The organism is Burkholderia sp. CpTa8-5, assembly GCF_017815045.1.
Lineage (GTDB): Bacteria > Pseudomonadota > Gammaproteobacteria > Burkholderiales > Burkholderiaceae > Burkholderia > Burkholderia sola.
In genome coordinates this window covers 1-230,686 of sequence record NZ_JAGIQD010000008.1, presented here as the reverse complement: position 1 = coordinate 230,686, position 230,686 = coordinate 1, and the positions used below count along the sequence as shown (strand labels likewise).

Below are 230,686 nucleotides of genomic sequence, written 5' to 3'. Positions count from 1 at the left end.
TGGCCTGAAGTCCGACGAATTGAAGATCGATCGTACGCAATTATTGATCATGCGCATCTGGCGCTGCGCGTCGTCCTCGCCCCGCCTTTCAGCTTTGTACTGAATCCATTGGAAGCCGAGCAATACGACCCCCACAAACACCGTGGCGGCAGCCATGCCGAAGCAGCCCCAGATCACGAATGGGATCGATCGTGGCTCGCTGGTCGGGGCACGTGAAGTTGTCCGGGAGCCGTACCGCTTCAATAACCACTCTCTAACCATCCATACGAGGACGAACCACATGGAAATTGCGACGGTCGGAAGGAGGACGCTCTCAAAGAAGCCCTGTACCCCTACTACCATGCCCCAATACGAAAGCGCCCCTCGATCCCACGGCAACAACTCTGCATCCACACCATAGGTGATCAAGTAGGCGTCTCGATATGCCCGGCCTTGGCTATATAGCAGCGCGCTGCTGACGGCAATCCACAACACGGCACTCAGAGCCAAGTTGATCGCGCTAGCGACGTGTGTCGGCAACACGGTCGGAACTGCTGACACGACGCCTTTGCGTCGGGCAAATACACGGGGCGGACGCGCAGTTCTCTTCATGGGGCTGAATTCAGTGACTGGAATGGGAGCTAGCCGGTCGGGGTTGAAGCAAATGGGGCGATTCTCACCGATTTTTACTCTGCCTGTCTGGTAGTTACGCCCCGCTATTCAGCAGCGATATTGCTACGAGTCTCTGCGAACTGCGGCGAGCCGATCTTTTCTTGCCACTGCGGTTTGGCCGGGAACACCATACCTGAAATTGCGCGATGGTCGGGACCCTGCATGGCCGCGGCGTTCGCGTAATATCCATCGCCGCACCTTCAGTTGAAGTGCCGTCGTCGGATGACTTTCGCTGCTCCGTTGCAAATTCTGACCAACCCGATTTGGCTTCGGACCGGTCGCGTCAAGTCTTGTCGGTGCGTTGCAAGCGGCCGACGTCTAGACAAGGGGGGCCTCTTGAGGCGTTCCCGAGGCCATCTCTGCAAACAAAGTCAGCCAAAGTTGTGGCGGTAGGGGGAGTCGATAGTGTCGGCAGGCCATAACTACGATCGGCCAATGCCCCAGCCGAACAGCTGATAGCGAATCGAACGCAGTTTCTCGTTCGCACTCCGTACGCACGAAGTTGAGAGTTACGTTCGCCTCTTCAGTCACAGGTACGTGCGAAAGGGCGGCTCCATGATGCCTGCCGCCCGAATACAGAAACGAGTCAGAATCGCTCCCGGGGAGCCAGAGTTGGAAATTGCAGTGTGCCAAATGCTTTCGCTTGAACGCGGCAATTTGATCGCTTACCTCCTTGTTGCCGACCGCGTTCGCCCATAGAGCGAGTGTCGGTAGTAGGACGCTGGCCTCAGTTGCTGAGGTTCGGTGCTCATCGGTGGTCTTTCCAGAATGTTCTACGAGTTCCCAGTAATCGCTCGCACTTGTCGGGTAGCCAGTGTGATTGTGGTAGTTGAAGATCACACGATCAGCGATTCCTTTGAGCCAATCGCTGATCGTCGCACTAAACGGTGCGCGACACGCAAATAGAGTTAGGGCGGCTGAAATGTCTATGACTTGTGCGTCCGCGATAGGCGAAAGGAGAACTTGGTTATTCGAGATCATTGCTACTAGCTCCCGTATGCACTCATCGACGCTCGCACTAGCGTCATCAGGGAGCCGGGCAGGCAAATTACCTAGGCCACTGTATCTCCAGATTTCCCAGAGCCCACGCTGCGCTGTTCGCCCCAATACATCAAAAAGCTTCAAATTGACATCAACAGCGACATGCGAGCTAACAGCACTGGCGATCGCGTGACGCGTACCCACATGTGGCTGCAGCTTTACACGATAAAAATCGTCCCAAATGTCAAAATGCAACTCAATCAAACTGTTAAGAAGGAGGCTGGCATCGGTCGCTCGCGCCGTTGGTGCTTCAATCAGCCCGTGGAGGTATCGCCACATCTCGAGCACAGAGAATTCGCTGGCGACGTAAGCGGCCTCGACATTGCCAGCCTCTCGAGCCCAACCGTATAGAATCCAAAGGCAGATGTTGACGAGACGTGCTCGAGCTAACTTCTCGGCGTCCTTTATGTTGTTGTCCTTGACGATATCGATCACGAGCGCCCGAAAATGCTCAACCGAAATCTCCGGCTCCTCGACCATGGCGGCGGCTTTTCGTAGGTGAGCGCGTAGCTGTGCCGGAAGAATTTCTTCTCGAAGTAGTCCGGAAAGGATGAGTTCGGCAAGCTTGTCGCCGTTCCACTGCTCGTATTTGATGCGTTCGGTCTCGTTCCGCTTGATGTACCCCGTGACTTCGGCGCGCACTTGTTCGTCGATGTCGCCTCCAAAACACAAGCAAATCGCAATCGGTAGCGTTTGGTACTCAGCCGGAATCCGTGTGCCCACATAGTGGTCGATAATTTCATCAAGAGATGGGCGCAAACTTTGTGGCGAGGCGGAATTCCACTCGCTTCGCGTCAGGTTGCCCGACTTCACGGAGAACAGATAGACCTTCCGGATTCCGTCTTCGTCAGTCCCGACAGCCGCGATGTCGACGCCATATTGACGAGTGCCGCGTGAAGGTCGCGAATAGACTTGGAACCCGAGCTCGGTCAGCATATCCGGGAGTACCGCGTCGAGTTCGTTGCGCTCGCGCAGCGAAGCAAGATATTCCTTAATTATGAGTTTCATTATTGGCGGCGCTCAGTTCGAAATACGAAGAGTTGATGCTCGAGCTCCGTTGGGTCGAAGATGGACATACGTGGCAATTCGCTTCGGTGGCTGATGGTGTGCATGTCAATTTCGGAGCGTCGAGAGTTTCCTGAAAGATCAGTGATGTAGTTGATCGTCCGGCGGCCGTGAAGAATCACGGAGCGTGATGCGAGTGTCCGAAAAATGGATTTTTCCTCCATCGCTTTGTACGCTGCCTCCATCGCTTGTTGTCTTTGATGACGCTCGATGAAGCGCTGTCGCTCTGACGGTGCAAGCTCATTCACAACGCCTACTTTACTGAGGGCGGAGATATATTGTTCCAACTTGGACAATGCATCGCTGACATGCTGCAGCCCGGGGTGTTTGCCCTGTTCCTTCACTTGACCGAGATACTCGGCAATGGACCCCGAAAAGTTGAGTAACAGAGGGTCGAACAATAGTTCGGCGATTTCCTTCGCGTCATCGTCGTCACAGGTCTTGAGAATGCACATCAAGAGCGAGGCTGCGGTGATGGGATAAATGAAGAGATACCCGACAACCTTCCGCGCAAGGTAGACCGCATTTGCACTTGATTGCGACGAAACGTCGACATCGAAGATTGGCGATTCATTGTTGTACATGGTGCCGACAACTTCTTGCGCTGCATTGCGAAGCGCGTAGCTCTCAGAGCCTAACCACGCAAGCAGCAGCATCGCACCGCTTTTTTCGTTCTTCGTGTACTGTCGAAAGAAGCTCCCGAACTGCGCAGCGGAAATCTTGCCTTCGCCACGTTCGATGAAGTGTCTAACCAGCCCTTCGGCTTGTTCAGATTTTCCACGCTGCGTGAGCGTGTACGCAACGAAATCGAGACCGCCAACAGACTCGACGTCCGATGGTGAGATTGCATAACACGTGACGAGTAAGGCCTGTTGCACACCTTCATGCGCATTCTTGCACTTCTGCACAATCATCTGCGCTGCCTGACTGTGCGCGAGCTTGCCCCCGGCAACTCGGGTGCGATCGATGATCTTCACCACAGTTTCGACGGCAATCCCCGGTGCCCGAGAATGGAGGTTGATGGTTGTTGCGAGCGCTGCGGCGAGCAGTCCATCGTCTTCCGTGTAGTCAACGTACTCGAGTAGAGCAGCTAAAGTAGAAATGGTGAGGTCGAGATCGACTTCGAGACGAATCGCGCTAAGAGCGATGAGGGACGCACGCCGATAGTCGACTTCCGCGTGTTTGAGCCAGTCGACGCTTCGTGAAACAAAGTCGGGGAGCGAATGGAGTGCCCCTGCCTGTAGTGCAACCGTCAAGAACAGAAGCTTGTGAGCTGGATAGTTTGGCACGAGATCAAGTATTTCTTGCTCTCGCTTGTTCTTCGAGCACCAATCTCGGAGGCCATTAAAGTCGATCGTTGCACTCGTATCGCGACCACCAATAGTCATCAGTGATCCCACGGCGTCCAAGACGTTTTTCGTATCGGCAACTAGCTCCGGGAGTACTTGGCAAAAAAACTGCTGAAACTGGAACATTTCGTAATGATCTGCTTCGTCGGCCCCAATGAATGACGGAACAGACAGAAAATCCAAACTTCCGGCGTTGTGGAGTCTGATGACTGCGGCGATGACATCTGCTTGTTCATATGCTTCAGCCTCGCCCAAGCGTGGAACCAGTAACGAAAGAAGCGTTTTGTTTTTGTACCGCTCGAGAATGTCGTTTTCGAGAGAGTTTGTCATCACGGACCTTGGACGTAAGAAAGCGACCATATTATGGGACGCTTCAGAGCCAGCTGATGTTCAATGCAGCCCAGACAGAGTGGGTGCTCTTCATGATACGGCATCAACCGAGATACTGTGCCAATATTGATTACGTAAGGTACTCTCGAGGGGCAAACGCATAAGACGACCATAGGCTGGCCGTCGTTTAGCCAAGGTTGGCCGATTAACCTGAACTCAGGCAAAAAATGGAAGATGAGCTGCCCGAAAATTTGGACTCGTGCGATTTGATGAGAACGATCGACTCGCTTCATGAAGTCGATATGCGAAATGGATTTTTCTCACGGTGGGACGACGCCACTGGCGAAATTCGGCCGGCTACCGTGTCTGGACATCTCGCGGACGTAGCATCGTTCAACTTAAGTGCAAGAGTGCCCCGGTCGGTTCGAGTCCATTTCGAAACGGCGAAAAATCTCTACGTTTACGCGTGGTTTGTCTATCGATTTTATCCTGTGGCAGAGCAACAAGTGCTCACGTCACTCGAGTTCGCGCTCCGCGAGCGGTTAGGTATCCAGATGAAACAATCGTCAGGAGAAGAGGCTAAGCGTACACGCGGTCTAAGAAATTTGCTGGAGGAAGCACGGAAGCGAGAACTGGTATCGAATGCCCGGTTTTCATGGAATGAGGAGCGAGCACGGCAACGTGCCAGACAGCGCGCCGAGTTCCAACAGATCGAGGAGATGCATCGCCTTGGACTGACGACGGTCGAGGTCGATTACTCGAATGTGGAGCCGCTACCCGAGGATTTCGACCAGGACTGGATCGGCACATTCATCAACACTCTGCCTAGGATTCGAAACACATACGCGCATGGTTCGGGCACTCTGCACAACGCGGTCTTGCACACCTTCGAGATCGTTAGTGAGCTGATTAATCAACTCTTCGCTCCGGCGACGTAGCACGGCCGACGGCAGCAGCATCTGTTTGAAAATGGCGCCTGTCATGTCGTAGTGCATTGTATTGGTGGCGCGCCGTGGCACAACATTGGTCACTGCCCCGTCACGGCTGACTTACATCAAGGGGAAACATGGACAATCTTCGCCAGATCGTTAGGCACGAGCGAAGAGCCACGATCCTATGATCGACCAACTTGCAGATGGCAGTCGTTCAACCCGCCAACTTTGTTGGCTGAGTTGCTTTGCTCTACCTCGGTTGAGTAGAGCACAGCGAGCGCTTCTACATGTTCGTCGAACACCAACGAACAGGCCTACCTGCGGTTACGGGTGCCGGGTCGGACGCTGTCGCAATTGCGCGCTACAACCGATATGGAGGTCCATGAGCTACGCTGGACCTATCCGCGATTTCGTGGGCGGGGCATATCATGAGGTGTAAAAGTCATGGATATGTCGATGAAGAAGAAAAGGCAAACCGTAGCGCGTCAGGCAGCGGCCCGAGGGCCGCTGCCTGAGCTGCCCAAGGAACTGCTGGACCAGTTGGTCAAGGGGCCGATGACGCCGACCGAGGTGCAGGATCTGATGCTGGCGTTCAACAAGGCAGTCATCGAACGCGCGATGGGCGCCGAGATGAATCTGCATCTGGGCTACCCGTCGGGCCAGTCCAAGCCGGCCGGGCAAGCCAACGAGCGCAACGGCGCCAGCGGCAAGACGGTCATCACGGATCGTGGTCCGGTTCGGGTCGAAGTCCCCCGCGATCGCGACGGCAGCTTCGAACCGATCCTGATTCCGAAGCACGAGCGTCGTTTCACCGGCTTCGACGAACGCATCATTGCGATGTACGCCCGCGGCATGAGCGTGCGCGAGATTCAGGCGTTTCTGGCCGAGCACTACGGTACCGAGGTGTCGCCCGATTTCATTAGTTCGGTCACCGACGAGGTGATGGCCGAGGCGCTGAGCTGGCAGAACCGTCCGCTCGATCCGATGTATCCGGTGGTGTTCTTCGACGCGCTGCGGGTCAAGATCCGCGATGACGGCGTGGTCAGCAACAAGGCCGTGTATCTGGCTTTGGGCATCCAGGCCGATGGCCAGCGCGACGTACTGGGCCTCTGGATCGAGCAGACCGAGGGCGCCAAGTTCTGGCTCAAGGTGTTCAACGAACTCAAGACTCGCGGCTGCCAGGACATCCTGATCGCCGTGGTCGACGGCCTGAAGGGGCTGACCGAGGCGATCGGCGCTGCCTATCCCAAGACGACTGTTCAGACCTGCATCGTGCATCTGATCCGCAACAGTCTCGAGTACGCCAGCTACAAGGACCGCAAGGTACTTGCCGCAGCACTGCGCCCGATCTACGCGGCCGCCAGCGAAGACGCCGCGAGACAGGCGTTACAGGACTTTGCTGACGGCCCCTGGGGCGAGAAATACCCGACCATCGTGCAATCGTGGCAGCGTGCATGGGAGCACGTCGTACCGTTCTATGTGTTCCCGCCAGAGATTCGACGGGTCGTGTACACCACGAACGCCATAGAAAGTTTGAATATGCAACTGCGCAAGATCATCAAGACGCGCGGCCACTTCCCGAATGATGAGGCCGCGATCAAACTGCTCTGGCTGGCGCTGCGCAATGTGCTGGCCAAAACGGTACGTACTGCCTTCGACTGGAAATCAGCGATGAACCAGTTTGCTATCCTGTTCGGCGAACGGTTTACGCAAGCGCGCGGATAACCTGTTGTTCAACCGCCTCGCCCACAAAAATGCGGACAGGTTCGCTACGCTCGTAGTACGCGCGAGAAAGAAAATGCCCGCTCATCAGGCGGGCATTTCAAGAGGTGGGGCAGGAAACTTACCGCGGACGACGTCCAGCCCAGTAAGCCCCGCTCCCTGTTTTCTGTTGCTGCACCTAGGCCAACTCTGTCGTGAGAGTATCCGCTATTTTGCCGACTTGCAACGTGCGCCTCTCGCCTTACCCTGCTACGCCGGCCTCAAGCGAAACAATGTATCGAAGCAAGTCGTCAACGCGTCCATCCGACACGAGTTGCTCAGCGGTCTTGTAATCGAAGATCCGCAACGGCTCATTGCGATACCAGAAGAGCGCGCTCTGTAGGTCGCCCGAGATGTCGGTTGCAGCTCGGATAACCCTGAGCGCTTCCCGAAGGTACTTTTGCACGCTTTCAGAGCCGGCTAGGCGGCTTACCGTGTTGCGGTGTACGTGGGCGAGCCGCGCGAGCGTTTGCATATCGATGTGCAAGGCGGCAGCGAAACGCCTCGCCGAGATGATCGGACCGATGCTCGTCGGTTCTCTCAATGACGCCATGAATTGGGCGAATTCGCTGGAACTGCCGGTGATGTCAGATTCCATGGTGGTTCTTGATTGCACACTATGTGCACATTTATAGCACATCTACATCCACTTCGACCCGTGTACCCCAATCCAGCAGGGCATCGTAAGCCCGTTTGCGACTTGGACGGAGCCGATTTGATGTGCAGGCAGCATTGAGATTGCGGGGGGCAACCCAAGGGCAAGTATTTGATTTTTATGGGGTTATGGCGCCCGCCCATTCCAAGATCAACTTTTCTGCGAATTCTGTAGGAAAAGGCCACCTTTTCTGCCACTTCCTAGCGGGGAATTTCGCAGAAAAGGTGCTCAAGTCATTGATTTGCGTGGGTCGTAGAGGTCATCTTTTCTGCGACCCTACACTGTGGTGGAGGGCTTGCGGGCAGCGGCCCTGCCTGATCGCTGGGGAGTGGGGCGGCGAACTCGGACGTAGCAGATTGGCACCTACATGCGCGTAGTCTCGGTTCCGGTCCGCGTGCGGTGGGCTTTGAAAAATGCTCTGCGTCGAGAGACTTGGGGATAGCCGGCATTCGAGCATTCCCGTCGCTTCCGATAGAGCGACGGAAAGTGTTTTTCGTCAAATAACATGAAAAATTGCTAATCGGCATACCGATTTGTTAGCTGTGTGCCACATTTTGGTAAACTCGCGCGCAGCCGCCCGCTATTTAGAACAGCAACATCCGGCGGATCATAACGAATCAAACTGAGAGACCGTCGTGAATATCCGAGAGTCATTCCGCAATTTCGTATCGGGAATCGATGCGAATCGCCGGCCAGTCGTGCTGAATTGGGGTAAGGCGCAGCACGCGCTGGGGTCGAAGATCGCGTTGCAGCACGCGAGCATTCGTGAAAGCATGATGACAGGCATCAGCGGTCATTTGACCTGCATTTCTCAGCAGGGCGATCTGCCTCCGAAGCTTTTCATTGGAGCGCCGGTCTCAATCGGTATCGTCACGGACCGCGGCCAAGTGCATGCCATCAACGCAATTATTAGCGCCGTTCAGGTCGGACGGACCGACGGGGAGTTGACGGTTTACCAGTTCGCCGTGACTGACGCGTTGAACCTGCTGCACAAGCGCACCAACTCTCGCATCTTTCGTAACGTGAGCGTGGTCGATGTACTTGGCGTCGTCCTGAGCGAATGGCGACAGCGTAGTGTGGCACTTGCGCAGGCGTTCGAGTTCGACCTGTCGCAACTCGATAGATCCCGCTATCCGGTTCGCTCTTTCGTACGTCAGGTCAACGAATCTGATGCCCGTTTCATCTCCCGGATTGCGCGTCGCGACGGCATCACGCTGTTCGTGCGCGCCGGACGGGTAAGCGGGGAGACGAAAGACGGCGATTCTCCCGTGCATGCGCTGGTGTTCTGCGATGACCCTCGGAAACTGGGCGAGTCCGCCGCGGGTATAGTGCGGGTTCATCCACGAGACGCTGGAACGGAACAGCGCGATACCATCACCGCTCTGACGATGCGTCAGCAACTGATTTCGGGGGAATCGGGGCGCCCTTCGTGGGACTATCGATATGCCCGCGTGGACCAGTCCAGTGCATCGACAAGGATCGATCAAGGCGAATCGGGTAACGATCTCGCGAAATTGCTGACGGACATCGTGATCGACGTCCCGCATATGGCGGACTCGTGGGCAGACCACGAACGGATGACGGAAGATCGCATTCTGGCTCATGAAGCGCAGGCGGTGCGATACGACGGCGTGAGCGGAATTCGCGACCTTGCAGTCGGCGCATGGATCACGATCGCCGGAGAGGACGAGTGGGGCGCGCTCCCGTCCGACAAGCAGCAATTCGTGATTACATCATTGCACCACGAGATCTGGAACAATCTGCCCAAAGGGTTGAGCGAGCGCGCGCAGGCACTGTTCGCCGCCAGCCACACGCTTCAGCAACCACAGTCGCTGAGCGATGGAGATCCGTCTGGTCAGGATACGCGCTACGAAAATACGTTCTCGTGCGTGCCGCGTGGCGCGCCTCTCACGCCGCCTTACGATCCCAAGACTGACCTTCCGCCGACGCCGTTGATTACCGGGCGCGTGGTCGGGGCCGATGGCGAGGAGGTCAGTTGCGACGAGAATGGCTGCGTGTTCGTGCAGATTCTCGGGCAGGATTCCCGCGATCATGCGCACGCGCAGGGTGCCGGGACAAACAGCAACGAGAGCGACAGCGCACCGATTCGCGTGGCATCCAGTCTGGCCGGGCCGAATTTCGGCGAGACGTTCTTGCCGCGGGTGGGCACTGAAGTTCTGCTCGGGAGCCTCGGCGGAGATCCGGACAGGTTGGTCATCATCGGCGTACTGGCAAACGGCGCGAACATGCCGGCGAGTTTCACTCATACCGGCAGTTTGCCCGGCAATCGCTTTCTTTCCGGTATCAAGACGAAGGAAATCAAGGGGCAGCGCTACAACCAACTTCGTCTCGACGACACACCGCAACAAATCAGCGCGCAGCTTGCATCGGAGCACGCGCATAGTCAGTTGAATCTCGGCTATCTGACGCAACCGCGTGATAACGGACAGGGTGCTGACCGCGGCCAAGGTGCCGAATTGCGCACCGACGCGGCAGCCGCGTTGCGCGCGGCGCAAGGGATGCTTTTGACCACCTACGCGCGTACTCAGGCGAGCGGCGGACAGCTTGATCGCGATGAACTCGTCGAATTGCTCGGCGAATGCGCGGAGCTGTTCAAGGCGTTGGGAGATTACGCCGGACAGCACGGTGGCACGGCGACCGATGCGACGGGGCAGCAAGCTGTCGTGACCGCCTTCAAGGGTTGGACGCCAGGCGGTCATGCGTCAGGCGGCGATCGTGCGCCGAACGCTGACGCAGGCGATTCTCAGGCGCTGATGGCATTTGGCGCAAAGGCCGGTGCGCTCAATATCACTCCCAAGACTTACGTGACCTACGCTGGCGAGAACATCGATCAGATCGCGCAGCAGAACCTGCAATTCGCCGGGGGGCAGCGCGTGATCACGACGGCTGGCAAGGGCATCCACCTGTTCGGGCGCGGGGAAGGCGTCCGCGCGATTGCCGGCGAAGGCCCCGTTGTCTTGCAGGCGCAACAGGACACGCTCGCGGCGACCGCGCAGAAGGGGATACAGATCATGTCGGTCGGCGACGAAGTGTTGATCTCGGGTAAGTCGATCCGGTTCGTCGCGGAAGACGGAAGCTACGTGAAGGTCGGTGGCGGCGTCGAGGTCGGTTCCGACGGGGCGTTCACCGCACACACGGCGGGACATGATTTCGTCGGTCCGAAGACGGACCACGTTGCGCCGCCGGCGTTCAATCGCGGAGGAGCCGATCAGAAGTTCCGCTTGCGGTACCCGGGCACCGACGGTGACGATGGTACGCATCCCGTGCCGAATCGTCCGTACAAGATCACGCTGCGCAATGGCCAGGTCATTAATGGTGTCTCGGATGCACACGGGTTAACGGAGCTTGCATCGAGCGACGCGATGCACATTGCACACATTCAGGTTTTCGACGCTTAAGGCAGGCGATCATGTCCGATACCACAACCTCTTCGCCCCGGATCGTCGGCGAGCATCAGGCGATTCTCAATTGCAACCGGCCACAGAATGCGTTCGTCAATACCGACGTACAAAATCGTTTCCCGTGCACGACGATCCTGGTCCATGGCGTGAACGACCTGGGAACGGATTTCGGCACGGTCGAAGGCGGATTGTGCGAGGGATTGAACGACCGCCTCGGTCGCACCGATTTCAAGGGCGCGGAGTACTCGCACGGCCGCATGGCGAACGACCCGAGCCAAGTGAGCGTTGCCGACATGATGAAGAACATGGACGACGTCATCTATCGTCGGCAGGAAAGCGAAGAGACGAGGAGTCCGTTGATTCCGTTTTATTGGGGATTGCGCGTCGGGAAGGAGGATTTGCCCCGGGACCCCAATAAGGAAACCGTCAACGGCCAGTACGTCGACCGGTTCGGCAATCGCCTCGATGAGCACCGTGCGCGCAACGGCGGATTCTTCGCCAATGCGACCAACAACATTCCCGACATGTTCGACTCGAATTTCAAAGGGGGAATGGCGACGAAAATTCTCGACAGGATGCAGGGTGATCCGACGCATCCGCTTCGCGAGGCGGAAAATCGGCATTACATGGTGCTGGCAGCACGGCGGCTCGCGGCATTGGTGCGGCAAATCCGCCTTATCGACGCGGACGGGACGGTCAATATCATTGCGCACAGTCAGGGCACGCTGATATCGCTGCTCGCCCAGGCCTATCTCGTCGAGGGACTGATTCCGAACCAATGTGGCCCCGCTGACCGCCCTGCCGACACGTTGGTTCTGATCGACTCGCCCTACAGCTTGAGCGAGGAGTTCATGGATCGGCTGCTGCAACGTGGGGATCAGCAGCAGACGACTTATGCGCGTGCAAAGACCTTGGCAAACCTGGTCGGGCATGTGGCGAGCGGCAAATATCCGACGCCACCATTCGATCAATTGAAGTACGAGCCGGGCCGGGACAATTTTGGCGTCGTCGGGCCGACGTGGGATCCCGCGCAGGCGAGGCGCCTGAGCGGGCCGCAAGGCAATGAATGCGTCGTGTTCGCCGAGCGCGACAATCGCGGCAAAGTGTATATGTACTTCAGCCCGGAGGATGCGACCGTCGGGCTGAGCGGCGTCAATGGCATGGGTTGCTCGGGCCTGCCCGACTCAATCGACGTGCGTGCGGCGCAGCAGGGAGGCAAGCCGGAGACTATCAATTTGCTGTCGGCGGCTTTCCGGCAGCGCGTCTTTACCCGGCGTCTGCGACAGGGCAAGCCGGTTCAGGTTGGTACGCCGCCCGGAAACTTTACGATACGGGAAAAGGGCGAAACATCTCATGGCTTGCCCGGTGGCTTTACGACGTGGATCAAATCGGCGCAGATAAGCGTGGGTACCCAGCGTAATATCAATGGCGAAGCATTGACGCCACCATTCGATCCCGAAATGGAAGGCAATGTGCTGCCGGGAACCGCAGCGACGCCGCTCTCGAAAAATAATGACGGCGAGTTTGCGCCCGGCAAGCAAGCCATTGACCAGCTTGAAGCGGAAATTGCGTTGAGCACGAACAGTGGCGAAGGTGCGTTGCAGGCATTGCCTGCACAAACCATCGACTGGCCAACGAGTGAGGATGGGACGCTGCCGACCTCTACCGAGGTCGAGGCGTCGCTGAACGCTGGCAAGGGTCCCGACGATCAGTGCAAGGTAAGCCGGGTCGTATCGACGGTACCGCCGTCGCCCGGGCACATCGTCGTCTATCGGCAGGAGACGCTCAATGAAGCCAAGGTTCGGCTGATGAATCAGCATAAGGGAGAAAGCTCATATCACTCGGCGGTCATGAGTGGTCGCAGAAATCACCGCTGTGCGACTGCGTTCGATGTGTCGGTAGGCCAGGCGCGTGCGCTGGACGATCCGGACTGGGCGACGCTGCTGCGTGCTGTCGCCGACTGGCGTACACCAATGAGCAGGATCGACAAATTGACGAAAGCCCATACGAACCTGGACGAGCAGACGCTGCACATCATCAGGGCGAACTGCGAATATTACGACCAAGGGAATTTCCCTGGGGAAGACGTCATTCCCAAGGCCTTTCCTGCAGGCGTAGTCAGCGAAACCATCGAGATGAGAACCGATGAAATCAACAAGCAGGTTCGAGCTCGTTCACCCCACCATATGCACGGTTGACGCTACATGACGACAACATCGGTCCCGCGTCTATCAGGATCGCGAGTATTTATTTTTTTGTTCGCGAGCCTCACTTTGATTTGGCTCGTGGCATTCGAGTTGACTGCGAGATATGGATTTTCGTTTCTGGAAAATATGACGATGATAAGGCGATTGCTATTGTTGATCCTGCCGCCACTGTTACTGGCTGCTGGCGTGAGCCTTACCTATGGCGCATCGCTGCGCAAGGACTCGTCACGTCCAGAGGGAGCCAGTACCGCACAGTCTGCTCTGAGTGTGGCATCGGCCGGAGCGGGATCGCAGGATCCTCAATTCACATTGGAGATTCGGCGTATCGGCGTGACGGTTGACCGCTTCCGGCAACGGGCACTATTGATGCGCCTGGATGAAACTGGGGCGAGCGGAACGCTGCTGCTGCAAGATCCCAAGCAATATCCCTGGTCAAGTGATACGCGCGATTCGGAATACGCCAAGCGCCAGAACAACGTGTTCGGCTATGCATTGCGCAACTGGGTGGATTACTGGCCTATTCCCGTTGTCGTGCTGGGACCGCCCCGTAACGTCGCCGATCCGCATGCCGATCGCATGGCGACCCACATCAATAGCGCCGATAACGGCGCGGGCATTGGTAACACGCTATACATCAGACTCGACGAGATTCACGGCGAACATGGCGACACGGCGGTAGCGCGCCTGTTCGATTTCTTCGACCAGCATCCGGATTTGCCAGCTGTCGTGGTGCTTGCCGAAGATGGTCTTGTGACGCGAGGCTACATGCGCACGCCACACGGTGATTATCTGGACAAGTCGAACGCGAACGGCAATTTCGTTCCGCAATATCCGGATAGTTTGGTTGCGATGCTGGTGACGCGCAAGGATCGCGTCGATCGGACGATTCGACCATATGTTGTCGATGCGCCGGAGGCGATCGACAAGACCAAGACACAATTTGATGTCATCAAGCTGTGGAACTACTTCTGGGCACAGCAGAAATCCTATCCCAGGCCAGCGCCCGGTGTTTATGAAATGTCTTGGGACTATTGGCACGCGAAGCTCCCCGAGTTCTGGAAGACCGCAGCGCTGAAGATGCCGGACGGCTTCAAGCCGAACCCGTGGGTGCCGATTCCGTGGACGACGTGGCAACTGAAGGAGTACGACAAATGGCCGGTTCTGGCCAATCTGCATCGGCCGGTGCGAGTCGATCTGAGCAACGGCCACGGGGCGCCGTTGAAGAAGGGCCAGCGAATCGAAAAGATCCGCGCCGGCTGGCAGCAGGCAGTGGGCACGCTTGCGCCCGGCGAGCAGCCGGGACGGATGTTCTACGATACCGGCACCTCGACCGCCAATCTCGCGTTGCTGGTGCAGTCGCTGCACGACAATCCGCAGCATATCGATATTGACGACCCGAAAGACGCATTCGACATGCAGCGTCGTATAGGCGGCGACACCGGAACGAGTTCGATCTGGGTTCAGAGCGCACTGGCGCTGATGATGGGTTATGGTGACGGGAAGACGAGCGCACTGATCAACCTGAGGGACCCGTTGCATGCCACGATCGTCATGCTGACGCCGCCGGACGCCGCGTCGCGGCAGGCGCATCCGCAGACCTTCAGCTGGGATTACTGACGGACCGGATTGACACGTCATGGGTCAAAAGCGATACATCATCGAAGGCGATGTGCACAGTCACGGCGGACGCGTTGTGTCCGGGGCACCGAACTCGCGAATCAACGGGCGCGCAATCGCACGCTTGCACGATCCCGCGATCTGCGAGATTCACGGCCTGACCTTCATTGCGACGGTGTCGGGCCACGCCCGATTCGACGGGCAAGTCGCCGCATGCGACGGCGACTTGCTGGCATGCGGAGCACGCCTGATCGCGAGCCAGCACCAGACAGGAGGCTAACGGAAATACGGTGCGCGTGAGCGGTGCGCCTCGAGCCGGCGGGCATCGGCTGATCACGCTGGTCACGCTCAGATCACGAATTCCATCGGCTTCGTGCCGCATTGCGCATCCGGCAACGGCTCGCCACGCTGCGTCGCGGCCAGCAACCGTCCGATCGCAATATGGACCACATCGGCGCGCACGCTCGACGGCGTGAAGCCTGCGGCGTTGTCGAGTCCCTCGCGGTGCGCACGCATGATTCGCACGTCTTGCTGGATCACGGAATGCGTGTAAAGGTGCAGCAGTGGTTTCAGCGCGCGCAGCAGCACGGCCGGCAACGCAAAGCGATAGGCGATGTACGTATAGACACGCGATCGACGCGTGTCGAGCGGTGTGATCTGGCTGATGATCAGAAAACTCGAGCGGCTCCCCCAGTGATAGTCGCATCGCGTGACGTTCGGTGCATAAAAATGATCGGTATGCCGAAGCGGTTCCCTGGATGGATTGGTCAGCCAATCCAGCATGCCGATCTTGTCGCCGTCATCGTGATACGTGACCTCGACGCTTTGCTGCTTCAGTTCGACGGTCGCCCGTAGTCGCCGCCCAGTGGATGAACGAAAAATCCGGTCGTGCACGAACACCGTATGCGGGACGTCCATGAAGTTCTCGACCAGTGCACCGAGATCGCCGTCGAACGTATTGATCATATAGTACGACTGCCACGGCCGTTCGCCGTGGTGTGGCATGTCGAACGGTCGCTTCAGCGCTGGATCGCCTCGCCCGCGGTAGACCCAGACGAGACCGTGCCGAGTCAACACCGGCAATCTGCGCTGACGATATGGGTAGGTCGTACCGGTCGGTTCGGCGCTTGCGCTGTCGATGCTGGGAATTCGGGTGACGCTGCCGTGCTGGTCGTAATGCCAGCCGTGATACGGACAGACGAGGCAGCCGTCGACGACTTTCCCGGCCGACAACCGGGTGCCGCGATGCACACATTGATCGACGAGCGCGACGATCTCGCCGTCGGCCGCCCGGAATAGCACGATGCCGAGGCCCAGTACGCGAGTACCGAACGGTTTGTCCCGCTTGACCTCGGCTTCGGTGCTCGCGACATACCATTGCTCGACGAGTGCGCCGAAGGCTTCGCCATCGGCATCCGGCGCGGATTCGTCGCACGGCGAACACGTTGATGCGATCGATATGTTCAACATGAGCACGCGTCCTCGATAAATGCGCGGAGTGCGTTCGCCACGGCGGGCTTGGCCACCAGAGCGCGGGGTTTGACATCTCCAGCCCGGATGCATGCACGCTCGTGGGCTCGCTGGACGAGATCCGCCAGCTGGGCGGCACCCCCACGTATGCGAACCGCGCGCAACGGGCCAAGCTGGCCGACCGTGCGTGCGTGCCGGTAGTGAAAAGCGCGGGCGAGAGCCTGTTCCAGCGCAACGCCCAAGGTGGCGACGTCCGGCGTATCGCTTGCAAGCAACAGCAGGTAATGGGGTGGATCCGCGTCCACGCACGGAATCACGCAACCTTCGTCGCCTGGTTGCAGTAACTTGGAAAGCGACGCGGCCAGATAGGCTTCGTCCAGCTTTTCACCGACCAGATCGCTTTGCGTGTCCGCCCGCCCGACGAAGGTCACGCATGGCGTTCGTCCCGCATATCCGGTCACACGGACCCGATCGCCGAGCCGATAGCGGTACAGGCCGCCTCCGGTCGTCACGACGACCTCGACCGTGTCGCCCGGCTTCAGTTCTTCCACGCCTATCGCGGTTCCATCATCGAGCAGGAACTCGAGGAAGTGGCTGCAGACGGCGAGGGGACAGCCGGCCGTATCGCCGAACGGCAGGCTGACCACTGCCTCGGTGGAAAACAAGCCTTTCGGAAACCATGCGGCCTGGGGTAACAAGGTGCGGGCATGTGCGGCGTAGTGTTTGCTTGGACCGTCCATCCAACAACTCACTGCCGCGAGTTGAGGCCACAGCCGGCCGCAGTGACCATCGTCGAGTGCGCGCCGCAGCGCGGCCGTACGATTCGGCGGCAGCGAATCGAACAGGAAGGTGAGTGTGTCGCGGCGTTGCGGTTCGGCGTTGTCGAACAGCGGACGAAGCAGACTGGTCAGGAAGGTTGGGCTCCATACGCTGATGAAGGCCAGATCATGAGCGGCGATCAACGCGCGCAACGTTTCGGTGCGCCACGTGCGAGCATCACCCGATAGCGATGGTACGACGAGCGTCGGCAGCAGATCGACGAGCGGGCTGTCGGCCAGATAATCGAGATCGCTGTCCGACCCGATCATGATGCCGTTGGGAGCGCGGCCGCGCGCTTGCAGCGGAGGCGACATCGACCAGTACGCGCGGCCGGCTGCGACGCCGGGCACGGCGTGATGCAGATCGGAGAGCCAGACGACCAGTGCGAACTGCAATTCTTCGAGAAAGGCCGGCGTATAGGGAATGAGCTTTTGCTGCTCGCTGCCGCCGCTTGTGCGCTCGAAGAAACGTGGCGGTTGCGCGGTCAGGATCGGAGTGGACTCCTGGAGTGCACGATCGATCCATCGGGACACGCCAGCGTAGGGGGCAACCGGCACGCGTTCGCGAAATTGTGCCGGATCCGCGATATCGGCAAACCCGTGGGCGATGCCGAACGCCGTGTTCCGATTGGCGGCGAGCAAGCGTGACAGATAGGACGCCTGCGCGTCACCCGGCGCGTCGAGCGCCGTGAGCCACACGCGGCGAAAGGGTTCTGCAGCAGCGCCGAACGCGGCCCACGCATCCTGTGCACGCACGTGCGTCCTCTCGTTAGAAATAGGTTTTTTCGAGTTGTGTCGGATCGCTCGGCAAACGCCGGGGCGCTTCGAACACATGCAGCCAACCGTACCACAGCGGCCGCGTCTCCGCCGCGTCGGAGCACGCATGAAGCTCCTGCCAGCGCAGGCTCGGACGCCGGTGATGCGTCAGGTTGTAGTTGAAGTTGAGGAATGCCCAGCGGATCAGTATGGGGGCACGCATATTGTATGTGCCCTCCACAACGTCGAGCGGCGTGTGCATGTGATAAACCCATTGGAGCGACGACCACGAAAACGCGAATGCGAGGTAGGCAAGCGAGATGTCGAGCACGCGCCAGTCCAGCAATGTCCCCAGTGCAATCCATACGGCCACGCCTGCGAGCGTTTCGTATCGAATTCGTCGGAATTCCGCGTGGCCGAAGTCTCTGAACGCGGCCGCATAGGTGTTGTCGTGTCCGTACTTGGCCCAACCATACGGAATGCGACTCGGAAGCACGGCCAGGACGAAGCTGCCCGCGAAACTCGCGAACCAGATGCCGCCGACGATCGCCGCGTAGTATGCGACTCGCTTGCGCCACAGCGAAGCATCCGGCTCGACGAAGTCCACCCGCTCCGCAGGCGTTCGATTTCGCACGTGGTGACCGAGATGATTCACGTGAATCAGCGTTGCCGCGGCGCCGAACATCGTTGATGCCCACCACATCATCAAGTAGTTGATTTTCCCGCGCCGATGCCCGAAACCGTGGAATGTTTCGTGCATCATCGAAAACACGCCTTGCATGATCAGGCAGAACGGTACGAGCGCCCCCCAGCGCCACGGGCTCGTACCGTGCGACAGCCACGTCAGGATGCCCGCCCATATAACGCTCTGTAGCGCGAGCACGCAGAGATTCAGCCGATCGAACCGTCGCGAACGATTATCTATGGCGCTTGCATTGGCATCGAACATACAATTCGGACATGGATGGTGGCAGCGACGCAGAGCATACCTTCGATCGCCATCGTCGAACAATACGCCCGCCTGCGCTGACCCTGCGCGTTACGCCACGATCGGCCACGACCATGTACGCCAAACGAACCGACGATTCAATGCATGAACGCCGCAACGACGCGGCAGACATCCGTCGGCGCAATCCGCGGTTTCGTTTTGCCGACGACATTCCGCGCTATTGGTATCGTGATAACCGCAGGGTGACGCGCTTTTTCGACGCGTTCTCGATCATGTTTCCGCTTGGCGAGAAGTTCTTTGTCGATAGCGTGAGGCAGTACTGCGACGCGCTGCCGGCCGACGGCACGCTCGCCGCGCAAGTGGATGCATTCCTGTACCAGGAAGCCACTCACATCCGCGAGCACCGCGCGTACAACCGACGCCTGGCTCGCCAAGGCATGCCGGTCGACGCACTCGAGGCGCTGATGAGGAGACGGCAGGAACAATGCCGGCGTGTCGCGTCGCCGCTGCTTCAATTGACCTTCACCGCATGTCTTGAGCACTACACCGCCATTCTGGCCGATCTGCTGTTGCGCGACCCCGCCATTTTCGACGGTGCCGACCCGTCGATGGCCGCGATCTGGCGGTGGCATGCGATAGAGGAAACCGAACACAAGTCTGTCGCGTTCGACGTATTTCGCGCTTGCGGCGGCGGCGCGATCAAGCGCTATGTCATACGGGCGGCGGCGATGCTGGGTGTCACGGCATGCTTCATCGTCGATCTGGGGTATTTCATCGTCCGTCTCGCGCGTGCCGACCGCGACGCCGGCAATTGGCGAAGCTGGGCACAGCTTGGCTGGTGGCTGTTCGGCGCGCGGGGCATCGTTACCCGCGTGCTACCAGCGTGGCTGGCATGGTTCTCGCCGCGTTTTCACCCTGACCGAATCGGGAATCCAGCCACGCTGGCTGCTGCCCGCGCGGCGCTCGCTGCCGATGGCGTGACAACGGAGCCGGCATGAGTGCACGGTATCCGGCATGGTCGCCGTCCGGCTTCGACGAGTGGCGGCAACACTACCCATTGACGCCGTTCGAACCGGCGCCCACAGCACTCGACTGGACCGAGCGCTTCATCGAATGTTGGCACGCGCATGACGCCCATGCATCCTCGAACATCGTCATCGTGCTGATTGCGGGACTCTATTCCGAGTGGATACCCGCCTGCTTCCGGCATGCTGCGCAGGCGTTGCGTGCCGCGCGGTACTCAGTCCTGCGTGTGCCGGTCCGCTCGTCGCGCGCGGTTGCCGAGCAGGGCGCGCATATCGTTCGCAATCTGTATGCGCGCTTACCCGCTGATCGCCGCTTTATCGTCCTTGCCCACAGCAAAGGGGGACTCGATGCATTGGCGGCGCTGCATGCGGATTCAGGGCTTCGTGCTCGCTGCGACGGTATCGCACTCGTTCAGCCGCCCGTCGGTCCGAGTGCGATCATCGATGGCTTGCTCGAGCAACGTGGGGCGCGCATCGATCCCGCATGGTTGGGTCGAGCCGCCGGGAGATTGCTGCGCACACGCTGGTTGTATGCAGGCTCGCGCGATATCGGCAGCGGGCGCGACGCCGACATCGCGAATCTGTTGTCTACGGTGCCCGGTGGCCTGCACTGTGTGCATGTCGTAAGCTGGTCGATAGAACGCACGTCCCGGTTCGATGCACATCACTCACGCCTCGACCGCTACCGTCCCGGCTGTGCGCATGACGGACAGTTCTACCTCGACCACCAGACGATTCGCGGCATACCGCGAGTTTGCATGCCACATCTCGACCATGGCCAGCCTGTGCTCGGCGGCGCCGGCTTCGATGCGGGGCGTTTCTGGCTTGCACTCGTTGCGCTCCTGAACGACGCGCGGGCGGCAGCGGTCGCAAGCGGTCAGACGAGATAGATCTCGAACCCTGGGATTGCTTCGGTGGCGCCCGAATCGAGTGCGCTCGTGCCGGGCGCGGATAGCGTGTATAGATCCATCGGTAATGCGGTGTATCGATAACCCTGTAAGGCGGGCCATAGCGGATCGTGATCGTACAGGCAAAGCTGCAGCAAGGCATAGCGGCTCCGCTCTTGTTGCCAGACCGCATCGAGCAACGCCTGTGCAATGTCCGGGTCGCGTCCGCTCACATGCAGATGAGTCAGGTAGATATCCCGGAGCGGCTGGCCGGGAGCTGCGATGGGAGGGCGTCCGAGCAAGGGTGCGATGGCGTTGAAGCTGTGACGCAGCGCACCGAGCGAGCGCGGCAGACGTTCCAGCACGATGCGTTTGATACGCCCTGCATCCCACGGAGCAACGCAGCCCACGATACGCCGCTGCGCGTTACGTGCGACCAGAAAGCGCTCGATTCCGAAGTCGGGCCAGGTGTTCAGGCGGCGCGCGAATTCGTCCGCCGTAAAGACGCAACCGAAGGGTTGGGAACGAGACTCTTGGTCCAGGAATGCGCGGAGTGCGTCGGCATCGGCAGCCGACGCGTTCGTGATCTTGACCAAGCCGGCGCTCCGCGCAGCAATACGCCGCGCGTAGATCGATACGTTACTGTAGCCGCGCCAATGTCGAAATCCGAGCCGGGGCCGCTTGCCTGTCCTGAATAGCGATTGCGTCGCGATCCGGTTGTCGCGAATGATGCAGCAGTACGTATGCTGTACGCCTTCGTGCCGGGCGAGATCGGCGAGGCGGTCGACGACATAGTCGACCCAAGTGTGCGCTAGTTCGCGATCGGGTGCGATGCGCAAGTCGCCGAGGTAAGCGATGCGCTGTTTCTCGCCGGCGAGGTAGCCGTCGCGAACGACCATGCTGGCTATTCCCTTGACGCGCCCTGCGCTGTCCTCCGCGAGCCACGTTCGACAGTCGTTCGAATGACACCGATGCAGTGCGAAGTAATCCGGTGAACGATCGAAGCGAAGTGGCATCCCGCTGAGCATCGCGTACCGTGTTTGAAACGCGAGGAGCCGTTCGTTGTCGACCGCTGTGGCTAGCCGGATCCGCGTCATTGGCTCATTCACCGGTGAAGATTCGTCTTGCCATCGGGCGTAGGTTTTCCGGCGTCAGTTCGCACAGGCATACGAGCTCGTTGCCGCACGCGTATTCTGGATTGCGCTTCAGAAAATAGGCGACATCCGGCAGCCGTCGATGCGCGTCCGGCACTTCGGCGAGGGCTGGGGCGAGGCGGCCTTGCGGTACCGGAAACTTGAGCACGCCGGACGCGGCGTCGTATGCGTACCCGAAGCGCTCAATTGCCAGATGATCCAGTAGCGCCTGATTTACGGGTTCAGTCGGTCGGTCGAATCGCGGGGTGAAATCATGTGCGAACGCTCGCAAGTAGCGGTACGTACGATGCCCCTTGCAGATTAGAAACCAGTATAGTGCGACGTCAGGCACGTTGCGTTTGAGTTCACCGGCGAGTCGAATCCAGCAAAACGCGAGTTGCTGACTGCCCCAACAGGCCGGATCCACAATCGTGTCACCGGAAAACAGGATGCGCAGTGTAGTGTCTTGCCACTGCTGTTCATATAGTTTCAACGTGGAGAAGCCGCGTAGCTTGCCGGTGTCGTCACGCATGATGACGCAATGTGTCTTGTCGTCGAGATCGTGTTCGAAGCGTGCCTGTTCCGTATCCCGGTAACAGGTCGAGTAGAGCGCGTACATATGTGCAACATCGACGTCGCGCAGCTGCGCACGTGTCATGGAACTGGCTCGAAGCGGCATAGCGTCGTTATTCATGCGAGCTGAAACGATTTATCATGATACGCGATTGAGCCGCTCCTTTTTTCACATGCGTGCCATACCTCCTGTTTCCGTCTCCTATATACCGTCGGCGTTCGACGCGTGGCGCTGGCTCGCGATCTATGTCGTCGTGTCGGGTGCACTGTACTTCTGGGTCACACACGCGCCGATGGCACCCGTGACGCTGTTGCGTCCGGGACCGTACGATGCGGTCATTCCGCGTGTGTCTGCCAGCGTACCGCTTTATTTGAGCTACGCGCTCGTGATGCCGTCGATTGTCTGGTTCGGCCGCAGCCGAAATTGGCTGCTGCCCGCATTTTTCGCCGGGGCACTTGCCGCAGGCCTGTGTATCGTCTGTCATCTGTTATGGCCGACTGCCGTGAGCCGGTCGCCGGCAGCGGCAGGATGGATCGCGTGGCTGTATCGGATCGACACGCCGCTCGCGGCGAGTCCCTGCGGGCATGTTGCGCTGCCTGTGGCTGTAACCGTGGTGCTGGCTGCGCTACGCGTCCGGGCAGCGCGCTATTACGCTGCGTGGAGCACGATGCTGGCGATCACCGTCTTAACGACCGGACAGCATTTGCTCGCGGACATGCTCGTGGGACTCGTACTCGGCATCGGCGTCGGCTGTGCGACGACCGTACTCATTCGTCTCGACGTCGACCTGCGTACGGCCGCCGCATTACTGCTTGAATGGCTATGTATCGTAGTTGCGCTTCGAGTTGCGTTATCGGTGGGGCATTGGGGGGGCTACCTTGTCGCCGCCGTTGTTGTCGCGACTCGGCAACACGCATTATTCATTCTGTATCACGACGCGACCCACTATCACTTAACCCGCCGCCGTTCCGCGAACGACTTTCTGATCAACTTGGCAATTGGCGTACCGGGGCTCGTGCCCATCGAATTTTATCGCCCGCTGCATCTTGCCCACCATCGACATGTCGGGACGGCGGAAGATCCTGAGCGGAATTATCTGTACCACGCGCAGCCATGGAAATTCGAGCCACTCGACACACTCCCCCTCGTCCGGCAACTGCTCGGTGATTTGCTCCTGGTCAACATGGTGAAAAACATGCGCGCATATCGGCGTGCGAACGGGCGTGGTGCATCCATGTCACTGCCGCTGCTTACGGCGATAGCGACGTGGGGTATCCTGTTTTTGTCGCTCGTGCATGCATGCACAGTACGCGAACTGTTGACGCTTGCGGCGCTTTGGTTCGTCCCTCTCGTGACAATCGGGGCGTTAGTGCAGAAGATCCGTAGTATTGCAGAGCACAGCGGTGGGCCTGGTGCCACGGCTGGCTGGAATGACTGGACTTATTCGTGGCGCGTCGGGTTACTTGGCCGCTTCTTTATCTGGCCGTACAACATTAACTATCACCAACAACATCATCGCGAACCCGGCGTGGCGTGGCATCGCCTGCCCGAATTGCGTGCGTCTGACGAGCCGGTTCTGTCTTCGCGGCAATTGCTTGCGTTGCTATGGTCGGGTGCCTCGCGCAGTGGTAACCCAAGATAGAAAAATCCCTTCGACGGCGCGATGAAGTTTCCCGTCGGTCCTGGTGCGAAAGATCGGCACGACCCGTCGTGCTCCGTCTGACGCGTGCCGCGCAGCCATTGGCCTCTGCGCATGGTCGTGCCGGCCCGTCTGCGTTTGCGATTAATCGCTGGCTATTCCGCCGGCACGTGATTCCTGAATAAGTTAAACAGCGTCGTTTGTAAGAACGACGATGAAAATTATTTAAATAATAGAAATTGTTCGATTTTATTTTCGCTCGATCAAACAAAATGTCCGCAGCACCAAAACCCATTAGATCCACCCCATCGTTCAATGTCGTGATGTTTGTGTGATTTATGACTGGCGCAGATTCTAGCGGAGGCAAGAGGCGTGACCCTTTATTCGCACCCCGAAAATCCATCGAAAATGTAAAGCATTGCAATATAAAACCATGATCCGAGAATTCCGATTGCGACGCGTGATTTTATTTGGCAGGATTTTCATCGAGGGGCACGATTTTAAAACAACAAAGCGGTCGACAATTCAATTTACCGAAATAACGCGCGACGCTTGGCACCCCGTGGCAGGGAAGCTGGCTAGAAAAACAGGTAACGAGACGGCGAACGGGCGGCACCGTTCGCGATCATTGAATCAATCGCTTGTCCGGCAGCGTCGATGCGTCACTCGAACGAGCCGGGCGAATCCGACACGGGGCGGCCATGGCGATACTCAAGAAAGACGCGTCCGGAGAAGCATGCCTGCTCCGCGCGTATCACGTGTTCGGTCGCGACGACGCACGCTGCGACACGGTCATCCGGGACGGCTCGGTGTCCCGCGTCCATGCTCATATCCGCTGGGTCGGCGGGTGCTGGGAACTCCACGATCACAGCAGCAACGGCACGTCGGTATCGGGCGTAGCGCTGCGCGACGGCGAGCATGCAGTGCTGCGGCAAGGCGACGTGATCCGCTTCGGCAGGGCCGGTGTCGCGCCGTGGCGCGTCGAGTCGCTCGACGATCCGGCCGACACGCTGTGGCCGATACGCGGCGCCGCCGCGCCGATCGTGCTCGCGCCGCACCAGATCCTGCCGGCCCCGGCCACGCAGCCGGTTACGATCGTCCGCTCGCCCACCGGCGAATGGCTATGCGACGACACATTGCCGCCGCGCGCGCTCCATGACGGTGACGAAGTGTCGACCGGCGACTTCGCATGGCGCCTCGCCCTCGCGCGCCACGGCTCGACGGTGATGCTCGCCGCCCGCGCCGATCCGGCCGTGCCGGCGCAATTGCTCGAATTCTTCGTCAGCCGGAACGAGGAGCACGTGCGCATGCTGCTGCATGTCCGCGGCGGCGTGGTCGACCTCGGCGAGCGCGCCCATCACTATGGTCTCGTCACGCTTGCCCGCGCCCGCTCGGCCGACATGCAGGCCGGGTACGACGCCGCCACGCAGGGATGGATCGAACTCGACCGGCTCGCGCGCATGCTCGGCATCGACGCGTCCCATGTCAACGTGCAGATTCATCGCGCCCGAAGCCAGTTCGCGGCGCTGCCCGGGCTGGGCGCGAGCCAGCTCGTCGAGCGTCGGCGCGGTAGCGTCCGCTTCGGCGATGTTCCGTTCCGGATCATGCGCGGCGAGCATCTCGAATGCGAGTCGGTGCCGGCCGTCGGGCCGCGTATCGGCCTGCCGCGCGCGGTGCCGGCCCCGGTCGTCCAGTGCTCGTGAACGCGGGAGAACCGGCCGTGCTGACGAGCGCACCCCGCGCCGCCGCGGGACCACTCGCGCGTGAACCGCAGCGGCACGCGGTGCCTTTCGCGACGCTTGCCGGTAAATGGCATTACCGGCTCGGCGCGCTGCTCGGCGAAGGCGGCAACGGTGTGGTGTTTCGCGCGACCTGCGACGAGACGGGGCAAGCCGTCGCGATCAAGCTGATGCGCGACGACGCCGCGCTGATCGCGCCGGAGCGCATGCGCCGGCGCGCGCGCTTCCGGCGCGAGACGAGCCTGTGCGAGGCGCTGCGGCATCCGAACATCGTGGCGCTGCTGGACCAGGGGGAAGCGCCGGACGGGCGGCTGTTCGCCGTATTCGAACTGGTCGAAGGCCGGACGGTGCGCGACCGGCTCGCGGTGGACGGGCCGCTGTCGGCCGTCGATACCGGGCGGCTGATGACGGAGGTGCTCGACGCGCTCGCGGCCGCCCATCGGCGCGGCATCGTGCATCGCGATCTGAAGCCGCAGAACATCGTGATCGCGATGGCCGACGACGGGCCGCACGCGAAGCTGCTCGATTTCGGCATCGGTGCATTGCTGCCCGGTGCCGAAGACATCGCGCGCGAGACGGCGACGCTCGCGACCGAGGTGCTCGGCTCGCCACCCTACTGCGCGCCGGAGCAATTGCGCAACGAGCCGCCGACGCCCGCCAGCGATCTGTATGCGTGGGGCCTGATCGTGATCGAATGCCTGACGGGCGAGGTGGTCATGCAGGGCGCCAGTGTGGCCGAGATCGTCTATCGACAACTGAGCCCGGTGGATGTCGCGCTTCCGCCGTCGATCGCGTCGCTTCCGCTCGGCGCGGTATTGCGGGATGCGCTGAACAAGAATCCGCGCCAGCGCGCCGCGTCGGCCGAGGCGCTCGCGGCGCGGTTTCGTGCGCTCAACTTCGCCGCGCTCGTCGGCCAGTTCGACGCCGCTCGCGCCGGCCGGCAGACGCGCTCGCGCCCGCTCGCGCCGCGCGGCGAAACGATCGTCGAGGCGGGCGAGTATCGGCAGATCACCACGCTGTGCTGCTGCGTGACGATTGCCGGAGAGGGCCGCGAACGCCATGCCGGAACCGAGCACGGCATCGCGCTCGACGGCTACGAGGAGCAGTGGCTGACGAAGTGCGCCGATATCGCGGTCGGGTATGGCGCGCATGCGGGCGGACAGCTCGGCGACACGCTGCTGTTTCATTTCGGCCTGCAGGGCGACATTGACCGGCCCGCCCGCCGTGCGGCGCGGGCGGCGCTCGACATGGTGCGCGTGGCCGAGCGCGCGCGGTTGCCGGCGCTGACGGCTGCCGGCGGGCATGCGGCCGGCGCGGCAGAAGGTTGGCGGGTCGAAGTGGCGGCCGCGATTCATGTCGGGCGGGTGCTCGCGCATGCGTCGCACATGTCGGGCGTATCGACGACCGCCGCGGCGTCGCGGCTGCTCCGGCTGGCAGGCCCCGGACAGATCCTGATCAGCGACGATGCGCGGCTCGTGCTCGAACGGCATGCCGATGCCCGGCCGACCGCGTTGCGGCTGGCGCGGGCGGGCCTCGTGTCGCAGCCGGTTCATGAATTGCTCGGCGAGCGGCATGCCGATACGCCGTTCGATTCGCTCGATGCCGACAGGCGGACGCCCATGGTCGGCCGCGCACGCGAGCTCGACGCACTGCTGCGCGCGTGGCAGGACACGCATGGGCGGCATCGCCGCGCGGCGCGTGGCGAGCCGGTACCGCTCGGTGTGCCGAGGCTCGTCGTCGGCGACGCGGGCTTCGGCAAGTCGAGGCTCGTGCACGAGCTGTGCGAGGCCGTGCGGACACGCGGCCTCGCGTTCGCGCAGTGCGGGTGCCTGCCCGAACGCGAGAATCATGCGTTGTTCCCGATCCTGCGGTTCATCGCCGCGCACTGGCATGTCGATGCCGAGCGCGCGCCCGGCATGGCGCTCGCGGCGATCGACGCGATGATCGCGCCGCTCGATTGCGATCATGCGGCGGCGCGTGTCGCGCTCGCGACCTGGCTCGGGCTGCCCTGCGATGCGAATGGGCTGCTGTGGTCGAGCGCGCGCGAGCAGCACGCACTGTTCGACGTCCTCGAACAACTGATCGTGTCGCTCGGCAACGGCGCGCCGGTGCTGCTCGTGATCGAGGACGTTCAGTGGCTCGATCGCTCGACCGAGGATTTTCTCGCGTATCTGCACCGCTCGCCGCGCGCAGCGGCACTGTGCATCGTGCTCACGTCGCGCCCCGACAAGCTCGCGCGCTGGCGCGGCGCGACCGACCGCGTGGTGCTGCGCCGCCTGCCGCGCGAAGACGCGCAGCGCCTGATGTCGGCGCATCTGGGCCCGGGCGCGGCCGATCCGGCGTGGCTCGGCCGGCTCGCCGATCGCACCGCGGGCATCCCGCTGTTCATCGAGGCCGTCGCGCGCGAACTGGCGGTGAGCAGCGCGGATGGTCTGCTCATCGAGCCATCGGCAACGGACCCGTATCCGTTGCCGCTCAGTCTCGGCGGCATGCTCGGTCTGGCGTTCGACCGGCTCGACGACGCGCGCGGTACCGCGCAGCTCGCCGCGACCATCGGGCTCGAAGTGGATGCGCAACTGCTCGCCGATGCGTCGCCGCACGACCGCGCCACACTCGACGCCCATCTGCGGCTCCTGCTCGAAGAACGGATCGTGTATGCGCAACATCGGCGCGATCGCGTGTTCTATGCGTTTCGCCATGCGCTGATTCGCGACGCCGCATACGAATCGATGCCGCCTGCCGTGCGGCGCGGCAACCATGCGCGTGTCGGCCGCGCGCTGCTCGCGCACGCCGATCGCGGCGCCGGTGCGCATGCGTTCGGCATCGCCGGGCACTTCGCGCGGGCAGGCGCATGCGCGGACGCGATCGCGCACGGCATCGACGCGGCGCGTCGCGCGCTCGAACGGTCGCGATACGACGACGCGATCCGCTACGGGCAGGCCGTGTTCGACTGGCTCGCCACCGCCGACCACGCGCAGCGCGAGCACGACAGCGCGCGCATCCGCGCCACGTTGACGCACGCGACGATGGCGCGATTCGGCTGGGCCGATCCGCAGGTACGCGAGCATGCGGAGCAGTTGCTGCGGCAGACGCAGACGCTCGACGATCCCGAACTCGAGATCAGCGCGTTGTGGACGCTGTCGACGTGCTACCACGTCGCCGGTGACCGCCCGACCGTGCGCCGGATCGGCAAGCGGCTCGACACGCTCGCGACCGAGCGCGGCGATGCGGGCGTGCAGGTGGCGGCAGACGCGATGCGCGGCATGAGCCTCTGGGTCGATGGCGACTATGCGCGCGCCCGTGCCGCGTTCGACGCGGTGCTGGCCGGCTACGACGTGCGACGCGACGCGGGGCACCGGCGCATCCTCGGGCTCGATACGCGCGCATGGACGATGGCGTCGCTCGCCAGCGTGCGCTGGTGCATGGACGACGATCCCCAGCCGTCGCTCGCGATGGCGCGCGAAGCCGTGTATTGCGCGACCTGCCTCGATCATCTGCCGACGCTCGGCGTCACGATGATGTACCTTGCGCGCACGCATCAGCTCGCGGGCGACCGCGATGCGGCGCGATCCGTGTCGGAAGCGATTCTCCGGCTGGCGGACGCGCACCGGCTGCGCGCGGTCGGGCACTACGCCGCGATCATTCACGCGTGGACGCAACGCGATCGCGCGGGCGTCGTCGCGCATCTCGACGCGCAGCGGCAGTCGGGCGGCCTGCTCGGGCTGACCTACTACGCGTCGCTGCTTGCAGAGCTGGATGCCGAACGCGGCGACTACGACGCGGCGCTCGCGCAGATCGGGGCGTGCCTCGCCTGGTGCGATTCGAGCGGCGAACGGTATTACGAAGCCCAGTTGTGGCTGAAGCGGAGCGAGTACTTGCGCCGTGCCGATCCGCGTTGCGGCGGGGTGGCCGCGCTGGACGCGTGTCGGCGCGCAGTCGAAATTGCAAGGACGGCGGGCATGGGCCGGATCGCCAGGCTCGCCGAAGCGATGTTGCAGTCGTTGCCGTAAGCAGTTCAAACCGTCATTCAGGAGAACAGACCGATGAGCAAGGATCTTCGATTGCCGACGTACGAACAGTTTCTCGAATACCGCGCGACCGTCATTCGGGCGATCGCCCTCGCCTGGCATTCACCGGCGTTTCTCGACAAGCTCGAGGCCGATCCGGTCCATGCGTTGCGCGAGCAGTTCGACTATCACTTTCCGTTCAAGCTCGACCTGAAGGTGCAGGTCAAATCGTCGGAATGGACGCCGACTGTCAACGGCGACTGGACGGCCGGCCAGAAAAACAAGCTCACGCTGTACCTGCCGCCCGCGCCGGCCGACGAGACGCAGTTCGCGCAGGCGCTGGCCGCGTACAACGCGGACCACATCACCATCATGGAATGACTCCGGGGAAACCGACATGGCAAAGGACAACGCTAATCCGACGCTCGAATCGATGCTGGCGTTTCAGAAGGTCTATCTGCGTGCGATCGCGCTTTCGTGGCGCGATCCGGCGTTCAAGGCCGAATTGCTGGACCGGCCGCTGGATACGCTCGCGAAATACTTCGGCTATCAGTGTCCGTGGATCATCGACATCGACATCGAGAAGACGGGCGCCGATCATGGCTGGACGAGCGACGGGAAAGGCGGCGGGAGCTGGAACCTGCCACGCAACGTGATGACCGTCGGCATACCGGCGCAGCCGGCACGCCTGGACGAGGAGGCGGTGGCGCTCGCGGCCTACTGCGACGCGGGGCCGTGCTACCTGTTCACCTGCTGCTGACCGGGCGCGGCCGACCCGCGCACCGTCGCGCGGCCCGAGGGCGGTTGCCCAGGCCGCGCGACGTTTGTCCGACCCCGTCGCACGGAACCCCACGATGCTCGATGATCTCTCGCGCGTATTGCGCTTCAAGCCGCATTTGCTCGTGCTCGATGCCGGGCCCGAGACCCTGTTCGTCGTCGACGAATTCAAGCGCGCGATGCTGTCCGGCGCAATCTTCGTGCGGATCGCCGCGTGCCTGCGGGCGCGCATGACGACTGCCGAGATCGTGACGTCGCTTGCCCGCACGTTCGGCGAATGGGAGGTGCTCGCGCGGCTCGACCATCTGGTGCGGCGCGGCTACGTGCGCGCCGATCCGCCGCACGGCGACGACGCGGCGCGCGGTTTCTTCGAGCGCGCCGGGCTCGACGGCGACGCCGCGTGCGCGCGCGTGGCGCAACTGCGTGTCGCGGTGGAGACGTTCGGCGCGGACGGCGCGGCGCTCCGGCGCGCACTCGACACGGCCGGCATCGGCGTCGTGAAGGATGCCGAACTGACCGTCGCGATCGTCGATACGCACGACCGTGACGATCTCGCCGCGTGCGCCGCCCGCGTGGCGGCGCGCGGCGGTGCGCTGCTCGTCGTGGCGACCGGCGGCGTGCAGACGCTGATCGGGCCGTTGCTGGCCGGCAGCGGTAACGGCAGTGGCGTCGGCGCGCTTGCCGATGCGCCGTGCATCGAATGCGTGCGCTACTGGATTCGCATCAACCGGCCGGTCGAGGCGCTGCTGGCGCGCCATCATGGCAGCGACGCGACGCATGTGCCGCCGGCCACCTCGCGTGCGGGGGCCGCGGCGGCCGCGGCGCTCCTGGCCGCGACGGTCGAGCAGATCGCCGTCAATCGCGCGATCGCGGAACGTGCGCAAACGCACATCGTCGCGCATCGCCTCGACACGCTGGCCGTCGAACCGCACCGCGTGATCCGGCGACCGCAATGCCCGTGCTGCGGGAATCCCGCATGGATGCGCGAGCAGGCGGCGCGTGCGCCGCGGCTCGCCGGGTCGGTGCCGTTGGCGCGCGCCGACGGTGGCTACCGGGCCGCCGATCCGCAGCGGGTGTTCGCGCGCCACGCGCATCTGATTTCGCCGGTCAGCGGCGCAATCGCGTATCTGCATCCGATGCCGAAGCGGCACGCGGGCCTGCGCAAGGTCTATGCATCGGGTTTTCTCGTGTGCCCGGCTGCCGTACCGGACGGCAACCGGTTCGACAGGCTCTGCTCCGGCAAGGGCCGCACCGACGAGCAGGCTCGCACGAGTGCGCTGTGCGAAGCGCTCGAACGGTTCAGCAGCGTGTACCAGGGCGACGAGGCGACGGTGACCGGCAGCATTGACAGCCTGCGCGCCGATCCGGCTTGCGACGCCGAGCCGATCCATGTGAACGATCTTCAGCAATTCAGCGAACGGCAATTCGACACGCGCGACGCGATCAACGCATTGACACGCGATGTCCGCAAGCAGGTGCCGCCGCGCTTCACGTCGTGCGACGCGATCGACTGGACGCCTGCGTGGTCGCTCGTGACCGGCCGGCGCCGTCTCGTGCCGCTGAGCTACTGCTACGCGGAAACGCCCGACAGTGCGCGGGTACCGGCCGCCTGCGTGCACAACCCGAACGGCTGCGCGGCCGGGTCGAGCCTCGACGAAGCGATTCTGCAGGGCATGCTCGAATTGATCGAGCGCGATGCGGTCGCGATCTGGTGGTACAACCGGATCGAACGCCCCGGCATCGATCTCGCGAGTTTCGACGATCCGTATTTCGACGCGCTCGTGCACGAATACGCGACGTTCGGATGGCGGGTGTGGGCGCTCGACATCACGACCGATCTCGCGGTGCCGACCGTGGTCGCGCTCGCGGAAAATCTGCAGGACGGGCGTTTCTCGATTGGCTTCGGTTGCCATCCGGACGGCCGGATCGCGGTGCAGCGGGCGCTGACCGAGGTCAACCAGTTGCTCGACATCGCGGCGGATGCGCCGCATCCATGGGATCGCGACAAGCTTTCGTCGACCGGATTTCTGTATCCGGCGGCGAGCACGCCCGCGACGACGCATTCGACGTGGCAGTCGATCGATGCCGCGTCGTTGCCGGCGGCGATCGCGCAGTGCGTCGGACGCATCGCGGCGGCCGGGATGGACGTGCTCGTCGTCGACAAGACGCGGCCCGACATCGGCTTGTCCGTGGTGCAGGTAATCGCGCCGGGGCTGTGCCATTTCTGGCCGCGTTTCGGCGCGCGACGGCTTTATTCGGTTCCGGTGGCGCTGGGTTGGCGTGCGCAGCCGTGCGACGAAACGGCGCTGAATCCGGCGCTGCTGTTTCTGTGACCTTGACTGCGGAATCGTGTGGTCGGCGAACGGCGCGGGCTGCCCAACGCCGACAACCCGCGCCGCATCAGAACCGCGTACTGAAGCCGATGCGCGCGATCGACTGCAACGCGCCGCTCGACGCGCCGTTCGCATCCATCACGCCGTTGATCTGCGCGTTGCTGCCGTGGCTCGCGCGTTGATGCACACCGGCCACATACACCATCGTGCGCTTCGACAGCCAGTACTGGACGGCGGCGAGCAACTGGTGCGCGTGCGCGTTTTCGAGCGTGTCGTTGCCTTTCATGTACGTGTAGCTCGCGCCGATCACCCATGCCGGCGACGGCCGCCACGCGGCACCGGCTTCCGCCGACCACGCGAGCGCGCCATTCCGCGCGTTGTGCACGGTCGTGAAGAGCGCCTTCCCGGTGACCGTGCCGACCGTGTAGTGCACGCCCGCGCCCCAGTTGCGCACGCTGGTGGGCGGCAGCCCGTCGGCCGCGCCGTATTTCTGGTTCGTATAGGCGGCGCCCGCGCCGAACGGGCCGTGGTCGTAGCTTGCGCCGACGCTGACCGTGTTGTTCGCGCCGATCGACCCCGCGACGTTGCCGAAGCCGTACAGCGCGCCGAAGCTCAGGCCCGACAGCGACGGGCTCGTGTACTTGACCGAATTCGCGACGCGATTGCTGCCGGCGACGCGGTCCCAGTCGAATGCGCCGGTCGGATTGTTCGGCAGCGCGAGCCGGTCGAACGGCCCGTTGCGAAAGCCGTACAGGCCGACGAGATCCTGCGCGATCTCGTTGCCGCTGGCGGCCAGCGCATCGACCATGAACTCGTACTGGTTGCCGAGCGTCAGCGTGCCGTACCGGTCGTTCTGCAACCCGACATAGGCCGTGCGCGCGAACAGCCCGCCGCCGATGATCGCGCCGTTGCCGAGCGAATACTGGTTGACGAGCCGGAAGATCGCGCGCGTGCCCGCGCCGAGATCCTCCTTGCCCTCGAAGCCGAGCAGGTTCGGAAAGAAGATGTTGTCGTCGAATTTCGCGGCGCCGTGGCCGCCCTGGTTGCTGACGTAGCTGATGCCGGTATCCATCAGCCCGAACATCGCCACGCTGCTCTGGGCGAACGCCGCCGCCGGAAGTGCGCAGACCGCGACCGCCAGAAAGGTCTTTTTCGTCATCTCCAAAGTGCTCCTCACATGATCCGATCGAGCCGGAATATTTTTAGTCGGACTACTGATTGATATGAAGAAACATGAACCGGGCGAACCCGGTTCAGCGACAGTCAAAGCAAGCCGTGGCGCGCAACGGGCATCAGCAGGCCTCGTCGATCCTCCGATGCGCCGCGCGCCATGCGCTAGACCGTCGAATACCCGCCGTCCACCGGCACGACCGCGCCGGTGACGAACGACGCGCCGGGCGAGCACAGGAACAGGATCACTTCCGCGACTTCGTCGGCCGTACCCCAGCGCCCGAGCGGCGTGCGCTCGAGGATGCGACGCGACGCCAGCGTGTCGGCCATCAGCCCGCTGCTGAGAGGCGTGTCGATCCAGCCCGGTGCGACCGCGTTCACGCGGATCGCGTGATCGGCCCACGCTTGCGCGAGCGAACGCGTGAGCTGCGCGATGCCGCCCTTGCTCGCGCTGTACGCGGGCCGGTCCTTGCTGCCGAAGTACGCGTACATCGACGCGATATTGACGATGCTGCCGCCGTGCGCCGCCAGCGCGGGCCGCGCGGCGTCGGATGCCCGCATCACCGACGTCAGGTTCACGTTCAGCACGTGCTCGAACTGATCCATCCGGTATTCGTCTGCGTGGCGGCTGATGCCGACGCCGTTGACGAGCACGTCGAGCCGCGGCAGCGCGGCGATCGTGCGCGTCAGTGCATCGCCGTCGGCCACGTCGAGTTCCACGCAACGGATGCCGGCATGCACGGGCGCATGCGGGCCGGTTGCGTCGAGCCCGAATGCGACGACCGATGCGCCGGCCTGCGCGAACCGCAGCGCGGTGCGCGCGCCGATGCCCGACGTGCCGCCCGTCACGACGACGGACTGCCCTTCAAACGTCCACAGACGACTCATGCTCGACACTCCCGATGGTGGTGGCGCGGCGGGCCGGCCGCTGCGCGGGTGAAACGAGGATCTTGATCTGCGTGCGGTCGGCGAGCAGCGCGTCGAAGCCGTCGGCGACGGCATCTTCGAGCGCGACCGTGCGCGTGACGATCGACGCGAGATCGAGCGCGCCCGACGCGACGATGCGCAGCAGGTCTTCGTACGCATGCCGGTAGCCGACGCTCGCGGTGAAGGTCAGCTCGTCGTTGACCGCGCGGAACGCGTCGAATCCGGCGTGCGGCATCAGGCCGACCATCACGACGCGACCGCCCTTGCGCAATGCCCGCATCGCCGATTCGAACGTGGCCTGCAAGCCGGCCGCTTCGAAGCTCGTATCGACGCCGAGGCCGCCCGTGGCCGCGCGAATCGCGTCCTGCAACGCGGACGCTTCGAGCTCGCGCGCGTCGAACGCATGGGTCGCGCCGAAGCGCGTGGCGGCCGCGAGCCGTTCGGGCGACACGTCGACGGCGACGATCGTCGCCGCGCCCTGCAGCTTCGCGAGCATGATCAGCAGCAGGCCGATCGGCCCGAGCCCGAACACCGCGCAGGTGTCGCCGAGCCGCAGTTCGCCGCGCCGCAGCGCGTGCAGCGCCACGGCGGCCGGCTCCATCACCGCGGCCTGTTCGAGGCTCACGCCGTCCGGCAGGCGATGCAGCATGTAGGCCGGCACGACCGCGAAGTCGGCCATCCCGCCGTCGCCCATCAGCCCGGCGAAGCCCATCGACACGCACAGGTTGTACGACCCGGAGCGGCAGTACGCGCACTGGCTGCAGCGATACTCGGGCTCGACCGCGACGCGGTCGCCCGCGCGCAGCGTCGTCACGCGTTCGCCGACTTCGACGACGGTTCCACAGAACTCGTGGCCGAGCGTCAGCGGCGCGGTGCGGCGCGACAGCGGATGCGGCGCATCGACCGGAATCGCGTGCGGGCCGTCCGCGTATTCGTGCAGGTCGCTGCCGCAGATGCCGCAATACGCGACCGCGATGCGCACGTCGCCGGGGCCGACGCGCGGCGTGTCGATTTCCACGAGACGGACGTCGCGCGGGCCATGCCATTGAAGTGCGCGCATGTCAGCGTCCTCCGAGGTTCTGCGTGTCGAGACGGCCTGCGGCAGCGCCTGCGAGCGCGCGCTTGCGCAGCACGGCCGGTGCGGTTTCGACGAGGCCGAACGACAGCACGCACGCGAGGATCGCGCCGGCAGCCGACGTCCACATCGCGAACTGCAGGCCGTATCGGTCCGCCGCGAAGCCGGCGACGGTCGGCGCGACGAAGCCGCCGATCAGCTCGCCGGCGCCCATGATCAGCCCGAGCGCGCTCGCGATCGCGCGCGGCGGCACCGTTTCGGCCGGAATCGTCGCCATGAACAGCGTGAAGCAGCCGAGCCCCGTGTACGTGGCGAACACGAGTGCGCCGAGCGCCCACACCGAGCCGACGTGGATCAGCACGACCGGGCACGCGGCCGCGACCAGCGCGAACACGATCATCGTCGGCTTGCGGCCGATCCGGTCGGAGATCGCCGGCACCGCGAAGCCCCAGAACACCCACGCGGCGCCGAGGCAGGTCATCACGGCGCCCATGGCGGACGGCGACAGGTGGCGGCTTTCGACGAGGAACACCGGCGCGAACGAGATGATCACGACGAACCACGTGAGGAAGAAGCAGCTGATCAGCACGCACAGCAGGATGTTGCGCTCCTTCAGCAGCGCCCAGCGGCTGACCGCCGCGCCGCTTGCGGCCGGTATTGCAGTGGTATCCGCCTGCGTGTGGCGCACGCCGCCGGGCGGTACTTCGCGCACCCAGCGCCAGATGCAGAACGCGATCAGGAAGCCCGGGATGCATGACACGTAGAACGCCTCGCGCCAGCCGTACGCGGTGGCGATGCCGATCACGACCGGCGGGCCGATCATCGCGCCGAGCAGGCCGGCGGCCGAGCCTTGCAGCAGGCCCATGTTCAGCCCGCGGCGGCTCGGCGTCGAACTCTCGACCATCAGCGATTGCGACAGCGGCAGCACGGGGCCTTCGGCGATGCCCATCAGCGCGCGAAATGCGATCAGGCTCGCGAAGCCGCCGACGAGGCCCGACAGCGCCGAGCACACGGAAAAGCCGAGCACGGCCGCGACCAGCAGCGGCTTGCGGGTGCCGCGCGCGTCGGACCACGCGCCGGTGGCGGCGCCCGACAGCGCCCACGTGAGCGCGAGCGCGGACGACACCATGCCGAGCTGCGTGTTCGTCAGGTGCAACTCGGCCGACATGAACGGGAACAAAAACGACAGCGCGAGGCGGTCGAAGAACACGAAGCCGAACGTCATGAACAGGATCAGCAGCAGCCGGTTCTCGTACGTCCAGGCGGGCCTGCAAGAGGAAGGGGACGTCATCGTGAGCCTCGCCGCGCGTCAGCGGAACAGCTTCTCGATCGCTTGCGCGCCGAGGCCGACCTTCTCGTAATGCGCCTTGCACATCGCGATGTACGAATGCACGTCGAAGTAGCCGTCGGGATTGCCTTCGTCGTCGAGCCAGATCAGCGGGCCCGTGACGATGAAGAACGCGCGCATCGGCTCGGGGTGATCGAACGCGACGAGCGTGTGGCCTTCGCCCGGCGTCTCGTACACGAAATCGCCGCGCGTCGCGGTCCATTCGTGCTCCAGGTAGCCCCATTTCCCGGACAGCGTGTACGCGAACACCTCGTGCGGGTGATAGTGCCGGTTCACGAGCCCCGCTTCCTTCGCCATCAGGATGTCGCACCATTTGTTCTGCGACGGCGAGATCCACAGCGGCCGCGACGAAACCGTTTCGGTGAACGGAACGTAATAGCGCTCGTCGTCGGTGGCTGCGTTCGGGATGTAGGCCTCGGGCAGCGCATCGGGCTTGAACGGATTGGCAATCGCCGGGATGTTTTGCCAGAATTCGGATACGGCTTTGTCGACCACGGTTGTCTCCTTGTATGGGTTGTCGTGGGCTCGACTTTAGCCAGCCGGTGTGCGCCGCTCTTGACTGGGCTGGACGAATTGCTTGACCGCGCCGGACATTGCAGCGCACCAAAAATCCAGACGAACCATCCCCCAATCCGTGCCGCTCCGCACGACAGGCGCCCGCAGGAGGCGATGTGACGAATTCGACCGTTCTTTCATGCACGCGAGGCTCGACGGCCGACGTGCCGGCGCGCGACAGGATGGCATACTGGGATGCATTCAACGCGGCGACGCTGGTCGGCCTGCGCTGCTCGTCGCTGTCGCCGGCCGGGCTCGAAGCCGAGAAGACCGACATCGCGCTGCCGGGCCTCGGCATCGCCGACATCAGCGGGCAGGACCACGTGATCGAACGCAGCCCCGCGCTGGTGCGCCAGTTGCCGAAGGAGTCGCTGTTCGCGTGCCAGATCGTGAGCGGGCGCGCCTATTTCATCCAGCACGACCGGTGTCTGCTCGCGGAAGCCGGCGATGTGGTCGTCTACGACACGCGCGTGCCCTATCTGTTCGGATTCCTGACGCCGATGCGGCAGCTGCTGATCGATATCCCGATCACCACGTTCGACGATCGCCTCGATGCGGCGCTGGCCGCGCTGCCGCTGCGGATCGCGCCGAAGCCGGGCGCGGGCGCGATGCTCGGCGCGACGTTGCGCGCGAGCGTCGAGCGGTTCATGAAGGCGCCGGTCGAGCGCGACGCCGCGCGGTTCGCCGAGCACACGCGCACGCTGATCGCGGAACTCGTCGACACGGAAGTGAACGGCGCGGGCACATCGCGCGCGTCGCTGTCGTACCTGCTGACCGCGAAGCAGTACATCGCGACGCATCTCGGCGAGCCGGAGCTCGCGCCGCAAGCCGTCGCCGATGCGGTCGGGCTGTCGCTGCGGCATCTGGGCCGCCTGTTCGCGGCGGAAGGCGAATCGATCACGCAGCACATCTGGTCGGAACGGCTGTCGCACGCGCACCGCGAGCTGACCGACGCACGGCTGCGCAAGACGAGCATCGGCGAGATCGCGTTTCGCTGGGGATTTTCGAGCCAGGCACACTTCAGCCGCGCGATCCGCGAGCGCTATGGCGCGTCGCCGATGGCGCTGCGCGATGCGGCGCGTGACGCAGGCAGTTAACGCCGGTTTTCCGGTGGTTCGGCGTCGGCGGCGCGTGCATGACGCGCCGCTTTCGTTTTCGGGGCGATGTAGCGCGCATCGCGTCACTCCGCCAGCATGAACGCCGCACAGCGCTCCGCGATCATGATCGTCGGCGCGTTCGTGTTGCCGGACACGATGCGCGGCATCACCGACGCATCGCAGATCCGCAATCCGTCGACGCCCTGCACCGCGAGACGCGGCGTGACGACCGCGTGCGCGTCGCTGCCCATGCGGCACGTGCCGGCCGGGTGATAGGCGGTTTTCGCGCGACGCCGCACGTAGTCGGCGAGCGTGGCATCGGTCAGCGGCTCGGCTTCGCGGACGATGCGCGCGAGCGACGGTGCGCGCAGGATTCGCCGCGCGAGCGCGACGCCGCGCACGAGGCCGTCGACGTCGTCCGGATCGGACAGCGCGCCGCTGTCGAAGCGGATCGGCGCGGCCGGATCGTTGCCGCGCAGTTGCACGCGGCCGCGCGAACGCGGCCGGAGCAGGCACGGATTGATCGACAGGCCGTGGCCGGGCAGCGGTTCGCGATCGACGTCGCCGACCAGCGTCGGCAGCACGTGGAACTGGATGTCCGGGCGGCCGCTGCCTGTCGTGTCGACGAATGCGCCCGATTCGACGACGTTCGACGTCAGCAGGCCCGAGCGGCACAGCATCCATTGCAGCCCGTGCCGCAGGGCCTTCCACCCGCGATCCTCGCCCAGCAGGCTGACGGGCGCATCGCTGCGGCCGTAGATCGACACTTCAAGATGGTCCTGGTAGTTCGCGCCGACTTCCGGGCTGTCGTGCAGCACGTCGATGTCATGTGCGTGCAGATGCGCGCCGGGCCCGATGCCCGACAGCATCAGCAGCTTCGGCGTGCTCAGTGCGCCGGCCGCGAGCACGACGTCGGCGCGCGCGGCGGCCGACCCCGTCGCGCCGCTCGCGGTGCGCCATTCGACGCCGGTCGCGCGGCGGCCGTCGAACCGGATGCGCGTCACGCGGCAGCCGGTCAGCACGCGCAGGTTCGGATCGGCGATCACGTCGGCCAGATAGGTGGCCGCGGTGCTGCCGCGCTGCCCGTCGAAGATCGTCGTGTGATAGAAGCCGACGCCATGCTGCGCGGCGCCGTTGAAATCGTCGTTGTACGCGATGCCGGCTTCCTGCGCGGCCTTCACGAACGCGAGGCTCAGCGGATGCCGGAAGCGCGTGTCGCCGACCTTCAACGGCCCGTCGGTGCCGTGGTACGGCTCCGAGAGCCGCAGATGCGATTCGGCGCGCTTGAACACGGGCAGCACGTCGTCCCAACCCCAGCCGGTGCAGCCGAGCGCGGCCCAGTCGTCGTAGTCGTCGCGCGTGCCGCGCACGTACAGCATCGCGTTGACCGAGCTGCCGCCGCCGAGCGTGCGGCCTTGCGGCACGTAGGTCTTGCGTCCCGCCGCGCCCGGCTGCGGCTCGCTCTCGAACGTGACCGTGCGCTGCGTGCCGAGCACGCGGATGAACGTCGCCGGAATCCGGATGAACAGGCTGTCGTCCTTCGGGCCGTCCTCGAGCAGCAGCACGCGCCGGCCGGCCTTCACCAGCCGGTGCGCAACCGCGCAGCCCGCCGACCCGCCGCCGACGACGATGTGGTCGTACGTCTCCATCCCGCTTCTTCTCCTGGCTGTCGGGCGGCGGAACGGATGCCGCCGCGCACGAAGCCAGCTTAGCGAGCAGGTTGGGGCCCTATTTGACCGAGGCGGACGCCGTGCTTGCCTCGCCGGGACATCGCAGGGAGTGGCGGTGGCAGCGGCGAGTATCGGCCTAGGGCGTGAACACGCCCTAGCACGCTCCGGCCGGCGCGCGCGTGTCGCTCGGCGTCTCGCCGAACCGCGCGCGATAGCTGCGGCTGAAGTGCGCGCTGTTGTTGAAGCCCCAGCGGAACGCGATCTCGCTGACCGTCAGGTGCTTCAGCGATCGGTCGCGCAGGTCGGCGCGGCAGCGTTCGAGCCGCCGCGCGAGAATGTAGCGCGTGAGCGGCATCCCCTCGATCTCGAAGATACGCGCGAGCTGGCGCGGCGACAGGTTGATCGCACGGCTGACCAATCGGCTGTCGAGGTCGTCGTCGGCGAGATGGCTGTCGATGAACGCCTTCGCGCGCGACAGCGTGTGGACCGTCGACTTCGTCGGTGACGCGTCACCGTCGTGCAGCCGCAGCATCGATTGCACGAGGTCGAGGATCGCGGCGGCGCGCCGTTCGCGCGCGTCGGGCGTCGGCTCGGGCGGCGCGGCGAGCAGCGCAACCACCTGCCGCACGGCCCACGACGCGACGCCGTCGCCGCGGTCGATCTTGACGAGGCTGCGGTAGCGCCACGGGCCGACGCGCGCCTCGAATACGTCGCGCGGCACGTCGAGCACGGTCATCGCCATGTCGGCGGGAAAGCCGTGACCGTACGGCATCGACGTGTCGTACAGCACGAGGTCGCCGGGCCCGTGCTGCATGCAGTCGACGTCCTGGAACGTATAGCCGTGCCCCTCGTGCATCACGCAGATGAACACGGCGTCGCGCTGGTCCGCGTGGATGTTGTGCGGCGTGCGCACGACCGCGTGCCGGTTCGCGACGATGTCGCACGCTCGGAACAACCCGAGATCGCGTTTGCGCAGCGACGCATCGATCCCTTCGGACGACCTTCCGCTGCATTCGATCCGCACGAGCGTGCGCGCGACATGGTCGACCCAGAAGTCGACGCGCTCGTCGCCGCGTACGGCGCGCGTCGAGATCGTGGCGATCTCCGTGCTGGTGTCCGGCATGACGTTCTCCCGATGACTGCCCGAGCGGGGCAGTCTCGGGCACGCCGAACGCCGCGGTCAATCCGTGAAAGACCCGGGGCACGCGCGTGACGCGCTTGCAGCGGGGCGCGGCGGGCGATTGCGCGGTCGATGTCCGTCCGGGTCAACGAAAGCGGCTGGGCGAGTCAAGATACGTATGCGGCTTTGGGGTAAGCGTGACCGGCCTACTTCGACTTCGATGAAGACGACGGCAGCCCGAGCGACACGTCCTCCTGATAGCCCATCTTGCCGCCGCGGAATTCGACGCTCACGTAACCTGCCCGCCGCGTGTCGGCGACATTCGCGTAGATCGACGTCATCACCATGCCCGCGTCGCAGTCGAGCGCGATCGTGCGATCGACGCGGCCCGTCGCGATGTTCACGGCCCGCAGCGACTGCATCGCGATGCCGCACTTGTCGGACAGCGCGTAGACGCCGACCAGCATGTGCGTCTTCGTGCGATACCACATCGGGATATCGACGCTGCCGTCGAGTTGCAGGTGCTGCGTATCGGTGTCGTTCAGCCGGCCGACTTCGTTCAGCGTGATCGGCAGCGTCTTGCGGCCGTCGTCCCACGTGCCGGTTGCCGTTTTCCCGACGACGACGAGCGCGATCGGGCAGGGCTTCGGCCGTGACGGCGCCGCGGCCGGCACGACCGGCGAGTCGGCATTCGATGCGGGCGACGACGCTTCGCACAGCGTCAGGCGGCCGTCAGGCTCGCGGTGGCCGCGCAACGGGATCGGTTTGCGATGCGCGTCGTAGTAGTAGCTGCCGTCGACGCGCCAGCGGCCCGCGTCGTTGTGGTTGATCGCGTCGTAGGTCTGCACGGACACGTGCACCGGCGCGTTGCCGATCGTGCCGGTGTAGTTCGCGACTTCGTACCAGCCCGCGAAGGATACGGCCGGTGCGCAGGCGAGCAGCGCGGCGATCGTTGCGACGAGCGGACGGCCATGACGGACGTAACGGGGACGGCGGGCAAGGTGGTTCATCGGCGGTTTTTATGTGTGGTTTTGATTCGGCGCGAAGAAGCCCGGTCGAGCCCCGCGGCCATCGGATGCTCGCCATTGTATCCATCCGTCCTGCATGACTCGCAGGCAAGCCGCGGAACCGCCTGCCCGTGCGATTCCGTCGGCCTGCCGCCGCCCCTGACCTCAAGGCGCGCTGGCTTCGTCGATCCGGCGGATGTCGTCCCGATCGAGCGTGACGCGGATCGCTTCGCCGAGCAGCGCGAGCTGCTCGAGCGACGTCGCGCTCGCGATCGGCGCGGTGATCGTCGGCCGCGCGATCTGCCATGCGAGCGCGATCGCGGCCGGCTGCGTGCCGTGCTTCGCCGATACGGCGTCGAGCGCGGCGAGGATGCGCAGGCCGCGTTCGTTCAGATAGCCGGCGACGCGATCGCCGCGCACGCTCTTCTTCAGGTCGGCCTCGCTGCGGTACTTGCCCGACAGGAACCCGCTCGCGAGCGCGTAGTAGTTGACGACGCCGAGCTTCAGGTCGCGCACGACCGGCTCGAGATCGCGTTCGTAGTCGGCGCGGTTGAGCAGGTTGTATTCGGGCTGGATGACCTGGTACGCGGGCAGCCCGTCGCGCGCGCTGATCGCGGCGGCTTCGCGCAGGCGCGCGCCGCTGTAGTTCGACGCGCCGATGATGCGTACCTTGCCCGCGTCGATCAGCGTTTGATACGCGCCGAGCGTTTCTTCGAGCGGGGCCGTGTCGGCCAGATCGCGGTGCGAGAAATACAGGTCGATGTAGTCGGTCTGCAGGCGGCGCAGCGAATCGTCGGCGGCCTTCAGGATGTTGTCTTTCGACAGCCCCGCGCGCGTGCCGAGCATGCCGACCTTGGTCGCGATCACGACCTGCTCGCGCTTGCCGGAGCGCTTCAGCCACTTGCCGATGATCGTTTCCGATTCGCCGCCTTGGTTGCCGGGCGCCCAGGCCGAATAGACGTCGGCCGTGTCGATGAAGTTGATGCCGGTGTCGGCGAGTGCGTCGAGCAATGCGAACGATGCGTTCTCGTCGACGGTCCAGCCGAAGACGTTGCCGCCGAACGCGAGCGGCGAAACCTGGATGCTGGATGTACCGAGGGTGCGATGTGCCATGTTCCTCTCCGATAACGGCAGGTAACGGGATTGAACTGCGGGATGGGTCGAGACGATCCCGGCGGGACGGCAGGATGCGCGGTGCGGTTCCGCCGTGGTCGCGGGACACCGGACATTCTCGCCGATCGTTTCGATTCGTGCAGGCGCAGTAACGCCGCGATGGTGGACGGCTTGCGGCAGATGGCGGAGACCGCGTCCGCTGCATGCGTATTCCGTGCGGTTGCGTTGGATCGGGAGCGAATTTTGCGGCGACGTGCGCGACGGGAATCACGCAGCTTGCGCTGGTGTGGTGCCCACGCGGAGGGAAAGCCGGGCGGCAGGCCGCCGCCCGTTTGCAGAAGGTTCGGTCAGCGCAACTGCACCGCCGCGAGAAACAGCACCATGCTGCCGATCGCGCCATCCAGCACGCGCCACGCGACCGCCTTGCGGAACCACGGCGCCAGCAATCGCGCGCCATAGCCGAGCCCGAGGAACCACACGACGCTGACCGTCATCGCGCCGATCGCGAACGCGAGCCGCGCGCCTTCCGGCTCGCGCGCGCCGGCCGTGCCGATCAGCAGGAACGTGTCGAGATACACATGCGGGTTGAGCCACGTGAACGCGAGCGTCATCAGCACGATCGCGAGCGCGCCCTGCGGCGGCGGCGCGACCGCGTCACCGCGCACGTCGAGCGTGTCGTGGCCCGGCTTGAACGCACGGCGCAGCGCGTTGATGCCGAACCACGCGAGATACGCGAGGCCGACGTACAGCACCGCATGGACGAAGGTCGGATAGCGCTCGACGAGCGCCGAAGCGCCGCCGACGCCCGCGCCGATCAGGATCATGTCGGACACCGCGCACAGCAGCACGATCTTGCCGACGTGCGAGCGCATGATGCCCTGGCGCAGCACGAATGCGTTCTGCGCGCCGATGGTGACGATGAGCGACGCGCATAGTGCGACGCCGTGGGAAAAAGCGAGCCAGTTCATGAGGGGACAGCCGTGGAAGCAGTAGACGAATCAATCGGGTAGCGCTAGTCTGCGGTCAGCACGGGAATAAGAGAAGCTAAATCACCTAATGCGGATTAAGGAAATCTAATGCTCGACTACGCGTTGCTCGATGCCCTCGCGGCCGTGATCCGGCACGGCTCGTTCGAGCGGGCTGCCAAGGAGCTGAACGTCACGCCGTCGGCCGTGTCGCAGCGCGTGAAGCTGCTGGAGGAGCGGGTCGGCAGCGTGCTCGTCAAGCGCGGGCAGCCGTGTGTCGCGACCACGTCGGGCGCGCTGCTGTGCCGGCATACTGAACGCGTGCAACTGCTGGAAGCCGAACTGGGCGGCCGGATGCCCGCATTGCCGGGCCAGATCGCGAGCGCGTGGCCGACGTTGCGTGTGGCCGTCAACGACGACAGCGTCGCGACGTGGTTCATCGACGCGGTCGGCCCGTTCTGCACCGAGCGCGAGACGCTGCTCGATCTCGTGATCGACGATCAGGATTACACGGCGTCGCGCATCCGCGACGGCAGCGTGCAGGGCGCGGTGACCGCGCAGGCCGAGCCGATCCAGGGGTGCCGGTCGGAGCGGCTCGGGCGGATCCGTTATCGTGCAGTGTGCTCGCCGGCGTTTTACGCGCGCTATTTCGACGCGGGGATCACGCGCGATGCGCTGCGCCGCGCGCCGTGCGTGATGTTCAATCCGAAGGACGGGTTGCAGGCGCGTTTCATCCGGCGCGTGACGCGCGCGGATCTCGATCCGCCGCAGCACTGGATACCGCACGTCGCGGGCTATCTGCGCGCATGCGAAACGGGATTGGGATGGGGGATGTGCCCGGACCGGATGGTCGACCGCCAACTGGCGGCGGGTGAATTGATCGACATGTCGCGCGGGCGCACCATCGACATCGATCTGTACTGGCAGAGCTGGCGTCTGTCGATCGGCTGGCTCGACGATTTCAGCGCGGCGCTGAAGGCGCGCGCCGCGCTGTTTCTCGATTGACCCGCGACGTGATGCAGGCGGCGCGCGCGAGATGCGCGCCGTGCGGCGTCAGACGTGTTGCAGGCCGTCGAAGTCGACGATCTGCACGTGGCGGCCCTGCATTTCGATCAGGCCGCGCTTCTGGAATTTCGACAGCGTGCGGCTGACCGTTTCGAGCGTCATGCCGAGATAGCTGCCGATGTCCTCGCGCGTCATCCGCAGGTTGAATTCCGACGGCGAGTAGCCGCGCTTCAGGTAGCGCGACGACACGTCGAGCAGGAAAGCGGCGACGCGCTCTTCGGCATTCAGCGAACCCAGCAGCATCGTTTGCGACGTTTCGCGCACGATCTGTTCGCTCATCAGCTTGTGCATGCGCAATTGCATCGAGCCGGCTTCCGAGCACAGCGCCTTGAGCGCGCTGTACGGGATCACGCAGACCGAGCTGTCTTCCAGCGCGACCGCGGTGCGCGGGTGCGTATCGTCGCAGATGCCGTCGAGGCCGAGCGCTTCGCCGGCGAGATGCAGGCCCGTGACCTGTTCGCGGCCGTCATGGCGCGTCGCGACGGTTTTCAGCGAACCCGAGCGCACCGCGTACAGGTTGTCGAATGCGTCGCCTTCGCGGAACAGCGCTTCGCCGCGCTTGACCGGGCGCGCCGCGCAGATGACCGACTCGAGGCGGCTGAGCGCTTCGGGCGCCAGGCCCTGCGGCATGCACAGGTGCCGCATCGCGCACGACGAGCAGTGTGCGGCCTGGCGGGGAGCCCAGCTACCGGTATGGGGCGCGGCGGCGGGGCGGGTGGCGACGGGCGTCAGCATGATCGTTTACTCCGGCATTGGATCGATGAAATCATTGTCCCACCGCAAGTTGCCGCTGTCGGGTGACAAAACGTCGCGACCGGCCGCGCATGCCGAACGCCGCTCAGGGAGCCGGCTCGTCCGCGCTGGCTGCCGCCGGGATCAGCAGCACCGGCAGCGTCGCGTGGCGCACGCATTGTTCGGCGATGCTGCCGAGCACGAGGCGGCGGAAGCCGCGGCGGCCGTGCGTGCCGAGCACGAGCAGATCGGCGCCGAACGCTTTCGCGCCGTCGAGGATCAGCGACGACACGTCGTTGAGCGACGTCGCTTCGTTCAGCCGCGTTTCGCCTTTCACGCCGGCGGCCTGCATCAGCTTCGCGAAATCCTGCGCGAGCGCGTTGCCCTGCGCGACGAGCTGATCGCGCAGCACGGACGGATCGTAGCCGGGCACGTTGTAGTAGATCGCGGCGTTCTCGACGACGTAGAACGGCTGCAGCTCCGCGCCGTGCGATTTCGCGAGCGCCAGCGCGGCATCGAACGCATGGCGGGACGTGTCGCTGCCGTCGACGGCAACCAGAATTCGCTTGTACATAGTGTCTCCGAGTGGCGGGTTGAAACGAAGTCGGCCGGATGGCCGATCGGGGTGGGCAATACGCAACGCTGCGAGGCAGGGTAAACCAACGGTCGCGATCGCGCAGCGAGGCGCCTGCCGGGCCGTGCGACCGCGCTGTCGCTGTCTGTGCCGGCCCTGCGTGGCCATGCGCGCAACGCGTGCTGCATCGCGCGATGGGTGTCGTATGGTTCGGCTGCGTCGTCGGCGAAAACGCATGCGCGCGCATCGACCCGGCCCGGCAACCATGCCGATGCGCCGTACGTCTCGCCATTGAATCGCAATCGCGCCGTGACGCGATGACTTCGGTCAACGCATGCGCGTCGACACGATGCACGGCATGCATGATTGCGAATCCCGATGCCAATACGCGGAATCGTTCACTGCTGCATCGTGCGAACGAGTCCCGGCCCGCGGTCCGGTCGCGCGCGCGGATGCGCCGCCATCGATCACCGTCATCGACCGATCGCGATTCCCAATCGAACGATCGATTCAAACGCCGCGCCGGCTATCCTGGCACAACGGTCAACTCGATGACGCGCTCCGGCCGGCGGCCGTGGCCGGGCCAATACGCGCTGCCGTACATCCGGTGAACGGGACCGAACGGCGTGTCGCCTACAGACGGCGCGTCGAAGCCTTTCTCGATCACCACGTAGCCGGCGCGCAGCGCGAACGCCGGATGGTTGCCGTCGGGGCGGCTGTCGAATCCGGCCAAACCGTCGCCGGCTTCCGGCATCGCATTGACGAGCGACGCGTTGCTGCGCGTGATCTGGTCGGGCGAGATCGGCCCGGCGCCGGCGAGGCGCGACGCTTCGCGGTGCTTGCCGTCGGTGTCGACCGTGCTGTCGTGCGTGTCGTCGTTGTCGAGTTCGATGCTGCGCGGATGCGCACCCCGTGTTTGAGCGGACGATTCCATCGCGGCTCTCCTGGCGGCGACACACTCCGGATCGAAGCAAATCCCGTTCCGGGCACGACGGGAAAAGGCGCGCGGGCGATCGCCGCGGTCGCGCGACGCGCACTGATTTGTCATGATTTATTTCAGCTAGAAGACGCGTTTTCTACAGAGTATGATTCTTTTCCTGCGAAGCGGCGACAGGGGATGAAGTCTCGCCGCCTCTGCCCGCGCCGGGGCGCCGCAGCACCCTTAAAGACGGGTAGCGAACAACAAAGCAAGGGACTAGAGGTGGCGGACTCATGCAAGCGACTACTGCCTTCACGCATCGCGGTTATCTGTTGAATTGCGCGCCCGCACGCGCCAGTGACGGTTCGTTCAAGCCCTACGTCGTGATCTCCCGATCGAGCGACGGGGAACTCGTGGCGAACCGGTTTTTTCCGATCGAGCTCCAGTTCAACGACGAAGGCGACGCGATCGCGCACGCGCGCGACTGGGCCGTGCGCTGGATCGACGCGAGCAGCATCGCGATGTGACGCCGTCGCCCGCGAGCAGCGTCGGCCGTCCGGCCGATCCCCGGGGGCGCCGCTCCCGGACAAAAAACGCGGTAATCTTGCGGAACCCGTCACTTTATTAGCGGCCGCGCAACCGCGCTCGGCTGTCTGCATTGGCCTATGTCGACATCACCCGCCCGTCAGTGGGGCCTCGAAGAAATCGTCGCCGGCTTGCGCGAGTCGCGCGAGGAACTCCATCGCACGCGCCATCCGCGCGGCATCCGCGAGCTGCCGTCGCGCGATGCAATCTGCAAGATTGTGACCGGCCTGCGCGCGTCGATGTTTCCGACGCACTACGGCGCGCCCGACCTGACCGACGAAAGCGTCGACTACTACGTCGGCCACACGCTCGAAAGCACGCTGCGCGTGTTGTCCGAGCAGATTCGCCGTGCGCTGCCGTTCCTGCCCGAGCATGTCGACACGCCGTTCGCCGAGCTCGACGAACGCGCGTTCGAGATCGCGCGCGAGTTCGGCCGGCAGTTGCCGGCGATCCGCGCGCTGCTCGTCAGCGACATCCAGGCCGCGTACGCGGGCGATCCGGCCGCGCAGCACATCACCGAGATCCTGCTGTGCTACCCCGGCGTGTTCGCGATGATGCACCATCGGCTCGCGCACGCGCTGCACCAGCTTGGCGTGCCGTTGCTCGCGCGGTTCATCAATGAAATCGCGCACTCGGCCACCGGCATCGACATTCATCCGGGCGCGCAGATCGGCCCGAGCTTCTTCATCGACCATGGCACCGGTGTCGTGATCGGCGAAACCGCGATCATCGGCGAACGCGTGCGCGTGTACCAGGCCGTCACGCTCGGCGCGAAGAGTTTCCCGGCGGATGGCGAAGGCGCGCTGGTGAAGGGCAATGCGCGGCACCCGATCGTCGAGGATGACGTGGTGATCTACGCGGGCGCGACGATTCTCGGCCGCGTGACGATCGGGCGCGGCTCGGTGATCGGCGGCAACGTGTGGCTCACGCACAGCGTGCCGCCCGGCACGAGCGTCGCGCAGGGCAAGGTTCGCGAGGGCGGGAGCGCGGAGAAGCCGTAACGTGGCGGCGGGCGAATGCGCGGGGGTGGTTCTGCACAACGCGGCGCATGACGCGTAATGGATCGGCGGCCAGCCCGCCGTCGGGCGTTATCGGGCGTGAGCGGCGCGAAGCTTGTTCGACCCGTCGCACGAAGGCGGCGCGCAGCCGCCTTCGTTCATCGAAGCGTCAGTGCTTGCCGTCCGGCGAGCGGTGCTTGTACAGCACGTCCTGATCGACGCGGATCAGGTTCTGGCCCGCATCGACGACGAAATCCACGCCGTTGTACGCATTGCCCGTCAGCAGCAGGATCGCGCTCGCGACGTCGTCGGGGCCCGCGATGCGCGCGAGCGGCGTCGATGCGCGGCTCGCGTGTTCGAAGTCGGCCTGCGTCTGGTCGTCGCTCGGCAGCATCAGCCCCGGGAACACCGCATTCACGCGCAACACCGGCGCGGACGACAGCGCGAGCATCTGCGTGAGGTTGCCGAGCGCGGCCTTCGCGACCGTGTAGCTGAAATGGTCGCGGTGAAAGTTTTCCTTGATCTTCTGGTCGACCACGTTCACGACGACGCCCTGCGTGCCGGCCGCGCGGGCCCGCTCGTAGAACGCGCGCGTGAGCAGGATCGGCGCGCGGCAGTTGACGGCCCACGCGTGGTCGAACGCCGCGAGATCGAAGCTCGGGAAATGGTCCTGCCAGAACACCGACGCGTTGTTGACCAGCACGTCGAGGCGCCCGAAGCGCGCATACACCTGGTCGATCAGCGCGGTGATCTGCGCGGCATCGGACAGGTCGGCCTGCAGCGCGACCGAATCGTGCCCGCGTTCGGCGATCGTTCGAGCAGCGGCCTGCGCGGCATCGGCCGAATGGTCGTAGTGCACCGCGGTGCGATAGCCGTGCGCGGCGAAATACTCGGCGAACGCGCGCCCGGCCCGGCGCGCGGCGCCGGTCACGAGCACGACGGGCGCGTGCGCCGTTTGCTTCGTCTGCTCCATCAGGTATTCGTCAGGTTGACCGAGGAAGGATTCGCGACGATCGACAGGAATTCGCGACGCGTCGACGGATCGGTGCGGAACGTACCGAGCATGCGCGACGTGACCATCTCGACGCCCGGCTTGTGCACGCCGCGCGTCGAGATGCACTGGTGCGCGGCTTCGAGGATCACGCCGACGCCCTTCGGCTGCAGCACGTCGAACAGCGTGTCGGCGATCTGCACGGTCATCTTTTCCTGGATCTGCAGGCGCTTCGCGAATGCGTCGACGAGGCGCGCGAGCTTCGAAATGCCGACGACGCGATGGTTCGGCAGATACGCGACGTGCGCGCGGCCGATGATCGGCACCATGTGATGCTCGCAGTAGCTCTCGAAGCGGATGTCCTTCAGCACGATCATTTCGTCGTAGCCGTCGACCTCGCTGAACGTGCGCGCGAGGATGTCGCGCGGCTCCAGCGCATAGCCGGCGAAGAACTGCTCGTAGGCGCGCACGACGCGTGCGGGCGTGTCGAGCAAACCTTCGCGCGCGGGATCGTCGCCGGCCCAGCGCAACAGCACGCGGACGGCGTCTTCTGCTTCTTCACGGCTCGGCCGCGAGGCGACCGGCTCGGGCTGTGTGGTTTTCTTTCCCTTACCCATGTAGTGGCTCCATCGAAGGCCGCCTGCGGCGGCCGATATCCGGTCATTGTTTCATGCTTTCGCCGGTCGTGTGTGCGGGCCGCCGCGCCCGCTTCTTCACTTCGGCCATTCGTCCTGCTCGTCGTTGAACAGCGACGCGACGACGCCGCGCAGCCATGCGGTGCGCGGATCGTTGTGGTACTTGCGATGCCAGTGCTGTTTCAGGTCGAAGCGCGGCAGCGCGAGCGGCGGCTCGACGGGCACGATGAACGCGTGCTCGGCCGCGTACGCATAGCCGATCGCATGCGGCACCGTCGCGATCAGGTCGGTGCGGCTCAGGATGAACGGCAGGCTCATGAAGTGCGGCGTTTCGAGCACCGCGCGGCGCTGCATGCGCTGCTTCGCCAGATATTTCTCGAGCACCTCCTGGCTGCGGCCTTCGGCGCGCACGACGGCGTGGCCGCACGTGAGGAACTGCTCGACCGTGAACGGCGGCGTCTGCTCGAACGGATGGCCGCGCCGCATCAGGCAGACGAACCGGTGCGTGAACAGCCGCTGCTGGAAGAAGTTGTTGCCGTCGAGATCGGGGAAGTAGCCAACCGCGAGATCGATCGACCCGGCTTCGAGGCCGCGTCCGACTTCGTCGTGCGCGGGCGAGACCGAACGCAGGTTCGCGTGCGGCGCAAGCGTCGCGAACGCCTGCAGCAGCTTCGGCAGGAACACGATCTCGCCGACGTCGGACAGCGCGATCGAGAACGTATGCGTGCTCGCGGCCGGGTCGAAGTCGTGCGGCGCGACGAGGCCGCGCTCGATCTGCGCGAGCGCGTCGCGGGCGGCCGGCAGCAGCGCGAGCGCGCGCGGCGTCGGCTCCATCCCGCGCGACGTGCGCACGAACAGCGGATCGCCAAAGTATTCGCGCAGCCGGCCGAGCGCCGTGCTCACGCGCGGCTGGCTCACGCCGAGCAGGTCGCCCGCGCGGCTGACGTTGCGCGTGTCGTCGAGTGCGACGAGGTAGGGAATCAGGTTCAGGTCGAGCGGGTCCATCGCGGAGGCCGGTATCTTCAAAACGTATACAACATATCTCCTGAATCGCGTTGCCGCATAGTCGGGAAAGCGCTCAAATGTGTTCCACGATTCGAATTAATGTTCTGGAGACGAACAATGCGCACCCAAGTCGCGATCATCGGCGCCGGTCCGTCCGGCCTTCTGCTTTCCCACCTGCTGCGCCTGCAAGGCGTCGATTCCATCCTCGTCGAAGCGCGCTCGCGCGAATACTGCGAGAACCGCATCCGCGCCGGTGTGCTGGAGCAGGGCACGGTCGACACGCTGAACGAAGCCGGCCTCGGCGACCGGATGCGCCGCGAAGGGCTCGAACATCACGGCATCGAGCTGCTGTTCGATGGCCAGCGCCACCGCATCGACCTGTCCGAACTGACCGGCGGGCGCGCGATCACCGTCTACAGCCAGCATGAAGTCGTGCGCGACCTGATCGCGGCCGGCGTCGAGCACGGCCATCAGATGCACTTCGAAGTGAGCGACGTCGCGCTGCACGACGTCGAAAGCGAGCACCCGGTCGTCACGTTCAAGCACGCGGACGGCCGCGCGGACCGCATCGACTGCGATTACATCGCCGGCTGCGACGGCTTCCACGGCATCGCACGCCAGACGATTCCCGCCGAGCGGCTGAACACCTTCGAGCGCGTCTACCCGTTCGCGTGGCTCGGCATCCTCGCCGACGCGGCGCCGTCGCTCGACGAGCTCGTGTATGCGCATCACGACAACGGTTTCGCGTTGTTCTCGATGCGCTCGCCGACGGTCACGCGCCTGTACCTGCAGTGCAAGCCGGATGAAGACCTCGCCGAATGGTCCGACGCGCGGATCTGGGACGAACTGCACACGCGTTTCTCGAACGACACCGGCTGGACGCCGACCGAGGGCCGGATCACGCAGAAGAGCGTGACGCCGATGCGCAGCTTCGTGTCGGAGACGATGCAGCACGGCCGCCTGTTCCTCGCCGGCGACGCCGCGCACATCGTGCCGCCGACCGGCGCGAAGGGGATGAACCTCGCGGTGGCCGACGTCCGCGCGCTGTCGCGCGCGCTCGGCGCGCGCTACCGGACGGGCGACGCGACGCCGCTCGAGCGCTATTCGGCGACCTGCCTCGAACGCGTGTGGCGCGCCGAGCACTTTTCTTACTTCATGACGAACATGCTGCATGCGTCGCCGGACGACTCCCCGTTCGTCAATCGCCTGAAGTTTGCCGAGCTGAAATACGTGACGCGTTCGCGCGCCGCCGCGCAGTCGCTCGCCGAAAACTACGTCGGCTTGCCGTTCGACGACGCGACGCCCCCCGAGCGAACCCGCCTTGACAACGCGCTGTGCGCGACTCTATGATCGGCCATCGTTCGCTAATCGAATCAAGGTTCGAATAGCGAACAAAAGCCGAGGGTCGACGAAGGCCTCCGGCGCGGCACGCGGCACGCGCGTGTCCCCTCGACAGGCCGCGCACGAGCCGCGGGTTCGCATCAGGAAGAGACATGGTCAACAAGATTTTCGAATCGCTTCAGTCGGCGGTTGCCGACGTCCACGATGGCGCGACAATCATGATCGGCGGCTTCGGCACGGCCGGCATGCCGTCCGAGCTGATCGACGCGCTGATCGAACAGGGCGCGCGCGACCTGACGATCGTCAACAACAACGCGGGCAACGGCGAGACGGGTCTCGCGGCGCTGCTGAAGGCGAAGCAGGTGCGCAAGATCATCTGCTCGTTCCCGCGCCAGAGCGACTCGCAGGTGTTCGACGCGCTGTACCGTGCGGGCGAGATCGAGCTGGAGCTCGTGCCGCAGGGCAACCTCGCGGAGCGCATCCGCGCGGCGGGCGCCGGCATCGGCGGCTTCTTCACGCCGACGGGCTACGGCACCAAGCTTGCGGAAGGTAAGGAAACGCGCGTGATCGACGGCAAGCCGTACGTGTTCGAGACGCCGATCCACGCCGATTTCGCGCTCGTGAAGGCGTACAAGGGCGATCGCTGGGGCAACCTCGTGTATCGCAAGACCGCGCGCAACTTCGGGCCGATCATGGCCAGCGCGGCGAAGGTCGCGATCGTCCAGGTGTCGGAAGTCGTGCCGCTCGGCGGGCTGAACCCGGAACACATCGTGACGCCGGGCATTTTCGTGCAGCGGATCGTCGAGGTGCCGCAGGCCGCGCACGCGGCCGAGCTGGCCGCCGAACACGCTGCATCGCAAGCCGCCTGACCGCCTGGAGGAAAACCGACATGAAACGACTGACCCGCGATGAAATGGCCAAGCGCGTCGCCCAGGACATCCCCGAAGGCGCGTACGTGAACCTCGGCATCGGCGTGCCGACGCTGGTGGCGAACCACCTTGACCCGAGCAAGGAGATCTTCCTGCACAGCGAGAACGGCCTGCTCGGCATGGGCCCGGCGCCCGCGCCCGGCGAGGAAGACGACGAGCTGATCAACGCCGGCAAGCAGCACGTGACGCTGCTCACCGGCGGCGCGTATTTCCACCACTCGGATTCGTTCGCGATGATGCGCGGCGGCCACCTCGACTACTGCGTGCTCGGCGCGTTCCAGGTATCGGCGAACGGCGACCTCGCGAACTGGCATACGGGTGCGCCCGATGCGATTCCGGCCGTCGGCGGCGCGATGGACCTCGCGATCGGCGCGAAGCAGGTGTTCGTGATGATGGAGCACCTGACGAAGCAGGGCGAGAGCAAGGTCGTCGCGCAATGCTCGTATCCGGTCACCGGCGTGCAATGCGTGAGCCGTATCTATACGGATCTGGCCGTGCTCGACGTGACGGCCGACGGCCTCGCGGTGAGCGAGATCTTCACCGACCTGTCGTTCGACGAGCTGCAGAAGCTGACCGGCGTGCCGCTGATCGACGCGACGCAGAAGGCAGCCGCCTGAACGGCAAGCGTGCCGGTGCGCGCTTTCGTGCGCACGCCGGCACGCTTGGGTAGACAATAGGCGCACGCCGTTTCCCCATTCCGATGCCATGCTCGAAGACAGCGCCCGCCTGACCTCCCTGATCTGCGGCACCGAGCCGCTCAACCGGATCTGGTCGCCCCGCGCGACGATCCAGCGGATGCTCGACGTCGAGGCCGCGCTCGCGCGCGCGCTCGCCGTGCAGCGAGTGATTCCCGCCACCGCGGTCGCGCCGATCGAACGCGCGTGCGACGCCGGCCGGCTCGACGCCGATGCGCTCGCGCGAGGCGCTGCGCTCGGCGGCAATCTCGCGATTCCGCTCGTCAAGCAACTCACCGCGCACGTGAAGGCCGACGACCCCGAGGCCGCGAAGTTCGTGCACTGGGGCGCGACGAGCCAGGACATCATCGATACCGCGACCGTGCTGCAGTTGCGCGACACGCTCGACGTGCTCGAATCGCTGCTCGACGAAGCCTGCGCGTCGCTCGCGGCGCTCGCGCGCACGCACCGCGCGACGCCGATGATCGGCCGCACGTGGCTGCAGCAGGCGCTGCCGATCACGCTCGGCCTCAAATTCGCCCAATGGCTCGATGCGCTGCTGCGCCATCGCGCGCGCTTCGTCGAGTTGCGCGAGCGCGCGCTCGTGCTGCAGTTCGGCGGCGCGGCCGGCACGCTCGCGAGCCTGCGCGAGCATGCGGCCGGCGTGAGCGCCGCGCTCGCGGCCGACCTGAAGCTCGCGTTGCCGGCCGTGCCGTGGCATACGCAGCGTGACCGCATCGCGGAAGCCGCGTCGTGCTTCGGGATGCTGACCGGCACGCTCGGCAAGATCGCACGCGACGTGTCGTTGCAGATGCAGACCGAAGTGGGCGAGCTCGGCGAACCGGCGGCCGCCGGCAAGGGCGGCTCGTCGACGATGCCGCACAAGCGCAACCCGGTCGGCTGCGCGGCCGTGCTGACGGCCGCCGTACGCGCACCGAATCTCGTCGCGACCGTGTTCGCGGGAATGGTGCAGGAGCACGAGCGCGCCCTCGGCGGCTGGCAGGCCGAATGGGAGGCGCTGCCCGATCTCGCGCGCCTGACGGGCGGCGCGCTCGCGCAGATCGCGCAGATCGTCGCGGGCCTCGACGTCAATACCGACCGCCTCGCCGCGAACCTCGACCTGACGCACGGGCTGATCCTCGGCGAAGCCGTGATGCTCGCACTCGGCGACAAGATCGGCCGGCTCGATGCGCATCACGTCGTCGAGCATGCGTCGAAGGAAGCCGTGCGCACCGGGGCGACGCTGTTCGACGTGCTCGCCGCCGATGCGACCGTGTCGGCCCACCTGTCGCGCGACGCGCTCGCGCGGCTGCTCGATCCCGCCCATTACGTCGGCGAGGCACAGGCCTACGTCGACGCCGTGCTCGCGCTGCACGCGGGCGCGAAACAACCAGGAGAACATTGATGCCTTTCGCCACTGTCAACGGCGTGAAACTGCATTACCGGATCGACCGTGCCGCACGCGACGACGCGCCGTGGCTCGTCTTCTCGAACTCGCTCGGCGCCGACCTGCAGATGTGGGCGCCGCAGATTCGCCCGCTCACGCAGCACTTCAATATCCTGCGCTACGACACGCGCGGCCACGGCCATTCCGACGCGCCGGCCGGTTCGTACACGATCGAACAGCTGGCCGGCGACGTGATCGGCCTGCTCGACCACGTCGGCATCGACTGCGCGCATTTCTGCGGGATCTCGATGGGTGGATTGACGGGCGCCGCGCTCGCCGCGCGCTACCCGTCGCGCATCGTGCGCGCGGTGCTGTCGAATACCTCGGCCAAGATCGGCTCGCCGGAAGTGTGGGCGCCGCGTGCGCAGAAGGCGCGCGCAGAAGGGATGGCCGCGCTCGCCGACGCCGTGCTGCCGCGCTGGTTCACCGACGCATTCGTCGACCGCGAGCCGCGCCTGTTCGACGCGATCCGCGACACCTTCGTGCATACCGACAAGGACGGCTACGCGGCGAACTGCGACGCGCTGAACGCGGCCGACCTGCGCGAGGAAGTGAAGGGCATCGCACTGCCGGTGCTTGTCGTGACCGGCGCGAAGGACATGTCGACGCCGCCCGATCAGGGCCGCGCGCTCGCCGCCGCGATTCCCGGTGCGCTGCACGTCGAATTCGACGCCGCGCACATTTCGAACATCGAGTGCACCGACGGTTTCAACCGCGCGCTGCTCGATTTCCTGACTGCGTGAGGCACCGGCGATGGACGACCAGGAACGTTATGAAGCAGGGATGAAGGTGCGTCGCGCGGTGCTTGGCGACGCGCACGTCGACCGTTCGCTCGAGAATCGTACCGAAGTGACGGAGGAATTTCAGAACCTGATCACGCGCTATGCGTGGGGCGAGATCTGGACGCGCGACGGCCTGCCGCGCCATACGCGCAGCCTGCTGACCATCGCGATGATGGTCGCGCTGAACCGCGGCGAGGAGCTGGCGCTGCACCTGCGCGCCGCGCGCAACAACGGCGTGACGCGCGACGAGATCAAGGAAGTGCTGCTGCAGACCGCGATCTATTGCGGCGTGCCGGCCGCGAATTCCGCGTTCCATCTCGCGGACAAGATCTTCAAGGAACAAGATGGGGCCGGTTAAGTGCTGGCGGTAATCTGATCGATTGGCCCGCCGAGGTTGGCGGGCCGTCGTCGATGAAGAACGCGCCGGCAGCGAATCGGTGCGTGAACGAAGGAAAGGCGCGGCCACGAGGCCGCGCTTGTTGCATCTATATCAATGTTGGATGCGACCGGATCGAGCGCTGACGCGCCCACGCCGGCCGACAAGGAGACAAGCGATGAATCGCACACCCGTGGTCGATGTCCAGACCTTCATCAACGAGCAGCCGTTCGGCGGCTTTCAATGGCTCGTATTCCTCATGTGTTTCGTGATCGTGCTGCTCGACGGCTTCGATACGGCCGCGATCGGCTTCATCGCGCCGTCGCTGCTCGGCGAATGGAACCTCACGAAGCCCGATCTCGCGCCGGTGCTCAGCGCCGCGCTGTTCGGCCTGGCGTGCGGCGCGCTCGTGTCGGGCCCGCTGTCCGACCGGCTCGGCCGCCGCTCGCTGCTGCTCGGTTCAGTGTTCCTGTTCGGGGTCGCATGCCTGATGTCCGCGTTCTCGAACACGATCGGACACCTGACGATCCTGCGCTTCATCACCGGCGTCGGGCTCGGCGCAGCGATGCCGAACGCGGTCACGATGATGGGCGAGTTCTGCCCGGACAAGCGCCGCGCGACCGTGATCAACCTGATGTTCTGCGGCTTTCCGCTCGGCGCCGCGTTCGGCGGTTTCCTGGCCGCATGGATGATTCCGCATTTCGGCTGGCGCAGCGTGCTGATGCTCGGCGGCGTGACGCCGCTGCTGCTCGGCGTGCTGTTGCTGCTGAAGATGCCGGAATCGGTGCGCTTCATGGTCGCGAGCGGCCGGTCCATCGACAAGATCCGCGCCACGCTCGCACGGATCTCGCGCGACGCGCTGAACGCCGGCTCGTTCGTGCTGACCGAAGCCGCGCCGCAGACCGGCGGCAAGGGCCTCGGCGTCGTGCTGTCGCGCTCGTACCTCGTCGGCTCGGTGATGCTGTGGCTCGCATACTTCATGGGCCTCGTGATCTTCTACGCGTCGATCAACTGGATGCCGATTCTGCTGAAGGATGCGGGCCTGACGCCGAAGAGCGCGACGCTGATCTCCGCGCTGTTCCCGCTCGGCGGCGTGGGCGCGGTGCTGTGCGGCGTGCTGATGGACCGCTTCAACGCGAACCGCGTGATCGCCGTGTGCTACGCGCTGACGGCTGTGAGCGTATATGCGATCGGGCAGGCGGCCGGCAACGTCGGGTTGCTGGTGCTGGTCGTGTTCGTGGCCGGCGTGCTGATGAATACCGCGCAATCGTCGATGCCGGCGCTGGCCGCCGCGTTCTATCCGACCGAAGGGCGCGGCACGGGCGTCGCGTGGATGCTCGGCGTCGGTCGTTTCGGCGGAATCGCGGGGTCGTTCCTCGTCGCCGAACTGACGCGCCGGCACTTCTCGTTCGCGGGTGTGTTCGCGACGATTGCCGTCGCGGGTGTGCTCGCGTGTGTCGCGCTGCTGATCAAGCAGATGGCGCGGCCGCATGGCGTCGCGCAGCCGGCAGGCAAGATCGAGTCGCTCGGGCATTGAGCGGCGGGCGGGTCGGTGCGGTGCGCCGGCCCCGTGCAGGATGGATTCAGGCCAGTTGCAAGCAGATCGACCGACGCATGACAGCAGACCGGGCCGCCTTCGCGGCTCGTCGACATTCCGGCGGCCGCACCGCTACTCCTCGGCGTCGTGTTCCTTGACGAAGTTACGCAGATACGCGCGCAACGCGGCTTCCCGGCTGCGATGATCGTCGTGGTTCGCGGCGCCCATTTCCTCCTCGTCGCCGAACAGCGTCGGCGGCGCGCAGTAAGTGCCGACTTCGATGTTCTCGCGCAGCACGCGGATGTCGTGCGTGAGCGGGTGATATTCGGCGATCCAGTGCATGCCCTCGATGTGCTCGCCCGCTCTGAGCATTGGCTTCATCAGCAATCTCCATGCAGAGCAGCGGTGCAACCGCCGCAGCGGTCGCACGCGCCCGTACCGAAAGGGTACGCCTGCCGCACGCGAAGCTCAACGGGCGCGCTGGTGAGCGCTTACTGCGGCAGCAGATGGGCGACGAGCGGGTACAGCGACAGGATCAGCAGCACGGCCATCGTCACGTTGAAGATGCGCAGCGCGCGGGGATTCGACAGGAAGCGCCGCAAGCCGAGGCCGAATGCGGCCCACAGGCAGATGCACGGGAAGCCGATCAGGATGAACACGACGGACATCCATGCGGCGTTCATCCCGTAGTCGGCGGACAGCTGGACCGTCGTCGCGGCGGTCAGCACCATCATCCATGCTTTCGGGTTGACCCACTGGAACGCGGCGGCTTCGATGAACGTCATCGGCCGCGGCTTGGCGCCGTGCGCCTTCACTTCGCCCGACGTGCCGATGCGCCACGCGAGGTACAGCAAATAGGCGACGCTCGCGGCTTCGAGGATCGTGTACAGCAGCGGCAGGCGCTTGAACGCCTCGCCGAGGCCGAAGCCGACGCAGAGCATCAGGATCGCGACGCCGATGCTGATGCCGAACAGGTGCGGCATCGTGCGGCGGAAACCGAAGTTGACGCCGGATGCCAGCAGCATCGTGTTGTTCGGGCCGGGTGTGATCGACGTGACGAGTGCGAACAGCATGCCGGCTGGCAGCGCGCTGAGGGTGAGGAATTCCATCGCGGATTCTCCATTTGTGTTCGAGGCTGGGATGGAGTCAGTGTAGCGACGGTTTTCTGTACAGTACCGGTACAGTTGGGTTGACGAATGCCAGTACGGGGCGATCGCTTAGTGCCTGCGAGAGCTTGTCAGATGTTGGTGATTGGCGAGGCCCGTCATTGCCGACGTGCCGTTGATCAATGCCAGCCCTTCCTTGAACCCGAGTTCCATCGGTTTCAGCCCTGCTTTTTCCAACGCCTCCGCGCTCGGTATGACCTCGCCGTTCAGCCGCGACTTCCATTTGCCGCCGCAGGCGAGCGCGCAATGGCGGCGAGCGGACCGAGATCGCCACTCGTTCCGAGCGAGCCCTTGCTGGGTACGCACGGGCAGATGCCCGCATTGAACACATCGACATATCGCTGAAGATTGCCTTCCGTGATGGCGGAACGCCCCCCGGGCCAGCGAATTGACGCGGGCGATCATCGTTGCGCGCACCATGTCGTCGTCGAAGCATGGCCCGACATTGGTCGCGACGGCCGCAATCAGGTTCGCCTGCATCTCGGCGGCGTACTGTTCCGGGACGAGATAGCTAGCGGACGAAGCCGCCCATGCTGGTATTCACACCGTAGACAACGCGTCCTTCGGCGATCAATTGCTCGAGTGTCAGCCTGGACGCTCGCACCATGTCGAGGCAGCCAGGATCGATCTCCAGTCGCGTGTCGTTCCGGCGCGCCGCGGCGGCTACGTCGGAAGTGGTCAGCGCGCTGCCGCGAATCCGGATTGTATTGTCGGCAAAGGATGCTCTTGTGTTCATGGTATTCGGTGCTGGCGACGGGAAGGGTGGTGTCCGGCGTTCGCGTGACGGTTCGCGACGCCGGACGCGGGAAAGGCTCAGCGCGCTTCGGTCGATGCGGGCTCCCAGGCAGCGCAATAGGTATCGACAAGGCAGCGCGCCGCGCGAATCAGAGGCGCGCCGTATGCGGCGGTTGCCCGTCTTAGGTCGTCCAGGGATGTACCGGACGAATCCAGTTCGTGAAAGTGTCCGATCAGCCAGTGCTCGAGGTCCGCATGGCAGAACTCGAGGTGAAACTGAAGCGCCAATGCCGTGGAGCCGAACGAGAACGACTGATTCTCATACAGCGCCGACGATGCCAGACGCGTCGCACCTTCCGGCAAATCGAACGTATCGCCATGCCAATGAAAGACATTTCGTTCGCATAGCGCCAGCGCGCTGGCGACCGGATCGGATTCGTGAGGCCGACAGGCTAGCGTGCCCCAGCCAATTTCCTTCGCGTGCCCGGCGTAGACGCGCGCTCCGAGCGCTCGCGCCAGCAGTTGCGCGCCAAGGCAAATGCCAAGAACAGGGCGGTGGCGTCGTAACCGATGCATCGATGATGCGAAGCTCCGTCGTCAGGAACGGAAGACGCGCGTCATCATGTGCGCCCAACGGGCAACCAGTACGACGACGAGATCAGGGTCAGCCTTGAGCAGGGCGTCGAGTGGATGTGCGGCTGCGTCGTAATAGTGAATCGCGTAGCCACGGGCCTTCAATGCCCATTCGAACGAGCCGAGCCCTTCGAATGCGACGTGGCGGATCGCAGCGACCGTTCGTTGAGCATTCATGAAAGCACTATTCCGTGGTGGTTCAGCGATTCCTGAAATGCATCGCCCATTTCGAGCCGGTTCAGCAGCTTCAGGAGGTTGGTGTAGTTGGACCTGCTCGGCCGCACCGTCGAATCCGGAGGGGCGTCCAGCACGGCCCGAGGAATGTGCACGCCGTTCAGCGAGGCCAACGTGCCCCAGCATTCCCGCTCGTCATCCTCGAACCAGCGGATCGCCAGCGCGCAGACCTCGGCGAAAAGCCGTCTGTCGGCCGCACTCATGCGATCGTGCACATAGTCGACGACGAGGCCGAAGATGCTGCCATGCATCAACTCGTCCATCCGGTGCGCATTCACGGCGTCGACGAACAGTGGCTGCATGCGGCTTGCGTCGTTGATGCAGGCGAGATAGCCGCCGATGAACAACTCCGAGACGGTGCAGGTCGCAAGCCTGGCGAGAAAACGATCGTTTTCGTCGTCGAGTGTCGCCAGGTACCGATCCAGTTGATCGACGAGCGTGTATGCGGTATAGCCGATGCGCAGGTTCCTCTCCCGGCAGGCGATCTGGCAGGTATGTATCGCGAGCAGCGTGTGGAACGATTCGTCCGTCAGTGTCTCCGCGACGATTCGCTTCATGTCGTTCGCGAAATCGCTGACGCCGTTGTCCAAGAGTTCCACGCAAACGGGCGTCACGATGCGGCTTTCTATCGTGACTGTCTTGAGGTTGTAGACGAGCCATCCGATCGACAGAAGTCGCGATCGGGTCGCGGCGTTTTCCACCAGCGGCTGGAGTGCAGGATGCGTCCAGAACGGAACCAGGTTCGGGACGAAGTCGTCTCTTTCAGGCAGAAACGAAAAGTCGTCCGGTAGATCGCACTTGCGCGTCTGGGCGCGAGCGGACCAATGAGACGATATTTTTCGCATCAACCCGAGCACCGACGAATCCGTGCCTCGGTCGAGCACTGTGTGCATGCGTATCCCGATCCTGTCAGCTGACCGTGGCCGCGGCCGTGGTCGTGTCGCGTCGCATCCCTTGCGGGTGGTGTCCGACGTAGTTTCCGTTCAGCTCTTTCAGCGGCATGACGAAATCGCGTTCGTAGCGCTGCACCACGGATTTGCCATCCGTATAGAGATGGCGGCGGCGCAGGTCGATCATCAGCATGTCGAGCAGGTTCTTCCCGGATGCTCGATGTACGGCCGACAGAAAATCGTGCAGCGGCTCTGCGTTGAATATGCGTCGATGCCATTCGAGAAAATTCTCGCCGACGAAGCCATCGACGCCGGTATCGACGTTCTTGGGGGTCTTCTCGTAGTTGGTGCAGATGTACGTGTAGTACAGGTCGTCGTTGCGTCGCGTCAGGACACCGAAATCCTGCTCGATGAAGCAACCGACGAAGTGCAGAGCGTCATGGCCAACGGCCTCGGGGAACTGATCGCAGCTCGAGACAAGACCCGCATCCGTGAATTCGAACGTACCGAAATCGGGGATGCCGATCTCGTTGGCCGACGTCAACGCGACGTCGGCGTGCGCGAGCGTCAACGCGATACCGCGTGCTGCTTGTGCCGACTCCTCCCCGCGCTTGTTCACCTCGAACTGACTGATCCTGTAGAAGGGATTGCGCCCGCACATGTCGAATCTCGCGTTGAAATTGCCAGGACGGGCCTGGTCGACCTGAATGCCGATCCGTTCGGACGGCAGCGCATACGACCCGCGCAGCAGGACATCGTCGAAGAACGCCTTCCCATGGAGGAGCCGCTTGTAAGCCTCCGGCCATTGCTCGATCAGGTCGATGTAGTAAGTGCGCAAACCGCTGAAGGGCGTCCGGCGTTCCGACTGAGTGGTGAACTTCATCAATGTTCCTGACTGGGATAACGGGTCGATGGTGTGCGCGTTCCGACGGCAGGCGGGCGCGCCGATTCGCCGGTGCACCCGGTCGGGAAGCCGCTCTCGCCCCCGGTGGCGTTACCGTAATCGACGCGCGCGCGAAGCGGTTAGTCATTAGCTGCCGCGACCGTGCTTTCTTGACATGACCGGGCGAATGTCGATGCGCGAGCCGGGGCCGGCGGGCGATCATGACCGCCGACGTGCGCGGCGCGGACGGGCATGCACGACAAGAAGGCGCAATATTGTCCTGTTAAAACAGGATTCGACTACCTGTCCTCATGGCGCCGGTCGTAGCCTGAGCTTTTTTCATTCTCGATCGAGCCATGGATTTCGATATTTCGGAGCGCGCCAAGCGGCTGACATCGTCAGCCATTCGGGAAATCCTCAAGGTGACGGAAGATCCGTCGGTCATCTCCTTTGCCGGCGGCATCCCGGCGCCGCAGACATTTCCAGTCACACTCATGCAGGAGGCGGCGGCGAGGATTCTTGCCGAGGCGCCTCATGCGGCCTTGCAGTACGCGCCGACGGAAGGCTATCGTCCGCTGCGGGAGTGGATCGCCGAACGCCACGGCGTGCACCCGGACTGCGTGTTGATCACGACAGGCTCGCAGCAAGGGCTCGATCTGCTGGCAAAAGTCCTGATCGATCCCGGCAAGCGCGTGCTGGTCGAGAATCCCTCTTATCTCGGCGCGTTGCAGGCGTTTTCGCTGTTCGAACCCGAGTTCGTGCCGGTCGAGTGCGATGCGAACGGCATCGTGACCGATGCATTGCAAAGGTCTGGCATTGCCGGGGCGCGCTTCCTCTATACGATGCCGAATTTCCAGAACCCGACCGGGCGGCGCATGCCTGAAGCGCGGCGGCGCGATCTGATGCGGGCGATGGCGGCGGAAAACGTCGTGGTGGTGGAAGACGATCCGTACGGCGAGCTCAGCTACGACGGCAAGCGGTTGCCGAGCCTGCTGTCCATCGCACCGGAACACGTCGTCCATCTCGGCTCGTTTTCCAAAATCGTTTCGCCCGGGCTGCGTGTCGGATATGCGATTGCACCGCGGCCCTTGATGATGAAGCTGGTGCAGGCCAAGCAGGCCAGCGACCTGCACACGTCGAGCTTCACGCAGCGGATCATCCATGACGTCGTGCAAACGGGTTTTCTTGCAGCCCATGTCGACAGGATTCGCGCGCTCTATCTCACCCAGCGAAACGTGATGCTTGATGCGCTCGAGCGGCACTGCCGATCCGACCTCGACTGGAACGTCCCGGAAGGCGGGATGTTCTTCTGGGCGCGCACGCGGCATGGCATCGACACGACGGAGTTGCTCGAGGCGATGCTTGCGCCGGCCTCCGGCGCGAAAGTCGCGTTCGTGCCGGGTGCACCGTTCTTTGCAGGTGTACCGGACGTCGCTACGTTGCGTCTGTCGTTCGTGACGGTGCCGCCGGCGCGAATCGAAGAGGGTGTCGCACAGCTCGCGCGGGCGCTGTCCCGATTCGCGTGATGCGCGCCGGATACGCAAGTACGCGTCAAGAAAACGCGGTCGCAGCAGTTAATGACTAGGTGCGCCAACGCGCATTCGAATAACGTAGTGCCATCGCCGAGTCACATGGAGTTTCGCAGATGATCGAAGAGACCTTCACTATCGCGGATGGGCATCGTGCGCTTTCCGCCGGCGACGGCATCGTCACGGGAAATGCCGCCTGGAGCTTCGCAGGCGAAACCGCGCGTCAATTCGAGGCGCACGTGTCGAAATCGGTGCCGGGCTATGCGAGCGGCCATGACATCGTGCTGGCGCTGAGCGATTTCTTTGTCAAGAACGATTCCCTCTGCTACGAAATCGGCTGCTCGACCGGCGCGTTGACGCGGCAACTCGCGCAGCGGCATGGTGCATCCGTGCGCTGGGTCGGGATCGATGTCGAACCGGACATGATCGAGCAGGCAAATGCCTACCTGACGCAGACTTCGCCGACGCCGACAAACGTTACGTATTGCGTCGACAACGCGCTTTCATTTCCTTACGAAGCGAGCGATTTCATCGTTGCCTACTATACGGTCCAGTTCATTGCGCCCCGCGTGCGGCAGGAGTTGATACGCCGCATCTACGAATCGCTCAACTGGGGAGGGGCGTTCGTGATGTTCGAGAAAGTCCGTGCGCCGGATGCCCGTTTCCAGGACATCGCGAGCAGCGTTTATATAGATTACAAGCTCGAGCGCGGCTACGAGCCCAACGAAATCATCGGCAAGTCGAGAAGCCTCAAGGGCGTGCTCGAACCGTTCTCGACCCAGGGAAACGTCGACATGCTCAAGCGTGCCGGTTTCGTGGACGTGATGTCGATCTTCAAGCACGTGTGCTTCGAAGGTTTCTTCGCGATCAAATAGGGCGCCGGGGTTCTGCAAAATGGGGCAATCAGGATCAGGCATGGACTTGCTGGATACGGATCTCGACGCGTATCTGCGCGCCGTCGGCATGTCCGACGGTATCGGTGCGCACCATGTCGCATGTGAAATATGTGGCGGCGACGCATGCGATGTCGTCGTCGACGAAGTGGAAACGGTTGACGGTCGCTACCACAGGCTGCCCGTCGTGGTGTGCCGGCGTTGCGGGTTTCTCTATCAGAATCCACGCTTCGATCGATCGTTCTATCAGCGCTACTACGAGCAGCACTACCGGAATGCTCTATTTGGCAACGTCGGTCCCGCGCGCGATTTCGTGCTGGATCAGATGCGCCGCGGTGAGCACCTGTTTCGCAACCTCGAAGCCCATCTGCCGCCGGGCGGCCGCATGCTCGATGTCGGATGTTCGGCGGGGGGGATGATGATTCCATTTGCGAAGCGAGGCTGGCGCGTCGCCGGGAACGATCCGGACGCGGCCTATTCGGCATTCGGTCGAGAGCGGCTACGGCTCGACATCGAGACCGTCGCGGCCGAGGACATGCGTCTGCCCGACGCGCAGTTCGACCTGATCGTCATCATCGGTTCGCTGGAACACGTGTACGACGTGAACAGCGTGCTCGCTGCATGCCGGAAGGCGTGTGTTCCGGGCGGTCTGCTTTTGATCGAGGGACGCGCCTTGGGGTATGGCGTGATCAAGGGACACTTCTCCCACAATCACCGCCGTTATCTGACCATCGCCTCGATCGAAATGCTGATGCTGCGACACGGCTGGGTACCGGTTCTGTCGACAGATGAGCCGATCTGCGGTCCGACGCGTCCCGGTGCCGTGCACGTGCTCGGCAGGGCATCGGCGCCCATCGACGGTGACTCGCTGCTTTCCCTGCTGGACGAACGGTGGCCGGAGCGTCATGCACCCATCGCGCAGATGACGTCGCTGAAGGGTTACATCCGGCAAGGCGCGGCCGATTCACTGCTTTCCGTGAGCGCGCGATGAGGGAGGAAACGAGCACATGCGCGACGGCGCATGTCGGCAGCCACGCAGCGTTTCGCTCCGATTTGCGCGTCTATGCGCCGCAGCCCGACGACGCGGACCGTCGCTATACGGTCTACGATCCGGTGACCGATCTGTCGTACTACCTTGGCGCGAATGAACTGTGCGTTGCGCGACTGTTCAACGGCGCACGCTCGGCCGCAGACGTCTGCGCGATCCTGGCTGGCGACGGGCGGCGCCTGCCGGTCGGGAAACTCGTCGCATTCGAGCAGCGCCTGCACCGGTTGGGATTGCTCGTGCGCGCCAGCGAATCGGGCGTGAACCGGAGAGATCCGGCCGCCGGTATCGACTATGGGCCGTTGAAGCGGGCATTGTCGATCCAGGTCATGCGCTTTGCGCCGGAACGCTTGCTCGACGCTGTCTTCGCCCGCGCGCAGTGGCTGTGCTCGCGAGGATTCGTCGCGATCGGCTGCATCGCTATCGCCGTGACGGGCATGTTGCCGATCCGGCACGCGTCGCGGTTCGCGGTTAATGTCGTCGATGTCTACTCGCATGACTGGCACTGGGTTTTTTGGCACTACCCCGTCGTCGTCGCTTCGATCGCGGTGCACGAACTCGGACATGCGCTCGCATGCCGTCTCTACCGTGTGCGCGTGACCGACTTCGGTATTGCGGTCTATCTGCTCCTGGCAACGGGCTGGGCGCGCCCGTTGCAACGGGACTGGTCCGCATTGCCGTTGCGCGACCGGCTGGTGACCATCGCGATGGGGCCGTTTGCGAGCCTTCTTTTCGTCGCGGCCGGCCTCGCGATGTGGGCGGCGGTGCCACGCGAAAGTCCGTGGAATACGCTAGCCATCGTGATGTCCGTGAGTGCGGCGGCGGCACTTGTGCCGACGTTGCTGCCGTTCTTCAACGGCGATACCTATCTGGCGCTGACCGAATGGTTCGGTGTGCCGAGACTGCGGCAGCGAGCATTTCGATACGTCCGTGATCGGCTATTGCGTCGCGAGCCTGACGATGCCCCCGTGCCAGAGCGCAGGCGACTGTACTGGGCGACGGCATTCGGCACTGCGGCCGGCTGGATCGCGGCGTGGGCATGGGTCGCTTCCGGCATCGTGCGATTGATGCGCGCAGGCTGACACGGCGGCCGTGCCGCAAACGGAGCAACGAGGAAGTGTGGCAATAAACGGGCGCCTACGATGCGCCCGAAAGAGAACCTGGAGCGCGCTGGCCCGGGGCCAGGGTGAATTGATGCAATCAATCGATGAAGGACACATTCATGAACGATCTGACTGGACAAGCGAGCAAGGCCGACAGTGAAATCGAGGCCGACGGCGATCGCACGACATGCTCGGGCTACGAACGGCTCGACGACGCGTCGAAGCCTGACTGCGCGGGATTTGCGCTTGAGGATTTCGATCTCGACGATATCGAGGTGATCGAAAGCAAAGTGTTCGCGTAACGTTCGGCAAGCCATCGACGAATATGACTCCTCTCGCGGCGAAGTTGAGCAAGCCTGACCCGATCGGCGTGGGCATCCAGTACAACCCCGAGATTCTCGACTGGTTTCCGTTCGAGTCGTTGCAGGTCGACTTGTTCGAAATTCTGCTCGACAACGTGATGGGGCCGCTCGACGGCCCGCATCTGATCCGGCCGGGAGCACGCAAGACACTCGAGCGACTTGCCTCGCGATGGCCGTTGCTCGCCCACTCGAACTACGGATGCGAGTTCGGTTTCGGCCCGCTCGACCGAACGTCGGCGGTGCGGCGCCATGTACCGATCGCCCGCGAGCTCGGCAGCCCGTGGGTTGCCGATCATTGCTTTTACGGCGACGACTCGTGGCTCGACATCTGGAGCAGCCCGCTGCAGTTCTCGAGACGCGAGCGGCGGCGTTGCGCCGCGCGCGCTGCCGAGCTGCAGGCGTTGTACGGCATGCCGCTGGCTCACGAGAACGCGGCCTACTATCTCGCCTGTCCGGGCTCTGAAATGCGCGAAGCCGAATTTCTTGCCGAGCTCGTCGAGGAGGCGGGCACGTTTCTGCATCTCGATTTGCACAACATTTATACGAATTCACTGAACCTGCCGGGTTTCGACGTGAACGACTATCTCAATACGATTCCGCTCGATCGCGTGATTTCCGTTCATCTTGCCGGCGGCAGCTGGCACGGCGGCCTGTACCATGACTGGCACGACTCTCCGATCCCCGAGCCGGTGTGGGAGCTTTACGAGGCGCTCCTCGGGCGCGCGTCGCCATCTGCGATCGTCCTTGAATATCAGGGGCAGGCGCATCATCCCGATACGCGCGTGCTGGGCGGCAACAGCGACCGCGACATGATCGTCGCCGATCTCGAGCGTGCGCGGGCTATCTGGAATCGCCATGGCCCGGCCGCGTCGCCGGTTCGCGTGCCGGCCGCTCGGGAGGTCGCATCGTGACGGCACTGGACGCACAGGTGGTATGGCAGGTATGGCGCAGGATTCTGCGCGAACCCGCGTTGCAGCACGCCGTGTTTTCCGCCGATCCTGCCGCGACGCTCGACGATTCATTCGGCCTGTACGGCGAGGCACGCGAAGCGGCGCTCGCATACGCGATGCGGGCGGACCGCACCCGCTGGTTCGTGACGAACTATCGGTTCCGGCTAGCGAACTCGTTCCTGAACGCACTGGAAACCGGGGCGCCCCTCACGCTGCGCGCGCTGCTCGCACTCGGGTGCGACGTTCATGCGTGCGGCAACGCGTTTCTCGAGCGTTGCGGCTGGAAGGATTACGGCCCGTACGTTCACGGGTACTGCAAAGACGCGCTGGCATTCCTTCGGGAAACGCTTGGCAGCGATCAGATGCGCCGTGTCGCACCGCTGATCGCATTCGAGGAAAGCACGGTGGAGTGGCTGATCGAGCAGAGCCGGTGGCCGTTGCAGGACGTTCCCGATGCCGCCCGCGATGCGCGCGCCGGACTGATCGAGCGGACACGTCGAGCGTGTCATCACCGCAGCGAGATGCAACTGTCGGCGTGGCTGCGCGACAAGACGCAGCTCGGCGTGACGTCGCTCGTCGCTGGCGTAGAGCACTATTTCATTTATCTGAAGGATGCGCGTAGCGCGGTGCGGTTTGCTCGCGTGCCTGCCCGCGCGGTGACGCTCTATGATGCGCTCGAGCTGCCACGCACGCATGCGGAACTGTCGAGCGTGCTTGAGCAGCGCGGAGCGGGGCCTCTTACGGAGCAGGACCTGCAATGCCTCGCGATGCTGGAAGCCTGTCACGCAATCCGCGGATCCGGGGCGGTACCGTCATGAAATGGTCGTCGTTCTTCTGGATGAGATCGGCCGGGTTTCCGTTCGATGCGCTCGACACGCTTGCTATCGACGCGGGTCTCGATGACGAGATCGATGCGTACCGACATCTCGAGCGTGAAATCGAGGAATACGACGCCGAGCTGATGGCACTCGCGCGCGCCGTTTCGACGGAATCCGTCGACCGTCTCGAGCGGAGGCTCGCGACGGCGGCGGCGTTCGACATATCAGTGTTGCCCGCCGCGATGCGTGTCGCCGCGGGGCCATTGACGGACGGCCGCAACGCGTGCATCGCCCGACGTGACGAATGTACGCTCGGTCTTCACCAAACGTATGCCGGAGCGCTTCCCGACATTCGACGGAGTCTCGTCGAGTTCTTTCGGGACGACAGTGCGCGTGAAGCGCTGTATCTGTCGAATCCGGAAGCACTGCTGCGCGTCGACGCGCTTGCCGAGCAGGACGCCAGCTGCATCGACAGTCGCACGCGGCAGCGCCTTCGGCTGGCATGGAATTACATTCAGCGGTTGTGCGCGAAGAACGACACGGCGAGCTTTTTCGGGCCGATTGCATGGGGTCGTTTCGCGGATACGTCGACACCGAATCTTGTCGTCCACCGCGCCGCGGGTTCATGGCTCGCGTCACGCAAGACGATGTTCGAGCATTGGGTCGTCGAGCGGTTGTCGGAAGCGATCGCCGCAGATACGGACCTTGCCGACGGCTTGCCGCTGCTGCTGAATCCGGGATGCGATCTGCGCGGTGCCCGGTTGCATGTGCCGGTGAGCAAGTCGGTCGAGCTGGGCGCGCTGGCCCGGAAACTGGTCGGTGCCGTCGCCGATGCGCAGGCGCCGCTTTCGGCACGCCGGCTGCTCGCGCAATTGGCCGAAGCGGGATTCCCGCACGACGAAGCGCGCACTTGCATCGATGCCATGTTGACGAAGCGCGTCATCGCCAGGCGATTCGATATCGGACCCGGTTGCACGTCGCCGATTCCGCGCCTTCACGAAGCTGTCGCGGCACTCGATGCGCCAGCTGCCGCGAAAGAGAAGTGGCTCGATGTCTGTGTGCGCCTCGAAGTATTGCGTACCCGGTTCGAAACGGCCGACCTCCCTGCGCGTCAGGCCGCACTCGAGCAGATCGATGTGCAACTGGCCGATGCCGGAGTCGATCGTTCACGGGAACATGGGCGCATGTACGTCGGGCGATTTCCTGTGTACGAAGACTGCGCGCGAAACCTTCAGATCGAAATCGGCGGCACGCTCGCGCGCGACGTACAACGCGAACTCGACGCGCCGCTGCGCCTTTACACGTGGCTTGTCGATGCACTGGCCGTTCGTCTGCATGACCGGTATCTGAAGTACTGGCACGCGCTGTCTTCGAATGGCGAGCCGGTCGATTTCCTCGAGTTTATCTCGTTGGCGACGGGGGGCGATGCAGGCGAAGCAGTATGCGAATCGATCCGCGCGATTCTGCGCGACGCCTGGGCCGGACTAAGCGTGAGACACGCAGGGGCAGAAGAGATCTGCCTGAGCGACGCCGACTGGTCCTGGCTGTTCAAGGTGCTCGACGCGGCAGAGCCGCGCGCAGGCGTTGTCGCGAACTCGACAAGCCGAGTCCATTCGCCCGACTTCATGATTGCGGCGGCGAGTGTCGACGCGGTGGCTCGCGGCGAATACCTGATCGTCGTCGGCGAAGTTCATCCGGGTGTTCATACGGTATCCCAACCCGTCGCGCAACCGTTCTGCCCGTTTGCGGACGCGGTTCGGGACGAGGTCCAGGCGCTTCTCGCGCCGGCGACGCTGGTCACGGCCGACTCGCCGCGCACCTATCAGCGTTCGCACATCGACTGGCTGGATGTGCCTGCCTTGCACCAGCTCGAGTTGCCCGGTGGAGGCGCGCGCGTCGACCGCGACAGGCGTGTGCGCGCTGGCGCGGTGTCGGTCGCCGTGCGCGACGGTGTGCTCGTTTGCCGCGATCGCGCGAGCGGTATCGAGGCGAATTTGCTGACGGTGATGCCGACCAGTCTTCAGCGCCTTGGTTTCGCGCTGGCGGGCGAAGCGATCGGGCAACGCGAATCGCGACGCATCACGTGCGGTCGCGTTCTGATCAAGCGCCGTACCTGGGAGATCGACGGCGGCTTTCCGGTCGGATCGGACAATCCGTTCGAGAAGGCCGGCGACTACCTGGCGTGGCGCGGTTGGGCACGGGCAATCGGTCTGCCGAGATACGTGTTCATGAAGTGCGCGAGCGAGCCGAAGCCCGTTTTCGTCGATTTTCGCAATCCGTTCGCGATCGATCTGCTTGCGCGATGGGCGCGCAAGGGCGAGCTGCTCGCATTTTCGGAGATGCGCCCCGCAGGCGACGAGCTTTGGTTTGCCGACGAGCGCGGCCGCTATTGCAGCGAATTCCGCACGTCGTGCATCGACACGACCGGCCGCGAAGCTGGCGAGACGTTCGGCGAAATGGGCGAGCATGTGCATCCGCTTGCCGATGCACCGACGTCGTTGTGAGTTTGACTAGAGAGACAGCATCATGGGAAACATGCGGGGAACGTCGTCCGGCGTTGCGTCGAAACCGGACAGGTCGGTCGGTTCGATCGTCGTCGGCGTACTGTTGCCGTTTGCATTCGCGCATTTTCTCTCGTATCTGTACCGTAACGTCAACGCGATCGTCTATCCGGTTCTCGCTCGTGACCTGGGCTTCGATGCCAGCGCGCTCGGCTGGCTGACGAGTGCCTATCTGCTTGCGTTCGCGATCGCGCAACTGCCGATCGGTGTAATGCTCGATCGCTATGGATGCCGTCGCGGACAGGCGCCGCTGCTGCTTGTCGCGGCAGCCGGCGCGCTGCTTTTCGCACACGCGCATTCGCTGATGGAACTGGCGGTGGGCAGGGCGCTGATCGGTTTCGGCGTGGCTGGTTCGCTGATGGCGGCGATCAAGGCAAGCTCGCAATGGCTGCCGCCTGAGCGACTGTCGCTGGCGACCGCAATGCTGCTCGCCGTCGGCGGTCTTGGCGCGATGGCGTCGACGACGCCGATGCACGCCGTGCTGCATTTCGTCGACTGGCGGACGGCATTCGTCGTGTTGGCATTCGGTACCGTCGCCGCGAGCATGCTGATTCTCGTCGTTGTGCCGGAGCGTCCGTCGACGTCATCCATGGTACGCATGAGCGACATGTGGCGCGACGTCGGACAGTTGTTCCGGAGTTGGCCGTTCTGGAGGTTGTCGCTCTATTCCGTGTGGGCGCATGCCACGTATATGGCGATGCAGGGCCTCTGGATGGGCGCGTGGTTGACCGACGTCGGTCGCCTGGACGGCCGCGAGTCGGCCGCGGTACTGATGGCGGGCACCGCGATGATGGTCGCGGGTTCGCTCGTCTTCGGGTGGCTGACCGATTATCTGAAACGTTTCGGCGTCAGACCACTGTCGATATGCGGCGGCGGCATCGTCCTGTTCATTGCATCACAGGCACTGATGATATTTGGCGGCGGCGCCGCGCCGCTGCTCGTCGCCTGCGCGTTCACGTTCTTCGGCACCGCGACCACGATGAACTACGCGATCATCGCTCAAAGTGTGCCGCCGCACCTGACGGGCCGCGTGAGCACGTCGTTCAACCTGGTCGTGTTCCTGCTCGCCTTCGCGGTACAGGCCGGCCTCGGAGCGATTATTGCCCATTGGCTGCGGCAAGCGGGTGCGTATCCTGCGGTTGCCTACCAGTGGGCATTCGGCATCAATCTCGCGCTCCAATGCCCGGGCTTGCTGCTGTGGCTGACATTCAGGCCATGGAGACGCGAAACGAGCGCGTGAGACCCGTGTAGCAGCGGCGCCCGCCTCGGGATCGCAGCCTCCGTTAGAGCGGCTATCGCCCGACGAAAAATTCTAAATCGTATCGGCGTTCGAAAAGCAGTCCATAAAATCGAGTGTCTCGTCGTTGCCCAGGCGACCGAGACACAATTCGACTTGCGATTCGGTTTCTGATCTGCGGTGGTCCTATGAACTCCATAATGAATAACGCGGATGCCGTAGCAACCGATGCATCCATTGTCCACCGAGAGCTGGACGGCACGAGCCGTCGCGGGGGCGGGCTGCGGAATATCGATCCGGTGCGCCCGGTGCTCGATGTCGCATTCGACTGGGCGGTGATCGTCGTCGCTGCCGCGTGCGGGTATCGTTACGGCACGATCGCGGCGATAGCTGCACTGTTCGTCATCGGTAATCGGCAGCGCGCGCTCGGCAACTTGCTGCATGAAGCTGGACATCGGAATCTGTACCGCGACCGTAGGCTTGGCGACACCTTCGCAAAGCTGTTCATTGCACCCGCGCTTCTGATGGACCTCGAGCGCTATCGTGCAACCCATGCGCGTCATCACGCGATGCTCGGTTCGCAGGAAAACGATCCGGACTACATTGCGCCCCGATCCGCGCGAACTGGCTGGTGGGCAACCTATCGCGGCTTGCTGTTCTCGCGGGATGCCTGGATCGGTGCCGTGGCGGGGCATTGTGTCGATCCGCAGGTTGGCGTGATGCGGCGTATGCGACTCGTCGCGTGGTGGATCGCATTGAGCGCGCTGTTGACGGCTGTCGCGGGCCACGAATTTGCCATCTTCGTTCTGGTGCTGTGGCATCTGGCAAAAGCGACGACCTTCCATGCGATCACGACGCTGCGCGAAATGTGCGATCACTATGGGCTGGCGCGTGGCGGAATCTATTCGTTTACGCGCGACACGACCGTTGCGCGGTATCGGCGGTGGATCATTCATCCGCACAACAACGGCTTTCACCTGACGCATCATTTGCTGCCGTCGGTTCCATACTATCGGCTACCCGCCGCGCAGAATGTGCTGTCGAGCTTGCCTAGCTATCGCGCGCGCGGCATGACATGTACCGCGTACTTTTTTGGGCGCGACGCCGTCGTGCTCAAATGTCACCGGTCGGTCGAGGCGGCGTAATGGGCGACGAGCGCATCGGGATGCTGGAGGTGGCCGCGCTCCTCGTGTCGGCGAGCTATGGCATCGGCTTCCTGTTCGGCTCGGGCGAGCTCGCGATGTCGCGCGGCATGGCGGGGGCGTTGTATCCATGGTTAACGGGTATCGGCATGCTTCTGCTCGCCATGGTCGCGGGTCGTGTCTGGCAACTCGGTGTGCCGATCTGGGAACTGTTCGGGCGCCGGTACGGCCCGGCCGTGAAGCGTTGCGTCGCGGGTCTGTCGGTGATCTGGATGACGGGCGTACTCGCGGCACAGATTCGGGGTGCCAGTACGTCACTGACGCTTGCCGGTATTCCCCGACACCTGGCGATGCCGATCGTCATGGTGGCGATCGGCATCGCCGCGCATCTGCGTCTCGGGCTTGCCTCGAAAGTATTTTCGATATGCCTGTTCGCGAGCAGCATCGTGCTCGTTTGTGCCGTCGTCAGTCTTGGCGGCACGGAAGTCTATCTGCATGCAGTTCCCCGCTTCGTCAGCGATGTTCAAATCGTCAGCGGACCCGAGTTCGTGACGATGGCCATCGCGATCGTCTTTCTCGTCGTCACGGGCGCCGACTACCAGCAGTTCGTGATCTCCGCGAAACGGCGCAGTGACGCCGTGGCCGGCTGCGCGCTTGCCGCGTTCGTCTTGATCGTCGTCGGTGCGTTACCGGCGGCGGCCGTGATCGCTGCACGCGATGCGGGCGTGTTGACGCATCAGACTGCCGCACGGGAGGCGATTCCTTTCGTGCTGTCGCACGTATCGGGCAAAGCCGGCCATGGAGCCGGCGCGGCGATGTTGGTCGCGCTGCTGGCGGCGGCGCTCGGTTCCGGTGCCGCTGTCGTGCGGGCCATGACGGGCGCGGCGTTGGCATTCACTCGCGCTCCCGAGCGACAGGCGGGTGTGACGGCGACCCTTGCCATCGTCGCGCTGGGTGCGCTCGTCGCGGACCGTGGGCAAGGCATCGTTAGCACCATGATTGACCTCAATATCGTTTACATCGCGAGCATCGTGCCTCTGTTCGGCCTGTTGCTCCTGCGAATCGACGTGCCGGCCGCCGTTGCGCAGCGTGCGACGCTCGCCGGTTCCCTGACCTCGGGCGCGCTTTACCTGACCAAATGGTCGGACCTCGTTGAGGGGCAAGTCGAGCTCGCATTTCTCGCGATAGGCGTACTCGCGTCGGTTGCCGTACTCATCGCGCACTGGTGCAGGGTTCCGCGCACGACCTAGGTGGTTTCGTTGTCGCCCGGTCTGCTATGCCGATTCGCGCGGCACAGCGCTTGCGATGGGCGGCGAAGCGGGCGGCTGCGGTGTGCTCGCGAGCGCGGTGCGCGCGAAGGCGACGACACGCTCCGTGAGCTGCCGGGCGAGCGTCGGCTCCTGATCCCAGTGATGCCAGTAGAGTGGGACGGACAGGCCGCGGTGGGGGGCGAGGTCTACTAGTTGTTCGTGGATGGGGTGCGACTGAATCTGGACGAGCGGGACGAGACCGTAGCCGCTTCCTTGCGCGATCGCACCCAGCAATGCGACGGGCGACGGAAAGTAATGGCGGACATACTGCTTCAGCTGCACGCCGAACAGCATGCCGAGGAAGTCGTCGTGCAGCGAGTCCTTGCGGTTGAACAGCACCGCCGGCGCAGTCGGGACCTCGTGTGGTGTCAAACCGTTCGGGAAATGCCGGCTGGCGAACGCTCGCGTGGCGACACAGCGATATTCCATCATGCCGAGCGGAGCTGCCTGGAAGCCCTGCGCCGGGGTCGGCTCCGTACACACACAGCCCGTGACTTCCCCGCGCAGCAGCATGGGCCGCGTGTGATCCTGGTCGTCCACGACGATTTCGAGCGCGATCGGCAGTTCGGCGAGAAGCGTGTTGGCACAGTCGGCGAACCAGGTGGCCAGCGAGTCGGCATTGATACCGACTGTTACGGGCGTGCGCTCCTGCACCGAAAGCCCCCCGCTCAGCCGCGCGTGAACGTCGTGCTCGAGCAGGCGCAGCGCCTTCACGTGACGCAGCATGACTTCTCCGGCAGGCGTCGGCAGGACCGGACGGTTGCGGATCAGCAGGACCGTGGACAGGGTCTCCTCGAGTGCCTTGATGCGCTGCGATACGGCGCCGCGGGTGAGATGAAGCGCACTGGCCGCCTGCTCGAAGCTCCGATGCTCTACAACGGCCGCAAAAGCCTCCAGTTGATTTCGATCGAACATCGCATGCCCCCGTTAGCGCCATTCACGTCTGGGAAAAATAATTGAATAATCGTGGAATGGATATATGAATTGATAATATCACTGGTCAGTCCCGTGCCGGCGTGACGCGTTCGGAGTAGGCGGGTATGCAACCGGGCTTATGTCAGGCTGATTAATCCCTGGTAATTGCGAATGCGGACAGTCGGTAAGGAGAGTGGCACCATGAAGCACGCACGCCTCGATTTCAGAAATCCGGAAAGCCGACGATCGATGCTCGGGGACGGTTCGGTGCTGACGAGCGACGGTCTCGGTTGGGACTCGATTTACTTCGAGCATCGGTGCGCGGACGCGTTCGAGACCACCGAACACGTCATCGACGATCACTATCTGATGGTGAAGCTCAATCCATTGTCGAAAGCCGAGCGATGGATCGGCGGGAAATTGCATCAGGAAACCCAGCGACGAGGCTCGACCGTCTACGTTCCGAACGGCTCCCCACATCGCGTGCGCTACACGAGCTCGTTGGGCAGTCTCAATCTGATGGCGTTGCGGCCGGCGTTCGTCGCGGACGTTGCCTATGAACTCGGGGTGACGGGTTTCGAGGCCTTCCCGCAGTTCGCCGAGACGGAGCAGCGCCTGATCCTCGAAGCATCGGAGATGCTCCAAGCCGAGATCATCGATGGCAATCCGCACGGCAGTCTGTTTGCCGATATCTACGCCCGCATGATCGCGGCTCACGTCGTCAGCCGTTTTCGCCGGCCCGAGACTGTGACGAGGCAAGCGTCGTCGGCGCTCGGGCAGACCAAACTGAAGCGGCTCGACGCCTATATCGACGCCAATTTGTCGAAACCGATAGGCCTGGCCGAACTGTCTGCGCAACTGGGGCTCAGCGAATACTATTTCTGCCGCAAGTTCAAGGAAGCGACAGGCATATCGCCCTATCAGTACGTGCTGAAAAAGCGCGTCGAGTTCGCGTGCACGTGCTTGAGCCGGGACGACATGTCGATTCAGGACATTGCATTTGCCAGCGGCTTTGGCGATCCGGTCCAGTTCTCGAAACAGTTCAGGCGCCTGCAGGGCATTCAGCCGAGTGTCTATCGCGCACGTCACGCCGCATCCGCACGCAGCATCGTCAGCGTCGGGTAATGCGAATCGCGATTGGAAAAATCTAACGCAGGAATCAACCAGCTGTGCAATTTTCGCCGTGGTAGCCGTATAGGCGACGAGTACGATGATTCGGTCCGGCACACGATTCAAACGTTTGTCGGTTGATGCTCCCGTTCCTCGTTCCAACGTCGATACCTATCATCCATGGATACAGCGCAAACGATCAAATCAGTGCTCGGCAAGCATGAGGTTAAGACTCCTGAAGATTTTCGCAATATGCCGGACGAGTATCGGCAACTGGCAACGCACTTGATGCTGGTTCATACGGAAGGTGAACTGACAGGGGCCGACGACTACACGCAAGTTTTCTACAACCTCGCGCCGAACGCATTCGAGAAGTTCGTCTGCTGTGAGCGCGCCTCGGAGGAGGTTCAGCACTATCAGCTCAGCGCTGCCGTACTGAGCGATATCGGTGTCGATACGAACGGCATGCTCGAACAGCATTTCCAGGCGCGTCCGTACTATGCGAACGAGCTGGTGCGCGGTGTCAGGACCTGGATGGAGCGCGGCATTTTCTCGTTTCTGGGCGAGGCCGTCGTGCTCGAACACCTGCTCGAGTTCCAGGATTGCAGCTATCAGCCGTTCAGCGAGATCTTCGTCAAGCAGATCATCAAGGACGAACACGTCCATGTCGCGCACGGCTACCGCATCGTGCGCGACGCATGTGCGACCGATGCGGGGCGCAACGAAGCGCAGGCCGCTGTCGATCGCCTGTGGCCGCACGTGCTGGCGCTGTTCGGCCGTGATGAATCGCGCCGCTCGCGGCTCTATGTGAAGTGGGGGCTGCGCAAGACGATGAACGGAGAATTGCGGAAAAGCTTCGTTCGCAAGACGGTGCCGCGGCTTCAGTCGCTCGGGCTGGTCGTGCCGGAAATGCAGGCGGTGCCTGCCGATATCACGAACTCGATCAACTGACACTGACATGAACGAATCAAGAAGCGTTCACGCAGAGCGCAAGGCCGTCATCGCCGAACGCCTGCCCGCCTTGCTCGGCTCGGATGCAGACCTTTCGCGCCGGTTTGCCGACGTGCGCGGATTCTCGGCGCTCGTGCGCGCATGCGAATATCACCTGACCAACGCCTGCAATATTCGGTGCGAGGGCTGCTGGTTTTTCGAATTCGGTCATGACAAGGTGTCGAAGGAGAGCAAGGACATCGAGTCGTGGCGAGCGTTCGCGAAGAATCAACGCAAGCGGCGTATCAATTGCGCGTTGCTGATCGGCGGCGAGCCGACGCTGTTCCCTGAACGCGTCGAGGCGTTTGTTGACGCGATGCGCTTCGTATCGATTTCAACAAATGGTCTGGAGCCGTTTCCGAATACGGATCCGTTTCGCAACGTGACGGTTTTCATTTCATTGTTCGGCGGCGGACCGCTCGACGATGCGTTGCGCGCGATCAAGCCAGGCGGACGGAGGTTCGCCGGGCTGTTCGATACGGCGCTGAAGAATTACCGCGACGATCCGCGCGCGACGTTCGTGTTCGCGGTGACCGAGGACGGCCTCGCGCACATCGAGCCGACGGTGGAACGCATCCGTGCCAACGGCAATTTCGTGAGCTTCAATTTCTACAGCAAATACAACACCGGTCACCCGCTACGCATGGAGAACGAGCGACGCTTGCTTGCCGAGATGCTTCGCGTGAAAAGCATGTACCCGGACACGGTTCTCAACCATCCGGCGCATATCGAGGCGATGGTCACCGGGCGCGCATGGTGCGGTGAGTTCGGCTATGAGACCTGTCCGAGCATCAGCCAGGATCATCCTGACAATGTCGAGCGCATGCAGAACGGCAATCCGACGCTGCCGTTCTTCAATACCTGGAAAGCGGACCTGCAGACGCTCGAGCGATGCTGCACGTCCGGCCACTGCGGGGACTGCCGGGACAGCCAGGCCGTTTATAGCTGGCTTATGGTGAGCCTTGCCCGATCGCTCGACAGTGTCGATACGTTGCGTACGTGGGTGGAGGTGGCCGAGAGCTATTGGCGTCAGTTCATCTGGTCGCCCTATCGGCAGACCTCGACTTCCGCCGCGACGCAGGCCGCTGTCGCGCCTGTTGCCGAAGGGGTGCCCGCGTGAACGCTGTTGCCGAATCGCGTAGCGTGCTGGCTATTCCGTTGACGCTCGATGAGCGTCGCATATGGCGCGATCGATTGTCGAAGATGGCGATCCTTGAGCATCTGGGCGCGGAGCTTGATCTCGACGACGAACACGCAGTGCGTCTCGCGCTCGTGCGCCGCACGCGCGCCCACGATGGCGGGCTCGGCACCGCGGCGCTGAACGGCGCGATGATCGCAGGAATGATCGATTGTGCGATGTCGGTCGCGGGCATCCTGCATTTCCGCGGAAGGACATGCGGAACGATGCACTTGTCGATCCAGTTCATGAAAGCCGTGCGCGATCCACGCCCGGTGATCGAGTGCCGCGCGGTCCGTCGCACGCCGTCGCTCGTCTTTGTCGAGGCCTGTCTTGTCGGCCGCCATGGTCGTTACGATGTGCTGGCGACTGGAATCGTCGGCGCCGCGCAGAACGCGCTTAGCGACGGCGGTGAATCGACGAACTGGCTCGCGCCGGTCGGCATGGTGCCGGACTGCGCGATGGGCGCCGCGGAGCAAGCATGATGCTGCATACGATGATGAATGTTCCGCTGACGATCGGCGGTATCCTCGAGCATGCGCGCCGCGTGCACACGAATGTGGAGATCGTGTCGCGCATGCCTGACCGCGGATGGCACCGATATACCGTGGGCGTGTTTGCCGAGCGCGTCGGGCGGCTCGCGTCGATGCTGTGCGGTCGCGGATTGCGGGTCGGCGATCGCGTCGCGACCCTGATGTGGAATCACTATGCGCATCTTGAATCCTATTTCGCGATTCCGGCCGCGGGCGGCGTCACACACACGCTCAACCCGCGCATGCCGGTCGACAACCTTGTGTTTGTCGCGAATCATGGCGGCGCGCGCCTTTTGATCGTCGACGAGATCCTGCTACCGGTTTACGAATCCATTCGTGCGCGGACGCATTTCGAGCAAGTGATCGTCGTGCCGTTCGGCACACGCGTGCCGACGGATGAGCGGCCCGGTGCGTGGCTGGACTATGAAGCACTGATCGAGGCCGGCCGGCCGGAATTTCGCGGCGTGACCGCCGACGAGAATCGGCCGGTGAGCATTTGCTATACGTCCGGTACGTCCGGGCAGCCGAAAGGTGTCGTGTACAGCCATCGGGCGCTGGTGCTGCATGCGTTCTGCATCGCATTGCCAGACGTGTTCAACCTGTCGATGCGGCAGACGCTTGCGCCCGTCGTTCCGATGTTTCACGTCAACGGCTGGTGCCTGCCGTTTGCCGCGCTCCTGACGGGAGCCAGGCTGGTGTTGCCCGGGCCTCGGCTCGATGCCGAGAGCCTTTTCGAATTGCTGGCCGCCGAGCAGGTCACGCTGTCGGCTGGCGTGCCGTCGCTATGGCATGGATTGATCGAGCGGCTGCAAGGCGACGATCGCGCGCGGGCGCGCCTTGCGCCGGACCTGCGTCTCGTCGTGGCGGGGGCCGCGTGTCCGGCGGCGATGTTGGCGGCGCTCGATCGTTTGAATATCGCGGCGACACATGCGTGGGGGATGACCGAGATCTCCCCGGTGGGGGCGTTCGGCACACTCAAGCCGCGTCTTTCCGAAGGCGCGAGCGAGCAGGTGTTCTCGCGTCGGCTCAAGCAGGGGATGCCGCTGCCATTTGTTGATGCGCGCATCATGACGGCCGATGGCGAGGCCGCCTGGGACGGCAGCACAGTCGGCGAGTTGCAGGTTCGGGGCCCGTGGGTGGCCGCGCGCTATCACGATCTGCCGGCGAGCGAATCGTGGACCGAGGATGGCTGGCTTTGCACTGGCGATGCGGCTCATATCGACAACGAAGGCTATGTTCAGATCGTCGATCGCATGAAGGATCTCATCAAGTCCGGCGGAGAATGGATCAGCTCGATCGAACTCGAAAACGCGTTGATGGGACACCCGGCGGTGAAGGAGGCTGCGGTCGTCGCACGCGCGCATCCGAAATGGCAGGAGCGGCCGGTCGCATACGTCACCTTGCGGGACGGCGCAAGCGCGACTGAGCAGGTGCTGTTCGATCACCTCGCCGTACGCTTTACCCGTTGGTGGCTGCCGGATGCGATCGAGTTCATCGACGAGATTCCCAAGACCCCGACCGGCAAGTTCCAGAAGATGACGCTGCGCGAGCATGATGCGGTACGGCACGCAACCGTGCGGAGCGGATCATCGATGGTGACAATAAACAACGGCAGTAGCAGTTTTTGACTAGGAAGTGCATTCCTGTATCGATTAATGTTTTTCTCCGTCATCAATACAGATCAGTGTTGATGTTGGCAAAGCAATATCGAGGCGCAAGCATTGGCGACTGGTTGAAAGCCGTTGTTGGAATCAACACGAACCTGAGGGCGATATCATGGACACTGGCACACACTTTCCCGTGAATGACAAGATGTTGGTGTTTCCGGTGGACAGGGCCGCCATGCTGGATTACTCCCAGTTGGAAACGCCGACGAAGGTTGCCGTATCGCCCGGCGGCATGCAGCAATTCGACTCGGATTCCACACACTTTGTCATTGTCCAGTCTGGTGAGCTCGATGTGTCACACAAGGGCAATATCTATCAACTGCGAAGCGGCCAGTTTGGCTGTTTTCCCGGCGGTGTGTCGCTGGCAGGCAACGCCCAGGCAATCCTTGTCACGAGCCTCGGCTATGAAGGTTCAACGCTGGTAGGTGGTCCCGTTGAAGCGCTCGGCCGGCTGAGATATATCGACGGATGTACAAGCAGTGTGCTGCTCGCTCCGCCGGTGCGCGGCGAGCCCTGCCTCAATTTTCTGCATTTGCCGCGCAATACGTCGCAAACGATGCACACCCATCCGACCATACGGGTGGGCCTCATTTTGTCCGGCGACGGGCGCTGTGACACCCATCACGGGTTGATGGAGTTTCGTGCAGGTACGGCTTTTGTGATCCCGCCCGGCGTCGCGCACAGCTTCCAGAGCCAGGACGAGAGCATGCGTATCGTGATCTATCACCCGGACTCGGACTCCGGGCCCACGCACACGGATCACACCATGCTCAATAGAACATACGTCGACGGCGCGACAGCAAAGACGATGACCGATATTCATACACGACTCGAGGTTCAATCATGACTGGGAAGATTTTTGAACGCGGCACGTCGCAACGCCAGAAGTGGAGTCCGCAGCTCTATGAAAACAACGCTCGCTTCGTCGGCGATCTCGCTGGCCGGGCGATCGACTTGTTGAATCCGCTTCCGGGCGAACGCATTCTCGATATCGGCTGTGGAGACGGATATCTGACCGAAAAGATTGCCGCGACGGGCGCACGGCTGACGGGGGTCGACTACAGCCCGGAACTGGTAGCGGCCGCGAAGGCGCGCGGTCTTGACGTATACATCGGTAACGGCGAAGAACTGGACTTTATCGAGCAATTCGATGGCGCATTCAGCAATGCCGCGATGCACTGGATGCGTCGTGCCGATGCCGTCGTGCGCGGCGTGGCGAGAGCGCTGGTACCCGGAGGGCGTTTCGTCGGCGAATTTGCTGGCGCGAGGAACGCGTACTACATCCGACAGGCCGTGCATGAAGCGTTGACGGCGCGAGGCTATGATTCGGAAGAGATCGATCCTTGGTATCTACCCGAAGAACAGGAGTACCGGGAGGTGCTCGAAGCGGGCGGGCTCGTCGTCTCGCATATCGAACTGTTTGATCGGCCGGTGGTGATCAACTACCCGGTGCGCGACTGGATCAAAACATTCGGTAGTCCATATCTCACCGTATTGGCTGAAGACGAGCGCGAGCTCATGCTTGACGACGTGACCCGCCAACTGGCGCCGCGTTTGCTGGGCAACGACGGGCGTTGGACGATCGATTACACGCGTCTGCGTTTTCGCGCAGAGAAGCCCTAAAACGTCTCGGCGCCACCTGTGCACGAAGTCATCGGCGTGTACCGGTTTCATTAGGCTGATCCTAGAGTGAATAGCATGTTTGAAAGTGGTACGAGAGAGTCGATGCGCGGTTTGCCGGGTATCGCGCAACCTGTCCTGACCTGGATGACGGGCAAACCCCTCGATGCGGCCGAGCGGCCGTTTGGTGTCCCTCGGACTCTGGACGTCGTCGTGACTTTCGCATCGAGCATGGCCATTTTGGGGGCCCTCGTCGAGCTTGCCCATCGTGACACCTTGGGAGCATGGGCCATTATCGTCGTGTTTTGGCTTGTTCTGGTTGGATTGCTCCGGAAGATGCAAGTCACCCATCTACATCACGCGATCCATAATCGGCTGTTCGAGCGCCCGTCGCTGAACAAGCTCTATGCACGGGTGATACCGTCATTGATCTTCGTACAGAACGGGGTGGAGTATCGTAGGGAGCACCTCGAACATCACAATTCGGATATTTTTACGACCGAACGCGATGCCGATGCCGCCTTTCTGGCAAAGCTCGGCTTCATCCCCGGGCGGGAAAGAGGCGAGCTTTGGGTAAATCTCTGGATGACGGTAGCGAGCCCGGTGTTCCACATCATGTTTGCGCGTGCACGCCTCGAATCGGTGTTTCTGCGCAACAGGCTGGCTGAGACGCTTGTAGCATTGGCAATGCTGGCAGGCCATGCCGTGCTGATCGTATTGGCGGGATGGAAAGCCTATATCATCGCTGTGCTCGTACCCATGTTTTTCATCTATCATGTCAGCGCCCTGCTGCAGTTCCTGACTGAACACGCTTGGAACATCGCGGGAGAGTCGGTCGCTGACTGGCATGAATACGCAAGCCGGTGCTGGGGTCGATTTTGTGGAGAGCGGTTTCCGTTACTCGCATCCGGGAGCAATTACAGTCGGTTCGTTCACGTCCTTCGCGTGGCCGGATGGGTGGCAAGGATGCTAGTGTTTCATCTGCCGGTGCGGGTCGCTTGCTTGGTCGCGGATCTCCCCGCACATGATTGGCATCATCTGGCACATATGGCGGGCCAGAACTCGCGAGACTGGTCATATAGTCTGTACCTGCGACAGGCGGCGATCGACAGCGGAGATAGAGCCGGCTTTGCGCTGCGCGAACTATGGGGCATGCACGGGATGATCGAACATCAGTTTTCGTGGCTCGAAAGCATTACCTGTACGTATTCGATCCCGAATGTGCGCGGACTTGATAACGCGGAGAACGCTGCGATTAACTCAGGAGAGCTAAAATAAAGTATCTCGATAACTCCAGCAAAACGGTGCTGGTCGTCAATACGGAGTTTCCGGCGCCCACCATACTCAATGCCGTCGCTCATACCGTGCTTGGTCTGACGGGAGCGAATGGTGCTGCATTCTGGAATCTGCTGCCTTATCCAAGCCCGGCATTTGGCGTAGAAAGTCGTATTAGCGAGTTTCCCGTCATAGTGCTTCGCTCGAAGCGCTCGAGCCAGCTGGAAAAGCTGGTGGTGCAGCTGAAGCAAGCGGATGTCGCACACAATGCCTTTATTGACTCGATGCTTGGCGCGAGCGCGTCCGAGCAGCAATCGGCGACATGGACGGCCTCACCGGGGGAGAACCGCATTGTGTGTGTCGGCCTCTTTGGCCCAGAGGAAACGATTCGTCCGTTGATCAAATCGTTTTCGCTTTACAAGACATCGGATGCGCTGGTGCACGATGCGTCATCCGTCGAGATTGGACAATGACACGATGACAAGCAGGCGAAAATTGATCGTGCGCCTCACGACGCCGGTCGGGATGGGCTACATTCCAACCGGTTTTGCGTTCGGCGTACTTGCGTGTCAAGCGGGACTTGCGCCCGTGCTCGTGATTGCAATGAGCGTGTTCATCTTCGCCGGCGCGCTGCAATTCGCTGCGGTTCCGATGCTTACCGCCGCAAGCGGATTGAGCACGGTTGCCCTTAGCACGCTGCTGATCAATTTGAGGCACATACTCTACGCCATTCCACTGCTGGATCATCTCCCGAAGTCGCTTGCCGGTCGGTTCTATGTCATCGCGGCGCTCACCGATGAAAATTATTCCGTGCTGTCGACCGTACCCGAGGCGGAACGACGGTCCTTGTCGACGGCGATTAGTTTGGTCAATCATGGCTACTGGATCGGCGGCACGGTGCTGGGTGTGCTACTCGGCAATCACGTTTCACGGTGGATTCCCAACCTGGATTTTGCGCTGCCGGCGCTCTTCGCCATTCTCGCCATCGAGCAGTACCTGGCTCGACGCAGCTGGGTACCGGCAGCCATCGGTGTTGGAGCGTACTTTGTCGCGAAGGTGATGTTCCCGAACTACGCATTGATTGTTTCATTGGGAATCGGCTTGGTCCTGTTGTTGATGCGAGCGATTGCATTCCCGCTGGCGATGGACGGCAACCGGGGGCTGAAATAATGATTGGAACGAGTGAAAACTGGATGGCGGTTGGCATCATGAGCGTGCTGACCATCGCACTGCGGGCGCTGCCGCTCTTGTTGCACCGTTCAGTGCTTCGCAGCTCATGGATGACAACGCTGAATCGAGAGCTTCCGCTGTGCGTGATGATAATTCTCGTCACGCATTCCCTCGCGGGAAGCCATTCGACGGCACCGCTCGGCGCAGAAGTCATTGCGCTTGCAGCCGTAGCCCTCAGCTACCTCCGCTGGCGCAACGCCTTGCTCAGTGTCATAACGGGATTGGGTGTGCTGGCTCTGCTCACGCGGGTCATTCTTTGAGGGATGCAGAGTATTGATCAAGCCGGATCATTGCGTCCGTGCTGGGCGACGCCAACGCTTGGTATGCATCAATCGATATCATCTGGTTCGCGCGAGGGGGATTCGGTTGCGCGCATCTGCTCGAGCACCTGCCCGACGAGATCGCGACGCCGAAGACGATCATCGGTTTTTCCGACGCGACGTCGCTGTTCTGTGCGCTCGCCGACCGGCCCGGTGTGCGCTTGTTGCATGGTCCGACATTCCACAGCCTGGCGACCAAGGTCGACGACGCGACGCGTGCCGACATGCGCGCCGTGCTGACCGGTGGCAAACGCGCACCGCTGAGCCTGCGGCATGTGTCCGGCGCCCCTGATGCGGTGCGGGGACGTCTGTGCGGCGGCAACGTGACGGTGCTCGCGAGCGTCGCGGGTACACGCTGGTCGCTTCGCTCACGCGATGCGATCGTACTGCTGGAAGACGTGACGGAATTCGGCTACCGGCTCGACCGCAGCCTGACGCAACTGCGTCTGAGCGGCGCGTTCGACGGGGCCCGCGCGTTCGTGCTCGGGCAGTTCACGCGCTGCCCGATCCCGGATGGCGCGGATTTCACGCTCGAGCAGATGCTTGTCGACGTGCTGCGCGGCTTCGGCCTGCCGATCGGACATGAACACCGCAACATCACCTGGCAATACGGCAACCAGGCTGCCATCGAGGACAGCGCGATCCGGTTCGTCGCGTAGCGTCGAGTCCAGAAGGACAGGAACGCGTGTCCACAGCCTCAATACGTTGTCTTTGAATTGATGATGAAAACGCCTTGAAATAGTCTGCTTTCGCCGCCGCAATTTCTGGAATTCTACGTCCGCCCCTTACCCCTCGCCGTGCCCCTCCCTTCTCCGGAATCCCGCCAGACGAACGCAACCAGATCCACTTCGACCGCAGCGTATCGAGGCAGCCGAAATGCACTGAGTGACGTTCTTGCGTGCACGCCCGCTTCGCCGAACACGGAATGCACCACCTCCGACGCGCCATCGGCGACGGCACTGTGTTCTTCGAATTCAGGATCGCTTTGCATATAGACGCCGAGGCGCGGAACGGCCCGGACCCGCTCGAGGGTGCCGAGCGACCGTTGTAACAGCGCGATGCAGCGAGCGGCACAGATCATCGCGCCGCGCCGACCGCTGCCCACCGACACGTCCGATCCGATCAAACCGCGAACGGCGATTTCGCCGTTGAGCTTCGGAATTTGTCCACTGACGAAGATCTGGTTGTCACAGCGCACGAGCGGCGCGTACCGCCCGGCCGCACCAAAATCCTCGTCCACGGCGAGTCCCAGCGCATCGGCAATGCCGCGGAATATCGCGTCCCGGTTCATGTCGATCGTCTCCGTTTCGTCGTCCGGCATCGCGGTATTCATTGATACACCGGCGGAGACTCGCGGGACGTGTCCGTCGAATGCGCGATCGCGTGGCCGCCATACGCAACAGCCGCCGCGTCCCAGCCGACGTCGATGTGCGACGCCATGACCTGCAGGTCGCGCCAGTGACGTTGTGCAGGATGGGCGTCGAATGCCACGGCGGTGCCCATGCTGCCGATCAGTCGCCGGATCGCGTCGACGCAAAGCTGTGCGATGAACGCGCGATCACGCCTGATGCGGACCGTCTCGGCAGGCGACACCGCGCGTCGCGCGATGCCGGCCGTGTGCAAGGTGCGGACCAGCGCGTCGTAGAGACGACCGGCGCAGGCGAGCTCCGCGTCGCTTTTCGCGATGTGCCCGCAAAGCACCGCGTCGCCGCTTCTACCGCGGTTGCGGAGCGTATCGATGCAGTGCCGGTATGCGCCCTGTGCGCAGCCCAGAATCGGTCCGATGATCCACGTCGTGCTGTACGGGATGAGCGGCACGTCGTACAGATACGCGTCGGGATGCAGGTCGGCGCCGACGGGATGCGGGCCAAAATAGTTCGAACGAGCGAACACCCACTCGTCCGACACGTACAGCTTGTCGAATGCAATATCCCTGGAGCCTGTCGCGCGCATGCCGGACACGTGCCACGTGTCGAGCACACGGACGTCTTCGCGTCGAACCACGACCTTGAAGATCTCCTGGGCCTCCGGTGCGTCCGTCCCGCCGAGTCGTGCCGAGACGATTACCCAGGTTGCGTGATCGATGCCCGAGCTGTAGCGCCAGATGCCGTTCAACCGGAATCCGCTGCCGTCCCTGACGAACGTGCCGTTCTGAACCGTGGCCGTCGCGAATAGCTGTCGCGGCCCGTTCGCGAAGATGATGTCCTGACAGGCGGCGGGCAGGCGCGCCGCAGTCGTCACATGTCCGCCGACGACACTCAACATCCAGGCCGTGGACGCGCATGCGGTGGCCGCGAGCCGGGCAGCTTCGACGAGTGTCGGGAAGTCCTGCTGCAATCCGCCGTAGCGGCGCGGCGTCAGCAGGTGGAGGAGCCCGGTATCGTGCAGTTCGGCCATGGTCTCGGGCGACAGGCGCGCGAGCTGATCGGCCGCCTGTGCGCGAGCCTGCCAGTGCGGGAGCAGTTGTTCGATGCGTCGTCCGATCTGCGTGCGCTCGAGTTCGAGCCCGTCCACGCATGACCGGATCGTATCCATTGCCGGCAAGTCATCATGCAGCTGCATCACGTCGCGTCTCCTCGCGGCCCGGCTACTCTGCGCGGTACGGGGTGCTCGAAGCAGAACACGGGCTCGATGCAGGGTTCGCCGAGCAGCGAGACGAATGCCTCGATCGATCGTGCGTTGTTGGAGGCGACGAACTCGTGAAAATTCGTCCCGTTCCAGAGCAGATAGACATGTTCGAATTGCTCGTGAATCGACGCGACGAGCGTATCGAACGTCACCTGCCCGTTTTGCATCTGCGACAGCATCTGGTTGCGCTTCCAGTCGATTTCCTCCCGGCTGAAGTAATGGCGCTTGTGCAGTTCGTCCTTGACGCGTTCGCGCTTGTCATACTCGTCGAGCGAATCGCAGTTGAGCTTCTCGAGGAAGAAGATCAATCCGTTCGGTTTGAGCAGGCGCGCGACGTGACGAATCTGGTCCGCGCGATCCACGCCATAGAACTGAAATGCGGCAGTCTCGTAGATGTAGTCGAACGTGCCGGAGAAGCGGTCGAGGCGCGCATGTTCGCGGAACAGCCGAGGGGTGACGTGGGCGAATGCCTGCGGGTGGAACGCCGAGAAGTCGTGATTGGCGAACCGGTTGAACGTCGTTTCGTTGGCCGGATTGGGCGAGTTCGTGAACGTGCGGATCAGGCCGTTCGATCGTTTTGCCAGCGTTCTGCCGTTGGTGCCGTCGAAGGCATCGACCTCGTAAAACTCGAAGTGCTGATCCGCGTGCTGCCTGCGACGTTCGGAATACCGCGTGAGCGCGACGCCGACGCGCGACATTTCCTCCAGTATGGCTGGCACGCTGGCAAGGAAATGCGTGAACAGCGGCCCGGCTTCGGCGACCATCAGGTCGTGATAGGCAAGCACGTCCGGATCGCGCAGCAAATGGCGGATGCGGCTCGCGACCGATTGCTTCGGCACCTGCGTCGCGCCCGTCGCCAGGCTGTGAAAATAACTTGCCATCCGGATCATCGGCGCGCTTTCCAGGTACTGCTCCGCGCCGTCCTCGATTCCGCTTGACGTCATGGTTGACCTCCTTGCATGTGGTATCAGTTCAAACCCTGGGCGGACGCCTTGCCGCCGAACGTTCTTGGCAGCGCTCGCAGAAAGTCGATGCTTGCCGGAACCGCGGCGGAATCCAGATGGCGGCGACAATGATCGAGCAGTTCGATTGCATTGGCCGCAGATGTCGCAGCGGGAACGACATAGGCTTTGGGGACGTGTGCGCCGTCGGATCGGGAAACCGGTACGACGAGCGCCTCCGCAACGGATTCGTGGTCGAGCAATACCCGCTCGACGGCGCGCGGATTCACCGGCACGCCGTCTCGATCGAACAGGTCGCCTTTCCTGCATTGGAAGAACAGGAATCCGTCCTCGTCCATCGCGAACAGATCACCGGTCATGAACACGCGCGATTCACCGAAACATCCGGTGCGAATGACGCGGGCGGTATCGCATTCGCGCCGCCAGTATTTCTCCATCAGCAGATCGCCGGCGACCGCCAGTTCACCGACCTGCCAGGGCTGGACCACGAGCGCATCGTCGTTGCCGACGAGGTAGGTCCTGATGCCCGGAATGGCTTTGCCGACTGAGCCGATACGTCTATCGAGTTCGGCGGGCGGCAGGTAGGCGATGCGTTTGCACTCGGTCGAACCGTAGTTGCAGTAGATCAGGACAGCCGGTAGCGCACGCCTGAGCAGGCGAATGTACTTGCCGGGCAACGCCTGTCCACTGGTCGAGACATACCGCAGCGATTGCAGTCTCGAGGCAGGCAGGTCGCCCGATTCGCACAGACGGAAAAGCGCCGGCGGAAAGACGTGCAGGCCGGTTGCGCCGTGTCGCTCAATGATGTCGACGATGGCGGCGCCCGACGCGGGCAACGCCGTCTCGACCACGGCACGGCCCCCGAACAGCAGCGGCATGACCGTGTTGTAAAAGCCGTAGTCCGAGCTCAAGCCCGGGGAGAAACTGAGCACGATGTCGCGTTCGCTATTGGCGAGATAGCCGGAGACGGAGCGGAATGCGGCAATCATGTTCCGGTGCGTGACGAGCACGCCCTTTGAATCGCCGGTCGAGCCGGATGTGTAGAAGATCGTTGCGGCGTCATCCACGGAGGGATTGACCGCTTCGGATGCGCCGTCGGTCGCGAAGCAGACGACATAGTCCGACAGGTCGCCGCGGGTCGCGTCGATTGTGACTGCGCGATGACGGGACGCGATGCGCGGCGAGGTCGATCGCGATGCCACGAGCGCGCTGGCGCCGCAATCCGCGATCTGCTGCTCCAGTTCGGCGGTGTCGATCGTGTGCCTGATGCATGCCAGGATGCATCCCGCCTTCAGGATGCCGAATGCAGCCGCCACCGCATGCACGGACATCTCCGAATAGAGCGCGACGCGCGCGCCGGCGGGAATGCCGAGACGGTGAAGCGTATCGGCTATCGTCGACATCACGTCCAGCAATTCGCCGTAGGTGGCCGAACGTCCGTCGACCACCAGCGCGATTTTGTCTCGCCGGCTGCTCGCGCTGCGCTCGAAGTATGTCGGGAGTCGTTCGATCATGGCATCAGCCTTCATGCGAGGGCGCCGAGGCCGACGAGGGGCCGTGGTCTTTTCGAATGCGGGGCGCGAGCGAGACCAGCAACCCGAGGCAACCCATGCACACGGACAGCACCATGATCACCGTGTCGGGTCCGAAACGCGTGGAGAACACGCCTACCGCGACGCCCGCGAGCGGCTGTGTCATGTTGTTGAGGAGGATGACGACGCCCGTCGTCTTGCCGTAGTCACGCGCGGGGATGATCTTCTGCCGCGTGCTCCGGATGTACACGTTGAACATCTTGTCGAACCCGACGATCAGCAGGAAGCCGAAAACGTACCCCGCAATTCCCGGGCTGGCTGCCGCGATCACGCCGCCGACACAGATCGAACCGAAGCCGACGAGGCCGAGGATGCTCCGCGGGACATGCAACCTCGCCGTCATCAGCAGAATCGCGATCGTCACGCACGCGCCTGCCGTTTGCAGTCCTGCGTAATAGCGTCCGCTTTCGTGATGAAAGCCGGTGACCATCGCGGCGGATGTCGCGAGCGTGACGCCGATCACGAGGTTCTCCGCGGCAGCCAGCATGATGACGGACTTGAGGCCCGGGAGATGAACGACATGAGACAAGGCCGTCCTGATCGGCTTGAACCAGGTGCCGTGCGTGCCTTCCGGCATCGTGAATTCGAACGCGCTGGCCTTTTGCCAATAGGCGAGCGCGACGTCGGCCGTGACGAACAGCACGGCCGCGGCCGCCACGACGAATTCCCAGCGCCACCAGGACAGCAGGACCGCCGCGAGCATGGGGCCGAGTACCAGGCCAAGCTGGTCGGCCAATTGCGAATACGACAGCACTTTTTCGAAGCGATGGCTGCTGAATATCTGCGGCAGCATCACCTCGCGCGCAACGATGCCCTGACTCGTCAGCATGCCGCACAACGCGGACAGCGCGATCAGCCATCCGATGCCGCCGACGAGGTCGTAGGCGGCGACGCCCGCGACGCATACCGCCGCGCGGAGAATCTGACTGACGCGCATCAGCTTCGTGGGCGAATACCGGTCGCAAAGCGCGCCTAGAAACGGGAAGCACAGGTATCTCGGCAGTGTTTCGAGCGAAAACGCGATGCCCGACCAGGACACGCGTCCCGTCATCTGAAAGATGACCAGCGGCACGAGAAACAACAGAATCTGGTCGGCGAGGCGGGCAAGGAAAAGCGAATGGAAAAAGGCTTGATGCTGGGCGCGCACGAACGGTCACCTTTCTTTTGCGCGGAGCACGCGATGCATGCGCGCTCCTGCGGACGTTGCCGGGAGGGCTGCTACCCCGGGGCGTCCCGGAATGAGCGTATCGAGCCTTAGTAAGCGGATGCTTCTGCAGACGCCAGGTTATGCCGTTCGTGTCCCTTGAGCGGGGGATTGAAGACGCTGACAAGCACCAGATCCCCGTCTTTGCCGCCGCGCAGGTAATGCTGGTCGTGCTGATCGAGCACGTAGAGGGTGCCCGGGCGGATCGGAAAGACGTTCCCGTTCATGTCCTCGACCTCGCCTTCGCCCGCAATGCAATAACAGGCTTCGAGATGGTTGCGGTATTGCAGTAGCGATTCCGTACCCGCACGCACCACCGTATGGCACACGCCGTATCCCATGCCGTCCTTTTCCGTCAACAAGCGATGGCTTGTGCCGGATCCCCATTCGACAAGCAGTCCATCTTTTTCGACATCTCTCAGGTTCCTGACGAACATATTCGCACTCCTTTCTTTTATGTAAGAAATTATTGTCCTGCTCTCGGTGGAAGCGAAGCCACGAAAAAGCAAGCCAGTGCCCGTAACAGGATGGCCGGCTAAATCATGTAGTTTTTCAACATTAACCGCTGGCGGCGTAGCTGGTCAAGCGCGGAATATGACGGAATTTCTGGTGATTACGTAAATCTGTCTTGATGGTGTTGGGGGCTGCGCTGGAGAGGGGCGATGTAGTTTTTCTACATATCCGTGGGTTGCCTGACTTTCAAAGCTGTCTTGATGAGGGGTGTTTTCATAGTTTGGGAAGGGTTGAATGTTCTATCTTCGATGGATGTATTAAACCCGGCATTTTTGCGAGTCGCGTGATCCTCTAATTATCGAATTGATCGCTGATCACGACCCGGCTACAACTACCCGCCCTTCGCCGTCTCAATCCTTGCACTTATGCTGCGGCAGTACCCAAAGCATCCGCCCGACCGCCTCCGCCTGATTCCGCGAATGGGTCTTTTCATAGATCGCCCGCAATTGAGTACGCACCGTCGCCAGCGACACACCCGCGCTGGCCGCACACTCATCAGGCGTCTTGCCGTTGATCAATGCTTCAGCCACCGCAGCCTCGGCGCTCGACAAACCGAACGACTGCCGCAACTGTTGTGCGACGACGAGCGGCGCCGCGCCGCGTCGCCTGACCGTGACCAGCAGCGTCGCATCGCCGAACGTCGCATGGAGCGCCTGTCCGGACAGTGCCGCGATGCTGAGAAAAACTTCATGCGCGGCCACCAGCGTGCCCGAAAGCGCAAGGCTCTCGCTCTTGCGAGTCTTCGCGACACGTGTCAACGCCGCCTTGAGTGCATCGTTCTGCGGCGCGCTCGTCGCGCTCAGGTAGCCGTTCTCGAGCTTGAGGCAGGTGGTGGCGCGCAGCATCGACTCTGCCGCCCGGTTGACGAAGACGACATGCGCGTGCCTGTCCAGCGCAAAGACGGAGAGGCCCAGCTCCTCCATCAGTTCGGCGCCGAGCGTGGCGTCGCGATGCAGCACGCGCGCGTCTCGCCACAGGTTGATCGAGCGTTGCAGATGCCCGGCCATACCGGTCAGCGTCGCGCGTTCCTCCGGCGAATACGGCGCGCGGCCATGCGCTCGCAGTAGCCCGAGCAGAATGTTGTCGCTGCCGGGGCGCGCGAAGCGAATCCCCATCAGGTAGCGAAATCCCGACGGAATCTGAAAGTCCTGGAAGAACTCGCTGCGTTCGACGTCGCGGTCGGTGAGGTGATCCTGACAGCAAACGAATTCGCCGAGCGGTGCATTCTCGACGAAGCCGCGGCGTGGATCGAGCGCGCCGTAATACTGGTCGTAGCGGGCGATGATCTCGTCGAATTCCGCGCGCGGCGAATAGATCGAGAATTGCGGGGCATTGCGCGCGGCGTCCCAACTGAACATGTGAAAAACGTTTGCGCCGAGCGATTCGGATACCCGATGAAAAACTTCGAGAAAACCGTCCGGCTGCAGCGCGGCCTCATAGAGGTCCCCGATGAGTTGGTCCCGTTGCATGCTTCCCCCGTCGCTTCGCGATCTTCGTATGTGGTTTTTGTCTGACGATATTGCTTCGAATACCGAATTTTCAGGATTTTTTTCAGGCTAACACAGGTTGTTTGCGTTTCATGCGGTGTTATTTGCCGATTTTCATCCACGTGAATGATGATCGCCAAAATCGGCTTTGCGAGAATCCCTGCCGTCCAGCGTGCATGAGCGGTGCATATGACACGCATCAACCAGAAGGATGTCGGGGGAAACGCAATGAAACTCACGCCTGTCGTATCCGGTATTGCAGCGCTCGTCCTGTCGGCTTGCGGTGGTAGCGACAGTTCTTCGCCATCGCCCGGGCAGCCGGCGGCTCAGACGGTCAGCGGCGTCGCGGCGGCCGGCGCTGCGATGCAGGCCGCCACCGTGAAGCTGGTCGATGCGACCGGCAAGACGGTCGACTGCCCGGCCGATGCGTCAACCGGCGCGTTTCATTGCGCGGTGACCGGCTTGACCGCGCCTTTTGCGTTGTCCGCATACGGCAACGTCGCCGATTCGCAGGCCACGCTGATCGCGCTCAGCGCCACCGCGGGCACGCAGACGATCAACATCACGCCGATCACGAACGCGATCGCCGCCACGATCGTCGGCGGCGACCCGACGAAGCTGCTGGCCGACACCGGTTTGCTGCAAAGCAAGGTCACGGCCCAGGCCGTTGCCGGCACGGTGCAGGCGTATTCGACGGTGTTGGCCGACCTGCTCGCCGCCACTGGCAATACGGGCGTCGACCTGATTTCCGGCCCGTTGACCGCGGGTGCGCCGGGGCTCGACCGGTTGCTCGACCAAGTGAAGATCAACGTGCTGCCGGATGGCGGCGTCCAGATCAGCTCGGTGGCGGGCGCGTCCAGCGATACGCCGGTGCAGCTTCAGCTCGCGCCCGGCGTCGCGCCGCAGGCGAGCGACAAGGCCAGCCTGCCTGCTGCCGCGACGATCAATGGCGCGGTGGTGTCGAACCTGCCGAGCGCCAGCGATCTGGCGGCATTGCAGCGCGCGCTCAACCAGTGTTTCGCCGGGTCGACCGGCGCTGCGCGCACGGGCGGGAGCGTATCGGCGTGCGGCCAGATCTTCGTCGACGATGTCGCGTCCGGCGCGCTGAATGCAGGCGTGCCCGCCGCGTATCTGAACAACGGGTTGTCGGTCGACCAGGAGTTCGGTGCGCCGGCCAGCGGCACGCCGGGCATCGTGGCCGACGATGCGATGAACAACGCCAGCTTCAGCCTGCCGGAAGTCATCCGCGTCGTCGCGAGCGACACGATGTGGATCAAGCTCGCGTGGACCCGCAGCGACGGCATTCGCGACGGCATGCAGCAACACGTGCAGCTCGCGGTGCGGCCGGGCAGTCTCGCGAATGGCGATACCGGCTGGCGCGTGATCGGCAACCAGCGCGCGGTATTGAGCAAGGTCAACGCGAACGCGCAGAAGTGGGACTGGTTGAACCCGGCCAATCCGTCGACGGGGACCCACGCGTTCGTCGATTCGCTCAACCTGCAGGTGGGCGCCGTCGACGCGTCCGGTGTCGCGGTGGACTTCGCGATCGTCAACGGCCCCGGCTTGCGCAACGGCGTGTTTCTCCAGCCGTCGAGCGGCACCTGCGACACGCTGAACATCCGCGCGCAGATCGCCAGCGGGCAGACGCCGGCGCAGCTCGCCGCACTGGCGAAAAGTGCGCAGTGCCGCAACAACTTCCGCCTGGCCGGCGTCGCGCAGGACCCGGCGAACCAGGGCTTGTTCACGTGGCCCGGCGACGCACCGCGCAACAATACCGCGTGGGCGAAGCCGCAACTGAGCGCCGCCGAGCTGGCCGACATCAAGCCGTTCAGCGCCTATACGATCGACGTCTACCAGAACGGCAACACGTCGACGCCGGCCAGGCACTACACGGTGCGCTTGCGCACGCCGTCGCCGTCGCCCGATGCGCTGCGTCAGTACGCGTGGCACGACCTCGCGCAGTCCACGCGCGACAAGCTGACGCCGGGCTCTGCCGCCACGTTCGCGGGCGGCGCGACTTTCCCGCTGGCGTGGACGTCGAAAGCGGGGCTGCCGTTCGTCAAGCGCGGCAACGTGCAGATTCGCGCAACCGCGACCGGGCAGACAACGGCGACGTTCGTCAACGGTACCGCATCGGCGCCGCTCGTCCAGCCGGGTGCGGCGGTGACGCTCAACGTGCCGGGCGATCAGGGCGTCGCGTTCCCGTCGGTGGCCGGCTGGGGCGGCAACACGGACTTCTCGTTCGTGAGCCTGAGCTGGTCCGATCCGGGCGACACGGCTTTCACCGAGTCCTTCGAGTACGACCGGTAACGGGCAGCCGGGCCGATGCGTGCGGCGAACGCGCGGCCGGCGGGACGATTCGCGATCCCGTCGGCGCGTTTCCGCTCGCCGGCCTTGGCGTGATGGCGGAGCCCGTCCGTGCGCCCACACGGCATGGACGGGTATCGGGATGTCGGCGGACGAGCCGCTGCGGCGCATGCCCCGGCGACGATGCGCGCTACCAGGCCGCCGCCACCCGCGCCTTCAAACACTTGAACCCCAGCCTCACGGCGCCGACGCCGCCCGCGACCGGAATCCGCGGCAACAGAAACGGATCGTCGTTCGCACCGGCACATCCGCGCCGGGTCGTCGTCGCATTGCCGTAACCGGCAGCGATGACCTGATCGCGCACGCGCGCATCCAGATCACCATACGGATAGCAGAACGATTCGACGCATTGGCCGCTCAGCCTTTCGAGTTTCCGCTTCGATTCGGTAAGCTGAAAGTCCGAGACAGGCGACGGCACATACGACAGCGCGACGTGATCGAGCGTATGCGAGCCGATTTCATGACCGTGATCGCGCCACGCGAGCATGTCCGCGCACGTCATCAGCGGCGAGCGCGCAGTCGGCGCGCCCGCGTCCCAGTCGTTCGCGCCGCCGAACCGGCCGGCGACGAAGTAGCACGTCGCGGTGAACCCGAGCGCGTCGAGCACGGGCATTGCATGCGTGAGCACATTGAGAAAGCCGTCGTCGAACGAAATGCCGAAGACCTTGCCCTGCCGCTCCCCGCGCAGGTACGGCTGCAGCTCGCGCACGCTCAGGCCGCGATAGCCGAGCCGCCTGAACAGCGTCATCTGGCGGCGGAACGCGTCGGGCGCGACGCTCAGGCCGCGCAACCGGTCGGTCGGCGGCGGCAGCGGGCGGATCTGGTGATACATCAGGATCGGATAGCGTGAGGTGCGCGCAAGCATGGGTGGGTCGCAGGAAAGTGGGATTACGCGGCCTTGCGGAAAATCCGCAGGGTCTTGAAGTCGCACTCGTGCGTGCGCAGGTCCCAGTACTTCTTCCAGATATTCATGGCCATTTCGTGGTTCTCAACGAGGTCCCCCAGCGCGACGGGTTGCGTCGAACCGATTTCTGATAGACGGAGAGGGTCGCGTCGATGAACGCGTCGAACGAGAATTCGCGCCGGCCTTTCAGCCGCGCGCTGCGCCCCATCGCCCGGATGCAGCCGGGCGCCTGCACGATCGCGCGCAGGATCGCTTCGATCGCCGCGGGCTCGCGCGGCGGGACAACCCAGCCGTCCACGCCCGGTTCGACGTTTTCGGGCAGCCCGCCCACCCGCGTCACGATCGCGGGGCAGCCGAGCGACATCGCTTCGCGGCACGCATACGACAGGCTCTCGTGGTACGACAGCACGAACGACACGTCGATGATCGAGAACGGCGCGCGCACATCGTCGAGCCGCCCGGTGAACGCGGTGCGCGACGCCATGCCGTGCCGCGCGAGCTGCTCGCGCTGCTCGCGGGACGGCTCCGCGCCGACCAGCAGCACGCGAAACCGCTCGCGCTCGGCTTCGGGCAGGCGGCCGAGCGCCGCGATCAGGTCCATCCAGCCTTTTTCGGGCGCGGTGCCGGCGCTGCTGCCCAGCACGATCGCGTCCGCGCCGGATGCCCCGAACCGCGCGATCTTGCGGCGGCGGATCTCGTCGGCCGCCAGTCGTTCGGCAGCCGGCCGGCGCACGCCGTGCTTGACCACTGTGACGTTTCCGTACGGCGAGCGCAGCGCGAGCATGCTCGCGACGTAGTCGCTGACCGCGATCGTATGGTCGGTGGCGAGCCGCGCGCGCAGCAGGTTGCCGAAACTGTCGGCGCGATAGGTATTGTGCTTGGTCAGCACGACCGCGGGCCGATACCGGCAGCCGAGCAGCGCGAGCATCACCTGCCGGTGATCGGCGGACCCGTTCACGTGGATCACGTCGAAGCGCTCGGCGGCGATCCGCTGGCGCAGCCGCAGAATCTCCCGGCACAGCCGGTTCCAGCGCGGCTTGAATTCCATGTCGAAGATCGCCACGTCGGGACTGTCCTGCAGGAGTCGCGACAGGCGGCTGCCTTCCGGCGACGCCACGGTCACGCGGTGATGGCGGCTCATCGCGACCGCGAGATCGCGGACGTAGGTGTCCTGGCCGCCGCCGTAATCGCCGTGGAAGTTGGTGTACAGAATGTTCATCACGATGCCGCTTTTTTTCGGTCATTCATTTCGAAGGATTGCTGATGAAATGAATGACTCGACCTGATGGAAGCAATGACGTGAACGCGGTGCCGCGTTTCCGGCTCGAGATTGCGTGTTGGCGTCAAGCGCCGGCGTCAACGCGAATCATTTCCAAATATTACAGATCGGTTACGTGCCGTAGTGTCGATGTCTGCGCATCTTTGTGAGGATGTGTCGCGATCGCTGCATCGCGTCGCGTCGTGCGCGACGAGACTCCTTTCCCGACGACATCAGGACGCAAATCAACCGGCGCGGCTTTCGGAATTGAAAGCTGGTGCGCCATTTGCGTTAGAATGCCCCCCCTGTCCGCCCGGGTGACCGCCGGAGACCGCCCGCAGCGGACAGATCGCCGGCATGTCGACACAGGTTTCGATTCGCAGCCGGACGCGAATGATTGGCCCGCCGTTAGCAACATACGCTTTGTAATTTGGACGACTAATGAAGAAGAAACACAACATTACCAAGTACATCGTTGTCGCGATGATGCTTGGTATTGCCGTGGGTTACGCGTGCCATAGCGCGTTTCCCGACCCGAAGATGGCGAAGGAAGTCGCCGGCTACGTATCGCTGCTGTCCGACATATTCCTGCGCTTGATCAAGATGATCATCGCGCCGCTGGTGTTTGCGACGCTGACCGTCGGCATCGCGCAGATGGGCGATGGCGGCGCGGTGGGCCGCGTGGGCGTCAAGGCGTTCGGCTGGTTCGTCATTGCGTCGTTCACGTCGCTGCTGCTCGGCCTGCTGACCGCGACGATCCTGCAGCCGGGCAGCCACCTGAGCCTGCCGCTGCCGCCGTCCGATGCGGCGCTCAACCTGAAGACGGGCGCGTTCACGCTGAAGGATTTCGTCGTGCACCTGGTGCCGAAGTCGATCGCCGAAGCGATGGCGAACAACGAAATCCTGCAGATCGTCGTGTTCTCGATCTTCTTCGGCACCGCGCTGTCCGCGCTCGGCGAAGCGGGCAAGCGCCTGACCGGCGTGATCGACGATCTCGCGCAGGTGATGCTGAAGGTGACGGGCGCGGTGATGGGGTTCGCGCCGGTCGCGGTGTTCGCGGCGCTGGCGTCGACGATCACGACCGAAGGGCTCGGCATCCTGCTCACGTTCGCGAAGTTCATGGCAAGCTTCTATCTGGCGCTCGCGTTGCTGTGGGCCGTGCTGACGCTCGCCGGCGTGACGTTCCTCGGCAAGCGCGCGTTCACGCTGCTCCGGCTGATTCGCGAGCCGTTCCTGCTGTCGTTCGCGACGGCCAGCTCCGAGGCCGCATATCCGAAGCTGCTGGACGCACTCGACCGTTTCGGCGTGAACCGCAAGATCTCGAGCTTCGTGCTGCCGATCGGCTATTCGTTCAACCTCGACGGCTCGATGATGTACTGCACGTTCGCGGTGCTGTTCATCGCACAGGTGTACGGCATCCATCTGCCGCTCGGCACGCAGATCACGATGCTGCTGATGCTGATGGTGACGTCGAAGGGGATGGCCGGCGTGCCGCGCGCGTCGCTGGTCGTGATCGCGGCGACGCTCAACCAGTTCAACCTGCCCGAAGCCGGGTTGCTGCTGATCATGGGTGTCGACATGTTCCTCGACATGGGGCGCTCGGCCACCAACGCGGTCGGCAACTCGATCGCGGCGGCCGTGGTCGCGAAATGGGAGGGGCAGCTCGACGCGCCGCGCGACGACGACGAATCGGACGGCGCGCGCGTAGCCGAAGTGAAGGTGCGTGAAACGTCGGCATGATGCACTGCAACGCGGCGGTGCAACGCCGCGTTGCCCGACCCGCGACACATGATATGCGCCGGCCTGGATTCGATACGGATTCAGGCTGGCGATTTGCGTTGGGCGCAGTAGCTTTTTCGATACTTCCGAAATGGCATTCGCCGTTTCAATTGATCGACGTCAAATTGGCGGCGATATTCCGTCAGGCAAGTGCCTGATTTTCCCGATTCCCGATCCGCCGCGTAAGTGACCATTCACTGACGCATAGTCGCGCTCGTCGCAAGCGCGGGCGATTCGCAATTTTTTTCGATTTATATAACGCTATTCTCGCCCTGCGCATTTTCGAATGCATGCCGTACGTCATACCGACCGCGCCGGATGATTCGGGGAAGAATTTACATCTCGCGGACTTCAAGCCATCTGGCCGGCCGATCCCTTATGTGAATGTTTGCCCCGTTCAGGAGAGCATCCGTCATGGTCGCCAGACAACGAATCCGGGCCGCGCTTGTCGCCGCGGCAATCGCCGCATTTGCGCCCCCTACGCACGCAGCCAACACCACCGACTGGATCGCGAACACGTACGGCACGCTCGCGGCGCACGTCGGCAACGTCGCGCGCGCGATGTGGGTCGCGCCCGAAGGCGTGATCTACACCGCATCGATGTGGGACGAGGATGAAGGCGGCGTCGCGATCTACCAGAACGGCAAGAGCCTCGGCTCGATCGGCGCGCATTCGGAATTCCAGGGCAGCGCGATCACCGGCAATGCAACGTCGCTGTTCGTCGCGCTGCAGCCGGGCAAGACGTATGGCAGCGGCGCGGTGGGGCGCTACAACCGCGCGACCAAGTATCGCGACCTCGTGATCCAGATCAGCGCGGCGACCAACCAGCCGCGCATCGACGTCGTCACCGGGCTCGCGACGGCCGGCTCGCTGCTTTATGCGAGCGACTTCTACGGCAATCGCGTGCGCGTGTTCACGACCGATGGCGTGTGGCAGCGGGACATCGCCGTGTCGGCGCCGGGCGCGCTCGCGGTGGACGGCGCGGGCAACGTGTGGGTTGCGCAGAAGCGTGCCGGCTCGATCGTCGGCTTCGGCCCCGCCGGCGCGCTGCTGAACACGATCCGGATGCCGGCCGGTTCGCACCCGTCGGCGCTGTATGTCGATGCGGCGGCCGGACAACTGCTGGTGGGCGACGAAGGCCCCGACCAGAACATCAAGCGTTATTCGATCTCGGGCCGGCCCGCGCTGGCCGGCACGTTCGGCGTGCGCGGCGGCTATCTCGACACGACGACGGGCATCAAGGGGCAGGTCGGCGCGCAACGCTTCACGCGCATCGCCGGGATCGGCAAGGACACCGGCGGCAACCTCTACGTGCTCAACAACCCGTGGGGCGGCAGCTGGGATCTCGGCCGCAACGGCGCGACCGACATTCATGCGTACGGCAGCAGCGGCAACCTGCGCTGGACGCTGCAGTCGCTGAACTTCGAAGGCATCGCCGCGCCGGACCCGGTCACGGACGGCGCGCTGTTCTACGGCGGCACGCACATCTACAGCGGCAGCGCGGGCGGCAAGTTCGTCGCGAACACCGTCGATCCGTTCACGTATCCGTCGGACCCGCGCATCAACATGAGCGACACGCAGCGTGACGAACACTTCGGGCTGCTCACGTCGGTCGGTGCGAACCGGATCCTCGTCGCGGCCGGCCAGAACCCGCCGGTCTTCTACTTCTATCACTTCAACGCGGCGAACGGCTACATCGCGATTCCGGACGGTTCGCTTCCGGGCCCCGCGTTCAACACGACGCAGCGCGTGACGGGCGGCTTCAGCGTCGACAGCCTGGGCGGCATATGGGCCGGGCTCGACAAGACCGGCGCGATCACGCATTACCCGCTGACCGGCTTCGACGCGAACGGCAAGCCGTCGTGGGGGCCGGGCGTCGCGACCCGCATTCCGGCCAGCATCCTGCCGCTCACGCGCATCGTCTATCTCGCGGACAGCGACACGATGGTGCTCGCGCAGGGCGCGGTCGGGACCAACGACTGGACGTCGATCGGCACGCGCATCGAGGTGTATCACGGCTGGCGCGCGGGCAACACGACGAAGCCGGACCCGGTGATCACGCTGCCGCACAGCGGCGCGAAATCGATCGACGCGGCGGGCAACCACCTGTTCGTCGGCTACTGGTTCAGCAGCAGCGGGCCGCTGTGGCCGAACGTCGACGCGTTCAACCTCAACACCGGCAATCTCGACACGACGCTGGTCAACGCGAGCCCCGCGACCGTCGATACCAGCAGCGCGATCGATGCGATGTACAGCATCCGCGCGTACCGCCGCTCGAACGGCGAATACGTGGTGATGAAGAACAACGTGAAGGGGAACAGCATCACCGTGTACCGGTGGACGCCGTGACGGTTTGAACGTGCGGCCGCCTTGGGCAGCGGCTGTAGGCGCGAAGTCGTGAAAGCAATCGTGCGCGCAATCGATGCGATTCCGCGGGATTGTTGCGCAACGCGCACGCAATGAACCGCGGGCACCATGCGCGCGGCGCCGTGTCGGACCCGCTTCCCGAACCTCCCGACGTGGAAATGCGGTTCCGTGCACAATGGCAGCGACTCCCGCAGACGGTATGCGGGCGTGCACGATGAACCGGCGCGGCTACCCCTGCCGCGTTTCTTATGCTCGAAGCGACCCAACCGATGAAGATGAAAACGACACCGAATCGCCTGTTGACGATCGTCGCGCTGGCCGGCGCACTGAGCGGCGCTGCCCACGCGCAGACGGCGGCGACCGTCGCGACCGTCAACGGCACGCCGATCACGCAGGCCGACGTCGATACGCTGCTGCGCGCGTCCGGGCAGCCCGATTCGCCGCAGATCCGTCAGGCGATCAAGAATCAGCTGATCACGCGCGTGCTGGTTCAGCAGGCGGCCGAGAAGGCAAACTACGCGGACAAGCCCGAGGTCAAGGCGGCGATGCAGCAGGCGAAGGTGACGGCCGAGGTGCAGCTGTACCTGCGCGACAACGTGAAGCCGGAGCCGGTCACCGACGAGCAGGTCAAGGCGCGCTACGACGAACTCGTCGCGGCGCTCGGCAAGAACGAGTACAAGCCGCGCGTGATCGTCGTCAAGGATCCGGTGGCGGCGGCGACCGTGCTGAGCGAGCTGAAAGCGGGCAAGTCGTTCGACGGGCTGGCGCGCCAGTACAGCCTGGCGCCGAGCCGCGATACCGGCGGCGAGCTGCCGTGGGTGAGCTTCAACACGCCGGCCGCGGAAGGCAAGACGGCCGGGCTGCCGCTGCCGGTCGCGCAGGCGCTCGAGAAACTGCCGGTCGGCGCGGTGACGAAGGATTCGATTCCGGTCGATGGCGCGCGCGCGATCGTGAAGCTGGATGCGAAGCGGCCGACGCAGGTGCCGGGTTTCGAAACCGCGAAGCCGACGCTTCAGCAGCAGTTGCAGGCGATCGCGGCCGAGAAGGCGAGTGCGCAGATGATCGGCAATCTGCTGAAGGACGCGAAGATCACGCAGTAACGGTAATGCGGCGGTGTCGAATCGCCGCGCGTGACGCGCGCCAGATCATGTTCGCGCTGGTGTCGGTCTCCGACGCGCTGCAGGTGCTCGGTCATTGTGAGTCGACGGAGCGTCAGCAGGAACGGGAGATCTTCCTGGGAAGCAGCACGCAGATGGATCGCCGGTTTCATGAGTGATGAACGGTTGCGTCGGGCGCGAGGCCACGGCGTGGATCACAGGCCCGACAACGGAATCTGCAGGCCGGCCGGGCGATGTTCGAGGACATCGGTGACCTCGTATTCGGTTTTTGCGCCGTCCGAAGTTTGCCACTGTTGCATACGGACATTGCACAACAGCACGTCACCCTTGCTGAAACTGATCTGGCTGTTGTTCACGCGCGACAGGAAGCCGGCATCCGAGATCGTCGCGTGAATCGTCGACGTGCCGTCGTACAGTCGCCACTTGTTATCGTCCTTGAACGGGAGCGACACGATCGAGAACGCCATCTTGCGATGTTCGTCGAGCAGAAGCGCATCGGTTGGCTCCGGCGCGCGAAACCATGCGATCTCGTTGCGGGCGACCGTCTCGTACACCTCGGTGTCGGTGCCGGCCGCGAAAATCTCGATGCCTTCGCGCGCGAGCGGTGCCAGCACTTGCGCGGTGGCACGGCGAACGCGGACGTCGCGCAGCAGCGTGAGCACGGGCAGGTCGATTTCGAGTGTGTCGCCGTCGACGTCCAGCACCGCGGTGTGGTCCTGCATCCGCACATGCGTGATTTCGCGTCCGCGCAGCCATTTGAGGACGGCGAACAGCCCCTTCCTCGTCTTGGGTGCGGCAATGCCGAGCGCGGTCAGGATCGTGACCGCATTGGCGAGCGCCGTGCCTTCGTTGCCGCTCAGCATGTCGCGCATGCGGCCGAGCAGCGAGGTCGCGAGCGTGAAGTCGATGCCGAAGCTGCCGGTCTTGAAGCTGCCGCGCACGTTGACCAGTGGCCGGACCTGATCGCCGCACAGTGCACGCGTCGACGCGTCGAGCAAATCGCCGAACGCCAGCAGCGCGGGCGCGAGTTCGCGCACGTCCATCTCGGACGAATCGAGCGTGGGCCCGTCGTACGTCACGCGAAATCGGCTCATCGCGTCGAAGGGGCCGATTTCGGCCGGGTCGGTACTGTTTCCATTGCGTGCTGTCATGTCGAGTGCTGGCAGGAGAGGGGGACGATACCCGAAACGAACGCTTCCGGATGCCCTTCATGTTGAACGCGAATGACCGTTTGCAGGCGATTTTGGCCGTCTGGACAAGACGGTTTTTCGACAGGTCCCGGTAGCGCCCGGCAAGCAACGAACTTGTCCGGTCCCGTGCATGCGGTGAACGCAGCGATGGCGCCGAGGAGGGCGCGGCGGGATCCGGATGCGAATCCATTTCCGGTTGCTGCGACCATGAATCAGTTGGAAGCGCTGTGCACGCAGATCGAGGCAATGCAACGCCAATTGAACGGTGAGCAATTCCTCGCCGTGCGGGAAAAAGGCTAGCCCCGAAAGAAGGGTCGTGCGATCGTGCGGCTCCCGGCGAGTTCGATCAATCGTACTCGACACGGGATGCGAAGGCCGGATATTGCCGAGCCATGTCCTGCAGGCAGTTGCGCATCAGCCTCGCGTCGCGCGGAAAGCGGCGTTCGAATTCCGACCAGCCTTTCAGCCGAAGAATGAGCGGCATATCGACCAGCGCGGTAATGGCGTCCCGGAACGCATCCCAGTTTCTTCCATACCAATCCGGGAAACTCAACTGCTTCATCAGCCGCACGTGCAACTGTTCGGTCGATTCGATATCGTCGAGCTCGATTTCCACCCGCGTGTCGCGTGCCATCATGTGCTCCGACGGACCGGTCGCGCAACATTCAATTCATTTCGCGCGCCGTACCGAGCATCATAGCGCGCGCTTCCGGCGGCCGCGCAATCCGCTCCCGGACCGCCGGCGCCGCCAGGCACGTCGCGACGGCCTCGTACCCCGGCGCGCCGGGGTAAGGCGCCACGCGCGCAGGCGGGCTGTGATTGGCCGGGCACAACAGGATGGTTTCGTCGGGGCCGACCGCCGCGAGATCGAGGATCGCCGCCGAGCGCGTCAGCAGGAACAGCGGCCGCATGCCGGCGGCCGCGCATGCGCGCAGATGCGCGATCAACGCGCGTTGCGTGGCCTGATCGAGATCCTGTTCGATCATGTCGACGATCAGTACGCGCGGACCTGCCGCTTCGAGGCTGACGAGCAGGGCGGTCAGCGCCGCCGACGGCGCCGCGCCATTGCCGGCGAGCAACGCCACGGTGCGGTCGACGCGCGACTTCAGTTCCGGATCGGCACGCAATGCATCGAATGCCGCGGCACAGTCGTCGTCCAGCCGATCGAGGCCGACGAACACGGCGCCCGGCAACGCATCGGCCAGCCGAAGCGCGAGCCGCGTCTTGCCGCTCCCGAGCGAACCGATGATGTAGTTCAACGGCCGGATATCGCGACACTCGAACCGTTCGCCGCCCCACGGCCACGGCAGGTCGAACGCGACGCCCGCGCTGCCAGGGTCGACCAGCCGGGTGAGTTCGCCGTCTGTCGGCATCCGTCCCCGTGCCAGGCCGGCACGCATCGCGCGCACGCTGTCGAGCTTGCCAACGAGATCCTGAATCCCGCGATCGAGCGCCGCTTCGTGAGCAGCCAGCGCGGCATCGAGACTGCGCGCGTCGCCGCCGAGCACGTTCGCTATCTGCGCGAGACCGAGGCCGAGCTTGCGCAGCGCCGCGATGTCGGCGGCGCGGGCGAGATCGTCCGGGCCGTACGCGCGGTATCCGGCCGGCGTCCGTTCGGGCATGACGAGGCCGTGCCGCTCGTACAGCCGTAGCGCCTTGATCGAGATGCCGAGCCGCGCGGCGGCGGCCGATGCGTTCAAGCGGAGTGTGTCCGTACCCATCCGTCACCTCTTTGCTGTCGATTCGTTGCGGTCAGCATAAAGGCAGTCCCAAGGGTCGGGTCAAGCGCGATCGCTCCAACGCTCAGTCGCCGGCCGCGAACTCGTCGCGCAGCGCGCGATACAACCGTCGATAGCGCGCGAGCCGGCCCGCCAGCAGATCGACCGACGCGGGATCGGGCGCGACCGTCTCCGTGACGGGCGGCGCGACACAGACTTCTTCCAGGCTGTCGTCCGTCGCCGCCAGTCGCGCGAGCCGCGCGGCGCCGAGTGCCGCGCCGACCGCGCCATCCGCATGGCGCTGCATCGCGAGCCCGGTCGCATTCGCGCACAACCGCGCCCAGAACGCGCTTTTCGAGCCGCCGCCGATGAACGACACCGCGTCGAGCGTCGTGCCGGCCGCGCGTAGCGCGCCGTAGCCGTCGGCCATCGCGAACGCGACGCCTTCCATGACCGCATACGCGAGATCGTCCGCATCGTGTTCGTTCGACAGCCCGAAGAACACGCCGCGCGCATGCGCGTCGTTGTGCGGCGTACGCTCGCCGCCGAGATACGGCAGGAACAGCGGCGCGCGGGCCGGATCGGCGTGCTCGGCGCGGGCGGCCAGCACGCCGGGCGTCGTGCCGTGCGCGCGCGCGAGCCAGTCGAGGCTCGCGGCCGCCGACAGGATCACGCTCATCTGGTGCCAGCGTCCTTCCACGCAGTGGCAGAACGCGTGCACGGCCGCGTCCGGGTTCGGCGCGAAGCGGTCGTTGCCCGCGAACAGCACGCCCGACGTGCCGAGCGACAGGAAGCCGCTGCCGGCGCCCGTGACGCCCATGCCGATCGCGGACGCCGCGTTGTCGCCGGCGCCGCCGGCGATCGTCACGGGCCCGGCGATCCCCCATTCGCGCCGCAGCGCGTCGCGCAACTGCGCGGCGGCCGCGTTGCCTTCGACGAGGCGCGGCATCTGCGCGCGCGACAGCTCGGTCGCGGCAAGCATCCGGTCGGACCAGTCGCGGCGCGCGCAGTCGAGCCACAGCGTGCCCGACGCGTCGGACATATCGGACACGAATTCGCCAGACAGGCGCCAGATCAGGTAGTCCTTCGGCAGCAGCACCTTATGCACCGCACGAAACACGGCCGGCTCGTATTTCGCGAGCCACAGCAGCTTCGGTGCGGTGAAGCCGGGCATCGCCATGTTGCCGGTGATCGCGCGCGATTCCGGCACCAGCGCCTCGAGTTCCACGCATTCGGTACCGGCGCGCGTGTCGTTCCACAGGATCGCGGGGCGCAGCACCTGGTCCGCGCGGTCGATCAGCGTCGCGCCGTGCATCTGCCCGGACAGCGCGATGCCGCGCAGCGCGGCGAAGCCGGCCGGATGCGCGGCGCGCACCGACGCGATCGCGTCGAGCATCGCGTGCCACCACGCCTGCGGGCTTTGTTCGGACCAGTGCGGACGCGGCCGGCTGATCGACAGGCAGGCCGAGCCGGTCGCGAGGGGGACCGATCGGGAATCGGTGAGCAGAACCTTGACCTCGGACGTGCCGAGATCGATGCCGAGATATGTCACGTATGAAGCATCCTGTCTGGGGCGCGCGGCGGCACGCGTCGCGGGGGCGGCGCGTCGTCGCGGCCGTGCGGTTCGTTGAGCCGGTGCAGCGCGCGGAACTTCGACGGCGGCACCTGCTTCATCGCGAGAAACTGACGGTTGAAGTTCGACAGGTTGTTGAAGCCAACCCGGTAGCAGATGTCGGTCACCGTCAGGTCGGAAAACATCAGCAGCTCGCACGCCTCGTTGATGCGCAACCGGTTCAGGTAGCGCACGAACGACGAGCCGGTGTGACGCCGGAAAAACCGCGTGAAGGTGCTGACGCTCATGCCGGCGAACGCGGCGACGTCGGTTTCGCGCAGCATGCCGGGCAGGTTCTGCTGCAGGTACGACAGCACCTGGTTGATGGTCGACGACATGTAGTGCTGCGCGTCGCTGCGGTAGCCGGGCCCCGCGAGCACGCGCCGCTCGCGGCACGACGACAGCCGGTCGAACAGCGACATCAGGATCTCGACGCGCCGGCAGCCGTGCGCGTCAGCGAGTTCGAGCATCAGCGGCGCGACCTCGACGCCCACGCGGTCGGGAAACTGCACGCCGCGCGCCGCGTCGTCGATCAGGTCGATCACCGGCTGCAGCTCGCTGAACGCGCCGACCATCTTTTCGATCGCATCGCGCGAGAACTGCAGCACGACGTCGCGCGACGGTACGCGTTCGCCGTCGGCGAGCTCGCTGACCCAGTTGTGCGGCAGGTTCGGCCCGGTGACGATCAGGTTGCCGGGCCCGAAGTCGCCGATGTGGTCGCCGACGAACACCTTGCCGCGCGACGCCTGGATCAGGTGAATCTCGTACTCGGGATGGAAGTGCCACTTCGCGACCGAATGCGGATAGTCGTGGACCCACGCGCGGAACGATTCGTCGCGGTGGGTGGGAACGATCTCGAGATCCGGGTTCATCGTGTGCTCCGTCGGGGCGTGCCGGCGCGCTACGGACGGGACATCGACCAGCTCGTCGCGGCAGGCGGCGTGGCGCGCGTCGCGGCCGCCGGCGGCACCGCGTGCGCGATCGGGTTCGGGTCCGGCAGCGTGACGTTGCGCTCGGTGCCGGCGTCGAACAGATGCAGCGCTTCTTCGTCGAAGCGAAACGCTACCACGGCGCCCGGCGCCGGGGCCATCGGGGCCGGCACGAGGGCCGCGCACGGCTGGCCGCGCCAGTCCAGCGTGACGAGGGCCTCCGCGCCGAGCAGCTCGACGAGTTCCACGGTGCCGGTCAGCGCGAGCGTGCCGGGGGTCGGATCGCCTTCGGCGACGAGCCGCAGGTGGTTCGGGCGGATCGCGGCCTTGACCTGCTGGCCGTGCGGCAGCCGCGCGAAGCGCGCCGACGCGAGCGGCCAGCGCGCGCCGTTGCAGTCGACCCACACGTTCGCGCCGACCCGCTCGATCGTGCCGTCCGCGAAGTTCATCGCAGGCGTGCCGACGAACCCGGCCGCGAACACCGTGTGCGGCTGGCCGTACAGTTCGGCCGGCGTGCCGATCTGCTCGATGTGGCCGCCGCGCATCAGCACGACGCGATCGGCGAGCGTCATCGCTTCGAGCTGATCGTGCGTGACGTACAGCGTGGTCGTCTTCAGTTGCCGATGCAGCCGCTTGATGTCGCCGCGCAACTGCGTGCGCAGCTTCGCGTCGAGGTTCGACAGCGGCTCGTCGAACAGGAACACGGCCGGCGTCTTGATCATCGCGCGCGCGATCGCCGCGCGCTGCTGCTGGCCGCCCGACATCGCGCGCGGGCGGCGGTCGAGCAGCGCGTCGAGGCTCAGGGTGCGCGCGACGTCGCGCACGCGGCGGTCGATCTCGTCGGCCGGCACCTTCAGCCGCCGCAGGCCGAACGCGATGTTGTCGTACACCGTCATGTGCGGGTACAGCGCATAGTTCTGGAACACCATCGCGACATTGCGCTCGCGCGACGGCAGGTCGTTGACGACCGCGTCGCCGATCACGAGCTCGCCGCCGGTGATCGCCTCGAGGCCCGCGATCATCCGCAGCATCGTCGACTTGCCGCAGCCGGACGGGCCGAGCAGCACGATGAATTCGCCGTCGGCGATCTCGAGGTCGAGCGGATGCAGCACGGCGGGGCCGCCGTCGTAGTGCTTCGACAAAGCCTTGCAGGTGATCTGGGCCATGACTCAATCCATTTCAATCTGAATCTTGACGTCGCGCGGGTGCCCGCTCGCCGCTTCCTCGAACGCGCGCACGCCTTCGGAAAACGGGAACGTGCGCGAGATGAACGGCTTCACGTCGATCGCGCCGGACGCGATCAGCGCGAGCGCGCGCGGAAAGATGTTCGCGTAGCGGAATACCGATTCGATGCGGCCTTCCTTCGCTTGCAGCGCGACCACGTCGAGCGGCACCGGCGCGACCGGCATCCCGATCAGCACCGCGCAGCCGCCCGGGCACATCAGTCCGACGAGGCCCGCGTACGCGTTCGTGCTGCCGCTTGCCTCGAACACGACGTCCGCGCCCCAGCCGCCGGATGCCTCGGCCACCGCGTCGGCCAGCGGCCGCGTACGCACGTCGACGGTCGTGACGGCCGGGTTGTCGGCGAACAGCGCGAGCTTGTCCGGCACGACGTCGGCGAGGATCACGCGCGCGGCGCCGCCGGCGAGCGCGGCGAGCGCCGTCATCGCGCCGATCGTGCCCGCGCCGATCACGACCGCGAGATCGCCCGGCTTCATCGCCGCCTTCTTCGCGGCCTGCAGACCGATCGACAGCGGCTCGACGATCGCGCCTTCGGCGAACGACACGTTGTCGGGCAACCGGTACGTGAACGCGGCCGGATGCACGACGAACGGCGTCAGGCAGCCGTGGATGGGCGGCGTCGCCCAGAAGCGCACGTCGGGATCGAGGTTGTAGAGCCCGCGCAGCGTCGCGGGCGAATCGAGGCGCGGTACGCCGGGCTCCATGCACACGCGGTCGCCGACGCGCAGGTGCGTGACGGCGGCGCCGGTCTCGACGACGGTGCCGGACGCTTCGTGGCCGAGCACCATCGGCGCGTCGACGCGGAACGGGCCGATCCCGCCGTGCACGTAGTAATGCACGTCGCTGCCGCAGACGCCGACCGTATGCACCTTGATCCGGACGTCGCCGGGGCCGACCGCCTGCGGCAGGTCGATGTCGCGCAGCGCGAGTTCGCGTGTGCGTTCGAGGACGAGTGCTTTCAACGTGTTCTCCTTATTTTCCCTTGACGATCGAATTGAGCAGCCGGCTCAGCATGCCGACGAAGACGAGCGGCGGCAGCGCGAGCAGCACCGTCGACGCGTTGATCACGCCCCACGGCACTTCCTGACCGAGCGACGTGAACGCGGACGCGACCACCGGCAGCGTCGCGCTGCGCGACGACGTCAGTGCGAGCGCGATCATCAGTTCGTTCCACACCAGCACGAAGCTGAACACGATGCCGCCGAGCAGCGTGCTCGCGCACACCGGCAGCGCGATGTGCCAGAACACCGCGTACGGGCCGTAGCCGTCGAGCGCGGCGGCTTCCTCGATCTCGCGCGGCAGCCGGCGGAACACGGGAATCGACAGCCACGTGATGGTCGACAGCGTGACGAGCAGGTACGTGACGATCATCGACAGCTTCGTGTCGTACAGCCCGAGATCGACCCAGATCGCGATCAGCGGCAGCGCGACCGCGACGGGCGGCAGGAAGCGCAGCGATAGCAGGAAGAACTGGATGTCGCGCTTGCCGTGCACCGGATAGCGCGCGATCGCATACGCGGCCGGCACGCCGAGCACCGCGCCGATCAGCACGGCCGCGCCGACGATCGCGATGCTGTTGCCGAGCCCGATCAGCACCTCGGGGCTCGACAACACCTGCTCGTAGTTTGCGAGTGTCGGCGTGAAGAAGAAGCGCGGCACGGGCGTGACGATGTCGAGCAGGTGCTTGAGCGAATTGAGCACGGCCCAGAACAGCGGGAACGCGGCGACGAGCAGGATCGCGCCGGCGATCGCGACGGTGGAAACGGCGGCGGCACCGCGCCGGGCCATCAGTCGTCCCATTTGTTGACCCTCTTCCAGATGAGCGTGAACACGAGCGTGGTCGCGACCATCATCAGCACGGCCATGCCCGACGCATACGACACCTTGCCGGCGAGGCCGATGCCCTGCTGGTACGCGTAGAGATCGAGCGTCTCGGTCGCGATGCCCGGGCCGCCCTTCGTCATCACGTAGATCAGGTCGAACGAGCGCAGCGACTCGACCATCTTGATGAACACGAGGCTCACGAGCGGCGCCTTCAGCATCGGCAGCGCGATGTACGCATGCACCTGCCACGTCGTCGCGTAGTCGAGCCGCGCGGCTTCGAGCGGCTCGGGCGGCAGCGTCTCCAGCAGCTTCAGGATCACGACCGCGAAGAACAACCCCCACTGCCACACGTCGACGAGCGCGACCGCGTATAGCGCGAGATGCGGATCGGCGAGAAACGCGGTGTGTTCGACGCCGAGCGCGCCGAGCAGCCAGCTCAGGATGCCGGTGAGCGGCGCATACATGAACTTCCAGATGAACGCGGCCGACACGCGCGGCAGCAGCACCGGCATGATCAGCACCAGCGACGCGAAGCGGCGCCAGCGGCCGTGCACGCGCTCGAACAGGAACACCGCGAGCGCGATCCCGACCAGCACCGCGCCCGCGACCGTGACGACCTCCCACAGCACCGACACCTCGATCGCGTTCAGGAAGCGCCGGTCCGACGCGAGCCGCACGAAGTTGCGCAGGCCGACGAATTCGCTGTCCGGGTAGCGCAGCACGCGGTTGCGCAGCGCGAGGTTGATCGCGGCGATCGTCGGGACGAGGCTCAGGACCGCGAGCAGCGCGAGCGTCGGCGCGAGGAACACCCACGGCAGGCTCGTGCGGTCGCGGCGCGCGCGGCCGCGCCGGGTCGACGGTGCGGGAGAGGCCGGGCGGACGCCGAGCGCACGTCCGCCGGCGCCGTCATTTGCGAGCGCCATGTTCGAGCGCGTCCTTCGCGTACTGGTCCGCGTCGTCGAGCGTGCCGCGGATATCCGTCTGCGTGCCGGTGAACACCTGTTCGAGCGCGATGCCGAGGTTGTCGCCGATATCCGGCCACTGCGGCGTGCGCCAGATCGTCACCTGCGTGACGGGGTTCGTGTCGTTCAGCCCGGCCTGGATCTGCGGCGCGACGTGCTGCTTGAAGTACGGGCTGCCGATCGTGCTCGAGCGGTTGTAGTCGCTGAACACGCCGTTGCGTAGCCGCGCCTGTTCCTGATCCTTGCTGGTCGCCCATGCGATGAAGCGGCCGGCGGCCATCCGCGTGCAGTCGTCCTTCGCGCCGACCGCCGAGATCGCGAAGCCGTGGCCATACGCGGCCGACGGCAGCGGTGCGGGCGGCCGCGTGTAGCCGACCTTGCCGGCCACGCTCGACTTGCTCGTATCCTCCATCCAGTCCGCGAACGGCGTCGATTCGATCATGAACGCGACCTTGCCCGAGCGAAACGCTTCGAGCGCGTTGCTCCAGTCGTAGGTCGCCGAACCCGGCGGTGCGTACTTGAACAGGTCGCTGTAGAGCTGCGTGGCCTTCACCGCGCCCGGCGAATTGAACGCGGGCTGGCCGCCCTTGTCGGTCCATGTGCCACCCATGCCGAGCATGAACGGCGACCAGCGCCACACGTTCATCCCCGAGCCGCGCTGGCCGCGCGCGACCCAGCCGTACAGCTTCGGCGGCGCGTTGAGCTGCTTGATCGCGGCGACGAGCTGGTCGAGCGTCTTCGGCACCGGAATATGCGCGGCGTCGAGCAGGTCACGGCGATAGAACAGGAAGTCGCCGCCGCCGATCAGCGGCGCGAAGTACGCGACGCCGTTGTAGCTCGCGACCGCGCGGCGGCCGGGCAGGAAGTCGTCGTAGTCGTAGTCCTTCGGGTAGTACTTGAGGAGCGGCACGATCCAGTTGGCCGACGCGAATTCGGCGACGTTCGCCTCGTCGACGTAGTAGATCTGGTAGGAACCCGCGCCAGTCGACGCGTCGAGCCGCGATTTCGCGCGGCGGTCGTTCTCGCCGAAATAGCTGATCTCGACCTTCGTGCCGTTCTTCTTTTCGTAGTCGGCCAGCGACTTTTCCATTACCGACAGGCCGAGGCTCTTCTGCGCGAGCACCCGAAGGGTCGGCACCTTGCAGGTTTGCGCGGCCACGATGCCCGGCAGACAGGCGCCGAGCAGCACGCCGGCTGCGACGATTCGCATCTTGTTCACCCGTGTCTCCTTGATTCTGCTTGTTCGAATGCCGCCGATGGCGGCAGGAACAATGGTGTGACGCGGGCGAGGCGATCACCACATCAAAAGAGTTCGGGAACCGATACTTTTTGCTCAGGGTTGGTCGTGCGATGCACAAAATGTGGTGGTGGGGCGCGAACAGTGCACCGCGCACGTGACGAGGTAACGGCGGCGCGTTACGCCGCGAAGCGCTCGCCTTCGGGCGTCGGCACGAGATCGTCGGGCCACCGCACCTCGAACCGCGTGCCGCCCGCGCCGGTCGGCAGGCACAGCGCTTCGCCGAGATGGGCATGCGCGATCGCCGCGACGACGGCGAGCCCGAGGCCGGTGCCGCCGGGTTGCGACTCGTCGACGCGCCGGAACGCCTGGAACACGTGCGGCGCGAACTCGGCCGGGATGCCGGGGCCGTCGTCCTCGACGCGCAGCCGGCACATGCCGTCTTCGATGCGCGTCTGGATCCGGATCGCGCCGGGCGCCGCATGGCGGCGCGCGTTCTCCAGCAGTGCGAGCAACGCCTGGCGGATGCGGACCGGATCGCAGCGCATGCGCCGCGGGTCGAGATCGAGTTCCGGATGCTGGCCGGCGGCCTGCAGCGCGTGCGCGAACACGTCGACCACCGCGCGCACGTCGGCGGCGAGATCGGTGTCGCGGATCTCGATGCTCAGGTGGCCGCTGTCGGCGAGGCTGACCACGCGCAGATCCTCGATCAGACGCGTCAGCCCTTCGACCTGTGCGAGCAGGCTGCGGTACAGCGCGTCGCTCGGCGTGAACACGCCTTCGGCGAGCCCCTGCAAGCGGCCGCGCAGCACGGTCACCGGCGTGCGCAGTTCGTGCGCGATCGCCGCGTTCCAGAAGGTTTGCTCGTCGGTCACGCGCTGCAGCTCGCTCGCGAGCGCGTTGAAGTTGTCGGCGAGCAGCGCCGCCTCCTTCAACGAACGGTCGCCGGCGACCGCGCGCGCGCCGAGATCGCCGCGCGCGACGCGGCGGATGCTGTCCGTCACCGAATTCAGCGGCACGAGGATGCGGCGCGACAGGTTGATCGCGACGATGACCGCGATCAGCAGGCCGACCAGTGTGGTGGAGGTGATCCACACCCACTCCGGCCCGCTCGGGAGCCAGCTTTCCGGCTTGAACGACTCCGGCGAGTACTGGTACAGCAGGTAGTAGAACGCGTAGGCCGTCACGACGATCAGCACCGTGACGCCGAACGCGATTGCGCCCATCGTCAGCGCGATCTGGCGGCTCAGGCCGTCGAGTCTCACTCGCCGCTCCACAGTTTGTAGCCGACGCCGCGCACGCTGGCCGGCACGCCCGCGACGCCGAGATCGTCGAGTTTCTTGCGCAGCTTGCTGACGTGGCTGTCGACCGTGCGCTCCAGCGCGTCGCCTTCCGGCAGGCAGGTCGCCATCAGCTCGGCGCGGCTGAACACACGGCGCGGCGCGCGCGCGAGTTGCGCGAGCAGCTTGAATTCGGTGAGCGTCAGCACGAGCGTGTGGCGCGTGCCGTCGACTTCGACCGTCGCTTCGTGGTGCTCGAGATCGATCTCGAACGGCGCGGCGCGCAGCACGCGCTGCTCTTCCTGGCGCGAGCCGGCCATCGACCGGCGCAGCACCGCCTGCGCGCGTGCGACGACTTCGGCAGGGTTGAACGGCTTGACCACGTAGTCGTCGGCGCCGATGCGCAGGCCGGTCAGCTTGTCGATGTCCTGGTCGAGCGCGGTCAGCATGATGACGGGCGTGTCGCCGCGGTGGCGGATCTCGGCGAGCACCTTCCAGCCGTCGACGTGCGGCATCTGCACGTCGAGCAACACGAGGTCCGGCTTCAGCGACAGGTGGAGTTCGAGCGCGCGGCGGCCGTCGGCGGCGTGCACGGTGCGCAGGCCGTTGCGCGCGAAATAGGCGGTCAGGATCTCGGCGATCTCGGGTTCGTCCTCGGCGATGAGGATGAGCGCTTGCGCGCCTTGGCCGGCGCCGGGAGATGAGGGAAATTCGGGCATGGCCACTCGTTCGGATTCAGCGGGGTTCCATCGAATCGCCATACTACCGTACGGCTCTGGCGGTCGAATGGAGACGGGCGGCCACGCCCCGGCGAGACGCCGCGCCAGGGCGGCGCGTACCGTCAGTGCCCGACTTCCTTCAGCAGCGCGGCGGCCGCGAGCTTGCCGATGCCGTTCGACGCGAGCGGGCTGTCGCCCGTGATCAGTTTGCGGTCCTGATGGCAGCGGCCGGTCATGTCCTTGTTCAGCACGCGCGCGCCGAGCTTTTCGAGGCTCTGCGCGACGAGCCACGGCAGCGGGCCCGGCATGTAGCCGATGTCGAGATTCGGCCCCGTGTCGAGCGCATCCGGAAACACGCAGAGCTCGTAGTCCTTGAACGGGTAGTCCTCAGGATCTTCGTCGACGGCCGCCGACAGCAGGCATGCGGGCCCGTGACACAGCGTGATGATGTGCCGGTCCTGGTCGAGCGCCCAGCGCAGCGTGCGCTTGACGTCCTTGCTGTGCGGAATGCCGGCAAGCACGCCGTGGCCGCCGGGAATGAACACCGCGATATACGGCGAATCGGCGCCGGGATGCTGGTCGAGCACGTCGGACAGCTTGAGCGGCGTCTTCAGCTTCGGCAGGTACTTGCGGTAGGTGCTCTGCACGGCCTCGTCATCGCTCGGCATCGCCCAGAGTTCGAGCTTGGCCGGATTGCCCGACAGCGTCGCGATGTCGATCTCGAAGCCGGCCTTGTCCATGTGGTGCATCGGCAGCAGCATCTCGACCGGATGGTTGCCGGTCGAGAACATCTTGCCGTTCGTCATCAGGATGTAGCGCTCGTCGGTCGCGATCATCAGGACCTTCCACTTGCCGCCGGTGTACGGATTCGGGTAATCGGCGCCGTCGAAGTCGGTCTTCGACGACGTGTACTGCGACAGCGAATACGGCGACGGGAAATACGCGTTGTTCTCCGCCGGGTCGGCGGCGGGCGTGCGGTCCGTCTGCGTCGTGTCGGAAGTCATGGCTGCTCCTTGCTCGGGGGATGGGTTCGGATGGGGCGGGCGTGGCCGGTGGGCGTCTGCGTGAGTCGTCGCGGCGATTCCGCGGCGGCGACCTGGCGTTCCGGTCATGTCCCGGTCGTGCGGACGGGTATCTCGCAGGGACGATGCGTGTTGCGATGAATCCTACAACGCCGTTCCGCGGCGAACGCCTCCCCGAACGGGTGGGTATCCCGTACCCATCGCCGTGATACGCGTCCGGACGGCTCGCCGCCGCTTTCGACAGAGACTCGCTCCCCCCGGACAGGGGGGACGCGAAAGCCGGCCGGTCCGGTATCGTGGCCGCACGCTCGACGACCCGACCAGTCGCCCATGGAGACTTTCATGCATTCGTCATACCCGTACCCGCAAGACGAACCGGCGCCGTCCGGCCATGCGTATCCGCTGCTGATCAAGCAGTTGCTTCATGCGCCGCTGGCGACGCGGCCCGAGCAGGAGATCGTGTACGGCGACCGGGTTCGGCACGATTACTGGACGTTCCGGCATCGCATCGGGCAACTCGCGAGCGGACTGTCGTCGATCGGTGTCGGCGCGGGCGACGTCGTCGCCGTGCTGGACTGGGACAGCCATCGCTACCTGGAGTGCTACCACGCGATTCCGATGATGGGTGCGGTGCTGATGACCGCCAATGTCCGGCTGTCGCCCGACCAGTTGCTGTATACGCTCAACCATTCGGGCGCATGCATCGTGCTGGTTCACCGCGACTTCCTGCCGTTGTGGGCGGGCATGCGCGACCGGCTCGACACCGTGCGGCACGTCGTGCTGATCGCCGACGGTGACGAAGCCGGTTTGCCGGACGGTTTCACCGACGAATACGAGGCGCTCGTCGCGGCCGGTTCGCCCGATTTCGCGTTCCCCGATTTCGACGAGCAGACCCTCGCGACGACGTTCTACACGACCGGCACCACCGGCCTGCCGAAGGCGGTGGCGTTCACCCATCGGCAGCTCGTGCTGCACACGCTCGCGGGCATGGCGGCGTTGTCGAGCGCGCGCGATCGCGGCCGCGTGCATCGCGACGACGTCTACATGCCGATCACGCCGATGTTCCATGTGCACGCATGGGGAATGCCGTACATCGCGACCGCGCTCGGGCTCAAGCAGGTCTATCCGGGCCGTTATTCGCCGGACGGATTGGTCGCGCTGATTGCGCGCGAAGCGGTGACGTTCTCGCATTGCGTGCCGACGCTGCTCGCGATGATTCTCGACAGCCCGGCGTCGGCGGCGGCCGACCTGTCGGCGTGGAAGGTGATCGTCGGCGGCTCGCCGCTGTCCGACGGCCTGGCGCGGGCGGCGCTCGCGCGCGGGATCGAGGTCTACACCGGGTACGGGATGTCGGAAACCTGCCCGCTGATGACCATCGCGCAGATCGACCCGCCGCGCGCGGCCGGCGGCGCATCGGCCGACGACGACATCGCGCGCCGGACCAAGGCGGGGCTGCCGTTGCCGCTCGTCGACCTGCGCATCGTCGATGCGCAGTTTCGCGACGTGCCGCACGACGGCCGGTCGGCGGGCGAGGTCGTCGTGCGGATGCCGTGGGCGACGCAAGGCTATCTCGGCGATGCGTCGGCGTCGGCGGCGCTGTGGGCCGGCGGCTATCTGCATACGAACGACATCGGCGTGATCGATCCCGACGGCCGGCTGCAGATCACCGACCGCATCAAGGACGTGATCAAGACGGGCGGCGAATGGGTCTCGTCGCTCGAGCTCGAGAGCATCCTGTCGCGTCATCCGGCCGTGCGCGAATCGGCGGTGATCGGCGTGAAGGATGCACGCTGGGGCGAGCGTCCGCTCGCGCTAGTCGTGCTGACCGACGAACAGGCTGGCCGCGTCGAGCCGGAGGAATTGAAAGCGCATGTGAAGCAAGTGGCCGACCGCGGGCTGATCTCGCGCTATGCGGTGCCGGAACGGCTGCTGATCGTCGACGCGATCGAGAAGACGAGCGTCGGGAAGATCAACAAGCGCGCGTTGCGCGAGCGCTACCAGCCCGACTGACGAGTGCCCGGCAGCCCAGACGCCGGCGGCCAGGGCCACGCGGCTCCCCGCCCGGGGTAACCCCCCGAATGGGGGGCTGAACATCGCGCGCCGGTTCGAGAACAATGCGGGTCCCGTGTCGCGGACCGATACGCGCTGTGCGCGCCCACGCCGGTACGGACATCACCTACTTTTGACGGCCGGCGTCGAATCGTTATGCTGTTTTCGGCGCACGGCGAGACCGGGCCCGGTCGGCGGCTTCGCCGGCGGGCCGGCGGACACGCGATCAGCGCGAGGAGAACACGAACAGCATGGCGCCGATGGACAGCAGACAACCGGTTCGCCCGCCGGACCCCGATGCGATCGAAGTGCTGGTGCGCACCAAGCTGGCGCCGGCGTCGGCCCGCGGCATCGTGGCGCGCATCGCGCGGCTCGGCCGGCTCAGGCGCGGCCTCGACCGCCGGCTGACGCTCGTGAGCGCGCCGGCCGGTTACGGCAAGACCACGCTGCTGGCCGAGTGGCGCCATGCGCTGGTGGCGTCGGGCGTGAAGGTCGCGTGGGTGAGTCTCGACCAGGACGACGACAACGCGTCGATCTTCGCGTCCTACGTGGTCGCCGCGATCGCCGACACGACCGGCGGTGTCGGCGCCCGCGCGCAGCAGTTGTTGCGCGATCGCGCGCTGATTCCGCTGAAGACCGTATTCGACGAACTGCTCAACGAACTGGACAGCGCGGGCGTCGAACTGTTCCTGATGCTCGACGACTTCGATCGCCTCGCGTCGCCGGTCATCCACGACGCGATGTTCGATCTGCTGCGCTACGCGCCGTCGAACCTGCATGTCGTGCTGTCGTGCCGCTCGGCGCCCGCGTTGCCGCTCAGCTATTTCGAATCGCGCGACGAACTCGTGCGGGTGGACGAGAACGACCTGCGTTTCGACGACGCGGAGACGCGCGCGTTCTTCGAGCGGGTGGCCGGCAAGCCGCTCAATGCGGACAACGTCGGGCGTCTGCGCGCGGCGACCGAAGGCTGGGTGTCGGGCCTGCAACTGGCGGCCCTGGCGCTGCACGACGACAGCGACGCGGCGCGCGTGGCCGAGCAGGTCAGCCACGCGCGTGCCGGCATCGCCGCGTACCTGAACGAGAACGTGATGACGCAGGTGCCGGACGCGATCCGCCACTTCCTGCTGCATACGGCGGTGCTCGACCGGATGACGCCGGCGCTGTGCGATGCGCTGACCGGCCGCGACGATGCGCTCGACTGCCTCGAATGGCTAACCGCGCGCAACCTCTTCATCCGGTCGATCGACGGCGACCGCCGGCGCTACCGCTATCACGCGCTGTTCCTGCAATACCTGCGGGAGGAGCTGGCGCTGCGCGAGGCCGGCGCGGTGGCCTCGCTGCATCGCCGTGCGAGCGCGTGGTATGCGGCCGAGCGGCAATGGCCGGACGCCGTCAGGCACGCGCTCGCGGCCGGCGACTTCGATGCGGCCGCCAGCTGGGTCGAGGCGTGCGCGATGAAGCTCATCGCGTCGAGCGACGTGCGTACCGTGCTCGACTGGGTGTCGCGCCTGCCCGCGCAGGCGCTGACGGGCCGCCTGCGGTTGCGGATCGCGCATACGTGGGCGCTCGCGCTGTCGATGCAGATCGTCGATGCGCGCCGTGCGCTGGAAGCGCTGGAAGCCGACATCGCGGCCGGGCGGCTCGATACCGACACGGTTACGGCGACCGAACTGCTGGCCGTCCGCTCGCTGATCGCCGGGCTGTCGGATCACAGCATCGAATCGCTGCAGCTCGGCGAGCGCGTGCTCGCGGCCGCGCCGCCGGCCGGTTCGTGGGTCGAGCAGATCGGGCAGACGACGCTGATCTTCGGGCTCGGCTACGCGGGCCGCCTCGGCGACGTGCGGGATCTCGGCGCGCGCGCGGAACACGCGGCGTCGGGGCACGAGCCGCTTTACGCGAACGTGTACCGCCAGAACATGTCGGGCCTGGCCGAGTTCGTCGCCGGACGGCTGCACGACGCGTCGAAGACGTTCGAGACGGCGTTGCGCGCCGCCGAACGCTCGGCGGGTCGCCTGTCGGCGGCGACGGCGCTGTCGGCCGGCTATCTGTCGGCGATCTACTACGAATGGAACGACTGGGCGAAGGTGCGCGACGCGCAGGCCGACCGCTTCGACATCGCGATGCAGGCCTGTTCGCTCGGGCCGTTGCTGAGGTTCATGCAGACCGCCGCCCTGCTGCAATTCCGGTCGGGGAACGACGCGCGTGCGCACGACATGCTCGACGAAGCCGATCGCATCGCGTGCAGCCGGCAATGGCTGCGGCTGCGCGTCGCGTGCATGGCGACCGGTATCCGGCTGCATCTGGACGCTGGCCAGCCGACGCAAGCCCACCGTGTGGGGCGCGCGCTGGCGTCGCTGGTGTCGCCCGTGCCGCCGGACGAAGCGTCGAGCCACGTCGAGACGTGGCAGATGGCGCAATCCGCGCAGGCAAGGCTGCTGCTCGCCGATGCACGCGCGAACGAAGCCGCGCAGCGCATGGCGACCGTGCACGCGGTGCTGGCCGCGCGCGGGTTCGACTGGTTCGCGGCGCAGGCCGCCGTGTTGCATGCGATCGCGCTCGACCACGCGGGCGACGAGAGCGCGGCGCTCGCGGCGTTCGCGCGTGCGCTCGAATACGGCCAGGGCAACGGACTCGTCCGTACCTTCGTCGACGAAGGCGCGGCGGCCGAGCGCTTGCTGGCGCGCATGCAGAAGCGTGCCGACCGCTTTCCGGCAGTGGGCGCGTGGTATCTGCGCGACCTGGCCCGTGCGTTCGACGCGCAGCGGGCGTCGGGCGGGGCACCGGCCACGCGGCCGGGTGCGACCGGCAACCTCAGCGCGCGGGAGCTCGAGATCCTCGACTACGTCGCGCGTGGCCTGTCGAACAAGGAAATCGCCCGCGCGCTGCGCGTCGCGCCGGAGACGATCAAGTGGCACCTGAAGAACATCTTTGAGAAGCTCAACGTGACGTCGCGCATCCAGGCGGTGCGCAGCGGGCTGGCGCTCGATCCGTCACGAGTGCGGCGCGACGACGAATGACGCGCTGCCGCCCGCGTCAGCGGTGCGCGGCGAACGCGGCCACGATCTCGTCGATCGCCGCACGGATGCGCGCGGTGTGGCGCAGGTCGCGGTGCGTGACGAGCCAGACCTCGTACGGCGACGCCCGCATGCGGTCCGGCCAGATCCGCGCGAGCCCGTCGCGCTCGCCCATGTGAACCGGAATCTCGCCGACGCCGAGGCCCGCACGCAGCGCCGCACGCAGCATCAGGTTCGAGTTCGTCCGTGTGACGATGCGGCCACCGTCGATCGGTTCGCCGGCGAGGGTCGGCTTGCGGCTGGCGTCGATGTACGGCTGGTAGACGGCGAGGTCGTGGCCCGCGAACGCGCGGCCGCGCTCGGGCTCGCCGTGCCGGTGCAGATAGTCGGGCGACGCGAACAGGCCCATGTCCCAGCACGCCAGCCGGCGCGCGACCAGATCGGGGTTCTCGGGCCGCACCGTGCGGATGGCGATATCGGCTTCGCGTTTGGCGAGATTCAGGATGTGGGTCGACGTGTTCAGCGCGACGGAGACGTCGGGATGTTTCGCGTGCAGCCGTGCGATCGACGGCATCACGAACTCGATCGCGAGCGCGTCGGTCGTCGTGATCTTCACCTCTCCGGCGAGCCGCCGGTCGACCCCCTGCGTCAGCCGCACCAGCTCGTGCGCATGCTGCTCCATCGCCTCGGCGGCGCGCAGCGCCAGTTCGCCGACCGGCGTGGGCAGATAGCCTTTCGACGAACGCAGGAACAGCGTCGCGCCGAGCATGTGCTCGAGCGTCGCGAGCCGCCGCCCGACCGTCGCCTGATCGACGCCGAGCGTCTGCGCCGCGCGGCGCAGCGTGCGTTCGCGATGGATCGCGAGAAAGACGCGCGCGTCGTCCCAGTTCATCGTGTGTCCCGACTGATGCATTTTTGCATTCCCCGACCGGTAATTCGCTGCGTGCCCGCGCGCGGCATCGCCCATAGACTGGCTTCACCTACATGGCGATGCCGCGATTCGGGGATGGCCTGCGAATCGGCCGCGCATCGACGAACGTTGAGGATCATATCGTGATTGATGACGCGAACCCCCTGCCCACCCACATGACCGCGATCGAAATCGTGCGGCCCGGCGGCCCCGACGTGCTCGTGCCGGCGACCCGCGCCGTACCGGTGCCGGGCCCCGGCGACGTGCTGATCCGGATTCACGCGGCCGGCGTCAACGGCCCGGACGTATTCCAGCGCAAGGGGCTGTACGATCCGCCGCCCGGCGCGTCCGACATTCCCGGCCTCGAGATCGCCGGCGAGGTCGTCGCGGTCGGCCGCGACGTCACGCGGTTCGCCGTCGGCGATCGCGTCTGCGCGCTGATTCCCGGCGGCGGCTATGCGGAATACGCGGTAGCGAACGAGAGCAACACGCTCGCGATTCCCGACGGCCTCGGGATGGCCGAGGCAGCGGCGCTGCCGGAGACCTTCATGACGGTCTGGCTGAACCTGTTCCAGCGCGGCCGGTTTTCCCCCGGTGAAAGCGTGCTGATCCACGGCGGCGCGTCAGGCATCGGTACGACGGCGACGATGCTCGCGAAGGCGTTCGGCGCGGCGACGATCATCACCACCGTCGGGTCGGACGCGCAGCGCGACGCGAGCATGTGGCTCGGCGCGGATCTCGCGATCGACTATCGCAGCGAGGATTTCGTCGAGGCGGTCGCGCGCTTCACGGGCGGCAAGGGCGTCGACGTGATCGTCGACATCATCGCGGGCGACTACGTCGCGCGCAATTTCGCGGCGGCCGCGATGAACGGGCGCATCGTGCAGATCGGCGTGATCAATGGCCCCGCGAAGGAGCTCGACCTGTTTCCGATGCTGACGAAGCGGCTCACGCACATCGGCTCGACGCTGCGCTCGCGCACTTACGCGGAGAAGGCGCAGATCATTCGCGAGCTCGAGGAGGCCGTGTGGCCGCTGATCCGGCAAGGCACGGTCAAGCCTCAGGTCTATCGGCTGTTCGATTTGCGCGACGCGCGCGCGGCGCACGAGCTGATGGATTCGGGACGGCATATCGGCAAGATCGTGCTGGCGACGCCGGCCGCGGATCGTGCGCTTCGGGCTGCCATCGACGCAAACGCCAAGCATTCCACATGATCCGCGGACGCTTCAGCCCCCCGGTCGGGGGGCTGAAGCCGCGGCGGGGATGGCCCGACAATCGGGGCACCGAATGCGTCGCCGCGCCCCGCCGGCGCGTCGCGTGGATGCAGCACCGGACTGGACGATGAGTCGAAATGGACATGCTCGAGAACATGCGGACGTTCGTTCGCGTCGTGCAGGCCGGCAGCTTCTCCGCCGTGGCGAAGCAGACCGATGTCGCGACCGCGCAGGTGTCGCGGGCCGTCGCGAGCCTGGAGGCGTATGCGCAGATTCGTCTGTTGAACCGGACCACCCGGAAAATCGCGCTGACCGACAGCGGGCGCCGCTATTTCGAGCGTCTGCAATCGATCCTCGGCGATGTCGACCAGGCGAATGCCGAGGCCCGGAACGCGCTGGTCCGCCCGTACGGACGCTTGCGCGTGCATACGATGCCGGGGCTCGGGCAGAGCCATGTGACCGCGTTGGCTGTCGCCTATCGGGCGCGCTTTCCCGAAGTCGCCATCGAGATGACCTATTCGCAACGGATGCCCAATCTCGTCGAGGAAGGCTACGACGTGTCGGTCGTCACGGCCGCGAGCCTGCCTGATTCCGCCTGCATCGCGCATTCATGCGGCACGTCGTTCAGCGTACTGGTCGCGTCGCCGGCCTACCTGGCCCGCCACGGCGTGCCGTCCGCGCCCGCCGACCTGGCACGCCATACCTGCCTGCGCCTCGATACGCCGGCCGAAGCGAACGACGAATGGCTGCTGCACGGTCCCGGCGGCCAGACCGCGTCGCATGCGGTCACGGCCGCACCGTTCCATGCGAATGCGCCGGAGGCGCTGTCGATCGCGCTGCGCGCGGGGCTGGGCATCGGCTCGCTGGCGATCTATTCGGCGATCGACGACCTGCGCAGCGGGCGGCTCGTGCGCGTGCTGCCGGACTACCGGTTGACGATGCTCGACGTGTACGCGATGTATGCGTCGCGCCGCTTCGTGGACGCGAAGGTCCGCACCTTCGTCGAGCATCTGCGCTTGGGGTTGTCGCCCGCGCTGAAAGCCGACGCCCGCGCGCTCGACGCGCTCGCGGCGCCGCGCGGCCGCGAGCGTGCCCGTGCCCGTGCGGTGGCCGGTGTCACGGCCTGACGGCCGGCCCATCCGTCGTACCCGTTGTACCCGTTCGTTCCTGTCGAGGAGAATCCGATGAAGTCCCGTTTTGCAATCGTCGTTGCAGGTTTCGTTGCGTTGTCGCCGCTGGCCGGTCACGCGCAGTCCGCCGCACCCACCGCGCCCGCCGAGCAGGCGGCCGCGTCGCCGCGAGCGGCGAAGAAGGCCGAACGCGCGACCGACCGCGCATTCGCGAAGAAGGTTCGGCAGGCCATCGTGAGGGCGCCCGGCGTGGGCAATGCGCAGGTCACCGTGTTCGCGAAGGCGAAGACGGGCGACGTGACACTGGCCGGGAAGATCGCCGACGAGTCGCAGGACCGGGCCGCGGTGGACGCGGCCCGCCAGGTACCGGGCGTGACGTCGGTGAAGAGCAAGCTCCAGTTACGCCTGGAGGGTGGCCAGTAACGGGTAGGGTTGACGGCATCGGGTGCATGTCTTTGCGGGTCTCGTCGTGTAAAGAATCCACGGCGAAGGCTCGGGAAGGCACGCACCCGTGCCGGCTGCGACGCGTCCCGCCGGTGGCAGGGGCGTCAGATGCGACCGAGCAGCACCAGTATCACGACAATGACGACGATCAGCCCGACGGTGCCCGACGGCCAGTAGCCCCAGCTTCGGCTATGCGGCCATGCAGGAAATGCTCCGATGAGCAGCAGAATCAGAACGATGATGAGGATCGTACCGAGCATCGCATCCCTCCTGGATTTATTCGACACGGGGTGGGCTGACGCAATTCGCGTGCCGCGGGGGGCCGATCGTTCCGTAGGGCGCCGCTGTCGCATCGGACGGTGCGCGGGGGCGACCGGGATTACGCGCCGGCCTCCGTGCCGGCGGTGTCCGGCCAGAGCAGGGCCTGGGCGACGACGACGTGATCGCCGTTGAAAGTGGCGGCGGGCGAGCCGTACAGGCGATAGCCGAGCGCCAGCGCATCCGACACACGGTGGCAAAACGTGGCGTCGTCCTTGCCCGTCAGCAAGCGATAGCGGGGCAGGTCGTTGGGCGGGGAAGACGACATGGGCGGGACTCCTGTGAAGGGGGCGGATCGGGCAGTATAAGTCGGACAAACCCACGCCATCTACGAAACCAGGGTGGGCATTTACCTCATGAATGCTCCCTCATTCAATAAATAAATTTTAAAAATGGCCGTCCGCTCGCTATGCTGAATCCTTCACTCAGGCGGGCATGCAATGGCTGAACTCTTTCTGGTACGGCACGGGCAGGCGTCGTTCGGCACCGACGACTACGACCGGCTGTCCGCGGCGGGCGACCAGCAGGGCGTGTGGCTCGGCGAATACTTCGCGCGGCAGGGCCTGACGTTCGACCGCGTGATTTGCGGCACGATGAACCGCCATGCGCAGACGGTCGCCGCGATTCTGCGCGGGATGGGCCGCGAAGGCGTCGTGGTCGATCGCCATCCGGGCCTGAACGAATACGATTTCCACGGGCTGTTCGCGGCAGCCGCCAGCGACTATCCGGAGATCGCGCGGCTCTCGGCCGGCTCGATGAAGGAACACTTCCGCGCGCTCCGGCAGGTGCTGCAGCTGTGGACCGAGGACAAGCTCGGCGAGGCGGCCCCCGAAACCTGGGCCCATTTCCAGCAGCGCGTGGCCGACGCGCGCGCGGCGATCCGCGAGGGCGGCGGCCAGCGCGTGCTCGCGGTGAGTTCCGGCGGCCCGATCGCGGTCACCGTGCAGCAGGTGCTCGCCGCGCCGCCGTCGAGCGCGATCGCGCTGAACCTGCAGATCCGCAACAGCAGTCTTTCGCAGTTTTTCTTCAACGCCGAGGCGTTCCACCTCGCGTCGTTCAACGGCATCCCGCATCTGGAGGACCCCGAACGACACGCGCTGCGCACCTACGGCTGACCCACGAACGATCGCGACGATGACGAATCCTTCCCAGCAACTCGACGTAGCCCGCCTTACGCGCTATCTGGAAACCCACGTGCCGGGCTTCGAAGGCCCGGTCGACACGGAGAAGTTTGCCGGCGGCCAGTCGAATCCGACTTTCCTGCTGAATGCGAAGAGCGGCCGCTACGTGCTGCGCCGCCAGCCGCCGGGCGAACTGCTGAAATCCGCGCACGCGGTCGACCGCGAATTCCGCGTGCTCACCGCGCTGTCGGGCACCGCGGTGCCGGTCGCGCACCCGTATCACCTCTGCGTTGACCGCGACGTGATCGGCAGCCTGTTCTACGTGATGAGTTTCGAGGACGGCCGGATCTTCTGGGACCCCGCGCTGCCGGAACTGCCGAAGGCCGAGCGCGCGACCTGCTACGACGCGCTGCTGCAGACGATGGCCGCGCTGCACGACGTCGATGTCGACGCGGTGGGCCTCGCCGACTACGGCCGGCCGGGCAACTACTTCGAGCGGCAGATCGGCGTGTGGACGAAGCAGTATCGCGCGGCCGAAACCGGGCGCCTCGACGCGATGGAGACGCTGATCGACTGGCTGCCGAAGGCATGCCCCGAGGACACGGGCCGGCCGGCGCTGGTGCACGGCGACTTCCGGATCGACAACCTGATGTTCGCGCGGGACGGCTATCGCGTGCAGGCCGTGCTCGACTGGGAACTGTCGACGCTCGGCAACCCGCTCGCCGATCTCGCGTACTTCTGCATGTGCCTGCGGCTACCGTCCGGCGGCCAGGTGCGCGGGCTCGCGGGCCAGCATCGTGCCGAACTCGGCATTCCGGACGAAGCGGCGATCGTCGCGCGCTACTGCGAACTGCGCGGCATCGCGCCGATCCGCGACTGGCATTTCTACCTCGCCTTCAGTTTCTTCCGGCTAGCGGCGATCGCGCAGGGCGTGAAGGCGCGCGCGTTGCAGGGCAACGCATCGAGCGAGCAGGCGCTGCGCGTCGGCGAAATGGCCGGCCGGCTGGCCGAACTGGCCGTCGGCGTGATCGACGCGCATCGCTGATATCGCCACTCGGCGACACGACAACTCAATCAATGGAGGAGCACAGCAACATGGCAACGAATCTGTTCGACCTGACGGGCAAGATCGCGCTGGTGACGGGCGCGAGCCGCGGCATCGGCGAGGAAATCGCCAAGCTGCTCGCGGAGCAGGGCGCGTACGTGATCGTGTCGAGCCGCAAGCTCGACGACTGCCAGGCCGTGGCCGACGCGATCGTCGCGGCGGGCGGCCGCGCCGAGGCGCTGGCGTGCCACGTCGGGCGCCTGGAGGACATCGCCGCGACGTTCGAGCACATCCGCGGCAAGCACGGCCGCCTCGACATCCTCGTGAACAACGCGGCCGCGAACCCGTATTTCGGGCACATCCTCGATACCGATCTCGCCGCGTACGAGAAGACCGTCGACGTGAACATCCGCGGCTACTTCTTCATGTCGGTCGAAGCCGGCAAGCTGATGAAGACACACGGCGGCGGCGCGATCGTCAACACGGCATCGGTGAATGCGCTGCAGCCGGGCGACCGGCAAGGCATCTACTCGATCACGAAGGCGGCCGTCGTCAACATGACGAAGGCGTTCGCGAAGGAATGCGGGCCGCTCGGCATCCGCGTGAACGCGTTGCTGCCGGGGCTCACGAAGACCAAGTTCGCGGGTGCGCTGTTCGCGGACAAGGACATCTACGACGCGTGGATGACGAAGATCCCGCTGCGCCGCCACGCGGAGCCGCGCGAAATGGCCGGCACCGTGCTGTATCTCGTGTCGGACGCGGCGAGCTACACGAACGGCGAATGCATCGTCGTCGACGGTGGCCTGACGATCTGAGCGCACGATGAGACTCGACAGCTACGCCGGCCAGGCCGTGATGATCACCGGCGCCGCGAGCGGCTTCGGCGCGCTGCTCGCGAGCGAGCTCGCCGCGATGGGTGCGCGGCTCGCGCTCGGCGACCTGAACGGCGATGCGCTCGAACGCGTGGCCGCGCCGCTGCGCGCGGCCGGCGCTGACGTCGTCGCGCAGCACTGCGACGTGCGCGTCGAAACGGACGTCGCATCGCTGGTGCATGAGGCCGTCGCGCGCTTCGGGCGGCTCGACGTCGGCATCAACAACGCGGGCATCGCCCCGCCGATGAAGGCGCTGATCGACACCGACGAAGCCGATCTCGACCTGAGCTTCGCGGTGAATGCAAAAGGCGTGTTCTTCGGGATGAAGCACCAGATCCGCCAGATGCTCGCGCAGCGCGAGGGCGTGATCCTGAACGTCGCGTCGATGGCCGGGCTCGGCGGCGCGCCGAAGCTGGCCGCGTATGCGGCGTCGAAACATGCGGTGGTCGGGCTCACGAAGACGGCCGCGCTCGAATACGCGCGCCACGGCATCCGCGTGAACGCGGTGTGCCCGTTCTACAGCACGACGCCGATGGTTACCGACAGCGAGATCGGCGAGCGCCAGGATTTTCTGGCGCAGGGCTCGCCGATGAAGCGGCTCGGCCGGCCCGACGAAATCGTCGCGACGATGCTGATGCTGTGCGCGCAGGAAAACACGTATCTGACCGGGCAGGCCGTCGCCGTCGACGGCGGCGTCTCGGCCTTCTGAACCGAACGAACGGAATACGGAATCTCGAGGAGTCGATCATGGACTTTGGCTACACCCCGAAAGTGGAAGCACTGCGCGAACGCGTGAGCGCATTCATGGATGCGCACATCGTGCCGCGTATCCGCCAGTGGAACGAAGAGGTGCACGCCGGCAAGTATCCGGTGTCGTTCATGGAGGAACTGAAGGAGCGCGCGAAAGCGGAGGGGCTGTGGAACCTGTTCCTGCCGCACCTGAAGGACGACGAGCCCGGCATGGGCCTGACGAACCTCGAATACGCGCCGCTCGCCGAAATCATGGGGCGCGTGAGCTGGGCGTCGGAAGTGTTCAACTGCAATGCGCCGGACACCGGCAACATGGAGCTGCTGCACATGTTCGCGACGCCCGAGCAGCGCGAACAGTGGCTGCTGCCGCTGCTGCGCGGCGAAATCCGCTCGGCGTTCGCGATGACGGAGCCCGACGTCGCGTCGTCGGATGCGACCAACATCACGACACGCATCGAGCGCGCGGGCGACGAGTACGTGATCAACGGCCGCAAGTGGTTCATCACGAACGCCGCGCATCCGAACTGCAAGATCTTCATCGTGATGGGCAAGACCGATCCCGAGGCCGAGTCGCACCAGCAGCAGAGCATGATCCTCGTGCCGCGCGACACGCCGGGCGTGACGGTCGTGCGCAACATCACGGTGGTCAATCACCACGCGCCGGAAGGGCACTGCGAGATCACGTTCGACAACGTGCGCGTGCCGGCGCGCAACCTGCTCGGCGAGGAAGGCAGCGGCTTCGCGCTCGCGCAGGCGCGCCTCGGGCCGGGCCGCATTCACCACTGCATGCGCTCGATCGGCGCGGCCGAGCTGGCGCTGGAGCTGATGGTCGACCGCGCGCAGTCGCGCGTCGCGTTCGGCAAGCCGCTGAACCGGCACGGCACGGTCGGCGAATGGATCGCGCGCTCGCGTATCGAGATCGACCAGGCACGCCTGCTGGTGCTGAAGGCCGCGTGGATGATCGACAAGGTCGGCGCGAAGGCCGCGCGCAAGGAGATCTCGATGATCAAGGCGCTCGTGCCGACCGTTTATACGGACGTGTGCGATCGCGCGATGCAGGTATTCGGCGCAGCGGGCCTGAGCCCCGATACGCCGCTCGCCGACCTGTGGACCTGGGGCCGCGCGCTGCGCTTCGCCGACGGCCCGGACGAGGTGCACCTGCAGGCGATCGCGCGGATGGAGATCAAGGGCGGCGAACCCGGTGCGACCGCGCCGTACCTGACGCCGCCGCCGCGCGGCTGAGCGGGGCGACATGGACGAACGAATGGCGCCCGCCGTAAGATCTCGGCAAGGAGATCCGGCGATGCGCCTTTCGAAGATTGATCTGAACCTGTTCGTCGTATTCGAGGCGATCTACAACAAGCGCAACCTGACGCGCGCGGCCGAGGTGCTGAACCTCACGCAGCCGGCCGTCAGCAACGCGCTGGCGCGGCTGCGCAAGACGCTGAACGATCCGCTGTTCGTCAGCACGCCGGCCGGGATGATGCCGACGCCGATGGCCGAGAACATCGTCGGCCGCGTGCGCGAGGCGCTGCAACTGCTCGATTCGAGCGCGCACGAAGGCGACGTGTTCGATCCGGCTTCGTCCGAGCGCGTGTTCCGGCTCAGCATGAGCGACCTGACCGAAGCGCTGCTGCTGCCGGCGCTCGGCGAGCTGCTACAGACGCATGCGCCCGGCATGCACGTGCGCAGCTACACGATGGACCGCCGCGAGGTCGCGACCGCGCTCGCGAACGGCTCGGTCGACATCGCGATCGACGCGCCGCTGATCGGCGATCCGCATCTGCACCAGGCGCTGCTCGTGCAGGACCGCTACGCGTGCATGATCCGCGACGATCATCCGTTCAAGGGCGACACGCTGACCCTGGACGACTACCTGTCGATGGGGCACATCCACGTATCGAGCCGCCGCAAGGGCAGCGGGCACGTCGACGCGGAACTGACGCGGCTCGGGCTGCGCCGCAACATCCAGATGCGCGTGCAGCACTACATGGTCGCGCCGCTGATCGCGATGCGCGGCGATCTCGCGCTGACGGCGCCGCTGCGGCTGCTGCAGCGCTATCCGGCGCGCATTCTGGAACTGCCGTTCGAGATGCCGGGACTCGATTACTTCTGCTACTGGCATCGCAGCGCCGATCAGGATCAGGGCAGCCAGTGGCTGCGCGGGCAGCTGATGGCGCTGATGGGCGGGATGGGGAAGGGGCGGTAAAGGGTGGCGTGCGCGTCGCCCGTTCGCCCGTGCTTGTCGGCTCAATACGAATCGTCGTCGAAGCGAGACGACGCCGGCCGGCGCTTCATGTCCTTCAGCCAGCGCCTGACCTGATCCGGATCCTCGAACTCGCGCAGCGCGACGCTCAGGTCCTGGTTGCTCCGCTGCGTGCCGGCGATGTCGCGCGTCAGCATGCGCAGCACGGTATCGGGCGCGACCTTGGTGGACGACGCGATCCCGTACGTGCGCCGGAAGTCGTTCTCGACGTGCACGATCTCCTGATCGAGTTCGCGCAGCTGTTCCTCGAGGATACCGTTGTAGCGCGTGAGCCGCGCCTCGCCGAGGCCGTCGATCGCACGCCGGTCGATCTGCTCGATCTCCAGCTGGAGTTCGAGCAGCTGCAGCAGGTTGCCCTTCTCGTAAGCGCGATTGACCCGCTGCATCAGCACGGTTTTGCGTTGTTGCTCCTGCGGATCGGTTTCGCGATCGGGATGCAGCGCGCTGGCGAGCTTGCGATAGATCTCGCGGATCGATTTGTTCGATTCGGCTTGCTCGGCTTCGATCCGGGCCTGGGCGGCCGATTGCTTCGGTGCTTTCTTGCGCTTCGCGCGCTGCGCCTCGCGGGCCGCGTGGGCGGCCATGTCGCGCTCGAACTGGGCGTCGAGTTCGGCCTGCATCCGCTCGGCAAGCTCGTCGGGCGACAGAGCGTCCAGATTTTCCGGCTGTTCGGGCTCGGGTGCCTGTCTCGGCTTCGTCGGTTCAGGCGCAGCCGCTGCGCCGCCGCCGCCGCCGTCGCGGGACGCGGCATGCCGGTTGTAAATAACCTTCAGCGCCGCGTCGTCGCTGGCGTTCAGCAAATCACCCGCCATATCGGCGATCAGGTCCGACAGCGCGCGCTGCTCGGCTTTGCTCAGGCCTTTCTGCAGGAACGCGTCGTCGAGCAGATGGATCAGTCGGATGCGCAGCGCCGTCGCTTCCTGTTCGAGCGGCAACAGGCCGTGGACGAACTTCTTCTGGAACGCCGGCATCACGGCTTCCCACGCGCCGAGCCGCTCGCGCCGCGTCTCGATCTGCTCGACGAGCGCATTGAACGTTTGCTGGGCTTTCGACAGGCTGGCTGTCTCGTGGCCGGGTGCGATGGCGACCGCGGCACCGCGACGTGCGGTCATGATGAGTGTCCTCCGGCCGCGGCGGGACGCGCGGCAGGCCGGTATTTTAGCCGCATGCCTGCGGGGCGGCGCGGAATGGGGTGCTTCCCCGTAGCGATCGGCGGCGCGTCGGCGCTTCACGGCGGGCACGGCCAGCGCGCCGGAATCCGCGCCCGGTGCACCGTTCGGCCCATCGGCCCGTCAGTCGCCGAACAACTGCCCCTGCCCGGACATCACGCGTTCGAAATCGTCGCGCAGGAACGGCAGGATCGCATCGGCGACGGGCTGAAGCTGGCGGCTCAGATAGAACGCATAGTCGATCGGCGAGCGCATCGTTTCGAGCGGCTCGGGGCCGGCCGTCGTCATCACGTAGCTGATCCAGCCGCCGCGCTGATATTGCAGCGGCCGGCCCTGCGCATGATTGAACTCGTCGGCGATGCGCGCCGCGCGCACGTGGGGCGGCACGTTCCGTTCGTATTCGCGCAGCGGCCGGCGCACGCGCTTGCGGTACACGAGCTGATCGTCGAATTCGCCGGCCAGCGTGCGGCGTACGTAGTCGCGAATGAAATCCTGGTACGGTTCGAGCCTGAACACGCGCCGGTACAACTCGCGCTGAAACTGCTGCGCGAGCGGCGTCCAGTCGGTGCGCACCGTTTCGAGCCCCTTGAACACGAGGTCCTCGCCGCCGTCGGCCGTCGCCGCGAGGCCGGCGTACCGCTTCTTGCTGCCTTCTTCCGCACCGCGCACGGTCGGCATCAGGAAGCGGCGGTAATGCCGCTCGTATTGCAGCTCCAGCGCGCTGTCCAGTCCGAACTGTTCGCGCAGATGGGCTTGCCACCAGCGGTTCACGTGCTCGACGAGCGCGCGACCCTTGGCGCCGGCTTCGTCGTCGTCATGCGCGCGGCCGAGCCACACGAACGTCGAATCGGTATCGCCGTAAATCACTTCGTAACCCTGAGCTTCGATCAGTTGACGCGTGCGGTGCATGATCTCGTGGCCGCGCATCGTGATCGACGACGCGAGGCGCGGGTCGAAGAAGCGGCAGCCCGTCGAGCCGAGCACGCCGTAAAACGAATTCATGATGATCTTCAGCGCCTGCGACAGCGGCGCGTTGCGCTGCCGCTTCGCGTCGTCGCGGCCTTCCCACACGCGGCGCACGATGTCGGGCAGGCAGTGTGCGGTGCGCGAGAAACGCGCGCCGAGAAAACCGGGCACCGATGCGTCGTCGCCGGGATGCGCGAGCCCCTCGATCAGGCCGACCGGATCGATCAGGAACGTGCGGATGATCGACGGATAGAGGCTCTTGTAGTCGAACACGAGCACCGAGTCGTACAGCCCGGGGCGCGAATCCATCACGAAGCCGCCGGGGCTGTTCTGCCCCGTCACGTCGCCGAGGTTCGGCGCGACATAGCCGAGTCGATGCATGCGCGGCAGGTACAGGTGCGTGAACGCCGCGACCGACCCGCCGGTGCGATCGGCAGCCAGCCCCGTGACGCTCGCGCGTTCGAGCGCGAAGGACAGCAGGTCGGCCTTGTCGAAGATGCGCGTGACGAGCTCGCAATCCTTCAGGTTGTAGCGCGCGAGCGCGGGCTTGTCGTGATCGAAGCGGCGCTGGATCTCGTCCATCCGCTGGTACGGATTGTCGATCGACTTGCCTTCGCCGAGCAGCGATTGCGACACGTATTCGAGGCTGAACGACGGGAAGGTCCACGTCGCGGATTTCAGCATGTCGATGCCGTCGAGGATCAGCCGGCCGGCCGCGCCCGCGAAGAAGTGGTCGGGCTGCTGACCGTGCGCGCGCCAGTCGAGCACGCTGCCGCCGCGCCCGAGTTTCAGCGGCACGCCGTATTGCTCCGCGTGCGCGTGCAGGATGCGCAGGTCGAACTGCACGAGATTCCAGCCGATCACCGCGTCGGGCTCGTGCTCGTCGAACCAGTCGTTGAGCCGCGCGAGCATCGTGGCGCGGCTGTCGCAGTAGTCGAGGTTGAAGTCCAAGGCGCCTGCGCTGCCGCTTGCGTCGCCGTTCGGCGGCCCGAGCATGTAGACCTGTCGTTGCCCGCAGCCTTCGAGCGCGATCGAGTACAACTCGCCGTGGACGCTGGTTTCGATGTCGAGCGACACGCAGCGGAGCGTCGGGCGGTAACCGGTTGCGGGCTTCAGCTCGCCGCCGGTGAGCGTGCCGTCGGGGCCGGGTTGCCCGCGAAACTGCACGCACGCCGTGATGAAGCGCTCCATCGCGTAGCGGTCGGGCGGCTGCACGTCGGCTTCGTAGACGTCGACACCGGCGGCGGCGAGCCGCTTCTGCAGCCCGGACAGATGGCGATAGCGCTTGCAATAGAGGCCGACGACGGGGCGCTGCCGGAAGTCGCGCAGCGCGAGCGGGCGCAACTCGGCCTCGCGCTCGCCGGCCAGCGTGCGTTCGGCGAGCGCCTGCTGTTCGGCCGGAATGAACGCGACGGCTTCCTGCGGGCGCAACCGTACGCGGCGCGGACCGTGTTCGGTTGCCAGCCAGAACTCGATCTCGATGCCGGATGCGGTGTCCCGCCAGTGGCGGGTGAGGATGAAACCCTGCTCGAACGCCGTCAAAACGCTTGCTCGTCGTGGATGCTCAGGCGGCGGATTTTAGCGCCTGGAAGCGCTTCGCGCCGGCGGCGGTCGTCTGGCATCAGGTGGCAGGAAGGCGGAGCGCGACGCGCCATCCCGTCTGGGCCGCATCGATCGACTGCAGCAACCAGCGGCGCGCGGCGATCGTATTGCGCTTCTGCGTGACGTATTCGTCTACCGCGAGTTCAAGGGTATCGTCGCCGACGCGGGACAGTGTCGCGGCGGCGCCGGAGCCGTCCGCGAATTCGATGACGGCGGGATGCGGCTGGGCGGTGCGCGGCGCATCGCGGTCGAGCGTCACGATGCTGCCCGGGTAGAGGTGCGAATGGTTTGTCCGCAGCAGGACGGCAGTGGGCATGAAAAGCGCTCCGGAAAACGCCGGCCTGGGCGACGTGAGCCGGCTTCCGGAGCCTACATGAAGGTGAGCGTTTGCGGGATCATGGCTGGCAGACGCCAGGATGTGCGGTGCCTGAGGCCAGACTCGAACCGGCACCCCCTCAAACATGCCCCTCATGCTCGATCGCCCGTCCCGGCGACGAGCGCGCGGCGACCTGCATCGGCACCCCCGACACCCTCGCCGCCCGCTTCGCCCACATCGCCGTCAGAATCGGCACGAGAATCGCCGTCACGAGGCACGCGGTTGCGACGATCGCCGTCGCCGCCGGCACCATCGGCTTGAACTTCGGGATCATCTCGCCGATGATCGCCGGGTTCGCGACCGCGGCGCCGGCCGTCGACGACGCGGCCAGCCCGGCCGTCCCGTTGCCGCCGCCCAGGAACTTGTCCGCCAGAATCAACGGCACGCCCGTCACGACGATCACCGCGAGCCCGAGCGCGATACCCGGCAGCCCGCTCTTCACGATCACGTTCAGATCGATGCCGTTGCCGAGCGCGAAGCCGAAGAACGGGATCAGCGGATGGACGCAGCGCCCGAACAAGTCGCGCAGCTGCACATCGAGATTGCCGAGCGTGAAGCCGATCAGGAATGGCAGCACCGCGCCGACGAAAAGCCGCGTCTCGAACACCGCGACGCCGGCCGCGCCGAGAATCAGCATGCTGACGAGCGGCCCCGATTCGATCGACATCAACACGAACGCACCGGCTTCTTCCTTGGTGCCGTATTGCTGCATCACGGCCGCATAGAGGCCGCCGTTGGTCATGTCCATCGACGTCGTGATCGCGAGCAGCGACAGGCCCGCGAACAGGCCCGTGCGGATACCGTCGTCGGGGATGAACCGCGCGGCGATCAGCGTCGCGAGCCATGCGACCACGATCTTCGTCGCGAGCAGCGTGCCCGATTTGCGCAGCACGACGCCCGTCGCGCGCAGGTCGATCGTCGCGCCCATGCAGAAGAACCAGACGGCGAGGATCGGCACCGTGCCCGCGATCAGGCCGTTGGTGAACGAGCCGAAGTACTTCCCGGCGTTCGGGGCGAACGTGTGCACGCACGCGCCCAGCAGCATCGGGACCAGCATGAGCCCGCCCGGAATGCGGTCGATGGCCTGTTTCAGCTTCACGTCTCCTCCGTGGACGTCGATGCGTCCCGTTGTCGAATGATGTCTGCTGACTGACTATAGGACATGATTCGGAACGGTGGTCCGTTTTTATGCGCTTCGATGGTCGTCGTATCATCCGGAAGCGACGACCGTCGCGCAGGATTGAGCGAGTGCCGGCCGCGAACCGGCAAACCGAGAAAACGATAGGGCGTAGCGGGCGAATGATGAAGATGAAAACGACGATGCGCATCGGCATCGCGATGCTGGTGCTCGGTGCGAGCGTGGGCGCGAACGGCGCGCACGCAAAGAGCGCGGTCGATTGCGGGAAGCTCGACGCGGCCACGAGCGGCCCGGACGACAACTTTCGGCCGCCGGCGTCCGGCACGGTCGTCGGCACGGGGCGCGCGTATTTCTACTCTGCGCCCGACGCGCAGTGCATCACGAAGCGTACCTTCATCGTTCCTGGCGATTCGGTGACCGTCTACAAGTCGCACGGGCGCTGGTACAACATCATGTACGTGAACGGCAAGACCGGCGACGACGTCGAAGGATGGGTCGAGCAGGATCGCGTGCGCGTCGGCGGTCAATACGGCGCGCAGTAGTCGCCTTCGGCGTCGCCGCTACACCGTCGCCCATGCGACGTCGCGCTTCAGGTTCTTCGCGCGCAGCGGCCGCTGGTACAGGTATCCCTGCGCGTACTGGATCCCGATCGCATGCAGCGCGCGATGCTGGGTTTCCGTCTCCACGCCTTCCGCGATGATCTTCATGCCGTAGTGGTGCGCGACGGTCGCGATCCCTTCGATCAGCTTCGCGCTGCCGCTGTCCAGTTGCGAGACGAACTGTCGATCGATCTTCACGTAGTCGAAAGGGAAGCGCGACAGCATGTCGAGATTGCTGTGATGCGTGCCGAAATCGTCGATCGCGAACTTCGCGCCTTTGGATCGCAGCGCCTGGAAGATCTCGGTGGTGCGCGCGTTCTTCTCGAGCAGGATGCGCTCGGTGACTTCGAGCACCAGCGTGAAGCCGGGCGGCAGCGCGCGGATCGTTTCCTCGACGACGGCCACGAACCGCGCGCGCTCGAGATCCCGCGGCGCCACGTTCACGGCGATGCGCAGCGGCGCGGACGGCGTCAGCGCGGTCAGCTCGGACACCGCCGTGCGCAACACGAATTCGGTGACCTTCGGCAGCAGCGTGCTCGATTCCACCTGCGGGATGAACACGGCCGGGCTGATGGCCCCCCACTTCGGATGGTGCCAGCGCAGCAGCGCCTCGACGCCGACCGTCCTGCGCGTCTGCACGTCGACGATCGGCTGGTATACGACATGGAATTCGTTGCGCCTGAGCGCGTGGCGCACGGCCTTCAGCAACAGCCGCCGCGGCGCCATCGCGAGCAGGTAGGCGGCCATCACGAGGCTGTCGGCCAGCAGGACGATCGTCGCGCAAATCAGCCGGTCGTGGCGCCGGACCTGTGACGCGTAGCGCGCCGATGCGACGACCGACACCGTGAACGGCCAGCGCTGCGACGCAATCGTGCTGCCGCCCGTGGGGCCGGCGTCCGTGTCCGGCGCGAACGTCCCGTGCTGATCGAGGCGGCCCGACCCCGCGATCGACAGCGTGGCCGTTTCCGCCCCGTTGGCGGTGCCGAGGGCGAGCGCGTCGGCCACGTAGTCGCCTTCGATCAGGTACAGGACGCCCGCGCCGCGCGCAGTGGCGCGGAATGCGTACAGCACCGGAATGCCGCGCTGGAACGCCGTCTGGCGCAGCAGCGTGACGGTCATCGATCCCGGTTCGGGCTCGCGCGCATACTTGACGAGCGGCACGTCGATCGAGCCGAGCGCCGACGAACATATGACGCGGCCGTCGTTCACCAGCGCGACTGCACGCAGATAGCGCAGGCGAGTGCCCACTTCGGCCAGCGTCCGGAACACCGTCGCGCACGGCTGTCCGACCAGCGCGGTCAGCTCGTCCGCGTGGCGGAGGCGCACGCCGTCCAGGATGCGGTCCACGGAAGCCACGATGTCGTGGGCCACGGCGCGCTCATGCGCGGTGACGGTATCGCGGGCGTAGCGGTCGGCCAGCACGATCGCGAACGCGGGCACGAGCACGCAAATGATCACGGCGGCGAAAAGGACGACGCGCGGCCACGCGCCGCCGCGGTGGAAAAGATGCGTCGAGCCGGGCGGGAGCGCCCGTAATCCCGCGGTTGCCTTTGGTGTTGTACGCATGGCGTGGCAAGTCGAACCGGTCGGTGCGCCGACGGCGCGCAAGCCGCATGCCTGATTCGGACCATGCGGCTTGCGCGCCGGTTTCGGGACGCCGATCGAGTCGGGCGTCGCGACGGCATCCGCTCGGCCAGTCGCGATCAGCCATTCATCTGGCAGCATTCCTTAAGAACATGCGCACATTCGGCATGTATCTCGATGTAACGTACCGAAAAAAGCCCCGGCCGCACGGTGCGTGCAGCCGGGACAAAAGACACCGTCTCTTGGCACGAGGATGGTGCGTGGCAAGTATAAGATGCGGCGCGCCATTACGTAATATCGTTGTCTAAAAATTGATGATGTTTCGGGATTGCGTCTCGAAAAGAAACATTTCAATAGGGCGCCGTGGTCGGCAATTTGCCGCCAGCGCGTCAAACCGGAGCGTTGCGATGAAAGAAAATGCCACACCGACGGTCATCGTGACCGATGGCGCCGCCGCGGCGGACGGCGGTTCGCTGTGGATCCGGATTTCGGTGGACGGGGAGGCCCGCGACTATTCGCTCGATCGCGCGCTCGCGTCGCGCGGTACGCCGCGTTACGACAGCATCCGTGGCGCGCACGGCGTGCTGTCGGAAAGAGAGCGACGGGAATTGCGGGGGCTGCTGGCGCGCATCGCCGACCCCGCGATGTGGGCCGGCATCGTCGGCACGTTCATCCAGGTGCTGACGCGCCCCGACGAGCCATGAACGATGCGGTGCCGGCGGCGCGTCAGAAGTCGTTGCGCATCTTGTGGAGCAGGCCGCTGGGCGACTGGTGCGTGTCCACGGCGGTGAGGACATCGGTCACGAACCACGGCAGGTTCAACTGCGTATCGGAATCGCCGACGCAGACGCGGATCGGCGGCGCGCTGGACGGCGAATGGGCGCCTTGCGCGGCATCCCGCGACGGCACGCAATTTTTCGCGTAGGCCTGAACCGGAACCGGCGCGATGCCGGAGGACGCACCGGCGAAGGCCGGCGCGGACACGCCGATGGTGGCAAACAGGGTCAGGGCAGCGGCAAGGGCGACGCGTTTCATGAGGGTTCTCCGGCGATGCACGTTCGACCATGCGAGCCGCCGTGAGTTCGTGGGCGCAACATGCGAGTCACCTCCCCGAACAGACTGCTGGCCGCGTACAATGCCGGCCGTCCGCGTCTGCCGCTCGCCGCAGGCCGCACCACCGCCGCGGCGACTCGCCGCACGGGTGTCGTTCCACGCATGTATATTGTCGCCGTGCATCGATCGGCCGGCGATATCGCGCCGCTTCGTTTGCACGTCTCTGTGCGCGCACTGCCAACCCGCCCGAGCGCGGTGCTCGCGGCGAAGCGTCCAGAGCAATTACAAGAACCAGAGAGCGTTCCGAGCCCGCCCATGAGCGATACCGAAGTCGTTTTTCAAATAACCGCGGACGATCTCGTCCACGCCTACCGCCTGCATCTTTGGCGCAGGTGCAACTGGAAATACCTGCTCAAGTCATTTGCGATCGGTGCGATCGTGTACATCGTCCTGCTGGTCGGCGGCGTCCGGATAGCAAGCGGACATTTTCCGGAATGGCGCTATGTCTGGATGGCCGCGGGAATCGCGGCTGTCGTCGCGATCGGCGTGCCCATCCTGAATCATCTGATACTGCCGCGCGCAGGTCGCAAGATTTACGACCAGCAAAGGACGCTTCATCAGGTTCACACGGTCATTTTCCAAGGCGACCGGTTCATTGTCGAAACGCCGACTTCGCGCGACGAAATTCACTACGCGGATCTCATTCACTGGAGCGAGGATCGTCAAATGATCCTGCTATATCAGTCATCGGTGATGTTCCGCGTGGTACCGAAGCGCGTGCTGAACGACGGACAAGTGGCATTCCTGTATCGAGTGCTGCTTCAGAACGGCGTGCACAAAGTCTAGCGGGCCGTGGCCGGACGGCCTGCGCCGTCCGGGTTTCAACGCGCGCTTGCGGCCAGGAGGCCCCGCGCATCCCATCACTGATACCCGTAACACCGCTTCAACCCCGCGTAGTCGTAGAAGTGGCTGCCCGGCGCGATCTTCGCGCCGTCGCACGCGGCCTGGAAATCCGTCTCGCGCTCGTTGTACAGCATCTTCACGATGAGGCGCGATCCGTTGCGATAGACATCCCACTGCATGTTCGCGGCCATCGGCGACACCTGGTCGCCGCGCCACGGATTGTTCGCATACGTGTACGTCTGCGCCTGAGGCGTCGGCACGAACACGTTCTTCAGGTTCATGATCGACGCGAACGGAATCACGATCTCCGCATGCGTGAAGCGCAGCTTCGCGGCGTGCGTCAGGTCGCCGCGCGCGATCGCGTCGACTTCGCCGAAGAAATCGTCCTGCAGCACCTTCGCCATCCGGTACGTCACCGGGTTCGCTTCCTGGATGCCGGGCCCCTTCTGATAGTAGTCCTCGGCATCCTGCAGATACGCGAGATACTGCGCCTGCTCCGCGCCGATGTACTTTTCCATCGTGACGCCGCCGGTTTCCGCGGTCATGGCCGGCGCGACCTGCAGCAGGTTGTACAGCACGTTCACCGCATCGACGGCGGTCGCGATCTTCGTCTTGCCGTCGCCCTTCAGCGTGTTGGTGAACTTGCCATCCGTCGACGTGAACGCATAGGTGCCGGTGTTCGCGAATGTGTAGCCGTCAGAGCCGAGCTTCGCGATGAAGGCCGGCGACACGAGCGCGGACAGCACCGTTTGCGCGACGTCGGCGGCCTGCGGCGCGGCCTTGATCGCCTTCAGCTTCGCGGCCACCGTCGCGTCGTTTGCATAGGTCTGGTACGCCTGGCTCGCCTGATAGGTCGCGTAGTATGGATCGCTCGTGTCGGTCACGAGATCGGTGGCCGGCTTCAGCGAATGGAAATATAGCAGGAAGCGGTTGGTGCCGGCCGGCTGCGCGACCGGTGCGCTCGCCGGATAGCCGGCCGGCGCGGCCGGCAGCGTGATGGCCGGCGCCAGCGCCGGCTGTGCGGCAACCAGTGCCGCCGAGAAATACGTCGAACTGTCGACCGCGCGATCCTGGCCCGAGTTGACGACGACCACCTGCCGGTTGCCCGCCGCGAACAGCGCGGGTAGCCGCTGCGCGAGACGCGCGGCAAGTTGCTGATGTTCGCGGATGCCGGTTTGCGTGAGGTTGCCGTACCCGGGTGTCGAGATGCCCTGCACGCCATAGCCGAGCAGCGCATTGGCCTTCATCATCGCGTACGTGTCGGCCTTGAGCTGCACGCCGAGCGGCGTCAGCGCGCCGTCGGCCTCGGCCTTGACCAGCATCGCGTAGATCGCGCCGTCGTATTTGAAGCCCGACAGCCCGCGCGAGCCATGACGGGCGACGAGTTCGGCATAGACGGGCGCGTAGCCGGCCGGCGGCGCTTCGTACGTCGCGGCGTCCTGCTGCGGGCGGTACGGCGTCTTCGTCTGGTAGTAGGTCGCGGGTGCCGGAGTCGGCGTGGGCTGCGGCTGCGGTGCGGGCGTCGTGCCGTTGTTGCCGGCCGACGCAGCGGGCGGTGTCGAATCTTCACCGCCGCAAGCGGCGAGCAACAGGCAGGCAATCGCGAGGGCGGCGGCGGTGCGGGTCGGGCGTGTCATCGTGACGGGCAACGGACGGGACGAAGCGCATGTGCGTCGTCCCGTCTTCTGGGGAAAGTAGTCGAGCCCCGAAGTGTTGCAAGCGACTTTGACAGCAGAATGTCAGGGTGAGGTCGGGCAATCGTCGGATTGCCGCCGAATCGACGATGATGGCCGGCCACGGCCGGCCCGTGTGCGGGCGTTCAGTGCAGCCCGGCCGATGCGATCGAGCGCACTGTATCGGTGATGTTCACGCAGCGCGACAGCCCGAAATGCTCGGCTTCACGGCGTTCCGGTTCGCTGCTCGCGATCCCGACCGCGCGCTCGCGCGGCACGCCGAGCGCTTGCAGCGCGACATCGAACGGATGCTGATTCGATCTGGAGTCCTGTTGATTGGTGTCCGTGACGACGACCGAGAAGCGGTCGAGGTTCGCGCGGCCGAACTGGCCTTCGAACATGTCGTTGAGCCGCGCGGCCGGCAGCGTCGTGACGAGGCCGAGCCGATAGCCTTCTTCCGATGCGCGGTCGAGCCACTGGATGATCGCGTCGCGCTGATGGCGCGATTCGCGCGAATCCGGGGTTGCTTCGATCTGCGCGAATGCTGCGTCGAGACGGGTGACGATGGCTTCGATGACCACGGTGATTCCTTTTCAGAAACGTGATGATCCGTTCGCCGACGGGAATGCCACACACCTTAGCGTCGATCCGGAAAACGCGACCAATTAATATTTTTAGCCGACTTATACGATTCGACTAATGAATGGGGCGGCAAGCCAGAGCGGGCGCGGGCTGCGTGTCGCGCGGCATGCCCCGCATGAATGGAATCGTGTCGACGGCGTTCAACGTGATGCACCAGCGTGGCGCGCATGGTGAATGCATCGAGCATAGGCATATAAAAAAACGACATATCGAGCGATGCCGGCCCGATATGCCGCGTTGCGATGCCGTGCGCGAACAGGTGCGATCAGTGCAGCTTGATCGACGGCTGGTTACGGCTTTGCAGCCAGTGGCTCAGCGACTGGAACAGCGCGCGCTTCGCGCCGACCACGCTGAACAGGTGCTTGCGATACAGGAACTTGTACAGCCCGATCGCCGCGAGCCCGTCGACGATCAGCGAGCGCGAGCGCACGCCGATGTCCGCCTGGTACACGGCGCCCGCCTGCCCGAGCGACACGACGGTGCCCGCGTCGTGGAACGTGAAGCCGGCCACCGGCTTGCCGGCGATGCGGCGCGCGAGCGCGTTGACCAGATACACGGCCTGCTGGTGCGCGACTTGCGCACGCGGCGGCAGGCACCCGCTTGCACCGGTCGACGGGCACGCGGCGCAGTCGCCGAACGCGTACACGTGCGGATCGTCGGGCGTCTGCAGCGTGTCGGTCACGATCACCTGATTCGACCGGTTGAGCGCGATGTCGCCGATGTTTCGCAGCATCGCGGGGCCCGCGACGCCGGCCGCCCAGATCGTGATGTCGCTCGCGAGGCGTTCGCCGGTCGCCGTCGTCACGGCGTCCGCGCCGACTTCCGCCACGCGCGTGTCGGTCAGCACGTCGACGTTCAGCGCGCGCAGTTGCGCGTGCATCTTGCCGGACAGCCGTTCGTCGAGCGCCGGCAGGATGCGCGGGCCGCCTTCGATCAGCCGGATGTGCACGTCGCGCGCGGACACCAGCGCCTTGAAGCGGTACGTCGTCAATTGCTGGATCGCGTGCCGCAGCGCTGCGGCCAGTTCGACGCCCGTCGCGCCCGCGCCGATCACGTTGATGCAGATCGGCGCCGCGCGCCGCGCGGGCTGCTGCTCGGCGACGTGATTCGCCTTCGTGCAGGCGGCAAGGAACTTGCGGCGGAAATCCTCGGCCTGGTCGAGGTTTTCGAGGGGCAGCGCATGGCGCTCGGCGCCCGGCACATTGAAGAAGTTCGTCACGCTGCCGACCGCCAGCACGAGATCGTCATAGTCCAGCGAGCGCTGCGGCAGGATTTCCGTGCCGTCCGCATCGTGCACGGCCGCGATCGTCGCCGTGCGCGCCGCGCGGTCGACCCACTGCAGCGCGCCCTGCACGAAGCGGAAGCCGTGGCGCTTCGCCTGCGCTGCGTATTCGATCGTGTGGGACGCCGGATCGCGATGGCCCGATGCGGCTTCGTGCAGCAGCGGCTTCCAGAAGTGCGTCGGATAGCGGTCGACGAGCACGATCTCGGCCTGCCCGCGGCGTCCGATCGTATCGCCGAGACGCGTCGCGAGCTGCAGGCCGCCGGCGCCGCCGCCGACGATCACGATGTGCGGCAGGCGCGGTGCGCGGTCCATTGCAAGGGTGGGCGTGGTGTTGTCCATGTTGGGCTCCCGCTGAATGACGATTCGGATGACATTGCTCAAGAACCGACGATATAGTTTCGTACCCAGTCGAACAATTTAATGTTTATAAGCGACTCATATGTATTCACTTATAGGAAAGACCGCAACGTTCCGGCAGTTGAAGGCGCTGGACATGATCGCGCGGCTCGGCAGCGTGTCGCGCGCGGCCGAGGAGCTGAACCTGACGCAGCCGGCCGTGTCGCTGCAGGTTCGCCTGCTCGAAGAGGCCGTGGGCGCCGCGTTGTTGCAGCGGGTGGGACGCGGCGTGCAACTGACCGCCGCCGGCGAGATCGTGGCGCGCTACGCGCGCGAGATCCTGCACCTGTGGAGCGAGGCCGGCGACGAAGTGGCCGCGCTGACCGGCGATCTCGGCGGCACGCTGCGGATCGGCGCGATCACGACGGCCGAATACCTGATCCCGCCGCTGCTCGTCAAATTCACCGCGACGCGTCCGCACGTGAAGACGTATTTCAAGGTCGGCAACCGCGACGACATCATCCGTATGCTGGCGACGCATGAAATCGATCTCGCGGTGATGGGCAGCGCGCCGAAGGAGTTGCGCACGCACGCGGTCGAGTTCGCGAAGCACCCGATGGTGTTCGTCGCGGCGCCCGGCCATCCGCTGATGCAGCGCAAGCGCGTCGCGCTGAAGGATCTCGAATCCGCGCACCTGCTCGTGCGCGAACGCGGCGCGGGTACGCGCTCGACCGTCGAGAGCCTGTTCAAGAACGCGGGCTATCGCTTTCATGTCGGATCCGAACTGTCCAGCAACGAGGCAATCAAGCAGATGGCCGAAGCGGGCCTCGGCGTCGCCTTCCTGTCGTTGCACGCGTGTGCGCTCGAACTGCGCACGGGGCTGCTCGGGCAACTGCCGTTTCCCGGCAACCCGATCGAGCGCGAATGGTATGTGGTCACGCTCGCCGACCGGCGGATCTCGCAAGTGACGGGGTTGTTCCGCGACTTCCTGATCAAGCAGGGCGCGCCGGTGATCGACGGCGCGACGGTGGCGTCGCACGAGCGGCGGCGCAAATAAGCGGGTGTCGGGCGGCCGGTCAGACGAGCCCGAAGTCGTCGTTGCTGTCGGGAATCGACGCGAGCAGCCGTTCGAGCCGGTACCAGCCGACGACACGCAGGCACCACGCGGCGACGGCGGTGCGGCGGTTGCGGGAGTCGGGGCCGGATGGAGCGCGAGCGGCGGAAGGCGAGGGCGCGATGAACGTCGCGCGTAGCGGGCAGTAATGGGGCATGACGGGGCTCCGTAGGTGTCGGATGAGGCGATCGTAGGCTTCGCGGCGCCCGCCGGCGCGCACGCAAGGATCGTCCCGAGCAGAAACGGATGATCTTTTTCTGCTCGATTCGGCGGCGGCCGCGCAGGGCCGGCACGCCGGCCCGAAACGCGTCACAATGCGCGTTCGGCACCTGATCTGGTGGAGACCATCAATGAGCGATCCGATTCTTGCCGCGCCGACGGACAACGGCGTCCCCGTCAGCCTGCGCTCCAGCCGCGGGCTCGGCTGGCGCGGCTTCGGCGCGTCGCTGCTGGAAATTCGCGCGGGCACGTACCGGATTCCGGCGGCCGAGCATCACCGGATCGGCGTGCATATCGGCGCGCCGGTGCGCGCGGATTGCGTGTGCGACGGCGAGCGCGTGTCGCGCATCCAGGCGCACGGCGACGTCGACGTGATTCCGGCCGGCCTGCCCGGCCAGTGGACCGACAGCGCCGACTGCCGGATCCTGCACATCGCGCTCAGCGACACCTTCGTGCGGCGCACCGTCGAACAGCTCGAACTGAAGCCGTCGCACGCGCAGATCCGCCGGCGGCTGCAGGTGCGCGACCCGCGGCTGCAGCACATCGCGTGGGCGATGGCCGCGGAACTCGAAGCGGAAGACGCGTCCGATCCGCTCTACGCGGAAAGCCTGTGCACGGCGCTCGTCGCGCGGCTGGTCGACGGCCAGCCGGCGTTTCGCGAACGCCGGCGCACGCTGGCGCCGAAGGCCGCGGCGCGCGTGATCGACTATGTCGAGGCGAATCTCGACCGGCGCATGACGCTGGCCGAACTCGCGGCGCTCGTGTCGATCAGCGTGCCGCATTTCAAGGTGCTGTTCCGCGAAACGCTCGGGATGCCCGTGCACCAGTACGTCGTGCGGCGCCGGGTGGAGCGCGCGAAGGCGCTGCTGCTCGAAGGCCGGCTCAGCATCAGCCAGATCGCGCTGGAAGCCGGGTTTGCGCATCAGAGCCACATGGCGAACTGGATGAACCGCGTGCTCGGCGCAACGCCGACGGAGATCGCGCGGTCGGGTGCGCGGGGCGGGTTGCGGCTTGCCTATGACGGCGAGGATGGCACGAAGCCTCCACGTCGCTAGCGCGCGCGGACGGACGCGCGGGCCGTACCCGCGCTCGCATCCCGTCATCCTTTCCTGCTCGATTCATCCCTCCGTGCGCGCCTTTCCGGTCGCGCCTGCCGACAATCACAGCACTTTCATCCCCCAGGAGCGAATCGTGTTCGTGATCTTCGGAGTATCCGGCAACGTCGGCCTGTCGACCGTGACGACCTTGCGCAACGCAGGCCATTCCGTGCGCGCGGTGCTGCGCGACGCACGCCATAGCGAACGTTTCGTGCAGCTTGGCTGCGAAGTCGCGATCGCGGACCTGACGGACGCGAATGCGATCGCCGCGGCGATCGACGGCGCGCAGGCCGTGCAGATGCTGTGCCCGGTGCCGGCCGCCGATCTCGATCCGGCCGCGACGATGACACGGGCGATCGATGCAGCGACCGCCGCGCTCGCCGCGAACCCGCCGCCGGCGTTGCTCGCATTGTCGGACTACGGCGCGGAGCTTGAAGGCAATACGGGTATCACGCGTCTGTTCCATGACTTCGAGGAGCGGCTGAAGACGATCCCCACCCAACTTACGCTGCTGCGCTCGGCCGAGCATCTGCAGAACTGGGCGCGCGTGCTGCCGGTCGCGCTCGCCACCGGCGTGCTGCCGAGCCTTCACCATCCGGTCGACAAGGTATTTCCGACGGTCTGGGCGCCCGATGTGGGCGTCGTCGCGGCACGGCTGCTGCTCGATGCACCGGAAGGCGGGAGCGCGCCGCGCATCGTCAGCGTCGAAGGGCCGCGTCGCGTGAGCGTGACCGCGATTGCGAATACGTTGGGCGCGGCGGCGGGCCGCGCGATCGTCGCGCGCGAGCTGCCGCGCGACACGTGGAACGCGACACTGCTGCGCGCAGGGCTCAGCGAGCGTCATGCACAGCTGATCGTCGATCTGTACGACGTGCACAACGCCGGGCGGATCGATGTCGAGGCCGACGTGTCGGAGCGGGTGTACGGGACGGCGACGCTGGAGGAAGCGCTTGCGCAACTGGTGCGCAAGCATGCGCGTTGAGTGAAGGGGGCGCGGCGCGCATCACGCGGGCCTGCGCATCTTGTTCAACACCCCATACGCCACCGACCCGATCACGATCCCCCAGAACGCCGACCCGAGCCCGAGCCACGTCATCCCCGACGCGGTCGCGAGGAACGTGATCACCGACGCTTCGCGGTGGTTCTCATCCTCGAAGATCCCATGCACGTTCGCGCCGATCGCACCGATCAGTGCGAGCCCCGCCAGAATCGCGACGAACGCCTTCGGCAGCGCGAAGAACAGCGTGACGATCGTGCCCGCGAAGAGCCCGCCGATCAGGTAGAACGCGCCGTTCGCGAGCCCGGCGACGTACCGCCGCGCGGGATCCTCGTGCGCGTCCTTGCCGGTGCAGAGCGCCGCGGTGATCGCCGCGACGACGATCGTGATTCCGCCGAAGCACGCGACCACCAGCGACATCACGCTGGTCGCCGTGATGATCGGGCGCGCCGGCGTGTGATAGCCGGACACGCGCAAAATCGTCATCCCCGGCAGGAACTGTCCGGTGAGGCTGACGACGACGAGCGGCAGCGCGAGGCTGAGCGTCGTGCCGAGCGTCCATTCGGGCGTGGTGAAGATCGGCCGTGCGAGGCTCGGCGACACGTTGCCGAGATCCGTCATCCCGAGCAGTGTCGCGAGCGCGGCGCCCGTCAGCAGCACGAGCACGATGCTGTAGCGCGGCAGCAGCTGCTTGAAGATCACGTACGCCGCGATCATCCCGAAACCGAGCACCGGCTGCGCGGTCGCGGCGGAGAACGCATGCATGCCGAACGGCAGCAGGATGCCGGCCATCATGCCGCACGCGATGCCGCGCGGGATGTGGCGCACGAGCCGGTCGAAATAACCGGACACGCCGATCGCGAGAATGATCAGCGCGGCCGTGATGTAAGCGCCGACGGCCTGGTTGAGCGTCAGTTGCGGAAGCAGGCCGACGAGCAGCGCAGTGCCCGGCGCCGACCACGCGGTGACGACGGGCACCTTCAGCTTCCAGCTCGCGAACAGACCCGACACGCCGGCGCCGATCGAGATCGCCCAGACCCACGACGACACCATGTCGTTGGACGCATGCGCGGCCTGCGAAGCCTGGAAGAGGATCGCGAGCGGGCCCGCGTACGAAATCAGGACCGCGAGGAAGCCTGCGGTGATCGCGGAAACGGACCAGTCGTTGCCGAGCGCGCGGATCGCGCCGGGTGGGGTGTTGGGTTGCATCGTCGTCGGGGAAGGCGGCGCGCGGCCGTGCGGCGGAGCCGGGACGAATGATGGTCGGAAGCCCCGGATGAGCCGCCATTCTGCGCATTGCCGACGCAATTGGCAATTCGCGGACGACGATCGGCGGTGTCGGCTTTTCGTAAGGATGGGTGCCGAAATGCGGAAACTTCTGACATTACGTACTGATCTGCAACACCCTGTCGACCACCGCCACCTTGATCCCGCTGCCCGTCGACAGCGATGCCGTACCCTCGTCGAACGGATGCACGGGCGGATCGGTCGGCGTCCACGCATGGCGCGCGAGCAGCGCGCGATACCCGCCGCGGATCACGAAGCCGCCGCATTTCCGCGCATACGCGTCGCGTCGCATCCGGTATGCGCGCGGCAGGTCGTACCACGGCAGCTTCGGCAGGTCGTGATGGACGAGGTGATAGTTGTTGTTCAGGTACAGCAGTCGCATCGCGAAGCCGGCTTCGTTGATCGCGATGCGCGCCTTCGGATGCGGCGCGGCGCGATGCTCGTACAGCGAACGGATCATCGCGAGCGACAGCGCGGGCCACGTGACGGCCAGCAGGTAGTACCACCACGGCACGCCGATCGCCCATTGCAGCCACGCGAGCAGCGCGGCCACGCAGGCAACGTGAGTCAACCACATCGGCAGATAACGAAAGTCGCCTCGCCGGAACGCGGCGAACGCATCGCGGAACGTCGCCGCGATGGCGAGCGGCGGCCCGACGACGATGCGTCCGATGAAAGTCTTGCGCGCGACCGTCAGCGCCCGGCGCCAGCGCGGCAGCCGCGCCCAGCGTTCACGTGTCACATAGTTCGTTTCGGGATCGATGCCCGGCACGGTCAGGTCTTCGTCGCGGTGATGCTCGAGGTGCGTGTCGCGATACAGCGTGTACGGATACCAGACCGTCAGCGGCGGATAGCCGAGCAGCTTGTTCACGAAGGCGGAACGCGTCGGATGGCCGTGCAGCAGCTCGTGCTGCAGCGACAGGTGCCACGCGCCGAGCAGGATCAGCGGCGGCGTCGCGGCGGCGAGCGACAGGTGTCCTTCGCGCACGAGCAGCAGCACGGCGAGCCAGCCGCCGTAGATGACCACGACCAGCAGCCAGGTCGGCCACTCGGTGCGGGCGGTGAAGCGGGCGTCGAGCGCGGCGATCGCGCGCGCGTGGTCGACGTCGAAGTATTCGGCCATGGCGTTGAGGCAGGTGGAGCGGGCAGTGCGGGGAACGAGCGATGGAACCGGGGCGCTTGGCCCGGGTGCGCTGGTGTCTCGCGGATCACGGTCGGCCCGCTCGGCATCGCGCACGACGGCGCGCCGGCAGGCATTCGAACGGTACCGAGGCGGCGCGGCTACGCCAACCAATCGATTCGCATTTGCTTATCGCGTTGCGGCCGATAAGCATCCGGGCCGCCGCCGACGCGTAAAATCCCCGCATGAAACCCTGGATCGCAGTCCTGCCGATGTACAACGTGACGCCGCGCCACGCCGTGCTGTGGCGCGCGCTGCTGCGCGATGCGCTCGATGCGTTCGTGAACGCGGGCGGGCCTGCCGACGTCATGCTGCCCGACGCGCCGTTCGACGACCTGCAGGCGCTGTGGCGGCGCGACGATCTGCTGCTGTCGCAGACCTGCGGCTACCCGTACCGGATGTTCGGCTTGCGCGACGTCGTGCGATTGGTTGCAACCCCCGTTTTCGACGCGGAGGGTTGCGATGGTGCGCGCTACAGCAGCGTGCTGGTCGTGTCGGCGCGCGTGCATGCGGGCGGCGCGACGACGCTCGCCGCGTGCCGCGGCTTGCGGGCCGCGTTCAACGGCGAGGATTCGCACAGCGGGATGAACGCCTTCCGGCACGCGGTCGCGCCGCATGCGCACGATGGACGGTTCTTCGGCTCGGTCACGCCGTTCGGGTCGCACCTGAACGTGCTGCGTGCGCTGGCGTCGGGAGAAGCCGATTGCGCGGCGATCGATTGCGTGACGTTCGCGTATGTGCGCGACGCGTTGCCCGATCTGCTGAAGGACATCCGGATCATCGGCGCGACGGCATCCGCGCCGGGCTTGCCGTTCGTCGCATCGCGGGCGTTGACGGACACGCAGGTGGGCGCGTTGCAGGAGGGGCTCGATCGCGCGGTCGCCGCGGATGCGGAGCGGGCGCGCGTGCTGAGGCTGAAGGGGTTCGACCGGCTGGCGCCGGCCGACTACGACACGATTGCGCGGTTCGCGCAGGCAGCCGCCGCACACGGCTATCCCGAACTCAGGTGACGCACGGGGCGGCGCGCGACGGTGCCGCGACCGCCCGCGCCGCGCGCCGCTTACTCTTCGTCCATCAACCGGACCTTGACTCGCTTGCCCTTGATCTTGCCCGCATTGAGCTTGCGCAGCGCGTCGCGTGCGACGCCGCGCTCGATCGCGACATAGGTCGAGAACTCGGTCACGTTGATCTTGCCGATCTGTTTGCCGTCGAACCCGGCGTCGCCGGTCAGCGCGCCGAGCACGTCGCCCGGGCGGATCTTGTCCTTGCGCCCGCCGAGGATCTGCAGCGTTTCCATCGGCGGCAGCAGCACGCTGTCGTCCGCCGGCTTCAGCTCGGCGAGCGGATGCCATTCGACCTCGCGCTTCTGCGCCTGTTCGATCGCGCCGACGCGGCCCATCTCGTCCATGCTCGCGAGGCTCAGCGCCCAGCCGTCCTGATCCGCGCGGCCCGTGCGGCCGATGCGGTGCACGTGCACTTCCGGGTCGGGCGTCACGTCGACGTTGATCACCGCCTCGAGCTGCGCGATGTCGAGCCCGCGCGCCGCGACGTCGGTCGCCACCAGCACCGAGCAACTGCGGTTCGCGAACTGGATCAGCACCTGGTCGCGCTCGCGCTGGTCGAGCTCGCCGTGCAGCGCGAGCGCGTGGAAGCCCTGCGCGTGCAGCACGTCGAGCAGGTCGCGGCACTGCTGCTTGGTGTTGCAGAACGCGATCGTGCTCACCGGCCGGTAGTGATTCAGCAACTGGCCGACCGCATGCAGCCGCTCGTCCTCGGTCACTTCATAAAAGCGCTGGCGGATCTTGCTGTCGTCGTGGCGTTCCGCGAGCTTGATTTCCTTCGGATTGCGCAGGAACTGCTGGCTCAGCTTCGCGATGCCGTCCGGATAGGTCGCGGAGAACAGCAGCGTCTGGCGCGTCGTCGGGCACATCCGCGCGACCTTCGCGATGTCGTCGAAGAAGCCCATGTCGAGCATCCGGTCGGCTTCGTCGAGCACCAGCGTGTTCAGCGCGTCGAGCTTCAGGTTGCCGCGATCGAGGTGATCCATGATGCGGCCCGGCGTGCCGACGACGATATGCGCGCCGTGCTCGAGGCTTTGCGCCTGCGGGCGCATCGGCGTGCCGCCGCACAGCGTCAGCACCTTCACGTTCTCCTCGGCGCGTGCGAGGCGGCGCACTTCCTGCGCGACCTGGTCGGCGAGCTCGCGCGTCGGGCACAGGATCATCGCCTGCACGTCGAAGCTGCGCACGTCGAGGCGCGCGAGCAGCGCGAGCGAGAACGCCGCGGTCTTGCCGCTGCCCGTCTTCGCCTGCGCGATCAGGTCCTGGCCGGCCAGCGCGATCGGCAGGCTCGCGGCCTGGATCGGCGTCATGTCGACATAGCCGAGCTGCGCGAGGTTCGCGAGCGTGGCGGGCGTCAGCGGCAGCGCGCTGAACGGCGTGGCGGTCGGTTGGGTCAAGACAGGTCTCCGAGGTAGGGGCGGCCTTCCATCTGCTCGTAGACGACGTTGCCTTCGTCGTCCTCGAAACGTTCGAGATAGTTGCGGGCGCCACATAGCGGGCAGCGGAACAGCAGCCCCTGGCCTTCGTCCTTGATGACGACGTCGGACTGTTCCCACTGCGTGCCGCAGCTCTGGTTTCGGCAGGTAAACACGGTCTTTCTCCAGCTGAATTCGGTTGATGGCGCGCCCGGGCGGGCGCGGCCACGGCGGGCGGCGCTCGCGCGGCTCGGGCGCGGGCCGCACCGGCGGTGGCTCGGGTTGTGTCGATGCGGGTGATGGATCGGGCGGCGACGCGGTCGCGCGTGCCGCAATTCTAGCGGAAGCCGGTGCCTCCGCCCGGCGCGCACCAGGAAAAACGGCCGCCCCGGAGGGCGGCCGTGTCGGGCGGCATAACGGTGCCGCGGGTGCCGCGCGCGGTGTTGCGCGGCGTCGGGCGCGTTACAGCGCCATGTCGGCCGACGCCTTCGCCGGGCGGGCCGGTGCGGCGCCGGTGGCCTGCGACGGCGCGCCGAGGTCGATCTTCGGCGGCGGCGACAGTTGCAGCACGTCGCTCGTGTACGTCCATTCCTCGACGACCTTCGCCGGGCTGTCGTTCAGCTTGGTGCCGTAGCTCGGCACGATCTGGCGAATCTTCTGCTGCCACTCGGGCGTCGCGACCTTGTCCTTGAACACCTTCTTCATCAGGTTCAGCATGATCGGCGCGGCTGTCGACGCACCCGGCGACGCGCCGAGCAGGCCCGCGATGCTGCCGTCCTGCGATGCGACGATCTCGGTGCCGAGCTTCAGCACGCCACCCTTGACCGGGTCGCGCTTGATGATCTGCACGCGCTGGCCGGCCTGCCACAGGCGCCAGTCTTCCTTCTTCGCGTTCGGGAAGTATTCCTTCAGCGCGTTGAAGCGGTCGTCGTCGGTCAGCATCAGCTGGCCGGCGAGGTACTGCACCAGCGGGAATTCGTCGACGCCCACGCGCATCATCGGCGCGACGTTGTGCAGGTTGGTGCTCTTCGCGAGGTCGAAGTACGAGCCGTTCTTCAGGAACTTGGTCGAGAACGTCGCGAACGGCCCGAACAGGATGATCTTCTTGCCGTCGATAATTCGCGTGTCGAGGTGCGGCACCGACATCGGCGGCGAGCCGACCGACGCCTTGCCGTAGGCCTTCGCGAGGTGCTGCTTCACGACTTCGGGGTTGTCGGTCACGAGGAACGAGCCGCCGACCGGGAACGCGCCGTAGTCCTTCGCTTCGGGGATGCCCGACGCCTGCAGCAGATGCAGCGCACCGCCGCCCGCGCCGATGAACACGAACTTCGCGTCGACCGACTGCGCCGGTTCGTCGGAATGCAGCTTGACCCACGACACGTGCCACGTGCCGTCGGCGTTGCGCGAGATCTCGCGCACTTCGCTCGACAGCGACAGCGTGAAGTTCGGCTGCGTCTTCAGGTAGCCGACGAACTGGCGCGTGATCTCGCCGAAGTTCACGTCGGTGCCGATCGGCGTCCACGTCGCGGCCACCTTCTGGCTGCGGTCGCGACCTTCCATCATCAGCGGCACCCATTGCTTGATCTGGTCGTAGTCTTCCGAATACTGCATCCCGCGGAACAGCGGGCTCGCCTGCAGTGCTTCGTAGCGCTTCTTCAGGAAGCGGACGTTGTCGTCGCCCCACACGAAGCTCATGTGCGGCGTCGAGTTGATGAACGAGTGCGGGTTCTTCAGCACGCCTTGCTTCACCTGCCAGGCCCAGAACTGACGCGAGATCTGGAACGATTCGTTGATCTCGATCGCCTTCGAGATGTCGACCTTGCCGTCCGCCTTCTCCGGCGTGTAGTTCAGCTCGGCGAGCGCCGAATGGCCGGTGCCGGCGTTGTTCCAGCCGTTCGAGCTTTCCAGCGCGACGCCGTCGAGGCGCTCGACCATGGTCATCGACCAGTCGGGCTGGAGTTCGTGCAGCCAGACGCCGAGCGTCGAGCTCATGATGCCGCCGCCCACCAGCAGGACGTCGACCTTCTTCGTATCGGCGGCGTGCGCGGACGTTGTCGCGATGCACAGCGCGAGCGCCGACAGTATTACCCGTAACGTTTTGATCACAGCAGATCCCTTTTTCAACTTGGATGCATCGGTTTGCCATGCCGCCCGGCGTGCGGTTCCGTTGCGCCGAAACACGGGTCCGGAGATCCGGATCGCGAATCCGGAATTCCGGACCGGCGCTGCGCGCCGTTGCATTTGCGCACGCGAAGCCATTCGGAAGGACACCTTCGGATCGGCTTCCCGAGAGCAGGCAAGCGCCTGCGTCGCGACGGTGTGCCACGCGCCGGGGCTCTGGCGGCAAGCCTGAGCGGACGGCGCTTCAGGCTGCGTTGAACGAGGCCGCGCGCGACGCGTTTTGCGGGGGCGGGGTGGCAAGGGGCGCGTAATATAACCGAACTCGGACAATGTGTCGCAGACGACGAATATCCCTGTTTTCGTGGGGTTTTTTGTGCGTCCGGGTTTCCGGAATGACGGTGCGCGACGCGGGAAAATCGATGCGGATCAGCAGGGCGGAATGGGTGTGATGGACATGCTGCTACACCGGGACGAATACGCAGGCCATCGCGGCGGCAAACGACGCGGCGGGAGAGTAACGTTTCATCGGGTCCTTACGAAACGCGCACGCGCGCATCGTCTGTGCGGCGCTCCGCATCGTGCACGATATGCAATTCCCGCGTGCGGATCGGCAGCGCGCAGTCCGCATCGGCGAGCGTCTTGCGGACTTGACGCGCGAGGCGCCAGCGCAGCGCCCAGAACGTGTCGGTATGCGTCCACACGCGCATGTTCGCGACGGCCGTGCTGTCGTCGAAGCGCATCACCATCACGTCCGGCGCGGGGTCCTCCAGCACGTCGGGATCGGCCGCGGCCAGCGCACGCAGCGCTTCGAGCGCGCGCTCGATATCGTCATGCACGGACACTTCCACTTCGAGATCGAGGCGGCGCGTCGGGTTGCGCGTGTAGTTGCGGATCGCGCTGCCCCACAGCGCGCTGTTCGGCACGTATTCGCAGATACCGTCCGGCTTCGTGAGGCGCGTCATGAAGAGCCCGACCTCGTCGACGGTGCCCGCGACGCCCGAGCCGCCGTCGATGTAGTCGCCGACCTTGAACGGCCGCAGCAGCAGAAGCATGATGCCGGCCGCGATGTTCTGCATCGTGCCTTGCAGCGCGAGCCCGATGGCGAGGCCGGCCGCGCCGAGCACCGCGACGATGCTCGCGGTTTCGATGCCGAGCTGCGACAGCGCGCCGACGATCGCGACGATGCGGATGCCCCACACCGCGACGTCGCATAGGATCGGCCGCAGCGTGTCGTCGACGCGCTCCTTGTTCGAGAGCAGCCGGTTCAGCCAGTTGCCGACGCGCTTCGACAGCCACCAGCCTGCTACGAGCAGCGCCAGGCCGGCGGACAGCTTGATGGAGAGGGTGGACAACGCGTTCCACAGGAACGTCCAGCGTTCCGGATGAAGATGATCGAGAAACATGACGGGATTCCGGTTTTGAACACACAGTGCGCGGCGCGTGTCGCGCGCCGGCAGCCCTCGACTGTACACGGCGGCGCGGGCTTCGCGCGATGCGCGGCGACCGGTTGCGTCGATTTAGTACGAGTATTAAGCAGCTTTTCAAGAAAATAAGACAAGTCCTATTTAGCCGTTTCGACCACGCCGATACACTCGCTTTCGAGTAGCCGGATCGCGACGATCGTTCCTCTGCGATGCCCGGTTTTTTCCCGATTTTCATTGAATAGCGAGTGACGACGTCATGCGGTCAGACCTGCGTTTCCGTGTCGCACGCGAGCAAGGTCAACCCGCGCCGCGCGGCGTTCACCGTTTCCCGATGGGCCGCGCGTTACTGCGCGGCATCGTCGCGGCGGCCTGCGTGGCCGGCGCACAGGGCGCGGCAGCGCAGGCGTTTCACGACGCCGCGCAGCTCGCGCCCGCGACGGCGGAAACCACCGACCTTGACGACGTGCCTTTCTTCAATGCCGCGCGTACGACGTGGGGCGGCCTGCATGCATCGTCCGCGCCGCTCGACGTCGCATACGTGTCGCCCGCGTTGAACGTGTCGACCGGCGCCGGGCGCGGCGATCCGGTGGCGCGCTTCGGCGCCTGCGTCGCGTATCGCGTGCTGTGCGAGACCGCGCGCGATGCGGTCGAGCGCGGCTATGCATCGCGCTTCGATTACGGTCTGGCCTCGGCGCTGCCCGCGACGGGCGCGCAGCCGGCGTTCGCGCGAGGCGCGGTCGATCTGGCATCCGCCGAGCCGTTCACGCTCGCGCAGCCGGATCGCGGCACGCGCGCCGGCGCGATCGTCGGCAGCCTGCGCGCGTCGCTGGCGCGCGCCGATCTGCCGGCCGGCGTCGCCGAGCAGATCGTCCGCATGCTGGCCGGGCGCGTCGATCCGAAGCAGCGCGGCGCGCATGGCGATACGTTCCGCGTGGCATTCGAGCCCGACCACGACGCAGTGCGGCCGGGCCGCGCACGCGTGACGGCGCTCGACGTCCGCTTTCGTGGGCAGCGCGTCGCGGCCGTGTGGTTCGCGCCGCAGGCCGGCTCGCCGGGCGCCTATTACGAACTCGACGGCATGCCGCTTGCCGGCACGCGCTTCGCGATGCCGGTCGCCGCGACGCGCATCAGCTCGCAATTCGGCACGCGCGTGCATCCGGTGAGCGGGGCGCGTCACGTGCATTCGGGCGTCGATCTCGCGGCGCCCGCAGGCCGCGCCGTGCATGCGTCGGAGCGCGGCGTCGTGACGTTCATCGGCACCGAGCCGAACGGCTACGGCAAGTACGTGGTGATTGGGCATGACGGCGGCTATGCGTCGTACTACGCGCACCTGTCGGCGTTCGAGCCGACGCTGCGCACCGGCGCGCGCGTCGTGCGCGGTCAACGCGTCGGCGCGGTCGGCAGCACGGGCACGGCGACCGGCCCGCATCTGCACTTCGAGGTTCGCCGGCATGCCCGCCTCGTCGATCCAATCGAACTCGTGCATGCAGCCAAGGCGGCGAAACTGAAGGGCGCGCAGCGCGTGGCGTTCAACCGCGTGGCGCGTGACGCGCGCACTCAATTGGCGTCGGCCGCGTTCGCGCAGCCCGTGGCGATGTCGACGGCTGTCGCGCCGCAGGCGGGGTGATCGGTGCGGGGCTGCGCTTGCAGAGGGCCGAGGCACACCGGCCAATCGCCACGCCGGGCGGCGTGGCGACGACCGTCAGGCTCCTGCGGTTCAACCCAGCGGCCAGTTCAGGATCGCGATGCCGTCGTTGTAGTCGCCGTCGCCGCCATCTTCCGAGCCGACCAGCCCGAAGTAGGTCTTCTTGAAGATATCGACCTGACGCGAGCCGATCTTCGACGGCTTGCCGTTCGCCGTCACGACCACGCGAACCTTCCCCTTGCCCGAGTTCACGATCTGCGTGTTCAGGTTCGCGTCCTGCGTGCCGGCGCCCTGGAACGTCGCGGCCGGTTTCGGGTTGTCGTCGACGAAGACCTCGATCGTCTGCTGCGCGGACGAATTGACCAGCGCGGTCACGCCGAACGCGATGTTCGGCGGCAGGTTGAAGACGCCGTCGCGTTCGCCGCCGCCGGTCGGCACGGGCTCCGGCTGCACGGGTTGCGGCGTCGCTTTCGAGAAGTAATTGACCACCGCGCCGACGCCGAACTTCGCCGCGGCGCCGGGCAACACGCCCGGCGCGCCGGCCCACGTCACCGTGCACGCGACGACCTGCCCGGCCGCATCGGTTTTCACCTTGTTCTGCCAGCTGCCGACGTCGAAGCTGTACGGGATCGTCGCGATATCGACGAATACGTCGTACTGCGGCAGTTTCTCGACGAGCTGCGTGGTCATGAACTGACGCATCCGGTCGAGCACGGCCTGATCGCCGCTGGCCTGCACGGCGGTGGCGTCGTTGCCCGCGAGTTGCAGCAGTGCGTACAGATCGTCGTGGGTAAAGGGTTGTGACATGTCGTCCTCGTGTTGATGGAAAGTCTCGCGCCGCGCGGCCGGTGAACGGATTGCACCGGGCCGCGCGCGGCGCCGAGCGTGGAACGTGGGACTGCAAATGACTGCTCGAACGATTCGCAATGCAGGGCGGGCCGGTCGCCGTTGCGATGTTTCGCGACCGCCGCCGCTCAGCCGCTCAGCCGCTCAGCCGCTCAGCCGCTCAGCCGCTCAGCCGCTCAGCCGAGCGGCCAGTTCAGGAACACGATGCCGTCGTTGTAGTCGTCGTCGGCACCGTCTTCCGAGCCGACGATCCCGAAGTACGACTTCTTGAAAATGTCGACCTGCCGCGAGCCCAGGCGCGACGGCTTGCCGTTCGCCATCACGATCACGCGCACGCGGCCCTTGCCGGAGTCGAGCACCTTCGTGCCGAGGTTCTGGTCCTGCACGCCGGCGCCCTTGAACGTCGCCGCGGGTTTCGGGTCGTCGTCGATGTAGATGTCGATCGTCTGGTCGTTCGCCGCGTTGGTGAGCGCGGTGACGCCGAACTTGATGTTCGGCGGGAGGTTGAACGTGCCGTCGCGTTCGCCGCCGCCGCCGATGTTGCCCGATCCGCCGCCACCGGTTTCGCCGCCCTGATTGCCGCCGCCTTGCGACGACGACTGCGCGGCCGTTTCCCCGATCGCGGACAGGCTCGCGTACGAATCGATATGCATCGCGCTGCCGCGCACGCTTTTCCACTGGCCCTTCACGAACGTGACGCCGCTGCCGACGTCGATCGTCGCGACGAGCGTGAACGGCATGCGCCCGGTGCTTTCGGGCACCTTCGACGAATAGGTGAAGCAGCCGTCCGCGACGACGCCCTTGTCGGTCGCGATCGCGAAATAGATGCCGGGGAAGTTGTTGCCGGTCGCGTAAGGCGTCGGCACGTTGAGGGTGACCTGCAGTTTCCCGTCGCGAATCCCGGCCTTCGCGATGTCGATATACAGGCCCGGGATGTCGACGTAACTTTCCGACGTCGCGACGGGCGCGCTGACGATCGAAGCGGAAAGAAGCGGCATGGATGTCTCCGGTGATGAGGCGGTTTGTTCTGGATGGGGCGCGAGGGTCCGCGGAACCCGGCGCAAACCCGCCGGCCGCCATGGAAGCGGCCGGCAGCGGGCGACCATCGATCGCGCGTCAGGTCAGCCGATCGGCCACTGGAGCACGACGATTCCGTCGTTGTAGTCGCTGTCGTGGCCGTCTTCCGACACGACGATCCCGAAGTTGACCGTGAACGGCGAGCCGTCCGATTTCTTGCCGTTGATCGGCGCGAGGCGCGCGTCGGTCGCCGACTTCTTGCCGTTCACCGACACTTCGAAACGGATCTTGCCGTTGCCGGAATTCAGCGTGGCTTCGCGCGGGCCGTCGCGCGTCGTCAGCTTGTGATACGCGGCGGGTTCCTGGCTGTCGCCGATAAACAGCTTGATGTGCTGTTGCTCGGCTGCATTCGCGAAGAAAATCGCGCGGAAATCGGTATTCGGCGGAATCGAAAACTCGCCGGCGCGATTGGATGACGTTTGAGAGTCGGCCATGCTTGCCTCCTGTTAGGTATTGGATAAGGCGCGAGCCTTGTCGCGCAAACGTTTGCCGTTTGAAACGCGATGCACAGAGCATGGCGAAAAATAAATAAAAAAATATTCTGGAGAGAATGGTTATTGTTCATTAAATCGAAAGGCGGCGCTAATCGATTTACTGAAATGTGATTAATGACGGGGATTTCGATATATTCGATGAACTATATCGATGCGTGTATCGATTTCCTGAATGATGCGCGAGCGCGCAACGCGAAGCGAGAGAGGGGGGCGCAATCGGACTTCGGAGCAGACGCTCGGCGTTCGCATATGGCAGCGTTTCGTTTCAACATCGACATCTCGGTCGTGGCCGCGCCCACCGGCCACCGTCGAACGCCCGCGCCGAAGCCCGATCGCAAGGGAGGGGTGTGCGGCGACCGGCGAAGAGGATGGACCGACTCACTCCGAACATGAATAGGGCCTCACCGGCGCCGCACCCGTGAAGCATATCGACGACGGACGCCGTCGGCTATCGGACGGGACTGATTCTGCGTCAACGCGCGTATCGCGGGATCGGGCGGGACGGAAGGTGCAGCCGTCCCCGGTTGACAGCCGTGGTCACCCTGTGATTTGATGCCGGCCATGCACGCCGCCCAGTTCCTCTTCTCGCTACGACTACTAGCCCGCTTCTCCGGGCTGGGTCTGCGGCTGCGCGCTTTCTATCTGCTTCGTTCCTGAAGCGCCAGATTTTCCCCGCATCACCGACCTGGCCCCGGTTGTCGACCGGCGCCTGAGTTCGTCTTTTTTCCGTCATCACTCCGCTCCGTCCCGGTCGCTCAACCGTCAAGGCCGTCGTTTGCCGTACCGCTTTGCCGTTGTGCCGCTTTCTTGCCGTTTTTTCCGCTGCGTGCGTCGCTGGCTCCTGACGCCGATGGCTGCCGCGCCGCGCTTCACCGACAAACAGACCGAGGACCGACATCATGATGCTGAAGAACCCCGCGACGAAATACCGACCGTTCACGCCCGTCAACCTGCCCGACCGCACGTGGCCGTCGCGCACGATCACGCAGGCGCCGATCTGGATGAGCACCGACCTGCGCGACGGCAACCAGGCGCTGTTCGAACCGATGGACGCCGCGCGCAAGATGCGGATGTTCAAGACGCTGGTCGCGATCGGCTTCAAGGAGATCGAGGTCGCATTCCCGTCCGCGTCCGAAACCGATTTCAACTTCGTCCGCGAGCTGATCGAGGGCGGTCACATTCCCGACGACGTGACGATCGAAGTGCTGACCCAGGCGCGCGACGACCTGATCGAGCGCACCTTCGCATCGCTGCGCGGTGCGAAGCGCGCGATCGTGCACCTGTACAACGCGACCGCGCCGGAATTCCGCAAGATCGTGTTCGGCCTCGATCGCGACGGCGTGAAGCAACTGGCGGTGAACGCGGCGCGCACGATCAAGCGCTGCGCCGATGCGGCGACCGACACGCAATTCACGCTGCAGTACAGCCCGGAAACGTTCACGGCGACCGAACTCGATTTCGCGAAGGAAGTCTGCGACGCGGTGTTCGACGTGTGGCAGCCGACGCCCGAGCGCAAGTCGATCGTGAACCTGCCGGCCACGGTGGAAATCGGCACACCGAATTACTATGCGGACCAGATCGAATGGATGCACCGGAATCTCGCGCGCCGCGATTCGCTGATCCTGTCCGTCCACCCGCACAACGACCGCGGCACCGCGGTCGCGGCGGCCGAGCTCGCGGTGATGGCGGGCGCCGACCGGATCGAGGGCTGTCTGTTCGGCAACGGCGAACGCACGGGCAACGTCGACCTCGTGACGCTCGCGCTGAACCTGTACACGCAGGGCGTCGATCCGGGCCTCGATTTCTCGCGGATCAACGAAGTCGCGCGCACGGCCGAGGAATGCACGCAGTTGCCGATCCACCCGCGCCATCCGTATGTCGGCGATCTCGTGTTCACCGCGTTCTCCGGTTCGCACCAGGACGCGATCAAGAAGGGCTTCGCGGTCCAGCGCGCCGACGCCGTATGGGAAATGCCGTACCTGCCGATCGATCCGAGCGATCTCGGTCGCACGTACGATTCGATCATTCGCGTGAACAGCCAGTCGGGCAAGGGCGGTATCGCGTACCTGCTCGAACAGGGCTACGGCGTCGCGCTGCCGCGCCGCATGCAGGTCGATTTCAGCGCGGCCGTGCAGCGCCTGACCGACGACAGCGGGCACGAAGTGACGAGCGCGCAGATCTGGTCGCTGTTCCAGCAGGAATACGTCGAAAGCGATACGCCGCTGCGCTATGTCGGCCATGAGCTGACCGAACGCGACGGCCGCGAGACGATCGTGCTGACCGCGGACGTGCACGGCGAGCGCCGCGTGCTGCGCGGCGAGGGCAACGGCCCGCTCGACGCGCTGATGCATGCGCTGCACACGCCGCTGCGGATCCAGCATTACGAGGAACGCGCGCTGTCGCAGGGCGCCGATGCGAAGGCGATCGCGATCGCCGAGCTGGCCGGCACCGGTGTGCGCGGCAGTGCGTTCGGTGTCGGCGTCGATGCGAACCTGACGACCGCGTCGATTCGTGCGGTGATCAGCGGCGTGAACCGCGCGTATGCGCGTGCGGACGAGGCTGTGCAGGCCACCTTCTTTGCGGGGCGGCAGGCGGTGCAGGCGGTCGCGTAAGCGATTCGAACCCGGGCGGCTTGCGCTGCCCGGGTTGCATTGCGATGCGGCCGCCTGCGCGGAGCACCCGCTCGGCAAGCAGCGGCACGTAGCGCGAGAACTGCAGCACGTCGCCGAGGCCCTGTTCACCCCAGACGAGCAGCGTCTTGCCTTCGAGCGATTCGCCGCGCCAGCGCGGACGCGCGAACGCGGGCAGCGTGCCGCGCAATTCCCCCGCCCCTCAGCGCGCTTCGTAGTCGGCCCAACCGGCCGCGAAATCGCCGCGCGCAAGCCGCAGCAGCGACAGGTTGTGACGGTATTGCGGATCGTGCGGATCGAGTGCGCACGCGTGCAGTGCGTACGGCTCGGCTTCGTTCCAGCGCTGCGCTTCCTTGAGCACCGTTACCGCATTGTTTGCCGCGAGCGCGCTGTCGGGCGCAAGCGTGACCGCACGCGTGGCCGCCCGCTGCGCGCCGTCCAAGTCGAACCGGTTCAACCGCGTGATAACCGCGTTCGTCCACGCACGTGCGTCGTGCGGATCGTCATCGAGCGCGCCTTCGACGAGTGCGTATTCGACGTCGGGATCGCCGCCCGACAGCCGGATCGCCAGCGCGAGATTGTTCTTCAGCGACGGCCACGCGGGGGCGAGTGCGAGCGCACGGCGGTACGGCACGATCGCTTCGGCGTGGCGGCCGGCCATCTGCAGTGCGTAACCGCCATTGAAAGCCGCGGCTGGCGAAGCGGGGTGCCGCTGCCAGTGCAGCACAGCGAGCTCCGCGGCACGCGTGGAATCGCCGCGCTCGATCAGCGTCTGCGTGGTGGCGGCGACGGCGTCGTCGAGCGTCCCGGGCGCGGCTTCGCCAGCGATGGATACGTCCGACGCCTCGTCGTCGGAATCGAGCGGGCGTCGCGGGGTGTCGGCTGGCGTCGTCGCGCCGTGTGTCGTGATCTGCATGTGAAATCGCTCGGGAAAGCCGGTCGTGCGTGGCGCGGCCGGTTGCATCGTCATTCTGGGAAGCCGTCGAACCTTCGCATCGCGAAGTGCATGACCGGCTGACGTCGTGGGCACCGTTGCGCTTGGCGCGGCACGCCGACGTCTTGACGGACTCCACTTTATGCACGCGATCTCGACAACTGAATCGGACCAGTCCTAAAACCGTGCATCGTTCGTGGCGAGATCGTCCGAGGCGGCGAGTGGGGCGCTGCGGAAGGTATTGCCGGCGGCGTGCGAGCGACTCGGACCGCTTCACGCGCGTTGCGTGAGCAATGTCAGACCCGTCCGATGGAGATCGATGGCGTACGTGCATCTAATACGAAGCGTTCCGGCCGATATCGCTCGGCCTTCATCCGACAGGGAGTACTGACGATGCGCGACGCAAGCCGTCTGGCGAAAGGCCGACGTCATGGGCCCGAATGGCTGCGGAAATCATGCGAAATAGGACCAGGCTGATTGTGCGGCCGCGGTGCGTTCTTCGACAATGCGCAGGTCGGGCAAGCGCATGGTATGAGCCCGATACCTCGTATCCGAAGCGTGGCTTCGTTCGTCGCGCTGCCCGGTTGCCGGGCAGCGTCTTTTTCCCGGCGAAAGCGCGCCGCGACCGCGCCGGTTTGCGCGATGCGCGCCGGCAGACACACGTGAATGCCTTGCGGCGGCCGGTGGGCTCGGCCGTATCTGCACCATTTGGGTCGCAGGTTGGGAGAACGCTGCCTCATGCGAGCGCAGGGCATTCACGCCTGTCCACGGAGCGATTGCCGGCCTCGTGTAACCACGCACGCGCGTCGACCGGCGGCGCCTCGTCCTCCCGTTGCGCAGCCCGGCATGGCCGGTTCGCATTCCCGACATGCCGCTGCGCATCCCCACGCGCACGGTCATGCCCGCACCGACACGCTCGGTCGCATGCGGCAACAACGCCGCTTTCCCTGGCCGCCATTGCGTGCGGCTTTTCCACACGTCAATGAGGGGCACTTCATGAAAAAGCATCACCTTTCCATCGTCTCCACCCTGATCGCACTCGCGTGTGCCGGCGGCATGCCTGCTGCGCGCGCCGCCGGCCCGAAACCCGATTCGGCGTTGCCGCCGGGCGTCGAGGCGGTCGTGAACAACGTGCCGATTCCGCGTATCGACGTCGACGACGCGATCAGAACATCCGGTCAGCCAGACACGCCCGAGCTGCGTGCGCAGGTCAGGCAGAACCTGATCATCCAGAAACTGGTCGAGCAGGCCGCCGACAAGGCCAACTACGGCAGCCGCCCCGAAGTGAACAAGGTCGTGATGCGGGCCCGCACGATCGCGTCGTCGGATCTGTATCTGCACGAGATGGCCCGCCCGCAGCCGGTGACCGACGCGCAGGTGAAGGCGCGCTACGACCAGATCGTCGCGAGCGCCGCGCCGTTCCAGTACCGCGCGGAAGTGATTGCCGTGGGTAGCCCGGCGCAGGCGAACGAAGTGATCGCGGAGCTGAAGAAGGGCACCGCGTTTGACGCGCTCGCGAAGAAGTACAACACGACACCGAACGGCGGTATCGCGGAGTGGGTCGATCTGCATACGCCGGTGGCCGAAGGGAATACGGGCGGTGTGCCGGTCCCCGTCGCGCAGACGATCACGTCGCTGAAGCCGGGTGCCGTTGCGGCGCCGATCCGGATCGGCAATGCATTTGCGTTCGTGAAACTCGACCAGAAGCGCGCGACCGTCGTGCCGACGTTCGACGCGGCGAAGCACGTGCTGCGACAGCAACTCGAGGCGCAGGCGGATCAGCGCGCCATGGCGGCGCTCGTCGAGAAGCTGACTGAGCAGGCGACGATTCAGCAGTAAGTGCACGATGGGCGAAGGGTTGCCAGTGTGTCCGGTGAGGCATGCGGGCAGCCCGCTTTTCGGTTGCATTGGAATCGTTTCGGTACGCGATCGGACGGTCACGAATCCGACGCATGCTGCTTGATTGCTTGCGCGCGGTGACGCGCTGCAGAATCAGCCTCGTCCGATTGGCTGTAACGTTCGTTCACGATAAATTGACGAGGTGTGGTGCCGGAGCGGCTTCGGCGGCGACCGCTGGGCCCGGTCGCAGTCATGCTATTCATTGATAGCGCTACTCCTAACGCTGCCTCATGCGAGCGCCGAGGATATTCCGGCGCCACACGCTTCTTTCCGTGAGTGCGAAGTGCGTGAGATTGCGACGGTGATCGTCGCCGCTTCGATCTTGCTTAAACCGCGCTGATCGATCAATTCGTTGAGTCTGAGTGCCTGCGTCGCCTTGGCGGTGAGTTCTGGCGCCTCTTCAAAACCGGGGTCGACGAGCACGTTGTCGGTGCCCTGGAGGTGAGCGGTGCGAATCATCGAGTTTCTCCCGCCCGCCCGTGACGGGCATTCGACGGTGGCCGGATTCGACCACCGCACGCACTTTTCCGTCTACTTCACCCGCCCTCAAACTGAAACCGTGATCCCCGCCGGCCCCGAGTTCCCTGCCGGCCGCACCACGATGTCCACGTGCTGGCCAAGCGACGCGAGCGTCACCATTAGCGTTTCCAGTGAGACATTGCGCAGCCTGTCGCGCTGCTCGGGGGTGACCACCGGGCGGGTCATTTCGGCGAGCGCCGAGCTGTCGGCATCGCTGAGGCCGAGCGACGCGATCAGCGCGTTCAGTTTCAGCACGAGTGCGGACTTGGCCGCCAGTTCACCGACATCGTAGAAATCGAAATCGGCCGGCACGTCGTCGGTGTACTGATTCGGATTCTCGTCATTCATCACGCTTCCTCCGTCATCACCGAAAACTGCCGTTGCTGCCGTCCCGTTACGGGATCGACTTCGGGGAAGCCATGCGTTTCGTCGTGGATGCCATCCCCATCGTCGAGCGGCGTAATCACCAGCCGCTTGTGCGATACGTCGATCCGCAAGCGCTGCCCGGGATCGAAACCCGCCGCCTCGATCCAGCGGCCGGACAATTTCGTCCACAGATACATGACAGGCGGCGCCATGTCGGTCAGCCTGAGGTGCGGAACGAGACGTCCGGATTGAAAGGACGATTGCGGGGGAAAAAAGCAATCGCGGAAATACGTCGGTGCGTTATGATTCGCGCCAGCCATGGTCAACTCCTTGGTTGAGTTGGTTGTGGTCAGCGGCCCGCAGGTGTTGTTCTCACCTGCGGGCCGCGCTCGTTTACGCAGCGGATTTCGATCGCCATTCCGTTACATGATCGGCATGTCGAAATGACCGAACCTTCCTCGCGAAAACGTGCAACCACTCTACCGAGATTGGCGGTGGTCTGATATCGGTCTTGTACGGTTTTATCGACATTGGCCATTCGGCCGATGTCTTGCATCCTTGATGCGCAACGGTTCCGGGGCCGTCGCGCCGGCGGGCCGCTTCGTCACTTCATCGCCGATATGTCAGAAAACGTGTCGGCCGGTTGTTGCGACGCGCCAGCCGCACGGCGCACGAGGATCTCGTTCGCATCTTGCCGATACCGCTCGAACTCGCGCGCGAACGCCGCGGCGTCGCCTGCCAGCGCCAGCGCTTCCATCGACGCGCAGATCCCCGATATCTCATGCTCGCCGATCATCGCGAACGCGCCGCGCATGCTGTGGATCTCGGTCCGCGCGGCCTTCAGGTCGCCGTCCTGCAGCGCGCGAGCGATCGCGGCATTCGAGCGGCGCGCGGTGTCCGACAGCACCTTGTGCAGATCCTGCGGCAGGGGCCCATGCCTGCGCGACGGCGGCGGAGAATGCGGCGGCAGCGACGCGCCCGTGTGTTTCGTGATCGCCAGCTCGAGCGATTTCAGCGACGTCGGCTTCGCGACGATCTCGTCGATCCCCGCTTCTCGTGCAAGACGCAGTTCGTCGGGCTCCGCATGCGCGGTCACCGCGAGAATCGGTCGCGCGCGGCCCCGCTCGCGCAGCACGCGCGCGAACGCATAGCCGTCGAGCCCCGGCATGTTGAGGTCGGTCATCACGAGCGCATAGTCGTGCCGGTCGACGAGATCGAGCGCTTCCGCGACGCTCGATGCGACATCGGCCGGATAGCCTAGAACGTCGAGCTGATCGTGGATCAGCGAACGGTTCACCGGATTGTCGTCGACGAACAGCACGCGTGCGTTCGGCGCATCCGAACCCGCGTCGGGCCGTGCGGCGCCCGGCCGGTGATCGAGCGGCAGCGGCAGCGTGACGACGAACGTCGAGCCGACGCCCGGCACGCTGTCGACCGAAATCCCGCCGCCCATCGATTCGACGAGCTTGTGACTCAGCGCCAGCCCGATGCCGGTGCCGCCGAAGCGGCGCGCGATCGACCGGTCGGCCTGCGCGAACGGCTCGAAGATGCGCGCGAGCTGGTCGGCCGTCATCCCGATCCCCGAATCGCTGACGCGGATCGTCACCGGCGTCGCATCGACCGCCGATGCGGACACCGACAGCGCGACCGTCCCGCGATCGGTGAACTTGATCGCGTTGCTGACGAGGTTCACGACGATCTGCCGCACGCGCATCGGGTCGCCGACGTACGCATGCGACACGGCCGGATCGATCTCCACGCGCAGCGCGACGCCCTTCGCGGCGGCCATCGGCTCGAACAGGTCGGCGAGGTCGCGCATCAGTTCGTCGATGCGGAAGCTGGTGGCTTCGAGCGTCATCCGGTCGGCCTCGATCTTCGTCATGTCGAGCACGTTGTTCAGCATGTCGAGCAGCATCCGCGCGGCCGACGTGACCGCGTGCAGCCGGCGTTTCTGCCGGCTCGGGTCGGGCGCCTTGTCGAGCAGTTCGAGATTGCCGAGCATCGCGTTCAGCGGCGTGCGGATCTCGTGCGTGATCGTCGCGAGGAACGTCGACTTCGCTCGGTTCGCGCTGCCGAGCGCGCGCTCGGCGTCGGCGCGCGTCGTGATGTCGGAGAAGCTGCACAGCAGCGTGTCGCGGTCCTTGTAGCGCGCGCGGACGAAGTTGACGAGCAGGTCGCGCATGCGGCCGTCGCCGAGCGTCACCGTCAGTTCGACGTCGAGCTGGAACGCGTCGCCGTCCTGGCGCTCGCGATAGCGCGCGAGCAGGCGTTCATGCAGCGGCGGCGAGCCGGCCTCCTTCTCGTAGAGCTCCATCATCCGGTTGCGCAGCAGCACCTGGCGCGAGCCGAGCGAAATCAGGCCGATGCCGAACGGCGCGGTCGAGATGATCGCGCGGCTCATCTGTTCGCTTTCGAACACGCGTCGCGAGCGCCGGAACAGCGGCGCGAACAGCTTCAGGTCGAACGCGACGACGAGCGTCCACAGCACGGCGAGCATCAGTGCGGTCGTGCCGAATTCCCGCAGCATCGCGGGCCAGATCGCATGCGCGATCATCCGCCACGAGTACGCATAGACGATCGCGAAGCCCGTATCGGAGATCCGGTCGCTGACCGTGAAGATGCCGTCCCGATAGTTCGCGGCGAGCCGGTCGAAGCCGTGCAGCCAGTCGCCATCGGCGAGCGCCTGACGCATCAGCGCGGGGCCGTCGGTCGACGCGTTCGTCCGGTCCGCGCTCAGCAGGATGCGGCCGGTTTCGTCGACGAGCATTGCCACCGTGTCGTCGGGCGCGTGATCCATCCGGTCGGCGATCACGTCCACGTCGAGGTCGCTGACGAAGGTCATCACGTGATCGAGGCCGTCGAATACCGGCTCGACGAGGCGGAACACGGTCTTGCCGGTCAGCGGATCGACCGCGGGCGGCTGCCACGCAATGCGGCGCGTGTTGCGCCAGTGGCGCGCGATCGCCGGATCGCGCCAGTCGGCGACGTCGAAGGCGAGGCGGTCGATCAATCCGTGCGTGTCGTGCACGCCCATGCGTGCGAGCAAGTCCGGATACGGCGTGTCCGGCGGCGGCGTGATCGCGATCACGCGATGGTCGGGGCTGTACGCATAGCCGGTGACCGGCCGGCCGGTCTGGCGCTCGGCGGCCGCGATCGAGATCGTCTGGCGCTCCATCAACTGCACGTAGCGATCGAATTCGCCGTTGGCGGTCGCATCGGACGTGGCCGCGACGAACACTTCGGTGGCGCCGCGCATCGGCGACAGCAAGACGTGCCCGTCGCGCCGTAGCGTGTCGGACGACGTGCGCGCGTGCGGCGGATGGCCGTTCCACAGCAATTCCGCATTGATGACCGCGCGGCGCATCGACGCCTGCTTCGCGTCGATTTCGAGCTGAACGAGCGCCTTGTGCGTCGTGAGCAGCTCGCGCCGTTTCGAGATGTAGTCGCGCACCGAGCCGGTGAGCAGGATGCTTGCCGTGAACAGCATCACGAGCGACAGGAGCACGGCGCCGCCATACAGCGTGAAGCGCTGATAGCGATGCAGCAGGCCCAGATCGCGCGGCTCGCCGCCGATCGAAGCGAACGGCGCGCCGGCATCCGCCTGGGACGCGAAGAGATGTCGAATGGGCATGGAGCGATACCGTGAATCGATGCGCAAATCAGGAGCCGCGAGCGGTTCGCGCGGTGCTGGCCGCGCGCGATCCGGGACGTGGGGCGATATCCGTAAGCCGTGTGGTGAGGCAGGCGAATCGCGCTGCCGGCTCGGGGAACGAGCGAATTATCGGGATAGTGGGGTCGCCCGTATGTAGGGCAATCCGAAACAGTCGACGGCAATGACTAAGACCAGTCCTATTTGTTCGAGACTTTGCGCGATGCGTATATAAATCCTGCCGCGTGCGCGTGTCAAATCAAATCGAAATTCGATCAAGAGAACGTAGCATTCGTGGCGGTTTGGCACAGGCGATTGTCAAGCAACGTCAGGCTAGGACCGGTCCTACAAAATAAGTCATCGCACGTCCGGCCGTCTGATTAACCAAATGACAGCCGATCAATACATTGGCATCTGTGGACGAGGCTTGTCCTTTCTTCTTCTCTTCTACAGAGGCTATCAACGTGAACAAGACTTATCGGACCGTCTGGAACGCGACGACGGGCACCTGGGCGGCAGCGCCCGAGACGGCGCGGATGCGCACGAAATCGAAAGCGAACTCGACGATGAAGTCGTCGGTGACGGCCGCGGTCGCGGTGATGGCCGGGGTCGGCGGCGGGACGATGTCGGTCGATGCGATGGCGCAGGCCGCGAACGGCGGCGGTTCGTTGTCGCTTTGCGCACCGTCGGGAAGCGGGCTGACCGGAACGACGTTCGGTGGCGGCAATACCGCTGGCACGCGGTTGACCACGGCATGTGGCACTGCGATCCAGAACTTCAGGCTCAGCGAAGGTCACGTACGGTCGTTCCAGCTGTACAACAACAGTAACGTCAACGGCGGCGGCGTCGGTCAGGCGAGCGCCGCGACCGAAGCGGGTATCAGCGGCACCGTCGACGGGCATCTCTTCTTGCTCGGCGGATCCGGCGTGCACCTCAGGGGCCCGGTGGATTTCGACAGCAACGCGAGCATGACGAATCACCGCATCACGAACCTGGCGAATGGTACGGCCGGGACGGACGCCGTTAACCTGAATCAGTTGAATGCGGCGGTTGCGGCCACCGGCAACCCGTATGTCGATGTGCGTGGTACGACTGCCGCGAATGCGACGGGGTCGCGTTCCATTGCAATCGGCGACGGCGCGATTGCGCGCAATACGGCTGGGGCCGGCCAAACGAATATCGCTATCGGCGCTGCCGCCAACACGGCCGGCGGTTTCGGGCAGATTGCGCTCGGTGAAAACGCGTCGGCGCAGAATAGTGCGGCCGGCGGCGCGATTGCCATCGGACGAAATGCCACGACCACGCAGCGTGGCGTGGCGATCGGCGACGGCGCCATGGCGACGGCATGGTACGGTGTCGCGCTCGGCGACGGGTCGCTGGCGAATCAGCAAAATACGGTATCGGTGGGCAACGCCACCCTTCAGCGACGGATCGTCAATCTCGCCGCCGGGACGAACGATACCGATGCCGTAAACGTCGGGCAGCTGAACACGGAGCTTGCGAAGAAAGTCGACAATACCTACTTCAAGGTTAACAGCACGGCCGCGGGCGCTGTCGTTACCTCGACGAATTCGATTGCGATCGGACCAGGTGCATCCGCGACTCCCGCAGGGGCAGTCGGGTCCAACTCGATCGCGATCGGCAATGGCGCCGCAGCGGGCGGGACCGACTCGATCATGATCGGGACGAACGCGAGCCATTCCGGGTCAGGTGCGACGGTGGTGGGCGGTAACGCAAGCGCCATGGGTGGCGGTGCGGGCGTTGCGTTGGGGGTGAGCAGCTCGGCTGCGGGGTATTCGAGCGTGGCGTTGGGTTCGAACACGACCGCAAGCGGTCGGAACTCCGTTGCGTTGGGTGCCGGAAGCGTTGCGGATGCCGTGAATACCGTCTCCGTCGGGTCGGCAGCGGTGCAGCGGCGCGTCACGAACGTGGCGGCCGGTACGGCTGCCACCGATGCAGTTAACGTGAGCCAGCTGACGGGCGTGACGAACGCGCTCGGCGGCGGCGCGGGTGTGGGCGCGGACGGCAGCGTGACGCAGCCGACGTACAGCGTCGCGGGCAGGGATTACAACAACGTGGGCGACGCGCTCGACGCGATCGCCGCGAGCGGTGGCGATCCGGACGCGGTGAAGTACGACGATGCGACGCATCAGGCGGTCACGCTGGGCAACGCCGGTACGCCGGTGGCGATCCACAACGTGGCGGAAGGTGCGCTGACGGCGACGAGTACGGACGCGGTGAACGGTTCGCAACTGTTCGCGACGAACACGCGCGTGGGTGATCTGGAAGGCTCGCTGCGCGATGGCGGTGTGATCGATCCTGTGACGGGCGAATCGCTGGCCGTGGTGTACGACGGCACGGCGAAGGACACCGTGACGCTGAAGGGCGCAGACGGTACGACGCTCTCGAACGTGAAGGCCGGCGTGTCCGACATGGACGCGGTGAACGTATCGCAGCTGAAGGACTCGGGCCTGATCGGCGACGACGGCAAGTCGATCGCCGCGGTCACGTACGACCGCAATGCGGACGGCTCGCCGAACTACGGCACGGTGACGCTGGGCAACGGCGCGGGTCCGACGCAACTGAAGAATGTCGCGGCAGGCGTCGACGGCACGGACGCGGTCAACGTCAATCAGATGAACACGGGCCTGTCGGATCTGGAGGATCGCCTCAAGGGTGCCGATCTGCGCTTCGTCAAGGTCAACGCCGACCCGGCGACGGGCACGCCTGCGCTCGCGACGGGCGCGCTGGCGGTCGCCATCGGTTCCGGTGCGCAAGCCGCGGGCGCGAACTCGCTGGCGTTGGGCAGCGGCGCGCGCGTGTCCGGCACGGGTTCGGTCGCGATCGGCTACAACTCGGTCGCGAACCAGAACAACGTCGTGTCGGTCGGCAGTGTCGGCAACGAGCGCCGGATCGTCAACGTCGCGGACGGTGACGTGTCGTTCCAGAGCACGGACGCGGTCAACGGCGGCCAGTTGTATGCAGCGCTGAACGACCTGTCGACGTCGGTGAGCTCGAAGACGCAGCAAGCCATCGACAGCTTCTCGTCGGCCCTCGACGAAAAGACGAAGGCCACGCTCAACGAAGTGAACTCGCGCGCGTCGCTGATGGACGTCACCGATCCGCTCGTCGCGATCGAAGGCGTGCGCGGCGACAACCTGGCTTCGCTGAACGGCGCGGACCCGAGCACGGCGACGGCGGCGGCGATCGGTTCGTCGACGGTCGCAAGTGGCGCGAACGCGGTGGCGGTCGGCCTGCAGAGCGGCGCGCTCTCCGACAACTCGGTGGCGATCGGCAGCTTCGCGCAGACGGGCGCCGGCCAGCCGTACTCGGTCGCGATGGGTTCGAACGTGCAGACGAACGGCACGCAGGCCGTGGCGATGGGTGCGAACGCACAGGCCAACGCCGACTACGCGCTGGCGATCGGCAACAACAACGTGCAGGCGATCGGCGACAGCTCGATCGCGCTCGGCAACGGCGCCAACGTACGTGCGGGTGCGACGAACTCGATCGCGATGGGCACCGGCGCGAACGTTGCGCGCAACGTCGAGGGCGCGATGGCGCTCGGCTCCGGCGCGACGGCCACGACGAACGGCGGCATCGCGCTCGGCGACAACGCGCTCGCCAACCGTGCGAACGCGCTGTCGATCGGCCGTGCGGGTGCGGAACGCCAGATCGTCAACGTGGCGGCCGGTACGCAGACGACGGACGCGGTCAACGTGGGCCAGTTGACGGGCGTGACGAACGCGCTCGGCGGTGGCGCGGGCGTGGGCGCGGACGGCAGCATCACGCAGCCGACGTATAGCGTGGGCGGAAAGAATTACGACAACGTGGGCGATGCGCTCGACGCGATCGCCGCGAGCGGCGGCGATCCGGACGCGGTGAAGTACGACGACGGTACGCATCAGGCGATCACGCTGGGCAACGCCGGTACGCCGGTGGCGATCCACAACGTGGCGGAAGGCGCGCTGACGGCGACGAGCACGGACGCGGTGAACGGTTCGCAGCTGTTCGCGACGAACACGCGCGTTGGCGACCTGGAGGACTCGCTGCGTGACGGCGGTGTGATCGACCCGGTGACGGGCGAATCGCTGGCCGTGGTGTACGACGGCACCGCGAAGGACACCGTGACGCTGGCCGGCGCGGACGGCACGACGCTCTCGAACGTGAAGGCCGGCGTGGCCGACATGGACGCGGTGAACGTATCGCAGCTGAAGGGTTCGGGCCTGATCGGCGACGACGGCAAGTCGATCGCCGCGGTCACGTACGACCGTAACGCGGACGGCACGCCGAACTACGGTTCGGTGACGTTGGGTAACGGCGCGGGTCCGACGCAAATCAAGAACGTTGCTGACGCAACGGACGACGGCGACGCACTGAACCTCGGCCAGTTGAAGGATGCCGGTCTGGTGGGCGACGACGGCGCAGGCAACCTGACGTCGGCCGCGGTCACGTACGACCGGAACGCGGATGGCACGATCAATCGCGACAAGGTCACGCTGCAAGGCACGGACGGCACGACGCTCGCGAACGTGAAGGCCGGTGTGGCCGACATGGATGCGGTGAACGTATCGCAGCTGAAGGATTCGGGCCTGATCGGCGACGACGGCAAGGCGATTGCCGCGGTGACGTACGACGATGCGACGAAGAGCTCGGTGACGCTTGGCGGCACGAGCGCGACGACGCCGGTGGCGCTCTACAACGTGGCGGAAGGCGCGCTGACGGCAACGAGCACGGACGCCGTGAACGGTTCGCAGCTGTTCGCGACGAACACGCGCGTCGGCGATCTGGAAGATTCGCTCGGCCGGGGCGGCGTGATCGACCCGGTGACGGGCGAATCGCTGGCGGTCGTCTACGACGGCACCGCGAAGGACACCGTGACGCTGGCCGGCGCAGACGGTACGACGCTCGCGAACGTGAAGGCCGGTGTGGCCGACACGGACGCGGTGAACGTAGCGCAGTTGAAGGATTCGGGACTGATCGGCGACGACGGCAAGTCGATCGCCGCGGTGACGTACGACCGTAACGCGGACGGCACGCCGAACTACGGCACGGTGACGCTGGGCAACGGCGCCGGCCCGACGCAACTGAAGAACGTTGCGGTGGCGACGGACGACACGGACGCGGTCAACTTCGGCCAGATGAAGCAATACGTGGCCGACAACCCGGGCGAAGGCGGCCCGGGCAACCCGCTGGCCGTCGCCTACGACGACGCATCGAAGGGCCAGGTCACGCTGCAAGGCGGCGCGGACGGCACGAAGCTGTCGAACGTCGCGGCGGGCGAAGTGAGCGCGACCAGCACGGACGCGATCAACGGCGCGCAACTGCACGGCACGGCACAAAGCGTGGCCGATGCGCTCGGCGGTGGCTCGACGGTGGGCGCGGACGGCACGGTGACGAACCCGACGTATTCGCTGGCCGATCCGGCGGACGGCTCGACGAGGACCGAGTACCACAACGTCGGAGACGCACTCGCGAACCTGGATGGCCGTACGTCGACGAACACGGAAAACATCACCGTGATCAACAAGCAGCTGGCCGATTCGGGTCTGGTCGATCCGGTGACGGGTCAGTCGATTGCCGCGGTGACATATGACCGTAACGCGGACGGCACGCCGAACCGTGGCTCGGTGACGCTGGGCGGCGCAGATGCAACGACGCCGGTGGCGTTGAAGAACGTCGCCGACGGCACGGATCGTCACGACGCGATCAACCTGGGTCAGTTGCAGGACGCGGGCCTCGTTGCGCCGGTCGATCCGACGGATCCGGGCGCGGGCCTGAAGTCGCTGGCAGTCACGTATGACGGCGTCGCGCAGGACACGGTTACGCTGAAGGGCGCGGACGGCACGACGCTCGCGAACGTGAAGGCCGGTGTGGCCGACATGGACGCAGTCAACGTGTCGCAGCTGAAGGACGCGGGCCTGATCGGCGACGACGGCAAATCGATTGCCGCGGTGACGTACGACGATGCGACGAAGGGCAAGGTCACGCTGCAAGGCGCGGACGGCACGACGCTCGCGAACGTGAAGGCCGGCGTGGCCGACATGGACGCGGTGAACGTGAGCCAGTTGAAGGACTCGGGCTTGATCGGCGACGACGGCAAGGCGATCGCCGCGGTGACGTACGACGATGCGACGAAGAGCACGGTGACGCTCGGCGGCGCGGGTTCGACGACGCCTGTCACGTTGAAGAACGTGGCGGACGGCGTGGAGCGTCATGACGCGATCAACCTCGGTCAGCTTCAGGACGCCGGCCTCGTTGCACCGGTCGATCCGACGAATCCGGGTGCGGGCTTGACCTCGACGGCAGTCACGTACGACAGGCACGCGGACGGTTCGGTCAACTTCGACCAGATCACGCTGAAGGGCGGCGCGGACGGCACGAAGCTGTCGAACGTGGCGGCGGGCGAAGTGAGCGCGACCAGCACGGATGCGATCAACGGTTCGCAACTGCATGGCACGGCACAGAGCGTGGCCGATTCGCTCGGCGGCGGCTCGACGGTGGGCGCGGACGGCACGGTGACGAACCCGACGTATTCGCTGGCCGACCCGGCCAACGGCTCGGCGAAGACCGAGTACCACAACGTGGGCGATGCATTGGCAAACCTGGACGGCCGTACGTCGACGAACACGGAAAACATCACCGTGATCAACAAGCAACTGGGCGACTCGGGTCTGATCGATCCGGTGACGGGCCAGACGCTTGCCGCGGTGACGTACGACCGTAACGCGGACGGCACGCCGAACCGCGGCTCGGTGACGCTCGGCGGCGCAGACGCAACGGCACCGGTGGCGTTGAAGAACGTCGCGGCCGGCGTGGATCGCCACGACGCGATCAACCTCGGCCAGTTGCAGGACGCCGGCCTCGTCGCGCCGGTCGATCCGTCGAACCCGGGTGCGGGCCTGACGTCGCTCGCGGTCGCGTACGACAACGTGGCGAAGGACAAGGTCACGCTGGCGGGCGCGGACGGCACGACGCTCACGAACGTGAAGGCCGGCGCGGTGAGCGCCACCAGCACGGACGCGATCAACGGCTCGCAGCTGTACGGCGCGTCGAAGAGCGTGGCGAACGCGCTGGGCGGCGGTGCGACGGTCGACGCGAACGGCAACGTGACGAACCCGTCGTACACCGTCAACAACCAGACGTTCGACAACGTCGGCGATGCACTCGACAACATTTCGAGCAGCCTCGTCCACGGTTCGATCGGCCTCGTGCAGCAGGACGAGGACACGCGCGACATCATGGTCGCGAAGGACACGGACGGCACGACCGTGAACTTCGCCGGCACGGCGGGCGACCGCGTGCTGACCGGCGTGGCGGCGGGTGCGGTGAGCGCGACGAGCAGCGACGCGATCAACGGCTCGCAACTGCACGGCACCGCGCAGAGCGTGGCCGACACGATCGGCGGCGGCACGACGGTCGATGCGGACGGCAAGCTCACGGGCACGTCGATCCTCGTCAACGGCGATCGCTACAAGACGGTCGAGGAAGCGGTCCAGGCGGCGGCAACGTCCGGCGCGACGGATTCGATGGCGGTTCGGTACGACAACCTCGACCACACGAGCGTCACGCTCGGCGGGACGGGCGCGCTCGCACCGGTGCGTCTGGGTAACGTCGCGGACGGCGCGAGCCAGTACGACGCCGTGAACTTCGGCCAGTTGAGCGACCTGCGGAACGAGTTCGACGAGCGGATCGGCGGCATCGACGATCGCGTCGTCCGGCTCGAAACCCCGGGAGGCGGCGGTGGCGGCGGCGGTTCGGGCGGCAGCGACTACTTCGCGGGCACGGACATCGGCACGGGCACGACGCCGGCCACCGCCGGCACCGGCGTGGGCAACACGGCGGCCGGTTCGGGCGCGGTGATCGGCGACGGCGTGAACAACGGCACGGCCATCGGTTCGAGTTCGAACGTGTCGGCGAGCAACGGTGTCGCGATCGGTTCGGGCGCGAAGAGCTCGGCGGAAGGCGCGGCGGCGATCGGCAGCAATGCGAACGCGTCGGGCAGCAAGTCGGCCGCGATCGGCGAAGGCGCGAACGCGTCCGGTTCGAACTCGGTCGCGCTGGGCGCAGGTTCGGTGGCGACGAGCGACAACACGGTGTCGGTCGGCTCGGCGACGCAGCAGCGCACGATCTCGAACCTGGCCGACGGCGTGAACGCGTCCGACGCGGCGACGAAGGGTCAGCTCGACCGCGCGATGGGCGGCATGCAAGGCCAGATGAACGAGCTGTCGCGCAACGCGTACTCGGGCATCGCCGCAGCCACCGCGCTGACGATGATTCCGGGCGTCGATCCGGGTAAGACGTTGTCGTTCGGTATCGGCGGCGCGACGTTCCAGGGCTATCAGGCCGTGGCGTTCGGCGGCGAAGCCCGCATCACGCAGAACCTGAAGATGAAGGCCGGCGTGGGTCTGTCGAGCGGCGGCAACACCGTCGGCGTGGGTGCGTCGTACCAGTGGTAGTGCGCGGGGCGGGGCGCAAGCCCCGCCCGTGCCGCACCCGTTCCCTTTCCCTTAATCCGATTTTTTGCCGTCCGCCTTCGGGCGGACGTTTTCATCATGAAAATTTCCACTTTGTTGTTGCGCGCCGCATCGGTCGGCGCGATCGCGATGGCGCTCGGTGCGTGCACGACGCAATCGGGCCTCACCTACGACATTCGCGCGGTATCGATCCCCGGCAAGCCGGACAACGTGTTCCGCGTGAGCTGCGACGGCCTGCTGGGCAGCGCGAACGCCTGTGCCCGCGCGGCCGAGGCGTTCTGCCAGGGCAAGGGCTTCACGCCGCTCGAGATGATCGACCGCGTGTACAGCCGCGCGCCGATGAAGGACCCGCGCGAAATCACGTTCATGTGCGGCAAGCCACAGCCGGTGCCCGTCGCGGCGCCGGTCGCGCAGCCGCAACCGCAGCCGGCCCCCGCGCCGCAGCCGGTGCCGCAGCGCCAGGTGCTGCTGCAGGGCGACGCGAACTTCGCGCTCGACAGCGCCGTGCTGTCGCCGCAGGCGCGCAACCAGCTCGACCGCTTCATCGACATCAACCGCGGCATCGAATTCCGCCGCGTGACCGTCACCGGCTTCACCGATTCGACGGGCGGCAAGACGCACAATCTCGCGCTGTCGGCTTCACGAGCGCGCAACGTGATGAACTACCTGAGCAGCAATGGCCTGAAGGCCCAGTCGTTCGTGTCGGAAGGCGCCGGCGCGGCCGACCCGGTCGCGACCAATGCGACGGCCGAAGGCCGTGCGCAGAACCGTCGCGTCGAGATCCGGATCGATGCGCGCTGATACCGCACGCTGATACGCCGAGCGGCGGGCATCGCCGATGCACCCGCCCGCTCGGCCCCGGCCCGGCAAAACACCGAAGCCGCCCGCTCGCCACGAGCCGGCGGCTTTTTTGTGCGACCGCACATCCCGGCGCCGGGCCACCGGCCCGATCCGTGGATGGCACCCCGGTTTCATGCGAAGATAGCGCCCAATTACGATCCACGACGCGCGCGAGCGCCGTCGCCGCGCCGGTGCATGGCGGTTTCCGCCACGACGCCAGGCGGCGCAAATCTGGACGACTATGGGAAGCTATCTGATACGCGTGGTACTGGCCGACGACCATCCGGCGATGCTCGCCGGTGTCGAGCACGGGCTGTCGTCGGTGCCGACGATCCAGCTGACCGGCAAGGCCGGCAGTTCGACGGAATTGATCCGGCTGCTCGATGCCGGCGCGTGCGACGTCGTGGTGTCCGATTACGCGATGCCGGGCGGCGCGCACGGCGACGGCATCACGCTGTTCTCCTACCTGCAACGCAACTACCCGGCGGCCAAGCTGGTCGTGCTGACCATGCTCGACAATCCGGCGGTGATCGGCGCGCTCACGCGGCTCGGCATTACCTGCATCGTCAGCAAATCCGATACGGTCGATCACCTGATTCCCGCGATTCATGCGGCCGCGACGGGCGGCACGTACTACTCGCCGTCGGTCGAGAAGGTCGTGCGCACGCTCACGTCGCATTCGAGCGCGCGGGCCGTCGACCAGAAGCGCGAACTGAGCGCGCGCGAGATCGAGGTCGTGCGGATGTATGCGTCGGGCATGACGGTGAACGAGATTGCGGAGAAGTTGAGCCGCAGCAAGAAGACGATCAGCACGCAGAAGGCGCGCGCGATGGAAAAGATCGGCGTGGACAAGGACATCGACCTGCTGCGCTACGCGATCGAGAGCGGGATCGTCGCCGCCGCCGGCGGCGAAGGGCGCGGTGGGGAAGGGGAAGCCGAAAGCGCACCGGGCGGCGAACCGGCCTGACCGGGTGCGTTGTCACGCACTGCGTGGTGGCGGCGCGCATCGGCCCGTCCGCGCGGCGAAGCAACGCCGGCGCGGATCCACGCACCGGCGCAGAGTGGGCGCCGATGCATTCATCTCGGCGTTTCGGGCAGATCAGTCCGTGTCGCCGGCCGCCTGCGCCGATGCGTACCCGTAATCGGTCACGAGCCCGCACGAGATCGCATAGCGAACCAGATCGACGTCGCGCTCGATGCCGAGCTTCTGCATGGCCGAACTCTTCTGCGTGCTGATCGTCTTCTTGCTGCGATTCAGCTTGTCGGCGATGTCGTTCACCGACAGCCCCGACGCAAACAGCCGGATCACCTCGACCTCGCGTACCGACAGCGCCGGCGCCTTGCCGGTCGCGCTGCCCGTGTTGCGCAGGATCTTGTCCATCGACGGCGACAGGTAGCGGCCGCTCGTATAGGCCGCGTGGATCGCCATCGTCAGATGATTCGGCAAGTCCGACTTGCTGACGATGCACGCGATGCCGAGATTGATCAGCGCGCGCAGCGCGACCGCGTTTTCCATCATCGTCATCACGACGATCTTCAGGCAGGGATGGCGTTTCAGGATCGCCGTGAACAGCGCGAGCCCGTCGCCGTGATCGCTGCCGGGCATCGCATAGTCGGACACGAGCACGTCGCACGGATGGCTCGCGAGCGCTTCCATCAGTTCCGTCGAGTTGTGCGCGGTCGCGACGACCGTGACGGTATTCGTCGCCGACAGCTCGTAGCGGGCGCCGATGACGATCGCCGGATGGTCGTCGGCGATCACGATGCGGATGGGGAAGGTCTTGTTCATGAGGTTCTCACGCGTCGCGCGGTGCCGCGCGGCACGCGTTCGGCGTTGTTGAGCGGATTGGAGCCGGCGCGGGGCGCCGTCGCGGGCGGCACAACGGCTGGCCGGACGCGACGCCGTCGCGCCGACGGCCGGTGGCAACTCGGAGGAATCGCCACTGGCCGTCGGCCGAACAGCGGGGGAATCGCTTCCCCCGCTTCGGGTCGACGCTCCGCTTGCGCGGAGCCGTCCGGTCAGAACTCGTAGCCGACCTGCGCACGGATGCCCACGTCACCGACCGAGGTGACCGACGTCGCGCCGTTCACCAGCCAGTTGCCGTTGCGCGAACGGTAGGTGGCGCCGGCCGCGATCGCCGAGCCGCTCTTGAAGTTCGCGGCGCCCACTGCGACGACCGTCTTGCCCGGCTGCGACGGCGTCATGTTCGGCATCGCCATCGCGGCCGCGATACCGGCGTACGCGTTCTTCGCGACGTCGTTGATCGCGCGGTTCGTGTCGTTGAAGCGCTGGTCGACCGATTCCATCGCGCGGTCGAGCTGGCCCTTCGTCGCCGCGTCGGACGCGTTGATGCCGTCGGCGATGTTGACGAGGCGGCGGTTGCCTTCCGCGGTGCCATCGCCGAACGAGACGGTGTTCGCTTCCGTTGCGACCGAACCCTGGCCGATCGCGACGGAGTTGCTGCCGGTGGCCGACGCGCCCTGACCGAGCGCGGTGCTGCCTTCACCCGATGCGACCGAGCCCTGGCCGACTGCCGAGCTGTTGTCACCCGATGCGACCGAGCCCTGGCCGATAGCCGAACTGTTCTCGCCCGACGCGACCGAGCCGTTGCCGATGGCCGAGCTGTTCCGGCCCGATGCATCCGCACCTTCACCGACGACGGTCGAGCGTTCGCCCGTGCCGGGGCCGCCGGCACCCGGCCCACCCGTCCCGGGGTCGCCCGGGTTGGTTTCGAGTTCGCCGACACGGCTCGACAGATCGTCGAAGCGGCCCGACAGATCGCCGTACTGCTTCGCGAACTGTTCTTGCAGCGCATAGAGCTGGCCGCCGTTGACGGCTTCCATGCTGGTCGCGCTGATTTGGCCCGCTGCGACTTGCCGCAGCACCGTGCCGTCCGTGCCGGCGAAGGTCACGGAGTCGAACGAGAGGCCGCTGTCGTACGTGACCGCGCCGACTTCCTTGCCCGTGTAGTCGATCAGGCCGGTAGCACGAAGCTGCGAGATGGTCACGACATCGTCGTCGTTCACGCCGTTCGCGACGCCGGACAGCACGCGCGGGCCGCCGCTGCCGGCGAAGTTGACGACCGAGCCGGCCCCACCCGCGCCGACCGTGATCATGCCGCTCATCGCGTCCTGCCGAACGAGGCCGACCGTGCCGCTGCCGAGCTGGTCGGCGAGGTCGGTGATCTTGCCTTCGTTGCTCATGACGCGGCCGTCGAGGTTGGTGACGACGTCGCCGACCGAGTTGACGATCGTCGTGCCGCCGCTGCCGTCGCCGACGGTGAAGGACGGTGCGGAAATCGAACCGTCCGCGTTGACCGTGGAGCCGCCGCCGATCGCCGATGCGACGCTGTCGGCCACGCCATGCAGTTGCGAGCCGTTCACCACGTCGTTGCTCGTGGCCGATACGTCGCCCGCGGCGACGCCGGTCAGCTTGCGGTCGCCGGCCGTGCCGGCGAAGTTCACTGCTGCACCGTCGGTGCTCGCGCCGACCGTAATGTCGGCGCCCGGTGCCGCCTGCTGGACGAGGCCGACCGTGCCGCTGCCGAGCTGGTCGGCGAGGTCGGTGATCTTGCCTTCGTTGCTCGTGACGCGGCCGTCGAGGTTGGTGACGGCGTCGCCGACCGAGTTGACGATCGTCGTGCCGCCGCTGCCGTCGCCGACGGTGAAGGACGGTGCGGAAATCGAACCGTCCGCGTTGACCGTGGAGCCGCCGCCGATCGCCGATGCGACGCTGTCGGCCACGCCATGCAGTTGCGAGCCGTTCACCACGTCGTTGCTCGTGGCCGATACGTCGCCCGCGGCGACGCCGGTCAGCTTGCGGTCGCCGGCCGTGCCGGCGAAGTTCACTGCTGCACCGTCGGTGCTCGCGCCGACCGTGAGGTCTGCGCCCGCCGCCGCTTGCTGGACGAGGCCGACCGTGCCGTTCGACAGGCCGTCGAGCTGGTTGTTGATCGTCGTGATGTTGTCGGCGTTCGTCCGGATGTCGCCCTTTGCCGCGGTGAGCGCATCGTCGAGCTTGCCGAGCGCGCCGCCGACGGTCGTGTCTGCGCCGCCATTCGCGAGGTTGTACGTCGGGCCGGTGACCGCACCCGTTGTCGGGTCGATCGTCGCGCCGCCGCCGAGTGCGGAGACGACTGGCGTGAGCTGCGACACGTTCACGGCATCGGTGGCCTGGGTGCCGGCCGCGAGGTTGACGAGCTGGCGCTCTCGGCCGGTCGAGCCAATCGACACGCTGTTGTCGCGATCGGCAACCGAACGCAGGCCGAGTGCGACCGCGTTGTCGGCGGTGGCCGACGCGTCGCCGCCGAGCACGATGGCGCCCGTCCCGGTTGCCGTGGCGCGCAGGCCGACCGCAATGCTTTCGCTGCCGGTTGCGCTCGACGTGGAACCGATCGCGATCGAGCCGGCATTGGTGGAGTTGGCGTTTTCGCCCAGCGCGATCGACGCGGAATTGAGGGCGTTTGCCGCCGAATTGGCGCCGCTGCCGATCGCGATGTTGCCGGCGCGGCCCGTCGCCGTGGCGTCGACCGTTCCGCCGACGATTACGCGCGGGTTGTCCGCGGCGGTGATCGCTGCCTGCATCTGGTTAAGGTTCACTGCATCCGTGCCCTGCGTGCCGGCTGCCACGTTGGCGATTTGACGCTGCAACGTCGACGAGCCGACAGACACCGAATTGTCGCGGTCTGCGACGGAACGTGCGCCAAGCGCCACGGCGTTCGTGCCGGAGGCCGCGGCTACCGTACCCAGCGCAATTGCGCCGTCTCCAGTGGCGGCGGACGTCGAGCCGATTGCAATCGCCCAGTGATTCGATGCATTGGCGGAGTAGCCGAGTGCAGTAGTCGATTGATCGCTGGCATTGGCGCTGACACCGACGGCGACCGAGTTGGCGCCGGCTGCGCTCGCTCCGCTGCCGGCTTCGTACGACAGTGAGCCCGCCATCGTGCCGATCGCACTCCCCGCGCGGCACACGCCTGCCGCATCGAACGTACCCTGCTTGTTATCCTCGGTCGTGCACGCATCCGCCGCGAATGCTCCGCCGATCGACGCAGTGCCCAGCGCCAGCGCGACCATCGCCTGGCGCGCCGCGCGTGCCGAGCCCTTCGAGCGCGACCGCGCCGTTTCCGCTACTGCCGTCCACGTGCCCGTCGCCGCGTTCCAGATGTTCCGATATGTCTTGTTCATTTGCCCTACTCCTTTCGGTTTGTCAGTACACAAACCGATGGTAGGGATCGGCCTCGTCCTAATCAGTCGTCCTTGGCTGATTCGAGATAGCGTGCGTGTAGGCCCAGTCCTACACGCGTGCGGCGGCCTTGCGGGCATGGCCCGCGAGGTGCAAACAGGAAGGGGAGAGAAGTCCGGCCGGCGAGGGCCGGCGACGGGTATTCAGGCAGAAGGCGCTTGCGTCGCACGCCGCAGCAGCGCATCCCGCGCGAGGCGTTCCACCTCCGCGAGCCGTGCATCGAACGACGTCAAATCGCCTTCGTGCACGATCGCCTGCAACGCGCCGACCGCATCGGCCACCGCATGCTCGTGAATCGTCGCGAACGCGCCGCGCAGCGAATGCAGTTCGTGGCGTAGTGCCGGGATATCGTCGCGCGCCACCGCATCGCGTGCCGTCGCGAGCGAGTGCGCGAGACTCGTTTCGAGCAGCGCATGCACGTCCGGCGGCAGCGGCCCTTCGGCCAGATCGACCAGCGTGTGCCGTGCCGCTGCCTGCGCGGGTACCGCATGCGCATGACGCCGCACGGTGCGGTCGATCGTCTCCAGCAGCACCGGCTTCACCAGCACCGCGACGATCCCCGCTTCCGCACAGCGCGCCTGCTCGGCTGCACTTGCATGCGCGGTGACGGCGACCACGGGCAGTTCCGGATACTGCGCGCGCAGCACGCGGGCTAGCGTATAGCCGTCCATCCCCGGCATGTTCAGGTCGGTCATCACGAGGTCGTAGCGCGTATCGGCACAGCGCCGCAATGCGGCAGCGCCTTCCTCGGCCGCGTCCGCCGCATAGCCGAGCGTGACGAGCTGCCCCTGCAGCAGCTTGCGGTTCACCGGATGATCGTCGACCACCAGCACGCGTGCGGCGACCGACGGAAGCGTTGCCGCCTCGTCGGCGCGCGCCGCGTCCTGCGCGGCGATCTGCTCGCCCGTCGCCGTCCGCAGCGGCAGCGTGACGACGAACGTGCTGCCGTGGCCGGCTTCGCTCTTCACGTCGATCGCGCCGTGCATCATCTGCGTGAGCTGCTTCGTCAGCGCGAGCCCGAGGCCCGTGCCGCCGTAGCGCCGCGTGATCGACGTATCGGCCTGCGTGAACGGGCGGAACAACGTCGCACGCTGTTCGTCGGTCATCCCGATGCCCGTGTCGCTGACGCCGATCGCGATCGGCGACGCGGGATCGGCGTCGTCGCGCAGGTACACCTCGAGCGTGATCTCGCCGTGGTTCGTGAACTTGATCGCGTTGCCGACGAGGTTCGCGGCGATCTGCCGGATGCGCGTCGGGTCGCCGAGATAGCGGGGCGCGAGCGCATCGTCGACGAACACGTCGAACTGCAGCCCCTTCGCGGCGGCCAGCGGTTCGAACATCGCGCCGGTCTGCCGGATGGTGTCGGCGAGATCGAACGGAATCGCCTCGATCGTCATCTGGCCGGCCTCGATCTTCGACAGGTCGAGGATGTCGTTGATCAGGTCGAGCAGCACCGACGACGCGCCCTCGACCGTGTGCAGCCGCTCGCGCTGCGACTCGGCGAGCGGCTCGCGGCCGATCAGTTCGAGATTGCCGAGGATCGCGTTCAGCGGCGTGCGGATCTCGTGGCTCATCGTCGCGAGGAACGCGGATTTCGCATTGTTCGCCGCGTCGGCCGCCTGCCGAGCGTGGTCGAGCGCGCGTTCGACGTTCTTCTGCGACGTGATGTCGGAGAAGTTGCACAGCACGACGTCCGCGTCGCGATAGCGCGTGCGCACGAGGTTGACGAGCAGGTCGACCGCGTTGCCGTCGGCGGTGGGCAGCGACACGTGCAGGCCCGACTGCCACGCGTCGGTATCGGCCGAGCGGTCGAAGCGCGCGAGCAGCCGTGCCGGCAGCGATGGCTCGCCCGCGCGGCGCGCGTCGTAGTCGCGCATCGTGTCGTTCTGCAGCAGCACCGCGCCGTCGGCGAGCGCCAGCAGCGCGATGCCGGACGGTGCGGCCTCGACGATCGTGCGGTTCAGGTTCTCGCTTTCGATCACGCGGCGGCGGCGCGCTTCGTCGGGCTTCAGCACGCGGCGGTCGAAGCGCACCAGCAGCCACCACACGAGCGCGATCGCGGCGAGCATGATCGCCGCGTAGCCGCCGGCGCGCACGCCGATCGCGGCGATCAGCGAGCGCAGCGAGAACGCCTGCACGAGCGTCCAGCCGGTGCCGGGGATCGGCTGGCTCAGCGCGAACAGGCCGTCGCCGTAAGCGGCGCGCGTGCCGTTGCCGGCCGTCGGGCGTGTACGTGCGGCGAGACGCTGGAGCGCCGTGACCGTCGCCGCATCGTGCACGGCGGCGCCCACGCGCAGCAGCGTGTCGCCACGCGCATTCGCGATGATGGCCGCGTTGCTCGGGATGTCGGTCGTGAGTCGCGCGCGCAGCACGTCGACGGGCAGCGTCGACACGAGCACCTCGAGCGGCGCGCCGTTGTCGTAGGCGGCGCCGACGATCCGGAACACGTCGCGGCGCTGCACCGGGTCGTAGGCGGGCGCATGCCACACGAACCGGCGCGGCGCGGGCGTCTCGAGATCGGCGGCGACCTGGGCCAGCAGCGCCGACGCGGGAGCGGGCGCCGATTCGGTCGGGGCCGTGCCGGGTTCGGGGCTTGGAATCACCATCGCGAAGCGGCGGTCGGGGCTGTACGCGTAGCCGGCCACGGGCCGACCGGCGTCCTGCTTCGCGACGTACGCGCCGACCCGGTAGCTCATGTCGCTCGCCATCGCGAGATAGCGCGCATACGATGCGGCCGGCCGTTCGGGCGACAGGTCGGCGAGCACGAGCATCGACGGGAAGCGCGGGTTGTCGCGCAGTTCGAGCCGCCCGTTGCCGGCGGCCAGCGCGGCGACGGCGGCGGGATCGGTCGCCCGCGTGTGCCATACGCTTTCGTCGTGGGCGGTGAGCATGTCCATGCCCGTCGTGCGCACCTTGAATTCGAACTGGACGAGAAAATGCCGCACGCCGAACCCCGTATAGCGCTCCTGGATCGCTTCCTTCGCCATCGTGTACAGCATCAGCCCGCTGGCGAGCAGGATCGCGACCGTCACGGCGCCGCCGCCGGCATACAGCAGCGCGCGCTGGCGGCGGCCGGCCGGCGTCGGTTCGGTGGACGGGCCGGCGGCGGGGCGGGATCGATCGGGTGCGGCGCGGTGGTCCATCGGGGCGGGGCGGTCGGCCAAGGTGCCCCCATGATAATGGAGTCCGATCGGTACGCAACGCCGTCCGTCAGGGTTGCGACGCGTGCGTGCCGTCGGGCCGGCGCGGGGCCGGCCCGGGCGGCGCATCGGGTTCGCACGTGACGAGCCGGTATCCGAAGCCGTACATCGTCATCATCCGCACGCCGTGTCGCCCGTCGAGCTCGAGCCGGTCGCGCAGATACGCGACGTGCGTGTCGAGCCGCCGGCTGTGCGACGCGACGAGCGAGCCCCACACCAGTTGGCTCACGTGCGCGCGATCGAGCGCGCGGCCCATGTTCAGGAAGAACGCGGTCGCGATCTGGAAGTGCTTCTCGGTCAGCACGTGCTCGCGGCCGGCGACGGTCACGGTGCGCGCAGCCGTGTCGAATTCGAAATGACCGATTCGCCAGTGGCGGTGGTGGGTCGCGCGGTGGTGGGACCAGCGCAGCCACGTCGCGATGCTGCCGATCAGCGTGTCCGGCGGCGCCGCATACGGCAGATGCTCGTTCGCGCCGGCCACGAAACAGGCCGAGCGCGCGAGCTCGGCGTCGCGCTGGCTGATCGACACGATCGCCACGGTGCCGGCGAAACGCGCGCGTAGCGCGTGGATCGCGTCCGTCGTGCGGCGGCAGGCCGTTTCGCATTGCACGATGAAGAGATCGAACGCGCGCGTGTCGCAGGCCGCGAGCAGGTCGGTCAGATATTCGAAGCGCAACGGCCGGTAGCCGGCGCGGCGCAGGATGTCGTCGATGCGCAGCCGATCGTAGCCATGGCCCGCGCGGCGCAGCCGGTCGTCGAACATGCCGCGGCTCGGATGGTCGATCGTCAGGATCGCGATGGCGGTGGAAGGGGCGTCGGTCACGGTGCGCTCGCGCGAAGCCGGTGCGGCGCGGATGCCGCGTGCGTTCGCGACCGGAAGAAAAGAAACGGGATCATGGCCGGAAGGTTCCGGGCGGGTAGCGGCGCGATGCCGTCCAAAAAAGTCCCGCCGGAGAGGGCGGGAAAATATCGACTATGGAGCCTGATCTCCCGGAGGCAGAGAACAGGCAGGCCGATTGTGGTCGTTTCGGAGTCTGAAGAAAATCAGTCCAGTCCGAAACTGCGCGACGCTGCCGCGGAAAGCGCATCTTTGGGACGGGTCTGACAAGAAACATAACGGCATTCGGACCACAGGCCGTGCGGAGTTGCCGACAATGGAGCGCATCGCGTGTGGCGTCGCGACGGCCCTCCGCGTTCGCCGCATCGCGCGGGCCGTGCGCCGCGCCGCGTGCCATCCGTCATCCATTGCCGAATTTTCGTTGCCCATGAAACCTTCCATCCGAGTCGTCGCGCTGCTGGCGTGGCTCGCGCTCAGCCTGGCCGGCACCGCGTTCGTCGTGTCGCGCGCGGTCGCCGACGCGTACGGCCGCTTCTTCCAGGATTCGAGCATCACGATCCGCCTGCTCGCGCAGAAGGCCGCGCAGCACGAGGCGATTCTCGCGACGCTCGGCGCGTCGTCGCTCGCCGCGCCGCCCGCGCACATGCTCGACAGCCTGCGCGAGCGCATGCCGCAGCTCGACGGGCTCGCGTACTGGCGGCGCGGCGCCGGCTGGCAGACCGACGGCGGGCCGGCGCCGGCCGAGCCGCCGCGGCCGAGGCCCGGCCAACCGTTCGCGTTGGTGTTCGACGGCGCCGCCGCGTACTGGCTCGTGGCCAATTCCGGCTGGGCCGTGCGTGTCGATCCGCGCCAGATGATCCCGCCGGGCGACTGGTCGTCGGCGATTTCGTCGGCGGCGCTGGCGGTGCGCGATCGCCGTATCGACTTGTTGTCGCATGCTTCCGGCAGCCCGCTGCCCGGCTGGACGATGCATCTGGAGAAGCACCTGCCCGCGCAGCCGCAGGCATTCGTGCTGCACACCACGCGCACGCTGACGGCCGCCGATCTGCCGTGGCTGCCGATCGCGTTGTGGAACGCGGTGGCCGCGCTGCTCGTCGCGGGGGCGCTCGTCGCGTGGCGGCTGCGCGAGGCGCGGCGCCGCGAGGATGCCCGCGCGCGGCTCGACCGCTTCGGCCGGCTCGATACCGTCGGCGAAATGGCCGCCGGCCTCGCGCACGAACTGAACCAGCCGCTCGCGGCGATCGTCAGCCACGTGCGTGCGGCCGAACGCCTGCTCGATCAACCCGACGAGCGCGACAGCGTGCGCCGCGCGCTGCGAACGAGCGTCGCGCAGGCGAAGCGCGCGGCGGCGATCCTGGAACGCATGCGCGAGGCCGTCGCCACCGCGCATGGCGGCGAACGTCTCATGCTCGACCCCGATGCGATGATGAACACGCTGCTGTTCCTGTACCGCGACGAATGCGCGCGCGAGCACGTCGCGCTCGGCTGGTACAACGCGGCGCCGCGCGAGCGGCCGTTCGCCGAGCCGATCGCGGTCGAGCAGATCCTGCACAACCTGATCCAGAACGCGCGCGATGCGCTGGCCGGCACCGGCACGTCGCGCGGCGAGATCCGCGTGAGCGGCGCGCGCGTCGGCCGGCATTACCGCTTCAGCGTCGTCGACAACGGCCCCGGCGTGCCGGAAGACGCGCTGCCGCGCCTGTTCGAACCGTTCTTCACGACGCGTGCGCGCGGGCTCGGCCTCGGGCTGCCGCTGTGCGACACGCTCGCGCAGCGCCAGGACGGCGCGCTGACGGTGCGCAACCTGCCGTCGGGCGGTGTCGAGGCCGTGCTGTCGTTGCCGCTGGCAGAGGAGGCCGCATGAACGACCCGCTTCATTCGGCGCGCGACGCGGCGGTTGTCGCGATCGTCGACGACGACGAAGCCGTGCGCGACGGGCTCGCGCTGCTCCTGCGCTCCGTCGGCTTGACCACGCGATGCTATCCGGGCGCATCGGCTTTTCTTGCCGATGCGGACGACGCGGCGCTCGGCTGCGTGCTGCTCGACATCCGGATGCCGGGGATGAGCGGCCTCGACGCGCTCGACGAACTGCGCGCGCGGCGCGACCTGCCGGTGATCGTGATGACGGGCCACGGCAACGTCGATGCGTGCCGGCGTGCGTTCAAGCGCGGCGCGCTCGATTTCCTGCGCAAGCCGGTGGACGACGACGAGCTGATCGACACGGTTCAGCAGGCGCTGCGCCGGCAGGCGGCGCAGCGCGGGCAGGACGACGCCGGCCAGACGCGCGCGGCCCGCGTCGCGACGTTGAGCGCGCGCGAACGCGAGGTGCTCGACGGCATCGTGCGCGGCTGGAGCAACAAGGAGATTGCCCGCGAACTCGGGCTGTCGCCGCGCACCGTCGAGACCTATCGCGCGAACGTGTTCAACAAGCTGCAGGCCGCGTCGCTCGTCGAGCTCGTGCGCGATTACGCGGCGCTCGCGGGCTCGGCATAGGCGCCTCCGTAGCGCTACGGAGGCGCAACCCGTAGCCGAACGGGTTCAACGATCGCGGCGCGATTCCTACGATGACGGCTTCTCCGACAAGTCATCCATCGTCAAGGATTCGATTCATCATGATCAAGCGCTTTGCCCTGCCGTCCACGCTGGCCCTGCTGTTCTCGGGTGCCGCTTTTGCCGATACCGTCGCCGCGCCGGAAACGAAGAAGGCCGCCGAGCTCGGCGACGCCGGCTACTACGCGACGGGCCGCGTCATCGGCGCGTTCGACAACGCGGTGAACATGGAGCTGACGAGCCCGCGCGTCGCGAGCCGCGTCGGCGGCCCGGAGACGGGCTCGAACGTGACCGGCTCGCTCGGCCTCGGCTACCAGTTCGGCAACGGCTGGCGTGCGGAAGGCGAATACGTGTTCAAGCGCACCAACAGCTTCACCAGCTACTGGGCGCCGTTCGACGCGAACGCGAACGAATTCCACGTGTCGGCGCAGCGCCTGATGCTGAACGGCTACAAGGACTTCGACCTCGGCCGCGGCTTCTCCGTGTACGGCACGCTCGGCATCGGCGTCGCGATCGTGTCGGCCGACGGCTGGCAGACCAACGACACGCGCCGCTTCGCATCGAAGACGCAGACCAACCTCGCGTACTCGGCCGGCGCGGGCGTGAGCTACGCGATCAACAAGCGCTTCTCGATCGACCTCGGGTATCGCTATGTCGACATGGGCAACGTCGAGACCGGCTTCCACACGTTCGCGAACCGCATCAACGCGCGCGACGAACAGCTGAAGTCGAAGCTGTCGTCGAACGAAGTGTTCATCGGCCTGCGCGGCCGGTTCTGATGAATGGACGAGCGGGCGGGCCGCACGCGTGCCCGCGCGAAGAGGCTGATGGAGGCCGAGTGCATGAAGGACGTGATCGATTCGGGGCGGCGCAGGCTCGTGCTGGCGACGGCCGGGCTGGCGGCCATGCCCGCGTGGGCGGCTGACGTGCCGCTCGTGCCGGGCAACGCGCGCGGTGTGCGGCGCAACGCGTCGCCCGACCTGACGGTGCGGATCGTCGACATGCTGCACGGCGTCGCGGCCGAAGGCATGCGCGTCGAGCTGTCGCGTGTCGACGGCGCGCAAGACGTGCCGCTGCGCACCGCCACCGTCGATGCGCGCGGCGGCACCGGCGCGCCGCTGCTGGCCGGCGACGCATATCGCGCGGGGACGTACGCGCTGATGCTGCACGTCGGCGAGTACTTCCGTGCCCGCGACGTGCGGTCGCCGTTTCTCACGATCGTGCCGATCCGGTTCCGGATCGCGCGCGACGACGAACGGCTGCATCTTCCGGTGCAGTTCGGGCCGTGGAGCTACACGGTGTATCGCGGCACATGACGTACGCGATGCACGCGATCACGCCACGGCGAAAGGACAGGACATGACAGGGATCAGCACGCACGTGCTCGATATCGCGAGCGGCAAGCCGTTGGTCGGCGTGCGCATCGAGCTCTACGACATGGGCGAGACGCCGCCGCGGCTCGTCGCGCGCGCGGCCAGCAACGCGGACGGCCGCAACGACGCGCCGATGCTCGACGGCGATCTCGCGCACGGCGGCGACTTCGAGCTGCGGTTCCATCTCGGCGAGTATTTCAGGGAGCCGGACGCGTTGCTGGACGTCGTGCCGGTGCGCTTCACGGTGACCGACCCGGCGCAGCACTATCACGTGCCGCTGCTGTGTTCGCCGTGGTACGTGTCGACGTATCGCGGCAGTTGAACGGTCGGCGGACGGCGAGAGGGCGCGAGGGTTCGACGCAGGGCCCGAGCGGGGAGGCGCCGTCCGTTCGGCCGCCCGGGCGCGGGTAGGACCAGGCTGACCATCGTGTCGGGGCGAAGGTGACGCAGTCCGATTTACCGGAACCGGCGCGACGGCGATACTCGAAGCCATTCGTTCAACTACGGGAGCACGGATTGCCGCGGCGGATGTCGCGCAATGCGTCGTCGACATCATGAGCATGCAGGACATCACCGGACATTACGCGATTCCGCTCGTGCATCCGTTCTCGGATGTGCCGCCGCCGTACGGCCGGCGACGCCGGCCGTTCGTGGCGAGCCGGCGGACGCGGCAACACGTGTTCGATATCCACGGCGCGCCCCGCGTGCCGGCACCCGCGGCGGACGGCGGCAACGTCGCCAGGGCCGCGCGGCCCGTCAAGGCCGTACGCGCGGCCGACTTCGGCTCCGACAACCGCGCCTGGGTGCGCCCGCATCCGCTGCGCCGCCGCGGGCGGCTGACGCTGATGGCGTGCGCGCTGTTCGGCGCGACGTGCATCTTCGCGACGCATCTGATCGACGAGCGCCAGCACGCGGCCGAGCATGACGCGGCTTATTCGGCGGCGATCGCGGCCGCGCCGACGGCGGCCGTCGCGGCGACGGAAGTCGCGCGGGCGACGGGCCACGCCGCGGAAGTCGCGATCGTGCGGGCGGATCGCGCGGCACCGACGGATGCGCAGATGAAGGCCGCCGCGACGGTGGTGGCGCAAACCGCGACCGCGGAAGCGCGTGCGTCGCACGTCGCCGGATCGGCGGCTGAGCCCGTGGCCGTTGCGATGGCTGTCGCGTCGAATGCCGTCGTCGCCGAAGCCGCGGCGCCGCGTGCCGATCGTGGATCGTCGGCGGGCGAGCCGGTTGCGGTGGCCGCGGCGCGGCCGGCGGCGAAATCCGCGGGGGCGTCGCGCGGCAAGGCCGCGCGTCAGGCGGGCGTGAACGCGCCTGCCGCGCAACATGCGGTGACCGCGGCACGCGGTGCGACGCCGCATGCGCAACCGATGACCGGTGCGACGGATACACCGTCAGCTGCGCCGGTATCGAATTCGGCCGAGGCCGTCGGCATGACGGCCGCCGAGTTCGCGCAATGGCTTGGCGCGACGCGTGACACGTCGCGGCCGGCCGCGGGCGGCACCGATCTCTCGGTCGAACTGCCGAGTCACACGCGGTTGATCGGGCACTGACCGGGCGAGCGTCGCGCGGCGCGTGTCGACGGACGGACTGCTCCGACGACGCCGTGTCTCGGCGTCGCTTTCATCATTTCCATATTTCGACTATTATGGAAATATGGAAGCCAGTGAAACCATTGCCGCCCTCGCGGCGCTCGCACATGAATCCCGCCTCGCGGTCTTTCGCGCGCTCGTACAGGCCGGGCCGCAGGGTATGCCGGCCGGCCGGATCGCCGCGCTGCTCGACGTGCCGCCGTCGTCGCTGTCCTTTCATTTGAAAGAACTGGCGCATGCGCGGCTTGTGACGAGCCGGCAGGACGGCCGCTTCGTGTTCTATTGCCCGAACTTCGACACGATGAACGGGCTGCTCGGCTATCTCACGGAGAACTGTTGCGGCGGCAATCCGTGCTCGCCGGTGTCCGGCTGCTCGCCTTCCGCAAAAATCGACCGCTCCCGTCAATCCTGACGCGCATTCGCGTGCTCGCCCATGACCACGAACGTCCTGATCCTCTGCACGCACAACTCGGCGCGCAGCGTGCTGGCCCAGGGCATGCTCAATCACTGGGCCGCGAAGCTCGGCAAGGATGTGCGCGCCTACAGCGCCGGCAGCGCGCCGAGCGGCCGTCTGAATCCGTACGCGCTGGAGGCGCTGACGCATGCCGGTGTCGACGTCAGCGGCTATCGCAGCAAAAGCTGGGACGAATTCGTCGGCGACGGCGCGCCCGAGATGCGCGTCGTCATCACGGTCTGTGACAGCGCGGCGTCCGAGACGTGCCCGTACTGGCCCGGCAGCCCGGTCAAAGTGCATTGGGGCTACGCCGATCCGTCGAACGCGACGGGCGGCGAAGCAGGCAAGCGTCTCGCCTTCGAACTGACTCGGCAAGCGATCGGCTATCGAATGCTGCAGTTGCTGGCGCTGCCGCTCGATCGCATGAGCGACGACGCACTTCACGCGGCGCTGATCGAGATTGCACAACACTGACCGCGCGCAGCGCGATGTGCGCGAAACGAGCGGCCGCTCATGACTTCAAGACGGAACCTCGTCCGATGAATACGCCCAACGTCGCGCCGCCCGGTACGGCGGTCACGCAACCCGCCATCAACTTCTTCGAACGCTACCTGACCGTATGGGTCGCGCTGTGCATCGTCGCGGGCATTGCCTTCGGCCAGGCGCTGCCCGGCCTGTTTCACGCGATTGGCCGGATGGCGTACGCGCAGGTCAATCTGCCGGTCGGGCTGCTGATCTGGGTGATGATCGTGCCGATGCTGGTGAAGGTCGACTTCGGCGCGCTGCACGAGGTGCGTCAGCACGTGAAGGGCATCGGCGTCACGCTCGTCGTGAACTGGCTCGTCAAGCCGTTCTCGATGGCGTTCCTCGGCTGGCTGTTCATCCGCCATCTGTTTGCACCGCTGTTGCCGGCGGATCAGCTCGACAGCTATATCGCCGGGCTGATCCTGCTGGCTGCCGCGCCGTGCACGGCGATGGTGTTCGTGTGGAGCCGGCTGACAGGCGGCGATCCGCTCTTCACGCTGTCGCAGGTCGCGCTGAACGACAGCATCATGGTGATCGCGTTCGCGCCGCTGGTCGGCCTGCTGCTGGGGATGTCGGCCATCACGGTGCCGTGGGCGACGCTGCTCACGTCGGTCGTGCTCTACATCGTCATTCCGGTGATCGTCGCGCAGATCCTGCGCAAGCGGTTGCTCGCGAAGGGTCAGGCCGCGTTCGATGCCGCGATGACGCAGCTCGGCCCATGGTCGATCGCCGCGCTGCTGGCCACGGCCGTGCTGCTGTTCGCGTTCCAGGGTGAAGCGATCCTGAAGCAGCCGCTGGTGATCGCGCTGCTCGCGGTGCCGATCCTGATCCAGGTGTTCTTCAATTCCGCGCTCGCCTACTGGCTCAATCGCGCGGTCGGCGAAAGGCATGACATCGCGTGCCCGTCGGCGCTGATCGGCGCATCCAACTTTTTCGAGCTGGCGGTCGCGGTCGCGATCAGCCTGTTCGGTTTCCATTCCGGCGCAGCGCTGGCCACCGTCGTCGGCGTGCTGATCGAGGTGCCGGTGATGTTGCTGGTCGTGCGCATCGTCAGCCGGTCGAAGGGCTGGTACGAGCGCCGGGCTCGAGATCACGAGAGAACCGCCCCATGACCGACTCCCTGAAAGACCTGCCGCAACTCGACGCCACGCTGTTCCGCGTGCCGGACGCCACGCAACTGCGGCCTGCCGCGCCATCGACCCATCCGCCTCGGCTCCTGCTCCTGTACGGGTCGCTGCGCGAGCGTTCGTTCAGCCGCTTGCTGGTCGAGGAAGCTGCACGCCTGCTCACGGCGATGGGCGCCGAGGTACGCGTGTTCAATCCGAGCGGATTGCCGCTGCCGGACGATGCGCCGGAGAGCCATCCGAAAGTGGTCGAGCTGCGTGAGCACGTGATGTGGTCGGAAGGCATGGTGTGGTGCTCGCCGGAGCGGCACGGCGCGATGACCGGCATCATGAAAGCGCAGATCGACTGGATTCCGCTGTCGACGGGCGCCGTGCGGCCGACGCAGGGCAAGACGCTTGCGGTGATGCAGGTGAGCGGCGGTTCGCAATCGTTCAACGCGGTGAACCAGATGCGCGTGCTCGGGCGCTGGATGCGCATGCTGACCATCCCGAACCAGTCGTCGGTGGCCAAGGCGTTCATGGAATTCGACGAAGCGGGGCGGATGAGACCGTCCGCGTATTTCGACCGCGTGGTGGACGTGATGGAGGAACTGGTGAAGTTCACGCTGCTGACGCGCGACGTCGGCCCCTATCTGGTCGACCGGTACAGCGAGCGCAAGGAAAGCGCGGAGGCGCTGTCACAGCGGGTCACTCAGCGCAGCATCTGACATCGTTGACGAGCCGGGGGCGACGTCGCCGGCCGCGCATGCGGCCTTACGCGTGCCCGTCGAATTGTCCGGCGCTGAGCAAAATCAGACTCGACTGATTTCCATCCCGACTCAGATTCCCGACAATTCAGTTTCTGCGGCCCGGCATACACCGTGTGCCGGATCATGGAGACATCTCCTTTTTGCGGCCGGTCTTCTCGACTGGCCGCTTTTTTATTCCCGTTCGCTACCGGAGAGCACGATCGCGATGCAGCTCGACCGCCTGATCCCTGAAATCCTGTTCGGCTTCACGGGCCTGATCGGCATCATCAATCCATTCGGCATGGCATTCGTGTTTCTCGAACGCACGCAATCGCTGACCGAAGCCGAGCGCGCGATCCTGTCGAAGCAGCTCGCGACGAACGTGTTCTTCACGCTGCTCGTGATCTTTTTCGTTGGCGCGCCGGTACTGAACTTCTTCGGAATCTCGATGGAGGCGCTGCGCATCGGCGGCGGCCTGGCGGTGGCGGTGGCCGGCTGGTCGATGCTGAATGCGCCTGACGTACCGGCCGGCGGCGATGTCGCCGCGCACGGCGACGATCTGCCGAAGCTGATGTCGCGCGCGTTCTTTCCGCTGACGGTGCCGCTGACCATCGGCCCCGGCTCGATCGCGGCCGGCATCGCGCTGCATGCGAACCGTGCGCATACGGCGAGCGATTACGTGTTGTCGGGCATCGTGTCGGTGACGGTCGCGGCGCTCGTCGCGTTCACGATCTGGCAGATCTACAGCCGCGCGACGACGCTCGCGCGCTATCTCGGCAGCGAAGGGACGAAGGTCGCGATGCGCGTGTCCGCGTTCCTGCTGCTGTGCGTGGGCGTGCAGATCATGCTGACGGGACTCGCCGCGTTCGTGCAGATGCTGGGCGGGCAGGCGGGGTGACCGATGGCATAGGCGCCGACCGTTCGTGCATGAAGTGTTTGCTCGTCTATAACTGAGTAAGGTGATAAAATTGGTGCGTTATCGCATCAATTTTGATGGAGATAGGCAATGCGAACCACGGTCACTATCGACGACGATCTCTACACGAAGGCCCTCCAAATGGCCGAGCCCGGAATGGATAAGGCGGACTTGTTCAGGGAGGCAATCAAGACGTTTGTACGTGTCCAGGCCGCCAAACGCCTGGCAGCACTGGGCGGATCCATGTCCGGCATGGCAGATATTCCGCGACGTCGCCAGGAACCGGAATCGCAATGAATGTGTTGATTGACACGTCAGTCTGGGTTGATCACTTTCGAAACAGAAATCAGACACTTTTCGAGCTGCTTGCGCTCGATGCCGTACTGATGCATCCGATGGTGCTGGGTGAACTTGCTTGCGGGACGCCGCCGGCGCCACGACTGCGAACGCTGAACGACCTCGGATTGCTTCAGGAATGCAATCAGGCCAGCATGTCTGAGGTAATGGCATTCGTGGAGCGCGAGAAGCTCTACGGGATGGGGTGTGGTCTCGTCGATCTGACCTTGTTGGCGTCCACGTTGATCACGCCGGGGGCGCGCTTCTGGACCCTGGATCGTCGTCTTGCAGCGTTGGCGGATCGTTTCTCGGTCGAATTCCGTCCGACTTCAAAGTGAGCTAAAGACGGCATGCGCCGGCGTCGGCCGCAGGAAAGGAATCGGAATAGAACAGGGCCTACTCTGGTCGTCGTGGCGCGGCAGCGTCAACTGGCTCGGGCGGCGGAACCGCCGCGCCGCAATTCGGGCAGCAGCGTGTATCCGTATCAGCATTCGGGCGCTTGCGTTCCATCGCCGATGCAACCAGCTCCGCGCCCATGATCCCGGTCGGAAACGCGATGATCCCGTAGCCGAGCAAGATCGCGCACGACGTGATCAGCCGGCCGAGCGGCGTGACGGGTGTCAGGTCGCCGTAGCCGGTCGTACTCATCGTCACGGCCGCCCAGTAGACGCCGACCGGAATGCTCGTGATCCCGTGCTCCGGCCCTTCGACCAGAAAGATCACGGTGCCGAGTATCACGACGAGCACGAACATCCCGCCGATGAACACGAAGATCTTGCGCCGCGCGCGCGTGAGCGCCCGCATCAGCAACTGCCCTTCCTCGAGATAGATCGACAGCCCGAGGATGCGGAACACGCGCAGCAGGCGCAGCAGCCGCACGTCGATCAGCGCGTGCAGGCCGGGGAAGAAGAACGCGAGATAGGTCGGCAGCACCGACGCGAGATCGACGATGCCGAAGAAACTGCGCGCATACACGGCCGGCTTCTTCGCGGTGCAGAGGCGCAGCAGATACTCGGCGGAAAACAGCAGCGTGAACGCCCATTCGGCCGCGTAGAGCGCGTGGCCGTATTGCTGGTGCAGCTCCTGCACGCTGTCGGCCATCACGACGAGCACGCTCGCGACGATCAGCACGAGCACCGCGATGTCGAGCTTGCGCAGGAACGAAGGGCGGCGCGCGACTTGCGTGACGGCATCGCGCGCCGTATCGAAAGAGGACTGGATCAGCGAAATCATGGATCCGAGTGTACGGACCGCGTATCGCCGGGCCTATCGGACATGTCTGATTTGAGCCGGGCGGCATCCAGCCGCCGCGCTAGCGGTCAGATCAGCAGCGTGAGCGTGTGAAACAGCGCGAGATCCTCCTTGCGCGCCGAGCGCGCATGCTGGCGGATCACGTGCAACAGGCAGTCGATGAAGCAACGCGCCGCGTCGCCGAGCGTGCTGCTGCGCCGCGTGACGATGCCGAGTTCGCTCGGCTCGAAGGTCTCCTTCAGCGGCAGCACGCGCATCCGCTCGCCGAATGGCGGCACCGCGGCGAGGATCGTCGGGCACCACGTGCACATGCCGGCCTGCTCGAGCATCGTCTGCAACATCGCGACCGACTGTGCGCGCACGATGCGCCGTTCGTCGATCCGCGCGCCGTGCCGCGTGAACAGGTAGTCGATCAGCGCGGCCTGGCCGTCGGCCGACGAATTCAGCACCCAGTCGCAATCGAGCAAATCGTGCACCGACGTCGCGCGCTCGCGCGGATGCCCGGCGCGCACCATCACCGACGTGTCGTAGCGCAGCAGCGGCTCGAACGCGAATTCGCGCGCGCCGCTGCCGGGCTGCACGTGGCCGAGCGCGAAATCCATGCTGCCGTCGCGCAGCAGCGGCTGCGCGACGGCCATCAGCGCTTCATAGAGTTCGAGGCGCACGTCGGGCATCCGCTCGCGAAACTGCAGCACGGTCTCCGCGAGGAACGTCATCGTCAGCCACGGCGTGACGCCGACACTCAGCCGCCCCTCGACGCGCCCGCGCATCCGTTCGAGATCGCTCTGCGCATGCTCGAGCTGCTTGAGCACGAGCTTCGCGTGCGTGAGCAGCGTCTTCCCGTAGTCGGTGAAGCCGATGCCTTCCGGGGCGCGAACCAGCAGCGGCAGGCGCTCGCTGGCCTCCAGCTCGCGCAGCGCGCGCGTGACGGCCGCCTGCGACAGCCCGAGCGTGCGCGCCGCGCCACGGATGCTCCCGGCTTCCGCGCTCGCGACGAGCGCCTGCAACTGATGCAGCTTGATCGTGCTCATGGTGCGGGATGGTGTGAGAGGGGATGAATGCCGACAACGAAAGGTTGTCATCATAACGAAACTGCGGCTGTTCGCCGGTTTTTTCGCTGCCTACGATTTCGCCACGATCCGCCATTCCGGCGATCGGAAACCGGCACGTATCGAGGAGTATCGAGGGTGGATCGAGCACGAATTTCGCCTGAAATGGCGGCTATCGAGGCGGAGATGATCGCGCTGCGCCGCCGGCTGCACGCGCATCCGGAGCTGGGGTTCGAGGAACACGCGACGAGCGCGCTCGTCGCCGACTGCCTGACAACATGGGGTTATCAGGTGACGCGCGGCGTCGGCGGCACCGGCGTGGTCGGCACGCTCGCGCGGGGCGCCGGGAAGCGCCTGGGGCTGCGCGCCGACATGGATGCGTTGCCGATCCGCGAGACGACCGGGCTGCCGCATGCAAGCCTGCACGACGGCGTGATGCATGCGTGCGGCCACGACGGCCATACGGCGATGCTGCTCGCAGCGGCTAGGTGCCTGGCCGAGCGCGGGCGCTTCACCGGCACGCTGAACCTGATTTTCCAGCCGGCCGAGGAAGGGCTCGGCGGCGCGAAGCGGATGCTCGACGACGGGCTGTTCACGCGTTTCCCGTGCGATGCCGTGTTCGCGATGCACAACGTGCCGGGCCTGCCGGCTGGCGTGCTCGGCTTCTGCGACGGTCCCGCGATGGCGTCGGCCGACGAGGTGCGCGTGCGCGTGATCGGGCGCGGCGGTCACGGTGCGGCGCCGCACACGACGATCGATCCGGTGGTGGTCTGCGCGTCGATCGTGATGGCGCTGCAGACCATCGTGTCGCGCAACGTGAATCCGCAGGAGCTGGCGATCGTGACGACCGGCTCGATCCACGCGGGCACCGCATCGAACGTGATTCCGCCTCATGCGGATATCGAACTCAGCGTGCGCGCGCTGTCGCCGGACGTGCGCGCGCTGCTCGAACGGCGCATCCGCGCGATCGTGCACGGCCAGGCCGACAGCTACGGCGCAACGGCCGAGATCGACTATCGCTACGGCTATCCGGTGCTGGTCAACCATGCAGCGGAAACGGCATTCGCGCGGGACGTCGCACGTGAATGGGGTGGCGACGACGCGCTGATCCCGCATCTGCGGCCGATCGCGGCGAGCGAGGATTTCGCGTTCATGCTCGACGCGTGTCCGGGCAGCTACCTGTCGATCGGCAACGGCGACGGCGCGGCCGGCTGCGGGCTGCATAACCCCGGCTACGATTTCAACGACGCGTGCCTTGCAATCGGCGCGAGCTACTGGATCGCGCTCGCGGAGCGCTACCTCGCGTGAGCCGGACAGGCGGACACGCGGGACATACGGATTCGATTCACCTTCAACGACGGAAACAAGGAGACAGGCAATGAAACCATGGATGGCCGCGCTCGCAATGGCGCTGACGGCAACGACGATCGCAGGCGCCGCGCACGCGGGCGACTGGACGGGCAAGGAGATTCGCCTCGCGGTCGATCCCACGTACCCGCCGCTCGAATACAAGCAGCCGGACGGCACGCTGACGGGCTTCGGGATCGACATCACCAACGCGTTGTGCGCGGAGCTGCATGCGCGCTGCGTGTGGGTCGAGTCGAGTTTCGACGGGATGATTCCGGGGTTGCTCGCGCGCAAGTTCGACGTGATCGCGTCGTCGATGACGATCACGCCGAAACGCATGCAGCAGATCGCGTTCACGAACCGGATCTCGAATGCGCCGGCGCGGCTGGTCGCGCGCAAGGGTTCGCCGTTGCTGCCGACGGCCGCGTCGCTGAAGGGCAAGCGCGTCGGCGTCGAGCAGGGCTCCGCGCAGGCCGACTATGCGATCGCGAACTGGCAGCCGGCCGGCGTGCAGATCGAGTCGTACCAGAACCAGGACCAGGTGTACGCCGATCTGGTGACGGGGCGGCTCGACGCGGCGTTCCAGGCGTCGATCGCGGCCAGCGACGGCTTCCTGAAGAAGCCGCAGGGCAAGGACTTCATGTTCGTCGGCGCGGCGATCGACGACGCGAAATACTTCGGGCAGGGCGACGGCCTCGGGCTGCGCAAGCAGGACACCGACCTGCGCGACGCATTCAATCGCGCGCTGGCGACGATCCTCGAGAACGGCACGTATCAGCGGATCAACCGCAAGTACTTCGACTTCGACATCTACGGCGCGAAGTAAGCGGCACCGCATCGTAGCGAGCGGGTGGGGATAATCAAATCAATAAGGAAAGCGAATGAACTGGAGATTGTTTTTCGTCGCGATGCCGGCACTCTGTGCTGCGCCGGCGTTCGCGCAAAGCAGCGTCACGCTGTACGGGCTGATCGATGCGGGCATCGACTATACGAACAACGTCGGCGGGCACGGCGCGTGGCAGATGGCGAGCGGCTTCGCGCAGGGCAGCCGCTGGGGGCTGAAGGGCACCGAGGATCTCGGCGGCGGCTACAGTGCGCTGTTCCAGATCGAGAGCGGCTTCAACGTGAACAGCGGCACGCTCGCGCAGGGCGGCCGGATGTTCGGGCGGCAGGCTTACGTCGGGCTCGGCAGCACGCGCTTCGGCACGCTGACGCTCGGCCGGCAATACGACGCGGTCGTGGATTTCCTTGCGCCGACGACCGCGAACGGCAGCTGGGGCGTCTATCCGTTCTCGCATCCGCTCGACAACGACAACACCGGCAATACGTTCCGGGTGAACAACACGGTCAAGTACGCGAGCCCGGATTTTGCCGGCTTCTCGTTCGGCGGCACGTACAGCTTCAGCAACGACACCGGGTTCGCGAACAACCGGCAATGGAGCGTCGGTGCGCAGTACGAGCAGGGCGGCCTGCTCGTCGGCGCCGCGTTCCTGAATGCGGACAACCCGGGCGCGACGGCCGGCGGCGCGATCGCGGGCGCGGGGTCGGTCGGCGCGGATGCGAACTTCGCGTCGGCGAGATTGCGGATTTTCGGCGCGGGCATCAACTACACCGCGGGGCCCGCGACGGTCGGGTTCGCGTATACGAACAGCAACGTCACGCGGCCGACCGCGAACGTCGGCTACCTGTTCGGCGACGAGACAATCGAACCGGTGACAGGGCCGCTCGCGGGCGGCGCGGTCACGGCGATCAAGTACCAGAACTTCGAAGTGAACGGCAGGTATCAGTTCACGCCGGCGTTCTTCGTGGGCGCGCAGTACGTGTACACGACCGTGCGCTACGACGCGACCACGGGCAGCGCGAAACCGAAGATCCATTCGATTGGGCTGATGGCCGACACCAACCTGTCCAAGCGCACCGACGTCTACCTGATGTGCGCGTACCAGCGGATTGCCGGCGACGCGACCGGCTCGTCGCTCGATCAGGCCTATATCCCGGGGGCGGCGGATCTATCGTCGACGTCGAAGCAACTGATGGTGCATGCGGGGATTCGGCACAAGTTCTGAGTGCGTGACGCGGGAAGACCGGCGGCCGGCATCGTGCAGGGCGCGCACTGCGTGCCCGGCGCGTGGGGTCGCCGGTCATTACTGCCCGAAGCGTTGCGTGACGGCATCCTTCAGCCGCGCGGCGGTCAGCTCGCCCATATGCGATTCGACGAGTTCGCCTTTCGGGTTGAAGAACAACGTGGTCGGCAGCCCGCGCGAGCCATACGCGTGCATCGCGTGCAGCGAAGGGTCGAGCAGCACGTGATCGAAGCGCAGGTTCTGCTGTTCGAGGAACGCGCGCACGGCTTGCGCGTTTTCCCCCTGGTTGAGCATCAGGACCGTGATGCCCGGATGGTCGCGCTGCGCCTGTTCGAGGATCGGCATCTCACGGCGGCACGGCGCGCACCACGTCGCCCACAGGTTCACGACGACCGGCTTGCCGACGAAGCCCGCGGGCAATACGGGCGTCGAATCGAGCGCCTGGAGCGGCATCGCTGCAAGCGGCGGCGCGCCGCGCTGCAACGTCGCCAGCGTGCCTTGCGCGATGCCCCACGCACCGAGGCCGGCGACGATGCCGGCCAGCACCGGCCGACGCAGCGCGGGCAGGCGGCGCAGACGCCAGCCGGCGAACACCAGCGCGGCCGCGATGCCGATGCGCGCGTCGAAGCCGCCGTCGCCGAGCGCGACGATCGCGCGCGGCGACGCCGCGTAGTCCGGCCACCATTGCGCGACGTAACCGGCACGCGCGGCAATCAACCCGAGCAGCAGCGCGTCGAGGATCAGGCCTGACGCGGTCTTGTGATGCCCGTCCGGCGGGCGACGCTGGATGACACGCGCGACGAGCCACGCCAGCAGCGCGGCGACGGCGACCGCGACGACGCGGATCGAGAAGGGACCGATGCTCAACATGAAATAGGAAGAATGGACGTGATCGAGCGGGACAGAAGACGGGATGGTCCGCCGCGACGATGAAGCGGTCGACGGTCGTGCGGCGTTTCGACCGGTTGCCGCGCATGGGGGTTCCCTCCGCGAACGTAACGGCGTGTTGCGGATCGCGACAGGCGCGCGGGGCAGCTCAGGACTGCGTGATGTGCACGCCGACGTGCAGCGAATCAGATCGGTCTGGTGTGGTGTCCGCCGGTATCCCGCACAGGGATCTCTCCTTGACGGCCGCTCCGCTGGCGAGCGGCCGCTTTTTTAGCGTCGTGCTTGGCGTGGTGCGTGCGGGTATGAGTATCTTGTGGCGGTCGGTGGGCGCGGCGGCATCCGATGCATATCGGCTGGTTCAGCGGGATGGGAACGCTGCAAGATGCGAGCGCTGGGCATTCACTCGCGTATTGCCTGACACCCGGTTTGCGACCGGCGAGGCTGGTCGTTGGCGGCGGCACAGGGGCTGCCGCCATGGCCCGACGGGCCGCGCATCCACGAGCCGTCGGGCGCCGGGTCTTACAGCTTCTTCGACGCCGTCGATGCCGCGTCGCCTTGCGTTGCCGCGGTCGCCGGATCGAGCGTCGCGATCGTCTTCTCGGTGAATTTCTCGTACAGCCAGTCCATGCGCATGCTGTCGATGCCCGCGATACCGCCGAGCGCATACGACGCCGACACCTTGAAGTGATCGAGCGGATGATTGTCGGCATCGGCGAACGTGACGGTGCCGTCGACGTAATCGCTGCCGGCCATGAAGCCGAACATGACGGCCGAGAAACTCGAGCGCACGCGAATGCCGGTGACTTCGACATCCAGGTGCATCGCATCGGTTGCATCCGCTTTGGCCAGCAGCTTGCGTGCGTCCAGTGCCTGTTCGATTTTTTCCTGCAGTTTCTTCGCATCGAACTTCAGGTTGTCTTTCAACGCTTCCTGCGCGGCGTTGTCGAGCGTGACCTTCACGATCACGGGTTTCTTGCCGAATTGGGGCGTCGATGCGGTCACGGTGGCCCCTGCCGGATCGCGGGCGTCGCGCGTCACGCTGCTGGCGCAGCCCGACAGGAAGCCGATCGTCACGAATGCCAGTGCGGCATGGCGGATAAGAGATTTCATGATTTGGTCTTTGATTGAGTTTATTTGAATGGGCCTTGTGGCCGAGCGGGAATTTAGCACGGCGCGATCCGATTCAAATCGCCGAATAGCGGGGGAAATCGATTCGGTATTGGGGCGGCGCGGCGGGTTTGCACCGAGGAAGCGCCGAGATAATGTGCGGCGAGTGATGAGCGGCGTTGGAGATTTGCTACTGCTTTCGCGATGACATCGCTTCGCGGGCGATTACTGGCCGTTGCCCGCCCGTGCTTCACCGAGCCGATACGCGGTAAAGAACTCGTACCACGGCGACCCTTGCTCGACCGGCACGCCGAGTGCCGTCGTGCGCTGTTTCAGCGCGCCGAATACATCGTTGATGAGTGCGTTCAGCGCGTTATCGCGGAATGGAACCGGTTGCGTTCGCCCCGCGGCGAACGCGCCGTACGCAATCGCCAGCAGACGATCGCGGTCATCTGTGCCCGCGATCGTCGCGTCGATCGTTTCGACGAAGCGCGGCCGGTCCTCTTCGCGCGCTGCGGACAGGCACAGGAACACGATCGCCGACAGTTCGTGCAGGTCCTTCCCGCGCAGCAGCGTGGGCAGTCGCGCAACGATCGGGCCCACTGGTTCCTCACGCAGCGCGTCGTCGAAGTCGAGCACGGCGGCCATCGGGTTCATGTCTGTTTTCAGGCGATCGAGCGCAGGCGGGGCCGACGACGCGCCGTCCGGCCCCGCAGCGGGCGGAGACCGCAACGCATCGGCCACGTGCTGTGTCCATTCCGGAAAAATCATCCGCACGTTGCCGAACTGCTCGCCGCCTTCCGCGGCCGGATTCCACCGATAGACGATCGTGCCGCCGCGAATGAACGGCGAATACAGATGCTCGGGCGTATGCGGCAGCGGCCGCCGGTTGATGGGCAGCCACGCGAGCGTGAGCCAGTCGTAGCGGCCCGTCGCGGGGACGGCAGCGCTCGAACTCGCGACGACCTGCCACGTGCCGCGATTCGCATAGCGGCGGCGCGCGTCGGGTACCGGGACGGTCCGGCCTTTGGCGGTGTCGAAATACGTCTTGCCCGTGACGTTCGCGCCGCTGTCAGCGGCCGGCGTGATGGTCGAGATGACCCACGACGCGCCGTCCGCCGACCGGTAGTCGGACGGCTTCAGCGTTGCTACGTCGTGCACCATGCGCGCTTCCGCCGCGACGGGGCTTGGCGGGGCATCGGCGGGCGCGGCGAAGATACTCGGCATGGCTTTCCTCGGAATCGGGGCGCGCATCGTCGAGCGGGGCGATGTGCGGCGGCACGGATGACGGTGTCGTAACTGTAGAACGTCGTGACCGGAAACGGAAACTGGCCGAATGGGGTAATCGGTGCACGCCGTTCGCCGCTTCGCTTACGATGCGCATCCTGAGCCAACGACGCATATCGAGCGGGAGGGCGGGCGCATGACCGATACGAAAGCCATTGCCGAACACTGGGCGCGGGTTGCCGGCCAATGGATCGGCTGGGCCGGCAAGCCGGAGATTGGCTGTGGCGAAGGTCGCGTGCGCGACGCGGCCAGCGCAAGCCCGTTATGAGCGTGAGCAGGTCCCAGGCAGTGGGCGCGCGTGCCGCTGTTTCTGTGGATCAAGGCGCGGCCGCTGGGATGAGTGGGGCCGGGGCCGGGTCCGGGAATTGAATCGGACGGACGTCAGGGTTTCTTGTCGTGATTAAGGGCCGAACTCCTCGCGAATCACTTGAAAAAGAAATCCTTCGGGCAGATTCTGCCGGAAGAAGGGATGCAGGTCGCGCGGCCAAATCCAGGCATCTTCGCGAACGGGCATGGTCAAACTGGCAAAGTCGGCATCGAGTGCGTCTGCGGTGTAGCGCAATGCATAGTCGTCCGCCTGGCGATAGAGATGCGCAACGAGTTTGCCTTTGACGTACACATGAAGCCGCATGGTCACGCGTCTCCCATCGTGCGCTGTTCGGCCAGCACGTCATCGAGGGTGCGCCCATGCCCGCGCTTCACCACGCGCAGGTCATAGCCAGCAGCCTCCAGCAGCCGAACGAGCGCAGATACGCTCATGTCGCCTCGCGCGAGTGTCTCCATCCGTGCGAGCGTCGTGCGTGCGACACCGGCGTGCTCGGCCAGCTCTTTCTGAGAAAGTCCGGCTGAATGGCGAACCTCTTTCAACATCGCTCCAACATCGGCCAAGGTTGTCATTTGTAGCCCCCGGGCGTCAAAAGTCCTCACATTGACTGATATTGTAGCCCTTGTGCTACAAATTTGCATGTAAAATTGGTGTCCGCAGGGCTACAAAATTGAACCGACAGGATGATTTTGTATCCCTGTGGCTACTGTGGCCGTTCTGCGGCGGCAGCCATTGGCGGTGGTCCTGTTCCCGGACCGCGCGTACGGTCAGGCCCCGTTCATGTCGCGGGCCTTTTCAGGACGGGGCGCGGTCAGAACTGGTCCCGGGTTTTTCCGGCCGCCCATGCGATGCGCAGCGCCTGCACGACGCGGCCGCGAAGGCCACGATCCTGCCGTTCATCGACGGCTTGCGGGACCGGTTTCGCACGACGGTCGGCGAGCGCGGACTGAAACTGCCGGTGGCGAGCGTCAGCGTATCGCGCGCCCGCGCGATGTACGGTTCGACAGACAAGGTCGTGCTGCTCGGCCACGCGCGCGTGCTGGCCTGATGCCGATGCCTTCGCGGCTTACCCGCGCATCGGCGGATTCAACCGCGCGAACGCCGCCTGCCGGCGATACGGAAAATACGGATACGGCGCTTCCACCGCGCTCGCCGCATCGAGCTTCGCGACTTGCGCATCGGTCAGCGCCCAGCCGACCGCCCCGAGGTTCTGCCGCAACTGTTCCTCGTTGCGCGCGCCGACGATCACCGACGACACCGTCGGCCGCTGCAGCAGCCAGTTCAGCGCGATCTGCGGCACCGTCTTGCCGGTTTCTTCCGCGATCGCGTCGAGCACATCGACCACGTCGTACAGGCGTTCGTCGTCGACCGGCGGCCCGTAGCTGGCCGTTTCATGCAGGCGGCTGCCTTCGGGCAGCGGCGCATTGCGCCGGATCTTGCCGGTGAGCCGGCCCCAGCCGAGCGGGCTCCACACCAGCGCGCCGAGGCCCTGGTCGGCGCCGAGCGGCATCAGGTCCCACTCGTAGTCGCGGCCGACGAGCGAGTAGTACACCTGGTTCGCCACGTAGCGCGTCCAGCCGTGCCGGTCGGCCTCCGCGAGCGACTTCATGATCTGCCAGCCGGCGAAGTTCGACACGCCGATATAGCGCAGCTTGCCCGCGCGCACGAGATCGTCCAGTGTCGACATCACTTCCTCGACCGGCGTGCCGGCGTCGAACGCGTGCAGTTGCAGCAGGTCGATGTAGTCGGTGTCGAGGCGGCGCAGCGCGTCGTCGACGGCGCGCACGAGCCGTGCGCGCGACGTGCCCGCGTCGTTCGGGCCGTCGCCGGTCGGCAGGCCCGTCTTGGTCGAGATCAGCACTTGGTCGCGGCGCCCCTTGAGCGCGGTGCCGAGCACGCGCTCGGACGCGCCGTCGGAATACACGTCGGCCGTGTCGAACAGGTTGACGCCGGCTTCAATGCAGATGTCGATCAGGCGGCGTGCTTCGTCGACCCCGGTATTGCCCCAGGCACTGAACAGCGGGCCGGTGCCGCCGAACGTGCCGGCGCCGAAGCTCAGGACAGGGACCTTGAGGCCGGAGCGGCCGAGCGTACGATATTCCATGAGCGTTTCTCTCGTCGTGTGAGCGCGGCGCGGCCGCGCGTCGATCGTCAGGCGACCAATGTACCGTTTGCGGCTTTCCCGGATAATCCAGAAGACGACGAAAATATCCTTCGGAAAGAGCGAACAATGCTGCTCGACAACCTCGCGCTGTTCCTGCGCATCGTGGAGAAGGGCGGGCTGGCCGCGGCGGGCCGCGAAGTCGGCCTGTCGCCGGCCACGGTGTCCGAGCGGCTGACGGCGCTCGAGCGCCACTACGGCGCGGCGCTGCTCACGCGCACGACGCGCGCGATCAGCCTGACCGACGAGGGGCGCACGCTGGCGGAGGGTGCGCGACGCCTGCTGGCCGAGGCCGATGAACTCGAAAGCCGTGTGCGGCTGGGCGTGCAGACGCTGTCGGGGCCCGTGCGGCTGAGTGCGCCGGCCGATCTCGGGCGCGAGTGCGTCGTGCCGGTCCTCGACGCGTTCCTGGCCGAGCATCCGGGCGTGACGGTCGACCTGCATCTCGGCGACGGGTATGTCGACCTCGTCGGGCAGGGGCTCGATTTCGCGATCCGTCGCGGCACGCTGGCAGACAGTTCGTTGCGCAGCCGTTCGCTCGGCCGTGCGCGGCGTGTGGTGTGCGCGGCGCCCGCGTATCTCGCCGCACGTGGCACGCCGATGCACCCGGACGAACTTGCCGCGCACGACTGCATCGTGATGCGCTTCGGCCAGGAGCTGTATGCCGAATGGCCGTTCAGTATCGACGGCGCATTGAAGCGCGTGGTGGTGCGCGGCCGGCGCGTCGCCAACGACGGGGCGCTCGTGCGCGCGTGGTGCGTCGCGGGGCACGGCGTCGCGCTGAAATCGCTGGTCGACGTCGAACGGGACCTGGCGTCGGGCGCGCTCGTCGAGGTGCTCGGCGCGTTCTCGCCCGGCGACGTGGATCTGCAGATCGTCTATCCGGGGAGTGCGGCGCAGCCGCGGCGTGTGCGCGCGTTGATCGACAGGCTGGCGGAGGCGCTCGCGTAACAGCACGTTGCCCGCGCGGCCGGCGAGACGTTGCGACGGCGATCTCGCCGCGATCGCATCGAATGCGCGACGGTGCGTGCGGGCGCGCGGCATCGCAGGCTGAAACCGCTGTTCAAGCCCATTGCACACATTTCGTCATTTAGCTAATATTCAAAACGTCAAACGAAGCCGAACCCCATGGACGACGTGATCCGCATCAGCGCCTTGGCCAACGAAAGCCGTCTCGCCGTGCTGCGCTGGCTCAAGCAGCCGCGCAAGCATTTCCCGCCGCAGCCGCACGGCGACTTCGACGAACTCGGCGTGTGCTGCACGTACATCACCGAGAAGCTCGGCATCGCGCCGGCCACGACGACGCGGCACATGCGCATCCTCGCGGACGCCGGGCTCGTGCAGGCGACCCGCGTCGGCAAGTTCACGTACTACAAGCGGATCGACGGCGCGCTGCAGCAGCTCGGCCGCGATCTCTCGCAACTCTGACCCTGACCGAGGCAACCGACATGGACGAACTCGCCCTGCTGGCCGACGCCGATCGGCGCGCGCACGCGTATCTGGCTGCAACGAACGAACGGCGCGCGTTTCCCGATGCGGCCGCGCTGGCCGGCCTCGCGGCGTTCGACGAAGCGCTGCCCGATACGGGACGCCCGGCCGACGACGTGCTGCGCCTGCTCGACGAGCACGGCACGCCCGCAACGGTCGCATCGAACGGCCCGAACTATTTCGGCTTCGTGATCGGCGCGACGCTGCCGGCCGCGGCGGCGGCCGAGCGGCTGATGCTCGCGTGGGACCAATGCGCGTCGTCGTACGCGAATTCGCCGGTGGCCGCAACGCTCGAGCGCCAGGCCGCGCGCTGGGTCGTCGAGGCGCTCGGATTGCCCGAAGGCAGCGCGGTCGGTTTCGGCACGAGCGCGACGGCCTGCACGCTCGTCGCGCTGGTGGCCGCGCGGCGCGCGCTGCTCGCGCGCAAGGGCTGGGAGATCGACGAGGACGGCCTGATCGGCGCGCCCGAGGTGAAAGTCGTGATCTCCGCGCTCGCGCACATCACGGTGAAGAAGGCGCTGCGCGTGCTCGGCTTCGGAATGAAGCGCATCGTCGTCGCGCCGGTCGATGCGCACGGCCGGATCGACCCGGCGCAGTTGCCGCCGCTCGACGACATGACGATCTTCTGCGTGCAGGCCGGCGAAGTGAACACCGGCGAATTCGATCCGTTCGCGGCATTGATTCCGCCCGCGAAGGCGGCCGGCGCGTGGGTGCACGTGGACGGCGCGTTCGGCCTGTGGGCGCGGGCGTCGTCGAAGCGCGCGCTGACGGACGGCGTCGACGGCGCGGACAGCTGGACGACCGACGGTCACAAATGGCTCAACACGCCGTACGACGGCGCGATGGTGATCTGCCGCGACGCGGCCGCGCTCGCCACCGCGATGAACAGCGACGCCGTATATTTGAGCGGCGCGCAGGATGCGCAGAAGAACCTGAACCTCGAATTCTCGCGACGCGCGCGCGGCATTCCCGTGTGGGCCGCGCTGCGCTCGCTCGGCCGCGCCGGCGTCGCGACGATGGTCGAGCGGCATTGCGCGCAGGCGGCGCGGGTCGCGGACGGCCTGCGGGCGGCCGGCTACGACGTGCTGAACCGCGTCGTGCTGAACCAGGTGCTCGTGCGCGCCGGCACCGACGAGGAAACGGCGGCGATCCTCGAAGCCGCGCAGGCGTCGGGCGACGTGTGGTTCGGCGCGACCGTGTGGCAGGGGCGGCCGGCGTTCCGGATCAGCGTGTCGTCGTGGCGCACCGAGGATGCGCACATCGATCGCCTCGTCGCATTGCTGACGAAGCTGCGCGGCGTGCACGTGGGGTGAGCGTCACGCGTCATTCGCCGCCTGAATGGTTGCGTGCGCAACGTTCTGGCATTCGATGAAGTGCAGCGCAGCCGGTGGGGTTCGCGGCACGTCTGCAAGCGTGAAAATATCGGACAATAGCCATTCCGCGCGGGCCGCGCCGGCACCGCGTCCAACCGAAGCATTCACGCTTGCGAGCTCCCCATGTCGACTCCCTGTCCCCGGGAATTGCTGAAGGCCGCCGATATCGCGAAGATGGAACCCACGCGCGCGGTGCATTCGCTCAATCCCAATGCCGTGCGTCTCAAGCGGCAACTCAGCGACCTGACCGGCCTGACGCAATTCGGCGTTCACCTGCTCACGCTGATGCCCGGTCACGAATCGGCCGAATATCACCGTCACCTGTACGAAGAAGAATTCGTGTACGTGCTGTCCGGCGCGGGCTCGGTGACGATCGGCGAGCGCACGAATGAAATCGGGCCCGGCGATTTCATCGGCTTTCCGCGCGGCGGCGAAGCGCATACGGTGCAGAACACCGGCGAGGCGCCGCTCGAATTGCTCGTCGGCGGGCAGCGGCTCGAACACGACGTGTGCGAATACCCGCGAATCGGCAAGCGGCTTTATATCGCGGGCGAGCTCGAGGAGTATGTCGAGCTGCCGAAACGGCCATGACGGTCGATTGCACGTCATTACCGGAGCAGGCCGTTCGGCCAATGAGGATGAATTCGCTTCCCGCGGCCCCGTCGCGCTTATGATGCGGGAACGCCACTGACAGGGTCCCACGCCATGGACGCGCCGCTGCCGCCGATCTCTGCCCCGATTGCCGAAACCGACACCGAAACCGCTCCAGAAGCCGAAGCCGCCGGCGAGCCGCGCGCGTCGCGCGTGCACCGGCCGGTCGCGCTCGTCACCGGCTCGACGTCGGGGATCGGGGCGGCCGTCGCGCGTCGGCTGGCGGCCGACGGCTACGCGGTGATCCTGCATTCGCGCCGCTCGGCCGACGCCGGCCGCGCGATGGCGCGCGAACTCGGCGGCGCGTACGTGCAAGCCGATCTCGCCGACGATGCCGAACGCGTGCGGCTGATCCGCGACGCGCTCGCGGTGCACGGCCGGCTCGACGTGCTCGTGAACAATGCGGGCGTCAGCCGCGTGATTCCGCATGACGACCTCTCAGCGGCCACGCCCGACGTGTGGCGCGAGATGCATGAAATCAACGTGATCGCGCCGTTCCGGCTGGTCGCCGAAGCGGAAGCCGCGCTGCGCGAGTCGGCGTCGCGCGGGCGGGCCGGGTGCGTCGTGAACGTCAGCTCGCATGCGGGCATGCGGCCGAAGGGCGCGTCGATTCCGTATGCGGCCGCGAAGGCCGCGCTCAATCACACGACGCGGCTGCTCGCGCGCACGCTGGCTCCCGCGATTCGCGTCAATGCGGTCGCGCCGGGGCTCGTCGATACGCCGCTGACCGCCGACTGGACGGAAGCGCAGCAGCTCTGGCGCGAACGCGCGCCGATGCGCCGCGCGGCGACGCCGGACGATATCGCGCAGACGGTCGCGATGCTCGTCGCGTCCGATTACGTGACGGGCGAGATCGTGATGCTCGACGGCGGCTTGAATCTGACGTGATGCACTGAGGCGGTGGACCCGTATGGCGCGCGTGGCAGCCGGGTCATTCGAAGGCGCTTGCGATCAGCCGAGGTTCGACCGCAGCCGCGCGAGCGCCTGATCGTGCGTGCGCTCGAACTTGAGCGGCGTGACCGAGATATATCCTTCGCCGAGCGCAACCGTTTCCGAATCCGCATCGTCGTCGCGCGGTGCGCGCGCGAGCTTCAGCCAGTGATAGTCGATTTCGCGCGGATCGCGTCCCGACACGATCTCTACACCCTGCAGCGTGCCGGCGCCCTGGTTCGTCACCTTCAGGCCGCGCACGTCGTCGGCGGGCCGCGGCGGGAAATTCACGTTGAGGCACGCGTCGCTGTCCCAGCCGGCGGCGACGAGCCGGCGGATCACGTCCGGCGCATGCGCGAGCGCGGTGCCCCACGGCACCGCGTTGCGATCGGTGAAGGCCTGGCTCAGCGCGATGGCCGGCACGCCCACGAGCATGCTCGTCATCGCCGCGCCGACCGTACCGGAAAACACCGTTTCGGTGCCGAGGTTCGCGCCGCGATTCACGCCGGACAGTACGACGTCGGGCCGGGCGCCCTTCATCAGGTGGCTGACCGCGATCGCGACGCAATCGCCGGGCGTGCCGCGCACCGCGAAGCGCCGCTCGCCCTTGCGATGCACGCGCAACGGTTCATGCAGGCTCAGCGAATGCGATGTGCCGCTCTGGTCCTCGGCTGGAGCCACGATCCACACTTCGCGCGCGAGTTGCGTGGCGACCTGTTCGAGTATGTCGAGGCCGGGAGCGTCGAATCCGTCGTCGTTGGTGAGCAGGACACGGTCGAACAGCGGGCGGGTTGCTTGCATCGGGGCGATCCTCGTGAAGGGCAATGACAGGGGAGGTGCGGTGTGGCGCAAGCCACAAGGCTAGCATTCCGGCGCGAGGATCGTCGTGTCGTGGAAGGTGCGTGCCGGTGCGGCAGTCCGGACCCGCTCAGCCGAGCAGGTAGCGCAGCAGGCCGGCCGACGCGACGCCGACGATGACCGTCGGCAGGATCGACAGGCGTGTCGCCGCGACGAGCGTGATCGCGAGCGCGAGCAGGTCGGCCGGGCGCGTCGACACGAACGCCGGCGCGATCACCGAGATCAGCACGCAGCCGGGCACGTTCTCCATCACCGACGCCATCCGCGGGCTCAGCGTGCGGTTGCGCAGCAGCACGTAGCCGAGAATGCGCGACAGGTAGGTGGTCGACGCCATCAGCACGATCGTCGCGACGGTGCCGAAATCCGGAAGCTCAGGCATCGCGTGGCTCCCACAGCAGCGCGGCGATCAGCCCCGCGCAGGCGCCGGCCGCGACATACCACGCACCGGGCAGCGCGAGATGGGTGCCCGCCGCGACGACGAGGCTCACGAACCACGGACGGCTCGCGCGCACCCCTTTCCACATCCCGCGCAGCAGCACCAGAAACACGGCCGTGAACGCCATGTCGAAGCCGTACTGTTCGACGTCGCCGATGGTCGGGCCGACCGCCGCGCCGAGCGTCGTCATCGAGATCCACGTCAGGTAGAGCCCCACGCAGATGCCCGCGTAATAGGGCACGCTGATGTGCGTGGCCGAGCGTTCGCGCGCGTCGGCGAGCGACATCGCCCAGCTCTCGTCGCACATGAAGAACAGCGCGACGAACGCGCGGCGGCGCGGCAGGCGCCGGAGGTAGGGCGCGAATGCGGCGCCCATCAGGATGTGGCGCGAATTCACGAGGAACGACATCGCGACGATCAGCGCGATGTGCGGCGGCGACGTCCACAGATGGATCGCCGCGAATTCGGAGCCGCCGCCGAAGTTCAGGCCCGTCATCATCGGCACTTCGAACAGGCTCAGCCCTTTTTGCGCAGCCTGCGCGCCGAGCACCAGCGCGAACGGCACGAAACCCAGCATGACGGGCAGCGCCGCGCGCAAACCGCGACCCATCTCGGCGACATAGGCGGGCTTGTCGCGAAGCCCGGACGACGTTGAAACGCTACTGCTCATTACTCCTCCTTCGGGGGAGGAATTGTCTGCTTTTTTGACTCGAATCGGGTTGCGTTATCGCCATATTTTTCTCAGAATTTGGCATTGAACGCGTAATACGCGAATTTTTTGAAATCGGATGCCACATGAAACTTGACGCGATCGACCGCCGGATCCTGAGCGCGCTGCAGCGCGACGGCCGCATGCAGAACGTGGAGCTCGCGCAGGAGGTCGGGCTGTCGCCGTCGCCGTGTCTGCGGCGCGTGCGGTTGCTCGAGGAAGCCGGCGTGATCGAGAAATACGTGGCCGTGCTGAACCCGGCGAAGGTCGGCAAGGGGCTGACGATCTTCACGCGCGTATGGCTGAAGGGGCAGGACGCGGAATCGGTGAACCGTTTCGCCGAGGCCGTCCAGCAGATGCCGGAAGTCGTCGAATGCCACCTGATGGCCGGCGACTGCGATTTCCTGCTGCGCGTCGTCGCGGCCGACATCGACGATTACCGGCGCTTCCAGATGGAATACCTGACGCGTATTCCCGGCGTGCTGAGCGTGAAGACCGACATTCCGATGCAGAAGGTCAAGCTCACGTCGGCGCTACCAACCTGAAGCGGGGCGGGGCGTGCGGCGATGCGTCGACGAGCGGTCATGGCACGGTGACAATCGCCCGATAAACTGACGGGGTGAGTCGCATCGCACGGATTGCCGGTGCGGTCGCACGCCGGTCGATGTGCAAGCAACTAACGGTCAATGCCGACGCGATCGGCCGAACGGCGCTGCATAGCGCGCCAGGTCGTGCGTCGCCGCGAATGCGTTTCTTCCTGTCGAGCCCTACATGCAGCCATTCAATACGCCGTGGAATTCGCTGGAAATCGTCAAGCTCGTGCTCGGCGTGCTGACGCCGTTGTCGGTCGCCTGTCTCGGCTGGCTCGTCGCGCGCCGGCTGAAGCGGCTCGAACTCGTGCAGTGGACCAATCAGCGGCTGATCGAAAAGCGGCTCGCGCTGTACGACACGGTCGCGCCGCAGCTCAATGCGCTGCTGTGCTTCTACACGTGGATCGGCTACTGGAAGGACATCTCGCCGGACGACGTGATCCGCGCGAAGCGCGACCTCGACCGCACGTTCCACATCTACCGCTACCTGTTCGACGACGACGTGTACGACGCGTATCACACGTTCATTCATGCGCTGTTCGAGATGCATACGGGGCCGGGCCGCGACGCGCGGATTCGCTCGCTGATCCAGGCGCCCGACGGCGACCGCAGCGTGCACGGCTCGTATGCCTGGAAGCCGGTGTGGTCCGAGCGTTTCGCGACCGCGAGCGTCGTGCCGAAGGACGACGTGCTGCGGCACTACACGCGATTGATGGAGCGGCTGCGCGTCGCGCTGGGGGCGACGCGCTGACGGCTTCCACGCTTCGGCGCCTTGCGCCTCGTGCCGGTATCGAAATCCGCCACCCGGCGGCGCGGATTCGCACCCTCGCGCATGAACCGGATGCGGTGCGCGGCAACGCCTGCCATGCTCGCTCCATGTTCACTTGCGCGAGGCTCGTATGGTCGTCGACACCGGCCGCCAGCCGTCTCTGGTCCGCTCGCCCGGCGCACGCCGCGGGCGCCGCTTTTCCTTCGGTTCGCCCGAATCGCATGCGATGCCGTTGCCGGTCGAACCGGAAATCGGCGACATCGTCTTCATCCGCGTCACCGTGCGGCCGTTTCTCGAAGTGGCGAGCGCGACGCGCTCATGGACGAATCACGTTGGAATCGTCGTCGGCGAGCGCGGCGGCGAGGCGCTGATCGCGGAGAGCACGTTTCCGCTATCGCGCGTCACGACGATGTCGCGGTTTGTCGCGCGGTCCGACTGCGGCGCATGCGTGGTCGCGCGGCTGACGCAGCCGCTCGATGCCGCGCAGCGACGGCGGCTCGTCGACGCGGCGAGGCGCAGGATCGGCGTGGTGTACGACACGGGTTTCAACCTCGCGTCGCGCCGGCAGTTCTGTTCGCGTTTCGTGCGCGAGATCGTGCGCGATGCCACGCGGATCGTGCTCGGCGACGTCGAGACCTTCGACATGCTGCTGCGCCGGAATCCCGGTCATCCGCTCGGCCTCTGGAGGATCTGGTACTTCGGCCGGATTCCGTGGCGTCGCCGCACGGTGACGCCGGCGAGCTTGTTCGAGAGCGACAAGTTGCGTGTCGTGGCGGATACGCGCGAGTGCAAGGCGGATGGGTGAACAAGGGGCCGGGTACTACGCATTCGCGACGGGGTTAGTTGCGCCCCACCACCGCGAGCCGCGCCGCGAGACCCACGAATACCGACCCGAGCAGATACTGCGGCACCTTCGACGGCCGGCGGCGTGCGCCGATCCGCTGGCTCAGCCGGCTCGCGGAAAGAATCACCGCGCCGTTCACGACGATCCCGATCAGGTTCAGCACCGTCGCGAGCACGAGAATCTGCACGGCGATCGAACCCTGTTCGGGCCGCACGAACTGCGGGAACAGCGCGAGCACGAACAACGCCATCTTCGGGTTCAGCAGGTTCGTCGTCAGCCCTTGGCGAAAGATCGTCGCGGTCGAGCGCTGACGTTGCGACGCGACGGGCGACAGCGCAGTCGCATCCGAACGGAATGTCTTCCACGCGAGATACAGCAGATACGCGGCGCCTGCGAAACGTACCGCGTCGTACGCGAGCGGCACCGCGACGAAGAGCTGCGACAGACCGAGCGCGGCCGCGAGCGCGTGACAGTAGGTGCCGGCCTGGATGCCCGCGAGCGTCGCGAAGCCGGCGCGCCGCCCCTGGCTCACGCTGCGGGACGCGATCAGCAGCATGTCGGGGCCGGGTGTAACGGTCAGCGCGAGACACGCGCCGGAGAACAGCGCGAGCGTGGAAAAGTCGATCATGGCATTCCCTTTTGCTGGTGCGGCGTAAAAGGGAACCCAGTTTAGGAGGGCGTGCGAGGCCGGTCAATCGAGCGAACGGACGATGGCCGGACGGCACGGATCGCGTGGCGCATGCATCGCGCATGCGCGGCCCGCACCCCTCTCACTGTTTGCGACAGGCCACCTGATAGTCGATCACGGTATTCGCGGATGGCCGGTCCGGCTCGCCGCCTACCGTCGTCACGCCGAGCACGCCGGCCGCGTTCCGGTAGCGCAGCGCGCAATACCCCATCCCGGTGCCTGAACACGCTTCGGCTTCGACGATGCCGTGCTTCGCGAGCGTCGCTGCGCCGTCCATCGCGTCCGGTTTCTCGCGCGGACGCAGCGGCTGCCAGCCATGCGCGATCAGTATCTTGCGTGCCGCGTCGAGCGGCTTGCCATACACGTTCGGCACGACCGCGTGGCCGTTGCAGTGTGTGCTTTCGGCGGCGACGCGGGTCAGCCGCAGTTCGCCGTTGTGTTCGTGCAGCTCGCCGACGGGCGGCGCCGGGCCGTCGCCGCCCCAGATCAGCAGCGCGCCGCTTTCCAGCCGATCGGCCGAGCCGAGCTGCCAGTTGGCCTTGCGTGCGGTGTAGCCGAGCGCGACGAGCGTCGTGCCGTCGAATACGCCGATATTGCCGTTGCGCGCGAAGCAGATCGCGCTCGTGCCGGCGCTGAATCCGCTCGCGAACGTGACGACCGTGTATCGTCCGAGCGGTGCCTCGGACGTCACGATCCAGTCGCGCTGCGCGACCTCGCGGCCGGCCGCCGTGGTCGTTTTCGCGCGATATTGCGTGCAGAACGGATCGAGCGAACCGTTTTCAGGCGAGCGCGGCAGCGTGCCGAATGGCACGAGCGACGCCCCGGCGATATCGGAGCCCGTGCGCAGCGGCTCGGCCGATGCCGTGCCACCGAACGTGACACTGGCCAATACCGCGATCGAAACGATCGAAGCAAGATGGCGGATGAGCGGTGACGCAATGGAAAGAAACACCCAGACTGTCCCCGGGGAAAGTGGAACGGGCGCGGCAATCGCGCTTTTTCGCCCGTATGTCACGGTCGCGCGCACCGCCCGGCGGCACGCCCACGTGCCGCCGCCGACTCTCAGCCGTTCGCGACGACGTCGATGCGCAGCGCATCGCCGCCCGCGACGATCGCCAGCAGACGATCGACGTTCGGGTGCGCGCCCGGACGATTACGTGCGTCGGCCGTATGTTCGGCGAACACCGCGAGGCCGTGTTCGGCCGCCTTCGCGTCGAGCGTGCCGAACGCCTGCTTCAGATAGTGGTACACCGCGAGCGAGCCCTGCTTGCCCGGCTGGTTCTCGATGGTCGCGACCACGTCGCCGTTCGCGCCGACGAGATCGATGCGCGCGATGCCGTCGATGGCCGGCAGTTGCGCGAGGTTGTCCTTGAATACTTGAGTCGGTTGAATCACTGAAAACACTCCGTCGGTTCGGTCATCGGCCAAGGTGCGTGGCCGGCCGTATCTTATCCGATCGGCTTGGTCGCGCCGCCGCCGCGGCACGCGTCGTACAGCGCGCCCGGCATCGCGACGCCGAATACCGCGTCGATCATCCGCGTCACGTTCGCCGGCGATGCCGCCGTGCCGACGCGTGCGGCGTCATGACCGCCCGGTACCGGTCAGCACACCCGCCTCGCGCGCGCGCTCGATGTCGGGGCTGCGATACGCGTGCTCGGGAATGTCGGCGAGCCGCGACGGATGCATCTGGCGCGGCGCCAGCCCGTAGAACTTCTGGAAGCTCATGATCAGCGGCGACCACTTGTCCGGATCGATGCGGTCCGGATGACCGTCCATCAGCAGGTCGGGGTGCGCGTGCACGCGCTGGATGCGCATCTCGAACACGCGAATGCGGCCGCGCAGGTCGGGCATGTCGTCGCCGATCCCGTATGTGGCCGCGACGACCGCCTCCATATGCACCGGGCATTCGAGCGCGCGCGGCGGCGCGACCGTTTGCGACGCGGCCTCGGTGAACCCGGCCGTGCCGAACTTGTCGGGTTCGAATACGTAGCCTTTCGCGCGCTTGCCGTCGGGCACCGGATACGTGCCGGTCGTGCGCGCGATCCGGTCCACCGCGTCCGCCTGCGCCGACGACGGCAGGTTCAGCACGCATTCGCCGGTGCGCAGCAGGTTGCGGGTGGTCTGCGAACTGGCGGCGATGCCGATCACGCCGCGCCAGCCGAGCCAGAACGCGGACGAGATCGGCGCGAGATTGGCCGTGCCGTTTTCGTTCAGCGTGCTGACCAGCACGACGGGCGTGCCGAAGTAGAGGATGTTCGGTTCGGTGACGCAATGCGGCGCATTCATGGTCGAGTCCTTCGTTGACGGGATCGGTTCTCATGCTGAACCCGTCGCGGCGACGCGACGCTCCGAATCTTGTCGTGTCATTCCGAACGGTGCGCAAAAAGGCGCCGGCGCCGCGCCGGACCGAGCCGGCAATGCGCGGGCTTTTCCGCTACAGTAAGAAATCGAAGGCCGCGCCCGCTTTGCATCACGCGGGCGCGCGCAGTCACGTTCCGCCAACGCACACGAGGGCCTGATGGACACCGAGCAACGCTACACCGCCAACGCGCCGACCCGCGCGGAAGTCGACGCACTGGGCGGCGCAACCGTCATCGAATTCGGCGCGAACTGGTGCGGGATCTGCGCAGGCGCGCAGCCCGCGATCACGGCGTCGTTCTCCGCGCATCCTGCCGTGCGGCACCTGAAGATCGAGGACGGCCCCGGCCGTCCGCTCGGTCGCTCGTTCGGGGTGAAGCTGTGGCCGACGCTGGTATTCCTGCGCGATGGGGTCGAAGTCGCGCGCGTCGTGCGCCCCGCCGACGCGAAGCAGATCGAAGCCGACGGCTTCTCGGCGCTGACCTGAGGTCACGACGATGCAACAGGCCATCACGCACGTCGGCGTCGATACGCGCGGCAGCGGCCTCGTCGAAGTCACGCAGCAGGTGCGTGCGTTCGTCGACCAGCAGGCGATCCGCACCGGCCTGCTCACCGTGTTCTGCCGCCATACGTCGGCGTCGTTGCTGATCCAGGAGAACGCGGATCCGTCGGTGCAGCGCGATATCGAACGCTATTTCGCGACGCTCGCGCCCGAGGACGACACGCGCTACGAGCACGACACCGAAGGCGCCGACGACATGCCCGCGCATCTGCGCACCGCGCTCACACAGGTGCAGCTGTCGATTCCGGTCGAGCACGGGCGCATGGTGCTCGGCACGTGGCAGGGAATCTATCTGTTCGAGCATCGTCGCGCGGCGCACCGGCGCGACATCGTGCTGCATCTGATCGGCGAGTAGGCAAAGCCGGCGAGCGGGCTAGCGGACGGAAACGCAAGCGGACGGAAACGCGTAACGCCGCGCCCGCGCGCGGCTCAGGCGAGCAGCTTCTCGACGAGCGCGCCGAGTTCGCGCAGGTGAACCGGCTTCGGCAGGAACGCGTCGAACGCCCGCTTGTTCTCGCGCAGCGCCGCCGATTCATACGCGCTGACGCCGAGAATCGCCGGATGCCGGCCGTCGTCGTCGGGCTCCGCCACCGCGCGAATGCGCCGCGCCACGTCGAATCCGCTCAGGTCCGGCAGTTCGAGATCGAGCACGACGAGGTCGTAGCGGCCCGTACCGAAGCGTGCGACGCCTTCCTGCCCGGTGCCGCACAGATCGGCCTCGACGCCGAGCGCCGACAGCATCGCGCCAAGCGTCTCGCGCGCGTTGTCGTTGTCGTCGACCACCAGCGCGCGCCGGTCGCGGTGCGGCAGCACGGGCGGCAGCGCGGGCACGTCGCCGGTCGCGGTGCCGGCCGTATCGACGCCGGGCACTTCGACCGGCAGCGTCACGACGAACTCGCTGCCTTCGCCGACCGCGCTGCGCACGTCCACATGCCCGCGCAGCGTCGTCACGATTTCGCGCACGACCGCGAGCCCCATGCCGATCCCGTCCACGTGCAGCCCGACCGCGTCGTTCGCGCGATAGAACGGCTCGAAGATCTTCGACAGATGCTGCTTCGCGATGCCGGCGCCGGTATCGCGCACGGCGATCTTCACCTGCTGGCCGGCCGGCGCATCGGCGAGCGTGATCGCCACCGTGATCGAGCCGCCGGCCGTGTACTTGACCGAGTTCTCGATCAGGTTCGACAGCACCTGCCGCAGCAGCTTGCGATCGGAGCGGATCGCGAGGCCGGGCGGCTGGACGCGCTGCGTGACCGTGATCCGTTTCGTCGCGATCCTCTCGCGCAGCGGTTCGAGCGCCTCGGCAAGCAGCGGCGCGATGCCGACGGTATCCAGTTCGGCGACGCGTTTCGTCGAGCGCAGCTTGATGTAGTCGGTGAGGTCCTTGACGAGCGCTTCCAGCGACAGCGCGGAATTCTGCAGCCGCCGGATCGTCTTCAGGTTCGCGTCGGACTGCGGGCGTGCGAGCAGGATCTCGATCGATCCGCAAATCGCCTGCAGCGGCGTACGCAGTTCGTGGCTGACCATCCCGAGGAACGCGTTCTTGGCCTCGATCATCTCGAACGCGCGGTCGGACGCCTTGCGTTCCGCATCGAGCGCCGCGTTCTGCCGTTCGAGCAGGTCGTCGCGCGTGCGCATCGTATAGAACAGCAGCAGGAACAGCGCGCACAGGATCACACCGAGCACGATGCCGAGGATCAGGATCGCGCGCTGCTTGTCCTTCAATTGATGGAACGTGAAATCGCGCTGCGCCATTTCGATCGCGCGGAAGTAGTTCGCGAGGCCGTTGACCTTCGGCCAGTACGCATTGACTTCGTCGATCACCTGCCGCGCCTGCTTCGGCGAATCGCGCAGCAGCGGCACCTCGCGCTTCAGGCGCGTCATGAATTCGCCGAGCGCGTCGATCTCGTTGCGCGCGCGCGGGATGCGCAGCCAGTATTGGGACACTTCGGACGGCCGCTGCAGGAACCCGAACGACACCGACAGGCTGTCGAGCTGCATCTGCACGTGATCGAAATCGTCGTCCTCGCGCGTCGCGTAGAGAATCAGCTGCCGGTCGAAGCGCGTATAGACGTTGCGGTATTGCGCGGCGGTCCAGAACACGCCTTCACGCGGCCCCTCGAGCACGCCCTCGTTGACCGAGGTGGCAAGGAGATCCCACAGCAGGAACGCCCACGCGGCGAACCCCATGATCCACAGCGAGCCGAGGATCAGGATGATCTTTCTATTTTTCCATCGCCGCCGCGTCATGTCACTTCACGGTCAGACCGATGATCTGCCACGCGAACTTCGCTTCGCCGAGCGGCGTCTTCAGCTCGTCGGGATACTGGTCGCGCGGATACATGATCCACAGCGGGCCGTAGTTGTCGTTGCCGAGCACCTTGCCGTTCATCGTCCGCGCGAGGATCACGCCGTACCTGGCCGCATCGGACACGGGAATCGTGAACGTGTATTCGTCGATGCAGCGGAATTCGATCTGCGTGCCGTGCGCGCCGACCGTCTTCAGCACGTCGGACAGGCGCGGGCCCGTGAAGGCGGCCTTCGGCGTCCAGCTCGTCGACGTGACGATCGTATGTTGCGGCAGCGCCATCAGCGCCTGCTCGGAAAAGACGTAGGTCATCTTCCCCTGCTGGTTGCTCTTGCTGATCTTGCCGTCGACGGTGAACGTGAACGACGACGCGGCCCATGTCGCGGCGGCCATCCCGAGCAGGCAGGCCGTCAGCAGGCTTTGGGTCCAGATGGTTGAAACGCGCATGTCTTTTCCTCGGTCTGGTGATGCGTGTAGCGGGTTGTCGCGCCGGTCGCCGTTCCCGGCGCCCGGTTCTCAGTTCGTCGCCGTCGCCGCCGGCAGCGTGAGCTTCAGCTCGCGGGCGACTTCCGCGAACAGGATCGGCAGGCGCACCGGCTTTTCTTCGCAGCGCGCGTTGTAGTGCGACACGATGTGCGCGATCTCGTCCTCGCTCGCTTCGCCGGTCGAGATCTTGCCGGTCAGCAGGAAGATCGGCGCGCCGCTGTTCTCGCTCGAGCGGATGCCGCGCACGAGTTCGGCGGCCGTCTGGTCGCCGAGCATCCAGTCGAGGATGTAGCCGTCGAAATCCTCGACTTCCAGCGCCTTGCGGAAGCTCGCGCCGTCGAAGTACGGAATCGCGTTCACGCCTTTCTCGATGAAATATTCACAGACCGTTTCGGCGACGTCGTGCGAATCGTCGACCACGGCGATCCGAGCCGCATACACGTTCGGCTGCGCGGAGCGCAGCTCGATCACGTCGACCGGATACGTGCGGCCCTCGCGTGCGTGCTGGCGTTCGGTGACGATCCATTCGCCCTGCCACTGCAGCGCGACGAAGTCCGTTTCGATCTGGCTGGTGGCCTTCGTCGAGATTGCCGCGCGGCAGCGCAAGCGCTTCGATTCGATCACGAACGTCGCGTCGATCATCTCGGCCGCGGCCGGCTGCGTGCCCTTGTCGTCGAGCAGGATCGCGGGCGGCACGCCGAAGTGCGTCGCGATGTCCTGCAACTGCGACAGGTTCCACGGGATCAGGCCCTTCATCTTGCGCGTGACGACCGAGAAGCTCAGGCCGAGCACGTTCGCGATCGTCGTGTTGTGACTTCGCGGCGGAATGCCGTTCCGGTTCAGGAGATCGCGCACCTTGTTGGCGGTGATGAGATCGACGTTGGCCTGCTCGGTGGTGGACATCTCGATGGGGTCTCCAGGGGTTTTGGCGAGGAAGAGCATATCAAAGCTGACGCGTCACGCAAACTTTAAACACGCGAAGGGCCTTGACATGCCATTTTTCTCCATTATTATTGCTCACCACGTCACTATTGTTTGTCGCGTCATGTTTGGAGCGCGATGCCGGCACAGTCGGGGCAGCGAAAAGCGGCGGCAATGAAACAGTGACGGAACGATTCGAAGAGAGCCTGAGAGAGCCTAGGGATGCGTGTCGGCGTTGGCGGATGGAATTGTATCCGCTGCGCCGCGCGCAAACCGGGTACGAGCTCGCGGGGTGGAATAGCTCGAAGCATTGCGGCGCCGATAAAACTTGAGGAAAGTACCCATGTATCGCCGTTTACTCGCACCGGGGCTGCTGTTGCTGCTGGCCGCGTGCGCGCAGGATCCGTCGGTTACCGCCGGCACGGTACGGATCTGCGACGACACAGGTTGTTCCTATCGCCCTAAAGATCAGGTCTCCTATCAAAAAAGGGACGATGCGGAAGACCGGGACGATCCACGCATCGCCGCGCTCAAGCAAACCGCGAAGACCCAGCCGAAGGCCGCCTACG

General features: G+C 65.7%; 207 protein-coding genes and 5 pseudogenes (1 of these 212 cut by a window edge). 105 read left to right on the top strand and 107 right to left on the bottom strand.

The window, feature by feature from the left end; translation table 11 throughout:
• From J8I35_RS15435 to J8I35_RS15425, 3 genes are all read right to left on the bottom strand, one after another.
• Positions 1–177, bottom strand: partial view of a hypothetical protein gene (locus J8I35_RS15435; protein ID WP_209926015.1) — the 5' portion only. It extends 201 nt beyond the left edge of the window; 177 of the gene's 378 nt are visible here — the first part of the coding sequence; it begins with the start codon at positions 175–177; its stop codon lies off the left edge, out of view.
• Positions 178–969: 792 nt separating this feature from the next.
• Positions 970–2,700, bottom strand: a complete 1,731-nt coding sequence (locus tag J8I35_RS15430; RefSeq protein ID WP_209926014.1) for a hypothetical protein — start codon at positions 2,698–2,700, stop codon at positions 970–972.
• Entirely contained in the window at positions 2,700–4,436 is a 1,737-nt protein-coding gene (locus J8I35_RS15425; protein ID WP_209926012.1) for a hypothetical protein, read from the bottom strand. Before J8I35_RS15425 ends, J8I35_RS15430 begins: the two co-directional genes overlap by 1 nt.
• Positions 4,437–4,663: 227 nt before the next feature.
• On the opposite strand from J8I35_RS15425, the gene J8I35_RS15420 reads away from it, so the two are divergent.
• Both J8I35_RS15420 and J8I35_RS15415 read left to right on the top strand, forming a co-directional pair.
• Positions 4,664–5,374: a hypothetical protein gene (locus tag J8I35_RS15420; protein ID WP_175002225.1), complete on the top strand. Its 711-nt coding sequence runs from the start codon at positions 4,664–4,666 to the stop codon at positions 5,372–5,374.
• Positions 5,375–5,824: 450 nt separating this feature from the next.
• The gene (locus tag J8I35_RS15415; RefSeq protein ID WP_209926010.1) at positions 5,825–7,093 is read left to right on the top strand and encodes an IS256 family transposase; all 1,269 of its coding nucleotides are present in this window, start codon (positions 5,825–5,827) and stop codon (positions 7,091–7,093) included.
• Positions 7,094–7,331: 238 nt separating this feature from the next.
• On the opposite strand, the gene J8I35_RS15410 is transcribed toward J8I35_RS15415, so the two are convergent.
• Entirely contained in the window at positions 7,332–7,727 is a 396-nt protein-coding gene (locus J8I35_RS15410) for a DUF2384 domain-containing protein (RefSeq protein WP_209926008.1), read from the bottom strand.
• Positions 7,728–8,419: 692 nt separating this feature from the next.
• Between J8I35_RS15410 and tssI the strand changes: the two genes are divergently transcribed.
• The 4 genes from tssI to J8I35_RS15390 are packed head-to-tail and all read left to right on the top strand — an operon-like array spanning position 8,420 to position 15,310.
• The gene (gene tssI / locus J8I35_RS15405; protein ID WP_050017219.1) at positions 8,420–11,203 is read left to right on the top strand and encodes a type VI secretion system tip protein TssI/VgrG; all 2,784 of its coding nucleotides are present in this window, start codon (positions 8,420–8,422) and stop codon (positions 11,201–11,203) included.
• Between the two features lie 11 nt (positions 11,204–11,214).
• Positions 11,215–13,404, top strand: a complete 2,190-nt coding sequence (locus J8I35_RS15400) for a DUF3274 domain-containing protein (protein ID WP_209926007.1) — start codon at positions 11,215–11,217, stop codon at positions 13,402–13,404.
• Between the two features lie 6 nt (positions 13,405–13,410).
• Positions 13,411–15,030, top strand: a complete 1,620-nt coding sequence (locus J8I35_RS15395) for a DUF2875 family protein (RefSeq protein WP_245170275.1) — start codon at positions 13,411–13,413, stop codon at positions 15,028–15,030.
• A 19-nt stretch (positions 15,031–15,049) separates the two neighbouring features.
• Positions 15,050–15,310 carry a PAAR domain-containing protein gene (locus J8I35_RS15390; RefSeq protein WP_012339060.1) on the top strand — a complete coding sequence of 87 codons (261 nt, stop codon included), beginning with the start codon at positions 15,050–15,052 and terminating at the stop codon, positions 15,308–15,310.
• 68 nt (positions 15,311–15,378) lie between these two features.
• Here the strand turns inward: J8I35_RS15390 and J8I35_RS15385 are convergent, their stop codons facing one another.
• The 3 genes from J8I35_RS15385 to J8I35_RS15375 are packed head-to-tail and all read right to left on the bottom strand — an operon-like array spanning position 15,379 to position 19,023.
• Positions 15,379–16,500 carry an aromatic ring-hydroxylating dioxygenase subunit alpha gene (locus J8I35_RS15385; RefSeq protein WP_209926005.1) on the bottom strand — a complete coding sequence of 374 codons (1,122 nt, stop codon included), beginning with the start codon at positions 16,498–16,500 and terminating at the stop codon, positions 15,379–15,381.
• Positions 16,494–18,074, bottom strand: a complete 1,581-nt coding sequence (locus J8I35_RS15380; protein WP_209926004.1) for a GH3 auxin-responsive promoter family protein — start codon at positions 18,072–18,074, stop codon at positions 16,494–16,496. The genes J8I35_RS15385 and J8I35_RS15380 overlap by 7 nt, the downstream gene beginning before the upstream one ends.
• A 13-nt stretch (positions 18,075–18,087) precedes the next feature.
• On the bottom strand, positions 18,088–19,023 hold the full coding sequence (locus J8I35_RS15375) for a fatty acid desaturase (protein ID WP_204383957.1): 936 nt from the start codon (positions 19,021–19,023) through the stop codon (positions 18,088–18,090).
• 113 nt (positions 19,024–19,136) lie between these two features.
• On the opposite strand from J8I35_RS15375, the gene J8I35_RS15370 reads away from it, so the two are divergent.
• Positions 19,137–20,021 (top strand): metal-dependent hydrolase, encoded by an 885-nt coding sequence (locus tag J8I35_RS15370; protein ID WP_245170273.1) that lies wholly within the window; start codon positions 19,137–19,139, stop codon positions 20,019–20,021.
• Positions 20,018–20,938: a hypothetical protein gene (locus tag J8I35_RS15365; protein WP_124654612.1), complete on the top strand. Its 921-nt coding sequence runs from the start codon at positions 20,018–20,020 to the stop codon at positions 20,936–20,938. The genes J8I35_RS15370 and J8I35_RS15365 overlap by 4 nt, the downstream gene beginning before the upstream one ends.
• On the opposite strand, the gene J8I35_RS15360 is transcribed toward J8I35_RS15365, so the two are convergent.
• Both J8I35_RS15360 and J8I35_RS15355 read right to left on the bottom strand, forming a co-directional pair.
• Positions 20,926–21,834, bottom strand: coding sequence for a hypothetical protein (locus J8I35_RS15360; protein WP_245170272.1), 909 nt, complete (start codon positions 21,832–21,834; stop codon positions 20,926–20,928). The genes J8I35_RS15365 and J8I35_RS15360 overlap by 13 nt on opposite strands.
• A 202-nt stretch (positions 21,835–22,036) precedes the next feature.
• Complete coding sequence (locus J8I35_RS15355; protein ID WP_235356292.1) at positions 22,037–22,726, bottom strand: hypothetical protein; 690 nt, start codon at positions 22,724–22,726, stop codon at positions 22,037–22,039.
• Between J8I35_RS15355 and J8I35_RS15350 the strand changes: the two genes are divergently transcribed.
• From J8I35_RS15350 to J8I35_RS15325, 6 genes are all read left to right on the top strand, one after another.
• The gene (locus J8I35_RS15350; RefSeq protein WP_245170271.1) at positions 22,725–24,284 is read left to right on the top strand and encodes a fatty acid desaturase family protein; all 1,560 of its coding nucleotides are present in this window, start codon (positions 22,725–22,727) and stop codon (positions 24,282–24,284) included. The two genes, J8I35_RS15355 and J8I35_RS15350, sit on opposite strands and share 2 nt — an antisense overlap.
• Before the next feature lie 698 nt (positions 24,285–24,982).
• Positions 24,983–25,984, top strand: coding sequence for an FHA domain-containing protein (locus J8I35_RS15345; RefSeq protein ID WP_209926003.1), 1,002 nt, complete (start codon positions 24,983–24,985; stop codon positions 25,982–25,984).
• A complete protein-coding gene (locus J8I35_RS15340; protein WP_209925999.1) occupies positions 25,981–30,030 on the top strand; it encodes a TOMM system kinase/cyclase fusion protein in 4,050 nt (1,349 codons plus the stop codon). Before J8I35_RS15345 ends, J8I35_RS15340 begins: the two co-directional genes overlap by 4 nt.
• A gap of 33 nt (positions 30,031–30,063) precedes the next feature.
• A complete protein-coding gene (locus J8I35_RS15335) occupies positions 30,064–30,408 on the top strand; it encodes a BMA_0021/BMA_0022 family TOMM bacteriocin (protein ID WP_050017207.1) in 345 nt (114 codons plus the stop codon).
• Positions 30,409–30,424: 16 nt separating this feature from the next.
• Positions 30,425–30,787 (top strand): BMA_0021/BMA_0022 family TOMM bacteriocin, encoded by a 363-nt coding sequence (locus tag J8I35_RS15330; RefSeq protein ID WP_209925997.1) that lies wholly within the window; start codon positions 30,425–30,427, stop codon positions 30,785–30,787.
• Positions 30,788–30,881: 94 nt separating this feature from the next.
• Positions 30,882–33,137: a TOMM precursor leader peptide-binding protein gene (locus J8I35_RS15325; protein ID WP_209925996.1), complete on the top strand. Its 2,256-nt coding sequence runs from the start codon at positions 30,882–30,884 to the stop codon at positions 33,135–33,137.
• A 67-nt stretch (positions 33,138–33,204) separates the two neighbouring features.
• Here the strand turns inward: J8I35_RS15325 and J8I35_RS15320 are convergent, their stop codons facing one another.
• The 5 genes from J8I35_RS15320 to J8I35_RS15300 form a co-directional block, all read right to left on the bottom strand.
• The gene (locus J8I35_RS15320; RefSeq protein ID WP_209925994.1) at positions 33,205–34,296 is read right to left on the bottom strand and encodes a porin; all 1,092 of its coding nucleotides are present in this window, start codon (positions 34,294–34,296) and stop codon (positions 33,205–33,207) included.
• 176 nt (positions 34,297–34,472) lie between these two features.
• Positions 34,473–35,195: an SDR family NAD(P)-dependent oxidoreductase gene (locus tag J8I35_RS15315; protein WP_209925992.1), complete on the bottom strand. Its 723-nt coding sequence runs from the start codon at positions 35,193–35,195 to the stop codon at positions 34,473–34,475.
• The gene (locus J8I35_RS15310; protein ID WP_209925990.1) at positions 35,173–36,294 is read right to left on the bottom strand and encodes a 2,3-butanediol dehydrogenase; all 1,122 of its coding nucleotides are present in this window, start codon (positions 36,292–36,294) and stop codon (positions 35,173–35,175) included. Before J8I35_RS15310 ends, J8I35_RS15315 begins: the two co-directional genes overlap by 23 nt.
• A gap of 1 nt (position 36,295) precedes the next feature.
• Positions 36,296–37,600 (bottom strand): MFS transporter, encoded by a 1,305-nt coding sequence (locus J8I35_RS15305; RefSeq protein ID WP_124595302.1) that lies wholly within the window; start codon positions 37,598–37,600, stop codon positions 36,296–36,298.
• Between the two features lie 18 nt (positions 37,601–37,618).
• On the bottom strand, positions 37,619–38,152 hold the full coding sequence (locus J8I35_RS15300) for a 2,4'-dihydroxyacetophenone dioxygenase family protein (protein ID WP_050017200.1): 534 nt from the start codon (positions 38,150–38,152) through the stop codon (positions 37,619–37,621).
• A gap of 176 nt (positions 38,153–38,328) precedes the next feature.
• Between J8I35_RS15300 and J8I35_RS15295 the strand changes: the two genes are divergently transcribed.
• Entirely contained in the window at positions 38,329–39,309 is a 981-nt protein-coding gene (locus J8I35_RS15295) for a helix-turn-helix domain-containing protein (RefSeq protein ID WP_124557171.1), read from the top strand.
• Between the two features lie 83 nt (positions 39,310–39,392).
• On the opposite strand, the gene J8I35_RS15290 is transcribed toward J8I35_RS15295, so the two are convergent.
• From J8I35_RS15290 to J8I35_RS15270, 5 genes are all read right to left on the bottom strand, one after another.
• The gene (locus J8I35_RS15290; RefSeq protein WP_209925988.1) at positions 39,393–40,958 is read right to left on the bottom strand and encodes a GMC family oxidoreductase N-terminal domain-containing protein; all 1,566 of its coding nucleotides are present in this window, start codon (positions 40,956–40,958) and stop codon (positions 39,393–39,395) included.
• A gap of 175 nt (positions 40,959–41,133) precedes the next feature.
• On the bottom strand, positions 41,134–42,102 hold the full coding sequence (locus J8I35_RS15285; RefSeq protein WP_209925986.1) for a helix-turn-helix domain-containing protein: 969 nt from the start codon (positions 42,100–42,102) through the stop codon (positions 41,134–41,136).
• A gap of 203 nt (positions 42,103–42,305) precedes the next feature.
• The gene (locus J8I35_RS15280; RefSeq protein ID WP_209925984.1) at positions 42,306–43,109 is read right to left on the bottom strand and encodes a hypothetical protein; all 804 of its coding nucleotides are present in this window, start codon (positions 43,107–43,109) and stop codon (positions 42,306–42,308) included.
• Between the two features lie 162 nt (positions 43,110–43,271).
• Positions 43,272–44,219 (bottom strand): aldo/keto reductase, encoded by a 948-nt coding sequence (locus J8I35_RS15275; RefSeq protein ID WP_124680670.1) that lies wholly within the window; start codon positions 44,217–44,219, stop codon positions 43,272–43,274.
• A 347-nt stretch (positions 44,220–44,566) separates the two neighbouring features.
• On the bottom strand, positions 44,567–45,187 hold the full coding sequence (locus J8I35_RS15270) for a LysE/ArgO family amino acid transporter (protein WP_050017194.1): 621 nt from the start codon (positions 45,185–45,187) through the stop codon (positions 44,567–44,569).
• Positions 45,188–45,295: 108 nt separating this feature from the next.
• Here J8I35_RS15270 and J8I35_RS15265 point away from each other — a divergent pair, with 108 nt between their 5' ends.
• Positions 45,296–46,189, top strand: a complete 894-nt coding sequence (locus J8I35_RS15265) for a LysR family transcriptional regulator ArgP (protein WP_006480142.1) — start codon at positions 45,296–45,298, stop codon at positions 46,187–46,189.
• Between the two features lie 48 nt (positions 46,190–46,237).
• On the opposite strand, the gene fnr is transcribed toward J8I35_RS15265, so the two are convergent.
• From fnr to J8I35_RS15250, 3 genes are all read right to left on the bottom strand, one after another.
• A complete protein-coding gene (gene fnr / locus J8I35_RS15260; RefSeq protein WP_050017192.1) occupies positions 46,238–46,984 on the bottom strand; it encodes a fumarate/nitrate reduction transcriptional regulator Fnr in 747 nt (248 codons plus the stop codon).
• A gap of 103 nt (positions 46,985–47,087) precedes the next feature.
• Positions 47,088–47,555, bottom strand: coding sequence for a universal stress protein (locus J8I35_RS15255; protein ID WP_209925982.1), 468 nt, complete (start codon positions 47,553–47,555; stop codon positions 47,088–47,090).
• Between the two features lie 526 nt (positions 47,556–48,081).
• Positions 48,082–48,489 carry a DUF3005 domain-containing protein gene (locus J8I35_RS15250; protein ID WP_209925980.1) on the bottom strand — a complete coding sequence of 136 codons (408 nt, stop codon included), beginning with the start codon at positions 48,487–48,489 and terminating at the stop codon, positions 48,082–48,084.
• A gap of 278 nt (positions 48,490–48,767) precedes the next feature.
• Between J8I35_RS15250 and J8I35_RS15245 the strand changes: the two genes are divergently transcribed.
• The gene (locus J8I35_RS15245; protein ID WP_050017188.1) at positions 48,768–49,001 is read left to right on the top strand and encodes a hypothetical protein; all 234 of its coding nucleotides are present in this window, start codon (positions 48,768–48,770) and stop codon (positions 48,999–49,001) included.
• Positions 49,002–49,139: 138 nt separating this feature from the next.
• Entirely contained in the window at positions 49,140–50,060 is a 921-nt protein-coding gene (gene epsC, locus J8I35_RS15240; RefSeq protein ID WP_050017187.1) for a serine O-acetyltransferase EpsC, read from the top strand.
• Positions 50,061–50,226: 166 nt separating this feature from the next.
• On the opposite strand, the gene J8I35_RS15235 is transcribed toward epsC, so the two are convergent.
• The 3 genes from J8I35_RS15235 to J8I35_RS15225 all read right to left on the bottom strand — a co-directional run bounded on the left by J8I35_RS15235 (position 50,227) and on the right by J8I35_RS15225 (position 52,688).
• Positions 50,227–51,030, bottom strand: coding sequence for an SDR family oxidoreductase (locus J8I35_RS15235; protein WP_209925978.1), 804 nt, complete (start codon positions 51,028–51,030; stop codon positions 50,227–50,229).
• Positions 51,030–51,665, bottom strand: a complete 636-nt coding sequence (folE, locus tag J8I35_RS15230; RefSeq protein ID WP_050017185.1) for a GTP cyclohydrolase I FolE — start codon at positions 51,663–51,665, stop codon at positions 51,030–51,032. Before folE ends, J8I35_RS15235 begins: the two co-directional genes overlap by 1 nt.
• 96 nt (positions 51,666–51,761) lie before the next feature.
• A complete protein-coding gene (locus J8I35_RS15225; protein WP_209925976.1) occupies positions 51,762–52,688 on the bottom strand; it encodes a LysR family transcriptional regulator in 927 nt (308 codons plus the stop codon).
• A gap of 117 nt (positions 52,689–52,805) precedes the next feature.
• Between J8I35_RS15225 and pobA the strand changes: the two genes are divergently transcribed.
• The 7 genes from pobA (at position 52,806) to J8I35_RS15190 (ending at position 59,774) form a co-directional block, all read left to right on the top strand.
• Positions 52,806–54,038 carry a 4-hydroxybenzoate 3-monooxygenase gene (pobA, locus tag J8I35_RS15220; RefSeq protein WP_209925975.1) on the top strand — a complete coding sequence of 411 codons (1,233 nt, stop codon included), beginning with the start codon at positions 52,806–52,808 and terminating at the stop codon, positions 54,036–54,038.
• 143 nt (positions 54,039–54,181) lie between these two features.
• Positions 54,182–54,898 carry a 3-oxoacid CoA-transferase subunit A gene (locus tag J8I35_RS15215; RefSeq protein WP_006480132.1) on the top strand — a complete coding sequence of 239 codons (717 nt, stop codon included), beginning with the start codon at positions 54,182–54,184 and terminating at the stop codon, positions 54,896–54,898.
• A 20-nt stretch (positions 54,899–54,918) separates the two neighbouring features.
• Positions 54,919–55,575 carry a CoA transferase subunit B gene (locus J8I35_RS15210; protein WP_006480131.1) on the top strand — a complete coding sequence of 219 codons (657 nt, stop codon included), beginning with the start codon at positions 54,919–54,921 and terminating at the stop codon, positions 55,573–55,575.
• An 88-nt stretch (positions 55,576–55,663) separates the two neighbouring features.
• Positions 55,664–57,037: a 3-carboxy-cis,cis-muconate cycloisomerase gene (locus tag J8I35_RS15205; RefSeq protein WP_209925973.1), complete on the top strand. Its 1,374-nt coding sequence runs from the start codon at positions 55,664–55,666 to the stop codon at positions 57,035–57,037.
• On the top strand, positions 57,037–57,822 hold the full coding sequence (pcaD, locus tag J8I35_RS15200) for a 3-oxoadipate enol-lactonase (protein WP_050017181.1): 786 nt from the start codon (positions 57,037–57,039) through the stop codon (positions 57,820–57,822). Before J8I35_RS15205 ends, pcaD begins: the two co-directional genes overlap by 1 nt.
• A gap of 10 nt (positions 57,823–57,832) precedes the next feature.
• Complete coding sequence (gene pcaC, locus J8I35_RS15195) at positions 57,833–58,219, top strand: 4-carboxymuconolactone decarboxylase (protein WP_050017180.1); 387 nt, start codon at positions 57,833–57,835, stop codon at positions 58,217–58,219.
• Between the two features lie 196 nt (positions 58,220–58,415).
• A complete protein-coding gene (locus J8I35_RS15190) occupies positions 58,416–59,774 on the top strand; it encodes an MFS transporter (RefSeq protein WP_209925971.1) in 1,359 nt (452 codons plus the stop codon).
• Between the two features lie 132 nt (positions 59,775–59,906).
• Here the strand turns inward: J8I35_RS15190 and J8I35_RS15185 are convergent, their stop codons facing one another.
• The 8 genes from J8I35_RS15185 to J8I35_RS15150 all read right to left on the bottom strand — a co-directional run bounded on the left by J8I35_RS15185 (position 59,907) and on the right by J8I35_RS15150 (position 64,315).
• The gene (locus J8I35_RS15185; RefSeq protein ID WP_050017178.1) at positions 59,907–60,155 is read right to left on the bottom strand and encodes a hypothetical protein; all 249 of its coding nucleotides are present in this window, start codon (positions 60,153–60,155) and stop codon (positions 59,907–59,909) included.
• Between the two features lie 110 nt (positions 60,156–60,265).
• A complete protein-coding gene (locus J8I35_RS15180; RefSeq protein ID WP_089493017.1) occupies positions 60,266–60,883 on the bottom strand; it encodes a LysE family translocator in 618 nt (205 codons plus the stop codon).
• A 108-nt stretch (positions 60,884–60,991) separates the two neighbouring features.
• Positions 60,992–61,420 (bottom strand): aromatic amino acid lyase, encoded by a 429-nt coding sequence (locus J8I35_RS34855; protein WP_209925969.1) that lies wholly within the window; start codon positions 61,418–61,420, stop codon positions 60,992–60,994.
• Between the two features lie 31 nt (positions 61,421–61,451).
• Positions 61,452–61,676, bottom strand: a complete 225-nt coding sequence (locus J8I35_RS15170; RefSeq protein WP_209925967.1) for an aromatic amino acid lyase — start codon at positions 61,674–61,676, stop codon at positions 61,452–61,454.
• A gap of 77 nt (positions 61,677–61,753) precedes the next feature.
• Positions 61,754–62,251: a hypothetical protein gene (locus tag J8I35_RS15165; protein WP_209925965.1), complete on the bottom strand. Its 498-nt coding sequence runs from the start codon at positions 62,249–62,251 to the stop codon at positions 61,754–61,756.
• Between the two features lie 21 nt (positions 62,252–62,272).
• Positions 62,273–62,485, bottom strand: a complete 213-nt coding sequence (locus tag J8I35_RS15160; protein ID WP_209925963.1) for a hypothetical protein — start codon at positions 62,483–62,485, stop codon at positions 62,273–62,275.
• Positions 62,482–63,435 (bottom strand): diiron oxygenase, encoded by a 954-nt coding sequence (locus J8I35_RS15155; RefSeq protein WP_209925961.1) that lies wholly within the window; start codon positions 63,433–63,435, stop codon positions 62,482–62,484. The genes J8I35_RS15160 and J8I35_RS15155 overlap by 4 nt, the downstream gene beginning before the upstream one ends.
• Positions 63,436–63,451: 16 nt before the next feature.
• Positions 63,452–64,315 carry a hypothetical protein gene (locus J8I35_RS15150; RefSeq protein WP_209925959.1) on the bottom strand — a complete coding sequence of 288 codons (864 nt, stop codon included), beginning with the start codon at positions 64,313–64,315 and terminating at the stop codon, positions 63,452–63,454.
• Positions 64,316–64,671: 356 nt separating this feature from the next.
• Here J8I35_RS15150 and J8I35_RS15145 point away from each other — a divergent pair, with 356 nt between their 5' ends.
• From J8I35_RS15145 to J8I35_RS15095, 11 genes are all read left to right on the top strand, one after another.
• Complete coding sequence (locus tag J8I35_RS15145) at positions 64,672–65,841, top strand: PLP-dependent aminotransferase family protein (protein WP_209925957.1); 1,170 nt, start codon at positions 64,672–64,674, stop codon at positions 65,839–65,841.
• 119 nt (positions 65,842–65,960) lie between these two features.
• A complete protein-coding gene (locus tag J8I35_RS15140; RefSeq protein ID WP_209925954.1) occupies positions 65,961–66,719 on the top strand; it encodes a methyltransferase domain-containing protein in 759 nt (252 codons plus the stop codon).
• Positions 66,720–66,759: 40 nt separating this feature from the next.
• The gene (locus tag J8I35_RS15135) at positions 66,760–67,728 is read left to right on the top strand and encodes a class I SAM-dependent methyltransferase (protein WP_209925953.1); all 969 of its coding nucleotides are present in this window, start codon (positions 66,760–66,762) and stop codon (positions 67,726–67,728) included.
• On the top strand, positions 67,725–68,864 hold the full coding sequence (locus tag J8I35_RS15130; protein WP_209925952.1) for a M50 family metallopeptidase: 1,140 nt from the start codon (positions 67,725–67,727) through the stop codon (positions 68,862–68,864). The genes J8I35_RS15135 and J8I35_RS15130 overlap by 4 nt, the downstream gene beginning before the upstream one ends.
• Before the next feature lie 140 nt (positions 68,865–69,004).
• Positions 69,005–69,187, top strand: coding sequence for a TglA family RiPP precursor (locus tag J8I35_RS15125; protein WP_209925948.1), 183 nt, complete (start codon positions 69,005–69,007; stop codon positions 69,185–69,187).
• Positions 69,188–69,231: 44 nt separating this feature from the next.
• Entirely contained in the window at positions 69,232–70,158 is a 927-nt protein-coding gene (locus J8I35_RS15120; protein ID WP_209925946.1) for a DUF692 family multinuclear iron-containing protein, read from the top strand.
• A 59-nt stretch (positions 70,159–70,217) separates the two neighbouring features.
• On the top strand, positions 70,218–71,015 hold the full coding sequence (locus J8I35_RS15115; protein WP_209925944.1) for a hypothetical protein: 798 nt from the start codon (positions 70,218–70,220) through the stop codon (positions 71,013–71,015).
• Positions 71,012–73,519 carry a lantibiotic dehydratase gene (locus tag J8I35_RS15110; protein ID WP_209925943.1) on the top strand — a complete coding sequence of 836 codons (2,508 nt, stop codon included), beginning with the start codon at positions 71,012–71,014 and terminating at the stop codon, positions 73,517–73,519. The genes J8I35_RS15115 and J8I35_RS15110 overlap by 4 nt, the downstream gene beginning before the upstream one ends.
• 31 nt (positions 73,520–73,550) lie before the next feature.
• Positions 73,551–74,816, top strand: a complete 1,266-nt coding sequence (locus tag J8I35_RS15105) for an MFS transporter (protein WP_245170270.1) — start codon at positions 73,551–73,553, stop codon at positions 74,814–74,816.
• A gap of 197 nt (positions 74,817–75,013) precedes the next feature.
• Positions 75,014–75,958, top strand: coding sequence for a fatty acid desaturase family protein (locus J8I35_RS15100; RefSeq protein WP_209925940.1), 945 nt, complete (start codon positions 75,014–75,016; stop codon positions 75,956–75,958).
• Positions 75,958–77,205, top strand: coding sequence for a hypothetical protein (locus J8I35_RS15095; RefSeq protein WP_209925939.1), 1,248 nt, complete (start codon positions 75,958–75,960; stop codon positions 77,203–77,205). The genes J8I35_RS15100 and J8I35_RS15095 overlap by 1 nt, the downstream gene beginning before the upstream one ends.
• A 24-nt stretch (positions 77,206–77,229) precedes the next feature.
• Here J8I35_RS15095 and argP read toward each other — a convergent pair whose 3' ends face one another.
• The gene (gene argP / locus J8I35_RS15090) at positions 77,230–78,180 is read right to left on the bottom strand and encodes an HTH-type transcriptional regulator ArgP (protein WP_209925938.1); all 951 of its coding nucleotides are present in this window, start codon (positions 78,178–78,180) and stop codon (positions 77,230–77,232) included.
• A gap of 201 nt (positions 78,181–78,381) precedes the next feature.
• Here argP and J8I35_RS15085 point away from each other — a divergent pair, with 201 nt between their 5' ends.
• The 12 genes from J8I35_RS15085 (at position 78,382) to J8I35_RS15030 (ending at position 88,761) form a co-directional block, all read left to right on the top strand.
• The gene (locus J8I35_RS15085; RefSeq protein ID WP_209925937.1) at positions 78,382–79,305 is read left to right on the top strand and encodes an AraC family transcriptional regulator; all 924 of its coding nucleotides are present in this window, start codon (positions 78,382–78,384) and stop codon (positions 79,303–79,305) included.
• Positions 79,306–79,470: 165 nt separating this feature from the next.
• Positions 79,471–80,241, top strand: a complete 771-nt coding sequence (locus J8I35_RS15080; RefSeq protein ID WP_280884353.1) for a Phenylacetic acid catabolic protein — start codon at positions 79,471–79,473, stop codon at positions 80,239–80,241.
• Between the two features lie 7 nt (positions 80,242–80,248).
• Positions 80,249–81,400, top strand: coding sequence for a radical SAM protein (locus J8I35_RS15075; protein WP_209925934.1), 1,152 nt, complete (start codon positions 80,249–80,251; stop codon positions 81,398–81,400).
• Positions 81,397–81,942 (top strand): PaaI family thioesterase, encoded by a 546-nt coding sequence (locus J8I35_RS15070; protein WP_348522266.1) that lies wholly within the window; start codon positions 81,397–81,399, stop codon positions 81,940–81,942. Before J8I35_RS15075 ends, J8I35_RS15070 begins: the two co-directional genes overlap by 4 nt.
• Complete coding sequence (locus J8I35_RS15065; RefSeq protein WP_245170268.1) at positions 81,939–83,618, top strand: long-chain fatty acid--CoA ligase; 1,680 nt, start codon at positions 81,939–81,941, stop codon at positions 83,616–83,618. The genes J8I35_RS15070 and J8I35_RS15065 overlap by 4 nt, the downstream gene beginning before the upstream one ends.
• A gap of 148 nt (positions 83,619–83,766) precedes the next feature.
• Positions 83,767–84,504: a cupin domain-containing protein gene (locus tag J8I35_RS15060; protein ID WP_209925932.1), complete on the top strand. Its 738-nt coding sequence runs from the start codon at positions 83,767–83,769 to the stop codon at positions 84,502–84,504.
• The gene (locus J8I35_RS15055) at positions 84,501–85,280 is read left to right on the top strand and encodes a class I SAM-dependent methyltransferase (RefSeq protein WP_209925930.1); all 780 of its coding nucleotides are present in this window, start codon (positions 84,501–84,503) and stop codon (positions 85,278–85,280) included. Before J8I35_RS15060 ends, J8I35_RS15055 begins: the two co-directional genes overlap by 4 nt.
• A 102-nt stretch (positions 85,281–85,382) precedes the next feature.
• Positions 85,383–86,555: a fatty acid desaturase gene (locus tag J8I35_RS15050; RefSeq protein ID WP_209925929.1), complete on the top strand. Its 1,173-nt coding sequence runs from the start codon at positions 85,383–85,385 to the stop codon at positions 86,553–86,555.
• 26 nt (positions 86,556–86,581) lie between these two features.
• Positions 86,582–87,025, top strand: coding sequence for a DUF2000 family protein (locus tag J8I35_RS15045; RefSeq protein WP_348522265.1), 444 nt, complete (start codon positions 86,582–86,584; stop codon positions 87,023–87,025).
• Positions 87,026–87,053: 28 nt separating this feature from the next.
• Positions 87,054–87,722, top strand: a complete 669-nt coding sequence (locus J8I35_RS15040; protein WP_348522269.1) for an AzlC family ABC transporter permease — start codon at positions 87,054–87,056, stop codon at positions 87,720–87,722.
• Positions 87,722–88,042 (top strand): AzlD domain-containing protein, encoded by a 321-nt coding sequence (locus J8I35_RS15035; protein ID WP_280884352.1) that lies wholly within the window; start codon positions 87,722–87,724, stop codon positions 88,040–88,042. The genes J8I35_RS15040 and J8I35_RS15035 overlap by 1 nt, the downstream gene beginning before the upstream one ends.
• 38 nt (positions 88,043–88,080) lie before the next feature.
• Entirely contained in the window at positions 88,081–88,761 is a 681-nt protein-coding gene (locus tag J8I35_RS15030) for an LD-carboxypeptidase (protein WP_348522264.1), read from the top strand.
• A gap of 113 nt (positions 88,762–88,874) precedes the next feature.
• On the opposite strand, the gene J8I35_RS15025 is transcribed toward J8I35_RS15030, so the two are convergent.
• From J8I35_RS15025 to J8I35_RS14995, 7 genes are all read right to left on the bottom strand, one after another.
• Positions 88,875–89,435 carry a RidA family protein gene (locus J8I35_RS15025; protein ID WP_209925927.1) on the bottom strand — a complete coding sequence of 187 codons (561 nt, stop codon included), beginning with the start codon at positions 89,433–89,435 and terminating at the stop codon, positions 88,875–88,877.
• Positions 89,432–90,664, bottom strand: coding sequence for an acyl-CoA dehydrogenase family protein (locus J8I35_RS15020; RefSeq protein ID WP_209926106.1), 1,233 nt, complete (start codon positions 90,662–90,664; stop codon positions 89,432–89,434). The genes J8I35_RS15025 and J8I35_RS15020 overlap by 4 nt, the downstream gene beginning before the upstream one ends.
• Positions 90,664–91,803, bottom strand: coding sequence for a class I SAM-dependent methyltransferase (locus J8I35_RS15015; RefSeq protein ID WP_245170265.1), 1,140 nt, complete (start codon positions 91,801–91,803; stop codon positions 90,664–90,666). The genes J8I35_RS15020 and J8I35_RS15015 overlap by 1 nt, the downstream gene beginning before the upstream one ends.
• Positions 91,698–93,206 carry a class I adenylate-forming enzyme family protein gene (locus J8I35_RS15010; RefSeq protein WP_209925926.1) on the bottom strand — a complete coding sequence of 503 codons (1,509 nt, stop codon included), beginning with the start codon at positions 93,204–93,206 and terminating at the stop codon, positions 91,698–91,700. Before J8I35_RS15010 ends, J8I35_RS15015 begins: the two co-directional genes overlap by 106 nt.
• Positions 93,207–93,210: 4 nt before the next feature.
• Complete coding sequence (locus tag J8I35_RS15005) at positions 93,211–94,431, bottom strand: MFS transporter (RefSeq protein WP_209925925.1); 1,221 nt, start codon at positions 94,429–94,431, stop codon at positions 93,211–93,213.
• A gap of 107 nt (positions 94,432–94,538) precedes the next feature.
• Complete coding sequence (locus J8I35_RS15000) at positions 94,539–94,925, bottom strand: ectoine synthase (protein WP_050017168.1); 387 nt, start codon at positions 94,923–94,925, stop codon at positions 94,539–94,541.
• 426 nt (positions 94,926–95,351) lie between these two features.
• Positions 95,352–96,470 carry a LuxR C-terminal-related transcriptional regulator gene (locus J8I35_RS14995; RefSeq protein WP_209925924.1) on the bottom strand — a complete coding sequence of 373 codons (1,119 nt, stop codon included), beginning with the start codon at positions 96,468–96,470 and terminating at the stop codon, positions 95,352–95,354.
• A 246-nt stretch (positions 96,471–96,716) separates the two neighbouring features.
• On the opposite strand from J8I35_RS14995, the gene J8I35_RS14990 reads away from it, so the two are divergent.
• Positions 96,717–98,798, top strand: coding sequence for a hypothetical protein (locus J8I35_RS14990; protein WP_209925923.1), 2,082 nt, complete (start codon positions 96,717–96,719; stop codon positions 98,796–98,798).
• Positions 98,799–98,985: 187 nt separating this feature from the next.
• Here J8I35_RS14990 and J8I35_RS14985 read toward each other — a convergent pair whose 3' ends face one another.
• Together J8I35_RS14985 and J8I35_RS14980 are read right to left on the bottom strand one after the other, a co-directional pair.
• Complete coding sequence (locus J8I35_RS14985; protein ID WP_050017165.1) at positions 98,986–99,720, bottom strand: polysaccharide deacetylase family protein; 735 nt, start codon at positions 99,718–99,720, stop codon at positions 98,986–98,988.
• Positions 99,721–99,823: 103 nt separating this feature from the next.
• Positions 99,824–100,978 (bottom strand): glycosyltransferase, encoded by a 1,155-nt coding sequence (locus J8I35_RS14980; RefSeq protein ID WP_209925922.1) that lies wholly within the window; start codon positions 100,976–100,978, stop codon positions 99,824–99,826.
• Positions 100,979–101,458: 480 nt separating this feature from the next.
• On the opposite strand from J8I35_RS14980, the gene J8I35_RS14975 reads away from it, so the two are divergent.
• The 3 genes from J8I35_RS14975 to J8I35_RS14965 all read left to right on the top strand — a co-directional run bounded on the left by J8I35_RS14975 (position 101,459) and on the right by J8I35_RS14965 (position 106,263).
• Positions 101,459–102,757 carry a dicarboxylate/amino acid:cation symporter gene (locus J8I35_RS14975; protein WP_050017156.1) on the top strand — a complete coding sequence of 433 codons (1,299 nt, stop codon included), beginning with the start codon at positions 101,459–101,461 and terminating at the stop codon, positions 102,755–102,757.
• Between the two features lie 453 nt (positions 102,758–103,210).
• Positions 103,211–105,145, top strand: coding sequence for an SMP-30/gluconolactonase/LRE family protein (locus J8I35_RS14970; protein ID WP_209925920.1), 1,935 nt, complete (start codon positions 103,211–103,213; stop codon positions 105,143–105,145).
• A gap of 287 nt (positions 105,146–105,432) precedes the next feature.
• Complete coding sequence (locus J8I35_RS14965) at positions 105,433–106,263, top strand: peptidyl-prolyl cis-trans isomerase (protein ID WP_124631472.1); 831 nt, start codon at positions 105,433–105,435, stop codon at positions 106,261–106,263.
• 68 nt (positions 106,264–106,331) lie between these two features.
• Here the strand turns inward: J8I35_RS14965 and J8I35_RS34600 are convergent.
• From J8I35_RS34600 to hchA, 14 genes and pseudogenes are all read right to left on the bottom strand, one after another.
• Positions 106,332–106,433, bottom strand: a pseudogene (locus J8I35_RS34600) (GNAT family N-acetyltransferase); the annotation flags it as partial.
• 42 nt (positions 106,434–106,475) lie between these two features.
• Positions 106,476–107,432, bottom strand: a complete 957-nt coding sequence (locus J8I35_RS14960; RefSeq protein WP_209925919.1) for a hypothetical protein — start codon at positions 107,430–107,432, stop codon at positions 106,476–106,478.
• Between the two features lie 385 nt (positions 107,433–107,817).
• On the bottom strand, positions 107,818–108,105 hold the full coding sequence (locus J8I35_RS14955; RefSeq protein ID WP_050017163.1) for a barstar family protein: 288 nt from the start codon (positions 108,103–108,105) through the stop codon (positions 107,818–107,820).
• A 31-nt stretch (positions 108,106–108,136) separates the two neighbouring features.
• Positions 108,137–109,192 (bottom strand): MerR family transcriptional regulator, encoded by a 1,056-nt coding sequence (locus J8I35_RS14950; protein ID WP_209925918.1) that lies wholly within the window; start codon positions 109,190–109,192, stop codon positions 108,137–108,139.
• A gap of 82 nt (positions 109,193–109,274) precedes the next feature.
• On the bottom strand, positions 109,275–110,741 hold the full coding sequence (gene xylB, locus J8I35_RS14945; protein ID WP_209925917.1) for a xylulokinase: 1,467 nt from the start codon (positions 110,739–110,741) through the stop codon (positions 109,275–109,277).
• A complete protein-coding gene (locus J8I35_RS14940) occupies positions 110,738–111,673 on the bottom strand; it encodes an AraC family transcriptional regulator (RefSeq protein ID WP_050017150.1) in 936 nt (311 codons plus the stop codon). The genes xylB and J8I35_RS14940 overlap by 4 nt, the downstream gene beginning before the upstream one ends.
• A gap of 29 nt (positions 111,674–111,702) precedes the next feature.
• Entirely contained in the window at positions 111,703–112,896 is a 1,194-nt protein-coding gene (ugpC, locus tag J8I35_RS14935) for a sn-glycerol-3-phosphate ABC transporter ATP-binding protein UgpC (protein WP_209925916.1), read from the bottom strand.
• Positions 112,897–112,899: 3 nt separating this feature from the next.
• Complete coding sequence (locus J8I35_RS14930) at positions 112,900–113,934, bottom strand: NAD(P)-dependent alcohol dehydrogenase (protein ID WP_124556811.1); 1,035 nt, start codon at positions 113,932–113,934, stop codon at positions 112,900–112,902.
• A 10-nt stretch (positions 113,935–113,944) separates the two neighbouring features.
• On the bottom strand, positions 113,945–114,772 hold the full coding sequence (locus J8I35_RS14925) for a carbohydrate ABC transporter permease (protein WP_209925915.1): 828 nt from the start codon (positions 114,770–114,772) through the stop codon (positions 113,945–113,947).
• Complete coding sequence (locus tag J8I35_RS14920) at positions 114,760–115,719, bottom strand: sugar ABC transporter permease (RefSeq protein WP_239468949.1); 960 nt, start codon at positions 115,717–115,719, stop codon at positions 114,760–114,762. The genes J8I35_RS14925 and J8I35_RS14920 overlap by 13 nt, the downstream gene beginning before the upstream one ends.
• Entirely contained in the window at positions 115,703–116,977 is a 1,275-nt protein-coding gene (locus J8I35_RS14915) for a sugar ABC transporter substrate-binding protein (protein WP_050017146.1), read from the bottom strand. The genes J8I35_RS14920 and J8I35_RS14915 overlap by 17 nt, the downstream gene beginning before the upstream one ends.
• Before the next feature lie 197 nt (positions 116,978–117,174).
• Positions 117,175–118,260, bottom strand: coding sequence for an ATP-binding protein (locus tag J8I35_RS14910; RefSeq protein WP_209925914.1), 1,086 nt, complete (start codon positions 118,258–118,260; stop codon positions 117,175–117,177).
• Complete coding sequence (locus tag J8I35_RS14905) at positions 118,257–118,994, bottom strand: response regulator (RefSeq protein WP_209925913.1); 738 nt, start codon at positions 118,992–118,994, stop codon at positions 118,257–118,259. The genes J8I35_RS14910 and J8I35_RS14905 overlap by 4 nt, the downstream gene beginning before the upstream one ends.
• A gap of 122 nt (positions 118,995–119,116) precedes the next feature.
• Entirely contained in the window at positions 119,117–119,998 is an 882-nt protein-coding gene (gene hchA, locus J8I35_RS14900; RefSeq protein WP_011548634.1) for a glyoxalase III HchA, read from the bottom strand.
• Positions 119,999–120,358: 360 nt separating this feature from the next.
• Here hchA and J8I35_RS14895 point away from each other — a divergent pair, with 360 nt between their 5' ends.
• Together J8I35_RS14895 and J8I35_RS14890 are read left to right on the top strand one after the other, a co-directional pair.
• Positions 120,359–122,026 carry a fatty acid--CoA ligase gene (locus tag J8I35_RS14895; RefSeq protein ID WP_185723177.1) on the top strand — a complete coding sequence of 556 codons (1,668 nt, stop codon included), beginning with the start codon at positions 120,359–120,361 and terminating at the stop codon, positions 122,024–122,026.
• Positions 122,027–122,316: 290 nt separating this feature from the next.
• Entirely contained in the window at positions 122,317–125,082 is a 2,766-nt protein-coding gene (locus tag J8I35_RS14890; RefSeq protein ID WP_209925911.1) for a LuxR C-terminal-related transcriptional regulator, read from the top strand.
• Between the two features lie 16 nt (positions 125,083–125,098).
• Here J8I35_RS14890 and J8I35_RS14885 read toward each other — a convergent pair whose 3' ends face one another.
• A complete protein-coding gene (locus J8I35_RS14885) occupies positions 125,099–125,971 on the bottom strand; it encodes a LysR family transcriptional regulator (protein WP_027813897.1) in 873 nt (290 codons plus the stop codon).
• Between the two features lie 194 nt (positions 125,972–126,165).
• On the opposite strand from J8I35_RS14885, the gene J8I35_RS14880 reads away from it, so the two are divergent.
• From J8I35_RS14880 to J8I35_RS14870, 3 genes are all read left to right on the top strand, one after another.
• The gene (locus J8I35_RS14880) at positions 126,166–127,203 is read left to right on the top strand and encodes an NAD(P)H-quinone oxidoreductase (RefSeq protein ID WP_124556819.1); all 1,038 of its coding nucleotides are present in this window, start codon (positions 126,166–126,168) and stop codon (positions 127,201–127,203) included.
• A gap of 137 nt (positions 127,204–127,340) precedes the next feature.
• On the top strand, positions 127,341–128,330 hold the full coding sequence (locus J8I35_RS14875) for a LysR family transcriptional regulator (protein ID WP_124594871.1): 990 nt from the start codon (positions 127,341–127,343) through the stop codon (positions 128,328–128,330).
• A gap of 57 nt (positions 128,331–128,387) precedes the next feature.
• Positions 128,388–128,756 (top strand): BON domain-containing protein, encoded by a 369-nt coding sequence (locus tag J8I35_RS14870; RefSeq protein ID WP_124556804.1) that lies wholly within the window; start codon positions 128,388–128,390, stop codon positions 128,754–128,756.
• A gap of 125 nt (positions 128,757–128,881) precedes the next feature.
• Here J8I35_RS14870 and J8I35_RS14865 read toward each other — a convergent pair whose 3' ends face one another.
• Together J8I35_RS14865 and J8I35_RS14860 are read right to left on the bottom strand one after the other, a co-directional pair.
• On the bottom strand, positions 128,882–129,037 hold the full coding sequence (locus tag J8I35_RS14865; protein ID WP_006483086.1) for a DUF3309 family protein: 156 nt from the start codon (positions 129,035–129,037) through the stop codon (positions 128,882–128,884).
• 119 nt (positions 129,038–129,156) lie between these two features.
• Positions 129,157–129,363, bottom strand: coding sequence for a DUF1737 domain-containing protein (locus tag J8I35_RS14860; RefSeq protein ID WP_023474879.1), 207 nt, complete (start codon positions 129,361–129,363; stop codon positions 129,157–129,159).
• Between the two features lie 172 nt (positions 129,364–129,535).
• Between J8I35_RS14860 and J8I35_RS14855 the strand changes: the two genes are divergently transcribed.
• From J8I35_RS14855 to J8I35_RS14830, 6 genes are all read left to right on the top strand, one after another.
• Entirely contained in the window at positions 129,536–130,210 is a 675-nt protein-coding gene (locus J8I35_RS14855; protein ID WP_209925910.1) for a histidine phosphatase family protein, read from the top strand.
• A 19-nt stretch (positions 130,211–130,229) separates the two neighbouring features.
• Positions 130,230–131,261 (top strand): phosphotransferase, encoded by a 1,032-nt coding sequence (locus J8I35_RS14850; RefSeq protein WP_209925909.1) that lies wholly within the window; start codon positions 130,230–130,232, stop codon positions 131,259–131,261.
• Positions 131,262–131,311: 50 nt separating this feature from the next.
• Complete coding sequence (locus J8I35_RS14845; protein WP_050017141.1) at positions 131,312–132,076, top strand: SDR family oxidoreductase; 765 nt, start codon at positions 131,312–131,314, stop codon at positions 132,074–132,076.
• 7 nt (positions 132,077–132,083) lie between these two features.
• Entirely contained in the window at positions 132,084–132,842 is a 759-nt protein-coding gene (locus tag J8I35_RS14840; RefSeq protein ID WP_209925908.1) for a glucose 1-dehydrogenase, read from the top strand.
• A 38-nt stretch (positions 132,843–132,880) separates the two neighbouring features.
• Positions 132,881–134,125 carry an acyl-CoA dehydrogenase family protein gene (locus J8I35_RS14835; RefSeq protein WP_209925907.1) on the top strand — a complete coding sequence of 415 codons (1,245 nt, stop codon included), beginning with the start codon at positions 132,881–132,883 and terminating at the stop codon, positions 134,123–134,125.
• 61 nt (positions 134,126–134,186) lie between these two features.
• Positions 134,187–135,092, top strand: coding sequence for a LysR family transcriptional regulator (locus J8I35_RS14830; protein WP_209925906.1), 906 nt, complete (start codon positions 134,187–134,189; stop codon positions 135,090–135,092).
• 41 nt (positions 135,093–135,133) lie between these two features.
• Here the strand turns inward: J8I35_RS14830 and J8I35_RS14825 are convergent, their stop codons facing one another.
• The 4 genes from J8I35_RS14825 to kdgT all read right to left on the bottom strand — a co-directional run bounded on the left by J8I35_RS14825 (position 135,134) and on the right by kdgT (position 140,361).
• Positions 135,134–136,261: a J domain-containing protein gene (locus J8I35_RS14825; protein WP_209925905.1), complete on the bottom strand. Its 1,128-nt coding sequence runs from the start codon at positions 136,259–136,261 to the stop codon at positions 135,134–135,136.
• A 180-nt stretch (positions 136,262–136,441) separates the two neighbouring features.
• Positions 136,442–138,826 carry a DNA polymerase II gene (locus J8I35_RS14820; protein WP_209925904.1) on the bottom strand — a complete coding sequence of 795 codons (2,385 nt, stop codon included), beginning with the start codon at positions 138,824–138,826 and terminating at the stop codon, positions 136,442–136,444.
• A 79-nt stretch (positions 138,827–138,905) separates the two neighbouring features.
• A complete protein-coding gene (locus J8I35_RS14815) occupies positions 138,906–139,202 on the bottom strand; it encodes a hypothetical protein (RefSeq protein WP_209925903.1) in 297 nt (98 codons plus the stop codon).
• A gap of 139 nt (positions 139,203–139,341) precedes the next feature.
• Positions 139,342–140,361 carry a 2-keto-3-deoxygluconate transporter gene (gene kdgT / locus J8I35_RS14810; protein ID WP_209925902.1) on the bottom strand — a complete coding sequence of 340 codons (1,020 nt, stop codon included), beginning with the start codon at positions 140,359–140,361 and terminating at the stop codon, positions 139,342–139,344.
• A 221-nt stretch (positions 140,362–140,582) separates the two neighbouring features.
• Here kdgT and J8I35_RS14805 point away from each other — a divergent pair, with 221 nt between their 5' ends.
• Positions 140,583–140,942, top strand: coding sequence for a hypothetical protein (locus tag J8I35_RS14805; protein WP_239469000.1), 360 nt, complete (start codon positions 140,583–140,585; stop codon positions 140,940–140,942).
• Positions 140,943–140,960: 18 nt separating this feature from the next.
• On the opposite strand, the gene J8I35_RS14800 is transcribed toward J8I35_RS14805, so the two are convergent.
• The gene (locus tag J8I35_RS14800) at positions 140,961–142,565 is read right to left on the bottom strand and encodes an EAL domain-containing protein (protein ID WP_209925900.1); all 1,605 of its coding nucleotides are present in this window, start codon (positions 142,563–142,565) and stop codon (positions 140,961–140,963) included.
• A 425-nt stretch (positions 142,566–142,990) separates the two neighbouring features.
• On the opposite strand from J8I35_RS14800, the gene J8I35_RS14795 reads away from it, so the two are divergent.
• Positions 142,991–143,287 carry a hypothetical protein gene (locus tag J8I35_RS14795; RefSeq protein ID WP_050017117.1) on the top strand — a complete coding sequence of 99 codons (297 nt, stop codon included), beginning with the start codon at positions 142,991–142,993 and terminating at the stop codon, positions 143,285–143,287.
• A gap of 22 nt (positions 143,288–143,309) precedes the next feature.
• On the opposite strand, the gene J8I35_RS14790 is transcribed toward J8I35_RS14795, so the two are convergent.
• Positions 143,310–143,618, bottom strand: coding sequence for a hypothetical protein (locus J8I35_RS14790; RefSeq protein ID WP_050017116.1), 309 nt, complete (start codon positions 143,616–143,618; stop codon positions 143,310–143,312).
• Between the two features lie 60 nt (positions 143,619–143,678).
• Between J8I35_RS14790 and J8I35_RS14785 the strand changes: the two genes are divergently transcribed.
• Entirely contained in the window at positions 143,679–144,482 is an 804-nt protein-coding gene (locus tag J8I35_RS14785) for a YcxB family protein (protein ID WP_245170263.1), read from the top strand.
• A gap of 74 nt (positions 144,483–144,556) precedes the next feature.
• On the opposite strand, the gene J8I35_RS14780 is transcribed toward J8I35_RS14785, so the two are convergent.
• The 3 genes from J8I35_RS14780 to J8I35_RS14770 form a co-directional block, all read right to left on the bottom strand.
• Positions 144,557–146,176: a histidine-type phosphatase gene (locus J8I35_RS14780; RefSeq protein ID WP_209925899.1), complete on the bottom strand. Its 1,620-nt coding sequence runs from the start codon at positions 146,174–146,176 to the stop codon at positions 144,557–144,559.
• A 182-nt stretch (positions 146,177–146,358) separates the two neighbouring features.
• On the bottom strand, positions 146,359–146,793 hold the full coding sequence (locus J8I35_RS14775) for a phosphatase (RefSeq protein ID WP_050017113.1): 435 nt from the start codon (positions 146,791–146,793) through the stop codon (positions 146,359–146,361).
• A 326-nt stretch (positions 146,794–147,119) separates the two neighbouring features.
• A complete protein-coding gene (locus J8I35_RS14770) occupies positions 147,120–148,478 on the bottom strand; it encodes an NAD(P)/FAD-dependent oxidoreductase (RefSeq protein WP_124594885.1) in 1,359 nt (452 codons plus the stop codon).
• Between the two features lie 100 nt (positions 148,479–148,578).
• Between J8I35_RS14770 and J8I35_RS14765 the strand changes: the two genes are divergently transcribed.
• A complete protein-coding gene (locus tag J8I35_RS14765) occupies positions 148,579–149,532 on the top strand; it encodes a LysR family transcriptional regulator (RefSeq protein ID WP_034203040.1) in 954 nt (317 codons plus the stop codon).
• 19 nt (positions 149,533–149,551) lie between these two features.
• On the opposite strand, the gene J8I35_RS14760 is transcribed toward J8I35_RS14765, so the two are convergent.
• Positions 149,552–149,746: a hypothetical protein gene (locus J8I35_RS14760; RefSeq protein ID WP_209925897.1), complete on the bottom strand. Its 195-nt coding sequence runs from the start codon at positions 149,744–149,746 to the stop codon at positions 149,552–149,554.
• 193 nt (positions 149,747–149,939) lie between these two features.
• Between J8I35_RS14760 and J8I35_RS14755 the strand changes: the two genes are divergently transcribed.
• Both J8I35_RS14755 and J8I35_RS14750 read left to right on the top strand, forming a co-directional pair.
• Positions 149,940–150,863 carry an AraC family transcriptional regulator gene (locus J8I35_RS14755; RefSeq protein ID WP_124556790.1) on the top strand — a complete coding sequence of 308 codons (924 nt, stop codon included), beginning with the start codon at positions 149,940–149,942 and terminating at the stop codon, positions 150,861–150,863.
• A gap of 136 nt (positions 150,864–150,999) precedes the next feature.
• Entirely contained in the window at positions 151,000–151,887 is an 888-nt protein-coding gene (locus J8I35_RS14750) for an NAD(P)H-binding protein (protein ID WP_209925896.1), read from the top strand.
• Between the two features lie 21 nt (positions 151,888–151,908).
• Here the strand turns inward: J8I35_RS14750 and J8I35_RS14745 are convergent, their stop codons facing one another.
• Both J8I35_RS14745 and J8I35_RS14740 read right to left on the bottom strand, forming a co-directional pair.
• Entirely contained in the window at positions 151,909–153,111 is a 1,203-nt protein-coding gene (locus tag J8I35_RS14745; RefSeq protein WP_209925894.1) for a benzoate/H(+) symporter BenE family transporter, read from the bottom strand.
• Positions 153,112–153,286: 175 nt separating this feature from the next.
• On the bottom strand, positions 153,287–154,312 hold the full coding sequence (locus tag J8I35_RS14740; RefSeq protein ID WP_124631454.1) for a fatty acid desaturase: 1,026 nt from the start codon (positions 154,310–154,312) through the stop codon (positions 153,287–153,289).
• A gap of 242 nt (positions 154,313–154,554) precedes the next feature.
• Between J8I35_RS14740 and J8I35_RS14735 the strand changes: the two genes are divergently transcribed.
• Positions 154,555–155,379 carry a PhnD/SsuA/transferrin family substrate-binding protein gene (locus J8I35_RS14735; protein WP_209925892.1) on the top strand — a complete coding sequence of 275 codons (825 nt, stop codon included), beginning with the start codon at positions 154,555–154,557 and terminating at the stop codon, positions 155,377–155,379.
• A 50-nt stretch (positions 155,380–155,429) separates the two neighbouring features.
• Here the strand turns inward: J8I35_RS14735 and dbpA are convergent, their stop codons facing one another.
• The 4 genes from dbpA to J8I35_RS14715 all read right to left on the bottom strand — a co-directional run bounded on the left by dbpA (position 155,430) and on the right by J8I35_RS14715 (position 160,369).
• Complete coding sequence (gene dbpA, locus J8I35_RS14730; protein ID WP_124556785.1) at positions 155,430–156,827, bottom strand: ATP-dependent RNA helicase DbpA; 1,398 nt, start codon at positions 156,825–156,827, stop codon at positions 155,430–155,432.
• Positions 156,824–157,021, bottom strand: coding sequence for a hypothetical protein (locus J8I35_RS14725; RefSeq protein ID WP_006483193.1), 198 nt, complete (start codon positions 157,019–157,021; stop codon positions 156,824–156,826). The genes dbpA and J8I35_RS14725 overlap by 4 nt, the downstream gene beginning before the upstream one ends.
• A 286-nt stretch (positions 157,022–157,307) precedes the next feature.
• Positions 157,308–158,969 (bottom strand): malate dehydrogenase (quinone), encoded by a 1,662-nt coding sequence (gene mqo, locus J8I35_RS14720; RefSeq protein ID WP_209925891.1) that lies wholly within the window; start codon positions 158,967–158,969, stop codon positions 157,308–157,310.
• Positions 158,970–159,499: 530 nt separating this feature from the next.
• The gene (locus J8I35_RS14715) at positions 159,500–160,369 is read right to left on the bottom strand and encodes a mechanosensitive ion channel family protein (protein ID WP_209925889.1); all 870 of its coding nucleotides are present in this window, start codon (positions 160,367–160,369) and stop codon (positions 159,500–159,502) included.
• Positions 160,370–160,646: 277 nt separating this feature from the next.
• Here J8I35_RS14715 and J8I35_RS14710 point away from each other — a divergent pair, with 277 nt between their 5' ends.
• Entirely contained in the window at positions 160,647–162,017 is a 1,371-nt protein-coding gene (locus J8I35_RS14710; protein ID WP_209925887.1) for a M23 family metallopeptidase, read from the top strand.
• 90 nt (positions 162,018–162,107) lie between these two features.
• Here J8I35_RS14710 and J8I35_RS14705 read toward each other — a convergent pair whose 3' ends face one another.
• From J8I35_RS14705 to J8I35_RS14695, 3 genes are all read right to left on the bottom strand, one after another.
• Entirely contained in the window at positions 162,108–162,842 is a 735-nt protein-coding gene (locus J8I35_RS14705) for a fucose-binding lectin II (protein ID WP_050017098.1), read from the bottom strand.
• Positions 162,843–163,057: 215 nt separating this feature from the next.
• On the bottom strand, positions 163,058–163,879 hold the full coding sequence (locus J8I35_RS14700) for a fucose-binding lectin II (protein WP_089489980.1): 822 nt from the start codon (positions 163,877–163,879) through the stop codon (positions 163,058–163,060).
• Positions 163,880–164,002: 123 nt separating this feature from the next.
• Entirely contained in the window at positions 164,003–164,392 is a 390-nt protein-coding gene (locus tag J8I35_RS14695; RefSeq protein WP_050017095.1) for a fucose-binding lectin II, read from the bottom strand.
• A 962-nt stretch (positions 164,393–165,354) separates the two neighbouring features.
• On the opposite strand from J8I35_RS14695, the gene leuA reads away from it, so the two are divergent.
• Positions 165,355–167,064, top strand: coding sequence for a 2-isopropylmalate synthase (gene leuA, locus J8I35_RS14690; protein ID WP_209926099.1), 1,710 nt, complete (start codon positions 165,355–165,357; stop codon positions 167,062–167,064).
• Between the two features lie 43 nt (positions 167,065–167,107).
• On the opposite strand, the pseudogene J8I35_RS14685 reads toward leuA, so the two are convergent.
• Positions 167,108–167,998, bottom strand: a pseudogene (locus J8I35_RS14685) (hypothetical protein); the annotation flags it as partial.
• Positions 167,999–169,012: 1,014 nt separating this feature from the next.
• On the opposite strand from J8I35_RS14685, the gene J8I35_RS14680 reads away from it, so the two are divergent.
• Positions 169,013–169,855, top strand: coding sequence for a peptidyl-prolyl cis-trans isomerase (locus J8I35_RS14680; protein WP_209925886.1), 843 nt, complete (start codon positions 169,013–169,015; stop codon positions 169,853–169,855).
• Between the two features lie 360 nt (positions 169,856–170,215).
• On the opposite strand, the pseudogene J8I35_RS14675 reads toward J8I35_RS14680, so the two are convergent.
• From J8I35_RS14675 to J8I35_RS14660, 4 genes and pseudogenes are all read right to left on the bottom strand, one after another.
• Positions 170,216–170,374, bottom strand: a pseudogene (locus J8I35_RS14675) (XRE family transcriptional regulator); the annotation flags it as partial.
• 87 nt (positions 170,375–170,461) lie between these two features.
• A complete protein-coding gene (locus J8I35_RS14670) occupies positions 170,462–170,782 on the bottom strand; it encodes an XRE family transcriptional regulator (protein WP_209925883.1) in 321 nt (106 codons plus the stop codon).
• The gene (locus J8I35_RS14665; protein ID WP_209925881.1) at positions 170,782–171,120 is read right to left on the bottom strand and encodes a SymE family type I addiction module toxin; all 339 of its coding nucleotides are present in this window, start codon (positions 171,118–171,120) and stop codon (positions 170,782–170,784) included. The genes J8I35_RS14670 and J8I35_RS14665 overlap by 1 nt, the downstream gene beginning before the upstream one ends.
• A gap of 284 nt (positions 171,121–171,404) precedes the next feature.
• On the bottom strand, positions 171,405–174,431 hold the full coding sequence (locus J8I35_RS14660) for an ATP-binding protein (RefSeq protein WP_209925879.1): 3,027 nt from the start codon (positions 174,429–174,431) through the stop codon (positions 171,405–171,407).
• A 434-nt stretch (positions 174,432–174,865) separates the two neighbouring features.
• On the opposite strand from J8I35_RS14660, the gene J8I35_RS14655 reads away from it, so the two are divergent.
• From J8I35_RS14655 to J8I35_RS14645, 3 genes are all read left to right on the top strand, one after another.
• Positions 174,866–182,908, top strand: a complete 8,043-nt coding sequence (locus J8I35_RS14655) for a YadA-like family protein (protein ID WP_348522268.1) — start codon at positions 174,866–174,868, stop codon at positions 182,906–182,908.
• Positions 182,909–183,004: 96 nt separating this feature from the next.
• Complete coding sequence (locus J8I35_RS14650) at positions 183,005–183,727, top strand: OmpA family protein (protein WP_209925872.1); 723 nt, start codon at positions 183,005–183,007, stop codon at positions 183,725–183,727.
• A gap of 280 nt (positions 183,728–184,007) precedes the next feature.
• Positions 184,008–184,733, top strand: coding sequence for a response regulator transcription factor (locus J8I35_RS14645; protein ID WP_209925871.1), 726 nt, complete (start codon positions 184,008–184,010; stop codon positions 184,731–184,733).
• Between the two features lie 132 nt (positions 184,734–184,865).
• On the opposite strand, the gene J8I35_RS14640 is transcribed toward J8I35_RS14645, so the two are convergent.
• The 4 genes from J8I35_RS14640 to J8I35_RS14625 all read right to left on the bottom strand — a co-directional run bounded on the left by J8I35_RS14640 (position 184,866) and on the right by J8I35_RS14625 (position 193,031).
• A complete protein-coding gene (locus J8I35_RS14640) occupies positions 184,866–185,555 on the bottom strand; it encodes a response regulator transcription factor (RefSeq protein ID WP_209925870.1) in 690 nt (229 codons plus the stop codon).
• A 230-nt stretch (positions 185,556–185,785) separates the two neighbouring features.
• Positions 185,786–188,950 (bottom strand): ESPR-type extended signal peptide-containing protein, encoded by a 3,165-nt coding sequence (locus tag J8I35_RS14635; RefSeq protein WP_209926092.1) that lies wholly within the window; start codon positions 188,948–188,950, stop codon positions 185,786–185,788.
• 201 nt (positions 188,951–189,151) lie between these two features.
• Positions 189,152–192,151 carry a sensor histidine kinase gene (locus J8I35_RS14630; RefSeq protein WP_209925869.1) on the bottom strand — a complete coding sequence of 1,000 codons (3,000 nt, stop codon included), beginning with the start codon at positions 192,149–192,151 and terminating at the stop codon, positions 189,152–189,154.
• 67 nt (positions 192,152–192,218) lie between these two features.
• Positions 192,219–193,031 carry a response regulator transcription factor gene (locus J8I35_RS14625; RefSeq protein WP_348522263.1) on the bottom strand — a complete coding sequence of 271 codons (813 nt, stop codon included), beginning with the start codon at positions 193,029–193,031 and terminating at the stop codon, positions 192,219–192,221.
• Positions 193,032–193,473: 442 nt separating this feature from the next.
• Here J8I35_RS14625 and J8I35_RS14620 point away from each other — a divergent pair, with 442 nt between their 5' ends.
• The 13 genes from J8I35_RS14620 (at position 193,474) to J8I35_RS14560 (ending at position 202,985) form a co-directional block, all read left to right on the top strand.
• On the top strand, positions 193,474–194,910 hold the full coding sequence (locus J8I35_RS14620; protein WP_209925868.1) for an ATP-binding protein: 1,437 nt from the start codon (positions 193,474–193,476) through the stop codon (positions 194,908–194,910).
• A complete protein-coding gene (locus J8I35_RS14615; protein ID WP_209925867.1) occupies positions 194,907–195,539 on the top strand; it encodes a response regulator in 633 nt (210 codons plus the stop codon). The genes J8I35_RS14620 and J8I35_RS14615 overlap by 4 nt, the downstream gene beginning before the upstream one ends.
• 119 nt (positions 195,540–195,658) lie before the next feature.
• Positions 195,659–196,375: an outer membrane beta-barrel protein gene (locus J8I35_RS14610; RefSeq protein ID WP_209925866.1), complete on the top strand. Its 717-nt coding sequence runs from the start codon at positions 195,659–195,661 to the stop codon at positions 196,373–196,375.
• Positions 196,376–196,438: 63 nt separating this feature from the next.
• Positions 196,439–196,912, top strand: coding sequence for a hydroxyisourate hydrolase (locus J8I35_RS14605; protein WP_209925865.1), 474 nt, complete (start codon positions 196,439–196,441; stop codon positions 196,910–196,912).
• Positions 196,913–196,955: 43 nt separating this feature from the next.
• Complete coding sequence (uraH, locus tag J8I35_RS14600; RefSeq protein WP_209925863.1) at positions 196,956–197,291, top strand: hydroxyisourate hydrolase; 336 nt, start codon at positions 196,956–196,958, stop codon at positions 197,289–197,291.
• Between the two features lie 232 nt (positions 197,292–197,523).
• Complete coding sequence (locus J8I35_RS14595) at positions 197,524–198,525, top strand: serine protease (protein WP_209925861.1); 1,002 nt, start codon at positions 197,524–197,526, stop codon at positions 198,523–198,525.
• Between the two features lie 103 nt (positions 198,526–198,628).
• Entirely contained in the window at positions 198,629–198,976 is a 348-nt protein-coding gene (locus tag J8I35_RS14590) for a metalloregulator ArsR/SmtB family transcription factor (RefSeq protein WP_209926090.1), read from the top strand.
• Positions 198,977–198,997: 21 nt separating this feature from the next.
• Entirely contained in the window at positions 198,998–199,492 is a 495-nt protein-coding gene (locus J8I35_RS14585) for an arsenate reductase ArsC (RefSeq protein ID WP_050017912.1), read from the top strand.
• Positions 199,493–199,557: 65 nt separating this feature from the next.
• Entirely contained in the window at positions 199,558–200,655 is a 1,098-nt protein-coding gene (gene arsB, locus J8I35_RS14580; RefSeq protein ID WP_209925860.1) for an ACR3 family arsenite efflux transporter, read from the top strand.
• Positions 200,652–201,374 carry an arsenical resistance protein ArsH gene (arsH, locus tag J8I35_RS14575; protein WP_209925858.1) on the top strand — a complete coding sequence of 241 codons (723 nt, stop codon included), beginning with the start codon at positions 200,652–200,654 and terminating at the stop codon, positions 201,372–201,374. The genes arsB and arsH overlap by 4 nt, the downstream gene beginning before the upstream one ends.
• Before the next feature lie 247 nt (positions 201,375–201,621).
• Positions 201,622–202,293: a MarC family protein gene (locus J8I35_RS14570; RefSeq protein WP_209925856.1), complete on the top strand. Its 672-nt coding sequence runs from the start codon at positions 201,622–201,624 to the stop codon at positions 202,291–202,293.
• A gap of 108 nt (positions 202,294–202,401) precedes the next feature.
• Entirely contained in the window at positions 202,402–202,608 is a 207-nt protein-coding gene (locus J8I35_RS14565; RefSeq protein ID WP_089489987.1) for a type II toxin-antitoxin system VapB family antitoxin, read from the top strand.
• Complete coding sequence (locus J8I35_RS14560) at positions 202,605–202,985, top strand: PIN domain-containing protein (protein WP_050017907.1); 381 nt, start codon at positions 202,605–202,607, stop codon at positions 202,983–202,985. The genes J8I35_RS14565 and J8I35_RS14560 overlap by 4 nt, the downstream gene beginning before the upstream one ends.
• A gap of 58 nt (positions 202,986–203,043) precedes the next feature.
• Here the strand turns inward: J8I35_RS14560 and J8I35_RS14555 are convergent, their stop codons facing one another.
• Both J8I35_RS14555 and J8I35_RS14550 read right to left on the bottom strand, forming a co-directional pair.
• Positions 203,044–203,880, bottom strand: coding sequence for an ion transporter (locus J8I35_RS14555; RefSeq protein WP_209925854.1), 837 nt, complete (start codon positions 203,878–203,880; stop codon positions 203,044–203,046).
• A gap of 86 nt (positions 203,881–203,966) precedes the next feature.
• On the bottom strand, positions 203,967–204,929 hold the full coding sequence (locus tag J8I35_RS14550; RefSeq protein WP_050017905.1) for a LysR substrate-binding domain-containing protein: 963 nt from the start codon (positions 204,927–204,929) through the stop codon (positions 203,967–203,969).
• Positions 204,930–205,085: 156 nt separating this feature from the next.
• Here J8I35_RS14550 and J8I35_RS14545 point away from each other — a divergent pair, with 156 nt between their 5' ends.
• The 3 genes from J8I35_RS14545 (at position 205,086) to J8I35_RS14535 (ending at position 208,360) form a co-directional block, all read left to right on the top strand.
• Positions 205,086–206,255 (top strand): M20 aminoacylase family protein, encoded by a 1,170-nt coding sequence (locus tag J8I35_RS14545; protein WP_050017904.1) that lies wholly within the window; start codon positions 205,086–205,088, stop codon positions 206,253–206,255.
• 70 nt (positions 206,256–206,325) lie between these two features.
• Positions 206,326–207,120, top strand: a complete 795-nt coding sequence (locus tag J8I35_RS14540; RefSeq protein WP_209925852.1) for an ABC transporter substrate-binding protein — start codon at positions 206,326–206,328, stop codon at positions 207,118–207,120.
• A 55-nt stretch (positions 207,121–207,175) separates the two neighbouring features.
• Positions 207,176–208,360, top strand: coding sequence for a porin (locus J8I35_RS14535; RefSeq protein WP_209925850.1), 1,185 nt, complete (start codon positions 207,176–207,178; stop codon positions 208,358–208,360).
• 78 nt (positions 208,361–208,438) lie between these two features.
• Here the strand turns inward: J8I35_RS14535 and J8I35_RS14530 are convergent, their stop codons facing one another.
• From J8I35_RS14530 to J8I35_RS14520, 3 genes are all read right to left on the bottom strand, one after another.
• Positions 208,439–209,248 carry a TlpA disulfide reductase family protein gene (locus J8I35_RS14530; RefSeq protein ID WP_209925848.1) on the bottom strand — a complete coding sequence of 270 codons (810 nt, stop codon included), beginning with the start codon at positions 209,246–209,248 and terminating at the stop codon, positions 208,439–208,441.
• Positions 209,249–209,785: 537 nt separating this feature from the next.
• Positions 209,786–210,376, bottom strand: a complete 591-nt coding sequence (locus J8I35_RS14525; protein WP_209925847.1) for a DUF4410 domain-containing protein — start codon at positions 210,374–210,376, stop codon at positions 209,786–209,788.
• Positions 210,377–210,598: 222 nt separating this feature from the next.
• Positions 210,599–211,600 (bottom strand): hypothetical protein, encoded by a 1,002-nt coding sequence (locus tag J8I35_RS14520; RefSeq protein ID WP_209925845.1) that lies wholly within the window; start codon positions 211,598–211,600, stop codon positions 210,599–210,601.
• A gap of 196 nt (positions 211,601–211,796) precedes the next feature.
• On the opposite strand from J8I35_RS14520, the gene J8I35_RS34850 reads away from it, so the two are divergent.
• Positions 211,797–211,928, top strand: coding sequence for a hypothetical protein (locus tag J8I35_RS34850; protein ID WP_256975834.1), 132 nt, complete (start codon positions 211,797–211,799; stop codon positions 211,926–211,928).
• A 135-nt stretch (positions 211,929–212,063) separates the two neighbouring features.
• Here J8I35_RS34850 and J8I35_RS14510 read toward each other — a convergent pair.
• Together J8I35_RS14510 and J8I35_RS14505 are read right to left on the bottom strand one after the other, a co-directional pair.
• A pseudogene (locus J8I35_RS14510) lies at positions 212,064–212,291 on the bottom strand (HipA N-terminal domain-containing protein); the annotation flags it as partial.
• Positions 212,292–212,293: 2 nt separating this feature from the next.
• Positions 212,294–212,557: a helix-turn-helix transcriptional regulator gene (locus tag J8I35_RS14505; RefSeq protein WP_209925843.1), complete on the bottom strand. Its 264-nt coding sequence runs from the start codon at positions 212,555–212,557 to the stop codon at positions 212,294–212,296.
• Positions 212,558–212,655: 98 nt separating this feature from the next.
• On the opposite strand from J8I35_RS14505, the gene J8I35_RS14500 reads away from it, so the two are divergent.
• On the top strand, positions 212,656–213,033 hold the full coding sequence (locus J8I35_RS14500; RefSeq protein WP_209925841.1) for a hypothetical protein: 378 nt from the start codon (positions 212,656–212,658) through the stop codon (positions 213,031–213,033).
• An 18-nt stretch (positions 213,034–213,051) separates the two neighbouring features.
• Here J8I35_RS14500 and J8I35_RS14495 read toward each other — a convergent pair whose 3' ends face one another.
• Positions 213,052–214,089, bottom strand: coding sequence for an aldo/keto reductase (locus tag J8I35_RS14495; protein WP_209925840.1), 1,038 nt, complete (start codon positions 214,087–214,089; stop codon positions 213,052–213,054).
• A gap of 126 nt (positions 214,090–214,215) precedes the next feature.
• Here J8I35_RS14495 and J8I35_RS14490 point away from each other — a divergent pair, with 126 nt between their 5' ends.
• The 3 genes from J8I35_RS14490 to J8I35_RS14480 all read left to right on the top strand — a co-directional run bounded on the left by J8I35_RS14490 (position 214,216) and on the right by J8I35_RS14480 (position 216,947).
• Positions 214,216–215,097, top strand: a complete 882-nt coding sequence (locus J8I35_RS14490) for a LysR family transcriptional regulator (protein ID WP_209925839.1) — start codon at positions 214,216–214,218, stop codon at positions 215,095–215,097.
• 177 nt (positions 215,098–215,274) lie between these two features.
• The gene (locus J8I35_RS14485) at positions 215,275–215,574 is read left to right on the top strand and encodes a metalloregulator ArsR/SmtB family transcription factor (RefSeq protein WP_050017894.1); all 300 of its coding nucleotides are present in this window, start codon (positions 215,275–215,277) and stop codon (positions 215,572–215,574) included.
• A gap of 20 nt (positions 215,575–215,594) precedes the next feature.
• Positions 215,595–216,947 (top strand): pyridoxal-dependent decarboxylase, encoded by a 1,353-nt coding sequence (locus J8I35_RS14480; protein WP_050017893.1) that lies wholly within the window; start codon positions 215,595–215,597, stop codon positions 216,945–216,947.
• 3 nt (positions 216,948–216,950) lie between these two features.
• Here J8I35_RS14480 and J8I35_RS14475 read toward each other — a convergent pair whose 3' ends face one another.
• A complete protein-coding gene (locus J8I35_RS14475) occupies positions 216,951–217,115 on the bottom strand; it encodes a hypothetical protein (RefSeq protein ID WP_209925838.1) in 165 nt (54 codons plus the stop codon).
• 15 nt (positions 217,116–217,130) lie between these two features.
• On the opposite strand from J8I35_RS14475, the gene J8I35_RS14470 reads away from it, so the two are divergent.
• Positions 217,131–217,598 (top strand): cupin domain-containing protein, encoded by a 468-nt coding sequence (locus tag J8I35_RS14470; RefSeq protein ID WP_124594904.1) that lies wholly within the window; start codon positions 217,131–217,133, stop codon positions 217,596–217,598.
• Between the two features lie 114 nt (positions 217,599–217,712).
• Positions 217,713–218,546 carry an SDR family oxidoreductase gene (locus J8I35_RS14465; RefSeq protein WP_209925837.1) on the top strand — a complete coding sequence of 278 codons (834 nt, stop codon included), beginning with the start codon at positions 217,713–217,715 and terminating at the stop codon, positions 218,544–218,546.
• Between the two features lie 63 nt (positions 218,547–218,609).
• On the opposite strand, the gene surE is transcribed toward J8I35_RS14465, so the two are convergent.
• The 3 genes from surE to J8I35_RS14450 form a co-directional block, all read right to left on the bottom strand.
• Complete coding sequence (surE, locus tag J8I35_RS14460) at positions 218,610–219,389, bottom strand: 5'/3'-nucleotidase SurE (RefSeq protein ID WP_050017890.1); 780 nt, start codon at positions 219,387–219,389, stop codon at positions 218,610–218,612.
• A 127-nt stretch (positions 219,390–219,516) separates the two neighbouring features.
• On the bottom strand, positions 219,517–219,825 hold the full coding sequence (locus J8I35_RS14455) for an AzlD family protein (protein ID WP_050017889.1): 309 nt from the start codon (positions 219,823–219,825) through the stop codon (positions 219,517–219,519).
• Positions 219,818–220,552: an AzlC family ABC transporter permease gene (locus J8I35_RS14450; RefSeq protein WP_209925836.1), complete on the bottom strand. Its 735-nt coding sequence runs from the start codon at positions 220,550–220,552 to the stop codon at positions 219,818–219,820. Before J8I35_RS14450 ends, J8I35_RS14455 begins: the two co-directional genes overlap by 8 nt.
• Positions 220,553–220,677: 125 nt before the next feature.
• Between J8I35_RS14450 and J8I35_RS14445 the strand changes: the two genes are divergently transcribed.
• The 3 genes from J8I35_RS14445 to J8I35_RS14435 all read left to right on the top strand — a co-directional run bounded on the left by J8I35_RS14445 (position 220,678) and on the right by J8I35_RS14435 (position 222,755).
• A complete protein-coding gene (locus tag J8I35_RS14445; protein ID WP_039322714.1) occupies positions 220,678–221,136 on the top strand; it encodes an Lrp/AsnC family transcriptional regulator in 459 nt (152 codons plus the stop codon).
• A 226-nt stretch (positions 221,137–221,362) separates the two neighbouring features.
• The gene (locus J8I35_RS14440; protein WP_050017887.1) at positions 221,363–221,932 is read left to right on the top strand and encodes a hypothetical protein; all 570 of its coding nucleotides are present in this window, start codon (positions 221,363–221,365) and stop codon (positions 221,930–221,932) included.
• Between the two features lie 148 nt (positions 221,933–222,080).
• Positions 222,081–222,755, top strand: coding sequence for a YebB family permuted papain-like enzyme (locus J8I35_RS14435; RefSeq protein WP_124556758.1), 675 nt, complete (start codon positions 222,081–222,083; stop codon positions 222,753–222,755).
• Positions 222,756–222,789: 34 nt separating this feature from the next.
• On the opposite strand, the gene J8I35_RS14430 is transcribed toward J8I35_RS14435, so the two are convergent.
• From J8I35_RS14430 to J8I35_RS14415, 4 genes are all read right to left on the bottom strand, one after another.
• Positions 222,790–223,422, bottom strand: a complete 633-nt coding sequence (locus J8I35_RS14430; RefSeq protein ID WP_209925835.1) for a LysE family translocator — start codon at positions 223,420–223,422, stop codon at positions 222,790–222,792.
• Between the two features lie 142 nt (positions 223,423–223,564).
• Positions 223,565–224,434 (bottom strand): PASTA domain-containing protein, encoded by an 870-nt coding sequence (locus tag J8I35_RS14425; protein ID WP_209925834.1) that lies wholly within the window; start codon positions 224,432–224,434, stop codon positions 223,565–223,567.
• A 110-nt stretch (positions 224,435–224,544) separates the two neighbouring features.
• Positions 224,545–224,877: a DUF2322 family protein gene (locus J8I35_RS14420; RefSeq protein ID WP_124594909.1), complete on the bottom strand. Its 333-nt coding sequence runs from the start codon at positions 224,875–224,877 to the stop codon at positions 224,545–224,547.
• A gap of 186 nt (positions 224,878–225,063) precedes the next feature.
• Complete coding sequence (locus J8I35_RS14415) at positions 225,064–225,768, bottom strand: flavin reductase family protein (RefSeq protein WP_124654351.1); 705 nt, start codon at positions 225,766–225,768, stop codon at positions 225,064–225,066.
• Positions 225,769–226,000: 232 nt separating this feature from the next.
• Between J8I35_RS14415 and J8I35_RS14410 the strand changes: the two genes are divergently transcribed.
• The gene (locus J8I35_RS14410) at positions 226,001–226,327 is read left to right on the top strand and encodes a thioredoxin family protein (protein WP_124556755.1); all 327 of its coding nucleotides are present in this window, start codon (positions 226,001–226,003) and stop codon (positions 226,325–226,327) included.
• Positions 226,328–226,337: 10 nt separating this feature from the next.
• Positions 226,338–226,757, top strand: coding sequence for a secondary thiamine-phosphate synthase enzyme YjbQ (locus J8I35_RS14405; RefSeq protein WP_124556754.1), 420 nt, complete (start codon positions 226,338–226,340; stop codon positions 226,755–226,757).
• Between the two features lie 74 nt (positions 226,758–226,831).
• Here J8I35_RS14405 and atsR read toward each other — a convergent pair whose 3' ends face one another.
• From atsR to J8I35_RS14390, 3 genes are all read right to left on the bottom strand, one after another.
• Complete coding sequence (gene atsR, locus J8I35_RS14400) at positions 226,832–228,652, bottom strand: hybrid sensor histidine kinase/response regulator AtsR (protein ID WP_209925832.1); 1,821 nt, start codon at positions 228,650–228,652, stop codon at positions 226,832–226,834.
• Position 228,653: 1 nt separating this feature from the next.
• Entirely contained in the window at positions 228,654–229,157 is a 504-nt protein-coding gene (locus J8I35_RS14395; RefSeq protein ID WP_209925830.1) for a molybdopterin-dependent oxidoreductase, read from the bottom strand.
• Positions 229,158–229,226: 69 nt separating this feature from the next.
• Positions 229,227–230,099: a helix-turn-helix domain-containing protein gene (locus J8I35_RS14390; protein ID WP_050017877.1), complete on the bottom strand. Its 873-nt coding sequence runs from the start codon at positions 230,097–230,099 to the stop codon at positions 229,227–229,229.
• 361 nt (positions 230,100–230,460) lie between these two features.
• On the opposite strand from J8I35_RS14390, the pseudogene J8I35_RS14385 reads away from it, so the two are divergent.
• A pseudogene (locus J8I35_RS14385) lies at positions 230,461–230,686 on the top strand (sel1 repeat family protein); the annotation flags it as partial.

Coding starts and splice junctions, on each gene's coding strand:
- J8I35_RS14635 (WP_209926092.1), bottom strand. CDS start 188,950: ATGAACAAGACATATCGGAACATCTGGAACGCGGCGACGGGCACGTGG.
- J8I35_RS15125 (WP_209925948.1), top strand. CDS start 69,005: ATGAACGATCTGACTGGACAAGCGAGCAAGGCCGACAGTGAAATCGAG.
- J8I35_RS14445 (WP_039322714.1), top strand. CDS start 220,678: ATGAAACTTGACGCGATCGACCGCCGGATCCTGAGCGCGCTGCAGCGC.
- J8I35_RS15160 (WP_209925963.1), bottom strand. CDS start 62,485: ATGAATGCTCAACGAACGGTCGCTGCGATCCGCCACGTCGCATTCGAA.
- J8I35_RS14640 (WP_209925870.1), bottom strand. CDS start 185,555: ATGAACAAGACCTTCCCCATCCGCATCGTGATCGCCGACGACCATCCG.
- J8I35_RS14590 (WP_209926090.1), top strand. CDS start 198,629: ATGGAAGCCAGTGAAACCATTGCCGCCCTCGCGGCGCTCGCACATGAA.
- J8I35_RS14715 (WP_209925889.1), bottom strand. CDS start 160,369: ATGTTTCTCGATCATCTTCATCCGGAACGCTGGACGTTCCTGTGGAAC.
- J8I35_RS15255 (WP_209925982.1), bottom strand. CDS start 47,555: ATGTACAAGCGAATTCTGGTTGCCGTCGACGGCAGCGACACGTCCCGC.
- J8I35_RS15315 (WP_209925992.1), bottom strand. CDS start 35,195: ATGAGTCGTCTGTGGACGTTTGAAGGGCAGTCCGTCGTCGTGACGGGC.
- J8I35_RS15390 (WP_012339060.1), top strand. CDS start 15,050: ATGGGTCAAAAGCGATACATCATCGAAGGCGATGTGCACAGTCACGGC.
- J8I35_RS15225 (WP_209925976.1), bottom strand. CDS start 52,688: ATGGACCCGCTCGACCTGAACCTGATTCCCTACCTCGTCGCACTCGAC.
- J8I35_RS15020 (WP_209926106.1), bottom strand. CDS start 90,664: ATGCAGCTGCATGATGACTTGCCGGCAATGGATACGATCCGGTCATGC.
- J8I35_RS15280 (WP_209925984.1), bottom strand. CDS start 43,109: ATGAACCACCTTGCCCGCCGTCCCCGTTACGTCCGTCATGGCCGTCCG.
- J8I35_RS14880 (WP_124556819.1), top strand. CDS start 126,166: ATGACCGCGATCGAAATCGTGCGGCCCGGCGGCCCCGACGTGCTCGTG.
- J8I35_RS15320 (WP_209925994.1), bottom strand. CDS start 34,296: ATGACGAAAAAGACCTTTCTGGCGGTCGCGGTCTGCGCACTTCCGGCG.
- J8I35_RS14530 (WP_209925848.1), bottom strand. CDS start 209,248: ATGTTGAGCATCGGTCCCTTCTCGATCCGCGTCGTCGCGGTCGCCGTC.
- ugpC (WP_209925916.1), bottom strand. CDS start 112,896: ATGGCCCAGATCACCTGCAAGGCTTTGTCGAAGCACTACGACGGCGGC.
- J8I35_RS34850 (WP_256975834.1), top strand. CDS start 211,797: ATGACCGATACGAAAGCCATTGCCGAACACTGGGCGCGGGTTGCCGGC.
- J8I35_RS14525 (WP_209925847.1), bottom strand. CDS start 210,376: ATGAAATCTCTTATCCGCCATGCCGCACTGGCATTCGTGACGATCGGC.
- J8I35_RS14705 (WP_050017098.1), bottom strand. CDS start 162,842: ATGTCACAACCCTTTACCCACGACGATCTGTACGCACTGCTGCAACTC.
- J8I35_RS15130 (WP_209925952.1), top strand. CDS start 67,725: ATGAGGGAGGAAACGAGCACATGCGCGACGGCGCATGTCGGCAGCCAC.
- J8I35_RS14465 (WP_209925837.1), top strand. CDS start 217,713: ATGGACGCGCCGCTGCCGCCGATCTCTGCCCCGATTGCCGAAACCGAC.
- J8I35_RS14605 (WP_209925865.1), top strand. CDS start 196,439: ATGAAGGACGTGATCGATTCGGGGCGGCGCAGGCTCGTGCTGGCGACG.
- pcaC (WP_050017180.1), top strand. CDS start 57,833: ATGGACGACCAGGAACGTTATGAAGCAGGGATGAAGGTGCGTCGCGCG.
- J8I35_RS15170 (WP_209925967.1), bottom strand. CDS start 61,676: ATGAACACAAGAGCATCCTTTGCCGACAATACAATCCGGATTCGCGGC.
- J8I35_RS15335 (WP_050017207.1), top strand. CDS start 30,064: ATGAGCAAGGATCTTCGATTGCCGACGTACGAACAGTTTCTCGAATAC.
- J8I35_RS14550 (WP_050017905.1), bottom strand. CDS start 204,929: ATGAGCACGATCAAGCTGCATCAGTTGCAGGCGCTCGTCGCGAGCGCG.
- J8I35_RS14870 (WP_124556804.1), top strand. CDS start 128,388: ATGAAGTCCCGTTTTGCAATCGTCGTTGCAGGTTTCGTTGCGTTGTCG.
- J8I35_RS15095 (WP_209925939.1), top strand. CDS start 75,958: ATGGGCGACGAGCGCATCGGGATGCTGGAGGTGGCCGCGCTCCTCGTG.
- pcaD (WP_050017181.1), top strand. CDS start 57,037: ATGCCTTTCGCCACTGTCAACGGCGTGAAACTGCATTACCGGATCGAC.
- argP (WP_209925938.1), bottom strand. CDS start 78,180: ATGTTCGATCGAAATCAACTGGAGGCTTTTGCGGCCGTTGTAGAGCAT.
- J8I35_RS14415 (WP_124654351.1), bottom strand. CDS start 225,768: ATGAATGCGCCGCATTGCGTCACCGAACCGAACATCCTCTACTTCGGC.
- J8I35_RS15150 (WP_209925959.1), bottom strand. CDS start 64,315: ATGAAGTTCACCACTCAGTCGGAACGCCGGACGCCCTTCAGCGGTTTG.
- J8I35_RS14890 (WP_209925911.1), top strand. CDS start 122,317: ATGGCGCCGATGGACAGCAGACAACCGGTTCGCCCGCCGGACCCCGAT.
- J8I35_RS14825 (WP_209925905.1), bottom strand. CDS start 136,261: ATGACCGCACGTCGCGGTGCCGCGGTCGCCATCGCACCCGGCCACGAG.
- J8I35_RS14940 (WP_050017150.1), bottom strand. CDS start 111,673: ATGAACCCGGATCTCGAGATCGTTCCCACCCACCGCGACGAATCGTTC.
- J8I35_RS15035 (WP_280884352.1), top strand. CDS start 87,722: ATGATTGGAACGAGTGAAAACTGGATGGCGGTTGGCATCATGAGCGTG.
- J8I35_RS15155 (WP_209925961.1), bottom strand. CDS start 63,435: ATGCACACAGTGCTCGACCGAGGCACGGATTCGTCGGTGCTCGGGTTG.
- J8I35_RS15325 (WP_209925996.1), top strand. CDS start 30,882: ATGCTCGATGATCTCTCGCGCGTATTGCGCTTCAAGCCGCATTTGCTC.
- surE (WP_050017890.1), bottom strand. CDS start 219,389: ATGCAAGCAACCCGCCCGCTGTTCGACCGTGTCCTGCTCACCAACGAC.
- J8I35_RS15180 (WP_089493017.1), bottom strand. CDS start 60,883: ATGGAATTCCTCACCCTCAGCGCGCTGCCAGCCGGCATGCTGTTCGCA.
- leuA (WP_209926099.1), top strand. CDS start 165,355: ATGCTGAAGAACCCCGCGACGAAATACCGACCGTTCACGCCCGTCAAC.
- J8I35_RS14390 (WP_050017877.1), bottom strand. CDS start 230,099: ATGTCCACCACCGAGCAGGCCAACGTCGATCTCATCACCGCCAACAAG.
- J8I35_RS14710 (WP_209925887.1), top strand. CDS start 160,647: ATGCGGTCAGACCTGCGTTTCCGTGTCGCACGCGAGCAAGGTCAACCC.
- J8I35_RS15235 (WP_209925978.1), bottom strand. CDS start 51,030: ATGGAGCAGACGAAGCAAACGGCGCACGCGCCCGTCGTGCTCGTGACC.
- J8I35_RS14740 (WP_124631454.1), bottom strand. CDS start 154,312: ATGGCCGAATACTTCGACGTCGACCACGCGCGCGCGATCGCCGCGCTC.
- J8I35_RS15345 (WP_209926003.1), top strand. CDS start 24,983: ATGGCGATACTCAAGAAAGACGCGTCCGGAGAAGCATGCCTGCTCCGC.
- atsR (WP_209925832.1), bottom strand. CDS start 228,652: ATGACGCGGCGGCGATGGAAAAATAGAAAGATCATCCTGATCCTCGGC.
- J8I35_RS14695 (WP_050017095.1), bottom strand. CDS start 164,392: ATGGCCGACTCTCAAACGTCATCCAATCGCGCCGGCGAGTTTTCGATT.
- J8I35_RS14985 (WP_050017165.1), bottom strand. CDS start 99,720: ATGCTTGCGCGCACCTCACGCTATCCGATCCTGATGTATCACCAGATC.
- J8I35_RS14395 (WP_209925830.1), bottom strand. CDS start 229,157: ATGCGCGTTTCAACCATCTGGACCCAAAGCCTGCTGACGGCCTGCCTG.
- J8I35_RS14480 (WP_050017893.1), top strand. CDS start 215,595: ATGGACGAACTCGCCCTGCTGGCCGACGCCGATCGGCGCGCGCACGCG.
- J8I35_RS14860 (WP_023474879.1), bottom strand. CDS start 129,363: ATGTCGTCTTCCCCGCCCAACGACCTGCCCCGCTATCGCTTGCTGACG.
- J8I35_RS15010 (WP_209925926.1), bottom strand. CDS start 93,206: ATGATCGAACGACTCCCGACATACTTCGAGCGCAGCGCGAGCAGCCGG.
- folE (WP_050017185.1), bottom strand. CDS start 51,665: ATGGGTAAGGGAAAGAAAACCACACAGCCCGAGCCGGTCGCCTCGCGG.
- J8I35_RS15000 (WP_050017168.1), bottom strand. CDS start 94,925: ATGTTCGTCAGGAACCTGAGAGATGTCGAAAAAGATGGACTGCTTGTC.
- J8I35_RS14405 (WP_124556754.1), top strand. CDS start 226,338: ATGCAACAGGCCATCACGCACGTCGGCGTCGATACGCGCGGCAGCGGC.
- J8I35_RS14815 (WP_209925903.1), bottom strand. CDS start 139,202: ATGCCCACTGCCGTCCTGCTGCGGACAAACCATTCGCACCTCTACCCG.
- J8I35_RS14990 (WP_209925923.1), top strand. CDS start 96,717: ATGAAACTCACGCCTGTCGTATCCGGTATTGCAGCGCTCGTCCTGTCG.
- J8I35_RS14805 (WP_239469000.1), top strand. CDS start 140,583: ATGCGCATCGGCATCGCGATGCTGGTGCTCGGTGCGAGCGTGGGCGCG.
- J8I35_RS14865 (WP_006483086.1), bottom strand. CDS start 129,037: ATGCTCGGTACGATCCTCATCATCGTTCTGATTCTGCTGCTCATCGGA.
- J8I35_RS14610 (WP_209925866.1), top strand. CDS start 195,659: ATGATCAAGCGCTTTGCCCTGCCGTCCACGCTGGCCCTGCTGTTCTCG.
- J8I35_RS14650 (WP_209925872.1), top strand. CDS start 183,005: ATGAAAATTTCCACTTTGTTGTTGCGCGCCGCATCGGTCGGCGCGATC.
- J8I35_RS15110 (WP_209925943.1), top strand. CDS start 71,012: ATGAAATGGTCGTCGTTCTTCTGGATGAGATCGGCCGGGTTTCCGTTC.
- J8I35_RS15285 (WP_209925986.1), bottom strand. CDS start 42,102: ATGCCGGACACCAGCACGGAGATCGCCACGATCTCGACGCGCGCCGTA.
- J8I35_RS14535 (WP_209925850.1), top strand. CDS start 207,176: ATGAACTGGAGATTGTTTTTCGTCGCGATGCCGGCACTCTGTGCTGCG.
- J8I35_RS15265 (WP_006480142.1), top strand. CDS start 45,296: ATGCTCGACTACGCGTTGCTCGATGCCCTCGCGGCCGTGATCCGGCAC.
- J8I35_RS14830 (WP_209925906.1), top strand. CDS start 134,187: ATGCGCCTTTCGAAGATTGATCTGAACCTGTTCGTCGTATTCGAGGCG.
- J8I35_RS14780 (WP_209925899.1), bottom strand. CDS start 146,176: ATGACACGCCCGACCCGCACCGCCGCCGCCCTCGCGATTGCCTGCCTG.
- J8I35_RS14520 (WP_209925845.1), bottom strand. CDS start 211,600: ATGCCGAGTATCTTCGCCGCGCCCGCCGATGCCCCGCCAAGCCCCGTC.
- J8I35_RS14570 (WP_209925856.1), top strand. CDS start 201,622: ATGCAGCTCGACCGCCTGATCCCTGAAATCCTGTTCGGCTTCACGGGC.
- J8I35_RS15430 (WP_209926014.1), bottom strand. CDS start 2,700: ATGAAACTCATAATTAAGGAATATCTTGCTTCGCTGCGCGAGCGCAAC.
- J8I35_RS14560 (WP_050017907.1), top strand. CDS start 202,605: ATGAATGTGTTGATTGACACGTCAGTCTGGGTTGATCACTTTCGAAAC.
- J8I35_RS14845 (WP_050017141.1), top strand. CDS start 131,312: ATGGCAACGAATCTGTTCGACCTGACGGGCAAGATCGCGCTGGTGACG.
- fnr (WP_050017192.1), bottom strand. CDS start 46,984: ATGCTGACGCCCGTCGCCACCCGCCCCGCCGCCGCGCCCCATACCGGT.
- J8I35_RS14975 (WP_050017156.1), top strand. CDS start 101,459: ATGAAGAAGAAACACAACATTACCAAGTACATCGTTGTCGCGATGATG.
- J8I35_RS14490 (WP_209925839.1), top strand. CDS start 214,216: ATGCTGCTCGACAACCTCGCGCTGTTCCTGCGCATCGTGGAGAAGGGC.
- J8I35_RS14760 (WP_209925897.1), bottom strand. CDS start 149,746: ATGCCCCATTACTGCCCGCTACGCGCGACGTTCATCGCGCCCTCGCCT.
- J8I35_RS14960 (WP_209925919.1), bottom strand. CDS start 107,432: ATGACAGCACGCAATGGAAACAGTACCGACCCGGCCGAAATCGGCCCC.
- J8I35_RS15165 (WP_209925965.1), bottom strand. CDS start 62,251: ATGCATCGGTTACGACGCCACCGCCCTGTTCTTGGCATTTGCCTTGGC.
- arsH (WP_209925858.1), top strand. CDS start 200,652: ATGACCGACTCCCTGAAAGACCTGCCGCAACTCGACGCCACGCTGTTC.
- J8I35_RS15210 (WP_006480131.1), top strand. CDS start 54,919: ATGAAACGACTGACCCGCGATGAAATGGCCAAGCGCGTCGCCCAGGAC.
- pobA (WP_209925975.1), top strand. CDS start 52,806: ATGCGCACCCAAGTCGCGATCATCGGCGCCGGTCCGTCCGGCCTTCTG.
- J8I35_RS15065 (WP_245170268.1), top strand. CDS start 81,939: ATGATGCTGCATACGATGATGAATGTTCCGCTGACGATCGGCGGTATC.
- J8I35_RS14950 (WP_209925918.1), bottom strand. CDS start 109,192: ATGGGTACGGACACACTCCGCTTGAACGCATCGGCCGCCGCCGCGCGG.
- J8I35_RS14680 (WP_209925886.1), top strand. CDS start 169,013: ATGAAAAAGCATCACCTTTCCATCGTCTCCACCCTGATCGCACTCGCG.
- J8I35_RS15245 (WP_050017188.1), top strand. CDS start 48,768: ATGCAAGCGACTACTGCCTTCACGCATCGCGGTTATCTGTTGAATTGC.
- J8I35_RS15355 (WP_235356292.1), bottom strand. CDS start 22,726: ATGACACGTGCGCAGCTGCGCGACGTCGATGTTGCACATATGTACGCG.
- J8I35_RS14955 (WP_050017163.1), bottom strand. CDS start 108,105: ATGGCACGCGACACGCGGGTGGAAATCGAGCTCGACGATATCGAATCG.
- J8I35_RS14920 (WP_239468949.1), bottom strand. CDS start 115,719: ATGGCGCTCGCAAATGACGGCGCCGGCGGACGTGCGCTCGGCGTCCGC.
- hchA (WP_011548634.1), bottom strand. CDS start 119,998: ATGACTTCCGACACGACGCAGACGGACCGCACGCCCGCCGCCGACCCG.
- J8I35_RS15205 (WP_209925973.1), top strand. CDS start 55,664: ATGCTCGAAGACAGCGCCCGCCTGACCTCCCTGATCTGCGGCACCGAG.
- J8I35_RS15060 (WP_209925932.1), top strand. CDS start 83,767: ATGGACACTGGCACACACTTTCCCGTGAATGACAAGATGTTGGTGTTT.
- J8I35_RS15290 (WP_209925988.1), bottom strand. CDS start 40,958: ATGGAGACGTACGACCACATCGTCGTCGGCGGCGGGTCGGCGGGCTGC.
- J8I35_RS14785 (WP_245170263.1), top strand. CDS start 143,679: ATGCGAGTCACCTCCCCGAACAGACTGCTGGCCGCGTACAATGCCGGC.
- J8I35_RS14745 (WP_209925894.1), bottom strand. CDS start 153,111: ATGCAACCCAACACCCCACCCGGCGCGATCCGCGCGCTCGGCAACGAC.
- J8I35_RS14970 (WP_209925920.1), top strand. CDS start 103,211: ATGGTCGCCAGACAACGAATCCGGGCCGCGCTTGTCGCCGCGGCAATC.
- J8I35_RS14790 (WP_050017116.1), bottom strand. CDS start 143,618: ATGAAACGCGTCGCCCTTGCCGCTGCCCTGACCCTGTTTGCCACCATC.
- arsB (WP_209925860.1), top strand. CDS start 199,558: ATGAATACGCCCAACGTCGCGCCGCCCGGTACGGCGGTCACGCAACCC.
- epsC (WP_050017187.1), top strand. CDS start 49,140: ATGTCGACATCACCCGCCCGTCAGTGGGGCCTCGAAGAAATCGTCGCC.
- J8I35_RS14905 (WP_209925913.1), bottom strand. CDS start 118,994: ATGCCCGAATTTCCCTCATCTCCCGGCGCCGGCCAAGGCGCGCAAGCG.
- J8I35_RS14800 (WP_209925900.1), bottom strand. CDS start 142,565: ATGCGTACAACACCAAAGGCAACCGCGGGATTACGGGCGCTCCCGCCC.
- J8I35_RS14450 (WP_209925836.1), bottom strand. CDS start 220,552: ATGAGCAGTAGCGTTTCAACGTCGTCCGGGCTTCGCGACAAGCCCGCC.
- J8I35_RS14660 (WP_209925879.1), bottom strand. CDS start 174,431: ATGCCCATTCGACATCTCTTCGCGTCCCAGGCGGATGCCGGCGCGCCG.
- J8I35_RS15050 (WP_209925929.1), top strand. CDS start 85,383: ATGCGCGGTTTGCCGGGTATCGCGCAACCTGTCCTGACCTGGATGACG.
- J8I35_RS14700 (WP_089489980.1), bottom strand. CDS start 163,879: ATGCCGCTTCTTTCCGCTTCGATCGTCAGCGCGCCCGTCGCGACGTCG.
- J8I35_RS14665 (WP_209925881.1), bottom strand. CDS start 171,120: ATGGCTGGCGCGAATCATAACGCACCGACGTATTTCCGCGATTGCTTT.
- J8I35_RS14755 (WP_124556790.1), top strand. CDS start 149,940: ATGAGCGATCCGATTCTTGCCGCGCCGACGGACAACGGCGTCCCCGTC.
- J8I35_RS14885 (WP_027813897.1), bottom strand. CDS start 125,971: ATGAACTGGGACGACGCGCGCGTCTTTCTCGCGATCCATCGCGAACGC.
- J8I35_RS14565 (WP_089489987.1), top strand. CDS start 202,402: ATGCGAACCACGGTCACTATCGACGACGATCTCTACACGAAGGCCCTC.
- J8I35_RS15275 (WP_124680670.1), bottom strand. CDS start 44,219: ATGGCACATCGCACCCTCGGTACATCCAGCATCCAGGTTTCGCCGCTC.
- J8I35_RS15270 (WP_050017194.1), bottom strand. CDS start 45,187: ATGAACTGGCTCGCTTTTTCCCACGGCGTCGCACTATGCGCGTCGCTC.
- J8I35_RS15085 (WP_209925937.1), top strand. CDS start 78,382: ATGAAGCACGCACGCCTCGATTTCAGAAATCCGGAAAGCCGACGATCG.
- J8I35_RS15370 (WP_245170273.1), top strand. CDS start 19,137: ATGTACGCCAAACGAACCGACGATTCAATGCATGAACGCCGCAACGAC.
- J8I35_RS15105 (WP_245170270.1), top strand. CDS start 73,551: ATGCGGGGAACGTCGTCCGGCGTTGCGTCGAAACCGGACAGGTCGGTC.
- J8I35_RS15375 (WP_204383957.1), bottom strand. CDS start 19,023: ATGTTCGATGCCAATGCAAGCGCCATAGATAATCGTTCGCGACGGTTC.
- J8I35_RS15365 (WP_124654612.1), top strand. CDS start 20,018: ATGAGTGCACGGTATCCGGCATGGTCGCCGTCCGGCTTCGACGAGTGG.
- J8I35_RS14585 (WP_050017912.1), top strand. CDS start 198,998: ATGACCACGAACGTCCTGATCCTCTGCACGCACAACTCGGCGCGCAGC.
- J8I35_RS14735 (WP_209925892.1), top strand. CDS start 154,555: ATGAAACCCTGGATCGCAGTCCTGCCGATGTACAACGTGACGCCGCGC.
- J8I35_RS14770 (WP_124594885.1), bottom strand. CDS start 148,478: ATGGACAACACCACGCCCACCCTTGCAATGGACCGCGCACCGCGCCTG.
- J8I35_RS15055 (WP_209925930.1), top strand. CDS start 84,501: ATGACTGGGAAGATTTTTGAACGCGGCACGTCGCAACGCCAGAAGTGG.
- J8I35_RS14440 (WP_050017887.1), top strand. CDS start 221,363: ATGCAGCCATTCAATACGCCGTGGAATTCGCTGGAAATCGTCAAGCTC.
- J8I35_RS15100 (WP_209925940.1), top strand. CDS start 75,014: ATGAATAACGCGGATGCCGTAGCAACCGATGCATCCATTGTCCACCGA.
- J8I35_RS14840 (WP_209925908.1), top strand. CDS start 132,084: ATGAGACTCGACAGCTACGCCGGCCAGGCCGTGATGATCACCGGCGCC.
- J8I35_RS14795 (WP_050017117.1), top strand. CDS start 142,991: ATGAAAGAAAATGCCACACCGACGGTCATCGTGACCGATGGCGCCGCC.
- J8I35_RS15250 (WP_209925980.1), bottom strand. CDS start 48,489: ATGGAATCGTCCGCTCAAACACGGGGTGCGCATCCGCGCAGCATCGAA.
- J8I35_RS15400 (WP_209926007.1), top strand. CDS start 11,215: ATGTCCGATACCACAACCTCTTCGCCCCGGATCGTCGGCGAGCATCAG.
- J8I35_RS14645 (WP_209925871.1), top strand. CDS start 184,008: ATGGGAAGCTATCTGATACGCGTGGTACTGGCCGACGACCATCCGGCG.
- J8I35_RS14620 (WP_209925868.1), top strand. CDS start 193,474: ATGAAACCTTCCATCCGAGTCGTCGCGCTGCTGGCGTGGCTCGCGCTC.
- J8I35_RS14965 (WP_124631472.1), top strand. CDS start 105,433: ATGAAGATGAAAACGACACCGAATCGCCTGTTGACGATCGTCGCGCTG.
- J8I35_RS15310 (WP_209925990.1), bottom strand. CDS start 36,294: ATGCGCGCACTTCAATGGCATGGCCCGCGCGACGTCCGTCTCGTGGAA.
- J8I35_RS15420 (WP_175002225.1), top strand. CDS start 4,664: ATGGAAGATGAGCTGCCCGAAAATTTGGACTCGTGCGATTTGATGAGA.
- J8I35_RS14455 (WP_050017889.1), bottom strand. CDS start 219,825: ATGCCTGAGCTTCCGGATTTCGGCACCGTCGCGACGATCGTGCTGATG.
- J8I35_RS15190 (WP_209925971.1), top strand. CDS start 58,416: ATGAATCGCACACCCGTGGTCGATGTCCAGACCTTCATCAACGAGCAG.
- J8I35_RS14435 (WP_124556758.1), top strand. CDS start 222,081: ATGGTCGTCGACACCGGCCGCCAGCCGTCTCTGGTCCGCTCGCCCGGC.
- J8I35_RS14410 (WP_124556755.1), top strand. CDS start 226,001: ATGGACACCGAGCAACGCTACACCGCCAACGCGCCGACCCGCGCGGAA.
- J8I35_RS15395 (WP_245170275.1), top strand. CDS start 13,411: ATGACGACAACATCGGTCCCGCGTCTATCAGGATCGCGAGTATTTATT.
- J8I35_RS15350 (WP_245170271.1), top strand. CDS start 22,725: ATGGAACTGGCTCGAAGCGGCATAGCGTCGTTATTCATGCGAGCTGAA.
- J8I35_RS14925 (WP_209925915.1), bottom strand. CDS start 114,772: ATGGGACGACTGATGGCCCGGCGCGGTGCCGCCGCCGTTTCCACCGTC.
- J8I35_RS15305 (WP_124595302.1), bottom strand. CDS start 37,600: ATGACGTCCCCTTCCTCTTGCAGGCCCGCCTGGACGTACGAGAACCGG.
- J8I35_RS14875 (WP_124594871.1), top strand. CDS start 127,341: ATGGACATGCTCGAGAACATGCGGACGTTCGTTCGCGTCGTGCAGGCC.
- J8I35_RS14495 (WP_209925840.1), bottom strand. CDS start 214,089: ATGGAATATCGTACGCTCGGCCGCTCCGGCCTCAAGGTCCCTGTCCTG.
- J8I35_RS15075 (WP_209925934.1), top strand. CDS start 80,249: ATGAACGAATCAAGAAGCGTTCACGCAGAGCGCAAGGCCGTCATCGCC.
- J8I35_RS14430 (WP_209925835.1), bottom strand. CDS start 223,422: ATGATCGACTTTTCCACGCTCGCGCTGTTCTCCGGCGCGTGTCTCGCG.
- J8I35_RS14835 (WP_209925907.1), top strand. CDS start 132,881: ATGGACTTTGGCTACACCCCGAAAGTGGAAGCACTGCGCGAACGCGTG.
- J8I35_RS14595 (WP_209925861.1), top strand. CDS start 197,524: ATGAGCATGCAGGACATCACCGGACATTACGCGATTCCGCTCGTGCAT.
- J8I35_RS15145 (WP_209925957.1), top strand. CDS start 64,672: ATGGATTTCGATATTTCGGAGCGCGCCAAGCGGCTGACATCGTCAGCC.
- J8I35_RS15330 (WP_209925997.1), top strand. CDS start 30,425: ATGGCAAAGGACAACGCTAATCCGACGCTCGAATCGATGCTGGCGTTT.
- J8I35_RS15215 (WP_006480132.1), top strand. CDS start 54,182: ATGGTCAACAAGATTTTCGAATCGCTTCAGTCGGCGGTTGCCGACGTC.
- J8I35_RS15410 (WP_209926008.1), bottom strand. CDS start 7,727: ATGGAATCTGACATCACCGGCAGTTCCAGCGAATTCGCCCAATTCATG.
- J8I35_RS15425 (WP_209926012.1), bottom strand. CDS start 4,436: ATGACAAACTCTCTCGAAAACGACATTCTCGAGCGGTACAAAAACAAA.
- J8I35_RS14765 (WP_034203040.1), top strand. CDS start 148,579: ATGTATTCACTTATAGGAAAGACCGCAACGTTCCGGCAGTTGAAGGCG.
- J8I35_RS14670 (WP_209925883.1), bottom strand. CDS start 170,782: ATGAATGACGAGAATCCGAATCAGTACACCGACGACGTGCCGGCCGAT.
- J8I35_RS14470 (WP_124594904.1), top strand. CDS start 217,131: ATGTCGACTCCCTGTCCCCGGGAATTGCTGAAGGCCGCCGATATCGCG.
- J8I35_RS15135 (WP_209925953.1), top strand. CDS start 66,760: ATGGACTTGCTGGATACGGATCTCGACGCGTATCTGCGCGCCGTCGGC.
- J8I35_RS15025 (WP_209925927.1), bottom strand. CDS start 89,435: ATGAATACCGCGATGCCGGACGACGAAACGGAGACGATCGACATGAAC.
- J8I35_RS15185 (WP_050017178.1), bottom strand. CDS start 60,155: ATGAAGCCAATGCTCAGAGCGGGCGAGCACATCGAGGGCATGCACTGG.
- J8I35_RS14540 (WP_209925852.1), top strand. CDS start 206,326: ATGAAACCATGGATGGCCGCGCTCGCAATGGCGCTGACGGCAACGACG.
- J8I35_RS14980 (WP_209925922.1), bottom strand. CDS start 100,978: ATGAACATTCTGTACACCAACTTCCACGGCGATTACGGCGGCGGCCAG.
- J8I35_RS15080 (WP_280884353.1), top strand. CDS start 79,471: ATGGATACAGCGCAAACGATCAAATCAGTGCTCGGCAAGCATGAGGTT.
- J8I35_RS14505 (WP_209925843.1), bottom strand. CDS start 212,557: ATGACAACCTTGGCCGATGTTGGAGCGATGTTGAAAGAGGTTCGCCAT.
- J8I35_RS14895 (WP_185723177.1), top strand. CDS start 120,359: ATGCATTCGTCATACCCGTACCCGCAAGACGAACCGGCGCCGTCCGGC.
- J8I35_RS15140 (WP_209925954.1), top strand. CDS start 65,961: ATGATCGAAGAGACCTTCACTATCGCGGATGGGCATCGTGCGCTTTCC.
- J8I35_RS14850 (WP_209925909.1), top strand. CDS start 130,230: ATGACGAATCCTTCCCAGCAACTCGACGTAGCCCGCCTTACGCGCTAT.
- J8I35_RS14630 (WP_209925869.1), bottom strand. CDS start 192,151: ATGGACCACCGCGCCGCACCCGATCGATCCCGCCCCGCCGCCGGCCCG.
- J8I35_RS15360 (WP_245170272.1), bottom strand. CDS start 21,834: ATGGTCGTTCGCGACGGCTACCTCGCCGGCGAGAAACAGCGCATCGCT.
- J8I35_RS34855 (WP_209925969.1), bottom strand. CDS start 61,420: ATGCAGGCGAACCTGATTGCGGCCGTCGCGACCAATGTCGGGCCATGC.
- J8I35_RS15385 (WP_209926005.1), bottom strand. CDS start 16,500: ATGTTGAACATATCGATCGCATCAACGTGTTCGCCGTGCGACGAATCC.
- J8I35_RS14995 (WP_209925924.1), bottom strand. CDS start 96,470: ATGCAACGGGACCAACTCATCGGGGACCTCTATGAGGCCGCGCTGCAG.
- J8I35_RS14485 (WP_050017894.1), top strand. CDS start 215,275: ATGGACGACGTGATCCGCATCAGCGCCTTGGCCAACGAAAGCCGTCTC.
- J8I35_RS14855 (WP_209925910.1), top strand. CDS start 129,536: ATGGCTGAACTCTTTCTGGTACGGCACGGGCAGGCGTCGTTCGGCACC.
- J8I35_RS15415 (WP_209926010.1), top strand. CDS start 5,825: ATGAAGAAGAAAAGGCAAACCGTAGCGCGTCAGGCAGCGGCCCGAGGG.
- uraH (WP_209925863.1), top strand. CDS start 196,956: ATGACAGGGATCAGCACGCACGTGCTCGATATCGCGAGCGGCAAGCCG.
- J8I35_RS14555 (WP_209925854.1), bottom strand. CDS start 203,880: ATGATTTCGCTGATCCAGTCCTCTTTCGATACGGCGCGCGATGCCGTC.
- J8I35_RS14615 (WP_209925867.1), top strand. CDS start 194,907: ATGAACGACCCGCTTCATTCGGCGCGCGACGCGGCGGTTGTCGCGATC.